The organism is Pantoea sp. MBLJ3, from assembly GCF_000816655.1.
GTDB classification, from domain to species: Bacteria; Pseudomonadota; Gammaproteobacteria; order Enterobacterales; family Enterobacteriaceae; genus Pantoea; species Pantoea eucalypti.
Genome location: NZ_JSUT01000012.1, coordinates 1 through 230686 on the forward strand (window position 1 = coordinate 1; position 230686 = coordinate 230686).

Genomic DNA, 230686 nt, shown 5'->3' on the forward strand with positions numbered 1-230686 from the left:
CCTCAGGGATGAGGGGCGTAATCGCGCGGGCCGAGCGAGCCATGGATGGCAGTTTTGCGTCTTTCCGATCTGACCGTGTTTCCTGTGCAGGCTCAGTCTTACAGCAACCAGTCCAGACTTTGTCAGCAATCTCAGTAACGCTAACATGTCCCTTTTTAATCCTGCGTCCAGCCTTTACGAATCGGTACGGCAAACAGCGCCCGATAGAGCGGGTTGATCACTGCCAGCATCCGCTCGCCATAGAACTGCCACGCCAGATGAGACGCCAGACAACTCAGCAGACCCACCAGGAACCCACCCAGCATATCCATTGGCCAGTGAACGCCCAGGTAGACCCGCGACCAGGCGATAGCGCAACCCGCTATCATCAGCACTACGCCCGACCAGAGGCGATGCCAGAAGATAAAGGCCAGCGCAAAGGTGAAAATCGTGGTGCCGTGATCGCTGGGATAGGAGTCATCGGCGGCGTGGTGCAGGAACTGATAGCCGTAACCAATGGCAAAAGGGCGGGGATGCGGCAGCAGATGGCCGACACACCAGGAGATTGCCAGCGCATAAATCAGCGCCATACCGGTTTTCAGAACCAGCGCCCGTTGTGAAGAAACCTGATCGCGCGGTCCCCAGAGCCACATCGCCACAATTAACAGCGGCACAATGGCAATCAGGTCTTTGGCAATAAAGGTCGCGAGGTGTATTAACCAAGCGGGTGACGCCGGCGTGGCATTGATGGCAGTAAACAGTGAGTGGTTCAGCTCTTCCATTTCGGGATACATTCCTCAGCACAAATAGCTAACTTAACAGCGCACCATCCTGCTTTTTAAGACGCAATTCGTCTACGGAAAGGCTCCGAATCTGATAATGAGTTGCACAACTGTTTAAGTTTTATGACCGTTTCGGGTCAGTTTGTGGTGCTGGTGAGTGGCGCAGGGAGGAAAAAAGGGCATAAAAAAACCCGCCAGGAAAAAGACCAGCGGGCTCCACAATTTGGGGATTTCAAAGAAAAGCAGTGGCACTTATTATGACTATCGCTTAACTATAAAGTTCTGGACGCAGGCAAAAAAATTTTATAAAGGCAAAATTGGCCAGATGATCACAATCAGTGTCCCCGCCAGCGTGAGCAATACGTTGGCAATGGCATAGGTTCCGGCATACCCCAGCGCCGGAATATTGCTGCGTGCGGTATCACTGATAATCTCCATGGCCGGTGCACAGGTTCGCGCACCCATGATGGCACCAAACAGCAGGGCGCGGTTCATCCGCAACACATAGGCACCAAACAGATAGCAGATGATCACCGGAATCAGGCTCACCAGCAGGCCGCAAAGTAGCATCAGGGCACCGTCACTGCTCAGGCCGTGATTAATGCCGCTGCCAGCGCTTAATCCTACTCCCGCCATAAACACCATCAGCCCGAACTCTTTCACCATCGTCAGCGCGCCCTGCGGAATATAACCAAAGGTCGGATGGTTGGCACGGAGGAAGCCGAGCATGATACCGGCGAACAGCAGACCCGCTGCGTTACCAATACCAAAACTGAAATTGCTGAACTGGAAAGTAATCAGGCCAATCATCAGACCCACGATAAAGAAGGCGCAGAAAGCTAAAAGATCGGTCATCTGACTGTGAATCGCGATGAAACCAATGCGATCGGCCACACTTTTGACCCGTCGTGCCTCACCGCTGACCTGCAGCACATCACCTTTGTTCAGTATAATGCTGTCATCAATCGGCATCTCAATCTGACTGCGTATCACCCGGTTCAGGAAACAGCCGTGGTCGGTGAGGTTTAACTTACTGAGGCGCTTGTTTACCGCATTATGGTTCTTCACCACGATCTCTTCGGTAACGATGCGCATATCCAGCAGATCACGGTCAAACACCTCTTTACCATTACGAAAGCTGGGGTCGAGCCGGGCATGGGCATCGGGATAGCCGACCAGCGAGATATCATCACCCAGCTGCAGCACCGCATCACCATCGGGACTGGCGAGAATACCGTTGCGGCGAATGCGCTCAATGTAGCAACCGGTCTGACGATAGATGCCCAGTTCACGCAGGTTTTTGCCCCCGCTCCACGCCACCAGTTCCGCACCCACGCGATAGGCGCGAATGACGGGAAGAAAGACTTTGCGCTGGCTGTCCGCATCCAGACCGCGTTCACGGGCAATTTGCTGGGCGCAGGTGGGCAGATCCTGATGTTGCAGACGGGGCAGGTAGCGTGCGCCAAAAATCAGACTCACCAGGCCAATCAGATAGGTTACGGCATAGCCGAGGCTCAGCTGATCCTGCATGAGTGCGAGCTGCTTTGGATCGGTGATGCTTTGCCGCAGGGTATCACCCGCGCCGACCAGTACCGGCGTTGAGGTCATCGAACCGGCCAGCATGCCAGCGGTGAGGCCAATATCCCAGCCAAAGAGTTTGCCCAGCCCCAGCGCCAGCAGCAGTGCGCTGACCACCATGACGATGGCGAGCATGAAATAATTTTTGCCGTCGCGGAAGAAAATGGAAAAAAAGTTGGGACCGGCTTCAACGCCGACACAAAAAATAAACAGCATAAAGCCCAGGCTCAATGCATCGGTATTGATCGTGAAGTGTTGCTGGCCTAATAAGAGCGAAACGACTAATACGCCAATCGAATTTCCCAGCTGAACGGAGCCAAGACGCAACTTACCCAGACAAAGGCCAAGCGCTAAAACGACAAATAATAACAAAATGTCATTTCCGCTTAACAATCCTGCGACGTTAATATTCACTGTTTAACTTCTTGTTTACATGTAAGCTATTGAAGAGTAGCCTGTTTTTCGTTATCGTGAGCAGGCCGTTGAGGTTCTGTTGTATCAATGCTGTAAATGGAACCTTTACCGCGGCGCTATTCTAATCACAATTATCTTTCTCAGCCATTGGCTGTTTTCATTCGTTGCCACAACGAACTGTTTCTTTTTATTTCCATCTGAACGCATCAGGGATATCAGCAGGTTATTGTCGGGGTTATTTTTAATCAGTGGGGTAGTATGCCGCAGCGCTCTTATCTCTGGACAACCCGCCTGTGCGGCGTGGTGTTGTATAGTCTGGTGTTTGTTTTTACCTGTCGTTTCTGGCAAGTCGGTCCCGGCCCGCTTCGTGGTCAGCCCGAATTAATGCTCTTTATGTTGCCCGGTATTGTGATGGCGTTGATGCAGGTGGAAAGCCCGCTAAAAAGCACGCTGCTGATGGGACTCTGGGGAACGTTACTGGCAGCACTGCTGTTAAACAACAGCCTGTTTATTCACAGTAGCGGATTCTTTTTAGTGGCCTGGAGCCTGAGCGCCCTGTTCTGGGCAGGTTGCGGGGCATTGCTGGTGCGATTGATGCAGATTGTCATGGCGTCACTCAACTGAAGGGTGCCGTTTGATTTCCCACAGCCAGAGAGCAAAAAAGGCGAGACAGAATTTTCTGCCTCGCCTTTTTCATTCCGGCCCTTTGCGCTTACGCGACAAATCCCAGATTCTCTTTAGTCCATGCAGCGAACTCGGTGTAGCCACCGATATGTTTTTCGTCCACGAAAATCTGTGGGACGGTGCTGACCGGTTTACCGGCGCTGGCTTCCAGATCGGCTTTTGTAATGCCTTCTGCGTTAATATCAACGTACTGGTAGCTAAAATCATCGCGCTCAGCGGTCAGTTTATCGGCCAGTTCGTGGGCACGCACACAGTAAGGACAGCCCGGACGACCAAAAATAACAGCAATCATAAAGAACTCCTTGCAGCGACTATTATGTGATGTATGTCACACAACGAAACAGAGAATGGGCACCATCATGCCCGCTCGTATCGCTTAAGGAAAGCAGGATTTGCCTGTTAGTCTGATGCCCGCACGCTATTGCCGCGCGTTCAGGAAGCATCTGAAACAGGGGCTTTTTCGCAGCAGCGGCCTCTATATCCCGCGCAATTTTTGGGTTGTTGACCATAATTGACGCTCAGTAAGCCGCTAAGGCAGGAGGATGTGATGCAGAGTGTAGCCAGATTGCCCCGGTTTGTGGTGGTGATGGAGGCGGCAGGTGGCCTGTTGATTTTAGGCGCGCTGCTGCTGATCAACCACTGGCTTCCGCTGCCAGACATGGCTGACGTGAAAACGCTGGCCACTGTGCTGTTCATCGCCGGCGTGGTTCTGATGCTGCCTGCTGCCTGGCTGTTAATGTGGCGCACCGCGAAAGCGATAGCACCACAGCTGTTCAATCAGATTGATAAAAAAAGATAATTTTGCTGGAGACTTTATGACACCGACCATTGATTTACTGTGCAGCCACCGTTCGATCCGCGCCTTTACTGACCAGCCGGTCAGCGAAGAGCAGCGTGAAGCGATTATTAATTCGGCGCAATCGGCGTCCACATCCAGCTTTTTACAGTGCTCTTCTATTATCCGTATCACCGACAAAGCGCTGCGTGACAAGCTGGTAACGCTGACCGGCGGGCAGACGTGGGTCGCAGATGCGCCTGAGTTCTGGATTTTCTGCGCGGACTTTAATCGCCACCTGCAGATTTGCCCGGATGCACAACTGGGCCGTGCCGAGCAATTGCTGCTGGGCTGTGTCGACACCGCGCTGATGGGGCAGAATGCCATGGTCGCAGCGGAATCACTGGATCTGGGCGGCGTCTTTATCGGCGGGATTCGTAACAGCATTGCGGAAGTGACAGAACTGCTGGGCCTGCCGAAGTTTGTGCTGCCGCTGTTTGGTTTCTGCCTGGGTCATCCGGAATCGAAGCCGGACGTCAAACCGCGTATGCCACATGCGATGCTGGTACATGAGAATCGCTATCAGCCACTGGATCCGGCGGTGCTGGCAGAATACGATAGCCGCACAGAACTCTATTATCAGCAGCGCGACAGTAACCAGCGTAGTGAAACCTGGAGCGAGCTAATCCAGCGGCTGATCATTAAAGAGACGCGTCCGTTTATGCTCGATTATCTGCATCAACAGGGCTGGGCCACGCGTTAATTCAGAAAGGGAGAGCAGCGATGAAGATAGCCATCCTGTCACGTGACGAAACGCTCTATTCCAGCCGACGATTGCGTGATGAGGCCGCTGCGCGCGACCACGAAGTACAGGTCATCGATCCGCTCTCCTGCTATATGAATATCAATCCTGCCTCGCCAGCGGTTCACTATTGTGGTGAACCGCTGGGTCATTTCGATGCCGTTATCCCGCGCATTGGTAACGCCATCACTTTTTATGGCGCGGCGGTACTGCGGCAGTTTGAAATGTGTGGCAGCTATCCGCTAAATGAGTCCGCCGCCATTACCCGCACCCGTGACAAATTGCGCTCGCTGCAGCTGCTGGCACGAGAAGGCATCGATATGCCGGTGACGGGCTTTGCCTCTTCGCCCGATGATACCGATGATTTGATTGCCATGGTGGGTGGCGCACCGCTGGTGGTCAAGCTGGTAGAAGGAACCCAGGGCATTGGTGTCGTACTGGCCGAAACACGTCAGGCGGCAGAGAGTGTTATTGATGCCTTTCGCGGCCTGAATGCCCATATTCTGGTGCAGGAGTTTATTAAAGAAGCGCAGGGACGTGACATTCGCTGTCTGGTGATCGGCAATCAGGTCGTGGCCGCGATTGAGCGTGTCGCGAAAGAGGGCGATTTCCGTTCCAACCTGCATCGTGGTGGCAAAGCGTATCCCGTCGAGATCACGTCACAGGAGCGGCAGATGGCCGTGAAAGCGGCAGCCACACTGGGACTGGAAGTGGCGGGCGTCGATATTCTGCGCGCTCATCGTGGCCCACTGGTGATGGAAGTTAACGCCTCGCCAGGTCTGGAGGGCATCGAAACCAGCAGCGACCTTAACATCGCCGCGTTAATGATCCAGCGGATCGAGCAGCAGGCTATCCCCGGGCTCCGTCCTAAAACCGCTGGCTGACGCGCGCTTTTCAGCAGTTTTCGTGGCATCGCCGCGCATTTTTCCGTAAGCTAAGTCGCCTGTTTATCACCCCACTGGGATTTTACGATGGATTCTCTTGTCGTTCCGGATATCGACCTGCTGCGTCGCTGGCTGGATCAGCAAAATATCACCTGGTTCGAATGCGATGCCTGTCAGGCACTTCATCTGCCTCACATGCAAAACTTTGATGGGGTGTTTGACGCCAAAATCGATCTGGTCGACAACGTCATTCTGTTTTCGGCGCTGGCTGAAGTGAAGCCAACGGCGCTGATTCCGCTGGTCGGCGATTTGTCGCAAATCAATGCCAGTTCACTGACGGTGAAAGCATTTATCGACATTCAGGATGATAATCTGCCGAAGCTCATTGTCTGTCAGTCAATGACCACCACGGCAGGATTAACGTTTGGTCAGTTCTCACACTTTATGAAGCAGAGTGAAGAGCAGATCTCCATGGTCATTCTGGAAGCCTTTGCCAACAATTTGCTGATTGTGGGCGAAGAAGAAGAGCACGTTCCGGTGACCAGCGTCCATTCTGTGCTGCACTAAGCCCGACAGGGTCGCCCACTAAGCCGTCCCTGAGACGGCTTTTTTATGCCCGCTATCCACCACCGCCTTTTTTTATTCTGCACTTTGCCCTTTAACGCCAGATATTTGTCGTGGTTTATGCCATCAAAGCCGAACCTCATAGCTTAAACATGCATAAAATATCGGTTTCAGGCGTTTTTTACGCTGAGGTCTGGTACAGCATGACGGGTGGGGCTATGCTTGCGGGGCTGTAACAGGCGCGTAACTGCGTCTCAGCTATAGGTTTTTGCTATTAAACTCCCGCTGAATAATGATTCATTGTGTCACTGACGTTTTGTCCGGAACGCAATGCAGGGATCTCTGATTTGCAGCGTTGTAATGACCCGCTCAGGAGGATGGAAAAATATGTTCAACTCACGTCAGAAATGGCTGTCAGCTGTAGTAGCTGCTGCGCTGATGGCCGCGTCGGCCAGCAGCATGGCGGAAGATAAAACGCTGCACGTCTACAACTGGTCCGATTATATTTCGCCAGATACCGTGCCGAACTTTGAAAAGCAGTCCGGCATCAAAGTGGTCTACGATGTGTTTGACTCCAACGAAGTGCTGGAAGGCAAACTGATGGCGGGCAGTACCGGCTACGATGTTGTGGTGCCATCTTCCAGTTTCCTGGCGCGTCAGCTGCAGTCCGGGGTATTCCAGCCGCTGGATAAGAGCAAACTGCCTAACTATAAAAACCTCGATCCGGCACTGATGGAAAAAGTGGCGCAACACGATCCCGGTAACAAATATGCCATTCCATATCTGTGGGGCACCACGGGTATTGGCTATAACATCGATAAAGTTAAAGCCGCACTGGGCGCCGATGCGCCAGTCAACAGCTGGGATCTGGTGCTGAAGCCAGAAAACCTGGAGAAACTGAAAAGCTGTGGCGTTTCCTTCCTGGATGCACCGGAAGAGATTTTCGCCACGGTACTGAACTATCTGGGCAAAGATCCGAACTCCTCTGATGCTAAAGAGTATTCCGGCGCGGCCACTGACCTGCTGCTGAAACTGCGTCCGAATATCCGCTACTTCCACTCGTCGCAGTACATCAACGATCTGGCTAACGGTAACATCTGTGTCGCCATCGGCTGGTCGGGCGATATTCTGCAGGCGAAAAACCGTGCTGATGCCGCGAAAAACGGGGTGCACCTGGGCTACAGCGTACCGAAAGAGGGCGCACTGGCCTTCTTCGATATGATGGCGATCCCGAAAGATGCGAAAAACCTCGACGGTGCTTACGCCTGGCTGAACTACATCATGGATCCGAAAGTGATCGCCGATGTCTCTAACAAAATGAACTACGCCAACGGCAACAAAGCGTCGCTGCCGCTGATCAATGCTGATGTCCGTAACAATCCAGGTATCTTCCCGACACCTGAAGCGATGTCGAAATTGTTCGTGCTGAAAGTCCAGGATCCGAAACTGGATCGTGTGCGTACGCGTGCATGGACTAAAGTAAAAAGTGGTAAGTAGTTCGTCCTTAACGGATTGACCTGTCACGCATCAGCAACAGAGGCGCAATACCGGCCTCTGTTGTGCCATTTTTAGCGGCAAATTTTGCCGCAATGTTCCGCCTGGCTCCGGAGAGAACCCTTTGTGAACGATGCCATTCCCCGTCCTCAAAATAAAACCGCAAAAGCGTTAACGCCGCTGCTGGAAATTCGCAATCTGACCAAATCCTTTGACGGCCAGCACGCCGTGGATGATGTCAGCCTGACTATCTATAAAGGTGAGATCTTTGCCCTGCTGGGTGCATCGGGCTGTGGCAAATCCACGCTGCTGCGCATGCTGGCCGGTTTCGAGCCGCCCACCAGCGGCCAGATTGTGCTGGATGGACAGGATCTGTCGCACGTTGCTCCCTATCAGCGCCCGATTAACATGATGTTCCAGTCCTACGCGCTATTTCCGCACATGACGGTGGAGCAGAATATCGCCTTTGGTCTGAAGCAGGACCGGCTGCCGAAAGGGGAGATAAACAGTCGGGTCGCCGAAATGCTGGCGCTGGTGCACATGCAGGAGTTTGCGAAACGCAAACCGCATCAGCTCTCCGGTGGTCAGCGTCAGCGCGTGGCACTGGCCCGCAGCCTGGCGAAACGCCCAAAACTGCTGCTGCTGGATGAGCCAATGGGCGCTCTGGACAAGAAACTGCGCGACAGAATGCAGCTGGAAGTGGTTGATATTCTGGAGCGCGTTGGCGCGACCTGCGTGATGGTGACGCACGACCAGGAAGAGGCGATGACCATGGCGGGGCGCATTGCGATTATGAATCGCGGTAAATTCGTGCAGATTGGCGAGCCGGAAGAGATCTATGAGCATCCGACCAGCCGTTACAGCGCGGAGTTTATCGGTTCGGTTAACGTCTTCGAAGGGTTACTGCGTGAACGTCAGGCGGATGGCCTGGTGATCGACAGTCCCGGCCTGATGCATCCGCTGAAAGTCGATTCCGATGTCTCGGTGGTCGATAACGTGCCGGTGCATGTTGCGCTGCGTCCTGAAAAAGTCATGCTGTGCGATGAAGTACCCGCCGATGGCTATAACTTTGCGGTGGGAGAAGTGGTTCACATCGCTTATCTCGGCGACCTCTCTATTTTCCATGTCCGTCTGCACAGTGGACAGATGATTAGCGCACAGTTGCAAAACGCGCATCGCTACCGCAAAGGGTTGCCAACCTGGGGCGATGAAGTCCGCCTCTGCTGGGAAAGCGACAGCTGCGTGGTGTTGACGGTTTAAGGAGCGGCTATGAGCCAGATTTTCCAACGCGCCAAAGCGCCTGCCCGACTGGTCGGCACGCCGCTGCAACGCTGGGCCACGCGGGTAAAAATGCAGCATGGCCGCAAGCTGGTGATCGCACTGCCTTATGTCTGGCTGGTGCTGTTATTCCTGCTGCCGTTTCTGACGGTGCTGAAGATCAGCTTCGCAGACATAGCGCGAGCGATTCCCCCTTACACTGAGCTGGTGAGCTGGGCAGATGACCAGTTCAGCATTGTGCTCAATTTCGGCAACTATCTGACGCTGACTGACGATCCGCTCTACATCGACGCCTATCTGCAGTCATTGAAAGTAGCGGCGATCTCCACGGTCATCTGTCTGCTGATTGGCTATCCACTCGCCTGGGCCGTGGCGCACAGTAAGCCGTCGATGCGCACCATTCTGTTGCTGCTGGTCATTCTGCCGTCGTGGACTTCGTTTCTGGTTCGCGTCTACGCCTGGATGGGCTTGCTGAACAACAACGGCATTCTGAACCGCTTCCTGCTGTGGCTGGGCGTAATCGATCATCCGCTGGTGATCCTCTACACCAATACCGCGGTCTATATCGGTATCGTCTACTGCTATCTGCCGTTTATGGTGCTGCCAATCTACACCGCGCTGACCCGTATCGACTACTCGCTGGTGGAAGCCTCACTGGACCTGGGCGCGCGTCCGCTGAAGACCTTTTTCAGCGTGATTGTGCCGCTGACTAAAGGCGGCATCATCGCCGGATCGATGCTGGTCTTTATCCCGGCGGTAGGGGAGTACGTGATTCCTGAACTGCTGGGTGGCCCGGACAGCATCATGATTGGCCGTATCCTGTGGCAGGAGTTCTTTAACAACCGTGACTGGCCGGTGGCTTCCGCGCTGGCGGTGATCATTCTGCTGATCCTGATTCTGCCGATCATCTGGTTCCATAAGCATCAAAACCGTGAAATGGGAGAGAAGGCATGAATAATTTGCCAACTATTCGCTCGCCATGGCGTACCGCTATTCTGGCCTGCTGCTTCCTGTTCCTTTATGCGCCGATGCTGCTGCTGGTGGTTTACTCCTTCAACAGCTCACCGCTGGTGACGGTGTGGGACAGCTTCTCGTTCCACTGGTACAGGGTGTTGTTCCAGGACAGCGCGATGATCGACGCGGTGGTGCTGAGTCTGAGCATCGCCGGACTTTCTGCCACGATGGCGGTGGTGTTGGGCACGCTGGCAGCAGTGATTATCGTTCGCTTTGGTCGCTTCCGGGGACACAACGGTTTTGCGTTTATGCTGACCGCGCCGCTGGTGATGCCCGATGTGATCACCGGGCTGTCACTGCTGCTGCTGTTCGTCGCAATGGGTAACGCGTTTGGCTGGCCGAGCGAACGCGGCATGCTGACCATCTGGCTGGCACACGTCACCTTCTGTACCGCCTATGTGGCGGTGGTGATTAACTCGCGTCTGCGTGAGCTGGACCGCTCAATTGAAGAGGCTGCGATGGATTTAGGTGCCACGCCACTGAAGGTCTTTTTCGTGATTACCGTGCCAATGATTGCGCCGGCGATTGTCACCGGCTGGCTGCTGGCGTTTACCCTGTCGCTCGACGATCTGGTGATTGCCAGCTTCGTGACCGGACCGGGCGCGACGACATTGCCGATGGCGATTTTCGCCACCGTACGACGCGGCGTTAACCCGGAAATCAATGCGCTGGCTTCATTGATCCTGTTTGTGGTCGGTTTAGTCGGTTTTATCGCCTGGCGATTTATGGCGCACGAAGAAAAACAGCGTTTAAGCGATATTCAGAAAGCTAAACGTGGCTGAAATCCCTGAGTTTTGCCACTATATAAACGGGCCGGTTTAACCGGCCCGTTTTTCGATCAGGTGGAGTCACGGACTATGTCAGACATCTTCAAAAGCAGCGCTACGCTCTCAGGCGCACCGGTTCCGGTGACGGTTGCGGGCATTGCTATTATCGCGACCCGCTGCCTGAGCGTTCTGATGCTGGCAAACGAGCTGGGTTACAGCGAACTCGCCAACTTTGTGCACCGCAGCGCCCAGTCCTGGGACTCGACACTCATCTTTATCGCCAGCCAGCTGATCTTCCTGTTCGAACTGCGCTGCGCCTTTATTCTGATGCGCGGCAGTAACCGTGGACGCTGGGGCTATGTGGCGACACAGGGGGTTGTGCTGATCTATATGCTGTTCGCTTCGCTGGGGGGAATCTACCCGGAAATTTTCAGCATTGATGGCGACAATAATGTCCAGATAATCCACCATACGCTGTCGCAGAAAATTCCCGACCTGCTGGTGTTGATGCTGTTGTTTCTGCCTGCCAGCAGCCGCGCTTTTTTCAGGAAGCGATGATACAATCGCGCTCCGCCCGACCCCATCGTTAAGGCTTTACCATGCACTGCGCGCTTTATGACGCTAATCGTTGCCGCTCCTGTCAGTGGCTGGAAAAACCCTATCCCATTCAGCTGAGCGACAAGCAGTCGATGCTTGAGCAGTTACTGGCTGAGCAGCCGGTTACAGCCTGGCTGCCGCCGGTAACCTCACCACAACAGGCATTCCGTAACAAAGCCAAAATGGTGGTCAGCGGCAGTGTTGAGCGTCCGGTGCTGGGTCTTATCCATCGTGATGGCGAGGCTGTCGATCTGTGCGACTGTCCGCTCTATCCCGCCAGCTTCCAGCCGGTGTTTACGGCGCTAAAACCCTTTATTGCCCGTGCCGGCCTGACGCCCTATAACGTGGCACGTAAACGCGGCGAGCTTAAATTCCTGCTGATCACTGAGAGCCAGCAGGGCGGCATCATGCTCCGTTTTGTCCTGCGCTCAACCGCTAAACTGGAACAGCTGCGTGCGGCATTGCCCTGGCTGCAACAGCAGTTGCCGCAGCTGGCGGTGATCTCTGCCAATATTCAGCCGGTGCATATGGCGATTCTGGAGGGAGAAGAGGAGATTGCGCTGACGCCCGCGCAGTCGCTGGCAGAGAACTTCAACGGCGTGCCGCTGTGGATCCGCCCGCAGAGCTTCTTCCAGACCAATCCGCAGGTTGCCAGTGCACTCTATGCCACCGCACGCGACTGGGTGCGTGCGCTGCCGGTTAACAGTATGTGGGATCTCTTCTGTGGCGTAGGCGGTTTTGGCCTGCATTGCGCGACACCAGAGATGGAACTGACCGGCATTGAGATTAGCGCTGAGGCGATTAAATGCGCCCAACGTTCCGCTGAGATGCTGGGGCTGGAGAAAGTGCAGTTTGCGGCGCTGGACTCTACGTCGTTTGCGACCGGACGCGATGCCGTACCGCAGCTGGTGCTGGTGAATCCGCCGCGTCGTGGGATTGGAGAGGCGTTGTGTGATTATCTCAGCCAGATGGCCCCGGATTATCTGCTCTATTCAAGCTGTAATCCGCAGACCATGGCGCAGGACATTGCCCGGCTGAGCGCGTATGAGGTCACGAAGGTTCAGCTGTTCGATATGTTCCCTCACACCGCCCATTTTGAAGTGCTGACGCTGTTAACCCGCCGTCACCACTGAGTCCGGTGAAATTCCCGGAGTTACTCCGGGAACCACTTCTGATTAAGCAGCTGCCAGCTGCCGTTGGCTTTCAGTTCGGTCAGCGCCTGATTGAACTGATCGCGCAGCGCGGTATTGCCTTTCCGCACCGCAATGCCGAGGCCGGTGCCAAAGTAGTCTGCATCCGTCACATGTTCACCGACCGTAGCGAGATCGGGATTGGTTTTCAGCCACTGATTCACCACCGCGCTGTCGCCAAACACGCCATCCAGTCGGCCATTCTTCATATCCAGAATCGCATTCTGATAGCTGTCATACGCCACTACTTTCACTTCCGGATGCTTATCCTGCAGGAACTTCTGGTGAGTGGTGCCGTTTTCAACGCCGATGCGTTTGTCTTTCAGATCGCTGAAGCTACTGAACTTGCCCTTCTGCGCGATCACAATGGCGGAGTTAGCGTAATAAGGCTGGGTAAAATCGACCTGCTTGCTACGTTCAGCGGTGATATCCATGCCGGAAATGACCGCGTCATAGCGGCGGAACTTCAGTGACGGAATCAGGCTGTCGAAGGCGTTGTTGGTAAAAGTGCACTCTGCTTTCATCTGCTGACACAGCGCTTTGGCCAGATCGATATCAAAACCCACCAGATTATTTTCCCGATCCAGCGTTTCAAACGGTGGATAGGTTGCTGAGGCGGCGAAGCGGATCTTTTCCGCGGCCTGCGCGTTGATCGTAAGCGTTGCCAGCGCAGCGGCAATAATCCATTTTTTCATTTTATTATTCCTGTGATGTGGTCAGCCAGAGAGGGCAATACCCTGCCATAAAATGAATTTTTATGCAATTAGGGTGATTTTTCAGGCGGAAAGGGCGAGAGGCCTCGCCCGGAATTCAGTTACGCCGCTCAAATGCCAGCGCGCGTCTTTCGATCAGTCGCATCATCAGCGTCAGTAAACCGTTAACGCAGAGATAAATCAGACCTGCCGCGGCATAGACTGTGATGTCATAGGTGCGGCCATAGAGCAACTGGCCGTGGCCCATGACTTCCATCAGAGTGATGGTGTAGGCCAGCGAGGTGCCTTTAAACACCAGTACCACTTCATTGGAGTAAGAGGAGAGGGCGCGTTTAAATGCATAGGGCAGCAGGATGCGCAGGGTGTCTTTGCGACCCATGCCAAGTGCCGCGCACGATTGCCACTGTCCGGAAGGAATCGCCCGGACCGCACCGTAAAACAGTTGCGTGGTGTAAGCCGCGCTGTTCAGCGACAGCGCCAGCATCGCGCACAGCCACGGCTGCGACAGGAGATGCCACAGCCAGGGGATCTGCTGGATCGACGGAAACTGTCCCGGACCGTAGTAGATCAGGAAGATCTGTACCAGCAGCGGCGTGCCGGTAAACAGTGTGATAAAGCCCTTCACCAGCGGATTAAACACCGGCGTTTTCAGCGACAGCACCACGGTGAAGATCAGTGCAAGCAGCAGCGCCACCACCAGCGAGGCCGCCGTCAGCGTCAGGCTGGTATGCAGCCCTTTCAGAAGTTCAGGCAGATAGGCCAGCATCAGCTGTTCCCCCGTTCAAAGCGGGTCGTGCGCAGTTCAATGCGGCGTAACACCGCCTGGCTGAACAGCGTAATCACCAGGTAGATCGCGGCCGCCACCAGGAACCAGGTAAAGGGCTCCTGCGTTCGGGTGGCAATACTTTTGGTTTGCAGCATCAGATCGTTGACGCTGATCAGCGAGACCAGTGCGGTATCTTTTAGCAGCACCAGCCACTGATTGCCCAGACCGGGCAGGGCGTGACGCCACATCTGGGGCATAATCAGCCGCAAAAATATGGCCGATTTTTTCATGCCCAGCGCCTGTCCCGATTCCCACTGACCGACAGGCACCGCTTTAAGTGCGCCGCGCAGCGTCTGTGAGGCGTAGGCGGCATAGAGCATCGCCAGCGAAATCACACCACACAGGAAAGGACTGACATCAAAGTTCTCAATCTGCATCTGAACCGGCAGCGTAAACAGTCCGAAGTTCAGCGTGAAACCATCAGAGAGAGTGAGCAGCAGCTGTGATGCGCCAAAATAGATAAACAGTACCACCAGAATTTCCGGCAGGCCACGGATCAGCGTCACCAGGCCGGTGCCAATCCACGCCAGTGGTCTCAGGCGCAGTGACTCCCAGCCAGCGAAAATCATCGCCAGCACCAGGCCAGCGATGAGAGCACAAACAGCAAGGCCGACGGTCATCCCGGCGGCGCTTGCGAGGGTCATCATTTCATTCATCGGAGATTACTGCTGGAACCATTTGCTGTAGATGGTCTTGTAGGTACCATCCGCTTTGATTTTATCCAGCGCGCCATTGAATTTGGTCTGCAGCTCGGTGTTACCGGTGCGAACCGCAATACCCAGGCCAGTACCAAAGTAGGCTTTATCTGTAACTTTATCGCCGACGGCAGCCAGCGCAGCATTCTGCTTCAGCCACTCGTTAACCACGGCGGTGTCACCAAATACGGCATCAATGCGGCCATTTTTCAGATCCAGCACCGCGTTCTGATAGCTGTCGTAAGGAACGATGGTGATGTCGCTGTGTTTATCCGTCAGGTATTTCTGATGTGTGGTGCCATTCTGGACGCCAACGCGCTTGCCTTTCAGCGCTTCAACACTGGCGACTTTACCTTTCTGGGCCACAAACAGCGCCGAGTTGTCGTAGTAAGGCTTGGTGAACAGGACCTGCTTTTCACGATCCGGCGTGATATCCATGCCCGCCATCACCGCATCAAAGCGACGGAATTTCAGGCTTGGGATCAGGCTGTCGAACGCCTGGTTAGTGAAGGTGCAGGTCGCGTCGATCTCTTTACACAGTGCGTTAGCCAGATCGACATCAAAGCCCTGAATCTTGTTATCTGCATCCACATACTCAAAAGGAGGATAAGAGGCTTCGGTCGCAAAACGAATTGTCTGTGCCGCGGTAGCGCTCAGGCTAAAACCGGCAAGCAGTGCAGCAAGTACCATTTTTTTCATTTTTAGCATCCTGACTTAGTGCGAAAGATAGTGAGCAAACGCGTCGGTTTGCGGCTGTGTAAAGCGGCTGGCGTCGCCCTGTTCCACAATGCGACCGTTCTCCATGTAAACAACGCGGCTGGCCGTTTTACGTGCCACTTCCACTTCATGGGTCACAATCACCTGGGTAATGCGGGTCTGCGCCAGTTCGCGAATGATACTGACAATCTGTGCGGTAATTTCAGGGTCCAGCGCGGCCGTCGGCTCATCGAACAGCAGCACCTGCGGTTCCATCATCAGGGCGCGGGCAATCGCCACACGCTGCTGCTGACCACCAGAGAGGTGCAGCGGGAAGCGATCGCTGTAAGGCGTGAGGCGCAGACGATCAAGCAGCTTGTCGGCGCGGGCACGCGCTTCACTTTTGCTGAGGCCCAGCACCCGGCAGGGTGCTTCAATCAGATTCTGCAGCACGGTGAGATGCGGCCAGAGATTATATTGCTGGAACACCATACCGACGTTCTGGCGCAGTTCGCGAATCGCGGCGTCAGAGGGTTTCTGAGTGAAGTCGAACTGATTGCCGGCAATCTGCAACTGACCTGAACGAGGCTGCTCCAGCAGGTTAAGAACCCGCAGCAGCGAACTCTTGCCCGCACCGCTTGGGCCAAGCAGTACCAGGGTTTCGCCTTGCGGACACTCAAGGTTGATGTCGAACAGCGCCTGATGAGCACCGTAGAAGCAGTTTATTGCGTTTAGTTGAATACTCATGCGCCAGATTTGAATAGCTATTAGTGTCGCGGATTTTAACGTCACCAGAATAGTTATGCAAATAAGGTGGGTTAAAATTTGTAAAACAACAGGTAAACAGCAAAAGCTTAGCACAATATCATGCAGTGTCTGGCGCCAGCCCGATGCCGTGGGGCAGGCTGCGGCAATAAAAAAGCGCAGTCACCTGAGGTGGCTGCGCTTTTCATAGCGCTAAAATATCAGGTTATTTTTTTGACTTTTCAAGCATCTGGCTCAGGCTTCCACCCTCGGCATGCACAGGGTTCGCCATGTAGCGCACGTCGTCAACGACCCAGCAAGTGCCCTGATGAATCATCAGCACTTCATCCTGCCACTCCTTTCCGTCGCGGCTCAGTTTTACCCGCAGCGGGATGTTGCGTGCATCACGGTTTGGAATAGTAGATGCATCAGCAACGCTGGCGGCTGTCGGGCCCTGTGACAGGCTGGAGAAGAGATCACCGTTTCGCCACTGTGCGCCGGCATTGCTGCCGCTGGCCGCCTGCAGGGAGTGGTAAAGCGCATCACTCAGGTAAGGGCGATATTTTGCCAGTGTGTTGCTGTCAGGCAGACCCTGCGTGGGCTGTTCAACACGCAGATCATAAAATTGTTGGGCAACCTGGTCAGGACCGCCTTCAATGCAGGGGGCGGTTCGCGGGCCATTATCCTTAATGACTGGCTCAACGGTGGTACAGGCGCTAAGCAGCAGGGCCGCCGGGATCATTAGCGCAAACGCGTTGTTTCTCATCTCGATTTCCTTATGGTTCTCTGGCAAGGTGCCCTTTTTAGCATAGAGTATAGCTGTGCTTTTTAGTCGAAAGAGCCTTAGCCTGATTTCAACAAGGAGAATGCGATGAAATTTTCAACAACCCCGACGCTGGAAGGCCACAGCATCAGTGAATATTGTGGTGTGGTCACTGGCGAAGCGATTCTTGGTGCGAACATTTTCCGTGATATGTTTACCAAATGACAAAAATGATATAATACCGAAGTATAACTACATGTTATTGTTATAAAAGGTATTTTTATCATGATTCAGGCATTCTCATATGTCAGATTTAGTACGAAGTCACAAGCAACAGGAACTTCACTTGAAAGACAGTTGAATGCTTCAAAGTTGTTCTGTCAACAACACAATCTTGAACTTTCCTCAAAGGGCTATAACGACCTTGGTATCTCAGGCTTCAAAAACGTAAAACGACCAGAACTTGATCAGATGCTTGAGGCCATACAATCGGGAGTTATACCTTCAGGAAGCTACATACTGATTGAAGCTATCGACAGACTTTCACGTAAAGGCATATCGCATACTCAAGATGTTCTCAAATCAATACTTCTGCATGACATCAAAGTGGCCTTTGTTGGTGAGGATGCCAAAACACTAGCAGGTCAGATTCTGAACAAGAATTCCCTCAATGACTTAAGCTCAGTAATCTTGGTAGCACTTGCTGCGGATTTGGCGCACAAAGAGTCTTTGAGAAAATCGAAGTTGATAAAAGCAGCTAAAGCCATCATAAGGGAGAAGGCTCAACAGGGTAAGAAAATCAGAGGCCATACAATGTTCTGGATTGATTGGTCTGAGTCGAACAATAAGTTTGTGCTTAATGATAAAAAATCAATTATCAAAGAAATTGTCAAACTTAGGCTTGCAGGAAATGGACCAAGAAAAATAGCTACGGTTCTTAATGAACAACAGATTCCATCACCATCGGGCAAACAGTGGAATCATATGACCGTGAAGGTAGCATTAAGAAGCCCAACCTTGTATGGAGCCTATCAGACTCATCAAATCATAGAAGGTAAAGCTGTACCTGATATTCTGATTAAAGACCATTATCCAGCAATAACTAACTATGAAACCTATCTACAACTTCAATCAGATTCTTCAAAAGCTAATAAGGGAAAACCCTCTAAAGCTAATCCTTTTAGTGGAATTCTAAAGTGCTCTTGTGGTCATGGAATGAATTTCAGTAAAAAGGTAATGGTCTATAAAGACAAACCTCATGAATACGAATACCACTTCTGTTCTGCATCAACAGAAGGTAGATGTCCAAACAAAAAGAGAATTAGAGACTTAGTCCCATTGCTGACTTCATTGATGGATAAATTGACTATTAAACAGACCACAAAGAAAAATTTGAACTTAGAAGAAATCAAACTTAAAGAGCAGAAAATCGAAAAGCTCAATTTGATGCTGCTAGAGATGGATAATCCGCCATTAAGCGTTCTTAAGACAATACAGAAATTAGAAGAAGAACTTAATCTACTTCTTAAGACGACAGATTCTCCAGATGTATCGCAAAATGATGTTGAAAGTCTAAGCTCAATAAATGATGCGCAAGAATACAACATGCACTTGAAAAGAATAGTCAGAAAAATAGAAGTTCATCAATTAGATACTACTGGGAAAAACCTGAGAATTAAGGTTTTAAAAACAGATGGTCATTCGCAGAATTTCTTGATAAAGTCGGGTGAAGTTCTGTTCAAATCAGATACTGAGCAGATGAAGAATTTACTAAAAACAATGAAGGAAGCTTGATATGATTTCTAAAGAGATTATGGACGCACATATGAAAAACGTCGAAGCATCAAAAGACAAGGCTGATGACGTCTTTGATAACAACAACTTTTTTGGTGAATCAACATTTAATTCACCCAACAATGTAGATCCAAACTCCTATGAGGCTTGGATTAATAATATCGTTGAAATGAAAGTAACTCTTGAACAACTTCATCAGTTTGATTTCTATGTTCCGGGAAATGCATTTATTCGCACCTCTGGTCCATTTGATGTATCAATGGCTCCAAGGGAATTATTTGAAAAGTCATTAACTAAAGAAGTCGTTCAAGATTACATAAACTCTGACGTATGTACAAAATACGAACACATCAGTTTTGAAAGGAAAGAATCTGAATATCCTAACGTCTTTAATGTGATGTTTAACTATTAACAGTAAACACCAAGACTACCTGTTTTGATAACTGTGGTTACTCGTCTAGCTCTGTTAGGAGTTTGGCGAGCCCACTTGCTATCAAGTGCCTCTGCCGACGCTGCCGACCAGTTTCCTAGCTGGAGATGCTGAATCATTTTCTTGAAACCAAGTACCCCACTTAAACCAAGCTGAAAGACCATGTTAACCAGAGCCATCCTGCGAGCCTCATTCAGCTGGTTGTATGTCTCATTAAGTACAGAGCGTTCAATGCTCTTGGTTGCTCTCAGGATGTCCTCAGTGAGGAATTTCTCTGACTGCACCTGTGTAATTCTTCCTGTCATTTCACCTGTGTAACTTGAAAGAATCCTTAGAGCTTCTTGATAAGATGGATTCTTTGTAATCAGCCTTCCTATTCCTATAGTCCAAAAACCTTCCGAATCTTTATAGAGCTCCAGTTTCTCACCTTCATCGTAACTTAACATCTGATATAAGTTCATAAACACCTCTTAGTTAAAAGAGTATTTACGTTCAATTTGTTGATATTAAATACAGCTATTAATAGGAGGCCCAATTATGGCTATGTTAGACAATACTTCCGTAAAAATTTCAGATGTAAGTGTGACTTCTAACGCACCTTTCTTTGCTAATAAAGCAATGTCGGGTAAATATCAGAAGAGATACACAGGAATTCAATTCTTTGAACTTGAATTCACTGCTAATTATCAAATGAACGATATGTCGGTGGTAAAAAAGTTTGTTGCTGAGCATCAATACGGACAGCCTTTTTCGTTTCCTCTAAGCTGGTTCAGTGAATATCAGGGTACAGCAAATGGAACCCTTCAATCTGGCATAACTGCACAACCCGGAGCTCGGCTGTTAACACTTGGAACTTTCACCGGAACTTTAGAAGCAGGTACTGTTATAAAGTTTGCTAACCACTCTAAACTTTACACAGTCCAGAAAGACGTTCAATCAGGTGGGCAATGCTCTCTGTTTCCTTCTTTGAGGGCAACTGTTCAAGCAGGCGAGATAATCAACTATCGTTCCCCTCAAGGTACTTTTGTTATGACGAATGACAAAATTGAATGGTCTATTAATTCTTTGAACAAAATGAAATTTACAGCTACAGAGTACATTTAAGGAAAAGTAAATGGCGCAAATAGATACAATTAAACAGAGATTTAATGCACTTTGCACATCTCCAGAGTTTATACAGGCATATAATGAGTTCAACGCAACTTCTGTTAAGCAGCTTAATCTTTCTCAACTGTTTTCAACGGGCACATTATTTCACCTTGTCAATATAAAGATGCCTAATGGCAATCAGCTCAATATTACAGATGCTTGGTATGATATCACTTATAATGGTTTAAATTATCTCGCAACTGGTGACTTTGTTGATATCTCAACAATTTCTGATGACAAAGAGATTAATAATGTCGGAATGACTGTTAAACTCGCCAATGTTAGAACAGATTATATTCAGCTTGTTCAGTCTAAGCAGTTTGATAAATCCGCCGTTAAGATTGAACTAGCATTCTGCAATCCGAACTCTGGTCAAATTGAACAGTCATTCAATGTCTTCTCGGGTACAGTTGATTCCCTGACTGTTAACCTGGAACTCAAAGATAATGAATCCACTAACACAACTGAAGCGAAGATGAACTCTATCTATGAAGTACTTGAAAAGAAAGCACGAAATCACGCTTCAGATGGTGTACACCGCTCATATCCAGGGAGTGAAAATGATGTATTTTTCTCAAGGATTGGTAAGTGGAACTCAGAGTCTATATGGAAGACTAAAAAATAATTATCAATTTTGTTCTTTATAATCAATTGTTTAACTTGTCATTTACTATGATAGGATTTATCTGATATAGTGAGATTTTCGAAAAAAGGAAAGGAAATCTTATGAACGTCTTCATCGATACCAATCTACTCTTAGACTTCTACCGTATGGGAAAGGACAAGTTAGATGAGCTAGAAAAAGTCTTTGCTCTGCACAGTAATCAACGTTTGATATTATGGCTCCCAGAGCAGATTATCAATGAGTTCTGGAGAAACAGAGCTAAAGTTGTTGCAGAGCATACTAAGGATATTGAGAAAGATTACAGACCGTCTCTTCCTCATATCTTTAGAGAACACGAAGAGTTGAAAAGTTTCAGCGAACATGTGAATGAAGCTAACAGAATTAAAAACACTATCCTTAAAGACGTTCAAGAACAATTTGCTACAGAAACATTAGCAGCTGACATTGTCATTAAAAAAATCTTTGCTGCTGCTTCAAAAATCACAGCTGATGAAGAAATGATCGAACGTGGTCAGCGTAGATATGACCTAGGCAATCCACCAGGAAAGAACAAATCATATGGTGATGCAGTCAACTGGGAATGTTTACTTAGCGCCATTCCTGATGGTGAAGACCTGTATATCATCACTGAAGACTCAGATTACAAGAGTGCATTCATTAAAGACTCGATGAATGAGTATATGAAGCATGAATGGAAGAGTAAGAAAAACTCTGAGCCTCATATGTATGCTCGATTGTCAGAGTTCATAAAAACTCACTTCCCTGAAGCAACTAATCTTGCCGAGATGGAAGTTAATCTGACAATCAAAGAACTTGAAGAATCACCTAACTTCGCGACTACACACCGTGTGATTGAAAAGTTGAATAACTTTAAAACGTTCAATCAGAATCAGATTATGAAGTTGATGAATATCTATTTTGATAATGATCAGGTTGGATATATCAGAAAGGATGCAGATATTAAAAGATTTGCAAACTTGATTATTAGTCAATGTGATAAAGAAAAAGATTCAGAGGGTTTAGCAGATTTCCTGCACAAGTATGTTAATGGGAAAATCGAAGATTTAGCATAATAAAAAGGGCTCAATTAGAGCCCTTTAATTTTTAGATGGCAGGAAATTATATTAGAAGTATTTTAAAGATTGGAATCGATTAGAAATCTTGGCATCTTTAACTAAAGTTACTTCAGAAGAAAGTAGCTATATTAAAGCCTGCCTTAAAAAGTAGAGGTGAATAAAACCAGTCTAAGTTATCAGTTTTGATAGCACACATATACCCGCCATAATCTCGCAATTATACACTTTATGTCCTATCCCTAAACCTGATTGAAGTTACCTTTTTATTGGCGCTTCTCACAACGAGCAATGATTGTTTCGGTCTTCTGAATACGAGAGCTAATAAGAAAACGACTAACACCAGATTCAGACTGTCCACGAAAGTAATAAGTGCGGTTAGCATCATATGCATCTGTCTTAAAGCTGAGGTTATCCAACTTAACATCTGAATTATAAAGAATAGGACTATAGAACCATCCCGCCTTTTGAGTTTTTACAGCAAACATATAGCCATTAAAATCTTTTACGTCTACTGATCTAGTGTCAACCATCTCAGAACCAGGTGATGATTGATAAGTAACTGTCTGTTCACAGGTGTAGTTAGTTGGATAGATATTGGCAACAATAGCCCAGATACCAAGAACAACTGATGCGCTGAACATGAGGCGGAATATTTTTTTACGAGTGTGTGATTTCATATTGAGTCCTTATAAGTTTTTTTGTGAGATTCTAAATTGAAAATTTTGAAGCGTACAATATTGGAAGTGATTTATTTCTATCGGCTTAGTAGCATAAAGTCACGTTGATGACAGCTTTGAAGCAGAAGTTTCACCAGAATTAATCTGAGATCTTCAGTTGAATTAATGATTGATAATTCATCCAATTCACCAGAGTGTCTCAGAATGCCTCTGGGAAACTCACAGTTACTTTGGGGCTTCCAGAATCACGAGATGTTTCGATGCCTCAGCGTTTAGTACACATGAGGAATTTTAAATTCAATGCAATTCAACCAGCGTGGAATAAATAGGAATATCAGGAATAATATTCCGCTACTATAAGTTATTAACAGGAATAAAAATTATGGCTAGAAAATCTTATATATCGATGGCTGAAATGGCTCGTCGATACGGTTACACATTGAATGCTATCAAAGGCTGGAAAGCAGAGGGATTACCATACTCTGACAATCCTAATGGAATTCCAGAAATTGAAGGAACTCACTGGATTATCGATAACAAAATTACTCCACTCCGAAATACTTCTGTAAAAGAAGAAATGGATCTCGAAAAATTACGGGAACAGAAAGCTAAAGCTGACTTGGCACAGTATGCTGCTCAAGAAAAATCGCGTGAGTTAATTCGTGCTGATCTAGTTCAACAAGTTCTCAACGAGTACTGCCAGAAATTTAAAGACTCAATCCGCCTTATTCCATCTCGTTATGCTGTGGATATTCTAGAATCAGCAGGTTCAGTGCAAGAAATAAAACAGAAATTAAGAGAGATCCTGAATGACAATCTGCATGAAATTGGAGATCTGTTAATAGAGGGTCTTGATATTCCCGAGGAAGAACTTCAGGCGGAGTCCGAAGACTCCAATGAATTGCCTGATTAACGAACTGATGAACTGAAAGTCTGTTTCTGTCTGTTGACTCTTACTGAAGTATCATAGAAACCGCCACAAATTCCCGCGGGCGCTGAAAGAATCTTTGAGGCTTCTCTTTCACAACTAGGACAACTTGCAGTCTGACTTTCAGAGTACTTCTTCAAAGCTTCAAATTCTCTTCCACATTGGCATTGATAATCAAACATTGGCATCGGAAGTCTCCTCATTTTTATTAATAAGCTCTTTAATTTTTTCATCTAAAGTAGGCACGATAAAAATCACAGACCTAATTCCTTCTTGTTAGTTTTTCAATTTTACGGTCAATCAGATATTTTAGGCAAACATAGTGTCTGATGTCTTTTTTCTGTAGTTTAACAATATCCATGAATTCTTGAGTGATTTTTTGTTGTCTAAAACTATCAGCAAATTCGTCAAAGTTATCTTTCTTTAAAAACTCTTCCATTGTCATTTCAACAAACTTACTCATCCTTAACTCCTAGAGTTTCATTGACAGCATCCAGAACAGCTAGGCGAGTTTCATATTCTTTACGACTAATTTTCTTTTGCGCAAATAGACTGTAAAGTGCGTTCATTGCTTCGTGGTAGCTCATTTGTTGCTCCTGTATTTTTCTTAGTTGTATTTATTACACGGGATTTTCAAGCCAGAAAGCAGATTACCTAGAAGCATTAGAGGCTGTAGAACTATCCATCCGACAACACCCATACAAAAGATAACTGAAGTAGCAAACCAAACGATAGAGAGAATTAGATGTTTAATAAAGTTCATTAGAGTTCCTGAGCCCGGAAAACCGGGCGGTGAGTTAGTTAAATTCAAAATTATCAAGTTCAACAAGATGGTGATTTTTCTTAGAGTTACGCTCAACACGAGAACTAATACCATTAAAGATTTCGTTCTTAACAGGTTTCAGACCAGCCAATTCATCGGAAAAAACTTGAACAACACTTTCAGCTTTAGCTTTAGCTTCTTCAGGAGTGTTAGATTTAGCAATTTCCAGAACAGCCTGACCAAGAGACTCATTGAGTGAGTTAACTTTAGAAAGTTTTTCAATCTGACGGTCTTTGATACGGATCACTTCCATTAAAGTCTGAATATCTTCTGCAACAACTTCCGAACCAGTTTCGTTATTAAAAAGCTCGGTTTTTGAATAGATGTTGTATACAACTCCCATTTTTCCTTCTTTGTCAGCAATAACCATTTCATATTTTTTGGTCGAGTATGAGCGGCCTTCACGCTGAACGACAGTAGCAATAGTCCATGAATCATTAACATGAACCATGAAGTTATTACCAGCTTCCAGTTTACCAGCAATATAAAAACCTTTACCTTGGTCTTCACATGACTTATTCAGGAAACGACGAAGAACAAAAGTTTCATCACCTGATTTAGAGCTACATTGTTTAACTAGCCCTTTCAAACTATCAGACTGGATTTTAATTTCTTGTTTAGTGACTTTGGTCGTACCTTGAACATGAAAAATAACAGCGTTTGGTTTATTTGATTTTGAGTTATTGTACAGGGTGATTCTCATGGTGATTTCCTTATTTGATTAAAGTAACAGTACGTCCTACAAGTTTGACCTTAACTCCGCAGGCATTACACCAACGACGAAAGGTAATAGCTGAACAACCGAATTTTTCATTTGCCCAATCATTTTGTTCTGCAACTGGAATAGAGAAAAATTCAAGTGCGTATTCTTCAATAGCTGACAGAGATGGTTTTTCGATAGCTTTCATTTTTGTTTCCTTTATTGAAAATAGTTTTATCAATCGATATAAAAATAATATCATAAAATTCTTAAAGCAAATTACTGCAGAACTTGATGACTCATTGTTTTGTTCTTGTATAATGATATTTATAATACGTTTCTGGAGACTTAATTAGATGGCGTAATGATGTTCTATTCACTTTTATTCACTATAAGAAAAGACTCATGGAGAATAACTATTCGAGGCATTTTTGCATTGCTTATAATACCTTCCCGAAGCTTTTTCCGAGTTTTTCGAATGAACAGTCACAATAGATGAATAAACATTTTTTCAGAAGAATTAATAAAGTGATTGAACAGTCACTTCGGATGATTGGATAGTCAGAGTTCATACTATAAAAGTCTCCCACATGACTAAGAGACTTTGAATTACAAACTCGCCTTTAAGGTTACTACACTCACACATGCAGTATAAAGAGCTCTCAACCAAAAGAACTCTTGAATTACACGCATTTCAATCTTCAACCTTTACAAAACTCAATCGTGGTAACCAGCCACATAGATATTTATAACACAGGATTTCTAATGCAAATTTGATAGTTATTCGATGATCCCATACACACAATTGAACCCGAAATAATACTCATTCGGATAAAAATAATACTCATTCGTTTCCAAAGTCTTTGGCACCAATGCTTCGGAGGTGTTTAATTAGATGTAAAGTCTTCGGTTGACACCTTCATTACCAAACAAGTTTGATATTCAGGTAGCCACCTCCTACAAGCTTCACAAGAAAGAATGTGAAACTCGCGGAGGCACGACGCGATAGCCTTTACGTATCGGAATATCAATAAACCACTTCGTGGTAATTAGAACGACTAGTAACAAAGACTATCCCTTCGCAGGCTCAGGGAGTTACACAACTTGTTAGTTCAAACTAGTAGCTTCTAGACCCAACCAGTAACAACCAGAGAGCTTCTAACCAGTAACTAATAGAACCAATCATCTTTCCTACTAGTAACTACCAGAGTTAACCAGAGAGATTCTAGAATCAACTAGTAACTACCTTCAACCATACAGTAACAACTAATATTCTGGCCCTTCGGGCCAGGTATCATTTTTATTACTTTAGTAATTCTATATCTCTATATAAGGGATAACTAATAACTTACTTGAAATCCTGTACTTATCCTTAAACCTTGTACCTATCATTCCTGCTTGTACCTAACAGCACCTCCATGCCCTTCTGATTCATTCTAGGCACCTTTCTGGCTCAAGTTGATTAACCCTATACCTTCTGTCCTGTTAGTCCTGTAGTGCATCTGGTGAGTTCTGGTGAGCTCATTTCTTCTTTGCTCGACGCTGAACAGTGTTGTCCCAGCTTCTCATATACTCTGTCAGCAAGTCGTTTTTACCTTGTAGCTGTGAGTAATAACATGGTGCCGGTAAAGTACTCCAGAACTCACTGATAGCTTCTGCAAACTCGTTGAACTGCTCAGGAGACACTTTTAGCTGATCGTATCGGCTATCAAACCATTTGTACTCATCAGACATGTAATGAGGGTAGTACTCAGGATGTTTAGCAACTAGTTCGTTATGGGCATCACCACTACCATGCTTGTAAACGTTTACGACTAATCGGCAAGTATCAATCATATCTGTGAAAGCTTTGTTTTTTAATTCTAATCCTACCCAATCAAGCAACCTTATCAGAGATGGAAACCCTAGGTTCCAAACCATCCCTTCGATATCCCGGTTAGCATTCCACGAGGATAGTTCCCGAATGGTCTTTTCACGTAGCTGCTTATCGAACTGATGAAACATGCCAGCTGTTAAGGCTAGCGTTACTGTGTTGTACATCTCATGAACAGCAAGGTAGTGAGACACGCCTTCCTGATAGGCATCTTCATAGGCATCTCCTTCATCATCCCAATCAGGATTGAAGTGCTTACCAAGATATTCTAGCCGCTGCTTTTCTACGAATTCAGCTTCTTTATCAATGTCATTGAACTGACTTAATAATCTCTCGTTTGCCTGCTTTACATAAAATTTGTGAGGTTCAATAACCACATCAAAATCTAACTTGTCGAAATAAAACGTGGTTGTATCTTTTTGCATACACTCCTCCTTTTTTTACAGAATACATCAAATCACATGTTTAAGACAATAAACCTCAAAAGCAATGAATTAAGCACCCATTAGTATGAATGCAAAATGAAATAAAAAGCTGCACTGGCCCCCTGCTATCACAAATCCTATAAAGCGGAATTCCTGCGTAATAAATATTTGTATACAAACAATCGCAGGAATTCTAATGAACTCAAATAACATCACACTTGAAATCGCTAATCTGTTTGAAATTAACCCGGAGTTTTCTTCTGGTCTTGCATGGAAGAATCCAAGCAATCACGTTAAAGGCCATCGCAAAGAAGGTCTTAAAAATATGGCTGGTAGTTTTAATAACAAAACTGGTTATTGGCAAGTACGTATACCCGGCAAATTTAATGGTAAAAACTTATTCGTCTATACGCATCGCCTAATCTGGATGATTCAAAATCAGAAAGTGATTCCAGAAGGATATGTTGTAGACCATATTAGAACTCGCGAAAACAAACCTAAGAATCTTCGCCTAGCGACAAAAATTGAGAATGCTGCTAACTCTCGTCGCACTATCAATCGTCAATCAGGTCTTCCTCGCCGTATCAATAAGAACTCAGCCGGTTATTTTGCTCGTTTCCGTTATGCCAAAGAAACTTATCGTTCTCCAACTGGAACTTTGGAAGAAGCTCAAGAGTGGTTAGAAAAAACCTTGAAGCAGATGCATGGTGAGTTTTTTTCAGAACTTTAATTAATGGGGCTTAAGCCCCCTTTGGTGTTATATGAACGACTTAAAAAAGATAAACGCTATTTTCAAACAAGCATACAGATTCATTATTCCACCTCCTGAATATACTCCCTCTGAGTGGGTTGAAGAAAATTTAGTTTGGCCTGATGGTCCTTATGCTGGTCAGAAGATGACTCTGTTTGAATTTCAGAAAGAAATGATTGATGCCTTAAAAGGTAAGAAAAAGAAAATTGTATTTGAAACATCCGCGCAGATAGGAAAAACATCGATACTCAATGGAATCCTGTTCTACAAATCTGCTACTGACCCAGGTAATGCAGGTGTACTCCAGTCAACAGGTAAAGAAACAGCACAGTGGTTAGCAGGAAAAATTAGACCACTTATCGACTCATCACCAGAGATGCAGGCGATTGTTACGGATAAGAACGACCGAAACGCAGTCAATAACAACTCTCAGATTCAGTTAAAATCAGGCGGTTTCTGGTATTTCATGTCTCTGAACTCACCTAGTCATCTTCGTGGTAAAACATTGCCTCTTCTTCTGCTTGATGAGGTTGATGCTGTTGAATCAGATACTGAGGAAGGTAACCCAATCCTTATAGCTGAGCAACGTGCAACAACCTTTGGTGAAGATGCCCGTATCTTCATTAGTTCTACACCAACTGGAAAATACGGTGCTATCCATACTCAGTACGAGGCATCAGACAAGCGTAAGTATCATGTACCTTGCCCTGCATGTGGTCACTACCATGAACTGGTCTGGGACAATGTTAAGTTCGACAAGATTCAGCAGGAAGGCAAGTGGCTACCTAATCCTGACTCTGCTTACATCGAATGCCCTGAGTGCAAGCATCGGTTCTCAGATGGTGATAGAGCAAGAGCAGTTAAGAAAGGGAAATGGGTTCAGCTAAACCCTCAGTCGGATGTTGCTGGTTTCCATATCTCAAGGCTCTATAGCCCACTTAGTTCTATTCGTTCTGTTGTAGAAGACTATAAAACCGCCTTTCAGAGTTTCAGCCTAAGTACTTTCTACAATACAGTTCTTGGTTTGCCATTCGATGACCTGAATGAAGAAATTGAACAATCTAAATTTGTTAAACTTCAGACAGATATCAGCATTAAGAACATCCCTGAAGACACATTGTTCTTAACTGCTGGCGTTGACCAACAGAAAGACCGCTTAGAAGTAACACTTCTTGGTCATACCGAAAAGTCCGTGTACATCCTTGATCATCGTTCGCTGATGACAATGAATGCTGAAGTTATTGAGTCACCTGTCTATAGAGAGATGTTGGCATTCCTGAAAACAAGATTCTCAACTCCTACTGATCGTGTAGTGCCAATGGCATGGGCTAACATCGACTCCGGTAACGGCATGGCTACGAAAACGATCTACCGATTCTGCTCTCAATGGGCGAATCTTCATGCGATTAAAGGTTCATCACAGTTCGATGCTCCCTATGTACCAACTAAACTAAGCCGCGTATCAGGTTATGAACTCTATAACATCGGTGTTAACTCAGGTAAAACTTTAGTTCGTACAATGCTTAATCAGAATATTAAAGACGGCATCCATGTTCCAGTAAGAGTTGAAATTACTGAGAACGGTATTCCTGATGATTATTTTGAACAGCTAATGTCTGAAGAACTTAAACGCTCAGGTAATGGTACTCGCTGGGTAATCAAACAAGGTGGTGTTCGAAATGAAGCCCTAGACTGTCTGAACTATGGATATTGTGCTCGTCTTCAAGTAATCGAAAAAATCAAATGGCATGAATGGCGCAAGCTGATGGCTAAACAACTCATTAAGGATGAGCCAGAATCAATCCAGGAAGACGCAGAAGAACAGCTAATAGTTATATCATCTGAAGTCCAAGAGGCTCACAGAGTGAATCCTGTGCGTCCTAAAGCGCGAAGACCACAAAGACCACCTCAAAAAAGAGGCTGGTTGTAACGAGTAATAAATAAGGTTATACCCAATAAAATGAGGTCCATATGGATAAGCAGATTTTTATTGGGGAGACCTTACTTGTTCAAAATGAGCAAGGTGCATCGGTTACTCTGGCAAATCGTCAGACTGAACTTTATAAAAACCCATCAGCTCCGTCGAATGTTGAAATTCCAACTTCTGAATTTTCAGAAGGCATTTACTCACTGGTGATTTTTTTAGGCGGTGCCTTTGTATCAACTCAGCTTGTTAAGATCGTCTCTCCAATCGCCGCAAAAAGTAATAAAGAACAGATCATTGAACAGATCAGGAATATAGATTCAGTTATTTCTTATCGCCTGACCAACAATGAAGATGCCATTCAGCAGATGTCCATTAATGGCAAGTCATTTGTTTATGAAACTCTAGATTCATTAATGGCTGCTCGTAAAAAACTTCTATCTGCACTAAGTGCTGTTGTTCAAGCTGAAGATGCACGTAATGGTAAAGGTCCAATTAAAACAATTAAATTTAGATTTCGAGGTCCAACATCATGAATTTTAATTTCTTGAAAAGAGCTAAAGCTGAGCCAGTTGCTCCAGCTAAAAAACGCTCTAAGCCTCGTGCTCGTCGTTCAAAATCTTTAGACAATCTTTCATTAGGGGAAGGCTTCGAAACAAAAGTAATCCGTGGCGCAGCAGGTGGTTCAGATATCAATCGATTGACTGCCGATTTTCAGGAGTCAGTAATCCAAGGTAATGTGAATATCTTTATTAGGTCTCACTTACAGAATCTTCAGCGTAATTCTCGTACTTTAGCTGTTCGTACACCACATGGTAAACGAGCTGCACAGTATCAGTCAGATAACATTGTTGGTACTGATGGTATCTGTCCACAACCTCGTCTGTTAGATTCTAATGGTCGTCCTAATATCGCTCTGAATAAGAAAATTAAAGAATCATTCGAAGACTGGGCATGGCGTAGTCGCAAGTTCTCACTGAATCGAAAATTCTCTTGGCGTGAGTTTCAAGAAGTTCTTGAGCGTGGTCGTTTCATTGATGGTGAATCACTGGTTCGTATTCATGATCGCACTGATGGTATTCGTGTTGAAGTTCTCGATGCAACCCGTATTGACATCAATCACCAGTTCCAAAATGAAGAAACTTTCTGTTATATGGGTATCGAGTACTCTAATGACACAATGGAGCCTGTTCGTTATTGGATTCGTAAAATTGACCCGTTGACTCAGAATTTTAATGGTCTGACAGAGGGTGTCGATGCTGATGATATTATCCATTATTACCGTGAATATTTTATTGGTCAGCAACGCGGAATACCTGAATCCTCAGCAATTATCAATACTCTTATCCAATATGATGGTTTTACCAACTATACATTGGTACAGAAAAAGGCTGCCGCTTCATCAATGGGCTTTATTACTCAAGATAAAGACTCACAAGAACAGATTGATATCATGGCAATGGAATCTGAAGATGAAATTCCACAAGACGTTGTACAGACTCTTGAAGCCGGTATTATTCAGCAACTCCCGCCAGGCATGGACATCAAACAGTTCACTTCAACTCAAGGGGGCGATGACTATTATAACTTTACTAATCGTCTTGAAGAGCAAATCTCAATGGGTTATGGCTTCTTCATGCAAGGTTATCGAGGTGATACTTCTAACATCAACTACAGTTCTGCTCGCTTTGGTGACCAAGCTCAACGAGTGATGTTTAAGAATATTCAGCGAACCATGCAAGAAAAAGTTCTTGAACGTTTGTTTGAACGTTGGTTACAGAATGCAATTCTTAGTGGTGAAATTGATATTCCAATGACGGCAATTGGTTCTGTTTTACGCAATACGCAGTGGTCATATCCTAAGTGGGACTCAATTGATCCTAAGAAAGATACTGAAACTGAGATTCTTAAAATCGACAACGGTCTTAAACCTCGTTCCGACACCATTCTGGAGTTCGGACAAGAACCTGAAACTGTATTCGCTCAGATTCAATCTGAGAAAGATTTCTATGTCCCTAAAATGGCGCATCAACTCGAAGTTGCTAAAGCCCCTGCTGAAGCATCTGCCACAGCTAACGAAAATGCGTAATAAATATAGGTATATAAGAAAACATTGAGGAACTTCGGTTCCTCTTTTAAAGGAAAATAACAATGCTTCAAAATTCTACTGAATCAGATCAATTAATTGTTCTCAAATCTAGACTGTTCGATGCGCTTGAAGACTCTGAAAGATATAAAAAACTGGCAGAACAATATTCAATTGCGCTCGCCCAAGTTGCCGAAAACTTTGGTATTCGAGGCGAACAGATTCAATTAACAGAAATTGTTGCTGCTTCGGAGAAATTCAAGCAAGACGAATAAGGTACTGCAATGCTTAAACTAAAGCGTGATTTTTCCGTGCAGGACGTTCAAGTATCTAAAGACGGTGTATATGAAATCGCCTTTAGTTCTGAAACTCCTGTTCAACGTCAGATTATTGATAATTACGGACAACCAATTACGGTCAATGAAATTCTTGTTCATGACAGCGCCGATAATGCTGATCTAACTCGAATTAATAACGGTGCAGCTTTGCTGTTCAATCATGATTTTGACCAACACTTGGGGATTGTTGTTAAAGACTCTGTGCGTATTGACCCTGACAAAGTTGGTCGAGCTAAAGTTAAATTCAGCCAGTTTGGTCAACTTGCTCAAGATGTTCGTGGGAAAGTTGACGAAGGTACAATTTCAAAGATTAGTTTTGGATATGACCTAGTTGAATATGAACTTCAAGGTAATGACTTGCTTGTTACCAAATGGGCTCCTTATGAAATCTCATGGGTTACTGTTCCTGCGGACGATAAAGTTGGCTTGGGACGCTTATTAAATATAACTGAAGATGCAGCTAAAACTGCCACCCCTAATTTAAACTCCGAAGGAAAAAACATGAAACGTGAATTAACCGTTGCTCAAGTTGAAGCGATGTCTCCTGAAGCACTGTCTGATATGACAATTGAAGAAATTGAAGAATTGCCATTAGATGCTCGTAAACGTCGTGATGAAATTCTTGCTCAAGTAAAGGATGACGCTATCAAAGCTGAACTTGCAGATGATGAAGAAAATAAAGATCTAGATGACGCTGAAGGTAAATCTGCTGCCGCTGCTGAAGAAGCCGCAAAAGTTCAGAAGCTAGAAGAAGAAAAACGCGAAGCTGAAATCGAAGAAATCGAAGAAATCGGTGAACGCTATAAAGTTCCACGCGGTGATATCCGCAAAGCAATCGCTAAAGGTGTTTCCGTAGCTGATTTCAAACGTTCTATTAAACCTAATTCAATTACTAAGGCCCCAGCGGTGGTACGTACAATGACTAAAGATAACAAACAAAATCTCGAAAGCCAGTTCAACTTCGGTGAAGCACTGCGCTCTGTAATGGCTGACAAACCTCTGAAAGGTGCTGCTGCTGAATATACCCAGGAAATGACTCGTAAGCGTCTGAATGCTGGTCGTACTTCTAACGGTCGTATGTATCTGCCAGTAAGTGCGTTAGCTAAGGGTTCACGTGCTATCAACTCAGTTCCAACCGTAGCTCCAATCCAACAGGAAGTTGTTGATTACGGCTCATTCGTTGAAATGCTGCTGAAGCCGACTGTTCTTGGTCAACTGGGTGTTAACTTCCAGACTGGTCTGACTCAGCCATACACTCAGCCAAAATGGACCAAATCCTCTGTTGATGCTTTCGGCTTCGTTGCTGAGAACGGTGAATCTCCAGAAGGTGAATCTGCTTTCGAGAACATCCAGTTCATGCCTAAGACTTTCACTGGTGGTAACCCACTGACCCGTCAGGCTCTGGAAACTACTCCTAATCTGGAAGCTTACATCTCTGATCACATCATCAAACACAGCCGTGCAAAAATTCAGGCTCTGATGTTTGGTTCAGAAACCGGTAATGCAAACACCCCTGCATCTATCATCTCTCAGCTGGCTGCTAAATCTCTGGGTATGACCTACAAAGAGTTCGTTGTTGCTGCTGCTGAAGCTGAAGGTAATGGTGTTGAAATGGCCCGCTTCAAGTATCTGGTTGCTTCTGCACTTGGTGGTGAACTTCGTTCTACTCTGCGTGATGCTGCTGTTGCTGGTTATGTAATCGACGATGCAGGTAAGATCGGTGGTTATGATGTTATCACTTCAGGTCTGGTAACTCCGGGTTCTGCAATCGCTGGTGACTTCTCTGCAATTACTGTTGCTGAATGGGACGGCCTGGCTCTTGATCTTGACGACACTACTTACCGTAACCGTGGCGCTATCGTTCCTCGTGTTTGGTGCGATATCGATTGGAAAGTCACAGCTGATGACCGTCTGTTCCTGTACAACAAGGCAACCGCTGCGGGAAAGTAATGATTAACCCTCTGGCGTTAGTTGTTCAATAAAAGAAAGGGAGCCCTAGTGGTTCCCTTTTTTAGTATTAGAGGGTTTTAAATAGAACATAAGGAGAAACTATGTTTGAATTCAGCCAAAAGCAACGTCTAAATTTCTTAATGAGGTTTGGACTAAAAACTAAAGTCAATGCAAAAGAAGTTTTTGTAATCCCTGAACGAACGACTAATTCTGACAATGGACAGGTAACTGAAGAACTTTATGTTACTGCTAATTCAGATGATGTTAAGCAGGGGTATATCATTGAACTAGATGGCGAGACTTACAAAATTGCTTATATCAATAATGATAACTCAGGGCTAGTTAATTGTTATCTGTCTATTACTTCGAAAGAACAGATTTTTGAACCTGAAGAATTCCAAGGAATTGAGTTACCAAAACTGAAAAGAAAGGTTTCAAAGTATGAGTAATATACTTCCACGCGTTCTAATTAAAAGAGCATTCGCTGATATTCTTGTTGAAGAACTTAATGCTAACTTAATTGAAGAGCCATTTACTACAGGTGTTTTAGAAGAGGTCCAAATAATGATGCCAGAAATGACCGAGGAATATACCCGGTTAAGCCTGAACTCTTCAAAACTAGTAGCTAATTTGAGCATCACCTTTGACATTTTCTCAAAACTGAATGAATCGGGTGTTCATCAGTTGATATATCAGATCATGAAAATCCCAGCTTCCCACCCAAAGCTGTCAAAGTTCAAACTAACTGAAATTTATCCTTCCAACTCATTTACTAATTATGGCTTATCAGCTTCAGACGGTCATGTGGAAGGTCAGGTAGTACTTACAATGAAATATCTTTTCTAAGGAATTAAAATGGCCGGACAAACTAAGGACATTTTCTCAGGTGCTTACGTAACAGTATCCCTGAATGAAGACACATCAAATGCTGTTCCAGCTTATTTTGATGCAGGCTATATCACTACCGAATTTTTGGGCTCATTCCCGGCCATTGGAATTTCTCAGGCAATTCAAAAATATGATGATTACCGAGATGATTCAACTTCAAAACTAGCTGGTGATATTACTATCGATCAGACGCAACTTGTGATGCTTGAAGTTCAAGATGATAAGTTTCAGTATGAGCTTGATCAAGCGCTACATAATAAGAAACTCCTTCGTTTCCGAACACTGTATGCAATGGATGTAGATCCTACTTCAGACATTGCTAAAAACGGTGTCTATGCCATCTATGATGCTTATGTAAAAAAGGTAGAGCGTTCAGGTTCAGCTAACACTGTTGTTACTCGTACCTATACATTAGAGCCAGAAGGTCAGTTATTCACAGGCTATGTTCGTGTAGGTGAGCAGCTTCGTCAGGGTGATTTTGGTGTAGGCGCAGGTACTGAAGACATTCCCGGCCCATCAGATGTTGATAGCTTCCAAGGTAATCGTTTGGTAACTGTAGATGGCTCTCTCAGCTCTAACCCATTTAGCTCTGATACTTCTGAGATTGTGCTTCAGCATCCATCTGGTGTTGGCTGGAACATGATTGCTACGTCAACTGGCGCACCTATGCTTCGTATCAGTAACAGGGTACTACAAGGTGCTGATAATGTAGTTCGTTCACCGTGGATAAAGGTGTTCACTGAGTCAGAAAAACCTACAGCGGCTGAAGTTGATGCAGTATCAGCCACTAAAGGGGGTGAATTCTTAGCTCCAGTTAAATTCAATCTTATAGAAGTTAATAAAAAAGGCGCACGAACTGCACTGATTGATAATGATGGAAATTCAGTATTCGCATCTGTCACTACACTAACAGGTAAGATTGATTCTCTAACGACTAAAACTGCGAATATTGGTTCTGTTACTTCGGCATCAATTGATGCGCAGGCTGCAAAAATCATCACTATTTCAGGTAATACCGCAACTTATATTAATGGGAATATTGATAACTTAGTAACTAAGACTATTGAATCTTCTGAAAATATCAGTTCAGCAAAGCGTATTACAGGTCAAGAAGTCTACGATGGTACTGTTCGAGTATATTCAAAGAATAATCAGCCTAATTCAGATGATGTTGGTGCACTTTCTTTGACTGGTGGCAAAGTATCAGGTTCTGTTGAAATTACTGGATCATCTAAGCTTCAGGCAGTCACCGCCACCACAGTCACCGGCAGCGGTAATATCTCGGGAAGCCAGATACTTGAAGGCTCTGTTCGTGTCTATAGCCCAAATAACAAGCCAACTCCAAGTGTTCTAGGGGCAGTCAATAAAGCTGGCGATACGATGACTGGTGATCTAACTGTTCCTAATATCAGTACATCTAGTCTTGTTGTTACTTCTCAAGACCCATCACTTTTTAGCATAGTTAATATTAGTGGAACTCAGCATACACCGTTAATGATCCAAAGGACTGGTGCTAATGCAACTTCAAATCTGAGCATTGGGTACAAGCTTGGTGAAACAACTTATTTCTTTGGTCTTGATAATAATGCCAGCTTAAGTTATGGCAAAAACTCAAATCAAGCGTTGAATGCTAAAGTTTATACACAAGACTTCAAGCCAACATCAGCCGATGTTGGCGCTATTCCTGAAAATGCATCAATTGACTTTGGAACTTTTTAAGGCCTTCGGGCCTTAATAAATACGACATAACTTATTAAGGAATAAATTATGTCTTCATTGAAAGAGTTAAAATTTAAAAGGACATCGGTTGCCGGTCGAATCCCTACAACAAGTGTGATTCAGGAAGGTGAAATCGCCATCAATATGGCAGATAAGCGCATCTACACTAATAATGGTTCAGAAGTAATTGAGATCGGCGGTATTAATGGTTCAGTAACTGGTAACATTGATGTTGAAGGTACTATTAAAGCGGGAGGTATTAGTCTAAAAAATCCGCTTGCAGTTGAGTTTGGTGGCACTGGTTCAAAAACGGAGCAAGGAGCCCGCGACAATCTTGGGGTATACAGCAAAACTGAAACTGATACCAATTTCGTTAAGAAAACTCTAACAGTTAATAATCATCCACTGAATGAAAATCTGATGTTAACTAGCACAGATACTGGAAGTTTGGCCATTGCTAACAATCTATCAGACGTTAAAGATGTTATTAAATCCCGCCAGAATATTAAGGCAGCAGAGTCAGGTGATAACTACGATCTAAAATCGATTAATGGCCTTACTACTGCTCTTTCTGTCTCTCAAGGTGGTACAGGCGCTAAAACTAAAGAAGGTGCCTTAACTAATTTAGGAGCCCTTCCACTGACTGGCGGCACAGTAACAGGTGAAATTATTAGCACATCAGGTGGCGGAAATAACTTCCGTATGTCAGGAACTAAATCAGTATTCCAAAGATTTGATGGAAATGGCTGGTATTTCATGATTTCTGATTCAGCTACTGGAACTTATAACAATCTAAGACCATTAACTATTGGTGCTAGTGATGGTAAAGTTTCAATGAATCACAACGTTTATGTTGGTGCTGGACTCGGTGTATCCGGTGGACAGACAATTTCAACAGGAAATTTAACAGTTTCTGCTGGTTCTATTACTTCTTCCGGCTCTATTACTTCTTCAGGGACTGTTTTAAGTAACGATGTTATTACTAAGACCGTTAGAATAATTAACTCTGCTAATAACTCTGAAATGAACTTCACCAACAATGCTAATGGATATATCCAAATTAACCGTGCTAACATTTCATATCTCGATGGCGGCGGTCTTCCATTAATTAATATGGGTCCTGTTCATGTAGCCACAGTTTCCGGCGCATTACACAATAGACAGGGTACTCATATCTCATGGAATGAATCTGGCGACGGTAGAGGCTCTATTGTAGTAAACCGAGGACAGGGTACTGGTGGGTTTAACTTCAGATTTGTTGATTCTGGAAACACAGCAGAAACTGGCTCAGTTAGAATGGACGGTGGTGGTACATTAAGAGCTACAGGAGATATTATTGCCGGAAATCGTGTTTACACATATGGCGGCAATTCATTCCTTGCGTATGATGGTAACGTATACGGGGCGGTATTCGGTAATGATTATCTTACCAACTGGGTAAACAATAACTATTATCCTCGCGGCTCTGGTGATGGTGCATATAACCGTGCCAATGACGCATGGAATAAGGCTAATGACGCTCAGGTAAACCGTTGCCAATGGGTTCGTACAGGTTCTCAGTATAATGCAGGTAACTTGGGTGATGCAGGCGGACAAAGAACAGTACCAGCAGGCTGGCTTGTTGTAGGACTAAACAGCGCAGGCGGTCAACAAAATAACTCTATACAGATTATTGCTGGAAGAATCCAGGTATTCTTTCCAAGCGGAAGCGGTTGGGTTGATAGCGCATATTAAGGAATTTATATGAAAATCATTAAAAAAATGACAGGAATTAAGTGGATTGGAAATGTCGATGGTGGAGCTTATTACAACGATGATAAAGGAAACGATTGGTATCAATTCAGAAATTCTTTAGCAGAAGATAAACCTATAATTGTTGTATTACGAAGCACTAGAGACATTATAATGTTCTGGAAAGGTGACCCTACATTTGTAGGGCTACTTAATGAAGAACTCGATGTGTATCAATTAGATTATTTTTTAGTTGATACTCAAGAAGAATTTCTATCCAGAAAATTTAAATTTAGTGAAGACGGCGTTGTTACTGAAACAACAGTCAAACCACCTCAGAGAACAAAAGAGGATATTATGTCAGACCTCATTAAACTTCAAGAGGAATTAAAAATCATGATGTAATTTTGGAATATAAATACACTTGTATATTAATCCTTAAGGAACAAAAAATGGCAGATTACGATGTTTTTGCTGGCTCATACGTCAGCGTCTTTTACAATTCAGATATCACTAATGAAGATATTGACTCAGTTAAGTTTCAAGAAGTTCCTGAAGCCGCAGCATTCCCAACTTCAGGTATCGAGCGCGAGGTAATTAACGTTCCTAACTTTACCCATAAGTTTGGACGTAAACTCGTTGGTCGTGCTTCAGTACCTTCAATTGACATTTCTGTAAACTATATTCCGGGCTCAATTCATGACAGCCTTAAACAGCTTGCAGAATCTGGAAAACGTGGTCAGTTCAAACTCGTCTATTGGTTTGATGCAGATAAATCAGCAGGTGTTGGTATCGTCTATAACGGCTTCTTGAGTAAGGCTAATATTACTGGCGGTGAAACTGATTCAGTTAAACTTGAAATGACTTTGGAAGTTGATAAAGGACCAGTCGTTGAAAAATTGGTTGTTGCTACACCTAGCGCATAATCTATTTCAATATAATTAAGGGAACCTCAATCGGGTTCCCTTTTGTGTTTTCTGGCGTTATTAAATAAGCATATAAAATGAGGAATATGTATGCACAAATTTAACGCTGATCTTTCAGATATTATTAATGAATACGCTTATAAACCACTTCAAATCGGAAAGAATGACTGCAATATTTTCTTTGCGGATTATCTAGATCTGGTTAAAGAAACAGACTTTAAATCCAAGCTTCAAGATAATTATACAACCATCCCTCAAGGCTTGAAGATTTGCAAAAAACTTACTGGTTTTAATTCAGTGTATGAAGCCGCACTGAAATATTTCGTTCCAGCCGAAGAAGTTCAGCATGGTTCAGTTCTTCTAGCCCTAAGAAAAATAAAAACAAGAGATTATTATTCAGCAACCGTAGTTTTTGGCAATCAAGCACTTATTGAAGAGAATAACATCTACGTACTTAAAGATGTTGCTGACATTGATTACGACTTCATCTTTAATAAGGAATAAACTATGGCTGTTATTGCTATTGCTGCAATCATTGCAGGTGCTTCTGCTGCCGCAGCCGCTTATGCCGCTGGTATTGCTATTGCCGTCGCTATCGGTATCGGTGTGGCTGTTGCTGCTGTTACGGCTGTAATGACCTCTGTAGCTATGAACCAAGCCCTGCCTCAGTTCAGTTCACCTGACCCGGGGAGCTCACTAGGTACAACTACAGACCCAACTACAGTACTACCTGTTGTATATGGACAGCAGCGTGCAGGTTCAATCAACGTTTTCAAAGCTGTTGCTATCAGTGACCCAACCTATCTAGTACAGATTTTTGCATTCTCAGAAGGTGAAATTGACTGCTTCAAGAATTTATACCTTGATAACAAAAAAATCCTTGTAGACGGTAAAGAACACAGAGATGGTGTTGTTACAAAAATCGACATTAAGCCAGCTTATCGCGATTACGTAGAAGTTGAGTTTTCTACTGGTAAATCAACTGGTCGCACTCTAACTCTGGCTCAGAAGTATATGGGTAAGGACGCTCAGACAGGTTGGCCTGACAACGCCACAGGTAACGGTGTTGCTACAGCTTGCGTTGTTATGCGTAAAACTAACAACGTTCTAGCTAATGGTGCTGATATCCTTCAGCCTAATAGTAACTGTACTGTAGACATGTCTGGTCTGATGATTACCGATCTGACCGATGGTGTTCGTAGAGCTTCAGATAATGGTCCCTCTCAGATGGTTGATTACATGCTCAATGAGCGTTATGGCCTAGGTGTGCCTTTTGAGCAGCTTGATCTTGATAGTTTCAAAGTTGCTGCCGCCTATGCAAAGAGCAACTCATTTACTTCAAATGGTTCTTTAGACCCTAACTCAACTTTTAAAGAGAACTTAACACAACTAGCTGGTGCATTTGGCGGACTCATTTTCCAGAGTTTCGGACAAGTTACTTGCCGTATTGATGGTCCGGGTGTTGTTCAGTATGAATTCAACGAAGACAATATTTCTGCGAGTTCAATAACTTTAAAGACTGGTGAGTCTGCACAGTACTTTAATACAATCAATGCTAAGTACCAAAATCCAGCAATTGATTATTCAGAAGAAATTCTTCGTTATCCTTCTGACATTACAAATGACCCGATTATCACTAGAGATAAACGTATCATCTCCAAAGATATCGAGTATCGTTTTGTTAAGAATAAGAAACAGATGGATTTCTTAGCATCAATTGAACGTAATAAATCCACACTATCAAAGTCATTAAGTTTTAACACTGTGGATGCTTACACAATCCAAGTTTGGGATGTAATCAGAGTTAATATTCCTGAATTGATGATCTCAAATCAGTTGTGGCGTGTTAACAAAATAGATCGTTCATTGGAAAAAGGTGCGGCTGGTATGGTTAACATCCAGTGTACTGAGTATATCTCTGAAGTTTATACTGACCTTGATTATGCTCTCAATCCAAATAATACTGCGTCAAACATTCCTGATTTCAATGTTCTTCAAGCTCCAACCAATTTAGAGATTCAGTCTATTGGTGACACAGCAGGTGGACGCAATGTTAAACTTTCATGGTTAGCAGATGATGATTACAACCGTTACGGATTTGTCGTCCAGTATAAAGTTTCAGGAAGTTCTGATTGGGTTGCTGTAGGTACTACTTCTGGTAAGTTCTATATCATCAATAATCTTGATGCAACTTTGAAGTACGATTTTCGTATTTGCGCTTTAGGTCTAATTGCTCGTTCAGAATGGGTTGAGATTCTTAATTCAATGCCTGAAGTAACTTATACACTACCATCAGTGACTGGTCTGGTTCTTACTAATGCACTTGAGAATGCTACAACAACTCAAGAGCGTGAATTCCGATTTGCATGGAATGACCAATCTATGTTGAAAGTTCAAGTGTCTGGTGAACAACGTACTTTCCAAGAAATTTTCCAGTACTACGAAATTACTGTTACTGGACTCAATGGAAAAACTCTTGTTGAACGTACTCGCGATCTTAGCTATGTGTTCACTTTTGAGAAAAACATCAATATAGGCCTTACTCGTCAGATTAGGATGTCGATTGTTGCTGTTGGATATAACGGTACCCGTTCGGCACCAACACAGTTGGTTGTTCGAAATAACCAAGCACCTGCAATCCAAGGCTTTAGTGCTTCAGGTGGTTTCGGTTCTATCTTCTGCTCTTGGGATGATATGGTAATCCAAACTATACCTGACTTTGCAGGTACTGCCGTTCAAGTTGCTTCTGACCAGAACTTTACACAGAACGTCCAAGTGTTCAATACCTCAGATTATTACTTGTTCAACTTCAAGATTGATGATGGTAATTGGTATGTTAAAGCCGGGTGGTACGATGTATTCGGTCAAGATGATATGGTCTGGTCTCAGCCTTACTATGTCCAGATGAAGTCTAAAATTGACTGGAATGATCAGGATCAACAGCAGCTTGAGGACCTACTAAATCTACCTTCTAAGCTTGATTCAGCAATTGATAATGCAGTAGAACTTGCCGATTCCAATGCTGATACCAAGGTAGAGGCAATGCATAAGTTGATTACAACTGAAACCGGTGACACGGTGGACGCTTCAATCAAAACATTGCATACCACTATTACCTCTGAAACCGAAGGTGCCATCGCTCAGTCTGTGACTCAGGTTCAGTCTGACTACAATGGCAAGTTTGGTAAAACTGATGCAAGAATCACCTCAGTTGAAAAGACACAAGCTGATGATCGCAAAGCTGTTGCAACTCAGCTTAGCCAGGTTAAAGCAGAGCTTGGTAATGATATTGCCGCAGTCAGTACCCAGTCTCAGGCTCAGGTTGACAGACTCTCAGGTAAAATTGATGCTTCTTGGGCGGTCACTGCTTCGGCTAATGGCGTAATAGCAGGTATTAGTCTTCTGGCTTCAGGTACATCCAAAACATCTGCAATCATATTCAATGCAGATAAAATCAGTATTACCACTGGTTCAGATCCTAGCAGAGCAAGAATTCCATTCCAAGTAATGGATAATCTAGTTTATCTAGATACCGCGATGATTAGAGATGCATCTATTGGTACAGCTAAAATTAATGATGCGGCAATCACCAATGCCAAAATTGCTAATGCTTCTATCAATAATGCAAAAATTCAGGACGCAGCTATTACTAATGCCAAAATTGGTGATGCAGAAATCACGACAGCTAAAATAGCTCGTGAAATTGCTTCAGATACTTGGTACTCAAGTGGTGGAACAATTGGCTGGCGAATTAACCGCGATGGCAATGCAAGCTTCCAAAACGTATCTGTTCGTGGAACCGTAGCAGCCGAAAATGGTTACTTCAACAATGGCACTTTCACTAATTGTACAATTACCGAAAATTGTACAATTAACGGTACCCTTAGAGCTAACCAGATTATTGGTAACGTAATGGACGGCGGTGCATTCTCTTGGACAGGAGTTAATACCAATGCTTACACGTTCGTTCGTTATGGCGGCAATCCTATGGGCCCTATGCGTGTTTATGGCACTATTGATATTGCTAGGGGTGGTAACCACACTTATGGGGGAATTCGTTATAACACAACAGGGGGCAACTACATGACAACTGGAAGTACTGTAATTAACGTTGTAGTCAATCAAGGCGAATCAGTCTACTGGCAGTTAGCAGCAGGTGAATTAAACCAAGCTCAACGTCACTCAACTTCTTTTAGCGTCATGTTAACAGCTGCCCCAATCAATACTGCTTTTAGTTTGGGTTAATCTAGAAGAGGGGCTTCGGCCCCTATAAGGAAAACTATAATGGGTGGAGCCGAGTGGATCGCATTAGCTACTTTGGTCTTTGGTGGTTTCACTTGGTTAATTTCAATCTGGGCAAAACGGAAGGAGAAGTCTGAAACACTGGAAGAAAAAGTAGAGACAATTGAAAATACTATTGCTCTAAGAGTTCAGAAAGTAGATTCAGAAATAGCCAATCAGAGCCATCTTGCACAGAAGATTGAATTATTAATCAGTGACCACAAAGAGACAAAAGAGAGGTTGAGAAAATTGGAGATAGATATAGTTACATTGAAAACAAAGATGGATATATATCATGCTTCTAAAAACAACACTTCTTAAAGACTACAAACAAGAATTATTTCAGCTTCAAAGCGGTCGGTGTGCATTAACTGGACTTAGTCTCACCGACTTTAATAGTTCTCACCTTGATCATGACCATGAACTTGATGGTAATAAAGCTGGAAGATGTAGAGGACTGCTTCATCCATTAGTGAATGTTCTCGAAGGAAGAATAAAGCATCAGTTTAATAGATCTGGTTTAAAGGGTGAAATTAATTACATTGAATTCTTGAAATATCTTACCAATTATCTTCAACAAGATTACACAGAAAATCCTATTCACCCACGTTTTATTACAGATAGTGCACAAAGATTTTCTCGGTTGACTGTTAAAGAAATGAAGTCACAGCTCCTTGATTTTGGCCTAGATTGTTCAGGAACCAGGGCTGTACTTATTAAAAAGTACAAAAAATATCTGAGACAGACTCATGAAAATAGCAGAGAGATTATCGCTTAAAAACATTCTCAAAGCCGCAGTTGTGGCAGTGGTTCTTTACAATATGGTACTAGTCCCTTTATCACCCTTAGTAGGTGTTAATCTACCTGTACTCGTTATCGATGAAGCAACTAAAACTATTCTTTTCCTATCAACCTTGGGGTAATAATGGCAACTTCAGCAGCAGGTGCTAAACGTGATCTTGAAAAATGGAGACTAAAAGAGACAGATAGTTTCTCGAAAAGAGTAACTAAAGCTTCTAAGCTTGCTTCCGTTGAACTTCAACGTGATATTAACCGAAAAATTGATAGGCCAACTAAATTCACTCAGAATGCAGTTGGTTTCAACTTTAAAATTGATAAATTCGGAACTAAAAACAGAATCTATATCAAAGACATTCAATCTAACTATCTTAGTAAACTAATAGATGATAATCAGAATTTTGGTAAATTTGTTCCTGTTCCCGGCAAAGTCAACCAGTTCGGTAACATCCCTAACTTGAAAACTCGAAGAGGACTTGAGCCAGTGACTCAAAATCATAATGGTCATAAACGTACAATTCTGATAAAGAAGTCTGCTAAGACTGCTAATAAAATTGTTGCAATCTACAAACCTGATCAGCATCGTTCTAAGGCACTTGGTTCATGGGCGGAAATCTGTAATCAACTTGAGAAAACTGTGGCACGAGTCTCGGCGTATAAATAAGACTATACAAAGAGGACACAATTATGTACCACAAATTTCCATGTTTCTCGACAGATGAACTTGAACAAATACGAATCAATGGTCATAAGCCCGAGTCAATGACAGAGGCTTATCCATACTATGACGTTAAAGAAAAACGATTCTCTAAAAATTTAGTCAATCAAAATGACTGTTTCTTTGCAAGCACACAGAAATCTAAACCAGTATTCAGATTCCGTAAAGGTCAACAGGTTAACCTCGACTGTCCATTTGGTCTTTACTCAAATGCAGTTTGCTTAGGTGAGCTTGATTTCATGTACAAAGGTTTCCGTATGGTTGGCTATCTCTTTCAATATAATTAAGGTCTATGATGGATATTAACAAAATGATGGAGACACTGGCTCCTAAAAAATCACCAGTTGAAATTGCAGGATTCCAGTTTTATGCTCGCCCGATGACAGTACAAGAATTCAGTTCTCATATTAATAACCCTAAGAAAAATGATCGTGATGACCTTATGATCCTTCTCTGCATTGAAGATGAAAATGGTAATCCAGTTTTTGAATCACTTGAACAGGTTAAAGCCTTATATACCAATGTTCGCTCTGAACTAGCTAATGCTTGTGCTAATGCATCAGTATTCATCGGTCCAACTCAAATTGAACAAGAAGTAAAGTAAACTGGGCTAAACGATTCAAATATGCACAAATGATGCGTCGAGGTCTTACAGAAGAAGAAATCAATAAAATGCCAGTTACTCAATACTGGGAGTTATACATTTTTGATTCTTTCCTTGAACCACAAGGTCCAGCTGTTCAGGACTTACATCAAGCACAGATTGCGCATTCACTTTATATGACAGCACCAGGAATGACTAAAGCTCATGCCGACAAAATTAAGTTGAGCGATTTTATGTTCCAAAAAGATACAGTCTTCCCATCTGAAGAACAGAAAGCCGAACAACAGACTAAGAAGAATGCTATCAAGTCTCAGAATGTGCAAAGTCAGTTTAGTCCAGAACTTATAGCTAAAGCCAAAAAGATGGCTCAAAGGAAAAAAAATGGCTAAGTACGAATTAGAAATTCTTGGTGATAATTCCAAGTTTACTAAAGTCGTATCACAGTCAATGCGTCAATTAGATGAGCTGTCAGCACACACTGGCGGCTTTTTTGATGGCATCAGTTCAAAGGCTTCAAAAGCTACTGGTGCCTTGAATGCACTGACAGGTATGACACCGGGATTACAAGCTCTCGGCGTTGCTGGTGCAGGTGTAGGTCTTGCAATGGCAGCAATCTCAAAGACATCGGATTATGTTAATGGCCTGAATCAAATCAGCACTAACACTGGTGTATCAGTTGAGATGCTTCAAAAACTTCAGAACCAATTCAGAGCGACTGGTCTTGAAGCTGAGAAGTTCGGTGACATGAACAAAGATGCTCTTGATAAGCTTGGTGATTCATTCCGTAATGGCGGTGGTGGTGTTGCTGATGACCTTAAAGAATGGGGTATTGGACTTGAATCATTGACCAAATATGCCGGTGATGCGCAAGGTGGTATTAAAGCTATCATTGATGTTTTCTATCAGATGAAAGCTGCTGGTCGTTCTCAGGCAGAAATTACTAACGTTATGGAAACTATGGCATCTGATTCAAGCCATATGATTACCACACTTGACCAGTTTACTTCATCTACGGAAGCACTTATTGCTATTCAAGGACAGAATGCTTCTATTACAAATCAAACCGCCGCTGAATATAAAGAATTTAAGTCTAACTTAGATACTTTAGGTACGAATCTTCAGGGTCTTGCAGTTAATGTTATTGCACCACTAGTTAAAGAGATTAACGGTCTTTGGGGGGTGTTTAACAAGAAATGGACGGAGACTGAGTTCACTTCGATGTTAAGCCATTTCTTTTATGACGGCGATACAGCTATTGCTAAAGGCCTTCGTAAACTTTCAGATGTTCCAGATGAGGGTTACTCTAATGCCTCTCAAGCGGCAACTGAAAGACTCAAAGGAATGATGGCTGACCTTAAGTCTGATGTTGATATTTCAGTTAAAGAAGCACACGCGACTTCTGAGACAAATAAGAAAATTGCTCAAAAGAACGCTGAAGACGCTAAGAAAGCTTCTGATAAAGCACAAGCTGAAAGAGATAGAGCAGCTGCCAAGGCTAAAGCTTCGCAAGACAAGATCATTGCTGAGCGTACAGCGGCAATGAATACCCTGAATAGTCTCAACAACCAGATGTACTCAGGTCAGGGGCAATCCTTGTCCTCGCAGGCGCAGCAGCTACAGGCCTCTGTAGGCACCCTGAAGAACATGCTTGATAAAGGTTATATTACCCAAGAGCAATATGTTCAGAAGCGTCAGGCACTCATACAGGCATCTCAGGGTCAGTTTAAAGCTATGTTGTTAGGTGCATCGCCTGAGCAATTGACTGAATCAATCACCGCTGTTCAACAGATATACGATAACCAGTCAGCAGACTTAAAAGCTCGTCTAGACAAACGTATGATTGATCAGAAGACCTACAACGATCAGATGCTTGCACTCGAGCAGAATCATCAAGCTCAGATGGATGCGCTAAAAGGTGTTAATGGTCAGCTCCAGAATGCACAGAACATTACTGATCTGGGATTTGGAACAGATCAAGACCAGATGTTAATCCAACAAGCTGCACTTGATAAACAGAAAGAACAGTTTGATGCAAACAATCAGGCAATGGCTCAAGCTGGTATCATTACCCATCAGCAGTATCTTGATCAGAAAGCCAGACTAGACCAAGCTTACTCCTTGAAGTCTCAGCAGATTTCAATGACTGAAGTTCAGACGAAACTAGGGCTGTATAATTCAATGGCCGGTTCAATGTCTAATATAGTTTCTGGTCTTGCAGGACAGAATTCTAAAGCTGCTAAAGCTGCGTTTGCTGTTTCTAAAGGTACAGCTATTGCAGAAGGTATGCTAAATGCTTACCAGTCCGCATCGAAGGCTATGGCTACTTATCCGGGTCCAGTTGGTTATGCAATGGCTGCATCTTCGTATGCTCAAGTACTCGGTCAAGTAATGTCTATGAAGTCTGTTAACTTAACAGGTATGGCTCATGACGGTATTGATAATGTTCCCTCTGAAGGAACTTGGCTTTTGAACAAAGGTGAACGTGTAGTTGATGACAGGACAAACGGTGACTTGAAGCAGTTCTTGAACAAGCAAGACAAGCAGAGTGAAGCACCAATAACTGTCCATGCTCCGCTGACTATCCAAGGTTCGGTAAGTAACAGAGATACTGAAGTGCTTGAAGCCATCAAGAAACATCCGAGCGCAGTTGCTCTCATGGTTCAAGATGCCAATAGACGTAGAATGTAAAAAGGGCCGCAAGGCCCTTTAATTAATCTAGGAGTTTTACTAAGCTCAAATTGAAAAAATCATCATAAACAACATCGCGAGTTTCATAGTAAAGATCACTTAGTTTTTGACACTGTTCCTTGCCCTCAAATGACCAACAAAGCGCATTCAAAATCATCATTGAAAGAAATGCACCATATTCCTTGTTAGTTAAATCCCCCTCAGATTGATTCATTAGGTTCTGCACATGATAAATTTTCTCTGTTGAAGGATAATAGATGAATCCCTTAGAACTCTTGGAATATTCCTCCCATTTTTCCATTGGGCTGTGCATGTAGTCTTTCGAGAACTTAATCGCATTTAAGTGCCATAGCCTTTCAATTCTTTGAACTTCCTCAAGCTTAAACCCTATCTCAAAGAAACATTCAAATCCTTTCATTTTTTTTCCCCGTAGAAAAAGAATGATGAACCTTTATTGTTGACTTTTTTACAGGCTACCAGAACTTCATTAAGAAAAAGTTCCGTTCTCATTCCATTTTTACCATATCTTGTTTTCTCAACAACAACAGCAGTGTTGTCGAAACGAATTTCGTCAAATCTTTCCTGTTGTACCGCAAGTGAAGGTTTCATGCTATCTCCTTGATTTGATGGAGATAAAAAACTAAACTGCGGGTGAGTGGATGTACAACAGATTGTGATGCTGATTTAGGGCCACAGAGAACGATCGTGGTGTGTCAGAATTTAAAGACAATAGGTAATAAAAAAGGACTCCGAGAAGTCCTTAGATTATCATTGGGGTGATCTGGTTATTGAACGATACGAAAGTCTGTTACGCCTTCTGCTTTTTTGGCTTTAATCATCTCAATAAGCTCTTTCTTCTTTTCAACTCTGAAAATTTTGAACAATCCTTGAACTTCTGGAGTGGTTCTTCCACCTGAAGATAATTCATAGTCCTTACCTTTGTATATGAATGCAATTTTTTCAGATGGTTTTCTGTTCTGCTTAGGCTTCTCAGTTTCTTGTTTCTTGCCAGTTAAATCGTCTAATGATATTCCTGCTTCTCTGAGAATCTCTTTAGCTTTCTCTATAGCTTCTAGCTTCTTTTGTTCTTTGATGCTTTCAAGGTGTTTTTGAAGTGCAGCTACGTACTTTTCAGCAGATTCGAATGGAAGGGAATCAATGTAGCTCTTTGTTGTTTCTAAGTTAATGGTCATTCTTTACTCCATCTGTTGTTTAGGGAGCAATTATTAACTATCTTGTTTACGAGTTACACAGTTACTTTGATTTCATAGGAGTTTTTAGTGGTTAATTTTCATCCTAAGTTATTGACAGGTATTGAAAACCCATTTTTACCTTATGTAAAAAAATCACGTGATTTTTTTGCGGGCATCCGTGATGTGGTCGGCGGCCGTTCCGGCGCGTATGAGAAAGAGCTGCGTAAAGCACGCGAGATTGCGTTTGAAGAGCTGGAAGAACAGGCAAAAGCGCTGGGTGCCAACGCGGTGGTCGGTATTGATATCGATTACGAAACGGTCGGCAAAGATGGCAGCATGCTGATGGTCAGCGTCAGCGGCACGGCAGTGATCATTCGTTGAAACGCGGGCTGTTGCTGATACTGGCACTGCTGCTGGCGGGCTGCCACTCCGGGATAGAATCCCGTGACGGCTACTGGGCCGATCTGCGGCATCCCGCGCAGGGGGCGCGACCGCGGGTTAAGGTGATTGTCATCCACTATACCGCCGAAGATTTTTCTTCGTCGCTGGCGACCCTCACCGATCGGGAGGTCAGCGTCCATTATCTGATCCCCCGTCAGCCGCCTCAGCGCGCCGGCAAAGGCATTGTCTGGCAGCTGGTGCCGGAGCAGCAACTTGCCTGGCATGCCGGGCCCAGTTTCTGGCGCGGAGCCAGTCGCATCAACGACACCTCGATTGGCATTGAGCTGGTGAACCGGGGATATCGCCGCACCCTGACCGGTCTTGAATGGCAGCCCTTTACCGCCGCGCAGATCATCACGCTGGAGGCTCTGGTGCGTGATATTGCACAGCGCTACGGCATCCCACCGGAAAATATTGTCGGTCACAGCGATATCGCGCCGCAGCGCAAGCAGGATCCGGGTCCACTTTTCCCGTGGCACCAGCTGGCGCAGCGCGGACTGGGCGCATGGCCTGATGCCGGACGGGTGCAGTTTTATTTAGCGGGTCAGGATCCACACGCACAGGTGCCGGTGCAGCCACTCATGGAAAACCTGCAGCGCTTCGGTTATGCGGCGACGGCGGAGATGAGTAAGCGTGAGCAGCAGAAAGTGATTGCCGCGTTTCAGATGCACTTCCGGCCTGCGGATTATCGCGGTCAGCCCGATGCCGAAACCGCCGCGATAGCTGCCGCGCTACTGGAGAAGTATGGCGCGGCGGAATAGCGGATTACTGTTGCAGAAACGCTTTCCAGTGGGCGACAACCTGCTCCAGTGCCGCACGATCAGTATCCAGATGGGTGACCAGCCGGGTACGTGTCCCCACGCTGATTAACACGTCGCGCGCTTTCATCCACTCGCCTAATGGTTTGACCTGAGCTTCCGGCACCGCCACAAACAGCATGTTGGTCTGTTGATCGATAACGCTCACGCCCAGCTCATGCAGCTGCTGTCCCAGCCAGGCAGCATTGTCATGATCCTCCTGGAGTCGCGTCACGTTGTGTTCCAATGCGTAGAGACCTGCCGCCGCGAGAATACCGGCCTGACGCATGCCGCCACCGGTCATTTTACGCCAGCGACGGGCGCGCTCAATCAGGGCTGTATCGCCACATAGCAGTGAACCCACCGGTGTGCCCAGGCCTTTTGAGAGACAGATGGTCAGGGTGTCGCAATAGCGGGCCATCGCAGCCAGCGTGGTTTTTTGCGCCACCACCGCATTGAAAATACGTGCGCCATCAATGTGCAGCGCCAGCTTATGCTCACGGGTAAAAGTCCACGCCTGTTCCAGATACGCCAGCGGCAGGACTTTACCATGATGGGTGTTTTCCAGACTCAGCAGGCGGGTGCGGGCGAAGTGAATATCGTCCGGCTTGATGGCAGCCGCCACCACGTCGAGCGGCAGAGTGCCATCGTCGGCGGGCAGCACCGGTTGAGGCTGAATGCTCCCCAGCACCGCCGCGCCACCTGCTTCATACTTGTAGTTGTGCGCCTGCTGACCGACGATATATTCATCGCCGCGTTCGCAGTGGCTGAGCAATGCCACCAGATTTGCCTGAGTGCCGGTAGGGAAAAACAGCGCTGCTGCTTTGCCGCTTAATCGTGCGGCTTCTGCTTCCAGCGCATTGACGGTAGGATCGTCACGGTAGACATCATCGCCGGTTTCGGCAGACATCATCGCGTTTAGCATGGCGGCGCTGGGCCGGGTCACGGTATCACTGCGTAAATCGATCACCTTATGCTCCTGGATGTGGCGGAAGAGAAAAAAAAGGCGGGCATCGCGCCCGCCTGGATGGAACCTCTGTTTTACCGTAGCCAGTTGGTTTTCGCCAGTTCTACCACCTCGTCACCGCGACCATTCATGATGGCGCGCAGCATGTAGAGACTGAAGCCTTTGGCCTGCTCCATTTTGATCTGCGGCGGCATTGCCAGCTCCTCTTTGGCGGTAATCACATCCACCAGAACCGGGCCATCGTGGGCAAATGCCTGCTCCAGCGCACCATTGAGTTCAGAGGCCTTTTCCACCCGGATACCCCGGATGCCACAGGCCTGGGCGATAGCGGCAAAGTCAGGATTTTCCAGCTCGGTGCCGTCGGTAAGATAGCCGCCCGCTTTCATCTCCATCGCCACAAAGCCCAGCACGCTGTTGTTGAAAATCACCAGTTTCACCGGCATTTTCAGCTGCGCCAGCGAGATAAAATCACCCATCAGCATGCTGAAGCCGCCGTCGCCGCACAGCGCGACAACCTGACGATTGCGATCGATCGACTGCGCACCCAGCGCCTGTGGCATCGCATTCGCCATCGAGCCGTGGTTAAACGAACCCAGCAGGCGACGTCGGCCGTTCATCTTCAGATAGCGCGCCGCCCACACGGTTGGGGTGCCGACATCGCAGGTAAAAATAGCGTCATCGCTGGCGTAGTGACTGATCTGCTGTGCCAGATATTGCGGATGAATTGGCTGTTTGTCGTTGGGCTGCGCCAGTTCGTCGAGACTTTTGCGCGCCTCGCCATAGTGTTTAACCGCACTGTCGAGATGTTTGCGATCGCTTTTGGTCGTCAGTTGCGGTAGCAGCGCCTGCAGCGTGCTTTTCACATCGCCGACATACGCTTCATCGACATGACAATGCGATCCCAGGCTGCCCGGGTTGATGTCAATCTGAATGATCTTCGCGTTTTCCGGATAGAATGCGCGATAGGGGAATTGTGTGCCCAGCAATACCAGCGTCCCGGCATTCATCATGGCGTGGAAGCCGGATGAGAAACCGATCAGACCGGTCATGCCAACATCATAAGGGTTGTCATATTCGATGTGTTCTTTGCCACGCAGCGCATGCACAATTGGCGCTTTAAGCGCTTCTGCCAGCGCCACCACCTCCTGATGCGCACCGGCACAGCCACTGCCACACAGCAGCGTGATGTCAGAGGCGTCGTTCAGCGTCTGTGCCAGCCGGGTCAGTTCGGCTGGCTGAGGCAGGACCTGCGGCAACTGCGGTGGATACCACTCAGTGCGGGCGCTTTCTGGCGCCAGTTTCAGGGCGATATCACCCGGCAGCACCACGACTGAGACACCGCGATTGAGAATGGCTTTGCGCATCGCGATGCCCAGCACCTGCGGTAACTGCTCAGGATTCGAGACCAGCTCACAGTAGTGGCTGCATTCGCGGAACAGCTCCTGGGGATGAGTTTCCTGGAAATAACCGCTGCCGATTTCGCTGGAGGGAATGTGTGCCGCAATCGCCAGCACCGGGACGCGGTTACGATGGCAGTCGAACAAGCCGTTGATGAGGTGTAAGTTGCCTGGTCCGCAGGAGCCGGCGCAGACCGCCAGTTCGCCGCTGATGTGCGCTTCCGCACCCGCCGCAAAGGCGGCGACCTCTTCATGGCGTGTCGGCATCCATTCAATAGTGCCCATGCGATTCAGGCTATCGCTCAGGCCGTTAAGGGAATCTCCGGTGACGCCCCAGATGCGTTTTACGCCCGCGCTTTCCAGCGTTTTGGCGACCAGCGCCGCCACGGTTTGTTTCATGATCTTCTCCTTTGTCGGCCCGCCATGAAGAGTGACGTGACCAGAATCGAAAAAAGAAGCGTAGACGACACGGCAGAAAAGCAGGCGTGAAAAAATGCGCTGGCAGAGCTCAGCACATCTCAGACCGAATTCAGGCAGAGAAGAGGGCGATCAGAATCGGGGCCAGCAGGCTCATCACAAAACCGTGCACAATAGCGGCAGGGACAATCTCGTTGCCGCCCGCCCGCTGCAGTACCGGCAGGGTAAAGTCCATTGAGGTGGCACCGCACAGCCCCAGCGCGCTGGAACGATGACGGCCAATCAGCGCGGGGATCAGCATGATTGCGACCAGTTCACGCACCAGATCGTTGAAGAAGGCGGCGCTGCCAATGACCGGGCCAAAAGCTTCGGTCATCAATATGCCAGAGAGAGAGTACCAGCCAAAGCCGCTGGCTAGCGCCAGACCGGTTTTTAGCGGAACACCCAGCAGTAATGCCGCGATCATGCCACCTGCCAGCGCGCTGACCAGCACCACACTGGCAACCAGCAGACCGCGACGGTTCAGGATAATCTGACGCAGAGTCATTCCACTGCCGCGCAGCTGAATCCCCACGAGGAACAGCAGGAAGATCAGCGCATATTCACTGGCCGTCGAGGCGTGGTGCAGCAGTGACCACTGGGTCAGACCTAGCAGAAAACCGATGACAACCACGCCACATAGCTTCAGCGAGTCCAGTGCCATATGCAGCCGCGAGGGAAGCTTCTCCTGCCGGTGCGCATGCTGCCACGGTGCATATTTCTCCAGCCCGCGCAACGCCAGTACATTGCACAGCAGAATGCAGAACGCCGCCACCAGAGCCGTATGAAAAACGGCCAGCAGATTGCTGCTCAGGTTGTCGAGAAAGGCCAGGCTGATGCCCATAAAGAACAGAATGACGTAAACCATCCAGCCCAGCAGTTGATTTACCCGACGCAGGGTGGCGGTTTTACGGAAGGGTAACAGCCAGCCTGCGATTAGCGGCAGCAGAATAATCAGAAGTCCGGAGTACATATCATTGCCATCCCTGGAAGAAGAGGTCACACGCTAGCGAAAAAGCGTAACGGAGTAAACCCTGATAAAGCGGCTTGACCGGCGCGCGGGCGACAACCATGCTGTCTATAAACTGAGGATGGACGCCTATGATTCTGGAACATATCGACATTCGCGGCTTCCGCGGTATCAATAAGCTCTCACTGCCTTTAACGCACACCACTCTGCTGATTGGTGAGAATGCCTGGGGTAAATCCAGCCTGCTGGATGTCATGAGCCTGCTGCTCTCTCCTCATGAACCGGCCTATGTTTTTACTGAGGCGGATTTCCATTTTACACCGGGTGATGTGACCGATCCGATGCGCCGTATTTCAGTGGTGTTCCACTTTCGGGATGACGGAAGCGATCCGGACGCGGTGCTCTCGACCTTCTGGCAGCGTGATGCGCAGGGCCAGCGTCGGCTTTATTACAGCGTCAGCGCCACCTGGCGTGACGGCGGCATCGACACCCGTCGCCGTTTCGTTGACGTGAATGCCCAGCTGTTGCCTGAGCAGAACTGTGCGGACGCAATCGACCTGTTGCTGACGCGTTATCCGGTATTGCGGTTGCGCGACGCGCGTTTCAGCAAGCGAACGCGGAACCGTGCGCCCGTGACCGGTCCCCATCCTGAGCTGCTGGCAGGCATGGAGACGCTGGCGCGCGATCTGGAGCAACATCCTCAGCAACTCAGCGATGAGGTGCTGAGACAGGGCCTGAAGACGATGCAGCAATTGATGCAGCACTATTTTCTGGTGCAACCGCCTGGCGCAGGCAGTGAGGCCCGGTCACGGGATCCGCAGATGCGCGATGGGGTGCAGGGATGGCGGGCGCTGGATCATCTGAATCAGCTGATTGCCGGAACTGACTCCCGCAGCCGTCAGCTGATTTTGCTGCAGATGTTTACCCTGTTGATCGAAGCACGAGGCGACGTTCCGCTAGCTGCCGGTGCGCGGCCGCTGCTGCTGATTGAAGATCCGGAAACCCGCCTGCATCCGATTATGCTGTCCGTGGCCTGGAACCTGCTGAAGCTGCTGCCGCTACAGAAAATCGTCACGACCAATTCAGCTGAACTGCTGTCGCAGGTGCCGGTAGAAAACGTCTGCCGTCTGGTGCGTCAGTCCTCACGCGTAGCAGCCTGGCGCATCGGTCCGGAAGGTCTGAGTGCCGAAGAGAGTCGGCGTATCGGCTTTCATATTCGCGTCAATCGACCGGCGGCCCTGTTTGCCCGTTGCTGGCTGCTGGTCGAAGGTGAAACCGAGGTCTGGATTATGAATGAGCTGGCGCAGCAGTGTGGTTACAACTTCGCGGCGGAAGGGGTGAAAGTGATTGAGTTTGCGCAATCGGGCCTGAAGCCGCTGCTGAAATTTGCCCGACGCATGGGGATCGCCTGGCACGTGCTGACAGATGGCGATCAGGCGGGTAATAAATATGCCAGCACGGCGCGCACGCAGTTACAGCCGGGTGATCCTGAGCCGCGTTTTCAGACGCAGTTACCCGCGCTGGATATGGAAAACTTTCTCTATCACCAGGGGTTTCAGGATGTTTATCATCAAATGGCGCACCTGCCGTTAAACGCGCCGATGAGTTCCAGGCGTATTATTACCAAAGCGATTCACCAGAGCTCCAAGCCGGAACTGGCGATCGCAGTGGCGACATCGGCGGCGGAACGCGGGCCGGAAGCCATCCCGCCGTTAATGCGGCAGATGTTTGCCCGGGTGATTGGGCTGGCGCAGGGTCAGGCGGACTAAGCCTGTCAAACATGGCCTGTCAAAAATGAAAAATGCCAGCGGCACTGGCTGGCATTTTTAGGGCTCTGTACAGAGGTGGGTTCAGTATCAGGCCACGGCCTGTACCTCAACAACCGGCACGATGAGGCTGGCGTGATTGCCTTTCGGACCTTCATGCACATCGAACTGAACCTGCTGGCCTGCCTTTAGCGTTCGGTAGCCTTCCATCTGAATGGTGGAGTAGTGCGCAAAAATATCTTCGCCACCACCAACCGGACAGATAAAGCCAAAGCCTTTGGAATTATTGAACCATTTAACGGTGCCCGTCTCCATGCTTTTACTTCCCTCGCAAGACATTTTATAAGTAGGTGAGGTCTTTGAAGCTGTGAGTCGGATTTGATTAAAACTCAATCAGCCTGTGCAGGTAGAATGTAGAGAAAGCGCCGCTGGCGTCAAGCAAACCACCGGGCCGGATGGGGAAAAAATCATCAAAATTTGAGGCAGTTAACGCTATTGCAAATTTTGTGATGCAGGTCGCGCAAGGTTATTTCTGAATAAATTTTCAGCAGCGGCCCGCAGCTTGACAGACATGTTAAACTCTCAACATGTAGCCACTTAAAGGCTAAAAGCAAAATCTCAACGGAACACTATGGCAAACACAAACGACTGGCTTAACTTTGAACATCTGGCCGAAGACAAAGTACGTGAAGGGTTAAAGCCGCCTTCTATGTATAAAGTCATTCTGAATAATGACGATTATACACCTATGGAATTTGTTATTGACGTCGTGCAAAAGTTCTTTTCTTATGATGTTGAACGTGCAACGCAGCTGATGTTGAAAGTTCACTATCACGGCAAGGCGATCTGTGGTGTATTTACTGCAGAAGTCGCCGAAACAAAAGCGGCCCAGGTGAACAATTATGCGCGGGAAAACCATCATCCGTTGCTGTGTACGCTGGAAAAAGCCTGAGCCCGTCTCCATATAGGAAACAGGTAAGGGCGATAATTGGGGGAGGTGCCTAATGCTCAATCAAGAACTGGAACTCAGTTTAAATATGGCTTTCGCCAGAGCGCGTGAGCACCGTCATGAGTTTATGACCGTCGAGCATCTGTTACTGGCATTGCTCAGTAACCCGTCGGCCAGAGAGGCACTGGAAGCCTGTACGGTGGACATGGTGGCTCTGCGGCAGGAACTCGAAGCCTTCATCGAACAAACCACACCGGTGCTGCCTGCCAGTGAGGAGGAGCGTGATACTCAACCAACGCTCAGCTTCCAGCGCGTTCTGCAGCGCGCGGTTTTCCATGTCCAGTCATCCGGTCGCAGTGAAGTCACCGGGGCGAATGTGCTGGTCGCCATCTTCAGCGAGCAGGAGTCGCAAGCGGCCTATCTGTTACGCAAACATGAAGTCAGCCGCCTTGATGTGGTGAATTTCATCTCTCACGGTACGCGCAAAGACGAACCGGGCCAGGCGCCAGGCGCTGAAAACCCGGTTAACGAAGAGCAAGCAGGCGGGGAGGATCGTATGGAAAACTTCACCACCAATCTTAATCAGCTTGCTCGCGTCGGTGGGATTGATCCACTGATTGGTCGCGACAGAGAGCTGGAACGTACTATTCAGGTGCTGTGCCGTCGCCGTAAAAACAACCCGCTGCTGGTGGGGGAATCCGGTGTCGGTAAAACGGCTATCGCAGAAGGTCTCGCCTGGCGTATCGAGCAGGGCGATGTACCGGAAGTGATGAAAGATTGCACTATCTACTCGCTGGATATTGGTTCACTGCTGGCAGGCACCAAATATCGTGGTGACTTTGAGAAACGCTTCAAAGCGCTACTGAAACAGCTGGAGCAGGACGAACACAGCATTCTGTTTATTGATGAGATCCATACCATCATTGGTGCGGGTGCGGCATCAGGTGGCCAGGTAGACGCAGCGAACCTGATTAAACCGTTACTTTCTGGCGGTAAGATTCGGGTAATGGGGTCTACCACGTATCAGGAATTCAGCAACATCTTCGAAAAAGATCGTGCTCTGGCGCGTCGTTTCCAGAAGATCGATATCACTGAGCCTTCTGTTGAAGAAACCGTGCAGATCCTGAGCGGCCTGAAGACCAAGTATGAAGCCCACCATGATGTGCGGTATACCGCGAAAGCGGTGCGTGCAGCGGTGGAACTGGCAGTGAAATATATCAACGACCGTCATCTGCCTGACAAGGCGATTGACGTGATTGATGAAGCGGGTGCGCGTGCGCGCCTGATGCCTGCCAGCAAACGTAAGAAAACCATCAATGTTTCTGACATTGAAACTGTGGTGGCCCGCATTGCCCGTATTCCTGAACAAAGTGTGTCAGCAACCGATCGCGATACACTGAGAAATCTGGGCGAACGGCTCAAGATGCTGGTGTTTGGACAGGACAAAGCCATTGAGGTGCTGACGGAAGCGATCAAAATGAGCCGCGCCGGTCTGGGTCAGGATCGCAAGCCAGTTGGTTCCTTCCTGTTTGCCGGGCCAACCGGTGTGGGTAAAACGGAAGTGACTGTGCAGCTGGCGAAAGCGCTGGGTATTGAGCTGCTGCGTTTTGACATGTCCGAGTACATGGAGCGTCACACCGTCAGTCGTCTGATTGGTGCACCTCCGGGCTACGTCGGTTTTGATCAGGGCGGGCTGCTGACGGATGCGGTGATCAAGCATCCACATGCGGTGGTGTTGCTGGATGAGATCGAGAAAGCGCACCCGGATGTCTTCAACCTGCTGCTGCAGGTTATGGATAACGGCATGCTGACAGATAACAACGGTCGCAAAGCGGACTTCCGCAACGTGGTGCTGGTGATGACCACCAACGCCGGTGTGCGTGAGACGGAACGTAAGTCGATTGGCCTGATTCATCAGGACAACAGCACCGATGCGATGGAAGAGATCAAAAAGATCTTTACGCCAGAGTTCCGTAACCGTCTCGACAACATCATCTGGTTCAGTCACCTGTCACCAGAGGTGATCCATCAGGTGGTCGACAAATTTATTGTCGAGTTGCAGGCGCAGCTGGATGCGAAAGGTGTGTCGCTGGAAGTCAGTGATGAAGCGCGCGACTGGCTGGCTGAGAAGGGCTATGACAAAGCGATGGGCGCACGTCCGATGGCGCGCACCGTGCAGGACAGCCTGAAGAAACCGTTAGCCAATGAACTGCTGTTTGGTTCGCTGGTGGATGGTGGCTCGGTATCTGTTGCGCTGGATCGTGAGAAAGGTGAACTGACCTATCACTTCCTGAGTGCTGAGAAACGCAAAACCGAAGGCACTGTGCACTAATCACTTGCTGCAGATGTGAAAAAGGCCGGATATTGATATCCGGCCTTTTTTATCGCTTCAACATGCAGAGCGATGAAGTTACTGCAAATTAGCGACTACGGAAGACAATGCGGCCTTTGCTCAGGTCGTACGGGGTCAACTCAACGGTCACTTTGTCACCCGTCAGGATGCGGATGTAGTTTTTGCGCATTTTACCGGAGATGTGAGCAGTGACCACGTGTCCGTTCTCAAGTTCTACGCGGAACATGGTGTTAGGTAACGTATCCAGTACGGTACCTTGCATTTCAATATTGTCTTCTTTGGCCATCGAATCCTCTGGGTGTACTACCTTTCAGTTGAACCGGCAAGATAATGCCCAATTCAACGATTTATGTAAAGAACCGTCGGCGATTTTGCCAACGCTTTGCCGGGGTGCACGTCAGTTACGTGCATCCGGTAAAATTAGGGTGTTTATGGTGGCGTCTGCAGGGGATTAGCGGGCTAAGAATCTGTATCAACCGGTAACACGCGCACGATTGAAAACAGTTCCGAGAGTGCGTTGAGATTCCCAGCCTGGCAATTCCGGCTCGTTATTGCGAAGCGCGGACGACATACCAAACTCGACTATTATACCACTTATGCGCCTTTATGTGTGCAAAACATCTCAGTAGCACTAAAAAAGCGTTTGTGTCTGCCAGCATCCATCGCTGACCGGCTGACTGGCAAGGCTTTGTACATATTGCAGATAATCAGCGCGCGGGATTTCCTGCGCGCCTAATGACGCGGTGTGGGGATTAAGCACCTGGCAATCCACCAGACGGCCCTGATGTCGGATAAAATGCTGACAAAATACCCAAAGTGCGGTTTTAGAGGCATTCTGCTGACGGCTGAACATCGATTCGCCGCAGAAGATTTGCCCCATCGCCAGGCCATACATGCCACCCACCAGCTGATGTTCATCCCACACTTCAATGGAGTGGGCATGGCCCAGCTCATACAATCGCAACCAGGCGCGCTTCATTTCAAAAGTAATCCAGGTGCCTTCTTCGCGACCGGTAGCGCAGCCCTCGATCACCTCGTCGAATGACTCGTTCATCGTTACCCGATAAGGTGAACGGCTGTGAAAGCGTTTCATGCTACGACTCAGGTGAAACTGCTCGGGCAACAGGACTGCTCGGGGATCGGGTGACCACCAGAGGATGGGATCGCCGGGGGAAAACCATGGAAAAATGCCGCACTGATAAGCATTTAGCAGCCGGGCAGGGGAGAGATCCCCACCCATAGCCAGTAAGCCATTTGGCTCACGAAGTGCCATTTCAGGTGGGGGAAATTGCAGAGATTCCCGTGACAGTTGTACCAGTCTCATCGCGTTGCGTTACTCATCAGCATTTCGCTATGACTATAACGCAATCCGCTGCCGGAAACGCCAGTAGCGGCCCGCTTTTGAGATTAATTCCGCATGGCTACCCTGTTCAACAATGGCACCATTATCCATTACGCAGATGCGATCCATCAGCTCCAGGCCGCTGAGACGATGCGTGACCATGATCATCGTCTTCCCGGCGGTCAACTGCTGGAGCAGCGTCAGAATATGCTGCTCGGTAGTGGCATCCAGCCCTTCAGTAGGTTCATCCAGCAGCCAGAGATCGCCGTCATGTAACAATGCGCGCGCCAGCGCCAGCCGGCGCAGTTCGCCGCCCGACAGCGGGCGACCACCTTCCCCCATCCAGGCGTTCAGGCCTTCCTGATTTTCAAGCAGGCGCTGCAGGCCCACGTCGTTGAGTGCGCGAGTTAACTGCTCATCACTGGCATCAGGGCAAGCCAGCAGTAAATTATCGCGCAGGCTCTGGCTGAAGAGGTGAACCCGCTGCGTTACCACGCTGATGCGCTGGCGCAACGCGGGTTCTGACCATTCGCGAATCGGCCGATCATTTAAACTGATAACGCCGTGCTGGCTCTCCCAGCCACGGGTTAACAGCGCCAGCAATGTTGATTTTCCGCAGCCGGTCGGCCCCAGCAGCGCAATATGCTCACCGGCTGCTATGGAGAGGGTACAGCGGTTTAGCACCTTATCCGGACGGTCGGGATAGCTGAAGTCGAGCTGATCGATCCCGATCGAAAGAGGTCCCGGTCGGGCCTCGGAATGTGCCGGGAAAGTGATCGCAGGAGACTGGTCGATAATGTCATTGACTCTCTGAGCGGCGTTTATCACCTGTGACATAGGCAGGAAGGCGCCTGCTACCGGTGCCAGCGCTTCAAAGGCGGCCAGGGCGCAAAACACCACCAGCGCAATCAGCGAACCGGGTAACTGCTGTTCGCTGATGGTGGCGGCACTCAGCCAGAGCAGCAGTGTGACCGTTACACCGCTGATCAGCAGCAGCAGACTCTGTGCGGCGGCCTGTAAGCGTTGTTGTTGACTTTGTGCCTGCTGCCAGCGCTGTTCATCTTCATCGAGCTGCTGTCGCCATCCCTGCGAGGCACCGTACAATGTCAGTTCAGCCTGGGCCGCCAGCCACTGCATCAGTTGTAAGCGCCAGTGGGCACGACCCTGGGCAATGGCAACACCTGCCGGCGATCCCAGACGATAAAACAGGGCTGGCATCAGTACCAGCGTACTCAACATGATGCCGCCCAGCGTCAGTGCCAGATGAAAATTGATAAAACTCATCCCGAAGGTCACCACGACACTCACGATAAAAGCGCCAAGCAGTGGCGAGATGACGCGCAGATAGAGATGATCCAGCGTATCGACATCAGCCACAAAGCGGTTGAGCAGGTCCGCCTGCCGGAATCGCGAGAGCTGGCCAGGGGAAAGGGCCATCAGGCGGCTGAACGTGTGGACACGCAAGTGCTGAAGCACCCTGAACGTTGCATCGTGGCTGACCAGCCGTTCAGCATAGCGTGCGGCGGTGCGAATGATGGCTGCGCCACGGACGCCTGCCGCAGGCAGCATGTAGTTAAAGGTATAGAGACCCGCGACACCGGCCACTGAGGAGGCGGCCAGAAACCAGCCAGAGAGCGTCAGCAGGCCAATGCTGGCCAGCAGGGTAACAATCGCCAGCACGATGCCCAGCGTCAGGCGAAAAGGGTGGCGCAACCAGAGACGAAGAAAAGGACGCAAGGCGGACATCAGCGGATCTCCTGTTGGCGATGCTTCAGCATCTCGCTAAAGGCACCTGGCTGTTGTGACAGCTGCTGCCAGTTACCCTGCTGGACCAGCTTACCCGCTTCCATCACCCAGAGGGTCTGCCAGCGGCTTAGCGTATCGATCTGATGAGTAATCATCAGTGTGGTCTGCCGATCTGCCGCCTCGTTCAGCGCCAGCATCACATGGCGTTCGCTGAGTGAATCCAGGCTGGCTGCCGGTTCATCAAGCAGCAAAAAATGTGAGGTTTTATAGAGTGCACGTGCAACCGCGACCCGTTGCGCCTGGCCCACCGACAGCTGATGACCGCCATCGCCAGGCGGGGTCTCAATGCCTAAGGGCAGACGCGGCAGGAACTCATTGATGCCGCACGCTTCCAGCAGTGCTGCAAAGCGCTCGCTGTCCCAGGCGGCATTCATCAGGATGTTGTCGCGCAAGGTGCTGGCCGGTAATTGAGGATTCTGTCCTACCCAACTCAGTTGCTGATGCCAGTCGCTCCGTCGTATATCGCGCAGTTCGACGCCATTGACTTTCAGCGAGCCCTGATAGGGCAGAAACCCGAGCAGAGCGTTCATCAGTGCCGTTTTACCCGCCCCGCTTTGACCGACCAGCGCAATCTGCTCACCCGCAGCAATGGTAAAAGTTAGAGGGCCACACAGCACCTGGCCATCAGGTGCGCAGACACAGAGATCGTCAGCGCTTAGCGCGATTGCGCGATCGGTAGTGAAAGGGCGCTGGCCTCTCTGCGGGGCGGCGTCGGGCGTCGCCTGCATAAAGGCTTCAAGCGCATCGGCACCGCCCACCGCCTGCGCTTTGGCGTGATAGAACGCACCGAGATCGCGCAGTGGCTGGAAAAACTCCGGAGCGAGGATCAGCACCAGGAAGCCGGCAAACAGCGTCACGCCCTGGCCATACGCACCGAAATGCAATTCGCCCAGATAGGAGAAACCAAAATAGACGGCCACCACGGCAATCGCTAACGAGGCAAAAAACTCCAGTACGGCGGAGGAGAGAAAGGCGAGGCGCAGCACTTCCATGGTGCGCTGGCGAAAATCGGTGGTGGCGGCGGCAACGGCCTGCTGTTCTGCTTCACCACGATGAAACAGTCGCAGCGTCTCTCTGCCGCGCAGGCGGTCCAGAAAATTCCCGCTCAGGCGAGCCAGTACCAGAAAGTTTCGGCGGTTGGCCTCGGCAGCACCCATTCCAGCCAGCGCCATAAACAGCGGTATCAACGGCGCGGTGGCAAAAAGAATCAGACCTGCCGTCCAGTTCAACGGGAAAATGGTCAGCAGAATGCAGCAGGGGATCACGACTGCCAGTGTCATCTGCGGCAGATAACGGGCGTAATACTCCTGCATCTCTTCGATCTGTTCCAGCAACAGCGTTGCCCAGCTACCGGCTGGCCTTCCCTGAATCCACGCCGGGCCGAGATCAGATAACCGGTCAAGAACCTGCTGTCGTAAAGCCTGGCGGATAGCCTGCCCGGCACGGTAACCGGTCAGTTCGCGGGCGTAGTTAATCAGGGCACGGAGCACAAAGCAGAGCAGTAATAGCAGGATGCTGACCGTCAGCGTTTCGCGCGGCTGTTGATCAATAATCAGCGCCTGAAGCAGCGAGGCCAGTAAACCGGCCTGGGCAATGATCAGCAGTGCACTCGCCGTGCCGAGCAGCGTGTTGAGTCGCAACCAGCGACCGGCGAAACGACGTTGCTGACGAAGCCAGCGGGTAAGATGCTGCTGCCGCGATTTGTCCATGCGAGACCATGATAAATGTCGATGATGGGGGAAAATGGAAAGACATTTCCATCTCTTCAGGCGCAAGAATCTAGCATGAGAGCAATAAAAAAGGCGACGGAAAAACCGTCGCCTGGAACATTTGAGATCAGAGGGTTAACAACTTACTGATCGTTTTTAACTAACCCGTCAAGAAAACGCTCGGCGTCTAACGCAGCCATGCAGCCAGTGCCCGCAGAGGTAATCGCCTGACGATAGATATGGTCCATCACATCACCTGCTGCAAAAACGCCAGGGATGCTGGTCTGGGTGGCGTTGCCGTGTAAACCGGACTGAACTTTGATGTATCCGTTCTCCAGCGCCAGCTGACCTTCAAAGATGGCCGTATTCGGGCTGTGCCCGATAGCAACAAACAGACCCGCCACTTCCAGTGCTTCCGTCTCATCACTGTTCTGGGTAGAACGCAGCGTCAGACCTGTCACGCCCATCTGATCGCCTACCACTTCTTCAAGCGTGCGATGAGTGTGCAGCACGATATTGCCGTTACGCACTTTTTCCATCAGGCGGTCAATCAGGATCTTCTCAGCGCGGAAGCTGTCACGACGGTGAATCAGGTGCACTTCAGCGGCAATGTTCGCCAGATAAAGTGCTTCTTCAACGGCCGTGTTGCCACCGCCAATCACCGCGACTTTCTGATTGCGATAGAAAAAGCCGTCACAGGTTGCGCAGGCAGAAACGCCTTTGCCTTTGAACGCCTCTTCAGATGGCAGGCCCAGATAACGTGCCGACGCACCCGTTGCGATGATAAGCGCATCTGCTGTGTATTCGCCGCTATCGCCAGTGAGGCGGAACGGACGATTCTGCAGATCCACCGTGTGGATGTGATCAAAAATGATCTCAGTATTGAATTTTTCGGCATGCTCGTGCATGCGCTCCATCAGCGATGGACCTGTCAGATCGTGCGGGTCGCCCGGCCAGTTTTCCACTTCAGTGGTCGTGGTCAGCTGTCCGCCTTTTTCCAGACCCGTGATCAATACGGGGTTCAGGTTGGCGCGTGCAGCATAAACGGCTGCGGTATAACCCGCTGGGCCAGAGCCCAGAATGAGTAACTTACTGTGTTTGGCCGTACTCATGCGTTCCTCAGTTTCATTCGGCTGACATAGCCTGCGATTGTAGGGAATATCCGGCGACAATGACAAGGCTTAGCCAATTTTGTTAACGATAGCTGCAAATGGCGTAGACGATGAACGGCAGTTTTGCCTGGCGAATGCGCCAAAAGGGGGCAAAACTCGGGCTGAATGAGTGCAAAAGTGCAAAAATACTCATTTAAAAACAGATACCCAGCTAACTGTCTGGCATCTTGTCCTGAATTTGGTGATTTTACTTTGACAATCGCCTGCGCTTTTGCGAAAACATTATCAGAAGCGAATAACATTTATCGGAACAAAACAGGTTTTCCTCGCCTGTTTTGCACTTAACGCCGAATAAAAGCAGCCTGATATGGATAATGACGCATGATGTGGACAGACAATATGCGTCATGTCGATAGATTTCAGAACACAGGCTCTGTTAGCTCACTTCAGAAATGCCCCGAACAATGAGCGTTTTCAGGGCGTGGCAGGTAAAGGGAAGGAATTAAGAGAGACAATAATAATGGTAGACAATAAGAAACGCCCCGGAAAAGATCTCGACAGAATTGACAGGAACATTCTGAATGAACTTCAGAAAGATGGTCGCATTTCAAACGTAGAGCTTTCCAAACGCGTAGGCTTATCGCCTACGCCATGTCTTGAACGCGTGCGTCGTCTTGAACGTCAGGGATTTATTCTTGGCTATACCGCGCAGTTGAACCCGCACTATCTTGATGCATCGCTACTGGTATTCGTTGAGATTACTCTGAATCGTGGTGCGCCGGATGTGTTTGAGCAATTTAACGCCGCTGTGCAAAAACTTGAGGAAACTCAAGAGTGTCACCTTGTTTCCGGCGATTTCGACTACCTGCTGAAAACGCGCGTACCTGATATGTCTGCCTACCGTAAGTTGCTGGGTGAAACCCTGTTGCGCCTGCCCGGCGTAAACGACACGCGAACTTACGTGGTGATGGAAGAGGTCAAACAGAGCAATCGACTGGTGATCAAAACCCGCTGATGCGGGGCAGGTGCAAAACCTGTTAGATTTCGGTACACTCCTGTGAATTCATACAGGATCAGCGTCGGGCTCGCCCGGCGCTGTTGCTTCTTACTTTACAGGCACCTGGAGAGTCCTCTTGAGCCAGGAATATACAGAAGATAAAGACGTTTCGTTACAATCGCTGAGCAGTGGACGTCGTCTGCTGGAAGCGTTGCTTATTCTGGTGGCGCTGTTTGCCATCTACCTGATGGTTTCTTTAGTCAGTTTTAACCCTTCCGACCCGAGCTGGTCGCAAACGGCCTGGCATGAACCTATCCACAATATCGGCGGCAGCGTCGGTGCCTGGCTGGCTGACACCTTACTCTTCATCTTTGGTGTGATGGCGTACGCCATTCCGCCCGTCATCCTGGGTCTGTGCTGGATTGCTTTCCGTCAGCGCGACAGCCAGGACTACTTTGACTACTTTGCTGTCGGGCTGCGCTTAATTGGCGTCCTGGCACTGGTGGTGACGACCTGTGGTATGGCGGCGCTAAATGCCGATGATATCTGGTACTTCGCCTCAGGCGGCGTGATTGGTAGCCTGGTGAGTAATGCGATTGCCCCCTGGTTCAGTCCAGCGGGTGGCACGCTTATGCTGCTTTGCGTCTGGGCGGCGGGCATTACCCTTTACACCGGCTGGTCATGGCTCACCATCGCAGAAAGAATTGGTGGCGTGGTGATGGGCGTGCTGACGTTTGCCAGCAACCGTTCACGTCACGATGAACCCTGGCAGGAAGAGGATGACGAGCAGGACGCGCATGAATACGCGGATGTGCCTGAACTGCATGCTACCGATCAGGATGAAGATGTGCTGCTTTCTGCTCCACGTGCAGCCGCCCAGCCTGCGGCGTCACAGCCGGATCCTCTGCTGGCTAAAGCGGCAGCAGCAACCAGCGCGGCGGTAGCGGCAACGGCGGAAGCCGCAGAGGTGACGCTCGCGCCGGCTGCTCCGGTAACGCCTGCCGCTGTTGCAGCGCCTTCTGCGGCGGCATCTGCGCCTGCAGCTATGCCAGCATCGCCGACGGCACAACCCGCGCCTGCGGCCGTGCAGAGCGCGCCAGCATCCTATGGTGCAGCAACGGCTCCGACTCCGGCGCAGAGTGCTTCTGCACCTGCGACCTCACCACCGCTTTATCACTTTGAAATGCCGGACGAGGCCCCGGCTGCGCCGTCGTTCAGTGCTTACGACGACGATGAACCTAAAATGGGGAACTGGCGCGACACACCAGCAATGCCTGCGGCTCCTGCAGCTGCGGCCGCCGTCGCTGCCACTGCGGCCCAGGCGACCACGCGTACTGCCCCTGTTTTCGATTTAGCCCCTGAAACCAATCCCAACCCGCAGGTTAAGCAGGGCATCGGACCGGCGCTACCGCGTCCTAACCCGGTAAAACTGCCAACCCGTCGTGAGCTGGCCTCTTATGGCATTAAATTGCCTTCTCAGCGCATGGCTGAAGAGAAAGCAAAAACGGAAGAGAGCGAAACGGCCCCGGCTGGATCAGTTTCTGCTGCACCTGATGCTGAAGAGGCGCTGCAGCAGGCTGAACTGCGTCAGGCCTTCCAGTCTGAACAGCAGCAGCGTTATGGCACCAGCTGGCAGCAGGACGAGGAAGATGAGCAGGATGCTCAGCATCAGGATGCACTGGCACGTCAGTTCGCCGAGCAGCAGCAACAGCGCTATGAACCTGAAGTGAAAAAAGAGCCGGTATTTAATATTGATACCGCCTCAGCGTTTGATTTTTCACCGATGAAAGATCTGGTGGATGACGGCCCGTCTGAACCGCTGTTTACGATTGCCGCGACGCCAGAACCGGAAGCTCCTGCGGTTTCACACGAACCATGGCAGCAGGTGAGTGAGGTTTCACAACCTCAGGCTCCGGCTCAGGTTCCTGCACCTGACCGCTTTATCCCGGCAGAATCAGATTACAGTACGCCAGCAGCCTCGTCTGAGCCTGTGTATGCAGCGCCTGCAGCACCCTCTGCGCCCGCTTATGGTGCGCCAGTGGCTTCTCAGGCTCCGGCTTATCCTGCTCCCGCTTATGGTTCGCCAGCCGCCGTGCCGGCTCAGCCGGTTGAAGAAGCGAAACCTTCGCTGCATGACAGCCTGATTCATCCGTTCCTGATGCGCCATGAACAGCCTCTGGAGAAACCGTCTACACCACTGCCTTCACTGGATCTGCTGACTGCGCCACCTGAAGAAGAAGAGCCGGTGGACATGTTTTCGCTGGAGCAGACCGCCCGTCTGGTTGAGTCGCGCCTGGGTGATTATCGTGTGAAAGCGGAAGTGGTTGGCATCTCGCCTGGCCCGGTTATTACCCGTTTTGAACTCGACCTGGCACCTGGCGTGAAAGCGGCGCGTATTTCAAACCTGTCGCGTGATTTAGCACGTTCGCTGTCCACGGTTGCGGTTCGTGTGGTGGAAGTGATTCCAGGCAAGCCTTACGTGGGTCTGGAACTGCCTAACAAGCATCGTCAGACAGTCTATCTGCGTGAAGTACTGGATTGCCCTAAATTCCGCGACAATCCGTCACCGCTGGCTGTTGTGCTGGGTAAAGATATTGCGGGTCAGCCTGTCGTCGCCGATCTGGCGAAAATGCCGCACTTACTGGTAGCCGGTACCACCGGTTCCGGTAAATCTGTGGGTGTGAACGCCATGATTATCAGCATGCTTTATAAGGCGACGCCGGAAGAAGTTCGCTTCATCATGATCGACCCGAAAATGCTGGAGCTGTCGGTCTACGAAGGCATCCCACACCTGCTGACCGAAGTCGTCACAGACATGAAAGATGCCGCCAATGCGCTGCGCTGGAGTGTTGGCGAAATGGAGCGTCGCTATAAGCTGATGTCGGCGCTGGGCGTGCGTAACCTGGCAGGTTACAACGAGAAAGTGGAACAGGCTGAAGCGATGGGCCGTCCGATTCCCGATCCGTTCTGGAAGCCGGGCGACAGTATGGATATGACGCCGCCGGTCCTGGAAAAACTGCCTTACATCGTGGTAATGGTCGATGAGTTTGCCGACCTGATCATGGCAGTGGGTAAAAAAGTTGAAGAGTTGATTGCGCGTCTGGCACAGAAAGCCCGAGCCGCAGGTATCCACCTGGTGCTGGCAACACAGCGCCCATCCGTGGATGTGATTACTGGCCTGATCAAAGCGAACATCCCGACGCGTATCGCCTTTACCGTGTCGAGCAAGATTGACTCACGTACCATTCTCGATCAGGGCGGCGCGGAGTCACTGCTGGGGATGGGTGACATGCTCTATATGCCGCCAAACTCCTCCCTGCCTATTCGTGTGCACGGTGCCTTTGTTCGTGACCAGGAAGTGCATGCCGTGGTTCAGGACTGGAAAGCGCGTGGGCGTCCGCAATATATCGACAGCATTACCGCGGGCGAAGAGAGCGAAAGTGCCGGTGGCATCGACAGTGATGAAGAGCTCGATCCGCTGTTCGACCAGGCAGTCGGCTTTGTGGTTGATAAACGTCGAGCATCGATTTCAGGCGTTCAGCGTCAGTTCCGCATTGGTTATAACCGTGCGGCACGTATCATTGAGCAGATGGAAGCGCAGGGCATTGTCTCTGCACCAGGCCACAATGGTAACCGTGAAGTCCTGTCTCCGCCGCCACACGACATGTAGCAGTTAAATGTTTTGAAACACTACTCACTGAGCCAGTTCCGACTGGCTCATTGTTTTTTATACGGTTAAGCCCCATATCTGAATCAGCTTTCGGTTTTTTCTTCTGTTCTGATGGCGGAACGGCGACCAGGCTTAATGCAGTTATCGATGGGAACGTTTAAATAAGGAATTGAAGCAGATGAAATTACGCGTAATCGCTCTGGGCCTGTTGGCCACCTTTTCTTCAGCCAGCGTATTGGCTGATGCTTCCAGTGATCTGCAGCAGCGCCTGAATAAGGTCAGCAGCTTCCACGCCAGCTTCACGCAAAAAGTGACCGACAGCAGCGGCGCCAATGTGCAGGATGGCGAAGGCGAGTTGTGGGTTAAACGTCCCAGCCTGTTTAACTGGCACATGACCGCACCGGACGAAAGTATCATCATCTCCGACGGCAAATCGCTTTGGTTCTACAACCCGTTTGTTGAGCAGGCTACTGTCAGCCTGCTGCAGAATGCCACCAGCAACACGCCGTTTATGCTGATTGCCCGTAACCAGTCAAACGACTGGAAGCAATACAACATCAAACAGCAGGGTGACAATTTCGAACTGACGCCGAAAAACAGCGACGGCAACCTGAAACAGTTCACTATTCAGGTGACGTCCAGCGGCACCATTAACCGCTTCAGCGCGATTGAGCAGGATGGTCAGCGCAGCGATTACCAGCTGAAAAGCCAGCAGAATGGCGCGATCAGCCCGGATAAATTCACGTTCACACCGCCAAAAGGCGTGACGGTGGACGACCAACGTCAGTGAGGTCACGGTGAGTAACCTGTCCCTGGATTTTTCCACCGAGAATTTCAAACCTCTGGCCGCGCGTATGCGGCCAGAAACGTTGAAACAGTACATTGGTCAGCAGCATCTGCTGGGCGCGGGTAAACCGCTGCCGCGTGCGATTGAAGCCGGGCATCTGCATTCAATGATCTTATGGGGACCGCCCGGGACCGGCAAAACCACGCTGGCTGAGATCATCGCGCATTACGGTAATGCCGATGTAGAGCGTATCTCTGCAGTGACCTCCGGCGTGAAAGAGATCCGTGAAGCGATTGAGCGTGCCCGACAGAACAAACACGCCGGACGGCGCACTATTCTGTTTGTGGACGAGGTCCATCGGTTCAACAAGAGCCAGCAGGATGCTTTTTTGCCCCATATTGAAGATGGCACCATCACCTTTATTGGTGCCACCACCGAAAATCCCTCTTTCGAACTTAACTCCGCATTGCTGTCACGCGCCCGCGTTTACCTGCTGAAATCACTGACGCTCGAAGATATTGAGCAGGTGCTGGATCAGGCGATGCAGGATAAAGCGCGAGGTTATGGCGAGAGTGACATCGTGCTGCCGGATAATACCCGCAGGATGATTGCTGAACTGGTTAATGGTGATGCACGCCGGGCATTGAATACGCTGGAAATGATGGCAGATATGGCCGAAACCACCGCCTCAGGTCAGCGTGAACTGACGCCTCAGTTGCTTAACGAAGTCTCGGGTGAGCGATCCGCGCGTTTTGATAACAAAGGCGATCGTTTTTACGATCTGATTTCGGCGCTGCACAAATCGGTTCGCGGCTCCGCGCCAGATGCAGCGCTCTACTGGTATGCGCGCATCATCACCGCAGGCGGCGATCCGCTCTATGTGGCACGCCGGCTGCTGGCTATCGCCTCCGAAGATGTCGGCAATGCCGATCCACGCGGTATGCAGGTGGCGATTGCAGCCTGGGATTGCTTCACGCGCGTCGGTCCGGCAGAAGGGGAGCGCGCCATCGCTCAGGCCATTGTATATCTGGCCTGTGCGCCGAAAAGTAACGCGGTCTATAACGCCTTTAAAGCTGCGATGCGTGATGCGCGTGATAATCCTGATTACGATGTGCCGGAACATTTGCGCAACGCGCCGACTAAGCTGATGAAAGAGATGGGGCTGGGCAAAGAGTACCGTTATGCTCATGATGAAACCAACGCCTATGCTGCCGGTGAAGTCTATTTTCCAAAGGAACTGGCCAGCACGCGCTATTACACGCCAACCCAGCGCGGGCTTGAGGGTAAGATTGGTGAAAAGCTAAGCTGGCTGGCTGAGCAGGATCAAAATAGCCCGACAAAACGCTACCGCTGAAACAGACCTTACGGTAATGTGGGCAATGTTTTCAACGCATTCCACAGGAATGCGTCCCTTCTTTCAACCAACTTTTTATACACAGGATAAGCATGCTCGATCCCAATCTGCTGCGTAACGAGCCAGACGCAGTCGCAGAAAAACTGGCACGCCGGGGATACAAACTGGATGTGGAAACGCTGCGTTCGCTTGAAGAGCGTCGCAAAGTACTGCAGGTGGAAACAGAAAATTTGCAGGCAGAGCGTAACTCCCGATCCAAATCCATCGGTCAGGCCAAAGCACGTGGGGAAGACATCGAGCCGCTGCGCCAGGAAGTGAATGCGCTGGGCGAACGCCTGGATGCCGCTAAAGCAGAACTGGACGAACTGCAGAATCAAATTCGTGACTTCGCGCTGGCAATGCCGAACATTCCGGCAGACGAAGTGCCGCTGGGCAAAGATGACAGCGAAAACCAGGAAGTGAGCCGCTGGGGTACGCCGCGCGAGTTCAGTTTCCAGGTTAAAGATCACGTTGAGCTGGGTGAAGCGGCTAAAGGCCTGGATTTTGCGGCTGCCGTGAAACTGACCGGTTCGCGCTTTGTTGTCATGCAGGGGCAGATTGCCCGCCTGCACCGTGCACTGAGTCAGTTTATGATTGACCTGCACACTGAGCAGCATGGCTACCTTGAAACCTCCGTGCCTTACCTGGTTAACCACGCAACCCTTTACGGTACCGGACAGTTGCCTAAGTTTGGCGAAGACCTGTTCCACACCCGTCCGCTGGAAGAGGAGTCAGACAGCAGCAACTATGCACTGATTCCTACCGCGGAAGTGCCGCTGACCAACCTGGTGCGTGACGAGATCCTCGAAGAGGATACCCTGCCGGTTAAACTCACCGCACATACACCGTGCTTCCGTTCCGAAGCGGGTTCTTACGGTCGTGACACACGCGGTCTGATCCGTATGCACCAGTTCGACAAAGTTGAGATGGTGCAGATCGTTACCCCGGAACAGTCTATGGAGGCGCTTGAAGAGCTGACCGGCCACGCTGAAAAAGTTCTGCAACTGCTGAACCTGCCATACCGCAAGGTTTTACTCTGTACCGGCGATATGGGCTTCGGAGCGACTAAAACCTACGATCTGGAAGTCTGGTTACCGGCGCAGAACACCTACCGCGAGATTTCATCCTGTTCCAACATGGGTGATTTCCAGGCGCGTCGTATGCAGGCGCGTTGCCGTAACAAACAGGATAAGAAGCCGCGTCTGGTTCATACCCTGAATGGTTCAGGTCTGGCCGTCGGCCGTACCCTGGTGGCAGTGCTGGAAAACTATCAGCAGGAAGATGGTCGTATCGCCGTACCGGAAGTTTTACGCCCTTACATGAAGGGCGTCGAAATTATCGGCTAAGCAATCAGGTATCTGAAGACCCGGCCATGGCCGGGTTTTTTTATGTCCTGCATCTGAAAAATAGGATTTATATCTCGCTGATTTAATCACAAATAAACGTTATCGATAACAGATGTGCTGGAGTGCTTAAAAACCTAATTTTTCATAGAGATAGCATTTAGCCGCCTGTCGCTTAAGACGATTGTAACCCACTGAAGATTAGTAAATTAAATTGTCGGGCAGCAAAATGTGCTGCCGTTAAATTCCTTCCGTTGACTTTAAAAAAGCTAATGGCAAACTGCGCGCAATTTCCTTCATTTGCTCTGGTTTCTATCCACTATGTCAACCTGGTCACGCCCCGTGATACTGCTGCTTTGCGGCCTGATGTTAATGACTGTCGCAATTGCCGTGCTGAATACGCTCGTTCCACTGTGGCTGACGCATGACTTACTGACAACCTGGCAGGTGGGTATAGTAAGTTCGTCTTATTACACCGGTAATCTCGCAGGCACGCTGCTGGCTGGCTGGTTAATCAGACAGTACGGCTTCAATCGCAGCTATTACCTGGCTACCGTGATGTTTGCCGTCGCGACCCTGTGCCTGGCGATGATGTCGGGCTTCTGGGCCTGGAGTTCAATGCGATTCATCGCGGGTGTCGGCTGTGCGCTGATGTGGGTGGTGGTTGAGAGCGCACTTCTGTGCAGCGGCACGGTGCGTAATCGCGGACAACTGCTGGCGGCCTACATGGTTGTCTATTACATCGGTACTGTGACCGGCCAGTTACTGGTCAGCAAACTCTCTACGGAATTACTCAGCGTGATCCCGTGGGTAACCTCGCTGGTCTTCTGCGCCGTGCTGCCGCTGGTCTTTACCCGCGTTTCCAGTAATGGTGAAGCGACAGAGGCGGCTCCGGCCCGCATCTGGCCGATGCTGCGTCGTCGTAGTTCCCGCCTGGGTATTAATGGCTGCATCATCTCTGGCATCCTTCTGGGCTCGCTTTATGGCCTGATGCCGCTTTACCTGTCACATCAGGGAATGAGTGACGCAAATGTCGGTTACTGGATGGCGTTGCTGGTCAGCGCAGGTATTGTGGGCCAGTGGCCCGTTGGCCGCCTGGCTGATCGTTTTGGTCGCATGCTGGTGCTACGGGTTCAGGTTTTTGTCGTTATCCTGGGCGCGATGGCCATGTTGACCAATGCCGCGATGGCGCCTGCGCTGTTTGTGCTGGGCCTGGCAGGCTTCACACTCTATCCGGTGGCGATGTCCTGGGCTTGTGAGACGGTCGCCCACCATGAGCTGGTTGCAATGAACCAGGCGTTGCTGATGAGTTATACCGTAGGCAGTCTGGCTGGACCGGCAATGACCTCTGTTCTGATGCAGAATTATTCTGACCAGCTATTGTTCGTGATGATCGCGGCTGTGGCGCTGATTTATCTGGTTATGCTGCTGCGCAAAACGAATCATCAGGCTACGCCAGTGGCACATGCCTGATCGCCATTTGGCCAAAAGGGAGCATTAAGCTCCCTTTTTTGTGGCCGATTGTTAGTACATCACTTCGTGGCCGTAACTGGCGAGAATGTTTTTCACGCGCTCCATCGTCTCTTTACCCGGCGGCTTTACGCCATCCAGCTTGTACTCTTCACCCATCGCAATCCATTTATGCTTACCCAGTTCGTGATAGGGCAGCAATTCAATCTTCTCAACGTTCTGCATATCACGGGTGAATTCGCCCAGGCGATGCGCGGTGTCATCGTCATCGGAATAGCCCGGTACGACAACGAAACGGATCCAGGTTCTCTTGCCTTTTTTCTGCAGATAACGGGCAAAGTCCAGGGTACGGTGATTAGAGACCCCCACCAGAATCTGATGCACATCGTCATTCATCTGTTTCAGGTCGAGCATCACTAAGTCAGTAACATCAAGCAGTTCATCGATCACCGGATCATAGCGGCGTACGAAACCGTTCGTGTCGAGACAGGTATGAATGCCTTCCGCTTTACAGGCGCGAAACCAGTCGCGCACAAATTCAGCCTGAAGAATCGCTTCACCACCAGAGGCCGTAACACCGCCGCCAGAGGCGTTCATAAAATGGCGATAGGAAAGCACATCCGCCATCAGCGCTTCAACGCTGATCTCTTTGCCGCCGTGGGTATCCCAGGTGTCGCGGTTGTGGCAGTAGAGGCAGCGCATCAGGCAGCCCTGAAAGAAGGTGATAAAACGGATGCCGGGACCATCGACGGTGCCGCAGGATTCAAATGAGTGGATACGACCGTTAACTGACATTGCGATGTGTTCTCCAGTGAGTCTGCCGGGACAGACGGCGCAATCTCTGTTGCGCTCAGGGCAGGAAATCGATTCTGGTGGGAACCTTGATAAAGATGACCAACAAAACAGACTTTTAAGGAAAAGGCTCCGCGAGGAGCCTTTTTATATCGGGTTGAGCCGTGATTACAGTGACTGTGTGAAGGTACGGGTAATCACATCCTGCTGCTGCTCTTTAGTCAGGGAGTTAAAGCGCACAGCATAACCGGAAACGCGGATGGTCAGCTGCGGATACTTCTCTGGATGCTCCATCGCGTCCAGCAGCATTTCACGGTTCATGACATTGACGTTAAGGTGCTGACCGCCTTCGATGCTCGCTTCATGATGGAAGTAACCATCCATCAGACCGGCAAGGTTAGTTTTACGCACGTTATCATCTTTACCCAGCGCGTTTGGCACGATTGAGAAGGTATAAGAGATGCCATCTTTCGCATAGGCAAACGGCAGTTTCGCGACGGAAGTCAGTGAAGCCACCGCACCTTTCTGGTCACGGCCATGCATTGGGTTAGCACCGGGTCCAAACGGTGCACCAGCACGACGTCCATCCGGTGTGTTACCGGTTTTCTTACCATACACCACGTTTGAGGTGATGGTCAGAACAGACTGTGTCGGCACGGCATTACGATAGGTGGTCAGCTGCTGAATTTTCTTCATGAAGCGTTCAACCAGATCGCAGGCCAGGTCATCAACGCGGGAGTCGTTGTTACCGAACTGTGGATATTCACCTTCGATGTCGAAGTCGATCGCCAGACCATCTTCATCACGAATCGGTTTCACTTTGGCATATTTAATCGCAGACAGTGAATCCGCAGCAACGGAGAGACCAGCGATGCCACACGCCATGGTGCGATAGACGTCACGGTCATGCAGGGCCATCAGCGCGGCTTCGTAGCTGTACTTATCATGCATGTAGTGAATGATGTTCAGCGAAGTCACATACTGTTTTGCCAGCCAGTCCATGAAGTGATCCATACGCTCCATGACGGTGTCGAAGTCCAGCACATCATCGCTGATTTTGTCGCCTTTCGGTCCAACCTGCATTTTCAGTTTTTCATCCACGCCGCCGTTGATTGCGTAGAGCAGGGTTTTCGCCAGGTTTGCACGTGCACCAAAGAACTGCATTTGTTTGCCGACAATCATCGGGCTGACGCAACAGGCGATGGCGTAGTCATCATTGTCGAAATCAGGACGCATCAGGTCATCGTTCTCATACTGCAGAGATGAGGTGTCGATTGAGACTTTAGCGGCATATTTTTTGAAATTAATTGGCAGTTTTTCTGACCACAGAATGGTCATGTTCGGCTCAGGTGAAGGACCCATGGTGTACAGGGTATTCAGGAAGCGGAAGGTACTTTTTGAAACCAGAGTACGGCCATCAACGCCCATACCTGCCAGTGATTCGGTTGCCCAGATTGGGTCACCTGAGAACAGCTCATCATATTCAGGAGTACGCAGGAAGCGAACCATACGCAGTTTCATGACCAGATGGTCAATCAGTTCCTGTGCCTGTTCTTCAGTCAGTTTACCGGCTTTAAGGTCACGCTCGATGTAAACATCCAGGAAGGTTGAGACGCGGCCAAAGGACATGGCAGCACCGTTTTGTGATTTAACGGCAGCAAGGTAGCCATAATAAGTCCACTGTACGGCTTCAACGGCATTGGTTGCCGGGCCCGAAATGTCGTGGCCATATTTTGCGGCCATCTCTTTAATCTGCGCCAGCGCACGATGCTGATCCGAGATCTCTTCACGCAGACGAATGGTCGCTTCCAGATTCACGCCATTCTCTAAATCGTTCTGCAGAGAGGCGAACTGGGAGAATTTATCCGCCATCAGGAAATCGATGCCGTAGAGAGCCACGCGACGATAGTCACCGATGATGCGGCCACGTCCATAGGCATCGGGTAAGCCGGTCAGGATACCTGATTTACGGCAGCGCATGATGTCCGGGGTGTAAACGTCGAACACGCCCTGATTATGCGTTTTACGGTATTCGGTGAAGATTTTTTTCAGTGAAGGATCGAGTTCACGGCCATAGACTTTGCATGAACCTTCGACCATTTTGATGCCGCCAAAAGGAATCAGCGCACGTTTTAATGGTGCCTCAGTCTGCAGACCAACGATTTTTTCCAGCGACTTATTGATGTAGCCTGCGTCGTGCGAGGTAATCGTTGAGGCGAGGTCGGTGTCGAAGTCAACTGGCGCGTGGGTGCGGTTTTCAATTTTGATGCCTTCCAGCACGCTTTCCCACAGTTTAGTGGTCGCTTCAGTTGCGCCCGCCAGGAACGACTCATCACCTTCATAAGGGGTGTAGTTCTTCTGAATGAAGTCGCGCACATTGACGCTATTCTGCCATTCGCCTTCAGCAAATCCTTCCCATGCTGAAGCCAGTTTTGCATTAAGTTCGGTCATAATATACCTGCCTTATATGAAGAGACTTGACGGTCGGGCACAGTCAACGTCCTGTGCCGTCAAAATGTGTTTAATGGACCTGGTCACCTTTACGGAGATAGATAACCCAGTAGGTCAACCCAACCAGAATGCCGCCGCCAATGATGTTGCCAATGGTCACAGGAATCAGGTTGTCGAGAATAAAGTTGCTCACGGTAAGCGAGTGAAACTGTGCCGCCGTGGTGCCAGCAGCCTGCCAGAATTCAGGTGCCGCGAAGTCGCGAATGACAATGGCATAAGGAATCAGAAACATATTGGCGATGCTGTGCTCGAAACCGCTGGCGACAAACATGCCAACAGGCAAAATCATTACCACCAGCTTATCGGTCAGGGTACGGCCGGAGTAACTCATCCAGACGGCGAGGCAGACCAGCAAATTCGCCAGCGTACCCAGACAAACCGCTTCGATGAATGTGTGATGCATTTTGTGATCGGCGGTTTCCAGGACATTCAATCCCCAGGCGCCATTCGCGACCATATGCTGTCCGGCAAACCACATCAGGGCGACAAAGAAGAGGGCACCTGCAAGGTTACCGGCGTAAACGTTAATCCAGTTGCGGGCCAGCTGTCCCCAGCTGATGCGGCCACTGGCTTTGGCGACGACGATTAAGACAGTAGAAGTAAAGAGGTCAGCGCCACACACGACGACCAGCATCAGGCCGAGTGAGAAACAGACACCGCCAATCAGTTTGGCTATGCCATAGGGCATCGTGCCGCTGCCGGTGGTCGCTGTAATATAAAAAACGAATGCGATGGAGATAAATACGCCAGCGTTTATCGCCAGAAAGAAGGTGGTGAAGGGATGTTTGGTTGCTTTATAGATACCGGCGTCTTCGGCCACTTTCGCCATTGCGGCTGGTAATAAAAGATTAAAAGGGTTGTCAGTTTTCACACTAACTTACTCCAGAAGTTGTCTGGAAAAATACTAACAAAGGAGTATAGGTCAGGAATTGATATGGATCATGTTTGCCGACATGGCAGCCTGTAAATCGCAGAGGAAAAGCGAAATAAATCTCTAACTTTTTGAATTTATTTAGTTAAATAAATTTTAAAAATGCAAAATTTTTTTAATGTAAAAAGACTTACCCTTTTTGAAGGGCCTGCCTGATGAGTAATTAATGGCTGATATGTTAATTAAAATGATTTGATGTAATTGAATGGATTTTAATACAGCTAATGTTCCACAAGGAAGGCAGAAAATTATGGCACCAGAAAACTCCGGTGCCATGTTAATCCTCTTTTTGGATCAGTCGCGTTATAACTTACGCATTTTTCCAGTAGAGACGCTTAGCCGCCTGCAGTTTTTCGTAAGCAGCAAGCAGGGACTGATGAGCCGGGAATGCCTGCAGTTCATCATCAACGGCCTGCAGACCGTTAAATGGATGTTCACCACTGATGGCGGCTGAGGCTGCTTCCATCGCGCTTTCACCGTACATACGCAGGAAGGCGTGATGATACTGCAGCGGATCACGCTCATCTTCCATTGCCAGTAACAGCAGAGTCTGCAGACAACGATAGTAGTTAGCCCGCTCTGGCGTAAAGATGGAGCTGTTAAACTCCATTGTCCACTCTGTCCAGATCAGTGCCTGATCCAGATCGCCACCCGCCAGCGCCAGCATCGCTTTTAATTCGCCAACACGCAGTGTGTACCAGCCGTTGTCTTTACCGGTTGCCAGACCCAGCAGTTCGCGAACGCGAGTGAAGTCGTCAAAACCTTCATCATCAAGCTGTCCAATCAGATCCAGATACTCTTCCGGATTCCAGTTGCTGTCAGGCAGGGCCAGCAGGGTTTCACGAATGCCCGCGCCCATGCTGTTATTCGCCAGGAAGAGATCTTCGGCAGGGTAGATATCAGACATCCCCGGTACGATGATGCGGCAGGCATAGACACCCAGATGCTCGTAGTCAGCAATATAGACTTCCTGATCTTCCGAGGCAAAGATGGCCATCAGTGTGGAGAATTCCTGCTCGGTGCTGCCTGCAAATGACCAGTCAACAAAGGGATAGTCCGCTGTTTCTTTAAACAGATCCCATGAGATAAGACCGCTTGAATCAATGAAATGGGTCTCCAGATTGGCATGTTCAGCGACTTCTTCATCATCAAAAGTCGGTGGCGTGAACACATCAAGATCTTTCAGGCTTCGGCCCTGCAGCAGCTCAGTGACAGTTCGTTCCAGTGCCACACCAAAATCGGGGTGGGCACCAAAGGAGGCAAAACAGGTTCCGTTGGTCGGGTTAAACAGCACCACACAAATCACCGGATATTTACCGCCCAGCGAGGCGTCATAAGCGAAAATCGGGAAGCCTTCCGCTTCAAGGCGGGCAATTGCCTCGATCACCTCTGGATAACGCTGCATTACCTCATCAGGGATCGCTGGCAGGCTGATTGCTTCCGCGATGATGCGGTTCTTGATGTAGCGCTCAAACACTTCGGAGAGGCCCTGAACACGCGCTTCATTCGCGGTGTTTCCTGCGGACATGCCATTTGAGACATAGAGGTTGCCGATGATATTCATCGGGATGTAAACAGTTTGCTGATCCGACTGGCGGGTAAACGGCAGGGCGCAGATACCGCGCTCAGCATTGCCAGACTGCAGATCAATCAGGCCGGAAGCCGTCAGAGCATTGTCGGGATCGTAAAACGCGTTCAGGCGCGCATCCAGAATGCCTTCAGGTAAGGAATCATCCTCAGGTAACGCGAACCATTTTTCATTGGGATAGTGAACAAAGTCGCCGTTCGCGATCTTTTTGCCCAGCCAGAAGTCAGCAAAAAAGTAGTTAGTTGAGAGACGCTCAAAATATTCGCCCAGTGCAGAGGCCAGCGCAGCTTTTTTACTGGCGCCCTTGCCGTTGGTAAAGCAGAGCGGGCAATCGCGGTCGCGGATATGCACTGACCAGACATGGGGAACAGGATTCAGCCAGGAAGCTTCTTCAATGTTAAAGCCGAGATCCTGCAGCTTGTTCTGGAAACGCGCAATGGAGTCTTCCAGTGCGGCATCTTTGCCCGGGATAAATGTTTGCGTCATAGTGCCGCTCTCTCTGTTGTCATGGGGTGCGTAAAGCGCGCAATGATACGGATTTTGCTTACAGACCGCTATCAGGGCGGGACATTTTTACCGGCTTAGTTTTTATCACATCGGCTCTCAGGCCAAACGTGGATTAATGGTGCTGGATAACGCCTCACAAAATTCCGCGCTGGTTTGCATTGGTAACATAACCTCCGGCGAGGCATATTCAGAAAATGTGACCGCGCCCTGATTTATGATTGCAGCTATCAGTATGCAGTGATAAAACCGAATGGTTATTCATAACCGTTCGATATGACAGTGGTGAGGGGAAATGACGCAAGTTTATAATTTTAGCTCTGGCCCGGCGATGCTACCGGTTGAAGTCCTTCGTCGTGCAGAACAGGAACTGACGAACTGGCGCGGTCTGGGTACCTCTGTAATGGAGATCAGTCACCGCAGTAAAGAGTTTATTCAGGTAGCTGAAGAAGCAGAGCAGGACTTCCGTGATCTGCTAAAAATACCGGCCAATTACAAAGTTTTATTCTGTCATGGCGGCGCGCGCGCGCAGTTTGCTGCTGTACCCGGTAATCTGCTGGGTCAGGCGACAACTGCTGACTATGTTGATGGCGGCTACTGGGCGCATAGCGCAATAAAAGAAGCGGAAAAGTATTGTTCCCCACGCACGCTGGATGTCAAAACAACCCGCGACGGTAAACGCGCTATCCTGCCGATGAGCGAATGGGCGGTAAGTGAGGCATCCGCTTACCTGCATTTTTGCCCGAATGAAACCATTGATGGCATCGCCATTGATGAACAGCCTGACTTCGGCAGTAAAACCGTTGTTGCTGATTTCTCCTCTACCATTCTGTCTCGTCCGATCGATGTGAGTCGTTATGGCGTGATTTATGCGGGTGCGCAGAAAAATGTAGGCCCGGCCGGATTAACGCTGGTGGTTGTGCGTGAAGATCTGCTGGGCCAGGCGCATGCCTCAGTGCCTTCAATCCTCGATTACAAAGTACTGGCCGATAACGATTCGATGTTTAACACCCCACCGACGTTTGCATGGTATCTGTCGGGGCTGGTATTTAAATGGCTGAAAGAGAAGGGCGGTGTCGCTGAAATTGATCGTATTAATCAGGCAAAATCTGACCTGCTTTATGGCGTCATCGATCATAGTGGTTTTTACCGTAATGATGTGGCGACAGAAAACCGTTCACGCATGAACATTCCTTTCCAGCTGGCGGATGCGTCACTGGATGCGCTGTTCCTGGAAGAGTCATTTAAGGCGGGATTGCATGCGCTTAAAGGACATCGTGTAGTAGGCGGTATGCGCGCCTCTATCTATAATGCGATGCCGCTGGAAGGTGTGAAAGCGCTGACCGATTTCATGGTCGATTTTGAACGTCGCCACGGCTGATTATTAAAATATCAGCACTAATGCTGATGCCAGACCTCGTCACACGGCGAGGTCTCTGTATTTTTGAGGATTTCGTTTCACATGCAGGACTCCCTGACTCTCCAACCCATTTCGCGTGTCGATGGCACCGTGAACCTGCCAGGTTCTAAGAGCGTTTCTAATCGCGCATTGTTGCTGGCTGCGCTGGCTAAAGGCACTACCCGTCTCACCAACCTGCTCGACAGCGACGATGTAAAGCATATGCTGAATGCGCTGACCGCGCTGGGCGTAAGCTATACGCTTTCAGACGATCGTACCGTGTGTGAAGTCACGGGGAATGCAGGACCACTGAACGCATCTCAACCGCTGTCACTGTTTCTGGGCAACGCCGGCACCGCTATGCGTCCGCTGGCTGCCGCGCTTTGCCTGGGCGCGCACGATATCGAACTGACCGGCGAACCCCGCATGAAAGAGCGTCCAATCGGGCATCTGGTCGATGCGCTTCGTCAGGGTGGCGCAACCATTGAGTACCTGGAAAACGAAAACTATCCGCCGCTGCGTTTACGCGGTGGTTTTACCGGCGGTGATGTCAGTGTGGATGGCAGTGTTTCCAGTCAGTTCCTGACGGCGCTGCTGATGACCGCGCCGCTGGCGCAGCAGGATACCTGCATCACGATTAAAGGTGATTTGGTTTCCAAACCTTACATCGACATTACGCTCAATCTTATGCAGTGCTTTGGCGTCGACGTTGAGAATCAGAGCTATCAGCGTTTCCTGATTAAGGGACAGCAGCAGTATCAGTCACCGGGCGATTACCTGGTGGAAGGTGATGCCTCTTCCGCTTCTTATTTCCTGGCGGCTGCAGCCATAAAAGGCGGAACGGTCCGGGTCACCGGTATCGGACGCCAGAGTATGCAGGGTGACATTCGGTTTGCTGACGTGCTGGAAAAGATGGGTGCTGCGATCGAATGGGGCGATGATTACATTGCCTGTACGGCTGGAAAGCTGCAGGCCATTGATATGGACATGAACCATATCCCGGATGCTGCAATGACCATTGCCACCACGGCGCTGTTTGCAGAAGGCACCACCCAGTTACGTAATATTTATAACTGGCGGGTAAAAGAGACCGATCGATTGAGCGCAATGGCGACAGAGCTGCGTAAAGTCGGCGCGGAAGTCGAAGAGGGTCATGACTACATCCGTATTACCCCACCTGCGACGCTAAAGCATGCTGATATTGGCACCTACAATGATCACCGTATGGCAATGTGCTTTTCTCTGGTAGCACTGTCAGATACGCCAGTGACCATTCTTGATCCTGGCTGTACAGCTAAAACCTTCCCGGACTACTTCGTTCAGCTGGCTAAAATCAGCCAGAGCGCCTGATATCTCTCTCTTCCGGTGCGGTTCCGCACCGGATCTCCCCGGATTTAATCTGGCTGTAACGGCCCAGCGATCCTCTGAATTAACTAAAATTACGAACCCGGTTAGTGCGAAACAGTAACCAAGCCGCGCTATGCAGCGTATAATGCGAGTCATTAATGGTGACCGAAAGGTCAGGAAGCACGCAGCAACAGGAGGGAATAATGACAGTAACTGCCCCGGTCATAACTATTGATGGGCCAAGTGGAGCGGGAAAAGGAACACTGTGTAAAGCGATGGCAGAATCGCTGCAGTGGCATCTGCTGGACTCCGGTGCTATTTATCGCGTGCTGGCATTAGCCGCGTTGCATCATCAGGTCGACATCGAATCTGAAGAAGCGCTTGTGCCGATTGCTGCACACCTCGATGTGCGCTTTGTGTCACAAAATGGTGACATGCAGGTCATCCTTGAAGGTGAAGATGTTACCGGTGAAATCCGTACTCAGGAGGTCAGCAACACCGCGTCACGTGTTGCCGCGTTTCCACGGGTGCGCGAAGCGTTATTACGCCGCCAGCGCGGTTTCCGCGAGCTGCCGGGATTAATTGCTGATGGACGAGACATGGGCACCGTGGTTTTCCCGGAGGCGCCAGTGAAAATTTTCCTGGATGCCAGTCCGGAAGAACGTGCTCAGCGCCGTATGCTACAGTTGCAGGACAATGGCTTTAATGTTAACTTTGACCGCCTTTTAGCCGAGATAAAAGAACGCGACGACCGCGATCGCAACCGCGCAATCGCACCTTTAGTAGCCGCTGGCGATGCACTGGTTCTGGACTCTACCGAGATGTCTATCGATCAAGTCATCGAAAAAGCGCTACACTATGCCCGCGAGAAGCTGGGTATTACGGCTTAACTGAATTTATCACCCTGTACCATGGATCAGGTGCCGGGCATGTGAAACAACCCCATCCGACATGAAGTCAGATGGACGTTAAATTGAAGAATCCTGAAGATTATCAATATGACTGAATCTTTTGCTCAACTATTTGAAGAATCCTTAAAAACAATCGAAACCCGCCCGGGTTCTATCGTTCGTGGCATCGTCGTTTCTATCGACAAAGATGTCGTTCTGGTTGATGCGGGTCTGAAATCTGAATCTGCAATTCCTGCAGAGCAGTTCAAGAACGCAGCCGGCGAACTGGAAATCCAGGTAGGCGACGAAGTTGATGTTGCTCTGGATGCAGTGGAAGACGGCTTCGGTGAAACCCTGCTGTCCCGTGAGAAAGCGAAGCGCCATGAAGCATGGATCACGCTGGAGAAAGCTTACGAAGACGCTGAAACTGTTACCGGTGTTATCAACGGCAAAGTTAAAGGCGGCTTCACAGTTGAGCTCAACGGTATCCGTGCGTTCCTGCCAGGTTCACTGGTAGATGTGCGTCCGGTGCGCGATACGCTGCACCTGGAAGGCAAAGAGCTTGAATTCAAAGTGATCAAGCTGGATCAGAAACGCAACAACGTCGTGGTTTCACGTCGTGCGGTTATCGAATCCGAAAACAGCGCAGAGCGCGATCAGCTGCTGGAAAACCTGCAGGAAGGCATGGAAGTTAAAGGTATCGTTAAGAACCTCACTGACTACGGTGCATTCGTTGATCTGGGCGGCGTTGATGGCCTGCTGCACATCACTGACATGGCATGGAAACGCGTTAAGCATCCAAGCGAAATCGTTAACGTGGGCGACGAAATCACCGTTAAGGTGCTGAAGTTCGACCGCGAGCGTACCCGTGTTTCTCTGGGTCTGAAGCAGCTGGGCGAAGATCCATGGGTTGCTATCGCTAAACGCTATCCGGAAGGCACCCGCCTGACCGGTCGTGTTACCAATCTGACTGATTACGGCTGCTTCGTGGAAATCGAAGAAGGCGTTGAAGGTCTGGTACACGTGTCTGAAATGGACTGGACTAACAAAAACATCCATCCGTCTAAAGTTGTTAACGTAGGCGATGTTGTTGAAGTTATGGTTCTGGACATTGACGAAGAGCGTCGTCGTATCTCCCTGGGTCTGAAGCAGTGTAAATCTAACCCATGGCAGCTGTTCGCTGAGACGCACAACAAAGGCGATCGTGTTGAAGGTAAAATCAAGTCAATCACTGACTTCGGTATCTTCATCGGCCTGGATGGCGGCATCGACGGTCTGGTTCACCTGTCTGACATCTCCTGGAACGCGACTGGCGAAGAAGCCGTTCGTGAGTACAAAAAAGGCGACGAAATCGCTGCCGTTGTACTGCAGGTTGATGCAGAGCGCGAGCGTATCTCTCTGGGCGTTAAACAGCTGGCAGAAGATCCGTTCAACAACTACATCACTTTGAACAAGAAAGGTGCCATCGTCACCGGTAAAGTGACTGCAGTTGATGCTAAAGGTGCTACAGTTGAATTAGCAGACGGCGTTGAGGGTTACCTGCGCGCTTCTGAAGCTTCACTGGACCGCATTGAAGATGCAACTCTGGTTCTGAACGTTGGCGACGACGTTGAAGCTAAGTTCACTGGCGTTGATCGTAAAAACCGTGTCGTAAGCCTGTCTGTCCGTGCGAAAGACCAGGCTGATGAGAAAGAAGCTATCAATACTGTTAACACCAAACAGGAAGAAGGCAATTTCTCTAGCGCTATGGCTGAAGCGTTCAAAGCGGCTAAAGGCGAGTAATCGACCTGAAGCACCGGGTGGGCAACCACCCGGTTTCGGTAAAAGCTGTCATACATTCCTGTAGGGATAAACCGGAGGTTACATGACCAAGTCAGAACTGATCGAAAGACTGGCGGGACAGCATACTCATATACCGGCGAAAGTCGTTGAGGATGCAGTCAAAGAGATGCTTGAGCACATGGCCACTACGCTGGCACAGGGCGAGCGCATCGAAATCCGGGGATTCGGCAGCTTTTCTTTGCACTATCGCGCTCCGCGTACTGGACGTAACCCGAAAACGGGTGACAAAGTGGATCTGGAAGGTAAATACGTTCCCCACTTTAAACCAGGCAAAGAGCTGCGTGATCGCGCAAACATCTACGGCTAAGCCGATACCGAACCCAATAAACGACATCTCCGGATGTCGTTTTTTTTGCCTGCGATTCAGGCTGAGCACTGATATCCAGATTACAGTCGTCAACACTGCAAGGCCGCATTCTGTTTGTGAGGTCGCTCCAGCCTGCCTGATTGTTCCCTGTTAGTTTCACCTCAATTGCCCAGAATAATCGAACTGAAACAATGGATACGATTATGCTGACATGGACCGTTCTGGCGCGACTGGTGATCGTTGCAACATTACCGCTATTGCTGATGGCCCAACTGCCCTCAGGTAAGATGATGGTGATGCTGGTACTGATGGGCCTCGCTCTGCTCCATTGCCGTTACCCATCCTTTCGCTGGACCGGTATTACGCTGCTGTTGCTGGCATGGGCTTTTAACGATGCCCGTCTGATGGTGCGGGATATTGAACAGCTCTCCATGCGTCCCGCCACCTTTACGCTTGAGATCAGTGAACTGCGGAAAGAGAGAAAGCAAATCCGGGTTCGGCTGCTGGAAGAAGAGGGCAGAATGATATTCCCTCCCCGCTATGCCTGGCTTTATTTCGATACTGATCCGGAAACTTATTGTCCGGGACAACGCTGGACGATGCGACTTCGTTTGAGACCAGTCCATGCTCGTCTCAATGAGGGCGATTTCGATGCGCAGCGTTTTGCTCTGGCTAATAATACGCCGCTCCAGGGCAGGATCCTTAATCAGGTTGCCGTTAGCGAACAGTGTAATGGACGCTGGCGATTTATTTTATGGCATCGCGACAGGACCCACTCCATGCCTGCACGTGCCACGCTGGAGGCACTCTCCTTTGGCATCAGGGATGAAATGAGCCAGCAGACTCGCCAGTTACTTCGGGATACCGGTACTGCGCATTTAATGGCGATATCGGGCATGCATATCGCCCTGGCCGCCAGCACCGGCTGGATCATTACGCGTGGGGTGCAATTTGTCCTGCCAGCCCGGCGTATCGGCTATCTTCTTCCGCTTATCGTAAGCTGGCTATTTGCTGCAACCTATACCTGGCTCTCAGGAGCACAGCCTCCCGCAGCGCGTGCATTGCTGGCCCTGACGCTGTGGGCAATAACACGGTTTGCAGGTGTACAACTCAATAGCTGGCAGGTCTGGACCTTCTGTATTGCATTGCTGCTGGTGACGGATCCGCTGACCGTTTTGTCTGACAGTTTCTGGCTCTCGGTACTGGCTGTAGGCATGCTGCTGGTCTGGTACCACTGGTTTCCCTTGCCTGCACGATTCCGTCATCAAAAGCGATGGATTCCGATACAACTGCTGCATTTGCAGGTGGGCATGATGATTTTAATGGTGCCGTTGCAGGTAGCGATATTCAACGGGATCAGCCTGACCGCACTGCTGGCAAATCTGGTGGCAATTCCGGTCATCTCGTTCATTACCATGCCATTGATAACGTTCGCGTTGCTGCTGCCGATGGCGCCTGTATCGGGCTTCTTCTGGGGGGCGGCCGATCTCTCCGTGCGTGCACTGTTTCATTCTCTGGCTTTACTGCCGCCAGGATGGTGGCCGCTGAGTGGCACAACCTGGTTTACGATTATGGTATGGGGAAGTCTGATTCTCTGGCGTGCGCAGTTCTTCTTTTCTTTGCCATTGAGCAGCTGTGTGTTGGCGCTGGCGATGATATGGAGTCGCCAGTCCCATCAGGAGCCGGGCTGGCGCATTGATATGCTGGATATCGGGCACGGATTAAGCCTGGTGATCAGTCAGGGCAAGGAGGCGGTGATGTATGACACAGGGCCGCGCTGGCAGAACGACAACGCAGGGAGTCGGGTAATCATTCCATGGCTGGAGCGCAAACAGTTACGGTTAAAACAGATCATCCTGAGTCATAAACATCTCGATCATACCGGCGGGCTGGAGGCGATTACGCAACGCTGGCCAGCGGTAGAAGTCAGAAGCGCGCTGGCAGAGAAAACGCATTTACCCTGCGTACGCGGCACGCAGTGGCGCTGGCGGCAACTCCACTTTCAGGTAGTCTGGCCGCTAACGGCACCTTTGCCGGGTGACAATAACGATTCCTGTGTGGTAATCGTTGATGATGGTCAGGTCCGGCTGATGTTAACCGGCGATATTGAAGCGAAAGCGGAACGTCAGTTGGTGGCGCTGGAAAAGCAGGGGCTGAAGGTGGATATTCTGCAGGTACCGCATCACGGCAGCCGTACCTCGTCGACCTCATTGCTGCTGCGCAAAACCGGCGGACATACCGCGATTGCCTCGCTCGCACGCTACAATGCATGGCGTATGCCCGCGAAAAGTGTTCTGGAAAACTATCGAACAGCCGGTTTTACATGGCTGGATACGGGCCAGTCAGGACAAATCAGTATCAGGGTAGAGCAGGGCAGCGTGCAGGTTTACACCCTACGGGAACAATTAATGCCCCGTTGGTATCATCAGTGGTTTGGCGTCAAACGCGAATCCAGGTAGAATGGCCGGCTATTTCCAACAGCGTGAATAAATAATGCATCAAGATAAAGATCTCTCTACGTGGCAGACGTTTCGCCGACTCTGGCCGATGATCGCGCCTAATAAAGCGGGATTAATTGCGGCTTCAGTCGCCCTGATTATCAATGCTGCGGGCGACGCCTTAATGCTCTCACTGTTGAAACCATTACTGGATGATGGTTTTGGTAAAGCTGACAGGTCGGTGATGCTATGGTTGCCGTTAGTGGTCATTGGCCTGATGCTGGTACGCGGCGTGACCAGTTATATCTCCAGCTACTGCATCTCCTGGGTCTCAGGCAATGTCGTGATGAATATCCGCCGTCGGCTGTTCAGCCATATGATGGGAATGCCGGTTTCATTCTTTGACCAGCAGTCGACCGGCACCCTGTTGTCACGCATTACTTACGATTCCGAGCAGGTCGCCTCCTCTTCTTCCGGCGCGCTGGTGACGGTGGTGCGTGAAGGTGCTTCCATTATTGGCCTGTTTGTTATGATGTTCTACTACAGCTGGCAGCTGTCGTTGATCCTGATTGTTCTGGCACCCATCGTCTCATTTGCGATCCGTACTGTTTCAAAGCGTTTCCGCACCATCAGCAAAAGTATGCAGAACACCATGGGTCAGGTGACAACCAGCGCTGAGCAGATGCTGAAAGGTCACAAAGAAGTGCTGATTTTTGGCGGTCAGGAAATCGAATCGGAGCGCTTTTCCCGCGTCAGTAACCGTATGCGTCAGCAGGGAATGAAGCTGGTATCAGCATCCTCCATTTCGGATCCCATTATTCAGCTCATCGCATCGCTGGCACTGGCGTTTGTACTTTATGCCGCGAGCTTCCCAAGCGTCATGGATACGCTGACCGCCGGGACGATTACCGTGGTCTTCTCCTCGATGATTGCCCTGATGCGCCCGCTTAAGTCTCTGACCAACGTTAATGCCCAGTTCCAGCGTGGCATGGCGGCCTGTCAGACGCTGTTCTCTATTCTGGACAGTGAGCAGGAAGTGGACAATGGCACACGCGAAATGACCCGGGCGAAAGGCGATATCGAATTCCGTGATGTGACCTTTACCTATCCGGGCCGTGATATTCCGGCACTGCGTAATATCAATCTGTCACTGCCAGCAGGAAAAACGGTGGCGCTGGTGGGCCGTTCAGGTTCTGGTAAGTCGACGATGGCGAGCCTGCTGACCCGCTTTTATGACATTCAGCAGGGCGAAATCCTGCTGGACGGACATGACCTGAGAGAGTACAGCCTGCGTTCGCTGCGTAATCAGGTCGCGCTGGTGTCGCAGAATGTGCATCTCTTTAACGACACCATTGCCAATAACATCGCTTATGCGCGGAGTGAGCAGTATAGCCGTGCAGAGATCGAGCAGGCAGCCACCATGGCGCATGCCATGGACTTTATCAATAAGATGGATAAAGGCCTGGATACAGTGATTGGCGAGAATGGCGTGCTGCTATCTGGCGGTCAGCGTCAGCGTATCGCCATTGCCCGCGCACTGCTGCGTGATTGTCCGATTCTGATCCTGGATGAAGCGACCTCTGCGCTGGATACTGAGTCAGAACGCGCCATTCAGTCTGCACTCGATGAGTTGCAGAAGAACCGTACTTCGCTGGTGATTGCGCACCGTCTCTCAACCATTGAGAAAGCGGATGAAATCGTGGTCATTGAAGATGGTCAGATTGTTGAACGCGGTACGCATCAGGTGTTGCTGGCAGAACGCGGTGCCTATGCACAACTGCATAAGATGCAATTCGGCCAATGATTGAACGTATCTGGAGTGGTCGCTCACCGCTATGGCTACTGCTATGGCCATTCAGCCTGCTGTATGGTGCGATCACGGCCCTGATACGTTTCAGTTACAGGCGTGGCTGGCGTAAAAGCTGGCGCGCGCCTTTGCCGGTCGTGGTGGTGGGTAACCTCACTGCCGGCGGCAACGGAAAGACGCCGGTGGTGATCTGGCTGGTTGAGGCGTTGCAGCAGCGCGGCGTGCGTGCTGGCGTCGTCTCCAGAGGGTATGGCGGCAAGGCGGATCAGTATCCCTTGCTGGTCACCGCACAGACCAGCACGGAACAGGCCGGTGATGAGCCGGTTTTAATCGCTCAGCGCACCGGGGCGCCGGTCGCGGTGGCGCCCAGAAGGCGACAGGCGATTGAAGCATTACTGCAACAGGGCTCGCTGGATGTGGTCATCACTGATGACGGCCTGCAACATTACGCCCTGCAGCGCGATCGCGAGATCGTGGTGGTGGATGGCGTACGACGCTTTGGCAATGGCTGGTGGTTGCCCGCAGGTCCGATGCGCGAACGCGCTTCTCGTCTGCGGCAGGTTGATGCCGTCATCATCAACGGTGGCGACGCGCAGCCCGACGAGATTGCCATGCAGCTTCAGCCCGGGCTGGCCACCAATCTCCTGACCGGGGAAACCTGTCCAGCTGAGCAACTGGGTGCGGTAGTTGCGATGGCCGGTATAGGCCATCCTCCCCGTTTTTTCACCACGCTGAAAAAGCAGGGCATCACGCCAGTTGCAGAGATCGCCTTTGCCGATCATCATGCCTACAGCGAGGATGAGCTGACCCGATTACTCCAGACAGGCCAGCAGCTGTTGATGACCGAAAAAGACGCGGTGAAATGCCGCGACTTTGCTCAGCCTGACTGGTGGTATCTGCCGGTCGATGCTCACCTGACCGGTAAATCCGTCACGCCATTACTGGCTGATATTGAACAACTCTGTCGCCGCACGCTCTGATACCCGCACCCATTCAGGTGATGCCTGATAAGGAAGAGGATGAACAGCCCGCATTCACTTTCGTTACAGCAAGCACGTCACCTTCATCTCGCCGCGCAGGGCCTGCTGCGCGCGCCGGCAAAACGCGCGGTGTATCAGGATCTGATCAACTGCATCTCCCGCATGTCGCTGCTCCAAATCGATACCATTCATGTGGTGGCCCGCAGTCCCTATCTGGTGCTGTTCAGTCGCCTGGGTAATTATCCTCAGGCATGGCTGGAGCAGGCGCTGGCGCAGGGTGAACTCTTTGAATACTGGGCGCATGAAGCCTGTTTTATTCCCCGCGCCGATTACAGACTGCTTCGTCATCGCATGTTGTCGCCTGAACGTCTGGGCTGGAAATACAACGCGCAATGGGTTGCTGACCACCAGCAGGCGATTGCTGAACTATTGCAGCAGATCCGGGAAAATGGCCCGGTGCGCGCCGCCGATTTTACGCACGCCGATAACCCGAAGTCAGGCTGGTGGGCATGGAAACCGCACAAACGTCATCTGGAAAATCTCTTCAGCGCCGGTGAGCTGATGGTCGCAGAACGCCGCAATTTTCAGCGCGTCTACGATCTGCGCAGCCGCGTAATGCCTGACTGGCAGGATGAACTGCATGGTATCAGCGAAGCCGAAGCGACCCGTCAGATGCTGATGAACAGCGCCCGCAGCTTAGGGGTTTTCCGCGCGGCCTGGCTGGCGGATTACTATCGCCTGAAGCGGGCACCCGTAAAAGACTTTATCGCTGACGCCGAGGCTGCGGGCGATCTGGTCGCCGTCAATACAGAGGGTCTGGGCGAGATGTGGCTGCATCGTGACCTGCTGCCGTTGCTGGAGACGCCGCTGCAGGCGACGCACAGCACAGTGCTTTCTCCGTTTGATCCGGTGGTCTGGGATCGCAAACGCGCGCTTGAGCTGTTTAACTTCGACTACCGTATCGAGTGCTATACCCCCGAGGAGAAGCGCAAGTTTGGCTATTTTGTGTTGCCCATCCTCCATCGCGGGCAAATAAAAGGCCGGCTTGATGCCCGTATGCTGCGTCAGTCAAAACAGCTGGAGATTAAAAAACTCTGGCTGGAAGAGAAAACCCGTGTCACGGCGCGTTTTGCAGCAGATATCCGGCGCGCTATTGAACGCTTCGCAGCCTGGCAGGGCGCAGAAAGCGTCGCCATCCTGCAGGTACCCGATGCGCTTAAAGCGCACTGGCCAGCCCTGTGGACGCTGGATTAATCAAATTTTCGGCAGCCGCTGTGGGATGGTGTTTTACTCCATCCCGCATACGCCGCGCTATGGTATGCTTGAACCCTTACGCATTCGGTCCCTGATGGAGGACATATGGATCATCGTTTACTCGAAATCGTTGCCTGCCCGGTGTGCAATGGCAAACTCTACTTCAACAATGCACAGCAGGAGCTGATCTGCAAACCTGATGGCCTGGCCTTCCCGGTTCGTGACGGCATTCCGGTGCTGCTGGAAACGGAAGCCCGCACGCTCTCCGTCGAAGAGATTCATCCATGAGTTTTACGGCCATCATTCCTGCGCGTTATGCGTCAACCCGCTTACCGGGCAAGCCACTGCTTGATATCCATGGTAAACCGATGGTCGTGCATGTGATGGAGCGCGCCCGTGAATCGGGTGCCAGCCGTGTCATCGTTGCTACCGATCATCCTGACGTGGCAAAGGCCGTCGAGGCGGCAGGCGGCGAAGTCTGCATGACGCGCGCCGATCACCAGTCCGGCACGGAGCGGCTGGCGGAAGTGATCGAAAAATATCAGTTTGCCGATGACGAAATCATCGTCAACGTCCAGGGCGATGAGCCGATGATCCCGGCAGAGATTGTGCGTCAGGTGGCGACCAATCTGGCGGGGTCAGCAGCGGGCATGGCGACGCTGGCGGTGCCAATTACGGATGCGGAAGAAGCTTTTAATCCGAATGCGGTGAAAGTGGTCATGGATGTGAATGGCTACGCGCTCTATTTCTCACGGGCTACCATTCCGTGGGATCGTGAACGCTATGCAGCCTCGCGCGAGCAGATCGGTGACACGCTACTGCGTCACATTGGCATCTACGCTTATCGTGCCGGTTTTATTCGCCGCTATGTTGCCTGGGCGCCTTGCCCTCTGGAACAGATTGAGCTGCTCGAGCAATTGCGCGTTTTGTGGTACGGCGAGAAAATTCATGTCGCCGTGGCGAAAACCATCCCGAGCGTGGGTGTGGATACGCCAGACGATTTGCAACGTGTTCGTATTGCCATGCAGGCCTGACAAGCGGGGAGCCTGTCTCCCCGTTTCAGCACCACGTTATTGATCCGCCGCTAAACTTATGGCCAACACTTCCTTCAGGATAGGGTGATATTCATCTGAGGAGGATGCCGCATGGAACAGCTTAAATCAGAACTCACGCTGGCGCTGGGTGAAACCATCAGCCGCCTCGAAATGATCAGTGAACATCCACCCACCCGGCTCTATGCGTTATACAATCGTGACGGCCTTCCTATGCCAGTGGTGGCGAAATATTTTCGTCACCAGGGCAGGGCGGCGATGGAAGCCAGAAAACTGGCGTTGCTGGGGCAGGCCGGGCTGGTCGCCGTACCCGCGGTCTATGGTCTGGTGCTGAGCCAGCAGCCGCCAGTGCATGAAATGCTTCTGATGGCGCGACTGAATGGTGTGACGGCGGAAGCACCGGCGCGGGATGCTCAGCGCTGGCAACAGTTCTGCGAACAGGTCGTCGAGGGACTGCTGGCCTGGCACCGGCTTGATAGCCACGGCCTGGTCGGCACAGTGGACAGCACGCAGCAGAATCGCTGGCCCGCCTGGTATGCACAGCGGGTTGAAGTGTTGTGGGCGACCCTGAGCTATCTGCGTCCACCCACCTTTACCCTGGACGATCGCCAGGTGCTGTTCCGCTGCCGCGCGCGACTGGCGCATCTGTTTCGCGGCTTCGATGATCCCTGCGTGATGGTTCATGGCAACGTGCGGCTGCAGAGCATGCTGAAAAACAGCCGCAGTGACCAGTTAATCGCGATGACACAGCCCGGCACGATTCTCTGGGCACCGCGTGAATATGACCTGATCCATCTGGATGCATCGCCAGCCGAAACGGCGATACTGCATCATTACCTGCAACGGGCGCCGGTCTCAGAGGGTTTTATCTGGCGTCGGTGGGTTTATCAGCTGTGGGACTGCATCGACACGCTTATCCAGACCGGCACCTTTGATCGGCCGCGCTTTGACCATGCTCGCGCACAGTTACTTCCCTGGCTCGGCTGAGCCATCCTCGGTTTTCAGCCGTTGCAATAACGTGCCCAGCGTTTCATAAACGGCACGTTCGCTGTGACTTAGCCAGATCGATGACGGTATGGCCCGTTCCCAGCCATTCAGCGGTGAGGTAATCGCAAGCTGATTGGCGGGCGCGGCAATGGGCTTCAACCCGACCGCGTGGAAAAAGCGTATTGCCCGTGGCATATGATTCGCGGAGGTCACCAGCATTAGCGGGCGATTGCCTGCCACAGTTTTAACTGCCTGCGCTTCGTCTGCGGTATCGCGTGGCTGGTCAAGGATCTGAATATGTTCGTGAGGAACGCCCAGACTTTCCGCCACCTGTGCCGCTACCCAGGCGCTGCTCTTCGGATTGGTGCCGCCCGCTGCACCGGTAAAAATCAGGGTCGACTGCGGATTACGCCGCCACTGGCGCACACCCTCTGCCACGCGTGGCAGGCTGTTATTCAGCAGGTTCGAGCTGGGCGCCCATCCCGGATTAAAGGTATAGCCTCCACCCAGTACCACAATATAGTCCACCTTCTCTGCGCCGTTCCAGGTCGGGTAGCGGCTGTCCAGCGGCAGCAGCAGACGATCCGCCAGCGGCTGCAGACTCAGCAACAGAAGTAGCAGCCAGCTGACCGAGATCACGGTTTTGCCGCTTTTCTGCCAGCCAGTAAACCAAACCAGTAAAATACCAAGCGCCATCAGCAAAAGCAGAAATGGCAGGGGTAAAAGCAGCCCGCCAATGACTTTTTTCAGGGTAAATAACATCAAAAATGCGTCCTGTTGTCCGAAAATAGAGCACCCGGAAGGGAAGATGGGGATGAAAGGTTCATTCTTCTGGTGCCTGTGACAAAATAGCATAAGTCTCACCGCAGCATACCGGAGCGCATGCCATGCAGGATCGTAACTTTGACGATCTCGCGGATAAATTTTCGCAAAATATTTACGGCACCACTAAAGGGAAAATACGGCAGGCCATTCTTTGGGACGAGCTGGAGAAGATACTGCCCGATCTGTCGTCACACCCGCTGTCGGTGCTGGACGCGGGCGGCGGTATTGGCCAGGTCTCCAGCGGGCTTGCGGCACAGGGCCATCAGGTTCTGCTGTGCGATCTCTCTGGTGAGATGCTACGCCGGGCAGAGGAAAATGCGGTGTCGCAGGGTGTGAGCCATAACATGCAATTCAGACAAATTAGCGCTCAGCAGGTTGGCGAACATTTGGATAAGCCGGTGGATCTGGTATTGTTCCACGCTGTGCTTGAATGGGTCGCTGAACCGGAGACGGTGCTGAAAGCGCTGTTCGATCTGCTGCGTCCAGGAGGCGTCATGTCGCTGATGTTTTACAATCTGCACGGCCTGACACTGCGCACCTTAACGCTGGGTAATTTCGGCTATCTGCGCACCAATCTGACCAAACGCAAAAAGCGAACGCTGTCGCCTGATTATCCGCGCGACCCTGAACAGGTTTATCGCTGGCTGGAGGCGTGTGGTTTTGTGATTGAACAGCGTGCCGGGATCCGGGTATTCAGTGATTACATGAAGCCGCCGAAGGGCGAACCAAAAAGCGACGACGAAATTATTGAGATGGAGCGGCGTTACTGCCGTCAGGAACCCTTTTTGAGCTTAGGGCGTTACATCCACGTGACCGCGCGTAAACCCGGGCAGAAGGACGAATTATGAGTGAATTTTCCCAGACGGTACCTGAACTGGTCTCCTGGGCGCGCAAAAATGACTTTTCCCTTGCGCTGCCAGTGGAACGTCTGGCCTTTTTGCTGGCTATCGCCACCCTTAATGGTGAGCGTATGGATGGCGAAATGAGTGAAGGCGATCTGATTGATGCATTCCGTCACGTCAGTAAAGCTTTCGAACAAACCCACGAAACCGTGTTGGTTCGCGCCAACAACGCCATCAATGACATGGTGCGACAACGCCTGCTTAACCGCTTTACCAGCGAACTGACCGAAGGCAATGCTATCTATCGCCTGACGCCGCTGGCCATCGGCATCACTGACTATTACATCCGTCAGCGAGAATTTTCGACGCTGCGCCTGTCTATGCAGCTGTCGATTGTGGCCAATGAACTTAAGCGAGCAGCCGATGCGGCGCAGGAAAACGGCGACGAGTTCCACTGGCATCGCAATGTTTTTGCGCCGCTGAAATATTCGGTGGCGGAGATCTTCGACAGCATTGATATGACCCAGCGTCTGATGGATGAACAGCAACAGGCGGTGAAAAACGATATTGCTGAACTGCTGAATAAAGACTGGCGCGCGGCTATCTCCAGCTGTGAAATGCTGCTTTCCGAAACGTCAGGGACGTTGCGTGAACTGCAGGATACGCTGGAAGCTGCGGGCGACAAACTTCAGGAAAACCTGCTGCGGATTCAGGATGCCACGCTGGACAGCCCGGACCTGGGCTTCGTCGATAAGCTGGTGTTTGATCTGCAAAGCAAACTTGACCGGATTACCAGCTGGGGCCAGCAGGCGATCGACCTGTGGATCGGCTATGACCGCCATGTCCATAAATTCATCCGTACCGCCATCGACATGGATAAGAACCGCGTCTTTGCGCAGCGCCTGCGGGTATCAGTACAGAATTACTTCGACGCGCCCTGGGCGCTGACCTACGCCAACGCCGACCGTCTGTATGACATGCGTGATGAAGCGCTGACGCTGCGGAATGACGAAGTGATGGGCGAACTGCCGCCGGAGATGGAATACGAAGAGATCAACGAAATTCGCGAACAGCTGGCAGCGATGATTGAAGAAGCGCTGCAGGTCTATAAATCGCAACAAAAACCGCTCAACCTCGCGTCAGTGATGCGCGACTACCTGGCCCAGTATCCACGCGCCCGCCATTTCGATCTGGCACGCATTGTGGTGGATCAGGCGGTGCGCCTTGGCGTAGCAGAAGCTGATTTAGCCGGTTTGCCTGTGGAATGGCAAGCCATCAATGATTACGGAGCCAAGGTGCAGGCACATGTCATCGACAAATATTGAACAAGTGATGCCGGTTAAGCTGGCACAGGCACTGGCCAACCCAATTTTTCCCGCGCTGGATAGCCAGTTACGCGCCGGACGTCATATCGGTATCGAAGAGCTGGATAATCATGCGTTTCTGATGGACTACCAGTCGTTTCTCGAAGAGTTTTACAGCCGTTATCACGTTGAGTTGATTCGTGCGCCGGAAGGCTTTTTCTATCTGCGTCCGCGTTCAACGACGTTGATTCCGCGTTCCGTGCTCTCTGAGCTGGATATGATGGTCGGGAAGATTCTTTGCTATCTCTACCTCAGCCCGGAACGTCTGGCCAATGAAGGGATTTTTACCCAGCAGGAGCTCTACGACGAGCTGCTCTCGCTGGCGGACGAGAATCGCCTGCTGAAGCTGGTTAACCAGCGTTCCACCGGTTCGGATCTGGATCGCACCAAACTGCAGGAGAAAGTGCGCGCCTCTCTGAGCCGTCTGCGCCGTCTGGGTATGGTGTGGTTTTACGGTAACGACAGCAGCAAATTCCGCATCACTGAATCCGTGTTCCGCTTTGGTGCCGACGTGCGCAGCGGTGATGACGCCCGTGAAGCGCAGCTTCGCCTGATTCGTGATGGCGAAGCGATGCTACTGGAAAACGCGACAGCACCGGTCGACACCGACGAAGGTGACGGTCAGGAAGGCGACGCGAGTGAGAACGCAGAGGAAGAACAGGCATGATTGAGCGCGGAAAGTTTCGTTCGCTTACGCTGATCAACTGGAACGGCTTTTTTGCCCGTACTTTTGATCTCGATGAATTAGTGACCACGCTGTCAGGCGGTAACGGTGCGGGTAAGTCCACCACCATGGCGGCATTTGTGACCGCGCTGATCCCCGATTTAACATTGCTGCACTTCCGTAATACCACCGAAGCGGGCGCAACGTCGGGATCACGTGACAAAGGTTTACACGGGAAGCTGCGGGCTGGCGTCTGTTACTCCATGCTGGATGTCGTGAATTCACGTCATCAGCGTGTGGTGGTCGGTGTCCGTCTGCAACAGGTCGCCGGACGCGATAAAAAGGTCGATATTAAACCTTTCAGTATCCATGGCCTGCCAACCGATACCAACCCGACCGATATGCTGACGGAAGTGCTTAACAGCCGTCAGGCACGCGTATTGCCGCTGAATGAGGTGAAAGAGCGGGTTGAGGCGCAGGAAGGCGTACAGTTCCGCGCTTATAACTCAATCACCGATTATCACGCCATGATGTTTGATCTGGGCGTGGTGCCGCGACGTCTGCGCTCTGCCAGCGATCGCAGCAAGTTTTATCGTTTGATTGAAGCCTCACTGTATGGCGGTATCTCCAGCGCCATCACCCGATCGCTGCGTGATTACCTGCTGCCTGAAAACAGCGGCGTGCGTAAAGCGTTTCAGGACATGGAAGCGGCGCTGCGCGAAAACCGCATGACGCTGGAGGCAATCCGCGTTACCCAGTCTGACCGCGATCTCTTTAAGCATCTGATCTCCGAGGCGACCAGCTACGTTTCGGCTGACTATATGCGCCACGCCAACGAGCGTCGGGGGCATCTCGACAGTGCGTTACAACTGCGCAGTGAGCTGTTCAGCAGTCGCAAGCAGCTCGCCACCGAGCAGTATCGTCATGTTGAGATGGCGCGCGAACTGGCTGAGCACAGTGGCGCAGAGAACGATCTCGAAGTCGATTACCAGGCCGCCAGCGATCACCTGAATCTGGTGCAGACGGCGATGCGTCAGCAGGAGAAGATTGAGCGTTACGATGCCGATATCGAAGATCTGATGCTGCGTCTGGAAGAGCAGACCGAAGTGGTCGCCGAAGCGCGTGAAATTCAGGAAGAGAATGAAGCGCGTGCCGAAGCCGCTGAGCTGGAAGTGGATGAGCTGAAAAGTCAGCTGGCCGATTTCCAGCAGGCACTCGACGTGCAGCAAACCCGCGCCATCCAGTATCAGCAGGCCTTGCAGGCGCTGGAACGCGCCCGCACGCTCTGCCAGCTGCCCGATCTGACCATCGACAATGCCGCTGAATGGCAGGAAAGTTTCCAGGCCAAAGAGGAAGAGGCGACAGAACGCCTGCTGCGTCTGGAACAGAAGCTGAGCGTCGCGGAAGCGGCACACAGTCAGTTCGAACAGGCGCTGGCGCTGGTGACCAGCATTGCCGGTGATGTGTCCCGTCAGGATGCCTGGCAAACCGGTCGCGAACTGCTGCGTGATGCCAGCAATCAGCGTCATCACGCTGAACAGCTCTCATCGCTGCGTCTGCGTCTCAATGAGCTGGAACAGCGCCTGCGCGAACAGCATGAGGCGGAGCGTCTGCTGGCCGAGTTCTGCAAGCGCCAGGGGCAGCATTATGAAGCCGATGCGCTGGCTGGCCTGCAGCAGGAACTGGAAGCACAGATTGAACAGCTGAACAGCAGCGTCTCGGACGCCGGTGAGCAGCGCATGATGATGCGTCAGGAGCTGGAACAGCTGCGTGAACGCATCACCAGCCTTACCGCCCGTGCGCCACACTGGCTGGCGGCGCAGGAGATTCTGACGCAGCTCAGCGAACAGACTGGCCAGGCGCTGAACAGCAGCCAGGACGTCACCGAATATATGCAGCAGCTGCTGGAGCGTGAGCGTGAAACCACCGTCGAGCGCGACGAAGTGGCCGCACAAAAACGCGATATCGAGCAGCAGATTGAACGACTCAGCCAGCCAGGCGGTGCGGAAGATGCGCGACTGACCCAGCTGGCAGAACGTTTTGGCGGCGTCTTACTGTCTGAAATTTATGATGATGTCACACTGGATGATGCGCCGTACTTCTCCGCACTCTACGGTCCGTCACGTCATGCGATCGTGGTGCCGGATCTGTCACGTGTTCGTGAGTTGCTGGACGGGCTGGAGGAGTGCCCGGAAGATCTCTATCTGATCGAAGGTGATCCGCAGTCGTTCGATGACAGCGTCTTCAGCGTGGATGAGCTGCAGAATGCGGTGGTTGTGAAGGTAGCTGAGCGTCAGTGGCGCTACTCCCGCTTCCCGAAAATACCGCTGTTTGGCCGTGCTGCGCGTGAAAATCAGCTGGAGCTGCTGCATCTTGAACGCGACAAGCTGGCCGAACGCTACGCGACGCTGTCGTTTGACGTGCAGAAAACGCAACGTCTGCATCAGTCGTTCAGCCGTTTTATCGGCAGTCATCTGGCCGTGGCGTTTGACGCTGACCCGGAAGCGCAGATCCGTCAGCTGGGCGCGCGCCGGGCTGAACTGGAACGGGCGCTGAGTCAGCACGAGAGCAATAATCAGCAGCAGCGCCAGCAGTATGAGCTGGCGAAAGAGGGCGTGTCACAGCTAAACCGACTGCTGCCACGCGTTAACCTGCTACTGGACGATACGCTGGGCGATCGTTGCGAAGAGATTCGTGAGCAGGTCGATGCGGCGCAGGATGCGGCGCGCTTTCTGCATCAGCACGGCGCGAAACTGGCGAAACTTGAGCCAATTATCGCCGTGTTGCAGAGCGACCCGGAACAGCACGAGCAGCTGCAGGCGGATTATCAGCAGGCACAGCAGCAACAGCGCAATGCGCGTCAGCAGGCCTTTGCCCTGACCGAAGTGGTGCAGCGTCGCGCCCACTTCAGCTATGACGACTCAGCCAGCATGCTCAACGGCAACAATGACCTCAGCGATAAGCTGCGTCAGCGTCTGGAGCAGGCTGAAGGTGAACGTAGTCGCAGTCGTGATCGCCTGCGTGAACATCAGGCGCAGCTGACGCAATACTCGCAGGTGCTCGCCTCGCTGAAAAGCGCCTATGACGCGAAACGCGACATGCTGAAAGAGCTGCAGCAGGAAATGCAGGACATTGGCGTCCAGGCTGACAGCAGTGCAGAAGCGCGCGCGCGCGTTCGTCGTGACGAGCTGTACACAGCACTCAGTCACAACCGTGCCCGCCGCAATCAGCTGGAGAAACAACTCACCTTCTGCGAAGCGGAGATGGATAACCTGCAGAAGCGACTGCGTCAGCTGGAGCGTCAATATCATCTGGTGCGGGAGCAGGTGGTCAGCGCCAAAGCGGGCTGGTGTACCGTACTGCGTCTGGTGAAAGAGAATGGCGTTGAGCGTCGTCTGCATCGCCGTGAACTGGCCTACCTGAGCGGCGATGAACTGCGCTCGATGTCGGATAAAGCATTGGGTGCGCTGCGTCTGGCGGTAGCGGATAACGAACATCTGCGCGACGTGCTGCGGTTGTCGGAAGATCCAAAACGTCCGGAACGTAAGATTCAGTTCTTCATTGCGGTTTATCAGCATCTGCGTGAGCGTATCCGTCAGGATATTATTCGTACTGACGATCCGGTCGAAGCGATTGAGCAGATGGAAATCGAACTGAACCGTCTGACCGAAGAGCTGACGGCACGTGAGCAGATGCTGGCGATCAGTTCGCGCAGTGCGGCCAATATCATCCGTAAAACAATCCAGCGCGAACAGAATCGCATCCGTCAGCTCAACCAGGGCTTGCAGACCGTCAGCTTTGGTCAGGTGCACAGCGTGCGGCTTAACGTGAATGTGCGTGAAACGCATGCCATGCTGCTGGACACACTGTCGGAGGAGCACGAGCAGCATCAGGATCTGTTTAACAGTAATCGCCTGACCTTCTCCGAAGCGCTGGCGAAGCTTTATCAGCGTCTTAATCCGCACATCGACATGGGGCAGCGTACGCCGCAGACCATCGGCGAGGAGCTGCTGGACTACCGCAACTATCTGGAGATGGAAGTGGAAGTTAACCGGGGTTCTGATGGCTGGCTGCGTGCAGAGAGCGGTGCGCTCTCAACCGGTGAAGCGATTGGTACCGGTATGTCCATTCTGGTGATGGTGGTGCAAAGCTGGGAAGAGGAGTCCCGTCGTCTGCGCGGCAAAGACATTTCACCATGCCGACTGCTGTTCCTTGATGAAGCGGCCCGTCTGGATGCCCGCTCCATCGCCACGCTGTTTGAACTGTGTGAACGACTGGAGATGCAACTGGTGATTGCCGCGCCAGAGAACATCAGCCCTGAGAAAGGCACGACCTACAAACTGGTGCGTAAAGTGTTTAATAACACCGAGCATGTGCATGTGGTTGGCCTGCGTGGTTTTGCTGCGGATCCTTCGCCGGTGCGTGCGGGAAGCGAAGCCGATGCATTGCCCGATTTAACGGCTGAAAAATCACAGGCGGAAACGTAGTCAAAAACTGAACCATTCGTTAATCTGGTTACGGCATTTGTCGCATGAGGCAAATGCCGTTTTTGTTTGTATACTCACATGATGAGTCACAGCGCGGTCGCAGCGGATACAGGGAACGCTGCGAAGTTGAAAAATAAGGAGGCAGGGATGTTGCGGGTAAAAAAATTACATCATCATCGCGTTGTATCATTGCTGGCGCTGGCGCTATCCGTTGTTCCATTTACGCTACCGCAGGCTGCTGTCATCGCCGCTTTGCCTGGAACTAGCCAGGCGGCCATCTCCGTATCCGACAGTCAGCAGCGCATTCGGCAGGCGTTCTCCAGCGCCGACCAGCCATTTTATCTGGGACCGCTGGCAACGCTTTATGCATCCCGTCATATGCAACCGCTCTGGCAGGATCCTCAGGCGGTGCAAAAATTTCAGCAGCAGCTGGCAGAAGTGGCGCTGTCTGGCGTTCAGCCGCAGTTCACGCGCTGGATTGAGCGTCTGACCAACCCCGCCATTACCGGCTTTGCCCGGGATGTTGCGTTGTCTGATGCGATGCTGGGTTATCTGCAATTTGTGTCGAATGTGCCGACGCAGGGTGAAACCTGGCTCTATAGCAATGTTCCTTACAGGCTGACCCAGCCCTCCGTGGCGGTGGTCAATCAGTGGCAGAATGCGGTCAATGCCGGTTCTGACAATGCATTTATTGCCTCCTTACAGCCGCAGCATCCACAGTATCAGCCCATGCATGCTGCGCTTATCACCCTGCTTAGCGATAAGCAGCCCTGGCCGCAGCTGAAAAGCAGTGAAACACTGCGTCCGGGCCAGGTGAGTGATGACGTGCCTGCGCTACGCGAAATTTTGCAGCGCAGCGGCATGTTAACGGCGCAGGTTAACGCGCCGACACCCAATGACGATGCGGTACCCGTTGCCGCCTCGCCAGTAACGCACAGCGATCAGCCTGTTGCAGTCAGTCCTTCTGCCGCGCCAGTCAGCAATCTGCTTACCCCATCACCACAATCACCGGGTAACGTACAGAGTCAGACGCTGGAAGGAAATACCGCCAATATTTATGATGAGACGCTGGTGGCGGCGGTGAAGCGTTTCCAGCAGTGGCAGGGACTGGATGGTGATGGGGCTATCGGTGCCAGAACCCGTCAGTGGCTTAACGTCTCTCCGCAGATGCGTGCGTCGTTACTCGCGCTGAACATTCAGCGTCTCCGCCTGCTGCCGGACGATATGCATAACGGCATCATGGTGAACATCGCCAACTACTCGCTGATTTACTACAACAATGGCAATAAGATCCTCTCATCACGCGTCATCGTCGGACGTCCGGACCGTAAAACGCCGTTGATGCGCAGCGCACTCAATAATGTGGTGCTGAATCCGCCGTGGAATGTGCCAACAACACTGGTGCGAAAAGATATTATTCCAAAAGTGAAACTGGATCCGACCTATCTTTACAAGCATGGTTATACCCTGCTGTCGGGCTGGAGTGCTGACGCTGAAGTGATTGATCCCAGCATGATCGACTGGCGTATGGTCACCGCCTCATCATTCCCTTATCGCCTGATTCAGGCACCGGGGGAGGCGAATGCGCTGGGCCGTTATAAATTTAATATGCCAAGCTCGGATGCGATCTACCTGCATGACACGCCAAACCATAATCTGTTCCAGCGTGATATCCGCGCGCTCAGCTCCGGCTGTGTCCGGGTGAATAAAGCATCTGAACTGGCGGGATTATTACTGCAGGACGCGGGCTGGAACGATGCGCGTATTTCCAGCACGTTAAAAGAGGGCGACACCCGCTATGTTCCGATTCGCCATCGCATTCCAGTGAATCTCTATTATCTTACGGCGTGGGTCGCTGATGATGGCAAACCCCAGTTCCGCACAGATATTTACAATTATGATGACACCGCCCGTTCGGGCAGTCAGGCTCTCAGTCGGGCTGAGCAATTACTGCTCTAGTGATTGATTTTAAATCGTTAGCAGCGTCCCGGTCATTTACACTAATCTTTTCAAATGGCGATCCCTCCGGGGATCGCCTCACAAACCATGGGCAGATGGGTTGACGCTTCTCTGAGAGAAAGTTATGGTTCGGCCTGTGCGCTTTTTGCACATTTCTCGGGCTTCATTCTCAGGTAAATCGTTACATGTCTACTATTGATTCTTCTCGTCGCAAACTACTGCTGTGTGGTAGTGCCGCCGCCGGACTGGCTTTATTGCCTGCTTCCGCAAGGGCCTCGCTTTCTACGTCTCGTCCGCGTGTATTGATGCTTAATAATCTTCACACCGGTGAAACCCTTAAAACTGAGTTTTTTAATGGTAAGAGTTACGACAAGGATGAGTTGTCACGATTAAATCACTTTTTCCGGGACTATCGCGCCAATAAAGTGAAAAGCATCGATCCGCACCTGTTTGATCAGATTTTTCGCCTGCAGGCGCTGCTGGGTATGCGTAAACCGATTCAGCTGGTGTCCGGCTATCGCTCACTGGCAACCAACAACATGCTACGTGAGAGTGGTCCAGGTGTGGCAAAGCACAGCTATCACACCAAGGGTCAGGCGATGGATTTTCATATCGAAGGCGTTTCGCTCGCCAATGTACGCAAAGCGGCGTTATCTCTGCGCGCAGGTGGTGTAGGATATTATCCCCGCAGTAACTTTGTACATATTGATACCGGGCCGATCAGGCACTGGTAACGACACCGGCAACGCTGCGTGAGCCGGTCATGGAGCGTTATGAATTACCACATTATTCCTGTTACAGCGTTTGCCCAGAACTGCTCAGTGATCTGGTGCGACTCCACGCGCGAAGCCGCGCTGGTCGATCCCGGCGGCGATGCCGAACTTGTCAAACAAACGCTGGAACAACTCGGACTTAAACCTGCTCAGATTCTGCTGACGCATGGACATCTTGATCACGTCGGGGCTGCCGTTGAACTGGCTGCCTTCTGGCAGATTCCGATTATCGGCCCGCAAAAGCGCGATGCTTTCTGGCTGGAAGCGCTGCCTACCCAGAGCCGGATGTTCGGCCTGGACGAGTGCGCACCTTTTACCCCCGATCGCTGGCTTGAAGAGGGGGAGAGCGTTCAGGTAGGGTTGATCACGCTCGAAGTCCTGCACTGTCCGGGACATTCACCTGGCCACGTGGTCTTCTTTGACCGTCAGGGACGATTGCTGATTTCAGGCGACGTTATCTTTAATGGCGGGGTGGGACGCACAGACTTCCCGCAGGGCGATCATCAGCAGCTTATCAATGCTATCCGCACAAAATTACTGCCGCTGGGCGATGATGTGACGTTTCTGCCCGGTCACGGTCCGATTTCTACGCTGGGACATGAGCGCGTGAGTAACCCTTTTCTGCAGTAAAAATCAGCGATCTTTCCTGCAATAAAAAATGGGCCATCAGGCCCATTTTTGTTTCGTCGTCAGCGTTACAGCACCGCGACAATCGCTTCGCACAGTGCCGACATATTGTCTGGCGTCATGCCTGCCACATTCACCCGGCCTGAGTTAACGGCATAGACACCGAACTCTTCACGCAGGCGAATTACCTGGTCTTTGGTTAAGCCACTGAACGAGAACATACCGTTTTGCTTAATAATAAAGCTGAAGTCACGCTGAGCGCCTTTCTCTGCAAGGGTGTTCACAAACAGCTGACGCATGCGCTGAATGCGCTGGCGCATATCTGACAGCTCCTGCTCCCAGATGGTTCGCAGTGTATCGTTGCCCAGAATAGTGGCGACGATAGCGGCACCATGCGCCGGCGGATTGGAGTAGTTAGCGCGGATGGTGTATTTCACCTGACTGAACGCCGTATCTGCCACGCTGGCTTCAGCCGCCACCACGGTGATGGCACCGACACGCTCGTTATACAGACCAAAGTTCTTGGAGTAGGAGCTGGCGACGATCAGTTCCTGATGCGAGGCGGCAAAAATGCGCAGGCCTTCTGCATCTTCATTCAGACCACGGGCAAAGCCCTGGTAGGCGAAGTCAAACAACGGCAGCCACCCATTGGCCTGTGACAATTCCGCCAGCTGTTGCCACTGCTCAGCGGTTGGGTCAATACCGGTCGGGTTATGGCAGCAGCCGTGGAACAGCACCACATCACCTGGCTGAACCTGCTGCAGCGACGTCAGCATGCCTTCAAAATCCAGCGTATGGTTTGCCGCGTCATAATAGTGGTATTCACAGACTTCAAGACCGGCCGCATTAAACACGTTGTTGTGGTTAGGCCAGCTCGGATTGCTGATCCAGACCCGCTTCACGGAGGTCTGCGTCGCGAGGAAATCTGCTGCCACACGTAACGCACCTGTGCCACCTGGCGTCTGCGCCGTACGGGCGCGGCCTGCCGTGATCAGCGGGCTTTGATTACCGAACAGCAGGACCTGTGTGCAGCGGGCGAAATCAGCCAGGCCATCAATGCTCAGATAGTTTTTGGTGGTTTCGTTTTCCAGCAGGTATTGCTCAGCTTTTTTAACACTGGTCAGCACCGGGGTCTTGCCGGTTTCGTCTTTGTAGACGCCGATACCCAGATTGATTTTTTCAGGTCGGTCATCAGCACGAAACAGATCGGCCAGCCCAAGAATAGGATCGGCGGGTGCAGCAGAGATCGATTCAAACATGTGTCAGGTCCATTAGCGTGAACGTTAGCGGAAAGAGCTGTCAGGTTAACGTCAGGCCAGGGAAATGCCAACCGTTTGCGAGACAAAATCATCAATTTTACTGTGTTCATTTCACGACGAGGAGAAGCTGAATTTCAGGCGAAGTAAAAAGCGGAGTATCGGGCAGATTTCAGGAATGACAGCCATAAAAAAACGGGGCTTAAGCCCCGTTTTTTAACACGTCGGAAGCAGGATTAGAACTGGTAAACCAGGCCTACTGCTACAGTGTCATCGGTGTTCAGACCCAGCGCGTTATTGTCATCCAGCTGGTTGATCTGATAATCCACGTAGGTAGACATGTTTTTGTTGAAGTAGTAAGTCGCGCCAACGTCGATGTATTTAATCAGGTCAGCATCGCCAACGCCTTCGATATCCTTGCCTTTAGACTGAACATAAGCAATGGATGGGCGCAGACCGAAGTCGAACTGATACTGTGCAACCAGTTCAATGTTCTGTGCTTTGTTAGCAGAAGCAGCGCTGGTGGTGTTGTTCAGACCAGTCACAACAGAGATTGGTGTAGAGTTACGGGTTTCACCGTACATCGCTGCCAGGTAAACATTATTTGCATCATATTTCAGAGCAGTTGCCCAGTTTTCAGCACGTTTGCCCTGGCCAACAACGTTACCATTGATATCGGTAGTGCCGTCTGCCTGAGAGTTTGTGCGATCGCTGCTGCTGTATGCGCCAACAACACCAACACCGATTGGTGAGGTATAGCTGGTTGATGCGCCCCAGCCGTCGCCGTTAGCACGACGCGTGTCGGTACGCTCGTTTTTACCCTGATACTGAAGTGCGAAGTCCCAGCCATCTACCAGACCAAAGAAGTTGGTGTTGCGGTAGGTCAGCAGGCCGGTGCTACGACCGTTCATGAAGTTATCTGAGTATCCTGAGTCGCCACCGAACTCTGGCAGCATATCGGTCCAGCCGATTGCATCATAAACCACACCGTAGTTACGGCCGTAGTCGATTGAGCCAGCGTCGCCGAATTTCAGACCGGCAAAGCCCAGACGGGTTTTGTTGCCGTTTTGTGCGTCAGAACCTTCAGAGTTATTCGCCTGAATGTTGTATTCCCACTGGCCGTAACCGGTCAGCTGGTCATTAATCTGGGTTTCGCCTTTAAAGCCGAAACGAACGTAAGATTTGTCGCCGTTGTTGCCGTCGCCATCTGAGCCATCGTTATCAGAAAAATAATGCAGGCCAACAGCTTTACCGTACAGGTCCAGTTTGTTGCCGTCTTTGTTATAGATTTCTGCAGCATTTGCTGCGCTGGCGGCTAACAGAGCAGGGATAACCACTGCAAGAATATTGCGCTTCATCATTATTCATTACCCTCATTGGAGTTATTTGTACACCTGCCACTGCCGTCAGGAAATCTTTACAGAACCCTTAACGAAGTTTGGTGTCTTCCTGTGTCTGCACGCATCTTTCCATCCCACCCGCCGTAATTCTAGCGCTTAAATGCTACTAAACTCGTAATCTTGTTTCAGCAGGAAAATTTGTATTACAAAATGTAAAAAACACGGAACTTTGTGAGTGAACTCAAAATTTACAAAAATAAAAAAAGGCCGGCAGTGCCGACCTCGTTATATATATGAATTTCTTATATTTAATGCCGAAATCAGAAACTCGCGTTGCGTGGCGTGCGCGGGAAGGGGATAACATCCCTTACATTTTGTACGCCAGTGACATAGGCGATTAAACGTTCAAAGCCCAAACCAAATCCAGAATGTGGCACGGTACCGTAGCGACGCAGATCACGATACCACCAGTAATCTTCTTTATTCAGACCCATCTCTTCGAGTCGTGCATCCAGCACATCCAGACGCTCTTCACGCTGTGAACCACCGATGATCTCACCAATGCCAGGCGCCAGGACATCCATTGCCGCCACGGTTTTGCCATCGTCGTTCAGACGCATATAGAACGCTTTAATGTCTTTCGGATAGTTTTTCACCACCACTGGCGCTTTAAAATGTTTCTCTGCCAGGTAACGCTCATGCTCAGAAGAGAGGTCGATTCCCCAGGAAACAGGGTTTTCGAAGGTCTGACCGCAATTCATCAGGATTTCAACCGCGTCGGTGTAGTCGACCTGGGCAAAATCAGTGGTAATGAAACGCTGGAGGCGTTCTACAGCTTCTTTATCGACGCGCTCAGCGAAGAAGGCCATGTCATCGGCGCGCTCTTCCAGCACCGCATTGAACACATACTTCAGCATTGACTCGGCCAGTGCGGCGGCATCATCCAGTGTCGCAAACGCAATTTCCGGCTCCAGCATCCAGAATTCTGCCAGATGACGGCTGGTGTTGGAGTTCTCTGCGCGAAACGTCGGGCCAAAGGTGTAGATCTTCGACAGGGCGCTGGCATAGGTTTCACCGTTCAGCTGACCGGAAACGGTCAGGAAAGCTTCTTTGCCAAAGAAATCTTCGCTGAAATCGACTTTGCCCTGATCGTTGCGCGGCAGGTTTTCCATATCCAGCGTAGAGACACGGAACATTTCACCTGCACCTTCGGTGTCGGAGGCGGTAATCAGCGGGGTGGAGACCCAGAAATAGCCATTTTCATGGAAGAAGCGATGCAGCGCCTGCGCCAGGGTATGGCGAACGCGGGCCACTGCGCCAATCAGGTTGGTGCGTGGACGCAGGTGCGCCACTTCACGCAGATACTCAATGCTGTGACGTTTCGCCGCCATCGGATAGCTGTCCGGATCTTCCACCCAGCCAACCACTTCCAGGCTGGTTGCCTGAATCTCAAACGCCTGGCCCTGACCCGGCGATGCCACCACTTTACCGGTGACGATAACGGAACAGCCGGTGGTCAGACGCAGCACTTCATCCTGATAATTATTCAGAGAATTATTGACGACAGCCTGAACGGGATTAAAGCAGGAGCCGTCATAGACAGCGATGAAGGAAAGACCGGCTTTGGAATCTCTTCGGGTACGCACCCAACCACGTACGGTGACTTCACTGTCAACCGCGACGCGACCGTGCAGTACGTCCGCTACAGGCACTACGCTCATAAATATCTCTCTATATAGAAGAAGTGAGTTAAAAGTTGCCCCATCCGGGGTTTTGCTATGTTACTTGCGAGTCTTCAGGAAACAAGCAAAATTCAGGGGGAATGCAGATTTATTACAGCAGAGGCGGGGCGCATCAACACCCCGATAAGAAGAGGATTAACTCGCTTTTTTCACCAGCGGCAGATCGAAGGCTTTTCGCAGGGCTTTTACAAAGGCTTTATCCTGACAGATAGTTTTGCCGGGGCTGTCTGAGAGTTTCGCCACCGGTTTACCATTGCATTGCACCAGCTTAATAACGATATTCAGTGGCGTTACGCCCGGAATGTCGCAGGTCAGACGGGTACCGATGCCGAACACAACATTCGTCCGCTGGCCAAAGTGGCGGTATAACGCCAGGGCTTTGTCGAGATTTAAGTTGTCAGAGAAGACCAGGTGTTTGCTTTGCGGATCGATACCCAGGCTCTGATAGTGGGCAAGGGCTTTCTCGCCCCATTCAACCGGATCGCCGGAGTCATGGCGCAGTCCCTGATAGCGACGGGCAAACAACGGACCGAAATCGCGCAGGAAGGCGTCCATGGCAATACAATCGGTCAGCGCAATGCCCAGTTGATCGTCATACTCATCGAGCCACGCCTGCAGCGCCGCGCGCTGGCTATTAGCAAGGACCGGGCTGATCTGCTGGAAGGCCTGGAACCACTCATGTGCCTGCGTCCCGACCGGCGTCAGTGACAGACGGCGCGCCAGATCATAGTTACTGGTGCCAATCAGCCACGGGAAATCCTGTTTCAGCGTTGAGACGATCGACTGCTGCACATCCTGCGAGTAGCGACGACGGGTGCCGAAATCCATCAGGCGGAAGCGTGACATATCCAGGTCAGCTACCTGCGTCTTAAAGTCGCCGAGTTTCTGGTGTAAATGGTCAATTGCCTGCTGGGTGGTGACCTGCGGTGTGCGATGACGATGCACAATCTCGCTGATTAGCGCCAGCAGCGGCACCTCCCACATAATGACTTCCCGCCACGGCCCCTGAATACGGATATCCAGTTTGCCATGGTGATTGCGCACCTCAACCTGATCCGGGTTATAGCGGAACTGGCGTAACCAGCTGAGGTAATCCTGCTGGAAGAAGGGGAGGTGAGACAGCCAGGTCGCTTCATCATCAGTCAGCGCCAGGTGTTGCATAGCGGTTATCGCGTCACGAATTTCGTCAGCGTAGAGACCCAGCAGTTCGTCGCCGCGGCAGCGAAACTCCGCCGCCACCGTTACGTCATGATAGCGGTGGAAAACGGCCTGCTGCATATGGAGCTTATAGGCGTCCGTATCCAGCAGCGAGGTCAGTATCGGGGAAGCATGTCCTGTCATGGCGCGTTTCAGCATCCTGTTCGGTGGCGCAGAGCCCGGTGTTGTACACAGTCATAAAGACGCGAAAGTATAATTCACTATCTGAACCCGATCACAGCATATTTCAGTCGGGTGGGTCGAGGCCAATCTGTGCCTTTGTTAACAAACTGTAGCCATTTCACCCTTTAGGTGCATTGTGCGTGGCAAGCTTGTAGTAACAAGCTTAGACTTTGCCGGTAAACTTATAACAACGCGAGACGCAATATGACGCAACAGCCCCAAATCAAGTATCGCCACGATTATCGTGCGCCTGATTACACCATCACCGATATCGATTTAACCTTTGAACTGGATGCGTCCACCACCCGTGTTACGGCCATCAGTCAGGTTAAACGACTGGGCGACAGCCAGGCTGAGCTGCGACTGGACGGCGAAGCGTTAACGCTGATTGCGCTGGAGATCGACGGGCAACCCTGGACGGCTTACCGTGAAGAAGAGGGCGCACTGGTGATCAGCCAGCTGCCGGAAAGCTTCACCCTGAAAATCATCAATGATATTCATCCGGATCAGAACACCGCGCTGGAAGGGTTGTACAAATCGGGCGAGGCGCTCTGCACCCAATGTGAAGCTGAAGGCTTCCGCCATATTACCTGGTACCTCGATCGCCCGGATGTCCTGGCGCGCTTTACCACCACCATTTATGCCGACGGTGAACGCTATCCATTCCTGCTCTCCAACGGTAACCGCATTGACAGCGGCCGGGATGAGCAGGGCCGCAGCTGGGTGAAGTGGGAAGATCCGTTCCCGAAACCTTGTTACCTGTTTGCGCTGGTGGCAGGCGATTTCGATGTGTTGCGTGACAGTTTTACCACCCGTTCAGGCCGTGATGTGGCGCTGGAGATCTTCGTCGATCGCGGTAATCTCGACCGTGCTGACTGGGCGATGACCTCGCTGAAAAACAGCATGAAGTGGGATGAAGAGCGTTTCGGCCTGGAGTATGACCTCGACATCTTTATGATCGTGGCGGTGGACTTCTTCAACATGGGCGCGATGGAGAATAAAGGCCTGAACGTCTTCAACGCCAAATATGTACTGGCGAAAGCGGAAACGGCAACCGACAAAGATTACCTCGGTATTGAAGCCGTTATCGGCCACGAATATTTCCACAACTGGACCGGCAACCGCGTGACCTGCCGCGACTGGTTCCAGCTCAGCCTGAAAGAGGGATTGACCGTGTTCCGCGATCAGGAGTTCAGCTCTGATCTGGGTTCACGTGCCGTGAACCGCATCGATAATGTGCGTATCGTGCGTGGAGCACAGTTCGCCGAAGATGCCAGCCCAATGGCACACCCGATCCGTCCGGATCAGGTTATTGAGATGAACAACTTCTACACCCTGACGGTGTATGAGAAAGGGTCAGAAGTGATCCGTATGATGCATACCCTGCTGGGTGAAGAGAATTTCCAGAAAGGCATGAAGCTCTACTTTGATCGTCATGACGGCAGCGCCGCCACCTGTGATGACTTTGTCCAGGCGATGGAAGATGCCTCAAACGTCGATCTGTCGCAGTTCCGCCGCTGGTACAGCCAGTCCGGTACGCCGGTACTGACGGTGCGCGACGATTACAATCCGGAACTGGAGCAGTACACGCTACACGTCACGCAGCACACGCCAGCGACCGTCGATCAGAAAGAGAAGCTGCCCCTGCATATCCCGCTGGATATTGAACTCTATGACGGTGAAGGCAAGGTGATCCCGCTACAGAACAACGGCCATCCGGTGCACCATGTGCTGAATGTCACCGAAGAGTTCCAGACCTTTATTTTCGATAACGTCTACTTCCAGCCGGTGCCGTCACTGCTGCGCGAATTCTCTGCGCCAGTGAAACTCGATTATAAATGGAGTGATGCGCAGCTCACCTTCCTGATGCGCCATGCCCGCAACGACTTCTCCCGCTGGGATGCGGCGCAGAGCCTGCTGGCGACCTACATCCGTCTGAACGTTGCACGCTATCAGCAGGGTCAGCATCTGTCGCTGCCGCTGCATGTCGCCGACGCCTTCCGTGCAGTATTACTGGATACCGACTGCGATCCGGCCCTGACGGCGCTGATCCTGACCCTGCCGTCGGAAAATGAGATTGCCGAGCTGTTCGATACCATCGATCCGCAGGCGATTGCGCTGGTGCGTGACGCTCTGCAACGCACGCTGGCCCGCGAACTGGCCGATGAGTTTTTTGCCATCTACAACGCCAATCAGCAGCCTGAATACCGCGTGGAGCATGATGCGATTGGTCAGCGCAGCCTGAAAAATACCTGCCTGACCTATCTTGCCTTTAGCGATGCGCAGCTGGCAGACAAGCTGGTACAGACGCAGTACCACCAGGCGACCAACATGACGGATGCGCTGGCGGCGCTTTCCGCGGCTGTGGCGGCTCAGTTGCCGTGCCGTGATGCGCTGCTGGCGGCCTACGATGAGCGCTGGCATCAGGATGGTCTGGTGATGGACAAATGGTTTGTTCTGCAGGCCACCAGTCCGGCTGCCAACGTGATGCGTAATGTGCGTCAGCTTCTGACTCATCGCTCCTTTACCATGAGTAACCCGAACCGCGTTCGCTCGCTGGTGGGGGCCTTTGCCTCGGCTAACCCGGCCGCGTTCCATGCGAAAGATGGCAGCGGTTATAAGTTCCTGGTGGAGATGCTTACCGACCTGAACACCCGTAATCCGCAGGTCGCGGCGCGAATGGTAGAACCGCTGATTCGTCTGAAACGTTATGACGAAGACCGTCAGGCGATGATGCGCCAGGCGCTTGAGCAGTTGCTGCAGCTGGATAAGCTCTCTGGCGATCTTTACGAGAAAATTACCCGGGCACTGAACGCCTGATGACCCGTCCTGGCATAGGTTGACACGCTATGCTGTTAAAACGCCTGATGCACTGCATCAGGCGTTTTTTATTTCAGCGCTGTTGCGCGTAACGGACGGGCTGCGGGCGTTCCGTGCGCTGCATCACCCGATCCAGTACCTCCGCTTCCAGTTCGGCCAGCCGCGCAGATCCACGACGCCGCGGACGGGGCAGGTCCACCAGCAGATCCAGACCGATCTCGCCCTCTTCAATCAACAGCACGCGATCCGCCATTGCCACCGCTTCACTGACATCATGTGTGACCAGCAACACAGTAAAATGATGCTGTTGCCACAGTGACTCAATCAATCCCTGCATTTCAATGCGCGTCAGGGCATCCAGTGCGCCCAGCGGTTCATCCAGCAGCAGCAAACCCGGTCGATGGATCAGCGCCCTGGCCAGTGCCACGCGCTGTTTCTGACCGCCAGAGAGTGCAGCCGGCCACTCACTGGCCCGATCGGCCAGTCCTACCGCCGCCAGGGCATCCATTGCCGCGCTGCGCCATTCGCGTCCGCGCAGGCCCAGACCGACGTTATCGATCACTTTTTTCCACGGCAGCAGTCGCGCATCCTGAAACATCAGGCGGGTATCTTCTCGCGCTGACTGCAGCGGCGCATTGCCCGCCAGCAGTTCACCGCTGGAACTCTGTTCAAGTCCCGCCAGCAGACGCAGCAGAGTGCTTTTGCCACAGCCACTGCGACCCACTACCGCCACAAACTGACCTGAAGGAATATGCAGGTCGATCTTATTGAGTATGGTGCGACTGCCATACTGTTTGCTGACGCCGTTGACGCCAACCGGCGTACCGGTGTTGAGGCGGGCCGGTGAGAAAGTCTGGCTCATGCGTTCTCCTCCTTCAGTTGGTAAGCGGGATGCCAGCGCAGCCAGACACGTTCCAGTAACAACGCGGCGACATCCGCCAGTTTGCCGAGCAGGGCGTAGAGAATAATGGCCACCACCACCACATCGGTCTGCAGGAATTCACGCGCATTCATCGCCAGATAGCCGATGCCAGAACTGGCGGAGATGGTCTCGGCGACAATCAGCGTCAGCCACATCAGACCCAGCGCGAAACGCACGCCGACCATGATATTGGGCAGTGCACCGGGCAGGATCACCTGAATAAACAGGCTCCAGCCGGAGAGGCCATAGCTGCGGGCCATCTCAACCAGCCCGCGATCAATGTTGCGGATGCCATGATAAGTATTCAGGTAGATCGGGAACAGCGTGCCCAGCGCCACCAGAAAGATTTTGGCGGATTCATCAATGCCGAACCAGAGGATCACCAGCGGGATCAGTGCCAGATGCGGCACATTACGCAGCATCTGCAGCGAGGTATCCAGCAACCGCTCACCGGTTTTTGAGGTGCCCGTGATCAAGCCCAGCAGCAGGCCGAGAGATCCACCGATGCTGAAGCCGATCAGCGCCCGCCAGCTGCTGATCGCCAGGTGCTGCCAGAGTTCACCGCTGGCGGTCAGCTGCCAGAAGGTGGTCACGATCTTCTCCGGTGCGGGCAGAATGCGGTTTGATAACCAGCCGGTCTGTGAGGCTAGCTGCCACACCACGACCAGCAGCGTTGGCAGGAGCCAGGGTAGCAACGTATCAGCAAGGCGTTTTCGGGTTCTGGCCATCATGCTCTCCTCAGCCCCGGGCGACTTTTTTCTCAGGGGTAAAATCGTTGGCGACCGCTTCACCGTGCGCCTGAACCACCCGCGGCTGAGGCACCAGGGGAACCTGCAGATCCAGATGCGGGAACAGCAGTTCGCCAACGCGATACGCCTCTTCCAGATGCGGATACCCCGACAGGATAAAGGTCTCGATGCCCAGCGCTTCATACTCCCTGATACGTGCGGCAACCGTCGGACCATCGCCGACCAGCGCCGTACCGGCTCCGCTGCGCACCAGGCCCACGCCGGCCCACAGGTTCGGGCTGATTTCGAGCTTGTCGCGTCGACCGCCGTGCAGGGCGGCCATCCGGCGCTGACCCACAGAATCTGCCCGCTGGAACGCTGCCTGTGCTTTCGCGATAGTGGCGTCATCGACATTGGCAATCAGCCGGTCAGCGGCCTGCCAGGCTTCTTCATTTGTTTCACGCACAATCACATGCAGACGGATGCCGAAGCGTACGGTGCGTCCCTGAGCAGCGGCTTTTGCACGCACCTGGTCAATCTTCTCTTTGACCTGTGCAGGCGGCTCACCCCAGGTGAGATAAACATCGACCTGTTCGGCCGCCAGCTCCTGGGCCGGTTCAGAAGAGCCACCGAACCAGAGTGGCGGACGAGGCTGCTGCACCGGTTTAAACATCAGACGCGCGCCGCGAACCTTCACGTGCCTGCCTTCATAATCGACGGTTTCGCCTTCCAGCACCCGACGCCAGACACGGGTAAACTCGGCAGACTCTGCGTAACGCTCACGGTGATCCAGGAACACACCGTCGCCCGCCAGCTCTTCCGGATCGCCGCCGGTCACCAGATTGAACAGCGCGCGGCCATTGGAGAGCCGATCCAGAGTGGCAGCCTGACGCGCCGCCTGAGTCGGTGAAATCACGCCGGGGCGCAGCGCCACCAGGAAGCGCAGACGCTGAGTGACCGGAATCAGCGAGGCGGCAACCAGCCAGGCATCTTCGCATGAACGGCCGGTCGGGATTAATACGCCACCGAAGCCGAGGCGGTCGGCGGCCTGTGCCACCTGTTGCAGATAGGCGTGATCAACCGGTCGTGCCCCTTCGGCAGTACCAAGATAGTGGCCGTCGCCATGCGTTGGCAGAAACCAGAAAATGGATACGCTCATTATTGTTGCTCCTTATTGCGTTACGGTATGCGGTTGCCAGATGCGATCCTGAATCGTCACTTTTACGGGCAACAGATGATTGGCATAGAACAGGTCAGCGGTGCGCTGCTGAGCCGCAGCGGTTTCAGCGCTCACCGGTGAAATCCGGGTTGGTGGCCGATGGCTGAGATAGCTGGCGATAACCGGCTCAGGCAGACCCATTGCCTGCGCCAGCAGTGTGGTGCTCTGCTGACGCTGGCTGATTGTCAGCGCATCGGCCGCGCTAAAGGTATCGAGAACCTGCTGGATAAAGGCGCCATGGGCTTCGGCATAGCTGCGGGTCGCTAAATAGAATGAGCCAGTCAGATTAAGTGCGCTGCCATCAGTCAGCAGACGCGAATGACCCTGCAACAGCACCGAGGAGTAGTAGGGGTCCCAGATTGCCCAGGCATCAACATCTCCCTGCTGGAAGGCGGCGCGCGCATCGGCGGGTGTCAGATAAACCGGTGTAATATCTTTAAAACTCAGGCCCGCCTGCTGTAAGGCGCGAAGCAGTAAATTGTGCGAGCTGGAGCCTTTCTGGAACGCGACCTTTTTCCCTTTCAGATCTGCGACCTGTTTCAGAGGACTCTCTTTTGGGACCAGAATCACTTCTGCTTTGGGCTTTGGCGGCTCAGAGCCGACATAAAGCAGATCCGCGCCAGCGGCCTGGGCAAACAGTGGCGGAAGGTCACCGGTGCTGCCGAGGTCAATACTGTTGATGTTCAGCGCTTCCAGCATTTGTGGACCCGCCGGGAACTCGATCCACTTAATCTGAGTATGGGGAAAACGCTTCTCCAGTAACTGATGTGATTTTGCCAGCACCATGCTGACTGAACCTTTCTGATAGCCGATACGAATCTCAGCCGGATCGGATTCGGCGGCCTGAACCAGAGGGGCGATGAGTAAAAGGCCTGCCACCAGCCACTTTCCAACTATTTGCTTCATCGAACTCTTCCTTATACCGCTTGTGCAACGGGGTGGTGGTGACGGGTCAGCGCCAGCCAGAACGCAGTGACGGCTTCATCCAGACGCTGTGACAGTGAATCCTGTAAAACCGGCTGACGATCGTAGTGGGTAATCTGGCTGTCCTCGGCATAAACACCGTGCAGGATCTCCTGCGCCTTTAAGGCGTTAAGAACCGGTTTCAGGGCGTAATCCAGCGCCAGCATGTGGCCGACACTGCCGCCGCTGGCCAGCGGCAACACAACCTTGTGCTCGAGTGCACGTTCAGGTAGCAAATCGAGCAGGGTTTTCAGCGCGCCTGAAAAGGACGCCTTATAAACAGGTGTCGCCACAATCAGGCCATCAGCAGACGCGAGGTCTTCACGGAGGGCCAGGAGTGCGGGTGCATCAAAACGTGCATTGATCAGATCGTCAGGCTGAAAGTTGTGAATATTCCAGGGAATGACTTCAATGCCACGCGCTTCCAGCTTGTGCTGACACAGCGTCAGTAATGAAGTCGAGCGGGAAGGAAATCGTGGGCTGCCAGCCAGCGTAATAACGCGCATCATCACTCCTTATAACTAAAAGTTATTGATTATCTAAAGTTGAGAACTAATGGCTTCATACTGTCAGAGCTACGGAGTGGGCTTAAATGATTTATCCGGCAAAGTAAGGGTGAAAAATGCAAATAGAAGACGCCGCTGCAGAAGGGAACGCATAAGCTTCCGATAATTCTTAATTTAGGTTCCGGCAGGCGGTGAATTGATTAAGGAGTGTGATACGAGATGGTCAAAACGGGGGAGGGTGCTGAAAAAAATCGTTTTCGTCTGATTGCTTAATCAATCTTCCTGAGAGTCATACAGCGTTAAAGCGAAGCGGTGAGCATAACAGCCCCTCTGAGCGGCACAGAATCTGCCTGTCTGCGGAAGCCCCTGCCTGAAGCTAAGATTAATCGCAGAAAGAAAACTGCAATGAAAATGAAGTAATGGTGAAGTTATTCACTATTACAGATGTTCTCTTACACATTCCTGAACATGGTTACGTCTGCTTTGCCGGGCTATTTTAAATCGATCATCAACGGTTTTAACATTTACGCGGACTATAGATGCACTTTCATTAACAGTGATTTTCACAGGAAACGTTAAGATAATTTTTACGACTGGTCTTTATTCGCATTACCGGTTTAAGATAATCAGGCCAAATGAAAGCTATCATAATAATAGCGCATTACTCTTTTCGACGTTTCGCCTCTGGTCAGGACCTGCATCTGGCAGGTGACGCGTATTGTCTTTTTTCTAACAGCAGAGAATTGCCTATGTCTGACACTCTATTATCTGTAATTATTCCAACTTACAATGTTGAAAAATATATTGTGGAGTGCGTCGATTCATTATTACGTCAGGTTAAAGCGCCCAATGAAATACTCATTGTGAATGATGGTTCCACCGATGGAACATTAGCCTTACTTGAACAGAATTATGCGCATCTTCCTCAGGTGAAAATAATTACCACTGAAAATGGAGGCGCCGGTCAGGCCCGGGATGTGGGCATTGCACAGGCGAAGGGACAGTTTCTCTTTTTCTGTGATCCGGACGACGTCGTGGCGGACGGCCTGGTGGCCGAGCTGGCCAGGGTGGCGGAAACGCATCCTGAAACGGACCTGTTCTGTTTTAAATCGTGTGTATTCCGCGATGGTCAGATTGACATCACTTCACCAAAAGTGAGGCACGAACTCTTTGGCCAGCAAAAGCCACAGGAGGTCCTGCTGGCGCTGCTGCGTAATGGCAGCTATACCTCGGCGGCCTGGAGTTATGTCATCAGCAAACGCGTTATTGAGCAGCATAAATTGCGCTTTGTTAAACGTGTTCATGAAGACCACAATTTTACCCTTTCCTGTTTTATGAAAAGTCAGCAGGCCTGGGTCAGTCATCAGGTCTATTATAAACAGCGTATTCGCAACGGTTCACTGACCAACAGTACTAAAAGCAATGAGTTTTTCCATCAGCGCTATGACGCTTTTATGCATGCCTACAACACGTTAACCGGATCGATGGTTAAATCAGCATGGCGTGACACCCTGGAAAAAGCCTATTTAGTTCACTCGTTTCGTCTGATGATCTATTTATCGCTCTACAATCGAACACCTGTTCCTGAATATGTGCTGAATGCTATTCGCTTTTTGGGACGTAATGTAAAAGCAGAGAGCTTTAAAGAGCGGTTATTGTTTAATCGTCCTGAACTGTTTATTGCGCTGCAGCATTACAAAGTCAAAAAAGAGTTGAAAAACGCGGCCTGATCACAAAAAACAGCCTGATTCTGAAAAATGTGAAGCGATATTGTTTATGCCTTAGCGAAATGAGAAGGTGAGACATGCAATGTGTATAAGGTTGTTGCGTCATGGCAAAAGTTCTTGATAAAAGTCTGATTATTAATATTTTCTCCCTGCTGGCCTATCGTGGTGCGTCGTTTCTTTTTCCGCTGGCGACGCTGCCCTATCTTGCCCGTGTTCTGGGTGTAGAGCAGATGGGTACGCTGGCACTGGCGATCGCCTGTGTGCTCTATTGCAGTACCATCTCTGACTGGGGATTCAATGTCTTTACCACCAAAGATATTGCTCACCATCGTGATGACAAAGAACGCGTCACTCAGCTTTTCTGGTCAACATTTAACGCCAAGCTGATGCTGCTGGTGGTGACCAGCGGTACGCTGCTGACCGCGACCTGGTTCAATCCTGCCTGGCATCCGTTGTTCTTTATCATCCTGGCGAACTGCACCACGCTGATAGGCTCGTTGTTTTCATTTGGCTGGCTGATGCAGGGCTTTGAGAAGTTGGGTAAGACGGCAATGATCGCTACCTTCGGGAACTTCTGTGCGATTCCGCTAACGTTTTTACTGGTGAAATCCCCGCAGGATACCTGGCTGGCTGCCCTGATCCCTGGCACTGTCTCGATCATCAGTGCAGCGATTACGCTGAAGTTTGTGCTGGAGATGAAGGTCATTGGCCGTTATCGCTTTGAGCCCCGTGAAATCAAACAGCGCATCACCGACAGCATGGATGTCTTTATCGCCATTGCCGGTGCCAATCTGTTCAACAGCGTCAACGTCGTGATTCTCGCTTCCTTTACCTCCACCTATATGGTGGGTATCTATAACGGTGCGGATCGTCTGCGTAAAGCCGCTAACTCTGTGCCAGAGCAGATTGGCAGCGCCTTCTTCCCGCGCGTCAGTCATCTGTTTGGCCGGGATAAACGGGCTGCCATTGCAGCGACGCGCAAAAGCCTGCTGCTGTCGTTTTCCCTGAGTCTGTCGATTGTGATCTTTACCTGGTTCTTTGCTGACCTGGTGGTTTCAATCTTACTGGGTAAGGACTTTATTCCGTCGGCGGATGTGCTGCGTGTCTTTGTGCTCTGCTTCCTGTTTGGCAACATTGCTTATCCGGCCGGATTACAGATTCTGATTCCACATGGTTTAGCGCGTCAGCGTATGTGGGTGATGATGGCCGCGGGTGTGATTAACGTGCCGCTGTGCTGTTTCCTGGCGTGGAAGTTTGGTGCGATCGGGGCCGCATGGTCGATGGTCGGGGCAGAAGCGTTCGTCTGCATCGGTATTTTTGGCATCATGCAGCGTCACGGGATCCTCCGGGAATATCTGTTCCCCTCGCAGGTGGAAAATCACCCCGTAAACGATTCCGCTGCGTAAGATCAAGGGATTTTCAGTTAACTTCCCACCACCCCGCAGTTCGATTTACTTTTGCGCCAGAGCACTTTACCATTCTGGCGCACATTTTCCCGTGCACCGACTTCCACGATCGCTTCCGTCCTTCAGGAGAGTGCATGTTTTATCCTATCGTCCGACCGGCGCTGTTTAAACTCGACCCCGAACGCGCACACGAACTCACCTTTCAGCAACTACGCTTTATGAGCGGCACGCCACTTGAGATGTTCTATCGCCAGACTCTGCCGTCGCGTCCGGTTACCTGTATGGGACTGACCTTTAAGAACGCCCTGGGCCTGGCCGCCGGGCTGGATAAGAACGCAGAGTGTATTGATGCGTTTGCCGCGATGGGCTTTGGTTTTGTTGAAGTCGGTACCGTCACGCCGCGCCCTCAGGCGGGCAATGATAAGCCACGCATGTTTCGGCTGGTGGAAGCAGGCGGAATTATCAATCGGATGGGATTTAATAATCTGGGTGTCGATCATCTGGTTGAAAACGTGAAAAAAGCGCGTTTTAACGGCGTGCTGGGAATCAATATCGGTAAAAATAAAGATACGCCAGTCGAGCAGGGCAAAGATGATTATCTGATCTGCATGGAGAAGGTCTATGCCCACGCCGGTTATATCGCCATCAATATTTCCTCCCCTAACACGCCAGGTTTGCGTTCGCTGCAATATGGCGAGGCGCTGGATGATCTGCTCTCCTCAATCAAACAAAAACAAAAAGAGCTGGAACAGCGTCACCTTAAATATGTTCCGCTGGCCGTGAAAATTGCGCCCGATCTCTCGGAAGAGGAGTTAATTCAGGTCGCAGACAGTTTAATTCGTCATCAGATTGATGGTGTTATTGCCTGCAATACCACCCTCGATCGTTCGCTGGTTAGTGGACTCAAATATGCTGAGGAAGCAGGCGGATTAAGTGGCCGGCCAGTTCAGTCCCGGAGCACAGCGGTTATCCAGCGCCTCTCTCAGGAACTGCAGGGACGCCTGCCGATTATTGGCGTTGGTGGCATTGATTCTTTAACGGCCGCACGTGAAAAAATCGCCGCCGGGGCAACATTAGTTCAGATTTATTCAGGTTTTATTTATCAGGGACCGGGCTTAATTAAAGATATCGTTACCAATATCTAAGACAATTCTCACAATGACGGGCCGGGGGCTTTATTTATCCCCTCGGCTCGTTTATATTTTGTCCTGTTGCACGCTTTTTCAGCTTTTCCTTATGTTTCTTTTTCGCTGAATTCTGCGTGATTTTTGGCGCAGCGGTAAATACAGGGCACACGATGAAAATTAAACCCGATGATAACTGGCGTTGGTATTTTGACAGCAGCCACGATCGAATGATGCTCGACCTGGCCGACGGTATGCTGTTTCGTTCCCGCTATTCCCGCAAAATGCTCACGCCGGACGCTTTCGCTGAATCGGGCTTTTGTGTCGATGACGCTGCTCTTTATTACACGTTTGAAGAGACCTGCCGTCATTGCAAACTCAGTGGCAGTCACCGTGCTGAGTTGGTGTTAAACGCACTGGTCGCTGCCCGCTTTCTCAAACCCCTGATGCCTAAAAGCTGGCATTTCACCTCATATGCCCCGGCCATGCAGCCTCGTCCTGGCGAAATGGTACAGGTTACGCTGGCTGAAGAGGGAACACAGGCACGTCTGCTGGTGGTTGAAAGTGGTGATAATGCGGCGCTCTGTCTGCTGGCGCAGCAAGGTCTCACGCTGGCGGGAAAAAACATGGTGCTCGGCGATGCCATCAAAGTGATGAACGATCGCCTGCAGCCCTGGCATGAGGACGTTGCTGCACCTTTCGCACGCGCTGTCTGATCACCTCAGTTCAACATCGCCCGCCGGAATACAGCTACAGCTTAACAGTGTGCCGTCCTGACGCAGGGCACTCTGTTTCAGCGCCTTCACCTCACCTGCGACCAGATTCAGCTTGCAACTGCCACAGAGACCTGCACGACAGGAATAGGGTATGCGAAAGCCCTGCATCTCCAGTTGATCCAGTAACACCTGCTGATTATCTCCGGTGAATGTCTGACCCTGATAAGTAATGTTCACGGTTTCAGGCGCCTGTTTTTCTGGTTTCAACGTTTCAACCACTTCACCCGCCCCATACCTGCGCGATGCATGACGTTTCAGGACAATCATTTCATCACCCGCACGCACCACGCCGCTGCTACGCGCCACTAAGTTCAGGCCGAAATCGATGTCACCACTGCCATCCTGAGCGGTACGAAAAGTCTGCAACGTCGCCAGCGGATGACCGGTGGGATGCTTAACGCCGGTCTCGGTGCTGACCGTGGTGAGCACACAGCGACTGCAGGGCTTTGGCACCTCGAATATCACGTCGCCAATCTGAATTTCTGCCCAGCTATCTTCATCCCATGCGGCAGCACCGCTGACGACCAGATTCGGACGAAACTGTTCGGCTCGGACGCTGGCCGGGCAGCGTTGTTGCAGATCATGCAGCGACGCGTTGTTGATCAGCAAAAACGGAAAGCCATCGGCAAAGCTAAGCGGAATATGATCAAACTTTTTGACCCGGCGGCTGGGTTGTGGCCCGACCCAGCGCAACTGAACGTCGCGCGGGAAGAACTGGCTCAGCCACTGATTTATCGCAAGGGGCGCTATGCGCGCGGTAAAATGATTACCCCAGACTTCGGTGGGATGATCCTGCTCATCGAAATCGCTGAAGCGGATCAGGGACTGACTCCCATCTGGCGCCGCCAGCAACAGGCCATCCGGCAGAATCGCGGGCGTAAAGCGCACCATCTCCGGGTGCTGGCGGGCGGTAATAAAGGTGCCATCAGGTTCGGTCACCATAAACAGACGATCAAACGCCAGTCCGCTGTCAGTGACCAGCGCGTGTGATAACGCTAATCCCCGCATCGACTTCACAGGATGAATAAATAAGCGGGAAAGCGTGATCATGGTGTTCTCCTTGAACCCGACGCGCGACACAAAAGAAGCTAACTTTATGACATAGGTCTCCGATTCGCTATAATGCGCGACAATTTTCTCAAGAGTTAAAAAGTGACGATATGAATTCTCTGTTTGCCAGCACGGCGCGTGGGCTCGAAGAGCTGTTAAAAAGTGAGCTGGACGCGCTGGGCGCGCAGGATTTGCAAGTGGTGCAGGGAGGCGTTCACTACGAAGCCGACGATCGCGCCATGTACCAAAGTCTGATGTGGAGTCGTTTAGCATCACGCATCCTGTTGCCGCTGGGAGAGTTTGGCGTCTACAGCGATCTTGATCTCTATCTGGGTGTACAGAGCGTGGACTGGCCGACGATGTTCGGCAGCGACAAAACGTTTGTCGTGCATTTCAGCGGCACCAACGACTCGATTCGTAATAGCCAGTTTGGCGCGCTGAAAGTGAAAGATGCCATCGTGGACAGCTTTACCCGTCAAAACCTCGAGCGGCCGAATGTCGATCGTGAGCAGGCGGATATCCGTGTCAACGTCTGGCTGAATGACGATCGTGCCAGTATTGCGCTGGATCTCAGCGGCAGCTCGCTGCATCAGCGCGGCTATCGGCAGCAAACCGGTCAGGCACCGTTGAAAGAGACGCTGGCCGCAGCGATTGTGCTGCGTTCTGGCTGGGAGCCGACCACGCCGCTGATCGATCCGATGTGTGGTTCCGGTACGCTGCTGATTGAAGCCGCACTAATTGCCTGCGATCGCGCACCAGGCCTGCTGCGCAAGCACTGGGGCTTCACCGCCTGGAGTCAGTTTAATGCTGCTCTGTGGCAGGACGTGAAAGCCGAGGCGCAGGCGCGTGCCCGTGCGGGCACCGCCGCCACCCAGGCGCGCTTCTTTGGCTATGATAATAATGGCCGCGTGCTGGAGTGGGCGCAGGCGAATGCCCGTCGCGCAGGCGTTTATGAACTCTTTACCTTTGCTCAACAGGACCTGCTGAAGCTGACCAATCCGGTCGATCCGGCTGTGCATGGCACGGTGCTGAGCAATCCGCCTTACGGTGAACGTCTGGAGAGCGAACCCGCCCTCATTGCGCTGCACAGCCAGCTTGGACGTCTGATGAAGCAGCATTTTGGCGGCTGGAATCTGTCGCTGTTCAGCGCCTCGCCTGAACTGCTGAGCTGCCTGCAACTGCGTGCCGACCGCCAGTTCAAAGCGAAAAACGGTCCGCTGGATTGCGTTCAGAAAAATTATCAGCTGGCGGTCAACAGCCATGAAAGCGCCGGTCAGATTGCGGAAGATTACGCGAACCGTCTGCGTAAAAATGTGAAAAAGCTGGAGAAGTGGGCGCGTCAGGAAGGCATTGAATGCTACCGCATTTATGACGCCGATCTGCCAGACTACAACGTCGCTGTCGATCGCTATGGCGACTGGGTGATTATCCAGGAATATGCGCCACCGAAAACGATCGATCCGAACAAAGCGCGTCAGCGCCTGTTCGATGTGATCAGCGCGACCCTGAGCGTACTGGAACTGCCTGCCGACCGTCTGATTATGAAAACGCGTGAGCGTCAGAAAGGCAAAGCGCAGTATCAGAAGCTCAGCGAAAAGGGCGACTATTTCGAAGTTAAAGAGTTTAATGCGCATTTCTGGGTGAATCTGACCGACTATCTCGATACCGGCCTGTTCCTCGATCACCGCATTGCCCGTAAAATGCTCGGCCAGATGAGCCAGGGCAAAGATTTCCTGAACCTGTTTGCCTATACCGGCACCGCCAGTGTGCATGCCGGTCTGGGTGGGGCGCGTTCGACCACCACGGTCGATATGTCGCGGACCTATCTGGAGTGGGCGGAGCGCAACCTGCGTCTTAACGGACTGACCGGGCGTCAGCACCGCCTGATGCAGGCAGACTGCCTGAGCTGGCTGAATGAGAGTGACGAGAATTTTGACCTGATCTTTATCGATCCGCCAACCTTCTCCAACTCAAAACGTATGGAAGAGAGCTTTGACGTTCAGCGCGATCATATGATGCTGATGCGTAACCTGAAGCGCCTGCTGCGTCGCGGCGGCACCATCATGTTCTCCAATAACAAACGCGGTTTCAAAATGGACATGGATGGCCTGAAAGCACTGGGCCTGCAGGCGCAGGATATTACCCAGAAAACACAGTCGCAGGACTTCGCGCGTAACCGTCAAATTCACAACTGCTGGCTGATCACTCACGCCGGTAAGGAATAAGATTACATGTCATTAATCAGTATCCACGGCGCTTATCTCTCCTTCAGCGATGCGCCGCTGCTAGACAACACCGAACTGCACATTGAAGAGAACGAACGCGTCTGTCTGGTGGGCCGTAACGGTGCAGGTAAATCCACACTGATGAAAATCATCAACGGCGAACAGCCGCTGGATGATGGCCGCATTATTTATGAAACCGATCTGGTGGTTGCGCGTCTGCAACAGGATCCACCGCGTAACATCACCGGTTCGGTCTATGACTTCGTGGCTGAGGGCGTTGAAGAGCAGGCTGAGCATCTGAAAGCCTATCACGCCATTTCCCATGTGGTGATGGACGATCCAAGCGATAAAAACCTCAATGAGATGGCGCGTCTGCAGAGTATTCTCGACCATCAGAATTTGTGGCAGCTGGAAAGCCGCATCCATGACGTGCTGGAGCAGATTGGTCTGCAGCCCGATACCGAACTGTCGTCGCTCTCTGGCGGCTGGCTGCGTAAAGCGGCGCTGGGCCGTGCGCTGGTCAGTAACCCGCGCGTGCTGATGCTGGATGAGCCAACCAACCACCTCGATATTGAAACCATCGACTGGCTGGAAACGTTCCTGAAGAACTTTACCGGCAGCATCATCTTTATTTCGCATGACCGTTCGTTTATCCGCAACATGGCGACACGTATCGTCGATCTCGACCGCGGCAAGCTGGTCTCCTGGCCGGGCAACTACGATCTCTATCTGGAAGGCAAAGAAGAAGCCTTGCGCGTTGAAGAGATGCAGAACGCAGAATTCGACCGCAAGCTTGCGCAGGAAGAGGTGTGGATCCGTCAGGGCATCAAAGCCCGTCGTACACGTAACGAAGGCCGTGTGCGTGCGCTGAAAGCGCTGCGTCGTGAGCATTCGGAACGTCGCGAAGTCATGGGCAAAGCCAACATGCAGGTGGGCGAAGCGTCCCGCTCCGGCAAAATTGTGTTTGAGCTGGAAAATGTCGACTACGCGGTCGACGGCAAAGTGCTGGTGAAGGATTTCTCAACCCAGGTTCAGCGTGGCGACAAAATTGCGCTGATTGGACCGAACGGTTGCGGTAAAACCACCTTACTGCGTCTGATGCTGCAGCAATTAAAAGCGGATCATGGCCGCGTGCATTCCGGCACCAAGCTGGAAGTGGCCTACTTTGACCAGCATCGCGCTGAACTGGATCCGGATCGCACCGTGATGGACAACCTGGCCGAAGGCAAGCAGGAAGTGCTGGTTAACGGCAAACCGCGCCACGTGCTGGGCTATCTGCAGGACTTCCTGTTCCATCCTAAACGTGCCATGACGCCGGTGCGCGCACTTTCGGGTGGTGAACGTAACCGCCTGTTGCTGGCGCGTCTGTTCCTGCGTCCCAGCAACCTGATGATTCTGGATGAACCAACAAACGACCTCGACGTCGAAACGCTGGAACTGCTGGAAGAACTGATTGATGGTTATCAGGGCACCGTCTTACTGGTCAGTCACGATCGTCAGTTCGTCGACAATACCGTCACTGAGTGCTGGATTTTTGAAGGCAACGGCGAAATCGGCACCTTTGTGGGCGGTTATCACGATGCTCAGCAGCAGCGCGCCGCCTACCGTCAGCACAGAGCTGCCACACCCGCAAAAGCGACGGCTAATACCGCTAAGCCTGCCGCAGAGAAGAGTGATGCGAAGCGTAACGTAAATAAACTCAGCTACAACCTGGCGCGAGAGCTGGAACAGTTGCCGCAAAAACTGGAGCAGCTGGAGGCGCGCATCGGCGAACTGCAGGCGAAGATGAGTCACCCGGACTTCTTCAGTCAGGCACACGATCAGACACAGCCGGTGCTGGATAATCTGGCGCAGGCTGAGCAGGAGCTGGAAACCGCTTTTGCGCGCTGGGAAGAGCTTGAGTCACTGAAAAACGGCGCGTAGGGCAGGGCTAACGGATGTGTTCAGCAGTGAAAAGTAACGCGTGGATACTTTGTCCACAATGCGATTTAATGATTAAGCTGCCGGACATTCCCGTTGGCAGCCGTGCATCATGCCCGCGCTGCCACACCTCCCTGACGGCCAACTGGCACGAGCCGCGCAAACGACCGACGAGCTATGCGCTGGCAGCACTGTTTATGCTGCTGCTGGCGAATCTGTTTCCTTTCGTCTCAATGAAAGTTGCGGGGCTGACCAGCCAGATTACACTTTCGCAGATCCCCAAGGTCATGGTGACGGAAGATTACAGCAGCCTGGCGACGCTGTTCCTGCTCTTTGTGCAGGCGGTCCCGGCTTTCTGCATGATCACCATTATACTGCTGGTCAATCCGGTTCCTTTTCCAACCCGACTTAAAATTGGTCTGGCACGCATCCTGTTTCAGCTGCGTAACTGGGGCATGGCAGAAATTTTTATGGCGGGCGTGCTGGTCAGCTTCGTCAAACTGATGGCCTACGGTGAGATTGGCCTGGAGACCAGTTTCTGGCCGTGGGTGCTGTTTTGTCTGTTACAACTTCGGGCCTTTCAGTGCGTTGACCGGCGCGAGTTGTGGGAGAGTCTCTCCCCCCGACCCGCGCTACCTCATCTGCCCGAAGTGGGCATCAGTGGTTTAGAGCAGGGCCTGCGTTCCTGCCCATGCTGTACGGCCATTCTGCCTGAAGCTGAGCATACCTGTCCGCGCTGCGGCGTAACGGCGCAGGCGCGACGAAAGCACAGCCTGCAGTGGACGCTGGCGCTGTTGTTTACCTCCATACTGCTTTATATCCCCGCCAACCTGTTGCCGATCATGGTGACGGAAACCCTCGGCACAGCGTATCCCTCTAATATTATGGCGGGGGTGATTGTGCTGTGGGATGACGGTTCTTATCCGGTAGCGCTGGTGATTTTTATCGCCAGCATTATGGTGCCTACGCTAAAAATGCTGGCGATTGGCTGGCTCTGCTGGGATGCCAGCGGGCGCGGACGGCGTGACAGCCACAGGATGCACAAAATTTATGAAGTGGTTGAATTTGTTGGCCGCTGGTCAATGATTGACGTGTTTGTGATTGCCGTGCTCTCTGCGCTGGTGCGTATGGGGCAATTAATGAATGTTTATCCCGCGTGGGGGGCAGTACTGTTTGCGATGGTGGTGATTATCACCATGATTGCTGCCATGACCTTTGACCCGCGATTAACCTGGGATCGTGTACGCGAAAACAATATGAAGGAGTCGCGCCTTGACGGAAACTAACCACGGCCATGCAAAGGTGGAACAGATTAAGCGCTGGTCGCCGGTCTGGATTGTCCCCATCGTTACGCTGTTAATTGGCGGGTGGATCCTGTTCTACCATTTCAGCCATCAGGGGCCTGAAGTCACCTTAATCACCGAAAACGCCGAAGGCATTGTTGCGGGTAAAACCACAATTAAAAGTCGCAGCGTGGATGTCGGTATCGTGGAGAGCGCGGTGTTAAGCGACGATCTCCACCATGTAGAAATTAAGGCCCGTCTTAATGCGGGTATGGGAAAACTGCTGCATAAAGACAGTGTTTTCTGGGTAGTGAAACCGCAAATAGGACGTGAAGGCATCAGCGGGCTGGGAACGCTGCTGTCAGGTGCCTACATTGAATTACAGCCCGGCACCAAAAGTGAAGCGCCAGAACAGTTTAACCTGCTCGATGCCCCTCCTTTAGCGCCGCCAGATGCGAAAGGTATCCGCATTATTCTCGACAGCAAAAAAGCGGGTCAGCTTAATCCGGGCGATCCGGTGCTGTTCCGCGGCTATCGCGTCGGTACGGTTGAGACCAGCGTTTTTGATACTGATAAACGTATGATGACCTATCAGCTGTTTGTCGCTGCGCCTTACGACCGCCTGGTGACGACCAACGTGCGTTTCTGGAAGGACAGCGGTATCGCCGTGGATATGTCTGCCTCTGGCATGCGCGTAGAAATGGGTTCGCTCACGACGCTCTTCAGTGGTGGCGTCAGTTTTGATGTGCCGGATGGCTGGGAACTGGGTGAGCCTGCGCAGAACAAATCTGATTATCATCTGTTTGACGATCAGCGCAGTATTCAGGACTCACTTTATACCAACCATATTGATTACCTGATGTTCTTCACCGACTCGATTCGTGGTCTTCAGGCAGGCGCGCCGGTTGAGTTCCGGGGTATTCGTCTGGGTACCGTTTCTGAAGCGCCATTGATGAAAGCAGGCCTGGATCAGGCGCTGAATAATGATTACCGCGTACCGGTACTGATTCGTATTGAGCCGGATCGCTTTATCAGCCGGCTGGGTGAAAATTTCGATCTTGAACAGCATCTGCAGGATGGTAAGAAACGCGGTCTGCGTGCCACGCTGAAAACGGGCAACCTGCTGTCGGGCGCACTCTATGTCGATCTCGACTTCTATGACAATGCGCCAGCCTATAAAGGACCACAGAAAGTCTCTGGCTATGAAGTGATCCCAACGGTCAGTGGTGGCCTGAGCCAGATTCAGCAGAAGCTGATGGCGGCACTGGATAAAATCAACAGTCTTCCACTGAACGGCATGGTTAACGAAGCCACAGGTACACTGAAAGAGAGCCAGAAAACGATGCGTGATCTGCAGCGCACCATCGACAACATCAACAAAGTCACTGGCAGTCCGGCGATGAAAACGCTGCCGGAAGATCTGCAGCAGACATTGCGCGAGCTGAACCGCAGCATGAAGGGCCTGCAGCCAGGTTCGCCAGCTTACACCAAAGTGGTAGGCGATATGCAGCGACTGGATCAGGTACTGCGTGAACTTCAGCCGGTACTGAGAACGCTCAACAATAAGAGCAATGCGCTGGTATTTGAGGCGAAACCGGGACAGGATCCCCAGCCGAAGAGGGCGAAACAGTGAAGAAAGGATTGATACTTTGTGCCGCGCTGGTGTTAAGTGCGTGCAGTAGCAGCGTTGACAATACCTGGTATCAGCTGCCCTCCGGGGCGGCATCCATGCAGGTCAGCAGCAGCCAGCTGAATGAAGCGCAGCCCATGTTGTGGGTGCAGCAGGTGACGGTGCCGGATTATCTGGCAGGCAATGGACTGGTTTATCAGACCAGCGATGTCAAATATGTCATCGCCACAAATAATCTCTGGGCCAGTCCGCTCGATCAGCAGTTGCAGCAGACGCTGATCACTAACCTGAGCAAGGCGTTGCCAGGCCGGCTGGTGGCCGGTTCACCGTTAGGTGCGCAACACGATACGCTTAACGTGACGGTCACCGGCTTCCAGGGACGTTACGATGGCAAAGCGATCGTCAGTGGTGAATGGACGCTGGAACATCAGGGCCGTCTGACTAAGCAGGCGTTTAATCTGGTTCTGCCGCAAACCGAAGATGGCTATGATGCTATGGTCCGTACGCTGGCGGCGGGCTGGCAACAGACTGCGCAGAAGATTGCCAACAGTGTGGTTGCGTTAAATTAAGATTAATGTGAATAAATAAGCTAAGCCCCTGTCCGGTTGTCGTGATTTTTCGACGCCGGCCAGGGGCTTTTTTATTAGCTTAATCAGAGAGATGGTGTTGATGTGTGCATCACAAAACGCCGTTATTTTTACCGATTAAGGTCACATTTATGACACTGGCATGAAGATTGAGCATTGATCTTTGGATTCGCAGGAGGTAGAACATAAGGGTGGTTGAACATTAAATCACCACTTTTCTTTCCACCAGATTCCACAGACCTTACATGAGGGACACGGAGTATGAAGAGACAGAAACGAGACCGCCTCGAACGCGCCCATTCACGTGGTTATCAGGCAGGCATTACTGGACGCTCAAAAGAGATGTGTCCGTATCAGTTGATTGACGCTAAGTCTCACTGGTTGGGAGGTTGGCGACAAGCCATGGAGGACAGGTCGGTAGCTGCATAACCGGATGTCACTGAAAAGGGAATATAACCTCCGCCATGCGCGGAGGTTTTTGTTTCCGGAGGAAACGCTTAGAAAGCGGCGGTATCTTTAAACAGGCCGACTTTCAGATCGCTGGCGGTATAGATCAGATTACCGTCAACCAGCACTTCACCATCTGCCACGCCCATCACCAGTTTACGGTTGATCACGCGTTTGAAGTGAATGCGGTAAGTAACTTTCTTCGCTTCTGGCAACACCTGACCGGTGAATTTCACTTCACCCACGCCCAGTGCACGGCCTTTACCTTCGCCGCCCAGCCAGCCCAGATAGAAACCAACCAGCTGCCACATGGCATCCAGGCCCAGGCAGCCCGGCATCACCGGATCGCCAATGAAGTGGCAACCGAAGAACCAGAGATCGGGATTGATATCCAGCTCCGCTTCAACAAAGCCTTTGTCATATTTGCCGCCGTCTTCGGTCATTTTGACCACGCGGTCCATCATCAGCATGTTGCCGGATGGAAGCGGCGGACCATTTTCGCCAAACAGTTCACCACGACCTGACAGAATCAGATCTTCTTTGGTATAGGATTCGCGTTTATCTACCATGTTTTCAATAAGCCTTGTTTTAGTGAATCACGAATATTAGCGAACAGTTGTACGCTGAGCAAATCGGATTAACGGTGGTTAAACCAGTTAAGCCAGCGCAGCGCCCAGGGACGTTGCGGACCGTCCGGCTGGTTGAACAGGCTAATGCGTTCCTGGATGGTATTCAGCAGGCAATCACCCAGACCATCCTCGGTACTCCAGATTTTCCCCGTCAGCAGCGGCAGTGCTTCCTCGGCCTGGTCAATGGCCCAGATGTGGAAGCGACCCTGCTCAACCGCCGTGACAACAGCCTGGTTCAGACTAAGATGACGCACATTGCAGGCAGGAATAATCACTCCCTGCTGGCCCGTCAGTTCTCGCTGATGGCAAATATCAAAGAAGCCTTCGATCTTCTCATTCAGCCCGCCCACAGGTTGCACGTTGCCGAATTGATCGACCGAGCCGGTGACAGCAATTTGCTGATTGATGGGCTGATTTGCCAATGCGCTTATTAAGGCACAGAGTTCAGCCAGCGAGGCGCTGTCACCATCCACTTCGGAATAAGATTGTTCAAACACCATTGAGGCCGAGAAGGGCAGTTGCTGATCAAGTTCCAGCTCGGCAGTGAGGTAAGCCTGCATAATCATCATACCTTTGGCATGGATATTCCCGCCCAGCTCCGCTTTGCGTTCGATATCCATGAACTCACCATCACCAGGATGGACTACGCAGGTAATGCGAGAAGTATCGCCCCAGGCGCGCGGGTGGCCAGGAAATTCCACCACTGACAGACCATTAATCTGACCGACAACTTCACCTTCAGTTTCAATCAGAATCTGCCGCAGCAGGATCTCATCACGCATCCGTTCATTGAGATAATTCTCGCGCCATAAGCGCGCTTCCAACGCATCACGTAGCGCTTCAGCATTGAGTTGTTCATCGCCCATCAGGGCTGACTCGCGCATCTGACGCTGGAGCCAGCGGGGACAAAGTGGCAGGGTATCCTGATCGCCGCTATAGCGAGCGCCTTCTTTAATCAGCTCGGGCCAGAAGTCCTCTTCCGGCAGGGGCAGCCCCGCCTGCTGTGCCAGTTCTGCGTTCCAGCGACACCAGGCAAGCATGTCATCCTCATCCAGAATCTGAATATTCTCTTCAAACTCAGTATAGATGGCCATTTCGTGTGCTTCAGGGTCGAGCTCCTGAAAATCTGCCAGCGTTTCACGTTCGCCACACAGGACCAGATTGAGGCTGAGTGGCAGAGGCGGAATAGAAACCGGCAGCGGCTGGCGTTCGTCCTGGGATGTCCACTCGACATAGCCCTGTTCAATACACTTTTTCAGGCGCAACCAGAGAATGGGCTGCGTCATCAGGCTTTGCAAGGAGAGCACCAGCGTGCCGCCGTTAGCGCGATGTATCAGGCCCGGGTCGAGCTGGATGCGATCTTTATACTGGCGCACGCAGCCAAACAACTGTTCCATCTCAATCCACTCAGCAAAGTGAATACCACCCTGACTGGTGAACGGGCGTTGCGGATCGGAGGGAGGCTGGAGCGTGACATTATCTGCCATGATATGGTAATCACCACCATACAGCGTGGTACTGTCGGCCATAACCCGTTGTGCGGCCTGGGCAATGAATGCCAGATAATCGCGATTCTCCTGGCTACGAACCAGCAGTAATGGGAACCCTTGCGTCTGATGGTGTAAATGCGCAAGTGCATTCAGCAAACGGGGCTGTACCGTTGCCAGAGCATCAGTTTCTTCATCAGCAATTCGGGAGAAAACGGATTGGTATTGCGCGCTATCCGGCTGTAAGGTCTGCCACGTAAGTTGGGTGCTGGTCAAAATAATCGCATTTGTCTGTATTAAGAAAAGCGAGATTATACAGGAATCACCCTTGTTAAGCACTGCAGACTTCCTGTTGAAGATGTGATGATGACAGCATGTTTTTCGTTGCTGCATCCGGGAAAAAAGCTGTTATTCTTAGTTCGTTACGTGATCACGATGAGATTCCGATGAAATACCAGCAACTCGAAAATCTTGAATGTGGATGGAAGTGGAAATACCTGGTGAAAAAACATCGGGAAGGTGAACTGATCACGCGTCACCTTGAATTAAGTGCGGCGCAGGCTGCAGTCGATAAGCTTCTGGCGATGGAAAATAATCCGGTCACGGTGAATGAATGGATCGCGGAACATATCCATTCTGATCTGGATAATCGGCTGAAACAGACTATCCGTGCCCGGCGAAAACGCCATTTCAATGCTGAACATCAGCACACCCGTAAAAAATCCATCGACCTTGAATATCTGGTCTGGCAACGACTGGCGGGACTGGCACAGCGGCGCGGCTGCACGCTTTCTGAAACAATTGTTCAGTTGATAGAAGATGCAGAACGTAAAGAGAAATATGCCACTCAGATGTCCAGCCTGAAACAGGATTTGCAGGCGATCCTGGGTAATTCAGGCTCTGAAAGCGAGTAACGTAACGGGAGCAATGTCATCCCTGAACGCCTGATGCCAGCTTTATTACTGGCATAAAAAAACCCCGCCTTGGCGGGGTTTTTTATGACATGTAAACTTAAGCCTGTGGCTGAGTTACAACGTCTTTGATGCCTTTAACATCGATTTCTACGCGACGATCCGGAGACAGGCAATCGATCAGGGCATTACGGCCTTTCACGCTGTCACAGGTATTGCCGGTAACTGGGTTAGATTTACCCATGCCACGTGCAGAGATCTTGTTAGAAGGGATACCTTTAGAGACCAGGTAATCTACGACTGACTGAGCACGTTTCTCAGACAGTTTCTGGTTGTACTGCTCTGAACCGATGCGGTCGGTGAAGCCCAGTACGACAACGGAACCATCTTTAGGATCCATTGAGCTCAGCTGGCTGTACAGCTGATCCAGAGCCTGCTGGCCTTCTGGCTTCAGGGTAGATTTGTTGAAGGTGAACAGAACGTCAGACTTCAGAGTGAAACGCTTGGTTTCAACAACTGGCGCTGGTGCTGGAGCCGGAGCTGGTGCCGGAGCAGCGACGTCATCCTGACCGAAGCGGTATGAAACGCCTACGCTCAGCATGCCATTGTCTGGACGAGCACCAACGGTCTGTGCATCACCGATGTTGTTAACCCACTGGTAATCCAGACGGGTAGCCCAGTTCTGAGTCAGCGCATATTCAACACCAACTGCAGCCAGCGGAGATACGCCGGTGTCGTGGTCGCTGATGCGGCCAGTAGTTGAGTTAGTCTGCGTTGCATCTGCACGCCATACCATGCCGCCCAGACGAGTATACACGTCCAGATCGTCATTAATTGGGTAGCTCAGTTTAGCAGCCAGCTGAACGCCCTGTGCTTTGAATGCGCCGTTAGTCACATTGCCTTTATTAGGCATGCGACCCAGCCAGTCATAGCCCATCTCGAAGCCCAGGTATGGGTTTGCCTGATAACCAACGAACGCACCTGCGCCCAGCTGGCTTTCATGAGTTGGACCGTCATTGTTCTCGTAACCGTGACCGTAGTAGCCAGTGTCGTGATACTGAGACCAGCCCAGTTTAGCACCGGTGTACCAGGTGTTATCTTTCGGAGCGGCCTGCGCTACGGTAGCGAAGCCAGCCAGTGCCACTGCAATTGCGATAGCTGTCTTTTTCATTTTGCGCCTCGTTATCATCCAAATAGGCAATGAGCAAAAAGGTTGCTCTTGGTTTAAATCCTTCGCCGGGTCAAAACGCTCGCTTATGACTCTACCGCAAAAAACGGAGGTTATTGAGCACCCTGGCGAGCTAAAGTCTACAACGAGATTGGAAACTTACAAGTATGATGTGAGGCGCTACTGTAAAAAAACAGCGGTTTATACACAATTTCTAACAATTAGGATGGTCGTAACGTCGCAGCAAAAAGCCCAAAAAACCTGCTAACCCATTGTCACAGCTCGAACTAACAGAATCAGTGGTTTAGCGACAACTGATAAGAATAATAGCCTGGGAAACTTCTTATTTTTACTTAATGAAACAAATCCGACTGAATTTTTATCGCACTTTGCGGTCTCAGAGGCGCTTCCGTTGTCCCACTGGCCCGCAAAATCAAACCCAGCGCTTCACCCTCAGCTGCCGCATTTTCAAGTTGACGACGCTCATTTTCATCAAGATCGTACGGAATCCATGCCAGAACAACGCTGTAATTTCCCGTACGCAACGCTTTAACCATCGCCTCAACCGCATTCAGACGTTCAGAATCGGCGATATGCATACTTTTATCTAATGGTAAGCCTGATTCCTGCAACCAGGTGCGGTTCAGTTTATGTGCCGGTGTTAACCACAACTGCCAGCGTGACTGCTGACTCAGTTGCTGTAATAACGGCAACAGCATCATCTGCATCATACCGGGCTGCTCGCTGTAACGTAACTCAGTAATTCCACCACCCTGCGTGGACGGAACAGAAGAGGACGCATAATGATGAGCATAGCGTGCATTATTAGGATGTTGTGTTCGCATAAGTTAATCACCAGCAGTGGACTGTATGAATATACAGTACTGTCATCCTGGATAAAGATCAACCCAAATTTCTGAAAACGCCTCGCAAAAACGCGACAAGATTAGTTGAAGCACTATTTATTCATTGAACCCGCTGCCACTTTTTTTTATCTTCTAATTACCTGATACACAACGTAATTTACCAGATATTTCTTACATGGAGGTGGTGCAATGAAAAAGATTAATCCGGTTGTCGAGCGCTCCAGAGCGCACCTGGGCCCGTTGGGAACAATTGAGTCCCGGACCCAGTTTGGTGGCTATGCACTGGCTGTCGAAAGCGTGGTTTTCGCGTTAATTAATAAAGATGAACTCTACCTGCGGGCCAGTGAACCCTTGCGGGATTACATTACCGACCGTCCGCTCCAGCCCCTGATTTTTCGCAAACGGGGCAAGTCAGTGAAGCTTGATTACTTTCAGGTCGATGAAGCCTTATGGCGGGATCCTGACCATCTTCTGACGCTCTCCGCGGCCTCTTTAGAAACGGCACAGCGCGAGTTGCAGCACAGACAAGCCTCTCCGCGTTTGAAAGATCTGCCTAATCTCAGTGTACGCATGGAAGTCATGTTGTACGAGGCGGGCGTGATGAGTGTCAATCATCTTTACCAGATGGGAGCCAAACAGTGCTGGCTGAAGTTAAAAGCGATCAACCAGCACGTTGGATTTCAGACACTACTGGCGCTGCAGGGTGCGATTACGGGCCACCATGCGGCCGCACTGCCACTGGCCACCCGTGCCGAGCTGAATGCATGGTTTCAACGCACGCTTTTATCGAAACCAGACTTCAGAGGCGAAGAAGGCTAATCAGCAATAAGCGTGCGGCGCAGGCGAGCCACATCAGGCATTAAGGCTACCAGCAGTCCGAGTTGCTGAAGCACCAGCGGCGCACGCACATCCGCATCTGCGGCCAACTGGCTGATGCGATGAGCCAGTTGATGGCGCATTGTTTCAACATGCTCATCGCTGACTACGTCCGTCTGAAGCACATCCTCAACATAACAAACTGTATCATCCAGCAAGGTCAGCAGTTCTGGTGCCGTAATTTTGTCACGGTGCGCGCCGAGTGCAGAAATGTAACTCAGAAACGAGTGGTTTGAGCAAAGCAGCTGAAAAGCCGATTCGCGCAGTTTCTGACTGGTGCGACTTTCACTGCTCATGTTTGAAACCACGGATGCCAGCTCGGCATCTGCATTGTGTGCGTCACGGCGGGCAATGCGATAGGCGAGACGGTTATCCTTGCCCTGATGATACTGTTCCATGATCGCATCCAGATAGCGGCAGTTCGCTTTCAGGGTTCGTTCAGCCACCGCCGGCAACTGACGAAAGCGCCAGTCTGGCCAGATAAACGCCACAGCCAGCCAGGCCAGGCCACAGCCGAGTAAGGTGTCCACTACGCGTGGCAGGGCGACCTCAAAGCCTTCCCCTAACAGGTTAAAGCAGAGCAGAACCAGCAATGTGATAAACAGCGTGGCCTGCGCATACTGTACCTGCCTGAAAGCGAAGAACAGCACGCCGGAAATCACAATCAGGATTAACTGCCCTTCAATTGAGGGCACCAGCCATAAAACGGGCAGACCAATAGCAATGCCCGCCAGTGTTCCGCCGATACGTAAGGCCAGTCGCCGCTGCGTTGCGTTGTAGTTGGGCTGGCAGACAAACAGGCTGGTCAGCAAAATCCAGTATCCCCGCTCGAGTCCGGTGATCTTAATGAAGCCATAGCCGATACAGAGCACGACTGACATGCGAACTGCATGCCGGAATAGCGCCGATGAGGGAGAGAGATGACGGCTAAAGCGCAGCCTGATGTCACTCCAGCCACTTAATCCTTCGCGTGACAGCAGATTATCGCTGTGCTGAGGATCTTCACCGGCCAGCGTCTGTTCAGATTCGATGGAGGCAAGGTGGGCATCAATGGCGCGCAGATTGCGCAGCAGCCAGAAAAGGGCACGGGTATGCTCGGCCTCAGGCTCGCGCTGCTCCAGACGTTCAATTGCTTTTTGTAATCGTTCAAACGCGCGCTCAAATCGACTGTCATGCACCCATCTTTCACGCACCAGAATGCAGTGTGCCAGCTGGCGACAGGCTTGTGCCTGCATGTTAAGAAGACGCTGGAAGCGAAACAGAATTTCGTTATAGCGCCAGTCACCGCGCAGCAGATGATATTGCAAATGGGACGAGCTGGCCCGTTCATGAATGTCCTGCGCCACAAAATAGTAGTGCAGACTACGGCGGGTGCCGCGCGACCCGCGATCGCCACGCAGTCGACTCTGCAGCGTAGTTTTGGTCAGGTTGAGCTGCGCCACTAACTGGCTGTTGACCATCGCCGCATCGATAAACGCGGCGTCATCCTGCTCACCAGCATCCGGATCGAAGAGATTCGCTTTGGCATCCAGGTAACGCGCCAGTTGTGAAAAGCTGCCAGCCAGCTGTTCCTGCACCGGCCGGACCGGAAACATCAGATGACCCAGCAGCGTCAGCAGGTTGTACCACAGCGCGCCGACCAGCAGCAGCATCGGCTGCATATACCACTGACTGAACAGCCCGATGCCGAGCATGGTATAGACCGCAATCAGCAGCGCACCAAACGCGATAGTGGCGTAGCGCTGGCCCAGGGCACCCAGCAGAATAAAGCCCCATGTCGAGATCGCCAGCCCGACAATAAAGGCGAACGGATAGGGAAACAGGAGTTCTACTGAAACGGAGGCGATGCAGAAGCAAAGCAGGGTAATCAGCAGATTCTTCAGACGACCGGCCAGGCGATCATCAAGATCGGCCAGCGCAGCCGCGACCACCCCCAGCGTTAAGGGAATCGTCCACTCAATCTGATGCAGCCACCAGGGGATGGCAGCGCAGCCACTCAGCGCAAACAAAATCCGCAGCAGATAGCGCCACGTACTATTAAACAGATATTTTCGCCAGCCAGGCACTGCATCCGACATCATATTAATAGCGGCGGGCATTGGCTTCGCGCGCGGCGCGCGCCTCTTCCACGGACACCACGCGGCGTCCAACCGGCCAGAGGGCGATAGCGGCAATCTTAAAGTTCGCAATCCCTGTTGGAATACCGATGATGCTGATGCATTGCACAATCCCCACCGAGATATGTGAAAGGCAGAGCCACCAGCCAAAGAAAATCAGCCAGAAAATATTCAGGAAAGTTCCGCCGGTATTCAGAATATGACTCTTACTTTCAGGACGAAGCACATCGACATGCACCGCCTCGTTGCCAAACGGCAGCAGCGAGAGCTTTGTAATTTCCCAGCAGGAGCGGGTCAGTGGCAGGGTAAAAATCAGCACGACACTGATTAACGTGGCAAACAGCCAGCTCAGCGTGGTGAAAAAGCCACCCAGGACAAAATTAAGAATATTTAAAACGGTGCGCATGATCGTCTTTTCCTTTTGCATTCCGCAAGATGTGACGCCAAGTTTAGCTTGTTTTAAGGCTGGAGCGCTAAGGGTCTGACAGGTAAACTCCCCTTAATCCTGTTATCTGACGTTGGTGTCGGCGTGGAACTGAAAGCAACCTCGATGGGCAAACGACTTGCCCAGCATCCTTATAATCGTGTCCGCCTGATGGCGGCGGGCGTCGAAGTCAGTGGCGATAAGCACGAGTATCTGATCCCCTTTAACCAGTTACTGGATATTGCCTGCAAGCGTGGGCTGGTATGGGGCGAACTGGAATTTTTGCTGGCCGATGAAAAAGTGGTTCGGCTGCACGGAACGGAATGGCAGGAGACGCAGCGCTTTCACCACTATCTGATGCAGGCCTGGCAGAGCTGGAGTCTGGAGATGAGCGCAGTCTGCCGTGAGGTACTCCAGTCGCTGCATGATGAAATCGAGACCTTTGGCGCGCAGGATCGCTGGCTCAACCGCCACGAACTGCAGGGGCTGAAAACAAAAATTCTCAAACAGTTCGATGCGTTGCCAATGCCTCTTATCCGCTTAAAAGAGTTTGCTGACTGCCGCGAGAACTGGGCGTTTTGTCAGCGCTGGCTGGATCAGGGTGACGCGGCCTTGCAGCAGCGAAACCGCGACTGGACGGCCGCTATGTTAAGCCGTTATCAGGCATTCTTTGCCAGCGTCGAGAGCACGCCACTGAATCAGTCGCAGTGTGAGGCGGTGGTCAACGGCGAAAATTCATTGCTGGTGCTGGCTGGCGCCGGTAGCGGTAAAACGTCAGTGCTGGTGGCCCGGGCAGGCTGGTTAATGCAGCGCAAGCTAGCCAGCGCCGATCAAATCCTGTTACTGGCATTTGGCCGCGAGGCTGCCAAAGAGATGAACGAGCGTATCCAGTCACGGCTCTCCGCGGATGACATCCAGGCGAGAACCTTCCATTCTCTGGCGCTGCATATTATTCGTGAAGGCAGTAATAAGCAGCCGGTTATCAGCAAGCTGGAGAGTGATGCGGATGCGCGTCGCGCGTTATTGATCCGGGAATGGCAGCAGCAGTGCCATGAGAAGAAAGCGATGGCAAACGGCTGGCGTCAGTGGCTGCGTGACGAACTGCAGTGGGAATTACCGGAGGGGCCTTTCTGGGAGGACGACAGGCTGGCAAAGCGGCTGGCGTCACGACTGGAGCGCTGGCTCGGCCTGATGCGCATGCACGGAGGTGCACAGGCAGCTATGATCGCGGATGTGCCGGAAGAGGTCCGGGATCTCTTCAGTAAACGCATCAAACTGATGGCACCGTTGTTGAAAGCGTGGAAGAGTGCGTTGAAAGAGGAGGGCGCGGTCGACTTTTCGGGTCTGATTCATCAGGCAATAGCCGTTCTGGAAAAAGGGCGGTTTATTAGTCCGTGGAAACACATACTGGTGGATGAGTTCCAGGATATTTCACCTCAGCGTGCCGCCTTGCTCAGCGCACTCCGCCAGCAGAATAAGCGCACCGCCCTGTTTGCGGTTGGCGATGACTGGCAGGCTATCTATCGCTTCAGCGGCGCAGAGATGACGCTGACGACCGCATTCCATCACTATTTTGGTGAGGGTGATCGTTGCGTGCTCGACACCACCTACCGCTTTAACGATCGCATTGGCGATATTGCTAATCGTTTTATCCAGCAGAATCCTCAACAGCTGGCAAAACCACTGAATAGCGTCACCAAAGGCAATAAGAAATCGATTGCATTGCTGGCAGAGGATCAGCTGGACGCCCTGCTGAACAAACTCAGTGGTTATGCGAAACCGGATGAGCGTATTCTGCTGCTGGCGCGCTATCACTATCTGCGGCCAGACATACTGGATAAAGCCCGAACCCGCTGGCCGAAACTCAATCTGGACTTTATGACGATCCACGCCAGCAAAGGCCAGCAGGCGGATTATGTCATTCTGCTGGGATTACAACAGGGCAAAGAGGGCTTCCCGGCGGAAGTCCGCGAGTCAGTTATTGAACAGGGCTTACTGCCGCAGCCCGAACCTTTCCCGCATGCGGAGGAGCGCCGTCTGGCCTATGTGGCACTGACGCGAGCGCGTCAGCAGGTCTTTTTACTGTTCGATAAAGCAGCGCCGTCACCGTTTGTCGATGACTTCCGCGAGCTCGGTGTGCCAGTACTGCGTAAAGCCTGAGTTATTTCAGGCGATCGGCCAGATAGCGCTGATAATCGGGAATCATAATCTCCAGGCTTTGCGCAAACAGCGGCGACTGAATAATAAAGTCCGCTGTGGAGCGATTTGTGGCAACCGGAATATTCCAGACGGTTGCCAGACGCAGCAGCGCTTTGACATCCGGATCGTGCGGCACGGCGTTAAGCGGATCCCAGAAAAAAATCAGTGCATCAATTTTTCCTTCTGAAATCAGCGCACCCACCTGCTGATCACCGCCCATCGGACCGCTCAGCATGGCTGTCACGTTCAGGCCGGTATCACGATTAATCAGATTCCCGGTCGTCCCGGTCGCATAGAGGATGTGTTGTTCCAGCGCGGGCTGATTCTGTTTAACCCAGTCAAGCAGTGCGGCTTTGCAGTGGTCATGGGCGACCAGCGCGATATGTTTTATGGTGCCAAGGGTGCGAACAGTCTGTTCCATAGAGGCGTCCTGATAAGGCTCATGCGCAATGAGAGGGATCCTGAGTTTACCTCTGGCCCATTAACGCTATCAACTCGTACGTAGCATTTTGACCAGTGTCATAAATTGCTGGCGCGTCGCTTCATCGAAACGATGAAACCAGCGGTGCAGCGAGGGCAGTTCGGCCTGTGAAGTCCAGTCCAGGTCTGCGGTAAGCCTGACGGAAGAGGGGGGAGCAGAAGCGGAATTTGCAAACCGGGGCACAGAGGCGATCTGGCGGGTGCGGTTATAATTCAGCATCGCTTTTTCCATGTCGGCGGTTGTGATGGCCGGCAGGTGGTCACGCACGCTGGTAATCTCCGTGCCTTTTTCATCCACCAGCTGGAAGTTAAGGCTGCGGTCAAAATGATAACGCTCGCGTTTTGTCTCCAGCGCGGGCAGCCGAATAGTAATGGTTTTGGCTACAGCAGTGAACGTGACAATCATCGGCAGAGACTGATAGGCAATGACATTCTCTTTCAGCCCTTTGCGCTGATGCTCTACCCGGAACAGAAACTGATGCTGACCGCGATCCAGCTCCAGGCTGTCAGCTCCTTTGAGGAGCGAACCTGAAATTTTTCGACCATCCAGCACCAGTAGCTCGATTTGCGGATCAAGCTTTAATGTGATGGCAGAACAGGACGCCGAAACGAGGAGTGTAAGTAACCCCGTTACAGCCAGCGACAGCTTCATTTCAACTCCGGTAACTGATGACACGAAAGGGGATGTGTAGCAAATTCTTACATTATGGCAGTTAATTTACATTTAAACATATTTATTCGTGCGCGGGTTCAATTAATTGTGCTCAGGACTTACCCGTTAACGAGCGCACCCATCTACACTCAACGCTGGCCTGAAAGGAGAGAAACATGAACGACCAGACAATTCGTGACGTGCTGACGCGAACCCAACGTATCGCCTTAGTTGGAGCAAGTGATCGCCCCGAACGTCCCAGTTACGGTGTGATGAAGTATCTGCTTGATCAGGGCTATGACGTGATCCCGGTCAGCCCGAAACTTGCAGGGAAAACAGTGCTGGGGCAACAGGGTTATGCCAGTCTGGCGGATGTACCCGGCGGGATTGATATGGTGGATGTCTTCCGCAATTCTGAAGCCGCATGGGGTGTCGCCCAGGAGGCTATAGCCGTCGGGGCAAAGACATTATGGCTGCAACTCGGCGTGATTAATGAACAGGCGGCGGTGCTGGCTCAGGATGCAGGCATGACGGTGATTATGGATCGTTGCCCGAAGATTGAAATTCCACGTCTGGGGATTACGCGCTAAATCAGGGGTGGCGGCAGAGCGTGCCGCCACAGATTAGTGTCGCAGATGAGGTGCCTGCAATTGCTGACGTACGGATGCAGCGAGCTCATCCATTGAAGGTTGCTCAGGATGTTCAATGCTGGTTTCACCTGAAAGCTGAATCTCTGCGACATAGGTATGAACCTGATCGCCTTCCTCATCTTCCATCACCACATGATACCAGGGTGCGGTACGCATCTTTTCTTCTGCACCAACATCTTCAATTTTAGGCTCGTCTAACGAGTACTCAGGATCGACATCAACGATAACGCCCAGTACGCCGGACAAACGATGACGAACCTGCTGACCAATACCAAATTTACTGGCAATCATTTTACTGGCAATCATAGTGACCTCCGAAAAAAAGCTCTCTTACCAATATGGGGTCAGGAGCCCATTTTTCAAGTCACATCACGCGGCAGGCAAAACCTTTCAGATAGAGGCCTTCCGGATAGCTGGCGATGACCGGATGATCCGCTGCCTGACGGAACTGTTCGATAAACTGCACTTCGCGTCCCGCATCCAGCGCGGCATCGGCAATAATCTTCTGGAACAGTTCGGTAGCCATCAGACCGGAGCAGGAGAAGGTCATCAGGACCCCGCCCGGATTCAGTAACTGAATGGCAAGCATATTAATATCTTTATAGCCGCGACAGGCACCCATTAACTGGCTTTTGTTTTCGACGAATTTGGGCGGATCCATAATGATCAGATCAAATTTCTCGCCACTGTCACGATAGCGGCGCAGCAGTTTGAACACATCATCACGCTCAAAACGGGCGCGAGAAAGATCCAGCTCGTTCAGTTCAACGTTCTGACGGGCTACGTCCAGCGCTTCCTGAGAGGTATCCACACTGATGACTTCTTTACACCCACCCATCAGCGCAGAAACAGCGAATCCGCCTGTGTAAGAGAAGCAGTTCAGTACACGTGCATCCTGTGCATAACGACGCGTAGCAAGACGACTGTCACGCTGATCAAGGTAATAGCCCGTTTTATGGCCGCCCTGGATATCAACCAGCAGCTTCATGCCATGTTCTGTGATCGGCAGCAGGGGCGGTGGCAGTTCACCGGTGACGGGGCCTTGTGTCAGCTCCAGACCTTCTTTCTTGCGTACGGCGACGTCAGAACGGTCATAGATGGCGCAGCCAGGGAAACACTGCTGGAGGGCGGTGATAATCGCCGCACGCTGATATTCCGCGCCAGCCGAGAGCAGCTGCATTACTAAAAAGTTGCCAAAACGATCAATAGTGACGCCGGGCAAATTATCAGACTCACCGGCAATCAGGCGATAACTGTCCAGACCATCACGGGCCGCCAGCCATTTACGCCACTGCTGCGCCTGTTCGAAACGGCGGACAAAGAAAGCGATATCGATGGATTCATCGGCCTGCCAGCTCCAGACGCGGGCGCGAATCTGCGACTCGGGTGAATATGCGGCGCGAGCCAGCCATTTGCCGTTGCTGTCACAAACGTCAAGGGTTTCACCCCGTTGTGCTTTACCTTCCAGACGTGCAACGGCACCTGAAAAGACCCATGGATGGCGACGGAGCAGGGACTTTTCACGTCCCTTTGCGAGAATCAATCTGACTGTCATAGTTTGCTATGCTTACCTGAAAAAATGAGGCGCCATTGTCCGGTGGATAACGGGAAATTGCAACGAACAGCAGCAGGAGAGAATAATGTCAGCAGCCTGTTTTAAAGCATGGGTTCATGGCCGCGTCCAGGGCGTCGGGTTTCGTTACAGTACGCAGGCAGAAGCCAGGACGCTGGGCGTGCTGGGCTACGCGCGGAATCTGGATGACGGCAGCGTCGAGGTGCTGGCCTGGGGCGACGCGGAGAAGGTCGAAGCGCTAATCGCCTGGCTTAAAGCGGGCGGGCCCCGCAGTGCGCGCGTTGATAAGGTGCTGGTGGAACCGCACCAGCCCGCAGAGCCACCCCGCGATTTTACAACCGGTTAATCACAGACACTTTGCCGGTTTAGGCAGGCCGGCAATTTTCGTTGCCTGTTTAGCCGGCCCTTCAGGAAACAGGCGGAAGAGGTAGCGGCTGTTGCCTTTCTCTTCCCCGTATTTCTTCGCCATTGCCTTTACCAGCATCCGCACGGCGGGTGAGGTATTAAATTCCAGATAAAACGCGCGCACAAAATGGACCACTTCCCAGTGTGCTTCGGTCATGGTGAGGCCTTCCCGCTCAGCAATGTGTGCCGCCAGCGCTTCACTCCAGTCGTCGGTACTCTTCAGATAGCCTTCGGCATCGACGGCGATTTCGTTACCGTTAAAATTCACGTGATCTCCTCTCTGTAAATGACGGCGCAGTTTAGCAAACCTGGCAGGCAGTAAAAGCAAAAACCCCGCCGAAGCGGGGTTTTACAGGCCGACTGTCATTGCCGGTTAGTTGCTGCGGGCGAAACCCAGCAGGCTAAGCAGGCTGACGAAGATGTTATACAACGAAACATAGAGGCTGACCGTCGCGCGGATGTAGTTGGTTTCGCCACCATGAATGATGTTGCTGGTTTCCCACAAAATTGCACCGGCTGAAAACAGAATAAACAGGGCGCTGATAGCCAGATGCAAGGCAGGCAACTGCAGGAAGATGTTGGCGACCACCGCAACCAGCAGTACCACAAAACCTGCCATCATCATGCCACCCAGGAAGGACATATCACGACGGGTTGTCAGCACGTAGGCAGAACAGCAGAAGAACACCAGCGCCGTACCGCCCAGCGCCAGTGCGATCACGTCGCCCATGCCTGCGGTTAAGAAGGAGCTCAGAATAGGGCCCAGGCAGTATCCCAGGAAGCCGGTAAACGCAAACGCGGCAAGAATACCCATCGGGCTGTTAGCCAGGCGGTAGGTTAAAAACATCAAACCATAGAAGCCGACCAGCATCAGGATCAGGCCCGGCGCAGGCAAGGCAAGCAGGGTGCTGGCGGTAGCTGTAACCGCCGAAAAGGCCAGAGTCAGCCCAAGCAGAAAATAGGTATTGCGCAGAACTCTGTGCGTTGAAAGCAGTGAAGACTGCGATGAGGTGACAATTCTTTCCATATTGCGCTCCTTTAAGCAGAACACTAATAAGCAGATCGTTAAATATGTGCCGAGAATACGCAGCCCATTAAAGAGGGAAAAGGCGTTTTACCCTTCTTTACGCGCTAATCTGCTAATTGTTTGAGCAGAGTGGCGATTTTGACACCAAAAAATCACAATCTGGCTGTTTTTCAGGCGAATAAACAGATAGATGCTTTACATCCCTAAACGGGGTGTTTATAGTGCGCGTCATTGCGGAGGGGTGGCCGAGCGGCTTAAGGCAGCGGTCTTGAAAACCGCCGATGGGAAACCATCCGAGAGTTCGAATCTCTCCTCCTCCGCCACTTTATCTGCCACGGGCAATAAAGCGGTAAAAATCAATAGTTTTGCCGATGCAGTACAGTTTCAAAACGGAGGGGTGGCCGAGCGGCTTAAGGCAGCGGTCTTGAAAACCGCCGATGGGAAACCATCCGAGAGTTCGAATCTCTCCTCCTCCGCCACATTTTACAGGCCAGCACTCCGTGCTGGCCTGTTTCGTTTCTGACGTTCCAGCTTCTTCCTCCAGTCCGAAAAACCACGTCTCTGCTGCTGACGCGCGGCTGCGCATTCATCTGTTCGATGCATCTCTGCTATAGTCCACTCACTGTTTTTGCAAACATCTGGCGCTTTTCCGAGGCGAGCTGAGTTACACTGTTGATTACTTCGCTCTGAGGCGAGCTAATCGGTTGATAGCCAGAGTGTTTCTTTACTGAATAAATGGAATAGGCACAATGATCAAGAAACTGAGTCTTTGCGCATTGTCAGTGCTCGCTGCATTGCCGGTCGGAACGGTAGCATTTGCTGCTGAGGGTGACATGCAGCTGCAACAGGTGCTGATGTTGAGTCGTCACAATCTGCGTGCGCCACTGGCCGATAATGGCAGCGTGCTGGAACAGTCCACCAAAAAAAGCTGGCCGCAGTGGGATGTTCCCGGCGGACAGCTGACCACTAAAGGTGGCGTGCTGGAAGTCTACATGGGTAATTACACCCGTCAGTGGCTGGCACAGCAGGGCCTGGTGAAGAACGGCAGCTGTGCTGACAGTAATAACGTCTTTGTCTACGCTAACAGCCTGCAACGCACCGTTGCGACGGCTCAGTTCTTTGTTAATGGTGCCTTCCCAGGCTGTGACGTCGCGGTCACACACCAGGATGAAATGGGCTCCATGGATCCTATCTTTAATCCGGTCATCACCGATGGCAGCGATGCTTTCAATAAGAAAGCACTGGCCGCGATGACCGCAGCAAATGAAAAACTGTCGCTGAAACCTGCTTTCCAGCGCCTGGAAAAGATTGTCGACTATAAAGCATCGCCTGCCTGCAACAATAAAAAGCAGTGCGATCTCAGCAGCGGCCAGAACACCTTCAGCGCTGAAAACGGTAAAGAGCCAACTGTCAGTGGCCCGCTGAAAGTGGGTAACTCCCTGATGGATGCGTTTACGCTGCAGTATTACGAAGGATTCCCGCTGGATCAGGTTGCATGGGGCCAGATCAAGACGCCTGAACAGTGGAAAGAGCTGTCAGCCATTAAAAATGGTTATCAGGACGCCCTGTTCACCAGCCCGGACGTTTCCCGTGAAGTGGCGGCCCCACTGGTGGATTACATCCGCAGTCAGTTAGTGGATCAGGACAAAGCTAACGCGCCGAAAATCACGCTGATGGTGGGTCATGACTCGAATATCGCCTCGCTGCTGAGCGCGTTGCAGGTCAAACCATATGAGCTGCCTGATACTTACGAAAAAACGCCGATTGGCGGCCAGGTTGTTTTCGAACGCTGGCATGATGCGAAAACGGATAAAGACCTGCTCAAAGTCGAGTATGTCTATCAGACGGCCGATCAGCTGCGCAACGCTGACGTGCTGAGTCTGAAAAACCCACCGAAGCGCGTTACGCTGCAACTGGCGGGTTGTGAGACGGATGCAAACGGCTATTGCAGCTGGGATCAGTTCTCTCAGGCGCTGAATGCTGCGCTGCAGGGCACGCCAATGCAACCTGCGGCGGCACCACAACCGGCAGCACAGTCTGACGACGACAGCGCAAAAGCCGCAGCGACGAATGACGCTGCTGCTGATAAAGCTGAAGCGGATAAAGCGACCGCAGCCAAAGCGAAAGCTGAAGCCGACAAAGCTGCCGCTGAGAAGTCTGAAGCAGATAAAGCGGCTGCTGAGAAAGCAAAAGCGGATAAAGAAGCCGCTGAGAAGGCTAAAGCGGATAAAGCGGCAGCGGAAAAAGCCGCTGCTGAAAAGGCAAAAGCGGATAAAGCCGCTGCTGAGAAAGCGAAGGAAGACAAAGCAGCCTCAGCCAGTGACGCGAAAGCTGACCAGGCTAACGCTGCGAATAAGCCTGCCACAGTGCACAACGACGAATCAAAGTCAGCGGCAACGCAGTAATTGCGCTGTAGCGACCCATAATAAAAAACCCCGTCGAAACGGGGTTTTTTTATGGCTGCAGGGCGATTAACCCGCCACAACGACCAGTTTCTGGTTAGCAAACTCTTTGATACCCAGATCAGAGAGTTCACGGCCATAGCCTGAACGTTTCACACCACCAAAAGGCAGTTCCGCTGAGGTGTCGCTCTGCGAGTTGATAAACACCATCCCGGTTTCAATGGCGGAAGCCAGTTTACGACCGCGAGCCGTATCCCGCGTCCAGACTGAGCCACCCAGACCGTAGTGCGAGTCGTTTGCCAGCGCCACAGCCGCATTATCGTCGCCGACGACATAAACCTGCGCCACAGGACCGAAGAACTCCTGATAATAAGCAGGATTATCCGGGGTGATGCCAGTGAGAATGGTTGGCTGATAGAAGCAACCCGCGCCCTCTGCCGCTTTACCGCCTGTCACCAGTGTTGCGCCATTAGCGACCGCTTCATCGACCTGTTTCACCAGGCGGTCACGTGCATCAGCAGAAGAGAGCGGGCCAAGTGTGGTTTTCTCATCCAGCGGATCGCCCAGCGTTGCAGAACTCAGCGCAGCACTGAACTGGCTGATAAAGCGATCGGCAATTTTCTCATGCAAAATAAAGCGTTTTGCGGCAGTACAAACCTGACCGCAATTGCTGAGACGTGCCTGCACGCCCTGACGCACGGCTTCGTCAAGATCCGCATCATCCAGCACCACAAACACATCATTGCCGCCCAGTTCCAGCGTCGATTTCTTAAGATACTTACCAGCCTGCTCAGCAACGGCGCTTCCTGCGCGCTCTGAACCGGTCAGGGCAACACCCTGCACGCGATCGTCAGCAATCAGATCGGCAACCTGCTCGTTTGATATGAACAGGTTAGTCCAGGCCCCTTCAGGCGCACCCGCTTCACGAACCAGTTTTTCAAACACATCGGCACAATGCGGCACAATATTGGCATGTTTCGCCAGAACAGGGTTGCCCAGCGCCAGGTTAGGTGCCAGTACGCGCATCAGCTGATAGTAAGGGAAGTTCCACGGCTCGACGGCAACTAACACGCCAATCGGGTGATACTCAACCCAGGCCTCGCCCAGCTCGCTGGGATAGGCCTGCGGCTGCAGAATACGTTCGGCATGCTCTGCGTAGTAGCGGGCAATCTGTGAACAGATTTTCACTTCGCCACGACTCTGACCAATCAGCTTACCCATCTCTTTACTGGCGATGGTTGCCAGCTCTTCCGCGCGGCTATCAATCAGGTCAGCCAGTTTTTTCAATACCTGCAGACGTGGCTGAATTTCACCTTTGCTCCATGAAGAGTGGAAAAGACGATCGGCCACGTCCAGCGCATGGCTGACAGCCGATTCATCATGTGAAGGCCAGCTTTTCAGCAATTCATTGTTTGCGGGATTAATGCTTTGATAGGAAGACATAACGTACTCCTTGGTGAGCTAAAAAAGTGAGGGCGGGAAATTCCCGCCCCTGAATCAGACGTTCTTACGTTCTACGGGCTTATCATCCCAGGTCAGGAGATCTTTATCGGTCTTTTCAAAGGCGCGAATGAGCACATCGTCGCTGCCTTGCTGACGCCAGATCTCTTCTGCCAGTCTTTCATCGTAATTCGCCACTTCGAAAATGGCCTCGGCAATTTCAGGGGAGGTATGACGCAAACTTGCCCATTCGCCAACGTGATGTGCTTTCGATTGTTCAGTAGACATACTTTTCTCCTTGATTAAATCAGTCCTGCAGTTTCACAGTCAGTCCGGCAACATGTTCACCCTGAAAACGGGCAATATTGAGTTCCGCCTCTGTAGGCTGACGCGAGCCATCGCCGCCCGCCAGCGTGGTCGCACCATAGGGTGTGCCACCACGAACCTGAGAAATATCAAACAGCTCTTTGGTTCCGTAGCCGATAGGAACGATGACCATGCCGTGATGGGCCAGAGTGGTCCAGACTGACGTAATAGTCTGTTCCTGACCGCCGCCAGTACCGGTTGAGGTAAAGACACTGGCAACCTTGCCAAACAGTGCACCCGATGCCCAGAGACCGCCAGTGCGATCCCAGAACGTCCGCATCTGCCCGGCCATGTTGCCAAAGCGGGTCGGGGTACCGACGATAATTGCGTCATAGTGCGGCAGCATCTCAGGCGAAGCTTCTGCAGCCTGCTGATTGGTTTTGCCGCCCACCTGTGCAAAGCGATCGGCCTCCATTGTTTCTGGTACCCGCAGGATATCCACTTCCGCGCCGGGAACCCGACGAGCGCCTTCTGCAACTGCGTTCGCCATTGTTTCAATATGTCCGTACATCGAGTAGTAGAGCACCAGAATCTTGGCCATAAATCTCTCCAGGTGGTTTTGACGTCCAGAAAAAGTATAGAAGAGCTTTTGTTTTACGCAGGCGATACAGACATCGTGGCGAATGAATCGGGCAATAATCCTGCAGATAATCGGTGATAAACCGGCGTAATGTTCGTTCTTTAAGCAAATTACTGGTGATTACTCTGTTGCGAAATGTGACTGCATGATGAGTTTATGCAGAGTCTGGCTATTATTTAAGCATGGGCTGGTTTCGCACTTCAGCCTTCTGCTTTTGGTTCTTTATTAATCGCACTACGCGAAAGGAGCAAATCATGACAGCACATCGTGGAGGTTCAGGAAATTTTGCTGAAAACCGTGAGCGTGCCGCTGAAGCGGGACGTAAAGGCGGAAAAAACAGCGGCGGTAATTTTAAAAATGATCCGCAGCGCGCAGCACGCGCCGGTGAGAAAGGGGGACGCAGCAGCCCTAAAAAAGCGGACGCATAACCTGGCGTTCACCGCCGGCGCTTACCGGCGGTGAACGTCGTTGCTTTTCCTCCTCGCTCTCACCACAATATCGTCCGGACACATCATCAGGTGAATTATGTCGGACACACCCCGCGGTTTAACCCTGCGCCTGACGCGGCAGGAGCTGGTATTACTTTTTATCACCATGATCTGGGGCGGCACCTTTCTGGTGGTGCATCGGGCGATGCAGCACTCCGGTCCATTCTTCTTTGTTGGCCTGCGTTTTGCCACCGCCGCGCTACTGCTGGCCTTTTTTTTCCGGCGGTATCTGGCGGGCATGACCTGGCTGGAGGTGAAAGCGGGCACGCTGATAGGCCTGTCGATCGCCGGTGGCTATGGCCTGCAGACCTGGGGAATGCAGACCATCTCCAGCAGTCAATCTGCTTTCCTTACCGCACTTTATGTTCCGGTGGTGCCGTTGCTACAGTGGCTGTTTTTACGCCGTCCGCCGGGCATCATGTCATGGCTGGGGATTGTGCTGGCGTTTACCGGATTACTGCTGGTGGCCGGGCCGCAGGATGGCCGTATTAGCCTGAATGCTGGTGAAATAGCGACGCTGCTCAGCACGCTGGCAATTGCCGCCGAGATCATCCTGATCAGTCGTTATGCCGGCAAGGTCGATGTGCGCCGCGTGACGTTGATCCAGCTGGCGGTGGCGTCTGTGTCTGCCTTTGTTTTGATGGTCCCCAATGGCGAGACGGTGCCCGCAATATCAACACCACTGCTGCTCAGTGCTCTGGGACTGGGTGCGGCCAGTGCGCTGATTCAGGTCACCATGAACTGGGCGCAACGCAGCGTTTCGCCAACCCGTGCCACGGTAATTTATGCCGGAGAGCCAGTATGGGCTGGGGTAGTAGGACGTATTGCGGGTGAGCGTCTGCCTGCTCTGGCGTTGCTGGGTGGGGCGCTGATCGTCTGCGGGGTGATCGTCAGTGAACTGCGGCTGAAACGAAAAAAAGCGGTGCAGCCTGTAGCCACACCGCTGGAGTAGTTAACCCTGCTGCCGCGCAAGCGGCTTTTCCTGCGATGCCCCACTGCGGCGTCGCAGAATGGCATTCAGGATAATCGCGCCAAACGTGGCGGTACCGATTCCACCAAGTGTGAAAGAGCCGATTTTCAGCGCGAAATCCCCTGCACCAAGAACCAGCGTGGTAGCGACCATAATCAGGTTGCTGTTCTGACCTAAATCAACATGGTTCTGCACCCAGATGCGTGCGCCTGCCACCGCAATCAGTCCGAACACCACAATGGATGCGCCGCCAATTACCGGGGCCGGAATGGTGTGGATCAGCGCACCAAACTTCGGCGAGAAACCGGCGAGGATAGCGATGACGGCCGCCGCAACAAATGCCAGCGTGGAGTAGACTTTAGTCACGGCCATCACGCCAATATTCTCGGCATAGGTCGTCACGCCACTTCCGCCGATCGAACCAGAGAGCATGGTGGCCAGTCCATCCCCGACAAAAGCACGTCCCATGTAAGGATCGAGGTTACGGCCGGTCATGCCCGCCACCGCTTTCAGATGCCCGAGGTTTTCAGCCACCAGAATGATCGCCACCGGCGCAATCAGCACCATCGCCTGCAGATCAAAAGTGGGTGCGGTGGTGTGCGGCAGGCCAAACCAGGCAGCCTGTGACAGCATCGTAAAATCGACCGGTTTGCCCAGTCCGAGACCGTTGGTCAGAATCGCATAGATCGCCCACGCCAGAATCAGGCCGACCAGAATCAGCAGACGCTGAATCATCCCGTGGGTAAACACCGCCACCAGACCGATACAGAGCACGGTCATCACCGCGACCCAGCTGTCGAATGAAGAGGCAGAGACGCTGTGAACCGCGATTGGAGCCAGATTCAGCCCGATCGCCATCACCACCGCGCCTGTCACTACCGGCGGCATCAGGTTTTCGATCCAGCGCGTGCCTGACTTCATTACCACCAGCCCAATCAGCGTGTAAAGAACGCCACAGGCGATGACACCGCCCAGCGCCACGCTGAGATTTGGATTCAGTCCCTGACCACTGAAGCCGGTTACCGCAATCACCACGCCAACAAAGGCGGCGCTTGACCCAAGATAACTGGGTACCCGACCACCGGTAATAAAGAAGAACAGCAGCGTGCCAATACCCGAGACCAGAATCGCCAGATTGGGATCCAGCCCCATCAGCAGCGGCATCAGCACCGTTGCGCCAAACATCGCCACCGCATGCTGTAAACCCAGCACCAGCGTTTGTCCCAGAGGGAGTGTCTCATCCGGGGCGATAATACCGTTTTCTGTTAGTGCCGACTTCTTTTGCCATTGCGGAAACCAGGATCGTGCCATCGTCTACTCCAGAGCGTGATGAATGCCGGTGGGTTACAGGGAAGTGTTAACAGGCATCCTGCCGCATCAGGGGATGATATCCCCGGTCAAACCATGCCAGGCCGTGGGTATCATCGTTACGAACCAGGCCCACGACTTCACAGAACAGCGTGTCATGCGTACCGACGCTGACAATCTGCGTGATACGACAGTCAAAGGAGGCCACTGCGCCGCTCAGTACCGGCGATCCGGTCACGGCCGTTGACCACTCAGCCGCAATGAAACGATCAGCCATTGGCGTTTTTCCGCCGAAAAGATTGGAAAGCGTTTCGTGTCCTGCAGCCAGCGTGTTGACGCAGAGCTGCATGTTTTCGCGGAATACAGAGTAAACCGAGGCAGAGCGATTCAGGCAGACCAGCAGCGTCGGTGGCGAATCAGTGACGCTGCACACAGCAGAAGCGGTAAAGCCTGCGCGGCCAGCCGGTCCTTCAGTGGTAATAATGTTGACCGCAGCACCCAGCCGCGACATCGCATTACGAAACTCTGTTTTCTCAACGGCTGGGGTAAGGGTTTCCAGGCTCATAGTGTTCTCCGCGAAAGGGTTATCCTGCGACGCGCTGCAGCGGCTGCACGTCATCAGTCTGATCCAGCCACTGCAGCAGCAGGGCATTAAATTTTTCAGGGTCGGTGACGCTCATGGCGTGGCCGCCCCAGGCCATCATCTGTTCAGTGGCGTTGGGCAGCGTCGCGGCCAGCTCGGTTGAGCAGCTCCACGGCACCAGCAGATCGTCCTGGCTGGCAATCACCAGCACCGGTTGCGGAATGGCGGCGGCCCGTGCGCTGAAATCGGCGCTCATCAGGGCGTGCAGCCGACGCATCAGGTTTTCCATCCCCTGAAAATGGGTGATGTGATGGCTATCCTCCTGCTCCAGCCGCGTCTGATGCTCTGCCATCCACTCCGCAGGATAGAGAAACAGCGGCTGAGCACGAACAAAAGCCTCGACGCCGACATTGAGCAGCAGATCCTGCCGTACCTGGAAGCAGCGGCGGGTATGCGGATGCAGTGTCAGCCAGCCGTTAATTACCACGATCCTTTCAATCCGATCCGGATAATCCAGCGCCAGCTGCATCCCCACCAGACCGCCCAGCGCGTGACCGATCAGGCTGAAGCGCAGGATGCCGTGCTGCGCCAGCGCCTCGGCCAGCTCTGCGGCCATCATCGCCATGCTGTAACCTTCCGGTAAACTCTCCGCGCTGCGACCGGTCCCGCGCTGGTCATAGAGCACGACCCGATAGCGTGCGGTCAGTGCCGCCAGCTGTGGCTGCCAGAAACCCGCCACCCCGCCCAGACCCGAAGAGAGCACCAGCGTCGGTGCCTCAGGGTTTTGCAGACCCAGAAAATCCAGCTGCATCAGACCTCCGGTTTGCCGATGTGCGCCACGCTGGCGATTTCAATCAGCGCGTCAGGCTTGACCAGTCCGCACTGAATGCAGAAACGTGCCGGTTTTTCACCCGGGAAGTATTCGGCGTAAACCTCATTCACCGCGGCGTAATTCGACCAGTCGGTGATGAAGATCGAGTTAAAAGTCACATCAGCCATGCTGCCACCGGCGGTCTCAATCACCTTTTTAATCGTGTCCAGCACGTGGCGGGTCTGCGCGGCGGCGTCACCCACATGGACGACATTGTTGTCACCATCAAACGGCAACGTACCTGAGACATAGACCACGCCATCCGCCAGCGTGCCGGGGACAAACGGGGCGATAGGTGTGGTGGTGCCTGGCGGAACAATGATACTTTTCGGCATAGTGACGTCCTTTTAGTGGATTAGCGGGTATTCAGGCTTTCGCAGAAGGTATCGACATCCGATACCCAGCCAAAAAAGGTTTCGATATTGAACAGGGCCGCCTGCTGTGCAAAGGGCGGACCCGCCTGGTAGGTGGCGTCTTCCAGCACCACACCGAAATATTCCAGGAAGAAGCCGTCGCGTAGTGTCGATTCGACACAGACGTTGGTGGCGATGCCGGTGAAAATCAGATGCCGGATCCCGCGACTGCGCAGCGTGCTGTCAAGTGAGGTGTTATAGAAACCGCTGTAGCGCGATTTTGGCAGCACAATGTCACCCGGCTGCGGCACCAGTTCATCCACCAGCGCGTAATCCCAGCCGCCCTTCGACAGCAGCGTGCCCTGCAGTTCAGGCCGTTTGCGCATGGTTTTTAGCGCATTCGATTTGTGGAAGTTAGGGGAACCGGCATCACCCGCTTCAACATAGTCACTGTCCCAGCCGTTCTGGAACCAGATGATTTGAACGCCAGCGGCACGGGCCGCGGTCACCGCCTGATGAATTTTCGCAATCACCGGTTTCGTGGCAGACACATCAAACCCGGCCAGATCGAGGTAACCTCCTTCAGTGGCGTAGGCATTCTGCATATCCACAACAATCAGCGCTGTCTGACCTGGCGGAAAGGCGATCGGCTCTGGACGGGCAGGCAGTTCGACCTGAGGAAGCGCCTGAGTATGGGCGCAATAAACGGTACTCATCATGCCACCTCCTGCTGTGCATCAAGCAGGGCACTACGACAGGTCATGAGGGGCTGAATGTGCTGACCGAAGTTTTCAATACCTTCCAGGAAATCATCAAAGGTCAGCAGCACGCCGTGCGTGCCTTCAACCTGCGCCACTTCATCCAGCATCCGCGCTACGTTTGCGTATGAACCGACCAGGGTGCCCATATTGATATTGACCGCTGAGGTCGGATCCGCCATCTGACGTACATTGGTGTCACTGCCCGATTTGGTGTCCTGCTGACTCTGGGTGGTAAGCCATGAAAGCGCCTCTTCATCCGCTCCCGCTTTGTAGTGTTCCCACTTAGCCCGCGCTTCTTCGTCAGTTTCGGCAGCAATGATCATAAACAGCACATAGGAGCCGACATCGCGACCCGCTTTTTCAGCGGCCTGCTTCATGCGAATCGAGGTCGGGCTGAATGCAGAAGGGGTGTTCACACCTTTGCCGAAGCAGAAGTTGTAATCGGCGTGCTGAGCAGAGAAGGCCATGCCGGCATCGCTCTGTCCGGCGCAGATAACTTTCATCGGGCGCTGTGGCTGCGGACTGACGCGGCAGTCGTTCATGGTGAAGAACTCACCTTTAAAGTCCGATTTTCCGGTGCCCCACAGGTCACGCAGCACGGTAACGTACTCGGTCAGATAAGAATAACGGCTGCCGAAGTACTCATCGCCAGGCCACATTCCCATTTGTTCATATTCTGGTTTCTGCCAGCCGGTTACCAGGTTGACACCGAAACGACCGCCTGAAATGGAATCAATGGTGGACGCCATGCGCGCCACAATGGCCGGAGGCAGCGTCAGGGTGGCCGCAGTGGCATAGATCTCAATACGTGACGTGACAGCAGCCAGGCCTGCCATCAGCGTGAATGACTCCAGGTTATGATCCCAGAATTCTGTTTTACCGCCAAAGCCGCGCAGTTTGATCATCGAGAGCGCAAAGTCGAAATGGTAATGCTCTGCTTTCAGCACAATGGCTTTGTTCAGTTCAAACGTTGGCATGTACTGCGGCGCATTGGATGAAATCAGCCAGCCATTGTTACCAATCGGAATAAAGACGCCTATCTTCATGTGAAACCTCGTTGCGATGGGGGAAAGGTATTTCACGCGCTGCACTGCATCCTGCTACGTCCTTGTGGGCTGCGCTCAGTCACAATTCTGCAAACTGTGTGCCACATTTTTTATTTTTTTAAATAACAATGAGTTAAATTTAACCCGAAAGAGGTAAGTGGAGTCACTGGTCCATTTCGGACCATCTGGTCAAAATTCGCTGCACGTTTTACATGCAACCTGGGCAAAAAAGGTGCAGGTCGTGGATTGGGCAGCAATGAATCCCTTTGCTATGATGCGCTGACACCAGATGGATGAGGTAAACCTGTGAATACCGATGAAAAAAAACCAACGCGTCGATCGCGTGCGGTTGCAGCGAAGCGGGCCGCTATACTGGAAGCGGCGTTAACATTCTTTTCACAGTTTGGCATTCACGGCACCAGCCTTGATAAGGTGGCTGAGCTGGCCGATGTCTCTAAAACCAATCTGCTCTACTATTTTCCCTCAAAAGAAGTGCTTTATGTGGCGGTGCTTAAGCAGATTCTGGATGTCTGGCTGGCTCCGTTGCGTGCCCTGGCCCACGATCAGGATCCGCTCGTCGCTATTCGGCGCTACATCCGGCTGAAGCTGGAAGTGTCGCGCGATCATCCTCAGGCTTCGCGGCTGTTCTGTCTGGAGATGCTGCAGGGCGCACCGCTGCTGAAAGGTGAGCTGGCGGGCGATCTCAAGCAACTGGTGGATGACAAGGCGGCCATTATTGAACGCTGGATTGATGAGGGACGGCTGGCAGGCGTTCAGCCGCAGCATCTGATCTTTATGCTATGGGCCACCACACAGCATTACGCCGATTTTGCTACCCAGGTTGAGGCTGTCACCGGTCAGACACTCAGCGATCCGGCGTTTTTCGACCAGGCTGTTGATAATGTTCAGCGCATGATCATTGAAGGGATTCGCGTACGCTAAATCGGGCCACATTCATCGTTCGGTAACGGAGTGAATTAATGGATTCTGTTTCGCAGTTCGTACTGGGTGCCTCAGTCAGTGTTGCCGTGATGGGACGACGGGCGCCGATCTGGCAGGCCGCGCTGGTGGGCGGTGTCTGCGGCACCTTACCCGATCTGGATGTGTTTATTGACCACGGCGATGCGATACGCAACATGACGCTGCATCGCACAGAAACGCATGCGTTGCTCTGGCTTACGCTGGCATCGCCACTGATTGCCTGGCTCGTAGCAGCACTGTGTCGTCAGCGGGTGAAGTGGCTGGCATGGTGGCCTGCGATCTGGCTGGCTCTGATTACCCATCCGCTGCTTGATTTGATGACGGTTTATGGTACCCAGCTTGGTCTGCCACTCACCGATTATCCCTATGCCATCGGCAGTATTTATATCGTTGATCCCCTTTATACATTTCCACTGCTGACAGGGCTGGGCGTTGCGCTCTGGCGTCGCGGTGACAAAGGCATCCGCGGTAACCGTGTCGGACTGACGCTGAGTACACTGTATCTGGTCTGGAGCGTGGTGATTCAGGGCGTGGCAGGCTGGCAAATTCGGGCGTCGCTGACGACACAGGGGATTGCGGCTAATCACGTGCTGGTAACGCCCACTGCGTTTAATACGCTGGTCTGGCGCAGCGTGATTATGACGCCGGAACGCTACGGCGAAGCTTACTGGTCACTGCTCTCGCCGTCGCGTCCCCTGCAGGTGACATGGTATCCGCGGCATCCTGAGCTGTTTGACGCTTTTCGGGGCAGCTGGTATGCAGAACGTGTCGCCTGGTTCAGCCACGGTTTTTACGCCCTGCGTGAGCAGGATGGAGAGACGACAATTGCCGACCTTCGTATGGGCGAAGGCGATAGCTATACGTTCACCTTTGGTCTGGGCTCGCCTCAGCATCCCGATGCACGGCCACAGCGTTTACCTTATGAACGCCCCTCTTTATCCGCCATTTTCTCGTCACTGGGCGAGCGCCTGTAAAAAAGCCCGGTCAGATGACCGGGCTTTTTCCATGCTGTTACCGATTAGCGGCTGCGACGATTACGCAGCATCCAGCCCACACCCAGCAGGGCAAACCAGAGTGGCGTAACCATCAGCGCCTGGCGCGTATCTTCCTGTAGCGTCAGCAGCACCAGCACAAAGGCGAAGAAGGCCATGCAAACCCAGCACATGAATTTGCCGAGCGGCATCTTAAAGGCCGACTCCGCATGGCGCTGCGGATGCTTTTTACGGTAGGCCAGGTAGCTGCACAGAATGATGGTCCAGACGAACATAAACAGGATGGCGGAGACGGTCGTCACCAGCGTAAAAACCTTCATGACATCCGGGATCAAATAGATCAACGCTACGCCAATCAGCAGGCAGAGGCAGGAGAAAAACAGACCCGTGGTAGGGACCGCACGGGCGGAAAGCCGGCCAAACGCGCGACTGGCGACACCCTGCTGCGACAGGCCATAGAGCATACGGCTGGTGGAGAAGATACCGCTGTTAGCTGAAGAGGCGGCAGAGGTCAGCACCACAAAGTTGACGATACTCGCTGCAGCAGGCAGACCAATCAGGACGAACATCTCAACAAACGGACTGCGATCGGCCATGACCTGGGTCCACGGCGTTACCGCCATAATGACCATCAGTGCCAGCACGTAGAACATGATCACCCTGAGTGGAATCGCATTGATAGCACGCGGTAAGACTTTATGCGGATTGTGGGTTTCAGCTGCTGCCGTGCCCACCAGTTCAATACCGACAAAGGCAAACACCGCAATCTGAAACCCGGCAAAGAAGCCGCTGAGACCTTTCGGGAACATCCCGCCGTGATCCCAGATGTTGCTCAGTGCCGCCGTGCCGCCACCCGGTGAAGGATAGTGAACAGACACCAGCACAATCCCGGTCACAATCAGCGCCACAATGGCGACGATTTTAATGATTGCGAACCAGAACTCCATTTCGCCAAACAGCTTGACGGTGGCAATGTTCAGCGCCAGAAAAACCACTACGCAGAGCAGAGCGCTCATCCAGATTGAGAAGCCCGGAAACCAGAACTGGAAATAGGCGCTGATGGCCACCACGTCAGCGATGCCTGTCACCACCCAACAAAACCAGTAAGTCCAGCCAGTAAAATATCCCGCCCACGGACCAAGCAGGTCAGCCGCAAAATCGCTAAAAGATTTGTACTCAAGGTTGGAGAGCAGCAACTCCCCCATGGCGCGCATCACAAAGAACAGCATAAAGCCGATAATCATGTAGACAAAAATGATCGAGGGACCGGCCAGACTGATGGTTTTACCGGAACCCATAAACAGGCCGGTGCCGATAGCGCCACCGATGGCGATTAGCTGGATGTGACGGTTGTGCAGGTTGCGCTGTAATTTATCAGGCGCATCCTGGGTGCGTGCGGTTTCTTTAGATTGATCAACCATAGAATTGTCTTTCCTGTCTTGATGTTGTGTCAGCTCTGCTGGCTGTTAGTTAAGGCATCTGCCTGAGGGCAAGTCGGATAAGATAGAGGAAGTCACCCCAAAGCCGGTAACAATTTTTTACCTGATGTGATACCGGTCAGGCGCAATGACGGTGGCAGCGGGTCATTCTGGTTATTACTGCGTCAGTCTGAGTAATGATTCATCACGTAATGTCAGGCAGACGGCGTAAAGGGTTTTTTGCCCCTACACTTTTTTTTTGCTTATCATCATGCTGCACAGGGGACTATGCGTACGCTTATCCTGTTTCTGCTGTTAATCGCGCTGGGGTGGGGCAGCTTACCCTGGCTTAAGCAGCATCTGCCGCCGCAGTTCAATCCGTTTACACCGCTCTCTGTCACCGACCCGCCGGGCTGGATGACGCAGATCAAAATGAAAAGGCTGGCCAGCAATCCTGAGGCGTGTCTGGCGGTGATGCGCGGTGCTCAACAGGCGGGTTGGGTCAGTTTCACTGAGCGTCCACCTGTAACAGGTAAATGCCCGCTTACTCATCCGCTGAGGATCCAGAAATTCGGTCCGATCAGCCTCAGCAGCAGTTTTCTCGCCAGCTGTCCTATGGCAGTCGCCAGTACGATGTATGCGCTTCACAGTCGTGAACAGACCGCCAGGGATATGCACAGTCCGCTGGTACGAATTACGCATGTCGGCAGCTATGCCTGTCGTAACATCTATCACCGCACACAAGGGCGGCTTAGCGAGCATGCCACCGCCGATGCGTGGGATGTCACAGGCTTTCAGCTGGCTGATGGTCAGCGGCTTGAGGTCAGTCGTCACTGGCAACAGCCAGAAGAAAAGGCGGCGATGTTACATACGTTGTGGCGTGGCGGCTGTGAGGTGTTCGGCAATGCGCTCGGCCCGGATTACAATGCTGCACATGCCTCACATTTTCATCTGGGTATGCGAGGAGCAGGGTACTGCCGATAAATCATCAGACAGGCTTAATACCGTGTTTGGTTAAGGAGTGTTCTGACAGCGTTTGCAAAACCCACCCAGTTTTCATCGCAGAACCCGAATCACACGGGATTTAGCCTGACGACAGATTAGGGTGCCGAAAAAGCGCCTTTTTCAGGTCCATTATTTAAAATAAATTTACGCCTGCGGGATTAATGGATTGCGCGATTTTTCAGCATCGATGGTGCTAACAGGCTCCACGTTATAATGAAATTTTTTCACGATCTTACTTGTAAGAATAATCGTATTAATATGAATTTGTCTTAAGCGTGATGGGCGATTTTTATTCCGTAAATCTATTTTATGTGGTTCCGGTTTATGGCTATCGATAAAGTGATTTAATTGATTAAAAGAGAATCAGTAATTGATGTACAGATGCTATAAATAGTGTTTTGTGCTATAGCATTATTGACACCGGGAGAGGAGTGAAGCTGATTTTCCCGGCCAGGGCTTAGTGAGGGCAGATAAACAGAAAAGTCCTGCCGTGATGGGAAGGGTTCAGAAGAGAATATCGCCATGCAATGCATGAGCAGAATGTTCTTATTAACAGCGCATGGCCAGGCCTGACGAAGAGAGGCAAAAAAATGAAGGTAGATGTGCCATCATGACCTGCTGAATACCTGCCGGAAGCCGGGAATCTGTCGTGAAGATGAGTAAAACAGCCACATAACTGGCTGCCAGTGCCTGGACTTAAGGCGACAATAACTAAGCCGCGCTTATTTCCTGATGAAAAATATGTCAGTCAACCAGGCCTGCCGTCTCGCTTATAATCGCTATTTAACACATTGTTTACTCGTTATTTACTCAGCGATGTGACGCGTTATTGAATATCTTTATCTGAAATTACTGGCAAATGATAAAGTGATGCCCGATATCGGGGATTGAAATCCTATCAGAAAAATCTTATTCTCATGGGGTGATTGAAATTGCTGTGATCGACCTCACATTACCATTGCCAGCAAGCTTTTTCACTCCGCTCACAAGGTGAAAGGTTAATTGGCCCCGCAGGGCGACGGGTTCATCCCTGACGATGAATTAAATGACTTATGCTAATTTAATTTATCCGATGAATCCGAATGAATATTTCCGCAAGAGCGAGTGAAATTAACGTTGAGGCAATATGAGTACTGAAAATTATTTCGCCTGGCGAAGTGAGGTGAAACAACAATTTCAGGCATTAATGGCATGTTCTGATTTGAAGCCATTATTGCAACAATTTACTGAGTCATTAGGTTTCGATTATTTCGCTTTTTTGATTCAGCATCCGGTGCCCTTTAGCCGGCCGCGTATTCATCTGCATAGCACCTATCCCAAATTATGGGTTAAACGTTATGAGAAGCAGAATTATTACGCTGTCGATCCAGTACTCTCGCTGTGTCAGCGACCGGGAAGAGGGTTGATGTGGACAGAAGAAATGTTCGCTGGTGCCGGCAATCTGTGGCGTGAGGCAAGAGAGTATGGGCTGCAGAGCGGATTTTCTTGCTCTGCAATGGCACCAAATCGCGCGCTTGGTATATTATCTATATCATCGCAACAGCCCATTCCTCTCAAGCTCTGCCACGAAGAGCTTGAAGTAAAACTGCACCTTTTAGCGGAACTAAGCCTGGATACGCTGGAACGCTTTAGCGATGATGCAATGATGGTACTGAAAAAAGAGTTTAGTCAGCGTGAGCTGGAAATTCTGAAATGGACGGGTGAAGGAAAAACGGCGGTCGAAATTTCTCTTATTTTATCCATCTCTGAACATACCGTTAATTTTCACCAAAAAAATATGCAAAAGCGTTTCAATGTTTCCAATAAAACGCAGATTGCCTGCTACGCAGCAGCAATCGGACTGATTTGAACATAAAACAACTGCTACATTTGGCAGTTCCTTTGTACAGGTCTGTTGTCTACCCTGCGCCGGGACTGTGTCAGGCTGGCGCAAAGAAATCATTGTAAAAATGGGGATGTCAGAGGCGCATGATGAAAATAGTGCAAACGCAATTAAAGGATATGCCATCCTCGTTGCTTGCCGAACTCGGCAGCTACCGTTACAGCGTCTTTGCGCGCGGCGAAGGGTGGTCAATACCGCCCCGTCTGAGTACGCCAGGACAGGAATATGATCGCTATGATCGTTCAGATGTGACCTGGTTAATCGCATGGAATGCGCGTGAAGGAATCAGCGGCTGTGCACGTCTGATGCCCTGGTTTGAACCTGAGCAGAGCGAAGGCATTGTGCTGCCTTTCAGCCATGAGAGAGTGTGGGAAATGTCGCGCTTCTCGGCCCGGCTGGAGGTCGACGCCGAACTGCCGCTGAATATTCTCTGGCACGCGGTGCAGATGGCAGAACTCAATGGCATGGAGTACATCATTAGTTCAGCAACGCCGATGCTGGAAAAGATGTTTGAACAGCATGGGGTGGTGTATGAGCCGCTAACGCCGGGACTTATTCTGTCAGAAGATAATCTGTTTGCGATCAGGATTCCGGTGGAACAGCCAGCGCTGGCAGAGAAGTATCGGGGAACAAGGCGTTTCAGTCCGGAAGAGGTACTGCCAACGCTGGGCGTTTCCGTTAACTGGCAGGCGCACAGTTAGCGTATATGCCCCCGCCACTGGGGGCAAAAGCGTTACTGACGGTAGGCCGTTTTAATCTGCTTAATGGTGTTGCTGAACACTTCCGCCTGAGGCTTGTCGCCCAGCGTCTGTACATAGCGTTCCATGTTGATAATCACTTTTCCAGCATCAGCCTGGCCCATACCTTTCAGGATCAGGGTGATCATCATCTTCAGCCCCGCGATTTCATCCGCTAATTTCCGGGCTTCCTGCGAAGTTGCAAAATCTTCATCGCTCATGTGTATCTCCTTGGTGAATGACAACGTGTCGGCAATCTGTCCGAACAGCAGTGCGTGAGTATATCACAGCGTCAGTATGTTGCTGATGCAGCCGGTTCGTTTCGTCTGAAACAGCAGGTTTGTCCAGTGCAACTAATCAATCGCTGAAAGTAATCAACGAGAGCTTCCCAACCGAGCTGACCTGTCACTGCAGCGCCGGGTAACCGTAGTACCAGTTGTTAATGTCATGAAATAGTGAGACTTTAAGGAATGTTTGACGGTGCTTTCTGTTTCAGGAAATGTCTGATAACTCAGGCTGGACCAGACTAAAAGTGAACAGGCTAAGCCAGGACTGTTTTACTTTGTTGATGTGCTTTTGAGGTAAAAGCGGGTATGATTATCGCTTGAAATCGTTAGTCGCTTCCTCTTTTTCAGCCTCTGGAGTTTCCCCGTTGATCAGTGTGCTTCTTGTTGATGACCATGAGCTTGTCCGTACCGGTATCCGTCGCATCCTGGAGGATGTTAAAGGTCTGGCCGTGGTCGGAGAGGCCAACTGTGGTGAGGATGCGGCTAAGTGGTGCCGTGCTAACCAGGTTGATGTGATCCTGATGGACATGAACATGCCTGGCATCGGCGGACTGGAGGCGACGCGCAAAATCGTGCGTTACAATCCCGATATCAAAATCATTATGCTGACTATTCATACGGAAAGTCCGCTGCCTGCTAAAGTTATGCAGGCGGGGGCAGCAGGCTACCTCAGTAAAGGGGCAGCACCCCAGGAAGTGGTCAATGCAATTCGCTCGGTGAATGCCGGACAGCGATATATCGCATCAGACATCGCTCAGCAGATGGCCCTGAGTCAGATTGAGCCGCAAAAAGCGGAATCCCCCTTTAGCTGTTTGTCGGAAAGGGAATTGCAGATTATGCTGATGATCACCCGGGGACAAAAGGTGACGGAAATTTCAGAGCAGTTAAATCTCAGTCCTAAAACCGTTAACAGTTACCGCTATCGGATGTTCAGTAAGCTGAATATCAGTGGCGATGTAGAGTTAACGCATCTGGCCATTCGACATGGCCTCTATAATGCGGAGCCGTTAATCAGTAGTGAATGACGTTTTTGATTCCAAAGCCTTTTTGAGTACGGTAACCAGCAAGCCCGGTGTTTACCGCATGTATGACGCCTCAGGCACCGTCATCTATGTAGGCAAAGCCAAAGACCTGAAGAAGCGTCTGACCAGTTACTTCCGCGTTCAGGTCGGCAGCCGAAAAACCGAAGCGCTGGTCAGCAATATCCAGCACATCGATGTCACCGTCACCCACACCGAAACCGAAGCGCTGCTGCTTGAACATAACTACATCAAGCTCTACCAGCCGCGCTATAACGTTCTGCTGCGCGACGATAAATCGTATCCCTACATCTTTCTCAGCAGCGATACTCATCCGCGACTGGCGATGCACCGTGGGGCAAAGCATGCCAAAGGCGAATATTTTGGCCCGTTCCCGAACGGCTATGCGGTGCGTGAAACGCTGGGACTGTTGCAAAAAGTTTTCCCCATTCGCCAGTGCGAAAATAGCGTCTACCGCAATCGCTCCCGGCCCTGTCTGCAATATCAGATTGGTCGCTGTCTCGGCCCCTGTGTTGCCGGGCTGGTCAGTGAGGAAGAGTATGCGCAGCAGACCGACTATGTGCGCCTGTTCCTGGCCGGTAAAGATGATCAGGTGCTTAACCAGCTGGTTAAACGTATGGAAGAGGCGAGCATTGGCCTGCGTTTCGAAGAAGCGGCCCGGCTGCGCGATCAGATTCAGGCCGTGCGGCGCATCACCGAAAAACAGTTTGTCTCCAATCAGGGCGATGACCTGGATGTGATGGGTGTGGCTTATGAGGCGGGCATGGCCTGTCTTCACGTGCTGTTCATTCGTCAGGGCAAAGTGCTGGGCAGCCGCAGCTACTTCCCGAAGGTGCCTGTGGACACTGATTTGGCCGAAGTCGTGCAGACCTTCGTCGGGCAGTTCTACCTGCAGGGCAGTGAAGCACGTACGCTGCCTGGCGACATCCTGCTGGACTTTACTTTGCCAGAGCGCGAGTTGCTGGCAGAGTCCCTAAGTGAACTGGCGGGACGTCGGGTTAACATTCAAAGCAAGCCACGCGGTGATCGCGCCCGCTATCTCAAGCTGGCGCGCACCAACGCCGCGACAGCGTTAACCACGCGTCTGTCTCAGCACTCTACCATCCACCAGCGGCTGAATGCGCTGGCAGAGTTTCTTGAGCTCGACAAGATCACACGCATGGAGTGTTTTGATATCAGTCACACCATGGGTGAGCAGACCATCGCCTCCTGCGTGGTGTTTGACCAGAATGGTCCGCTGCGTGCCGACTATCGTCGCTACAACATTACCGGCATTACGCCGGGAGATGACTACGCCGCCATGAACCAGGTGTTGCGACGCCGGTATGGCAAAGCGATTGAAGAAGATAAGATCCCCGACGTGATTTTGATTGATGGCGGTAAAGGTCAGCTGTCACAGGCGATACAGGTCTTTGCCGAGCTGGATGTGCCCTGGGATAAAAACCAGCCCATTTTACTCGGCGTTGCTAAAGGCAGCGACCGTAAAGCCGGTCTGGAAACGCTGTTCTTTGAGGCTGAAGGGGAGGGCGTTTCGATGCCACCTGATGCACCTGCACTGCATGTGATTCAACACATTCGTGATGACGCTCACAATCATGCAATTTCAGGTCACCGAAAAAAACGGGCCAAAGTGAAGAACACCAGTGCACTGGAAAGCATCGAAGGCGTCGGGCCGAAACGACGTCAGCAACTGCTTAAGTACATGGGAGGCCTGCAACCGTTAATGAATGCCTCGGTGGAGGAGATCGCAAATGTACCAGGCATCTCGCATGCGCTGGCAGAAAAAATATACTATTCCTTGAAACACTAACATTGAAACGGGGGGGGCAATGTAGGAACATAGGTTAAATTCTACCTATATCCAGACAGTTACCGGCATATGCAATTAAACATCCCGACGTGTCTCACCCTGTTTCGAGTTGTGCTCATCCCGTTCTTTGTGCTGGCTTTCTATCTGCCGTTCATTTGGGCGCCGCTGGCTACTGCACTGATCTTTATTTTTGCTGCTGTTACCGACTGGTTTGATGGCTTTCTGGCGCGCCGCTGGAAGCAGACGACGCGCTTTGGCGCATTCCTCGATCCGGTTGCTGATAAAGTGCTGGTCGCGATAGCGCTGGTGCTGGTGGCAGAACATTTTCACGCATGGTGGATTACTCTGCCAGCGGCAACCATGATTGCCCGCGAGATCATTATCTCTGCGCTGCGTGAATGGATGGCGGAGATTGGCAAGCGCAGTAGTGTTTCTGTCTCCTGGATTGGTAAAGTCAAAACGACTGCGCAAATGTTGTCTCTCTTCGCACTGCTGTGGCGCCCAGATGCCACCGTTGTAGCGATTGGCGTGGTGGCGTTATACATTGCTGCAGTGCTGACTTTCTGGTCGATGTTCCAGTATTTAAGCGCGGCGCGCGGTGATTTGCTCGAACCGTGATCGATACGATTTAAAAAGCAGCAAACGGATGGTCTGTGAGGATAATTTTATTGACTCATTGCGTCATCTAAGTAGAATGCATCGCATCGAACGGCAGCCAGGCTGCCAGAAGATAAACAAAATCAGCAGGTTCGATAAGATTGCTGAAAATTGCGGGAATAGCTCAGTTGGTAGAGCACGACCTTGCCAAGGTCGGGGTCGCGAGTTCGAGTCTCGTTTCCCGCTCCAGATTCGCATGTCAGGTTAGCCTGGCGGCATCATAGTTTAAGGCGCGTTGGCAGAGTGGCTATGCAGCGGATTGCAAATCCGTGTACCTCGGTTCGACTCCGGGACGCGCCTCCAGTTACACCCAGCCCGGGTGGTGAAATCGGTAGACACAAGGGATTTAAAATCCCTCGGCTGTAAGGCTGTGCGGGTTCAAGTCCCGCCCCGGGCACCATATCGCTTTACCAATAAAATCAATGATAAGCAGTGTCGTCAAGCCGCCCCTCAGAGGCGGTTTTTTTGTGCCCGGAATCTGGCATGGCTGGCACCTCACATCCTTAGGCTTTTCAACTGGCATCACGTCTCAGTGCTGAATAACCGTTCATTATCCGTGTCACTGCTTTGCCAATTCAAACCTGATTACATCTGATTTCATTCATTTTTGCGGCCTGAGTCGAATTTCATAACCTGTTGAAACAGGTTGGTTTATCGTAAAGTGGTGGGTATTATTTGCCGTTGCAGAGACGTTAACGTCAATGACCAGACCTTTCAAACATGACTCAGCCCTTTCGGCTTTACCGCCGGTTATTGGTATTGTCGCCAGCCAGTTGCTCAATCCGTATCAACAGAAAATGCTGGACGAGGTAACGCGGCAACTTAATGTTCGCGGTGCTATCACCGTGCTGTTGAGTGCCGATAGCGAAGAAGCTCTGACAGCACTCATCCGGCAGGCGAAACCGCTTGCGACGCGGGGGTTGATACTGCTACCCGGCAACCGCATTACAGATACCTGCAATTTGCCGGTGCTTGAGATTGACGCGGAGCCTGAACTGCAAGCGGATGCGCGGCGGGCAGGGGAAGTAACATCGGAATTACTGCTCGCGGAAGGGCATCAGCGGTTTGGCTTTATGCAAAGCCAGCCTGTTGAAGGCGCGCAAAAGCAGGGCTATAGCACGGCACTACAGGCGGCGGGCAGGGTGCTGAATGCTGTGCTGACTTCAGAGGCAGATGATCGTGATGGCGCGTATCAGGCGATGATGGATTATTTGAAAAAGACCCGTGCCGCCGATCGTATTCAGGCACTCTTCTGTGAAAGCGATCTCCTGGCCTTTGGTGCGATACAGGCAATCCGTGATTTTGGTCAGGGTGCCCACATTGCGGTGGCGGGATTTGGAGACAGTGAGGAAGCCCGGAGCTCTACCTGGCATCTTACCAGCTGGTCACCTGATATCAGGCAAATTATGGGCAACGCGTTAGATCGCTGGTTGGGGCAGCACGTTGTCACCAGTCAAGTGCAGGGGCAATTAGCGCGTCGCCACTCCCATTTTGGCAAAATTGCGCCAGGAGAAATGTCAGCCTGCGGCTGCGCCTTTCGGCATTAGCCAGCCTGCAACGCAGACTGGCTGAAACAGACTATCCCTGCGGTTGTCCTGCCGGGCCAACACCGCCTGGTGCGCCAACTGGCTGCTGCCCGCCCGGAGGGGGTGGTGGAGCCTCTTTGCCTGGCGGCGGTGGCGGTGGTGCATGCCACAGGCGTCAAACCAGAGCGGGTCAATTGATTATATGCACGATGCGCCGGTCTGCGGCAGACGTTGCCTGACCTTCATTGTGGTGGATGATTTTTAAACGCTAAACGCTAAACGCTAAATGCTAAATGCTATACGCTGACGATAGAAACCGACCTTAATGTCCGGCTCAACGAGTCGTCCCTGGGCTGGACAAGGGCGTGGTAAATCACGACTAATACCTGAAGATGCGGCTGGACTCCGGGCCAGAACAGATCTCATTGGCGCTGGCAGGATGGGCCGAAGAACATGGCGTGCAGCTCGAATTTATCGAGCCGGACATACTGGCTAGAAACCCTGGATTTTTAGCTGCTCATAACACTAAATGAAGCACGAGAAATTACAGAGCGCTGGCTGATAGAATATAAAAATGAGCGGCCTTATGAATCCCTGAGCATCCTGACTCCGGAATGGAGCAACTGATGGCTGAAAATTGGAACTTTTAGAGGTGTGTATGGGACCAACGCTGGGATGCTCACACATCCATCTTCGTTGAGGTAAAAACGGGTGTTTGCATTTGCTTCTTCAATATTTACACCATTGCATTTTAAATTTGAATTGATTAACGTTCATGTGATGAAAAATTCGAATAGAATTTTCAGGTAGACAAGATTTAGTTGATAAGTTATTGAAATCGTATGGTTCCCCATGCAGAGCGAATTTTTCGAAAGATTGATGCTGGTCATAGGAGTCGTTATCAATTCAGGATTCTTAGCTTTCTTCAGGTCATAAACGTTGAAGTTATTCAGGTGCTGAGAGTTAACACGTTTTATTTGGTCGCTAAAGATGTTGCCAAACCGTCTGATGGAATTTGGAAAACTCAGCGCTAGGATGTTGTGTGACGCGAAGATAAAGATAAAATACTGGTAGATCAATGGGTTATGGAGTGTTGAATTAGTCTGTTGTCAAGTGGTATTACTCATCAAGGTTATAAGCAGTATCAAACATAAAATGTAATTGGGGGTGCTATGGACAGAAAACTCAGTGTTTATAACTACACACGCAATAGAGATAAGTTACTGGCAAATCTTGTCAATATTATAGAGGGTATGACATGTGACGGAAAGGTTGATGCAAAAGAATTACTTTACCTTGATACCTGGTTATTAGAAGCAGAGGCCATCAGCGAAAATTATTGCGTACAGGTAATTAGGGATAAAATTACTGCCATTTTAGAAGATGGTATCATCGAAGAAGTTGAATTGAAGAAATTTAAAGACGACTTAATAAATATTCAACAAAATCTTCTCGACACTCCTGATATTGATTTCTATTCAACCGAATCAGATAAACACCTGCTTGAAGGTTTGTGCAAAGGCATGCTGTCGAATCATGAGCTAACGGAAGATGAGATTCGCTATCTTCGTTGGTGGTTATCCAATAATGGTTTGTTAAAGACAAACTTCCCCGGTAAAGACCTTTATCTTCTAATCGAGAAAATTTTAGCTGATGGTGTTGTTACACCTGTTGAAAGAGAAGAACTTAAAGAGGCCATGATAGCTTTTACAGGTTGCGATTTAGCCACTGGATCGGTTGATGGTCTTTCAATTCGTTCACCACTTGAACATGTGGATGAGTTAAAACTCAAGGGCGCTGTGATTTGTCTTACAGGAAAGTTTCTTTGTGGATCGCGTTCCTCATGTGCCGCTGAAATTGAATCGGCAGGCGGAATTGTAATCGATGACATTACTCAAAAATTGGATTACCTGATTATTGGAACTCTAAGCTCAAGAGACTGGCGCTATCAAAGCTATGGACGAAAAATAGAAAAAGCTATTGAGTATCGTGAAAAGGGACACTCCTTGAAGATCATCAGCGAAGAACATTGGCGCCAGCATTCTGCATGATGCTCATTATGTGGTCATGTTTATAAGCCCGAAATATAATATTGATCACTATTGTTATATACAGCAAGGTTTCCTCATTTTTTTTGAGGGACTTGTACAACTGTCAGAAAATCCTAAACTGTAAGCGGGCATGTAATTTTTACACACCGGGTAGGGGAAATAAGCTAATTTGTAAAAGTTTTGCAACTCGAGGCGTAGCTTTACCCTTATGAGAGAGACTCATTAAAGGTAGCGATTCCAGTACAAATGCGATTGAGGCAGAAGCTCGCACGGTTCGCCTTAGTGAGTGAGTTGGTGATTGGTATGAATTACATGGATGGTCTTTGACCAATGGCGATGCAAGGCTGCAAAAAATTGAAATCACTCTGTCATAACCTTTGTGATCCAGATGCTTTCGCACTAAACCAGGAAATGTATGCGGGCTATCGTAAGCAGCGATTGGCGGGAGACTTCACCGCTAATCCAAAGCATGGTATCAAGAAACTACCGAAAGAAGCTACAGTAAACCGTGAACACGCTTACTTACGTGCAGTGTTTAATCAACTAAAAAGGGTGGGACGTTGGAAAAGTGATAATCCACTCGATTGTTTACGGCTCTTTCGCGAGAGTGAAAACGAACTGTCATTCTTACACGATGAAGATATTAAAAGATTACTCCATGAGTGTGACGTATCATCAAATAAAGATCCTGGCATTATTGTGCGTATTTGCCTTGCAACCGGCGCCCGTTGGAGTGAAGCCGAGCAGTTGAGGCAATCTCAAGTTATGCCATTTCGAATCACCTATACCAATACGAAAAGTAAAAAGAATCGCACTATCCCAATATCGAAAGGACTTCATGCCTTAATTCCGAAAAGTCGCAGTCGTCTATTTGACAATGCTTATGATGCTTTCGGGTTTGCGATCGAAAGAGCAAATATTGAATTGCCGAACGGTAAACGCACCCATGTTTTGAGACATACGTTTGCAAGTCACTTCATGATGAATGGTGGAAATATACTGGTGTTGCAACAAATACTAGGACACTCAACCATTCAAATGACGATGCGGTATAGCCACTTTTCACCAGAACATTTAGAAGCAGCAATCAATCTTAACCCATTTGATAGATTAGGAAAGGAGGCCGTAAAGTGATTTCTCTTAGACAGTATCTTAATATGAGCACGGCAAGAAATTTTCATCTTCTCACAACTGCATTAGGCGTGATTATTTTTCTTGTTTATTGCTTGAGAATTAATTTTTTCCCAACAGGAATGTCTCTTTCCGATGTAATTTTCTTCCTTCTGGTAACATTGTCTTTTTTGCTATTAATGGGTTTTACATTCTGTGGCTGGTATTCAACAGGATGCATCATAGTATGGTTGTTTTTGAAATCATCCTTGTTAATTTGTAGAAAGATGAATAAAACCCATAGTAAGTTCTATAGAAATACAAAAGGTACATATCGAGCAGCCAGGAAATTGCATCTATTCGAGCCGATGTTTGCATTAATCTCGGTATCATTTCTTATAGGTTTTGTGATTTTGAAGTTTTTACTTGATGGAAGGTTGCAAGTATTTCTTGTTATCTCTTCGATTCTTTTTGTGTCGGTAAGCATTTTAATAATTGCAAATGTAAATTATGGGAAGCAAATGACGAGGGAAAAAAAGATATTCAACCATTGGGATTTTATTTTTTATGGTTTTTCCTTTACTGTTTATGTCTGGTATGGGAGAAATTATAAGTGATCGCTCCATGAATATAATTGGAGTTAAGAAGGATGACGCCACATTTTTGTTAAAAGATAACGATTTAGAAATGGCAAGGCATTTGACAGGTAACAATGGGCAATCATTCTTCTATGGCGATGTGCTATTTACTGGCGTGGGAGACACATCATTACTCATCATCAACCATAAGCGATTGATCGTGAAAAACGCCAACTTAACAATCTCTTTTTAGGCGAGGTCAGGTCAATTTCTTGCGACTACCAGCAGACGGGTAAACCCCAATAAAGCCATTTTTAGCGTCTGCAACCCTTTAAATTGCCGTAAGTGCATGATTTTAAAAGTCCTTAAAAAGTCTTTAAAATCCCTCGGCTGTAAGGCTGTGCGGGTTCAAGTCCCGCCCCGGGCACCATATCGCTTTACCAATAAAATCAATGATAAGCAGTGTCGTCAAGCCGCCCCTCAGAGGCGGTTTTTTGTGCCTGAATTCCTTTTCCTGATATCCATTCATAATATTATTTCCCGTTCACCTGCCATCCGGCGACGGTTAATCCCACGCGCGTGTCGCCAGTGCCACCACGCATATTGATGACGAAAATACTACCCAGCCTTCACCTTCAGGGCTTGCCGGTTGGCAGGCAGAGAGCAGCTAACGCCTCAGCGCTCCTGTTCCGCCTTCCGTTTGCGTCGGCCGCTTTCAAAGCGCATTCCTTGGTTCAGGGACGTTCAGGATTTTATTTCCACTGGCGATTCAGTTGTGATTTAAGCTGACAACTGACAAAACACGCAAAAAAAGATAATTTATCGCGGATACCCACAAGGAATGAGGATAGCGATATGAAAAATATTTTGTTGGCTGCGTGCCTGACTGGCTTGCCTTTGATGGTCGGTGCAGCAGAAAAACCGTACCTTTACGACTTTGTGCAGGGAAAGGAAACGGGTAAGGCCTATCATGACCTTATTGCCAAAGAAAAACTGCCGTCCTGGGTAAAAGAGGGCGGCACCAGCACCCCGGCAAACGAGGTGACCATTAATGGCAAAAAGTATCTCGCCCTTTCGGGTTGTAAACCTCATAACTGCCCATCGCAATCAATCGCCATTCTTTATTCATTAGATAAGGGTGATATTCATGGCGTTTACTCTGAATACAATCTCTCTGATAACCGTCAGAGCTTAAAGTGGATGAATCTTGATGCGATGGATTCAGATGATATGAGGCGTGTACTTTTCAGCAGACTTAATGGCGATGTATCAAACTGAATTGCTGAGCCATTCATAAACCTCCTTCGGGAGGTTTTTTTTTGGATAAAGATGGCAGGGGCGCGTATCTGTAACCGCCTGGGGATCAGGGCGGGCTCTCATCTGAAGCCGTCGTCTTGAGATCGTTACCGGCTGCCCGGGAGAGTCAGGAAACTGCGCAAGGTTAAGCCCATTCTGTTTTCATCCGTCTCAATGCAGGGTGATTCACATCATGAAGAGCGCCGCCGAGCGCCACTATAATTTCTGAGGGACGAAGCGGCATCGTATGAAGCGCAGGCAACAGGTTAAATGTCAGCCTGCGGCTGCGCCTTTCGGCATTAGCCAGCCTGCAACGCAGACTGGCTGAAACAGACTATCCCTGCGGTTGTCCTGCCGGGCCAACACCGCCTGGTGCGCCAACCGGCTGCTGCCCGCCCGGAGGGGGTGGTGGGGCCTCTTTGCCTGGCGGTGGTGGCGGTGGTGCATCTCTGCCCGGCGGTGGTGGTGCACAGGCAGTGAGTGTCGCAAGTATAGCCAGCATCGATAACAGGTAAGCAATACGTTTCATCGTAATTCCCTGATCAGGTAAGCGGAACGTTGAGTATAGAGAATCGCCGTAAAATTACCTGGACGAGGTAACATGTCCGAGCCAGAGAGAGAATTTGTGGCGATTATATGAGACGTCTCTCAACCCGAATAAACGGGCGATGCTTTTTGGGCCGGAGCAGGTTAAGGTGGTTCATTATTTAAGAGGAGTCGTTATGAATGGCATTATGAAGTTCGTCCGCGGATGGCTGGTGTTCTCTGTACTGTGGGGCGTATTCATGTGGTTTATGTCATGGCATCAGCAGGGCAAAGAGCCAGGCCTGGCGATTCTGACAAGTCTCTACGCCGGTTTAATCTATCAGGCGCTGATTACTATGGTTGGCCGCTATCGGGCGCGGCGGCAACAGGCTGAGTAAAGTCTGCTGCCGGAGAGGCAGCAGAACGGCGTTTTAGCCGAAATTACCGGTCAGGCGCTGATGGAAATCAGTGCTGCGCGGATCCAGCCCTTCAATCGTCACGTCTGCACCATAACGCTGATAGCGATATTCAATACCATCCAGCGCTGCGACGCTGGATGCATCCCAGATCTGCGCGTGCGTTAAGTCAATCGTCACTTTTTTCGGGTCATGCGCATAATCAAAATGCTCAAACAGATCGTTGCTGCTGGCAAAGAACAGCGGACCGCGTACCTCATAGCGTACCGACTTACCATCTTCACTCAGCTGACGTTCAGCATGAATGACATGTGCAATACGGCGGGCAAACAGCAGCATCGCCAGGATCACTCCAGCGAGTACGCCCAGTGCCAGATTTCCTGTCCAGACCGTTACCGCCACTGTCAGCACCATAATCAGCGTCTCTGACCACGGCATACGTTTCAGTGTGTTGGGCTGCAGGCTATGCCAGTTAACGGTTTTCACTGCCACCACCATCATGATACCGGCCAATACCACCATCGGAATTTGCGCCATTATCCGGCTCAGTCCGGTCACCAGCAGCAGCAGCACCAGACCCGCGGCCACGGTTGAAACGCGGCTGCGCGCACGGCCCAGCTCAACGTTGACGATAGTCTGACCTATCATCGCGCATCCGGCGATACCGCCATAAAATCCCGCAAGGATATTTGCCACACCCAGACCCCAGGATTCGCGGCGCTTACTGGACGGGGTATCGGTCAGGTCATCGACCAGTTTGGCGGTCAGCAGCGACTCCATCAGCCCGACAAAGGCGATACTCAGTGCGGTGGGCCAGATAATCTGCAGAGTCTGCAGGTTAAGCGGTACCAGCAGGCTGTTAAAACCGGGCAGGCCAGGACTCATCGGTCCTTCATCGCCCACGTTCGGCATGCGATAGCCCATTAATAGCGCGACGCCCGTCACCACTACAATGGCAACCAGCGGAGAAGGAACACTCTTTAACAGACGCGGTAACAACAGCACGATTGCCAGGGTCGCGACAAAGAAGATCCACACCAGAGATGACTGGCCCCAGACGTGCGGCACCTGAGCAAAGAAAATCAGCACGCCCAGCGCATTCACAAATCCCAGCATCACCGAGCGGGGGATGTAGCGCATCATGCGTGCCAGACCGGCCACGCCAAACAGAATCTGAATCACGCCGCCCATGACTACCGCGGGCAGAATATATTCAACACCGTGCAGATGAACCATCGGTCCGATTACCAGTGCGACAGAACCGGCAGCCGCCGTAACCATCGCCGGGCGTCCGCCGAGTATCGACAGGGTCAGGCAGAGCACGACCGAGGCGATGAGACTGACTTTAGGGTCTACACCGGCAATAACGGAAAAGGAGATCACTTCAGGGATTAATGCCAGCGCGGTAATTACCCCGGCAAGGCATTCGCGGGTCAGCAACGCAGGCGAACGCAGAACGCGCCCCACACTGATATCGCCCGCCACAACGTCGGTTGCGGCAACATCATTGGTTTGAGTCATAAAGGTCTGCAGGCTCTTTAGTTGTTTTGCTCCCGCGCGAAGGGCGGGAAGATCAGGCTCATGGTGAGGGGCAGATAGTACCGGGCGACGGGCAAAGATGCCAGAAAAAGGGGGGAACTCCCTCCATGGAGTCAGTCTTACAGCGAAAAATCATCCGGGGTCTTGTGGACCACGAGGTCGAGCAGCTGGCGGTAGCTATCCAGCATTTCCCTGTCACTTTCCAGTTCAAGCCGATGAATAAGTTTGGAAATAATGGCTTTATTATTTACTGGCATGCCTGACTGCAAAATTTCTGCAATCAGGATACCCAGCATTTCCATCTCGCTGGCTGGCTTGTTGGCCGCAGGGTTAAAATAATCAGCGATTTCCTGATTGGTCCGGGGAATAATATATTGCATGTGTAAGCCCTTCAGAACAGCCCGATTCCGGTTCGGATGTCAGGACAAAAGCGATCAAAAAAACCACCGCATGGACAGATGCGATGGTACCAGTGCCACAAATTGAGCAAACAAAAATTAACCTCTGAAGGTGGAAATCCACTGACACCTTCAGAGGCGACGCAAATGCATCATTCGTTACAGAGTCGCATACAACTCGTGGCAGTAAACTTATACAATGAATAACTATCTGTAAAATCGAATTCTTTAGCAAAATGTGCCATTCACAACTTATCAAGGAGTTATAATGATTATTCCGACACAAAAGTTGTACAAATAACCTATACAGATGGCGGGTTTGGCGAACCGGGTGGAAAAAGCCGGGAAGCCGTGGCCAGCTTCCCGGGAAAAAATTAGCTGAACAACACCAGTTTAGCCGTCAGCTTACGCAGGTTTTTTTATCGCCGACGATGGCAATGCCCAGCAGCCGCCATTGCACCAGCCAGGCGTGAGGCGGCAAACCCCAGTGCGTCTGGAACAGGCGTGATAACCGGAAGCGATCCACCTGCAGCTGCTGCGCCATCTGCAGCAGGCCGGGATTTCCGCATGATGGGCAATCAGCCAGTCACGCGCCTGCAAAGCCAGCCTGGCATCTTTATCGACGGGCTGAGCGGGCAGTGACCATTGCCGGTGCGAGGTGAGCTGACTGAACATCCGATCCATCGCCGCCTCTTTGATGATCGCGGGATGGTTGTACCACAGTGCATCAAACGCGTGCCAGACAGCATAAGCCAATGGGCGGTCGTCGCGCAGTGTGGTTGCAAAGCGGAGTTCACGCGGCAAGGGGTCATCAGCCTGATTAGGCGTAAGCTGCTGCGCAATCTGTTGCGGTGAAAGATAGAGCATACGATAGGTGAAGCCGCTATGGTTGATAGCATCGCCATCATGCAACTCCTCAGGCTCCAGCATAAAAACCGTGCCGGGACGGCTTTGATGCTGTTTGCGCCGCGAATGAAACTGCTGTACACCTTGCTCGGTCACGCCAATAAGATAGCTGTCGTGCCAGTGGGGATCCCAGGCGTGGCCAGTGAAATGGGCGCGCAATGCCTCAATACCGCTAACGGCGTCACGGCGCAAATCGATCCAGTTTGCTGATGCCTGATTCATGTTATCCGGCTCCTGATTGCGGCCTCTGGACATTCTGACGCGATCCACTAATTTTTAACAGACCGGACGCTTTTCAATCGCGTTTCGCTTTGCGTATAATAACGCCTCCACTCAATTAGATATCTTACTATTAGGCTGCTAACATTTGTCTGAGCATACGCGTACCTTTACCCACTTACTGCATCTGACCGCCCATGCCTGGCGCCTGGCGGTTGATCGTCACCTTAAAGATAGCGGCTTAAGCATGAGCAGCTGGATGGCCATCGGGCTGATTGCCAGTGAGCCGCAGCGCATGACGCAGACCGAACTGGCGCAACTGCTGGGGCTGGAAGATGCCAGTATGGTGCCGCTGGTGGATCGGCTGGTGAAACAGTCGCTGCTGACGCGGGTACAACCGCCAGAAGATCGCCGTAAACGTCACCTGGTGCTGACCGATAAAGGCAATGAAGCCTTCGCCAAAGTGAAAACCGAGGCTGATGCTCTCCGTACTGAAATGCTGGCTGATATTGATCCCGGGGATCTGGCCGTCACCGAGCGCGTCCTGCAACAACTGCTGAGCCGAATGGGAAGCATGTAGCAGTGGCAAAGCGAAATCCCTACGCAGCACGCGAGTGGTTACCGCACGAAAAACCGATGTTGCCGGGTTCGCCCTCGACGCCGCTGCATCCCATGCCAAAGCGTCTGGCATTTGGCCTGATCGGCTTACTGATTTCGCTGACCGGCGCGTTAAGCAACGCACTGGTCACCGCGAACCTGGTTAATCTGCAGGGCACCTTTGGAGCCTGGTCGAATGAGATTGCGTGGTTACCTGCGGTCTACGTGATGGGCAACATCTCTATAAATCTGCTGCTGGTAAAATTCCGACAGCAGTTTGGCCTGCGTGTCTTTACTGAAGCCTTTCTGGTGCTTTATGTACTGGTCGCATTCTTTCATTTATTCGCTAACGACCTGAGCTCGGCGATCATTGTGCGCACCGCCCATGGCATGGTGGCGGCGGCGCTCAGCTCACTGGGCATCTACTATCAGGTTCAGGCCTGGCCCGCAAAACATCGCCTGAAAGCGCTGGTGATTGGCCTGACGGTCTCTCAGCTGGCTATTCCGCTGGCCCGCTTATTTTCGTCAGAATTACTGCAGCTCAACGAGTGGCGTGGCCTTTATCTGTTTGAACTCGGTCTGGCACTGATCGCGCTGGGTGGGGTGCTGCTGGTGAAACTGCCACCAGGCGATCGCATTAAAACCTTTGAAAAGATGGATTTCCTGACCTTCGTTCTGCTGGCGCCTGGCATGGCGCTGCTGTGCGGCGTGCTGACGCTGGGTCGCATTGAATGGTGGTTCACCACGCCGTGGTTGGGAATCTGTACTGCAATTGCCCTGACGCTGATTGTCGCGGCGATTGTTATTGAGCATAACCGGCGTAACCCCCTGATTAACACCCGCTGGCTGAGCAGCGGCATGATGGTGCGGCTTGGCATTGTCATGGTCATGATCCGTATCGTACTGGCGGAACAGAACACCGGCGCGATCGGCTTTTTGCAGCAGATGGGTTTGCAGAACGATCAAATGCGCGGTCTGGCACTGGCGATCATGGCCGGGGTTATCGTGGGCATCGCCGCCAGCGCACTCACCATCAAACCCAATCATCTCAACTGGCCGATTGTCGCCTCGCTGGTGGTGATGATTATCGCCTCGCTGATGGATGCGCAATCCAGTCCGCTGACCCGTGGCCCCGAAATGTATCTGAGCCAGTTTTTGCTGGGCTTCAGCAGCGCCTTTTTCATGGCACCGGCGATGCTGATGGGCATTGGTAGCGTGGTGACCCAGCCAAAAAACCTGGTGAGCTTTGTGGTGCTGTTTGGCATGAGTCAGAACCTGGGTGGACTGATCGGCTCAGCGATCCTTGGCACTTTTCAGGTCTGGCGGGAAAAATATCACTCCAGCCTGCTGGGCGATCAACTCTCACTGCTCGATCCTAACGTTACCGAACGGCTAAGCCAGTACAACGCGCTATTTAATTCACTGGTGGGTGACGACGTTCTGCGCGGTGCGCAGAGCACCACCCAGTTACAGACGGTCGCCACGCTACAGGCTAATGTGCTCGCCTACAACGATACCTATCTGTTAACCGCTGCGCTGGCTCTGGTGACTCTGATGTGGGTCATCTGGCGTTTAACCCGGCGTCGTTATCTTGACTGGCGTCAGGCACAATTTAATCTGCGTGAGCAGCAACAGCTGGCTGCGTTACAGGAATCAACGGAGAAACAATGAGTCAGCAGGATGAGCTTCAGGCGGCAGAACGCGAACGTGCAAACCGTCGACGTATTCTTTCGATAGCCGCTGGCAGCGGTATTGTAGTGATTGGCGTACTGGTTATCCTGTATGCCTGGCAGCTTTGGCCTTTTACCAGCGCAATACAAAGCACCGAGAATGCCTATGTGCGCGGTCAGGTGACCTTTATCAGTCCGCAGGTGAATGGCTATCTCACCTCGGTAAAGGTCATCGATCTGCAGCCGGTGAAGAAAGGGCAGTTGCTGATGACGATTGATGATCGAATCTATCGTCAGCGGGTGCATCAGGCGCAGGCGCAACTGGCGATGAAGCAGGCGGCTCTGAAAAACAATCTGCAGCAGCGGCGCAGCGCAGAAGCGACCATCCAGAGCAATAAAGCGGCGCTGGAAAACGCGAAAGCGCAGGCACTGAAAAGCGGCTTTGATCTCAAACGCGTTGAGAATCTTGCGGCGGATGGATCGCTGTCGGTACGTGAGCGCGACGCCGCCCGCGCAGCAAACGCTCAGGCCCAGGCCCAGGTCCGCCAGGCTGCCGCGCAGATCGCCGTCGCGCAGCAGAACCTGCAAACCGTTATCGTTAATCGCGACGCGCTGGAGGGGGATGTCGAGAGCGCCCGCGCCGCGCTGGAGCTGGCGGAGATCGATCTGGCGAATACCCGGATTACCGCGCCTGATGATGGCCAGCTCGGTCAGCTGTCAGTGCGAACCGGCGCCTATGTCACGGCCGGTACGCGCCTGACCTCGGTAGTGCCCAATCACAAATGGATCATCGCGAACCTGAAAGAGACTCAACTGGCCCATATCCGGCCTGGCCTGCCGGTGACGATTCGGGTCGATGCACTGGATGGCAAACGCTTTAACGGGCAGGTGGAATTTATCTCGCCGGCAGCCGGCTCAGAGTTCAGCGCTATTTCACCTGACAATGCCACGGGTAACTTCGTTAAAATTGCGCAGCGTATTCCGGTTCGGATCCGTATCAACGAGCAGGATATGCAGCAGCTGCGCCCGGGCATGTCGGTTGAAGTCGATATCGATACCGCAGCCCAGGCCGCCGATGAGGGCGCACAATGATGCGTCGCGGCTTACTGGTAAGTGCGCTGATGCTGGCGCTGACCGGCTGCGCCACGCAGGTTGAAAAGGCACCGTCCTCTCTGCCGATCCCCGCCGCCTGGCGCAACAGTGTCGGGCCTGCTGCTGCGCCGGAAGCGGAGTGGTGGCGCGCGTTTCATGATGCGTATCTCAACCGGCTGGTCACACAGGCGCTGCGCAACAATCCTGATATTCTCACCGCGCATTCCCGGGTTGATCAGTATCGCGCCCAGCTGCGCGCCACGCAGGGTGATGAATTTCCGACCCTCAGCGCCGGCGTAGCGGCGACCCGTGAGCGAACGCTCTCGTCAGTGACGGGCCAGCCGTATGAAACCGATGTTTTTCAGGGGTTGTTACAGGCAAATTACGAGGTTGATCTCTGGGGAGCGCGTAGCAACAGCGTCTCGGCGTCGCAGGCAAGCTTAGCTCTGCAGCAGGCCGCCGCGTCTGCTGCAGAGCTGACCATTGCCAGCTCAGTGGCATCGGGTTATCTCAACCTGTGCGCGCTGGATGAACAGTTACGGGTCACCGAGGCGACGCTGGCGACCCGCAACAATTCACTGAAGCTGGCCCAGCGTCAGTTTGAGAGCGGCTACACCTCAAGGCTGGAGTGGATGCAGGCCGCTTCTGAATATCAGTCGGCGAAAGCACAGATACCGCAGCTGCAGCATCAGATCGCGCAGCAGGAGAATGCGCTGAGTATCCTGGTGGGCATGAACCCGCGTAGCATTGCCCGCCGTCAGCAGTTTGACCAGATTCTACCGCAGCAGATGCCGTCGCTGCTGCCGTCCGAACTGCTTAATCGCCGCCCGGATATTGTGCAGGCGCAGCGTCAGTTACTGGCCGCAGATGCCAGCCTTGCCTCATCGCGCGCTAAGCTGCTGCCAGGGCTGAACCTCACTGCCACCGGCACCCTGCAGAGTTCGGTGCTGCACCAGCTCGCAGACAATCCATTCCGGCTCTGGAGCGTGGGCGGCAGCATTCTGGCACCGTTGCTGAACCGTGAAGCGCTGACGGCACAGGTTGATGTCTCAATGGCAACGCGCAATCAGGCGCTGTACGGCTATGAAAAAGTGGTGCGCAACGCCTTCTCGGAAGTCAATGATGCCCTGGACGCTATCCGACAGCGTGAGGCACAGCTTCAGGAACTGCAAAAGCAGGAAACTTACGTAACCGAGGCGCTGCGCATTGCCCGCAACCGCTATCAAAATGGCTACGCTTCCTATCTGGATGAACTGGATGCGCAGCGAACCCTGTTTTCAACTCAGCTGAATCGGGTGGCCGTTAAAAATAATCTGTTGCTGGCGCAGATCGATCTCTATCGCGCACTGGGCGGTGGCTGGGCACCCGCCTCCACACAATGACTGTCCGGGCCGATCCAGCCGCAGTAAGAGTTTCTGCGGCCGGGATCGGCCTCTGCGCAGACGCCGCGACTGCGCATTTTACCTCGCGTTAATCCCTCAAATAACCACCCAAAACCTATACATACTTCTGCTTACCTGTCTTTACATTCGATGGTATCATGCGCGGGTTTTGAACCAGCCAGCCGGAAAAATGCACGTAATGTTAAGCTGGTGTTGGATGATTTTTACGTTTAACTCACTGATAAAAAAGATCAAAGAAGGGACTCGTTATGATCAAAAAAACAATTTTTGCGCTGGCTGTGGTCGCTGCATGATTAACCGGCTGCGCATGCACGCCGCCGATTCATAACGTTAATCAGGCCCTCACTCAGCATGACAGTGATAATCAGATGAAACTGGCGATCATTGAGGCGGGTATTGGCCGGAAACAGCTGATGACACCCGTTTCGCCTGGTGTAATCAATGGTCGTCTGGCCCAGCGTGATGTTGTGGCGACCATCCGCATTACTTACACCAGACAGAATTACCGCATTGAGTCTGTCGGCAGTGAAAACCTGAGAGCGGGACAGGGTGTGATCCTCAATAACGACAACGACTGGATGGCCAATCTCGATCAGGATATTCAGTTGCGGCTGTCGGCCCTGGCCGCCCGGTGATCGGCGTGCTGTTGCAATAATGGGTCGACAGACTCGCTAAGCATAAAGTTCTGCGGCAGCCGGCCGACAAATCAGATGAGCTGCTATTGATGAATCCTTGAGTAAACCTCTACCGTGAGAACCTGATTAGGGTTCGGCAGGTTTTCCGGTACGCACTTTTTTTGCAGAAGGCAGGAGTGACGATCCAATGAACGCCGACTCCACACGTATGATGAAAAGAGTGTTGAGATGAAACTCGCTTACTCACTGGTCGACTGGCAGGCAATGGCTCCGGGTTTAAGCGCGCCAGAAGCCTGGCAGGACTGGGCGCAACAGAGCAGGGCCATCGACCCCTTAGCGGCGATGGCAAAGCCGCAATACTTACCGATGATGACGTCGCGTCGTCTGAGCGGCGGCAGCCGTGCGGCGGTAGAGTGTGGGCTGGCGCTTCTGGCACGGCAGAAGGCAGACGCTATCGTGTTTACCAGCCGTCACGGTGAACTGGAGCGTAATCTGCGTATTCTTAATACCCTTGCAGATCAACAGTCAATGTCACCTACAGACTTTGCCATGTCAGTTCACAATTCGGCGGTTGGCAGCCTGACCATTGCGGCAAAAGCGCCGCTGGTTTCGACCTCCATTGCGGCAGGCATGGACTCTTTTCAGCAGGGATTGATTGAAGTCAGCGCTCTGCATCAGGCGGGTTATCAGCAGGTGCTGCTGGTCGACTTCGACGGCATCGTGCCGGACTATTATCTGCCGTGGCTGGCGGATCAGCGCGTGAATTTTCCTTATGCGGTGGCACTGCTGCTGCGTGCGGGCGAACAACTGTATTGCACTGGCTGTAAAGGCGAAGAGAAGAGGGCAGAAACGCTGTTACCGCAGAGCCTGCGTTTTCTGCAGCAATGGCTGGCGGCTTCGCCCACCTTCAGCCTGGCAGGCGAACGCCTGACATGGCACTGGGAGAGAAGTCATGGCTGATTGCTCACAACCCGCTCAGCACTCAGGCAGCCGCCTTAACTACTGCTGGCGACTGGTGATGACGGCCGTCAATTTTACGCTGTTTGGGCTGGGCGGACTGCTGCTGTCACTGATTGGCTTCAACCTGCTACTCCTGATCCAGCGCGATTCTCTGCGCCGCCGGCTGCTGGCCCGACGCGCTATCGCCTTTAGCTTCCGCTGCTTTCTGCGTTTCTGCCGGATGACCGGCGTTTACGACTACCGCATTGAAGGCGCAGAGCTGTTGCAACAGGATCGCGGATGCCTGATTGTCGCTAATCATCCGTCACTGATCGACTACGTGATGATCGCGTCGGTACTGCCAGAGATGGATTGTCTGGTAAAGGCCGATCTGCAAAAAAATCCCTTTATACGTGGGGTGATTCGCGCCGCCGATTATCTGATCAACAGTGAAGCGGAGACGCTGCTGCCGGACAGTCAGCAGAGACTGGCGCGCGGCGACAATATCCTGATTTTTCCGGAAGGCACCCGTACCCGTTACGGTCAGCCGCTGACTCTGCAGCGCGGAGCCGCCAATATTGCGGTGCGCGCCGGATGCGATCTGCGCGTGGTTCACATCACCTGCAGCCAGCGTATGCTTGATAAACAGAGCCGCTGGTATCAGATTCCGCCGGTTAAACCGCTGTTTACCGTGCGAGTAAAGTCACGAATCGACAGTCAGTCATTTTGTGAAAGCAATCCCGATGCGCAGCCACTGGCCGCGCGTCGCCTGACCCGCCACTTAGAGCAGGCGCTGGTCCCCCAGAACAGGTAAGACGAAAACCGGTATGGATTCATTAATTAACGATATCAAACAGATGATTATCGACACGCTGAACCTTGAAGATCTCAGCCCCGATGATATTGAGACTGACGCTGCCCTGTTTGGCGACGGGCTGGGGCTGGACTCAATTGATGCACTGGAACTTGGCCTGGCAGTGAAAAATCGCTACGGCGTGACGCTCTCTGCGGAAAGTGAAACCCTGCGTGCCCACTTCTTCTCTGTCGCGACGCTGGCCGCGTTCGTCAACCAACAGCGCGGCTGAAAGCGGAGACAATCTTATGATGAACAAAGAAGAGATTTATCAGGAAGTGACTTCGCTGCTCACCAGCCTGTTTGAAATTGCGCCCGAGGATATCCACCCCGAGGCGCGTCTGTATGAAGATCTCGAGCTCGACAGCATTGATGCTGTCGATATGGTCGTGCACCTGCAAAAACGTACCGGCCGTAAAATCAAACCGGAAATCTTCCGCGCGGTCCGAACTGTGCAGGATGTCGTGGATGCGGTGGAACAACTGATGCGCGAAGACGCCTGATCCGTCGTGCCTGCTGCTACGCTTCGCCTGCTCAATCTGCTCAATCTGCTTACGCTGCTGGCCTGGCCCTTGCTGGTCTGGCTGGCACTGACCCAGCCGCGCTGGCAGGGACTCTTCTGGCTGCTGGCGCTGCTGTTTGGCCTGCGCTGGCTGCAACTGCGTCGTCAGCAGAACGCGCTGGGCGCGGTCATGGGCTGGCTGGCGCTGCTCGGCGCGCTGCTCTGTATCAGCAGCCAGCTGTTACGCGCTCAGCATCTGTTGCTGTGGTATCCGGTGGCGGTCAATCTGGCGATGCTGCTGGTGTTCGGTGCTTCACTCTGGAGCGCGATGCCGCTGGTGGAGCGTATTGCCCGGCTGCGTGAGCCAGAACTTCCTGCCGCCGCAGTGCCTTACACCCGTCGCGTCACGCAGATCTGGTGCCTGTTTTTTATCGGCAATGGCAGCATGGCGTTCTATACCTGTCTGCAGGGCGATCTGCGGCTCTGGACGCTGTGGAACGGTGGCATCAGCTACCTGTTGATCGGCGTGCTGATGGGCGCTGAGTGGCTGGTTCGTCAGCGTGTGAGGCGAAAAGCATGAGCGTGGCCGAGTGGCTGACAGGCGCCGATCGTGAAGTCGCCTGGCGAGGCGATCAACCCTTGATGCTCGGCGCGATGCGTCGTCAGGTGCAGGCACTTAGCCTGCGCTTAGCGGCACAGCCGGGCACGCACTGGGGGCTCTGTTTTGACGACAGTTATCGTTTCTGTGTGGCGCTGCTGGCCTGCTGGTATGCCAGTAAAACGCCGGTGATGCCGGGTCATAGCCGCGCCGCGCTACTGAATGAGATGCAGGAGCAGCTTGATGGGGTGCTGTGCGACATGCCGCTGGCGGTCAGCCTGCCGCTGCTGACGTGGGATGAGGCAGAAGCCCGGGGCCAGCTGCCACCACTGCCTGCGAGCTCAGCGCTGATACTCTTTACCTCGGGGTCCACCGGCGCACCGCGTCAGGTGGTGAAGTCACTGACGGTGATGGAGCAGGAGAGCCGCTGGCTCAGCGCTCTGTGGGGCGAACAGCTGCAAGGCTGCAGGGTGATTGCCTCGGTCAGCCATCAGCATCTTTACGGTTTATCGTTCCGACTTTTCCTGCCAATGACGCTCAGGCTGCCGTTTTCCGCTCAGCCGCTGTTCTACGGCGAGCAGCTGGCCCAGCTCCCGCGCGACTGTCGCTATGCTTTTATCAGCAGCCCGGCTTTTTTATCGCGGCTGGACAGTACGCTCGACGCGCCCGGCTGTGAACTGATTGTCTCTGCCGGTGGCACCCTGCGCGGGCCGGATGCAGAACAGGTCTGGCAGCGCTTTGGCTGCCCGGTCAGTGAAATCTACGGTAGCACCGAAACCGGCATTCTGGCCTGGCGTCAGTGCGATCGGGCCGATGCCCCGTGGCGAAGTTTTTCTGGCGTCAGGCTTGAGCAGGTGACGCCCGAACGCTGGCAGGTCTGGTCGCCGCTGATTGCGGGTGATAACGGCCTTGCGCTGGACGACCGCCTGAATATGCAGCCCGATGGCGGATTTCAGCTGGCAGGACGTCACGATCGCATCGTGAAAATTGGAGACAAGCGCATCTCATTAAGTGAGATAGAGCGCCGACTGACCGATCTGCCGGAAATTGACGATGCCGTGGCGCTGGTGGTCACGCGTCATGATCGTCAGGCAATTGGCGTCGTGCTGTCGCTCACCAGCACGCTGGATGAAGCGGCTCTGCACCAGCACAGACAGCAATGGAAACGCCAGCTGCAGTGCTGGCTGGAACCGCTGGCGATGCCGCGCTACTGGCGGATTGTTGCCACCATTCCGGTTACCCCCCAAAGTAAACGCGCCTGGCCGCAAATAGAGGAACTTTTTCATGTTGCCGATTGAACGAAGCCGGGAGTTGCAGGCTGACAGCGCCACGCTGATTCTGCAGGTTGAAGCCGGACTGTTCTGGTTCCAGGGCCACTTTCAGACGCTGCCTATTCTGCCTGGCGTGGCTCAACTGGACTGGGTGATGCACTACGGCGTGTCACTGCTCGCGCCGGGTAAGCAGTTTGCCGCCATTGAAAACATCAAATTTCAGCAGCCGGTGCTGCCTGACTCACTTCTGCAACTGCGTCTTGACTGGGATGCTGAAAAGTCGCGCCTGAGTTTCCGTTACAGCCTGCTCAGTCACGACGGCGAGCCGAGCGCCAGCATCGGGAAGATCACGCTGTGCTAACCCTGCCGTTTACGCCTTGCGTAGTGATCCCGTGTTACAACCATGGTGCGATGATGGCATCGGTACTGGCCCGGCTGGCACCGTTTAATCTGCCGGTTATCGTCGTGGATGATGGCAGCGACACGGCGACTCAGCTTCAGCTGGCGACGCTGTACGCCGCAGAGCTCACTGTGCTGAGACTCGACAGTAATCAGGGTAAAGGTGCGGCGGTGATTCATGGTCTGCGCGCTGCGGCGGCACGCGGATTCACCCATGCCGTGCAGCTTGATGCGGACGGTCAGCATCAGGCAGAAGATCTGCCGCTGATGCTGGCGGAAGCTGAGCGCTATCCCGACGCGCTGATCTCCGGACAGCCGATTTATGACGATTCGATCCCTAAATCACGTCTTTACGGTCGCTATATCACACACTTCTGGGTCTGGATTGAAACGCTGTCGCTGTCGATCCGCGACAGCATGTGCGGCTTTCGTGTCTATCCGCTGGCCCCTACGCTGGCGCTGTGCGATCGCCGTGCCATCGGTCAGCGCATGGATTTCGATACTGAGATCATGGTGCGGCTCTACTGGCAGGGCATACGCAGTCGCTTTATCCCGACCCGCGTCACCTATCCCGCCAGCGGGCTGTCGCACTTCGATGCGCTCTACGACAATCTGCGCATCTCCTGGATGCATACCCGTCTGTTCTTCGGCATGCTGCCGCGGATCCCGCGTCTGCTGGCGATGCGTAACGCGCCAACACACTGGTCTGTGGAAACGGAGCGGCGCGGACAGTGGGGATTACGTTTTATGCTGGCGGTGTATCGCTATGGCGGGCGGCTGCCCTTTACGCTGCTGCTCTGGCCGGTCGTCGCGGTCTACTGGCTGAGCGGTCAGCGCGCGCGAAGCGCTTCACGGCAATGGCTGGTGCAGGTCACCGTCGCCGCACAGCAGCGGCAGGTTGCATTACCGCCGCGGCTTAACAGCTACCGCCATTTTCTGCGCTTCGCCGGGGCGATGCTGGATAAAGTCGCCAGCTGGCGCGGGGATTTGCATTGGGGACGGGATATCGATTTCGCGCCGGGCGCAGAAGCGATAATCCGCGCACCCACACCCCAGGGCAAGCTGATCCTGGCCTCCCATCTTGGCGACATTGAAGCCTGTCGCGCGATGGCGCAGCAGGTCAGCGGACTGGTGATTAATGCACTGGTGTTTACCGACAATGCCCGGCGCTTTCGGGCGGTACTGGAAACTATCGCCCCGCAGGCGGGGGTCAATCTGATGCCGGTCAGTGATATCGGGCCGGAGACAGCAATCCTGCTGCAACAGAAGCTGGATGCGGGCGAATGGGTGGCGATTGTCGGGGATCGTACGGCGGTCAATCCGCAACGCGGCGGCGAGCGTCGGGTCATCTGGAGCGATTTTCTGGGTCGGGCAGCACCGTTTCCACAGGGGCCGTTTGTGCTGGCGGCTGCGTTACGCTGTCCGGTGCTGCTCATGTTTGCCCTGCGGCAACAGGGTAAACTGCTTATCCACTGTGAGCCGTTTGCCGATCCGCTGCTGCTGCCCCGTGCACAACGTCAGCAGGCGCTGCAACAGGTGGTCGATCGCTATGCGCAACGGCTGGCGCATTATGCGCTGCTGGCCCCGCTGGACTGGTTCAACTTTTTCGATTTCTGGACGTTGCCTGATCACCAGGCGCACCACAAGGAGTCTGACCATGACTGAACATCATGCTGAAGTCGTGCTGACTGTTTCATTCCACGACTGTGATCCCATGGGTGTGGTCTGGCACGGTAACTATTTCCGCTTCTTCGAAGTGGCACGCGAAGCCCTGCTGCGCAGCATCAATTACAGTTATGCCGAGATGGCTGCCAGTGGCTACGTCTGGCCGGTGGTCGATACCCGGGTTAAATATCGCCATCCCCTGCGCTGTGAAGAGACAATTCGCGTCAGTGCCCGGATTACAGAATATGAGAACCGCCTGCGCATCGACTATGAGGTGCGAAACGCGGCCGATCAGATCACCACTAAAGCGCATACGCTGCAGGTTGCGGTTGAGCAGGAGAGTCAGGCGCTGTGCTTTGTTTCGCCCGATATTTTACTGGAACGTTTAGGAGTAAAAGGATGCTGAAAATAGTGCTTACCGGCCTGCTATTGTGGGCCAGTGCGGCCAGCGCAGTCACACTGGATCAGCTGCAGCAGCGTTTTGCCAGCCAGCCAGTGATCCGGGCCGACTTTACCCAGACGCGCACCATTTCAGGTATGCGTCAGCCGCTGGTGTCGCACGGTCAAATGCTGATCGCCCGTGAGCAGGGGTTATGGTGGCATCAGCGGACGCCGTTTGTGATGACACTGCTGCTGGATGATAAGCGCATGGTGCAAAGCCTTAACGGCCAGAAGCCCCAGGTGATCACCGCTGACAGCAATCCGCAGATGTTCCAGTTCAATCATTTGCTGCGGGCGCTGTTCCAGGCTGACCAGAAGGTCCTTAACGAAAATTTCAGCGTGGCCTTCAGCGATCGTGGCAACGGCGCCTGGACGCTGGACCTGACGCCCAAAGCTGCGCCGCTCAACAAAATCTTCAACCGTATCTCGCTGGCGGGTAATACCTTCCTGGACAGCATCAACCTGGATGATAAGCAGGGCGATAAAACCGAGATTCAGCTCAGTAATACCCGCATTGAACCGCCGCAGTTAAGCGACGAGGAGCAGGCACGTTTTGCCGGGCCGTAACGATCGGCTGCTGGCGATCCTGTGGCTGGCCATCTGTCTGCTGCTGGCGGCGGCGCTCGCTTTTCTGTTGCCACGCAGCCAGCTCAACAGCAGCGTGCTGGCTTTGCTGCCGCAACAGAATCTGGGCGCAGCACCGCCTGCGCTACAGCAGGCTTTTATGCAGCGGCTGGATCGCCAGATGGTGTGGCTGGTTTCACCCGGTGAGCAGGACGATCCGCAGGTCGCTGCCTGGTGGCTGGCGCAGTTGCGTGCGCTGCCTGACCTGAAGCTTGTGCAGGGCGATCTTGATGCACAGCAGCAGCATCAGTGGGGCCGTTTCGCCTGGCAACACCGCAATGGTCTGCTTGATGAGTCGACACGCAGCCGCTTGCAGAACGGGGGTGAGGCGCAGGCAGACTGGCTGCTGGCGCAGCTTTTTTCAGCCTTCTCGGGCGTCAGCAGCAGAGAGTTGCAGGGCGATCCTTTGATGCTGGTGCGCGGTTCACAGCTGGCGCTGGCTCAGAATGCCGGACGTATGACGCTGCATGATGGCTGGCTGACCGTAAAAGACGAGCAGGGTAAGCAGTGGTATTTTCTGCATGGCGAACTGGCGAACAATGCTTTCAGTATGCAGCAGAGCCATGCGCTGGTGACCCGGCTTAGCGCGCTGGAGCAGCAGCTTAAAAGCCGCTGGCCGCAGGCGAAACTGCTGACGCGGGGTACTGTCCTGTTCAGCGACAACGCCAGCCAGCGTGCGCAGCACGATGTTAAAACCCTGGGGAGTGTAACGCTGGGTGGCGTCGTCCTGCTGGTGCTGCTGGTCTTCCGATCACTGCGTCCATTGCTGCTGACGGTGACGTCTGTGGCGGTAGGCGCGATGGCAGGCACAGTGGTGACGCTGCTTTGCTTCGGTGAGCTGCATCTGATGACGCTGGTGATGAGTCTGAGTATTGTCGGCATCTCGGCGGATTACACGCTCTATTATCTCACTGAGCGTATGGTTCACGGCGAACAGCAGTCACCGTGGCAGAGCCTCCGCAAAGTCCGCGGTACGCTGCTACTGGCGCTTGCGACCACCGCGATTGCCTGGCTGCTGATGCTGCTCGCGCCCTTCCCCGGACTGCGTCAGCTGGCGGTGTTTGCCGCCAGCGGATTAACCGCATCCTGTCTGACGGTAATTCTGATCACGCCGTTGCTGGTACGTGGATTACCGGTGCGTCCGGTGCCGCTGATGGTGCCGCTGGCGCGCTGGCTTGCCGCCTGGCGTCGCCAGCGCGGGTTGCGTGTCGGATTACCTGTATTGATGGCCATCTTCGCCCTGACCGGAATCGCTCAGTTAAAGGTAGATGATGACATCGCGCATCTGCAAAGTGCCCCCGCACAGCTGCTTGAACAGGATCGCCAGCTCGCTACTCTGACCGGCCAGCGTGCCGATCAGACCTGGTTTGTGGTCTGGGGCGATGATGCTCAGCAGACGCTGCAGCGGCTGGAAAAACTGGCACCGGATCTCCATCAGGCACAGCAGCAGGGCTGGCTGCAACATTATCGTCTGCTGCCGCTGAAGTCGCTGGCGCAGCAACAGCAGGATCTGCAGCTGCTGAAACAGGCCGTTCCGACGATTACGGCCCGCCTGCAGCAGGCGGGAATTGCCCTTGCCGCGCCAGATCTGACGCCAATGCCGGTAACACCCGATGCCTGGCTGTCGGGTCCGCTGAGTGAGGGCTGGCGTCTGCTGTGGCTGACGCTGCCGGACGGGCAGAGCGGTGTTCTGATCCCCACCAGCGGCGTAAAAAACAGCGCCGCACTCGCAGAGCTGGCTAAGCAGCATCCTGGCGTCAGCTGGATCGATCGCAAGGCGAGTTACGATGCGCTGTTCAGCTTCTGGCGCACCCTGCTCGGCGGATTACTGGCACTGGCGCTGCTGCTGATCACACTGAGTTTTGTACTGCGGCTGGGATTAAAGGCGGGCTTACGCAGCGCGCTGCCGTCGGTGCTGTCGCTGGCGATGGCGCTGGCAACGCTGGGCTGGATCGGCGCATCGCTGAACCTGTTTGCGCTGCTGGCGCTGATTCTGGTGCTGGGGATCGGCATTAACTACACGCTCTTTTTCAGCAACCCACAGGGTACACCAATGACTTCGTTGCTGGCGGTATCGCTGGCGATGATCACCACCTTACTGACGCTGGGCATGCTGGTATTCAGCAGCACCAGCGCGATTGCCAGTTTTGGCACCGTATTATGCAGCGGCATCTTCAGCGCTTTCCTGCTGTCACCGCTGGCGATGCGACCCACCCGATCAAGGAGTAAACGATGATCCGCGCCGCCTGTATTCTGCTGACGGCTCTGCTGCTCAGCGCCTGTGCCGGACCGGCACCCGACAGCAGACGTCCCACCGCCTGGCTGAAACCGGGCGTGAAGGTGACGCTGCCGCCGCCAGGCATCCGTCCCGCCTTTCAACAGCAGCAGTTGCTGACCGGCCAGGTTAAAGGTCAGAGTCAGTCACTGCTGGTGCTGCTCAGTGCTGATGAACAGCAAATTGATCTGGCGGGGCTCTCTTCAGTGGGTATTCGACTCTTCAGTCTGCGCTATGATGCCAGCGGTATTCATACCCAGCAGTTGATGCCGCTGCCGCAGATGCCGCCCGCGAGTCAGGTACTGGCAGACATCATGCTCAGCTACTGGCCGCTGGATGCCTGGCAAAAACATCTGCCGCCAGGCTGGAAGCTGCAGGATAAGGGATTAAAGCGCCAGCTAATGGATGCCGATAACCAGCTGGTAACGGAGATTGATTATCTGCAACGGGATAATCAGCGCCAGCCAGTCAGCATTCTGCAGCATGCCTTTGGCTATCAGATCCGCATTCAACATCTGGACGCCTCATGATTTATATCTCTGCTATCGGCATGCTGAATGCCCTGGGAAATGACAGCCAGCAGATTGCGGCCAGCCTGAAAAAAGGTGAGGCACCCGGTATGCAGTTGCGTCATGGCTGGCTGAGCGGTGATCGCGCCTGTTGGCTTGGCAGAGTTGAAGGTGAGCTGCCAGCGATTCCTGCTGTCCTTAGCGCGCATAACACCCGAAACAACCAGCTGCTGCTGGCCGCGCTGATACAAATCCGTCCGACGCTTGACGCGGCGATTGCACGCTATGGCGCCAGCAGAGTGGCAATTGTACTGGGGACCAGCACCTCGGGGGTGGATGAGGGGGATCAGCAGATTTGCGGCGGCCAGCCCGATTATCACTACCAGATGCAGGAGCTTGGCGATCCGTCACGTTTTCTGGCGCACTACCTGCAGCTCGATGGCCCGGCCTATACCATTTCTACCGCCTGCTCTTCCAGCGCCCGCGCCATTATCAGTGGTGAGCGGCTGATCGCGGCAGGGCTGGCGGATGTCGCGCTGGTGGGCGGTGCAGACTCGCTGAGTCGGATGCCGATCAACGGTTTCGACAGTCTGGAATCGCTCTCTGAGCGTCGCTGCGCGCCGTTCAGCCGCGAGCGTGACGGCATCTCGATTGGCGAAGGAGCCGCGCTGATGCTGCTGACGCGGGAACCGCAGCCGCTGGCGCTGTTGGGTGCGGGTGAATCCTCCGACGCCTGGCACATGTCTGCGCCTCATCCGCAGGGCGAAGGCGCTGAACGGGCGATGCAAATGGCGCTGCAACAGGCGAATCTGTTGCCGCAGCAGGTGGGTTATATCAATCTGCATGGCACAGCCACGCCGCTGAACGATCAGATGGAAGCCGCCGTGATTCATCGTCTGTTTGGCAATGCGGTGCCATGCAGCTCAACCAAACATCTGACCGGCCATACGCTCGGCGCGGCGGGCGTGTGCGAAGCTGCGCTCAGCGCGTTGATCCTGCAGAACAATCTGCCGCTGCCTGCGCAGGATTTTAGCGCGGCGGCGCAGGATGAGACGCTGCCGGATTGCGGATTGCTGTTACAGCCACAGGCGCTGCAACGGCCGGTCATCGCCTCTAATTCATTCGCCTTTGGTGGCAACAACACCTGCCTGATTCTGGGACGCCTTGATGGACATTAATTCTCCCGCGGCACTCTGGCTGCCGCATGCTGCACCGATGCTACTGCTTGATCAGCTGATTGCCGTTGATGAAGAGCACGTTCACTGTCAGGTATCGACCTGTGCCGATGGCGTACTGGCGCCGTTTCTGACCCCACAGGGCGAACTGCCTGCCTGGTTTGGCGTCGAGATGATGGCTCAAACCGTAGGCGTCTGGTCGGGCTGGCATGCAAAGCAGGGTGGCGCAACCCTTATCCCGCCCGGCATGCTGCTGGGTGGACGCGGCTGGCGGGCAGAACAGCCGTACTTTCCCGCGAACGTCACTCTGGATATCAGAATGACGTTGCTGATGCGCGATGACCGTATGGGCAGCTTTGAGGGCGATATTTGTTACGGCCCGCAACGGCTTGCCAGCGGTCGTCTCAACACCTGGCAACCCAATGAAACAGAGTTAAAGCAATTAATGTCACAAGGAAATCAGCCATGACAAAGTCGGTATTAGTCACGGGCGCCAGTAAAGGCATTGGCCGCGCGATTGCGCTGCGTCTCGCCCAGGATGGCTATCAGGTTATCGTTCATTTTAACCGCGACCGCGCGGGGGCTGAGCAGTGCCTGCAGCAGATCGAATCTGCAGGCGGCAGTGGTCGTGTGCTGGGATTTGATGTGGCTGACCGGGCAGCCACCCGTGCCGCGCTGGAAGCGGATATTGCGCAACACGGGGCCTACTATGGCGTGGTGAGCAATGCTGGCATCACCCGTGATGCAGCGTTTCCCGCCCTGACGGATGAGGAGTGGGACAGTGTCATCCACACCAACCTCGACAGTTTTTACAACGTTATCCAGCCCTGCGTGATGCCGATGATCGGCCTGCGCCGCGGTGGTCGCATTATTACCCTCTCTTCGGTCTCCGGGATGATGGGCAATCGCGGTCAGGTCAACTACAGCGCGGCGAAAGCGGGCATTATCGGGGCCACCAAGGCGCTGGCGATTGAACTGGCTAAACGCAAAATCACCGTTAACTGCATCGCGCCCGGTCTGATTGATACCGGCATGGAGGGGCTCGAACCTCAGGTGATTGAAGAAGCGATGAAGATCGTGCCGATGAAGCGCATGGGCACGGCCGACGAAGTCGCCGGACTGGCGAGCTATCTGATGTCCGATATCGCCGGTTACGTAACGCGTCAGGTGATTTCAATTAATGGAGGCATGCTGTGATCCAGCGGGTGGTCGTAACCGGTATGGGCGGCGTAACGGCTTTTGGTGAATCCTGGGCTGAGGTTTCGGCGCGTATTCGTGCCGGGCGCAACGCGGTACGCTTTATGCCGGAGTGGCAGATCTATGACGGACTGCATACCCTGCTCGGCGCGCCCGTGGATAACTTTGAACTGCCTGCGCATTATACCCGCAAGCGTATCCGCGCCATGGGCCGCGTTTCGCTGCTGGCAACGCGTGCCACCGAACTGGCGCTGACCCAGGCAGGGCTGATTGACCATCCGGTGCTGACCTGCGGAGAGACGGGCATCGCCTACGGCTCCTCTACCGGCAGCACCGGGCCGGTCAGCGAGTTCGCCACCATGCTGACCGAAAAGCACACCAACAATATTACCGGCACGACGTACGTGCAGATGATGCCGCATACCACCGCCGTGAATGCCGGGCTCTTTTTCGGCCTGCGTGGCCGGGTGATCCCGACTTCCAGCGCCTGTACGTCAGGCAGCCAGGCCATTGGCTATGCCTGGGAGGCGATTCGTCATGGATATCAGACGGTGATGGTGGCGGGTGGCGCGGAGGAGCTCTGTCCGTCCGAAGCGGCGGTGTTCGATACCCTCTTTGCAACCAGCCAGCGCAATGACGCGCCACACACCACGCCAGCGCCTTTTGATCAGCAACGCGATGGCCTGGTGATTGGCGAAGGGGCCGGCACGTTGATCCTGGAGTCGCTGGATCATGCCCTGGCGCGTGGTGCCACGATTTATGCTGAAATCACGGGCTTCCACACCAACTGCGATGCCGCCCATATCACGCAGCCGCAGCGGGAAACCATGCAGATCTGCATTGAGCGGGCATTGCAGAGCGCCGGTATTACCGCATCAGAAGTCGGTTATGTGAATGCGCACGGCACGGCCACTGAGCGGGGTGATATGGCAGAAAGTCTGGCGACGGCAGCGGTGTTTGGCGAGTCAACGCCGATCTCCTCTCTGAAATCCTATTTTGGCCATACGCTGGGTGCCTGCGGGGCGCTGGAAGCCTGGATGAGCATTGAGATGATGCGGGAAGGGTGGTTTGCGCCCACGCTTAACCTGACGCAACCGGCCGCTGATGGCGGTCAGCTGGATTACATCATGGGTGAGCCGCGAGAGATTGAAACCGACTATATCCAGAGCAACAATTTTGCCTTTGGTGGCATTAACACATCTCTGATCTTCAGACGCTGGCGCGGCGTCTGATATCCGGTCCGTGCGGTACTGACACGGGCCAGTTTATTTTCCGAACGAAAAAACCGGACGATAAACAACCTTTCATTTACACTGTCACTCACCGCATTACGCCCTGCGGCCCTATTTTCCACAGGATAGTTATGTCTTTGCCCTTGCCACCCGACGATCACGATGAGCCAATTCGCCAGTCACTTGACGATGCGCACTTTGCGATAGTGGTGCTTGCGGTGACCTCGGTAACGCTTATAATCTTTGTCCTGATAGTTACGCTCTGGATGAGCTGACACGCCCAGGGATTCGTCGGATGGCATAAGGAGAAGGCGATGGACTCCGGAGATGACAAATTAATCGCAATTATCGGTTTGCTGGCGGCCTGCCTGATCGGGGTCACTTTCCTGTTTACCATGGTCTGGCTGACCGACGTTCGTCATCCTGCCGATCCCTCTCTTGATGTTCGCTCCTGTTACCCGAAGAACCATCCTTCTCAGCATGCCTGATTATGCGTTACGAGTGGTGAACTTAATCTGCTGACTGCGCAGAACCAGCGCCAGCGCTTCATGCAGCTTGCGGTTGCCATTAGGATCAGCTAATCCCAGCAGCGGACCGGGTGAACGCCGGTCGTCAGCCCAGGCGGGATACTCCACCACCGGATAGAGCGAAATGCCCTCCACTGCAATGCCGTGATCCAGCGCTACCGCCACGTTTTCACTGATCTCCTGCAGCCAGGGGGCGCGCGCGTCACCCTCTGCGCCGGTTTCGGCAATTAACATCGGGCGCTGGTAGCGTTGCCAGCACTGCGCCAGCAAAATGTGCAGTGGAGTTCGTGCCGGATCCTCCAGTGACATCGGCTGGTCGGGGAAAAACCAGTGGTTATCGGGATAGTAGTTCAGGCCCAGGATATCCAGGCAATCTTCACTGCCGCCTAACTCTTTATCAACGCGACCGGCCAGCATATCCCAGGCCTCGAACTGCGCCTGATGCTGCGCATCCGCGTAAGGTTTGCTGTCTGGATTATCGGGATGATGGGCAATCTGTACCAGCGGATCGGTCAGAACAAAACGTGCTTCCGGATAGACTTCGCGAATGGCGTGAATCGCTGCCAGCGAGGCACGGATCAGCTGTCGCTTCAGTTCTTTACCGCGATTAGCGGCATGGGGATTGAACCAGGCCACATCGGCTCCAGCCCATGACCAGAATGAAATTTGATTTACCGGCGTAAAGAAGGGGCGTTCGATGCCCTGATCGCGCATCAGTTGTGCCATCGCACGGGCGAAACGACTAAAATGCTCAACGAATTCGGCTTTCCAGATATTAAGATGATCGGGATAACCAAAGTGCGCCAGCTCCCAGATGATCTCCATCTGCTGACGCTGTGAAGCTTCTATCATCGGCAGAAAACTTTGCCAGTCATACTGGCCGGGGATCTTTTCAATCAGATGCCAGCGTGCACCGTCACGGGCGGTGAGCAGATGCTGTTCAGTCAGGGCAGCATAATCTTTTTCCAGCAGCATATCGTGGCCACTGCTGAAAACCATATCGAGCCGTTTACCCGGTGTACGGCAGGCGGTGGAGCAGGGAAAACTGCCCTGAAAAAAGCTGCGAAACAGGCTGGGATGGTAGCGCTGGCGGGCATCTGTAAGGGATTGATGAGACATATTCCTCTCCTGCCGGGTTAATGCCGGTCACAGATCGTCCGGTTAAGTCTAGACTAAAAAACGCCCATAACTGCCCACGCATTCGGAACAGAGGTATGGTGTCAGAGGGCGGGCCGGGGAATAATAAAAAATAACTGCATTTTACAGGGAATTGTCATGACCGAAGCGTTTGAGCTCTCCCAGTCATCGGAACGTACCAGCTGGCTGGAAACGCAGCTGGAGCCAGAGTGTCAGCGTCATCCGGGAATGAGCGGTGTCCATCAGCTGAGCGACGGGCTGGATGCCTTTGCCGCACGCTATCTGCTGATGCAAAAAGCGGAACGTTCACTCGATATTCAGTACTACATCTGGCAAAACGATCTGTCGGGACGGTTGCTGTTCAGCGCGGTGCTGGAGGCGGCCCGTCGTGGCGTGAAAGTGCGGCTGCTGCTGGATGACAACAATACGCCGGGCCTGGACGATACGCTCGCCCAGCTTAATCGCCATCCCAACATTGAAGTGCGGCTGTTTAATCCCTTCTCGTTTCGTACCCTGCGCGCACTGGGATATCTCACTGACTTTACCCGTCTGAATCGCCGCATGCACAACAAGAGCTTTACCGTGGACGGTGTCACGACTGTGGTCGGCGGGCGTAATATCGGCGACGAATATTTCGGCACCGGCAATGAACCGTTGTTTGCCGATCTGGACGTGATGGCGATAGGCCCCGTGGTGAAAGAAGTCGCAGAGGATTTTGAGCGTTACTGGCGCAGTAAGCCGGTATCAAAGCTGCAGCAGGTGCTGGATGAAGAGGAATCCGAAGAGGACAGTGTGAGCCTGCCAGCAGAATGGCGTCACAGTGAACCGGTACAGCGTTACCTTCAGCGGCTGGAAAATTCGTCACTGCTACAGGAGCTGGAAGAGGGCACGCTGGACCTGACCTGGGCGAAAGCGCGACTGCTCAGTGATGATCCGCGTAAAGGACTGGGTAAAGCACGCGCCAGAAGCCTGCTGCCGCAGCGGATGATGGAGGTGATTGGTACGCCGCAGGAGCAGTTCGACATCATCTCTGCCTATTTTGTGCCGACACGCGCTGGCGTCGCTCAGTTGCTGGCGCTGAAGCGCAAAGGGGTAAAAATTGCCATTCTGACCAACTCGCTGGCGGCCAACGATGTCTCAATTGTCCATGCCGGCTATGCTAAGTGGCGCAAAAAACTGCTGCGTCACGGCATCGCGCTCTATGAACTTAAACCACAGGCGGGCGTGCCTGATGCCCCGCACGACCGGGGATTAACCGGTAACTCGGGCTCCAGCCTGCATGCCAAAACCTTTTCGGTAGATCAACAGACGCTGTTTATCGGTTCGTTTAACTTCGATCCGCGTTCTGCCGTGTTGAATACCGAGATGGGGCTGGTCATTGAGAGTGCGGCGCTGGCCGCAGAGACGCATCAGCGTTTCAGCCACTCGATGCGCGATCGGGCATGGACGCTGCGGCTGGATAAGTGGGGAAGGGTTAACTGGCTGGAGTATCCGGATGAGCCGCAGCAGATTGTGCATAAACACGAACCGGGTTGCTCGTGGTGGCAACGTCTTCAGGTAAGGCTGGTGTGGCGACTGCCGATTGAGTGGCTGCTGTAAACAGGACCTTGCCTGGGTACAGGGCTGGCTCAGGAAGCATACGCCCTCCGCAAAGGCGCAAAACCCGCCATCCATGGCTCGCTCAGCGCGGGCGATTACGCACCTCATCTCTGAGGTGCGCCCGTTGCCGGGCCAACGCGTTGCGTTGTTCAAAAACGCTCCCGACGTTTGTGTCCCTGGCCCGCTATGCTTTGCTACGTGTGTATGCTCCCATCGCTTTAAACGCTTAAGCGGTCTGTGAGACACATCGTTTATAGCCTGACCTCACTGATGGCCTGAGATCAGTGATCGCCTGTCATTGTGCTTGTTTACGCTCAAATTTCCCCGAGAACAGGAAACGCAGCAGCGGGATGCGCAGGTGAATCTCATACAGCAGAAACGCGATGCCAAACACCATCAGCAGGCCCACAAAGAAGCCCAGCGTGTTGTTTTCAATCCGTGGTGTGACATAAATACCATACAAGAGCGTCAGCGGATGGTGCACCAGATAGATAAACAGCGACGCATTCACCAGATACATGATGCGTGGCGAATGCGAATTCAGCAGCTTATGACCAAAGCAGAAGCAGACGTTCAGCATGCAGAGACCCATCAGCGTGGTGATAATCGCATCCAGCTCATATAACCAGCCATCGCCGCTGCTGAGACGCTGATTTGTGCAGTAGGCAACAAACATCACCACCGCGCCGATCCACATCACCGGATTAAACCGCACAAACAACTGCTTCAGCGGCGGATGTTTCCATGCCAGCGCCCCCAGCATAAAGAACGGCAGATAGAAAAGCGTTTGCATAACCACAATGCTGAATAAGCCATCCATCAGCCAGGCTGGCTGGAATATAAACACCAGACGGCGGAACACACACCACACCAGCGCCCATGTCAGTACACCCGCGGTCAACGCTCCCCAGCCCACCCGCGTATAATCAATGGTGCGGTGCTGATCGCGCAACCAGCGGAACGTGACCATGCCGAGCGTGGTCAGCATCACCAGCACCACCAGGAACCACAGGTGTGAAATCAGCTCCCACATCAGGTTATTGAATTTCTGGTACGGCGTGAATCGCGGCCAGTCAGCCAGCTTATCTGTCCAGGCCTTCAGCATGAAAAATTGCGGCAGCGTGAGCAGCGGAACGGCGGTGAGTAGCGGGATCCCCACACGCTCCAGACGCACTTTCAGGAAGCGACGTGGCTGATAGCGCAGATACAACATGTAGGAGAAGTATCCTGAAATGACAAAAAACACCTGCATACGAAATGCATGAATAAAGTCATTCAGCAGCGTCAGCCATAACGAGGCCTCATGACTGTTGACGGCCCATTTTTGCGCGGAGTAAATGAGGGAAACATGAAAAGGTACCCCCAGTAACATCAGATACGCGCGTATGGAATCAAGAAAGTATTCACGTTCAGGTTTTACAGTACTCATAAAGTTCCAGTTCGTTAGTACGTATGGCCGGTTTCACCCTGAAACCGGATTATGTTCTGTGAAAAGTCTACCTGGGATAAACCAGGTATACTATCAGTGGAATCCGTAGTGTCTAATTGTCCTAAAAGTAGCGTTAACCCAGACGAAATGCGGGAACAATGTTGCGCATAAGCTGTCGGAAAACCGAATAATCCTTTAAGATAAACGGGTTTGATTTAAGCACACGAAAGGGGGGGATGTGCCGACTAAAGAAAAAAATAAAGCCGGACTGATGAAGGTACGCTGGATTGGTACTGCAGTTCTGCTGGCGTTGTACGCCAATAACAGTTGGGCGTTTAACATCGATGATGTAGCCAAACAAGCCAAAGCGTTGGCAGGGAAAAGCTTTGAAGCGCCTAAAAGCAATTTACCCTCTCAATTTCGTGAAATGAAATTTGCTGATTATCAGCAGATCCAGTTTAACCACGATAAAGCGTATTGGGGCAAACTGCGCACGCCATTCAAGCTGGAGTTCTATCATCAGGGCATGTATTTCGATACCCCGGTGCAGATCAACGAAGTGACGGGCAGCGCGGTACGCGAGATTAAATACAACCCCGACTATTTTAATTTCGGTAACGTAAAACATGACGCAGAAGCGGTAAAAAACCTCGGATTTGCGGGTTTCAAAGTGCTTTACCCACTCAACAACAAGGGTAAAAACGATGAGATCGCCAGCTTCCTGGGTGCAAGCTACTTCCGTGTGATCGGTGCTGGCCAGGTTTATGGCCTGTCGGCGCGTGGCCTTGCCATCGATACGGCGTTGCCATCCGGTGAAGAGTTCCCGCGTTTCAAAGAATTCTGGATTCAGCGTCCTAAACCGCAGGACAAGCAGCTGGTGATCTACGCACTGCTTGATTCGCCGCGTGCGGCGGGCGCGTATCGCTTTGTGCTGCATCCGGGTGAAGCGTCAACGGTTGATGTGCAGTCTAAAGTTTACCTGCGTGATAACGTCGGCAAACTGGGGATCGCACCACTGACCAGTATGTTCCTGTTTGGTCAGAACCAGCCGTCGACGGTGAACAACTTCCGTCCGGCACTGCACGACTCTGATGGACTCTCTATCCATAATGGCAACGGAGAGTGGATTTGGCGTCCGCTGAATAACCCGCGTCATCTGGCGGTGAGCACGTTCACCATTGAGAATCCGAAAGGTTTTGGTCTGCTGCAACGTGGGCGTGACTTTGACAACTACCAGGATCTGGACGACCGCTATGACCTGCGTCCAAGCGGCTGGGTTGAGCCAATCGGCGACTGGGGTAAAGGCCGGGTTGAACTGGTTGAAATCCCGACGGCAGATGAAACCAACGACAACATCGTTGCTTTCTGGACGCCAGAGACGCTGCCAGAGCCTGGTAAAGAGATGAACTTCAAATATCGTCTGCACTTCTCGCGCGACGAAAACCAGCTGCACTCCGATGATACCGCCTGGGTCAAAAATACCCTGCGTTCAGCGGGTGACGTGAAGCAATCTAATCTGGTGCGTCAGCCGGATGGCACCGTGGCTTTCACCATCGACTTCGTGGGTAAAGACATGAGTAAGATGGCGGAAAACAGTCAGGTGGCACCTCAGGTCAGCGTCGGTAAAAATGCTGATGTGGTTGAGCAGAGCGTACGTTATAACCCGGTCACCAAAGGCTGGCGTCTGGTGTTGCGTCTGCGTGTGAAAGATGCCAAACAGTCCACGGAAATGCGTGCGGCCCTGGTAAGCGGCGACAAGACATTGACGGAAACCTGGAGCTATCAGTTACCTGCCAATGAATAAATCGACTTTTACACCTCAACGTTATGTGGAATCTCTGCCGCTGGATGCGGCAGGGAAGGCACGCCTGAGCGTCTCCTTGCAGAATGCCGGCGAGTTCCACTTCATCCATGATACGCTGGGAAGGGATGTCGCAGCCAGTGATCGTCCGGATGATGCGCCGTTAAAATCGGTCTCATCGCGGGTTGAAATGGCCTGGCCTGATTCATTGGCCGACGGTCAGCAGCTGGGCAAAGATTATCTCGACCGCACCACGCTGAAAGCGATGCCGAAGGTCAAACGCTCACTGATGTTCCCGGAAGCGTGGCGGACCAACCCGGTCGCCCGTGCCTGGGACTCACTGCGTGGACACAAATCGGTTCCGCGTTATGCCAATGCGGAAGAGCGTCGTGCCGAAGAGAAGTGGCGTCATGTCGGTTCAATTCGTCGCTACATCCTGCTGATCCTGACCATATTTCAGACGGTGGTCGCCACCTGGTACATGAAGAGTATTCTGCCTTATCAGGGCTGGACGCTTCTGGATCCGATGGAGATGATCAATCAGAACTGGCAGCAGTCAGTGATGCAGATTCTGCCTTACTTATTGCAGACCGGTATCCTGTTCCTGTTCGCCATACTCTTCTGCTGGGTCTCTGCTGGCTTCTGGACAGCACTGATGGGCTTCCTGCAGCTGCTGATTGGACGTGACAAATACAGTATCTCTTATTCAACGGTCGGAGATGAGCCGCTAAATCCGGAACATCGTACTGCGCTGATTATGCCGATCTGTAATGAAGACGTTGAGCGTGTTTACGCCGGTCTGCGTGCGACATGGGAATCCGTGGTTCGCACCGGTAACGCTGAACACTTTGACGTTTACATCCTCAGCGACAGTTACGATGCGGATATCGCCATTGCCGAGCAGAAAGCCTGGATGGAGCTGGTGCGGGATGTTGGCGGTGCAGGCAAGATTTTCTATCGCCGTCGTCGTCGTCGTGTGAAGCGTAAAAGCGGCAACATCGATGACTTCTGCCGTCGCTGGGGCAGCAACTATAGCTACATGGTCGTGCTGGATGCGGATAGCGTTATGAGCGGTGAGTGTCTCACCGGTCTGGTACGCATGATGGATGCTAACCCGAATGCCGGGATCATCCAGTCCTCGCCGAAAGCATCGGGTATGGATACGCTGTATGCGCGCTGTCAGCAATTTGCCACGCGTGTATACGGTCCGCTGTTTACGGCCGGTCTTCACTTCTGGCAACTGGGCGAATCTCACTACTGGGGTCACAACGCCATTATTCGCGTAAAACCCTTTATTGAGCACTGTGCACTGGCTCCGTTACCGGGTGAGGGCTCTTTTGCCGGGTCGATCATGTCCCATGACTTTGTGGAAGCTGCGCTGATGCGTCGTGCTGGCTGGGGCGTCTGGATTGCCTATGACCTGCCGGGATCCTATGAAGAGCTGCCACCGAACCTGCTGGATGAGCTGAAGCGTGACCGCCGCTGGTGTCACGGTAACCTGATGAACTTCCGCCTGTTCCTGGTAAAAGGGATGCACCCGGTACACCGTGCGGTATTCCTGACCGGTGTGATGTCCTACCTGTCTGCTCCGCTGTGGTTTATGTTCCTGGCGCTTTCAACTGCCTTGCAGGTGGTGCATACGCTGATGGAACCGACCTACTTCCTGCAGCCACGGCAGCTGTTCCCGGTCTGGCCGCAGTGGCGTCCCGAGCTGGCAATAGCGTTGTTCTCGACCACCATGGTGCTGTTGTTCCTGCCGAAGATGCTGAGTGTGGTGTTGATCTGGTTCAAAGGGTCAAAAGCCTACGGAGGTCCTCTGCGCCTGCTGGCTTCACTGGTGCTGGAAACGCTGTTCTCAGTGCTGCTGGCGCCGGTACGTATGCTGTTCCATACGGTGTTTGTTGTCAGTGCCTTCCTCGGCTGGGAAGTGGTGTGGAACTCTCCGCAACGTGATGACGATGCGACGCCGTGGAGCGAGGCATTTAAACGTCACGGTTCGCAGATGGCATTGGGTCTGGTGTGGGCAACGGGTATGGGACTGCTGGATCTTAACTTCCTGTGGTGGCTGGCCCCGATTGTCTTCTCGCTGATTCTGTCTCCGTTTGTTTCTGTGATGTCGAGCCGCTCAACACTGGGTCTTAAGAGCAAGAAAGCCAAATTGTTCCTGATCCCGGAAGAGTACTCGCCGCCGCAGGAGCTGGTGGATACCGATCGTTATGTGCTGCTAAACCGCGAACGTGCGCTGGAAAATGGCTTTATGCATGCCCTGTTCCATCCAGCGTTTAACGCACTCGCAACGGCACTGGCGACATCGCGCCACAAGCAGAGTCAGCTGCTGGACTATGCACGCGACCGTCGTGTGGATCAGGCACTGAGCGATGCACCGGATAAACTGGGCCGCGAGCAGCGACTGCAGTTAATCAGCGATCCGGTGGTACTGGCCCGTGTTCATACCCGACTGTGGGAAAATGCGGATAAGTATCATCAGTGGGTAGAGAGTTATCAGAAACTTAACCTCAACCCTAACGCGCTGGCAAAAAACGCGTAATCTGAAAAGCGGCAGCGATGCCGCTTTTTTTATGGGATTAAAACAGCGATACGCTGATAAATTGTTTGCTGGCAGTCACCGTGAGCAGCGCGTGACGTTCTCAATGGCAGTTCATAGCGGGTATCAGTGGTGAAAGCATTTTTAAAGGCAGGCGTTGTTGTAGCTGCGGTGCTTTGCTTAAGCGGATGTGGCAGTATCATCAGTCGCACCCTGCCGGGGCAGGGACACGGCAATCAGTATTATCCCGGCGTACAGTGGGATGTACGCGACAGCGGCTGGCGAGTCTTAACGATCCTCGATTTGCCACTGTCGCTGGTGGTTGACACCCTGTTGTTACCGGTGGATGCCAGTCACGGTCCTTACGAATAACTGCGATCGGAGTCGCTGTTATCATCTTCCCACTCTTGCGCGGCGGCTTCACCCTCTTCGGTGTCCAGCGGCGGCTCAAGCTGGAATTCGCCGTCATCCCACTCGTGCAGGGTATTTTCTGCTAACCACTCCTGACGCAGTTCAACTTCGTCAAAGTCAGCATCAAAGATGGCCTGTGCGGCGTCACCGCTGCGGAAGGGCAGGCATTCGCCCGCTTCACCTTCATCGGTCAGGAACTCAGCCTGCCACATAATATCGCCATCCTGCATGACATACTTTTGCAGGCCAAACTGACTGATCGATGCTTCTTCTTCATCCACCTCAGGATTGTTAGCGAGGTACTCTTCACGTGCAGCATCAATCGCTTCCTCTAACGTACTGTACATGCTCATCAATCTTCTCCTTACCGGGTTCATTAACTGCAGATTCATTTGATTTCAGTGAAGGATAGACGAAATTCAGGGGAGGGAAAGGGCGGGTCAGTGCAACTGGCGGGAAATAAACCATTTCCCGCCAGTCAGGGTCAGATCATCTTTTGTGGAAAGTGCAGAACGGGTTGAACAGAGTCATGAATCACCGGCGCTGAGTAGCGGATACAGCATTTTATACAGGGCTTAACTTTCTTAAAATTAATTCTGGCGATGGAAAGCGCCTGGCTCAGGTTATATAAAGTGCCAATGAAGATGACTTCATCTTTATCTGGCATTCGCTTACACCCTTTACGATGAAGGAAATGATAATTTTCCTGATCGGTACCAATTGTGACGTAATAGTAGAGACCTTTGTTCATATAATATGTCCCGATAGAGGTTTGCTGTGTTGTCTTTTTATAATTTTTGTCAGAGCGGTTAAAGATCTGACTGTCACGAAAGAAACTACCGATTAGCTTTAACTTCTTCAAATGCCATAACGGTCTATCAGGCTGTTAAAAAAATGTAAAAAGGAATATAGGTCAAATTAACAAGGCAAAAGCTTGTAATATAAGTTAATTTTAATCGATCCATTAGCCAGAATACATCGTTAAGCCTGGCTAAATAGGATTAGGCCTGGTTTGAAAGTTAATTAGCACCAGATATTATTAAATACAGTACGCTGAAAATTAATGACTAAAAAGAAACCAGGCAAAATAGCGCCTGCTAGTAAGGTTTTTGATTATAAAATCGAATTTTAAATAGATAAATAAACTATCTTGAACTTCATGGTTGATTAATTAACGGTCCTGAAAATTCGATGAAACGATGATCCCGCCACGAGCGACTGATTTATTCAGCAGAGCATAGAGTAAGAAAAGCGCTAAATGCCAGAAAGACATTTAGCGCGAAAGGATTAATAACGGGAGGGTTCGCCTTCGGGGCGGGTTTTAAAGCGACGATGAAGCCACATATACTGTTCCGGTGCCAGCAACACGCCTTCTTCAACCACTTTGTTCATTCTGGCAGCGGTGACAACATCGCTCTCCAGCGTAAATTCGTCGCTGATGTCAGGCAGTATCATCAGTTCATAACCACGACCACCAGGCAGACGACGCGGCACAAAGGGAATAACCGCCGGTTTACCAGTACGAATCAGCAAATGGGTGCCCACCGTGGTTGCCGCTTTTTCCACAGCAAAGAAGGGCGCAAAAACGCTGCTGCGTGGGCCATAATCATGGTCGGGTGCGTACCAGATAATGTCGCCGTTTTTCAGCGCGCGAATCATTCCTTTAAGATCTTTGCGGTCAATCATACTTTTATTTGAACGCATCCGGCCTTTAACCTGCAGCCAGTCGATCAATTTGTTGTCATTAGGGCGATAGACGCCAATGCCTGGATTATGGATACCAAACATGCGCGCCCCAATTTCCAGTGTCAGAAAGTGCATGCCAATAAGCAGGACACCACGCTGACTATCCCGCGCCTGCTGAATATGCTCCAGACCTGAAGGCTTATGCCATTTATTGATGCGCCAGTCAGGCCAGAACCATGCCATCCCGGTCTCGATCAATCCCATGCCAACCGATTCGAAATTGTGTTTTACCATCGCTTCACGTTCATTGATCGGCATTTCCGGAAAACATAATTCCAGATTACGTCGGGCGACACTGACGCGGTGCTTCATAAAACGCATCCCGATACGACCAATATTGCAGCCGAGAACATAAAGCAGGGGATAGGGAAGTAGCACCAAAAGATAAAGAAAAGCGACACCCACCCAGGTCAACCAATAGCGCGGGTGAAGCAGTTCTCGTGAAAACTGAGGCAACTGGGTCATATGAAGGTTAATTTTCCTGCGTCGCGCACCGTGCGGTGCTGATATCTCATTAATTTCTGCCATTGTGCCAGTTTTTATCGGGCGTATAAATATCACTGACGGAACAGGCTACTGCAGGCGGATGTAAACTCTCCAGATATTGGCGGAAAAAACAGCAATAGATGATCGGTTATGACACTGGCCTTTGCATCCTGCTGAAATCAGGTATCATGTGCCCGCTAAAATTCTCCTATTGATAACAGGAAAGAACACCATGCCAGTGTTACATAACCTCGTTTCCAATAAAGAGCTGAAGGCGCGCATGCTGGCTGAAACTGAGCCGCGCACCACTGTCTCTTTTTACAAATATTTCCAGATTGCCGATCCAAAAGCATTCCGTGATGCGCTCTACGTTGGCCTGACAGCACTCAAGGTGTTTGGCCGCGTCTATGTGGCGCACGAAGGTATTAATGCGCAGATCAGCGTGCCCGCCAGTCAGTATGAAAAGATGAAAGCGTGGCTCTATAGCTTTGATCCGGCGCTGAATAATCTGCGTATGAATATTGCACTGGATGATGATGGAAAATCGTTCTGGGTGCTGCGTCTGAAAGTGCGTGATCGCATTGTTGCAGACGGTATTGAAGACAGCAGTTTCGATGCCAGCAATGTGGGTCAGTATCTTAAAGCAGCAGACGTTAACGCGATGCTGGACGATCCTGACGCGCTGTTCGTGGATATGCGAAACCACTACGAATATGAAGTGGGGCGTTTTGATAATGCGCTGGAAGTGCCTGCTGACACCTTCCGCGATCAATTGCCGATGGCGGTTGATATGCTGCAGGATCAGAAAGACAAAAAGATCGTAATGTACTGCACCGGCGGGATCCGCTGTGAAAAAGCCAGCGCCTGGATGCGGCACAACGGCTTTGAGGATGTCTATCACATTGAAGGCGGGATCATCGAGTATGCCCGCCGCGCGCGTGAGCAGGGGTTACCGGTACGCTTCAAAGGCAAAAACTTTGTCTTTGATGAGCGGATGGGTGAACGTATTTCTGACGACGTGCTGTCGAACTGTCATCAGTGCGGCGAACCCTGTGATACCCACGTCAATTGCGTCAATGACGGCTGTCATCTGCTGTTTATTCAGTGCAAAAGCTGCGCAGAGAAGTTTGAGAACTGCTGCAGCCCAATCTGTCAGGAAGAAGCAAAACTCTCTCCGGAAGAGCAGCGCGCTCGCCGGGCGGGACGTGAGAATGGCAATAAGATCTTTAACAAGTCACGTGGCCTGTTAAATATGACTATTCCTTCGCCAGTGAAGAAATAAACGTGGCCGCCTGAAGTGAGCTTCAGGCGGCGTGTTGTTTTACTGACGTACACCTTCAACTGAGATCATCAGCTGCACCTTCTGCGAAGCGGGCCCCAGATCTTTAGTGATGTTGAAATCTTTCAGTGCAATTTCCCCTTCGGCCTCAAAGCCAGCGCGGTAACCGCCCCACGGATCTTTACCTTCACCCAGCATTTTCGCCTCCAGCGTCACCGGTTTCGTCACGCCATTCAGCATCAGATTGCCGGTAATCTTCAGCTCATCACCCTCTTTTTTTACCTCTGTGGATGTAAACGTGGCCTGCGGGTTTTTACTGGTGTTCAGGAAGTCAGCGCTGCGCAGGTGCTTGTCACGTTCAGCGTGATTGGTATCGACGCTGCTGGTGTTAATCGTGACGTCGACTTTGTCTGCTGCAGGGTTCTTCTCATCAAAAGTGAAGCTGCCATCGAAATCTTTAAAGGTGCCGTAGAGCCAGCTGTAACCCAGATGCTGAATACGGAACTGAATAAACGCGTGCTGGCCCTCTTTATCGATTTTATAGTCTGCAGCATTGGCGGTCATCGAACTGAGCAGCAGGCTGGCACCGGTCATCGCCAGCAGAGTCTTTTTGAACATATTATTTATCCTTTTCAGAGGGAGAAGGGATGCGTAAACCTGACATCCGTTTTAGGGTGATATCACGATCGATAAAATGATGTTTTAACGCAGCCAGACCATGCAGTACCGAGAGGATCACAACCGTCCAGGCCAGCCAGAGGTGAATGTCGCCCGCCAGGTCAGCCTGTGCGCCTGCACCGCTGAACAGCGCGGGCAGGGTAAACCAGCTAAATACAGATATCGGTTTGCCATCGGCGGTTGAGATCAGATAGCCACTGATTAAAATGGTCAGCAGCAGGGTGTACAGCAAAAGGTGCGCAACCATTGAACTGATACGCACCAGCGGGGAATAACTGCTCAGCGGTTTTGGCGGCGGCGAAATAACACGCCACACCAGACGAACAATCAACGCCAGCAGCAGCATCACGCCAATGCTTTTATGAATTTCCGGCGCGTCGTGATACCAGCTATCGTAGTAGCCCAGGCCCACCATCCATAACCCCAGCGCAAACATGGCATAAATCGCCAGCGCCATACACCAGTGCAGCAGCACGGCAATCAGTCCAAACTGATGAGATGAATTGCGTAATAACATGATGTCGTTTCAAAAGAGAAATAATATGAAATAAGAATCTACATTATGAAATATAAAAGCAATTGCCCTTACGTTTCTATAAATTTTATTTTTTAATATGAAATGGCTGAATAAAAGGAGGTGAAGATGCGCAATATTTCTGAATGAGTTATTTGTGGCAAAGGGCTCGTCAACGAATAAGGCGGCGAATTAACCTGAAGTGCGGAATAAAACCGTGTCTTTATGTCAGCAAAATTCAGTTTACGTCAGTTAATGTCAATGGGTGGCGCCCACTTGATGCCACCCATTTTCAGCGTCAGAAGCGCGAAAGGCGGAAAGGGGTCAGATCAAATGAGAACGGTTTTTTCTGAGCAAATTCTGCAGCCAGTTCACCTAATACACTGGCAAATTTAAACCCGTGTCCGCTGAGTCCGGTAATCAATAAACGGTCAGGTTCACCTGGCAGCGTATCAATAATAAAGTCCTCATCCGGGCTGAAATCGTAGCTGCAGGCTTCACCATGCAGACAGACACCCACGCCGGGTAAAAACTGACGCAGGAAACCAAAGGCTTCACTGCCATCGGCCGCGACCGCACCAAAAGGTTTACGATCCTCTGGTTGCTGCATCGGCTGCCCGCCATCATGACGCCCCACCTTCAACGCGTTGTTATCCGCCGGGAAGCCATAGAACTGGCTGCCATTCGTCATTTCCACCGTAAAGCCGGGAAACTTATTGTTTTCGCTGTAGCGACCATCAGCCTGATACCAGGCAAACACTTTTCGGGTGGGGGCCACTGGCAGGTCAGGAACTAATTTACCGACCCAGGTGCCGGCACTGACCAGCATTTTGCGACCCCGATAGATACCGTCCAGGGTGGTGACCTGCTGCAGATCGCCATCACGTCCCAGCTCGGTGACCGGACAGTTAAACAGCTGTGCACAGCCCGCCTGCTCCGCCAGCTGAATCCAGCTGCGAACCGCCTGTTCGCACTTCAGATAGCCGGAGTCCGGCTCAAAGACGCCCAGATAACCCTCAGGCACGTTAATTTGCGGCCAGCGCTTTCGCACGTCATCGGGCTGCATTACCTCAATGTTGAGTTGCCAGCGAGCGGCGCTGTCGATGACGTTCTGAATAAAAGGTGACTGAATTGGCGCAAGGTTAAGTACGCCGCTGCGATGCATAATGCGCTCACCGGCGCGCTGTTCCAGTTCATCCCACAGCGTCTGCGCTCGCAGGACCAGGGGAACGTAGCGTTCGCCTTCGCCATAAGCGTGACGGATCAATCGACTTTCGCCGTGATGAGTGCCCTGATTGTGGGGAGGATGTGCACTGTCGATCATCAGCACCGATAAACCCGCCTGGGTAGCATAGTAGCCTGCCGCCGCGCCCACTGAGCCGCTGCCGACGACGATAAGATCATAAATCATGATAACTGTGCTCTAAGAGTAAGATAATCAAAAGAATACCAGAAACAGAAACGAAAAAGGCACCCCTGAGGGCGCCTCTTTGATGCGGCAGAGATTAATGCTTATTGAGGAGTCGTTCTATCTGCTCGGCTGATTCTATCTTGGCGATGCCCGCTTCGAGTATCGAGATAAACTGCCTTGCCACATCCGTTGTCAGCCAGTAAGTAGGGCCAACATCCGCTTCTTCTTCTTTTTGATCCTGCGACGACAGCGAGTGCAGGCGGATCATCATGGCGTCATAGCTATCAACGGTACTGATATCCCAGCCCACCAGCGGATGAGTCTGAATAACGTCTTTTCTTCTGTCCATTATAACCTCCTTATTACTCGTTAAACGAAGTGCATGGTGAGGTTCAATGCGGCTTTTTTATTCCAATAGCGAAACTATTATAACAGTAAACCAGGGAATCATGACTTTAAAAAGGCCGTGAGTCAGCTTCTCACAGAATATTTGCGTTTGAAAGGCGCGGAGGAAAAAATAAAATGCCTGGCAGACAGGCATTTTAATCACTATTCATTGGGCAGGCAAAAAGTGGCTTCAGCTACGTGAGCGTGCTTAAAGTGTCGGGCTTTCTGGGACGATGCCGCCGCCGCGTTTCTGCAGTGTTTCTGCCAGACGGGCAAAGTGCTGCTGAAGCTGTTCATCATGGTTTTGATTTTGGGCTTCCAGCGACAGATTGTGCACCAGCAGCTGACTGGCGCGATCGTCAAGACAGAAAATCAGACTGGAAAAGGCATTTTCCAGCACCGTCAAACGACGCTGTTGATCACCAATCAGTGCTAACAACTCACCAAAGGTCATCGCCTCTTCCGGTTTATCAGTAGTCATGGTGCGCACCTCCTGTTATGCGTGACGAGCGCAAGGATAGGGCATTGATCATTAAGAGTCTAGATGCAGAGAGGGGGAAGTGCGAGAGGGAAGAAAAGATAAAAAAACCGGGTGGCGACACCCGGAAAAAAAGCACAGTGGCGGTTAATCAGTAATGAACCAGTCATCAGCACTTTCCCACGTCTGCTGCAGGATTTCGCTGATCTGGTCGCGCGTCTCTTTTCCACCGCCCAGCACGCTGAGATTATTGGCACTGGCGTAACGTACCTTGACGTGATTGGTCGAGTCAGGGAACTGTTCATCAATGCGGCGCGATAATTCATCGCTTAACGCTTCAATCGCGCCTGCAGGAAGAGGTCGGGTATTGGATACGGTAATTTCAACGCGCATAATAGCCTCCGGTTAAGATACTGTATATATTTACAGTATCTGCGGGCCGGAGGCAAGTAAAATTATGCGATGCGCCAGTTCAGTGTTTCACCCGCCAGGAACGGCACCAGAGCGTGGCTGCCGAGCGCGATTGATTCAGGCACCTGCCAGGGCTCACGCACCAGCGTAATCGTTCCTTCATTCAGCGGCAGGCCGTAGAAACGCGGCCCATTCTCAGAACAGAACGCTTCGAAATGTTCCAGCGCGTTCAGCTCTTCGAAAACGGTAGCGTAAGCGGGCAATGACGTTGGCGCATTAAACACGCCAGCGCAGCCGCAGCTGGCTTCTTTGAGATGGCGCAGATGCGGCGCAGTGTCAGTGCCGAGGAAGAATCGTGGGTTTCCGCTTGCTACCACCTTACGCAGCGCTTCCTGATGCACGTTGCGCTTAAGGATCGGCAGGCAGTAGAGGTGCGGACGAATACCGCCCACCAGCATATGGTTGCGGTTAAACATCAGATGCTGCGGGGTAATGGTTGCGCCCAGCGTCTCATCGGCGGCGGCGACATAGTCTGCGGCGTCCTGCGTGGTAATGTGCTCCATCACCACCTTCAAGGCCGGAAACTGGCTGCGCAGCGGCACCATTACGGTTTCGATAAACCGGGCTTCACGGTCAAAAATATCAACGTGTGCATCGGTAACTTCACCGTGGATCAGCAGCGGCATACCGAGCTTCTGCATACGCTCCAGCACGCGGGCAATCGACGCGATGTTGGTGACGCCATGGCTGGAGTTGGTGGTGGCGTGCGCAGGATAGAGCTTGGCCGCGGTGAACAATCCCGAGGTAAAACCGCGCTCCAGCTCATCAGGATCCAGCGAGTCGGTCAGATAGCAGGTCATCAGCGGCGTAAAAGCGTGCCCGGCGGGCAGCGCCGCCAGGATACGATCGCGGTACGCTTCACCTGCCGCCACGCTGGTTACCGGCGGCACCAGGTTCGGCATGACAATGGCACGACCATTCACCGCGCTGGTATAGGGCAGGACCGTGTTGAGCATCTCATCATCACGCAGATGAATATGCCAGTCGTCAGGGCGACGCAGGGTAAGTTGCTGAGGTTGTGCTGTCATCAGTGAAGCTCCGGCAGAAGGGAAACAAAAGGCATGTTTTGGCCGGGGTCTAAGCATAAGGATTCAGGCAACCGTTTGCACCTGCTTTTTATGTCGATAAAGAAAATCCGCGCCATAAGGCGCGGAGATCGGGATTACTGTGTGAACGGAATGACCAGTTCTCCCGGTTTCACTTCCAGTCCTTTGGCAAATTTCTTCGCCAGCGACTCGCCTTTACTGCGGTCAGCACTCAGTACATAAGCAGGATTTTGATCAAAATAGCTTTTGAGTGACTGATTCAGGTATGGCGTCAGCGTCTTCATAATTGACGCCATTTTTTCCGGGGCAACCTGCGTATCGACAATCTCCAGATCGCGAAGATAGATGGCGCCCTGCTGCGGCTCATAAACCGGCTGAGCACGCATCTTCAATTGCATATCGGCCTGCTGAGGACCAAACAGTGAGGTGACGTTAATTTTTGCATTGCCGGAAAGTGTCACCTTTCCTGGCTCTTCGCGCCCAATCTGACTGGTCAGGTTGTTCAGCACAATATGCGCGTTAACCAGTCCGGATACGCCAATGTCTTTCTCATAGTTGTTATGCTTCTGCAGCGCCTGATTCACTTCCTGTTCGCTGATGGTGTATTGGGTCAGTTGATTACATCCGCTCACCAGCAGCGCAATCAACAGGGCCGTCAGCCCGAAAAATGCCTTTTTCATCGATCTTTATCCTGAATATCAGAGCCAGTAAACAGGCTATAGCCTGCCTGAATGCGGGGCGGGTGTCATCAGGAAAGGGATGAGAAACGCCGCAGCGTCTCTCATCGCGGCAGGGTTAGTGGGATATTGAAGAGAGAAGATTTACCTGGGTCTGTTTAGCCATATTATCGCGGTAGTCAGCGACCCGTGCTGGCCAGTCGATACCCGCCACCAGCGTCAGTGAGCGCAGCAGTGGAAAGAGATTAAAATCATCTTCTGACAGCTCGCCGTTCACCGCATTGGGCTGTTCGATTAATTTGTCCAGCTTGCGCAGATCCTGGCTGACATTTTTAATCAGCCCGGCCGAGTGACTTTTCAGCGCGTCAAAATCACCGATGCTTGCCTGCTTTTTGGTGCGGAAATAGTCACGCGCCTCCGGGGTAGCGAATTCGGCAAACGCCGACTCAGCAATGCGCGGCAGTAGCAGTTTGTTGACATAGCTATTCATATGACGCAGCCAGTCAGCGATTGCCGGATTCAGCGCGCCGGTAATCAGCGGCTCGCGATCCTGCTGATCGACATAATGCACAATATCCATACTCTCAGGCATCGCGCTGCCATCCTGCTTCTGCAGAATCGGCGCCATTTTCTGCCCAATCAGCCGGTTCGGCGTCTCCTCGTCGTCGTTTAGCATCACCACCAGCTCAACCGGTTTGTTCTTCAGGCCAAAAATCATTCGCGCTTTAACGCAGAAAGGACAGTGGTCATAGATATAGAGCTTCATCCTGATCTCCCGGGTTTCAGAGGGTTATTGTTAAACAGAACGAATCAATTCTTTCTGTTTTCGGGCGTGTGAAAAGTATGGAAGAGATTACTCAACAGGGCAAACTCACCTGGCAGAGGCATCACAGGAACCGCCGCTTAAACCAGCCATTCTGATGAATGAAAGCGGTGATAACAGAGCAAAATCAACCTCTTTATGGCGAAAAAGCTGTAACGTTTTACCGCAGCCCAGGCGACGGTTATAGTGAAAGCCGATTAATGACGGCTCATCTTCATCAGCCATTGATTTCAGGAGTCAGGATGTTTGGCTATCGTTCTGCCGCGCCCAGGGTGCGATTAACCACCGATAGACTGGTGGTCCGTCTGGTTCACGAACGTGATGCCTGGCGAATGGCAGATTACTATTCGGAAAATCGCCAGTTTTTAAAACCCTGGGAACCGGTGCGCGATGACAGCCACTGCTATCCCTCAGGGTGGCAGGCAAGGCTCGGACTGATTTCGGACATGCATAAGCAGGGTTCCGCCTTCTATTTTATTCTCATGGACAGCGATGAAACCGAGGTGCGGGGCGTGGCGAATTTCAGCAACGTGCTGCGCGGATCGTTTCACGCCTGTTACCTTGGCTATTCACTGGGTGAAAAGTGGCAGGGACAAGGGCTGATGTTTGAGGCGTTGCAGGCGGCTATCCGCTATATGCAGCGCCAGCAGCATATTCATCGCATCATGGCGAACTACATGCCGCACAACCAGCGCAGCGGCGATCTTCTGGCGCGACTGGGTTTTGAGAAAGAGGGATACGCGAAAGATTATCTGCTAATTGATGGGCGCTGGCAGGATCACGTGCTGACAGCGTTAACTCTGCGGGAATGGACGCCTGACCGGCGTGGATAATGATGAGGATGCGAGCATGAAGATGGTTTTATCGGCGCAGGCGTTGCGCGTACTGGGCTGTCTGCTGGAGAAGCAGGTCACCACGCCGGAGCAGTATCCGCTGTCACTGAATGGTGTTGTGGTTGCCTGTAATCAGAAATCGAATCGCGATCCGGTCATGGAGCTAAGCGAAAGCGAGGTTCAGAATCAGCTCGATCTGCTGGAAAAACGGCATCTGATCACCGCCAGCAGCGCCGCCGGGCAACGGGTAGTGAAATATGAGCAGCGTTTCTGTAACTCTGCGTTTGGTGCGCTGAAGCTCAACAGCGCGGAAGTCGCCCTGCTGACGCTGCTGCTGCTGCGCGGGCCACAAACACCTGGCGAACTGCGTACCCGCAGCGGTCGTCTGCATGAGTTCAGTGACGTCAGCGAGGTCGAGCAGACGCTGGAAGGCCTGATGCAGCGTGACGACAGTGCACAGGTGATGCGCCTGGCGCGAGAGCCGGGTAAGCGTGAAAGCCGCTTTATGCATCTGCTGAGTGATGAGAGCGATCAGCCGCAGGCCGCTGACGCGCCGGAAGAGCAGGGCGACCTGGCGACGCGCATTACCCTGCTGGAGCAGCAGGTCGCGGCGCTTCAGGCCCAACTCACCCAACTGCTGCAAACGGAGCGCTGAAATGACACTACGTATTGGTGTGGTGGGATTAGGCGGTATCGCGCAGAAAGCCTGGTTGCCTGTGCTTTCTGCAGCAACAGACTGGACGCTGGTGGGCGCATTCTCCCCGAATCAGGCCAAAGCCCGCCCAATCTGCGACAGTTATCGCATCTCAAATTTTGGTTCGTTAAATGATTTAGCGGCTGCCTGCGACGCGGTCTTTGTCCACAGCAGCACCGCTACGCATTACGACGTGGTCAGGGCACTGCTGCTGGCCGGAAAAGATGTCTGTGTGGACAAGCCGCTGGCTGAAACTCTGGAGCAGGCTGAGTCGCTGGTGGCGCTGGCGGAAAAACGTCAGCGTAAACTGATGGTGGCGTTTAACCGTCGATTCGCGCCGCGCTATCAGCAGCTGCGGGCGAAGATGACCGACGCTGCCTCTCTGCGGATTGAAAAGCATCGCAGCGATAGCGTCGGGCCACAGGATCTTCGCTTTACCCTGCTCGACGATTACCTGCATGTGGTGGACACCGCACTCTGGCTGGGCGGCAAACCGTTTCGCCAGGTTCAGGGACGTATCGACACCAACGAACAGGGACAGATGCTCTATGCTGAGCACCATTTCAGTGTTGAAGGATTAACGATCTCCACCAGCATGCACCGCCGCGCAGGCAGTCAGCGCGAGCGGGTCAGTGCGGTATGTGACGGTAAGTGCATCGACATCAGCGAGATGCGCGACTGGCACGAAGAGCAGAGTGATGGCCTGATAATTACGCAGCCACCCGCCTGGCAGAGCCATCTTGCTCAGCGCGGTTTCAGCGGCGCGGCGCACCATTTCATTGACTGTGTACAAAATCAGACGAAGCCTGAAACCAGCGGTGAACAGGCGCTGATGGCGCAGCGTGTCGTGGAAAAACTGTGGCGCGAGGCCACCCGCGAATAACGCCTTGTAACACTCCGTGCTGGTCATTTCCCTCTGTGGCAGTAGACTGTCGCCGGGCATCCTCAGGTGCCCGCGCTAATTCTCCTTTTTTGCTGATTCTTTTCAGGATGCGCCGTCAATTATGAATTTGTTGAAATCGCTGGCAGCGGTCAGTTCTATGACCCTGTTTTCCCGCGTACTGGGCTTTGCCCGTGATGCCATTGTGGCGCGGGTGTTTGGCGCCGGAATGGCGACCGATGCGTTCTTTGTTGCGTTTAAACTGCCCAATCTGCTGCGGCGTATTTTTGCTGAAGGTGCATTTTCTCAGGCTTTCGTGCCGATTCTGGCTGAATACAAAAGTAAGCAGGGCGAAGAGGCGACCAGACTCTTCCTGGCTTACGTCTCGGGCCTGCTGACGCTGGCGCTGGCGCTGGTCACCGTGGCGGGCATGATCGCTGCGCCCTGGGTCATCATGGTCACGGCGCCCGGCTTTGCTGACAGTCCCGATAAGTTCGCGCTGACCAGCTCGCTGCTGCGGGTAACCTTCCCCTACATTATGCTGATTTCGCTGGCGTCGCTGGCGGGTGCGGTACTCAACACCTGGAACCGTTTCTCGGTGCCAGCCTTTGCGCCGACTCTGCTGAACGTGAGTATGATTGGTTTTGCGCTGTTTGCTGCGCCGCACTTCCATCCACCGGTGATGGCGCTGGCCTGGGCCGTGGTGGCTGGCGGCGTACTGCAACTTGGCTATCAGCTGCCGCACCTGAAGAAGCTGGGGATGCTGGTGCTTCCCCGCCTGAATCTGCGTGATGCGGGTGTCTGGCGGGTTATGCGTCAAATGGGGCCTGCCATTCTGGGCGTTTCTGTCAGCCAGATTTCCCTGATCATCAATACCATTTTCGCCTCGTTCCTGGTCTCAGGTTCAGTCTCCTGGATGTACTATGCTGACCGTCTGATGGAGTTTCCCTCTGGTGTGCTCGGCGTGGCGTTGGGCACTATTCTGCTGCCATCGCTGGCTAAAAGTTTTGCCAGTGGCAACCATGATGAATATTCCCGACTAATGGACTGGGGTCTGCGCCTGTGCTTCCTGCTGGCCCTGCCCAGCGCCGTAGCCCTGGGTATGCTCTCCGGCCCGCTGACCGTGGCACTGTTTCAGTACGGTAAATTTACCGCTTTTGATGCATTGATGACGCAGCGTGCCCTGATTGCTTACTCTGTCGGCCTGATGGGACTGATTGTGGTTAAAGTGCTGGCACCGGGCTTCTATTCCCGTCAGGACATCAAAACGCCGGTTAAAATCGCGATTATTACTCTGATCATGACGCAGGTAATGAACCTGGCGTTTATTGGTCCGCTGAAACATGCCGGTCTGTCACTGTCGATTGGTCTGGCAGCCTGTCTCAATGCGTCGCTGCTTTACTGGCAGTTGCGTAAGAAGAATATCTTTAACCCGCAGCCAGGCTGGAGCAGCTTCCTGATCCGCCTGCTGGTCGCGGTGGTGGTCATGGCTGGTGCACTGTTCGCCATGCTGCAGTGGATGCCCGCATGGGAGCAGGGCCCGATGCTGTGGCGACTGCTGCGTCTGGCGGCGGTCTGTGCAGTTGGCGGCGGGGCCTATTTCCTGGCGCTGGGGCTGCTGGGCTTCCGGTTGCGCGACTATGCTCGGCGCACGACTGTGTAAGGTTTGCAGCCATGAGAAATTCAATGTGCAGGGAACGGGGGCATAGGAGGAAAGCGTCCCACGCCATGGACAAAAACGCCGGGAGCGTTTTTGAACAACGCGAAGCGTTGGCCCGGCAACGGGCGCACCTCAGGGATGAGGTGCGTAATCGCGTGGGCCGAGCGTGTCATGGATGACAGCTTTTGCGTCTTTCCGATCTGACCCGGTTCCCTGTACAGGCACAATCTCAAAGCGAATCGTGATAAAGAAAATAACGCACCAATAAAAAAATCCCGCACCTGGCGGGATTTTTTACGCTACTTTTCGACTCAGGCTTTACGGCTTAACGTCGCCTGGCCTTTACCCATCCCATCCGGGCCATAAAAGGCCTGCGTCTGATGCGGCTTCAGCACTTCAAGTGCATTTTCGGTGTAACGAATCTGATGTTGCAGCAGCAGGCCATTGTGGACATTGGCATCCTGCAGACGACGGGAATGCTGCTGGATCGTATCCCAGCGGCGAGCCATGTCGTTCTGACCACGATAAGGTGCTGATGTCGCCTGACTCTGTTCAGCGGCGCGACGCATCTCATCCAGATAGTTGAGCGTACTGAGCAGCGCGCTTTTATCTTCGGTGATACGCTGCAGCAGGTTGCTGTTAATGCTGCCAGCTGCCAGCTGCTGCTGCTCTTCTTCCAGCACGGCTGACAGCGATGCCAGCACGTCCTGCATCTTATCTAATGTGGTCTGCAAATTACTCATGGGAATTAGTTACCCTCTAAATACGCCTTGGTGTCGGCAATCAGCGCATCGGCGATTTTGCCGGTATCCATCTTCAGTTCGCCATTACGAATGGCGGTTTTCAGTTGTTCAACGCGCTCGACGTTAATATCTTTGCTGCTCGGCTGCATCAATTGCGCCTGCGCGCTGCTCAGGCTGACCTGGGCTGCTGCAGGGGTCGTGGCGGCTGCCACCGGGCTGGCGCTCTGGCGCACTTTGCTGTTACCGGACTCACTGCTATCGCGGCTCTGTACGGTGCTGGCGGGTTTCAGCGGTTGCGTTCTGTCAATGCTCATATTCGGGCTCCTGTACGGTCAGGGGGAAGTCTGCCACCTGAATCATAATAGCGTTATCGCTTTGTTGATTCTTCTATCGGCAGCACTTAGGGCTTCTTTAACACTTTACAGCGTTATAAGAATATTCCCATCCTCCCGGACCTTACCGCTGACAACCTGGCCATTTCCCATACGGACACGGACCGACTGCGAACGGGCGGCATTGTTCAGCGCCTTGCCCTCACCGCTGGCGTCAAATCCATCACCGCTGGCAATCACCATCACATTCTGACCCGCCTTAACCCGCCACGGCTGACGCAGCGTGGACGGATTAATCGGCTGTCCGGGCTGGATATCGCGCAGCACCACAGCATCGGCGACCGAGTCCGCATTCAGCAGGGCGCGGGCGGGCAGGGTGTCCAGGCGGCCGGTCTGCAGCGTGAAATCGCTCTCGCTAACGCTACTGCCCTGACTCAGCAGCCGGTTCGCCACCAGATAAGAGCCGGTGACCTGGACCTGTACCTGGATATAACGGCGATTCTCACCGCAATTTGCCGCCACGCTCATATTGCCCCACAACCGGCTGTTGCCGGGCAGCGTGAACTGTGGCGCCTCACAGGCTGGCCACTGTTCTTTCGGCGTGCGAACCACTACGACCATGCCAGCAGCATGCTGGGCGTCACGCGCTTTAAAAAATTGATTCAGTTGTGCATTGAGATCCCCGGCAGAAGCTGGCAGGGCAATCACGACCAGCAGACTGGTCAGCAGGGTCAGATATCGACGCATTGTGCATTTCCTCACTGATGATGGCGACGAGTGTAACCTTTAAGAAAAATCCTCAATTGTCAAAATAGCGGCCATTTAAGTCGCTATTCAGACGATGACGTCTTGCTTTTTCAAATTAAGCTGCGAGCTCGAAATTCTCATACGCGGAGGAAACATGCTCGACAAACTGGATGCGGCGCTGAAATTTGGTACGGAGGCCCTCAACCTGCGTGCTCAACGTCAGGAGATCCTGGCGTCAAATATTGCCAACGCCGATACCCCTGGATATCAGGCCCGGGATATCGACTTTGCAAGCGAGCTGAGTCGGGTGATGTCCAATGGTCGTGCGGAAGGCAGCAGCATGGCGCTAAAAGTCACGTCAGCCCGGCACATTGAAGCACAGACAAACGGCGCACCATCGATGGATATGCTTTATCGCATTCCCGATCAGCCTTCTGCCGACGGCAACACCGTAGATATGGACCGTGAGCGTACGCAGTTCGCGGATAACAGCCTGAAATATCAAACCGACCTCACCCTCATCAGTAGCCAGATCAAAGGCATGATGAGCGTGTTACAAGGGCAATAATTATGGCCTTGCTGAATATTTTTGACATTGCCGGCTCAGCGATGACCGCGCAATCACAGCGATTAAACGTCAGTGCCAGTAACCTGGCGAACGCCGACAGCGTCACCGGCCCAGATGGTAAGCCTTATGTTGCTAAGCAGGTGGTCTTCCAGACCGATGCGGCACCCGGCTCCGCCACCGGCGGTGTGAAAGTGGCAAAGGTCGTGGATGATCCCACACCCGCGAAGCTGGTGTATGACCCGGGCAATCCCATGGCTGATGCCAAAGGCTACGTGAAGATGCCGAACGTGGATGTGGTTTCTGAAAGCGTCAACACCATGTCGGCGTCACGCAGTTACCAGGCCAACGTTGAAGTGCTCAACACCGTGAAGTCGATGATGATGAAAACCCTGACCCTTGGGCAATAACGGAGAAAATTTATGGCTATCGCGGTAGGCGTTAACGACAAGCTGGACCCCACGGTTCTTAGCTCTTCTAACACCAGTGGCACGGGCAACAATGCACAGGATCTGCAGAACCAGTTCCTGACCATGCTGGTGACGCAGTTAAAGAACCAGGATCCTACGAATCCTATGGATAACAGCCAGCTCACCACGCAGCTGGCACAGATCAATACCCTGAGCGGCATTGAAAAACTGAATACCACGCTGGGATCGATCTCCGGCCAGATCAACACCAGCCAGTCACTGCAGAGCTCCACGCTGATTGGGCATGGCGTAATGGTCAATGGCGGACAGATTCTGGTTGGCAAAGGCACCACGACGCCATTTGGCGTTGAACTGGCCTCTGCCTCAACCGGCGCAACCGCCACCATTACAGATGCCAATGGCTCGGTAATCAACACCGTCGATCTGGGCGCGCTGAGCGCGGGTGTGCACACCTTCTCGTGGGACGGCAAGCTCACCGATGGCTCCGTTGCGCCAGATGGTAAATACAGCGTTGCGATTGCCGCAAGCAATGGCAACACACAACTGGTGGCACAACCGCTTAACTACGCCTACGTCAATGGGGTGAGTACAGCGAACAACACCACAAAACTGGATCTCGGCACCATGGGCTCCGCCACCCTTGACGACGTACGTCAGATTCTCTGATTAACCTGTAGACAGGAAACAAACACATGTCATTTTCCCAAGCGGTCAGCGGCCTTGGTGCTGCTTCAAGTAACCTTGATGTCATCGGTAACAACATTGCTAACTCCGCCACTGCGGGCTTTAAATCGAGCACCATCGCGTTTGCCGATATGTTTGCCGGTTCTAACGTCGGCCTCGGCACCAAAGTCGCTGCGGTAATCCAGAACTTTAACGATGGCGCGACCACCACCACCAGCCGTGGCCTGGACGTTGCGCTGAGCGGTAACGGTTTCTTCCGTATGACCGACAGCAGCGGCGGCGTCTTCTATTCACGCAATGGCCAGTTAACACTGGATGCCAACCGTAACCTGGTCAACACCCAGGGTCTGAACGTGACCGGCTATCCGGCCAGCGGTTCACCGGCTACCATCCAGGCAGGTGCTAACCCGGTTGCACTGCGTATTCCTACTGAGCAGATGCCCGCCCGCGCGACTACCACCGCCGGTCTGGTTGCCAACCTGAACTCAACGGATACCACGCCATCCGTGCCTACCTTCTCGACGGCGAACGCAGACAGCTACAACAAGAAAACCACGGCCACCGTGTTTGACTCGCAGGGTAATGACCACGCGCTCGACATGTATTTCGCGAAAGACACCGCCAGCAACAGCTGGACCGTGCGCACCATTGATGCCAATACCGGCCTTTCAGCGGGCGATTTCAGAATGGCGTTTGACACCAGCGGTAAGCTGACCAGCGTCTCTAAACTGAATGCAAACGGTACGGTAGCGAGCACCACCACCGATGGCACGGTTGGCCTGACGCTGAACGTGGGCGGTGCCAATGGCGCGGTCGCCAATCAGCCCATCACTATGAGCATGCTGGGCAGCCTGCAGCAGAACACTGGCGCCACCAACTTTGGCAGCCCGACCCAGGATGGTTATGCCCCTGGCGATCTGACCAGCTACGCGATCAATAATGACGGCACCATCACTGGCAGCTACTCAAACCAGAAAACCCAGTTGCTGGGTCAGATCGTCCTGTCGAGCTTCTCGAACCCGGAAGGTCTGCAGTCGAAAGGCGATAACGTCTGGCAGGCGTCAAGCGCATCCGGTCAGGCAGCCATTGGTCTGGCTAACACCGGCACCTTTGGTTCACTGACCGCCGGCGCACTGGAATCTTCCAACGTCGACATGAGTAAAGAGCTGGTGAACATGATCGTGGCGCAGCGTAACTATCAGGCGAATGCGCAGACCATCAAAACTCAGGACCAGATTCTCAACACGCTGGTTAACTTACGTTAATTCGCTAACAGGATTGCCATATGGATCACGCGATATATACCGCGA

At 52.1% G+C, this 230686-nt stretch carries 224 protein-coding genes, 6 tRNA genes and 4 pseudogenes (1 of these 234 cut by a window edge); 146 read left to right on the forward strand and 88 right to left on the reverse strand.

Annotation, left to right across the window (positions count from 1 at the left end; all coding sequences use genetic code 11):
- Nucleotides 1–155: 155 nt before the first annotated feature.
- A complete protein-coding gene (gene ybjG, locus NP77_RS16395; protein ID WP_039661079.1) occupies nt 156–761 on the reverse strand; it encodes an undecaprenyl-diphosphate phosphatase in 606 nt (201 codons plus the stop codon).
- 303 nt (nt 762–1064) lie between these two features.
- Nucleotides 1065–2753 carry an aspartate:alanine antiporter gene (locus tag NP77_RS16400; protein WP_003849258.1) on the reverse strand — a complete coding sequence of 563 codons (1689 nt, stop codon included), beginning with the start codon at nt 2751–2753 and terminating at the stop codon, nt 1065–1067.
- A 258-nt stretch (nt 2754–3011) separates the two neighbouring features.
- Between NP77_RS16400 and ybjM the strand changes: the two genes are divergently transcribed.
- A complete protein-coding gene (gene ybjM, locus NP77_RS16405) occupies nt 3012–3377 on the forward strand; it encodes an inner membrane protein YbjM (protein WP_039660869.1) in 366 nt (121 codons plus the stop codon).
- Nucleotides 3378–3465: 88 nt separating this feature from the next.
- Here ybjM and NP77_RS16410 read toward each other — a convergent pair whose 3' ends face one another.
- Complete coding sequence (locus tag NP77_RS16410) at nt 3466–3729, reverse strand: GrxA family glutaredoxin (RefSeq protein WP_003849263.1); 264 nt, start codon at nt 3727–3729, stop codon at nt 3466–3468.
- Nucleotides 3730–3984: 255 nt separating this feature from the next.
- On the opposite strand from NP77_RS16410, the gene NP77_RS16415 reads away from it, so the two are divergent.
- The 10 genes from NP77_RS16415 (at nt 3985) to rlmC (ending at nt 12745) form a co-directional block, all read left to right on the forward strand.
- Nucleotides 3985–4236: a DUF1418 family protein gene (locus tag NP77_RS16415; protein WP_003849267.1), complete on the forward strand. Its 252-nt coding sequence runs from the start codon at nt 3985–3987 to the stop codon at nt 4234–4236.
- Nucleotides 4237–4252: 16 nt separating this feature from the next.
- Entirely contained in the window at nt 4253–4975 is a 723-nt protein-coding gene (gene nfsA, locus NP77_RS16420) for an oxygen-insensitive NADPH nitroreductase (RefSeq protein WP_003849269.1), read from the forward strand.
- Between the two features lie 20 nt (nt 4976–4995).
- Nucleotides 4996–5898, forward strand: a complete 903-nt coding sequence (rimK, locus tag NP77_RS16425; RefSeq protein WP_003849271.1) for a 30S ribosomal protein S6--L-glutamate ligase — start codon at nt 4996–4998, stop codon at nt 5896–5898.
- An 87-nt stretch (nt 5899–5985) separates the two neighbouring features.
- Nucleotides 5986–6465, forward strand: coding sequence for a YbjN domain-containing protein (locus NP77_RS16430; protein ID WP_003849273.1), 480 nt, complete (start codon nt 5986–5988; stop codon nt 6463–6465).
- A gap of 384 nt (nt 6466–6849) precedes the next feature.
- Complete coding sequence (gene potF / locus NP77_RS16435) at nt 6850–7959, forward strand: spermidine/putrescine ABC transporter substrate-binding protein PotF (protein WP_003849278.1); 1110 nt, start codon at nt 6850–6852, stop codon at nt 7957–7959.
- A 123-nt stretch (nt 7960–8082) separates the two neighbouring features.
- The gene (potG, locus tag NP77_RS16440) at nt 8083–9216 is read left to right on the forward strand and encodes a putrescine ABC transporter ATP-binding subunit PotG (protein ID WP_003849280.1); all 1134 of its coding nucleotides are present in this window, start codon (nt 8083–8085) and stop codon (nt 9214–9216) included.
- Nucleotides 9217–9225: 9 nt separating this feature from the next.
- Nucleotides 9226–10188, forward strand: coding sequence for a putrescine ABC transporter permease PotH (gene potH / locus NP77_RS16445; RefSeq protein WP_003849283.1), 963 nt, complete (start codon nt 9226–9228; stop codon nt 10186–10188).
- Complete coding sequence (gene potI / locus NP77_RS16450) at nt 10185–11030, forward strand: putrescine ABC transporter permease PotI (protein ID WP_003849285.1); 846 nt, start codon at nt 10185–10187, stop codon at nt 11028–11030. The genes potH and potI overlap by 4 nt, the downstream gene beginning before the upstream one ends.
- 75 nt (nt 11031–11105) lie before the next feature.
- Nucleotides 11106–11573 carry a YbjO family protein gene (locus tag NP77_RS16455; RefSeq protein WP_039660870.1) on the forward strand — a complete coding sequence of 156 codons (468 nt, stop codon included), beginning with the start codon at nt 11106–11108 and terminating at the stop codon, nt 11571–11573.
- Nucleotides 11574–11614: 41 nt separating this feature from the next.
- The gene (gene rlmC, locus NP77_RS16460) at nt 11615–12745 is read left to right on the forward strand and encodes a 23S rRNA (uracil(747)-C(5))-methyltransferase RlmC (protein WP_039660872.1); all 1131 of its coding nucleotides are present in this window, start codon (nt 11615–11617) and stop codon (nt 12743–12745) included.
- 20 nt (nt 12746–12765) lie between these two features.
- Here the strand turns inward: rlmC and artJ (NP77_RS16465) are convergent, their stop codons facing one another.
- The 6 genes from artJ (NP77_RS16465) to NP77_RS16490 all read right to left on the reverse strand — a co-directional run bounded on the left by artJ (NP77_RS16465) (nt 12766) and on the right by NP77_RS16490 (nt 17242).
- A complete protein-coding gene (artJ, locus tag NP77_RS16465; RefSeq protein WP_039660873.1) occupies nt 12766–13497 on the reverse strand; it encodes an arginine ABC transporter substrate-binding protein in 732 nt (243 codons plus the stop codon).
- A 115-nt stretch (nt 13498–13612) separates the two neighbouring features.
- The gene (gene artM, locus NP77_RS16470; RefSeq protein WP_003849291.1) at nt 13613–14281 is read right to left on the reverse strand and encodes an arginine ABC transporter permease ArtM; all 669 of its coding nucleotides are present in this window, start codon (nt 14279–14281) and stop codon (nt 13613–13615) included.
- Nucleotides 14281–14997, reverse strand: coding sequence for an arginine ABC transporter permease ArtQ (gene artQ / locus NP77_RS16475; protein ID WP_039660877.1), 717 nt, complete (start codon nt 14995–14997; stop codon nt 14281–14283). The genes artM and artQ overlap by 1 nt, the downstream gene beginning before the upstream one ends.
- Nucleotides 14998–15003: 6 nt before the next feature.
- Entirely contained in the window at nt 15004–15735 is a 732-nt protein-coding gene (gene artJ, locus NP77_RS16480) for an arginine ABC transporter substrate-binding protein (RefSeq protein ID WP_003849295.1), read from the reverse strand.
- Between the two features lie 15 nt (nt 15736–15750).
- Entirely contained in the window at nt 15751–16479 is a 729-nt protein-coding gene (artP, locus tag NP77_RS16485) for an arginine ABC transporter ATP-binding protein ArtP (RefSeq protein WP_008925830.1), read from the reverse strand.
- Nucleotides 16480–16702: 223 nt separating this feature from the next.
- Nucleotides 16703–17242 carry a lipoprotein gene (locus tag NP77_RS16490; protein WP_003849298.1) on the reverse strand — a complete coding sequence of 180 codons (540 nt, stop codon included), beginning with the start codon at nt 17240–17242 and terminating at the stop codon, nt 16703–16705.
- Between the two features lie 105 nt (nt 17243–17347).
- Between NP77_RS16490 and NP77_RS23065 the strand changes: the two are divergent.
- From NP77_RS23065 to NP77_RS16500, 3 genes and pseudogenes are all read left to right on the forward strand, one after another.
- Nucleotides 17348–17455 (forward strand): annotated as a pseudogene (locus NP77_RS23065) (heavy metal-binding domain-containing protein); the annotation flags it as partial.
- Between the two features lie 69 nt (nt 17456–17524).
- Entirely contained in the window at nt 17525–19033 is a 1509-nt protein-coding gene (locus NP77_RS16495) for a recombinase family protein (RefSeq protein ID WP_039660878.1), read from the forward strand.
- Between the two features lies 1 nt (nt 19034).
- A complete protein-coding gene (locus tag NP77_RS16500) occupies nt 19035–19445 on the forward strand; it encodes a hypothetical protein (RefSeq protein ID WP_039660879.1) in 411 nt (136 codons plus the stop codon).
- Here the strand turns inward: NP77_RS16500 and NP77_RS16505 are convergent.
- Nucleotides 19442–19924 (reverse strand): glycoside hydrolase family protein, encoded by a 483-nt coding sequence (locus NP77_RS16505; protein WP_039660881.1) that lies wholly within the window; start codon nt 19922–19924, stop codon nt 19442–19444. The two genes, NP77_RS16500 and NP77_RS16505, sit on opposite strands and share 4 nt — an antisense overlap.
- Nucleotides 19925–20000: 76 nt before the next feature.
- Between NP77_RS16505 and NP77_RS16510 the strand changes: the two genes are divergently transcribed.
- The 3 genes from NP77_RS16510 (at nt 20001) to NP77_RS16520 (ending at nt 22310) form a co-directional block, all read left to right on the forward strand.
- Entirely contained in the window at nt 20001–20567 is a 567-nt protein-coding gene (locus NP77_RS16510; protein WP_231572337.1) for a hypothetical protein, read from the forward strand.
- A gap of 10 nt (nt 20568–20577) precedes the next feature.
- Nucleotides 20578–21237 carry a DUF2163 domain-containing protein gene (locus tag NP77_RS16515; protein WP_072040368.1) on the forward strand — a complete coding sequence of 220 codons (660 nt, stop codon included), beginning with the start codon at nt 20578–20580 and terminating at the stop codon, nt 21235–21237.
- Nucleotides 21238–21338: 101 nt separating this feature from the next.
- Complete coding sequence (locus tag NP77_RS16520; RefSeq protein WP_039660882.1) at nt 21339–22310, forward strand: PIN domain-containing protein; 972 nt, start codon at nt 21339–21341, stop codon at nt 22308–22310.
- Between the two features lie 266 nt (nt 22311–22576).
- Here NP77_RS16520 and NP77_RS16525 read toward each other — a convergent pair whose 3' ends face one another.
- The gene (locus NP77_RS16525; protein ID WP_039660884.1) at nt 22577–22990 is read right to left on the reverse strand and encodes a hypothetical protein; all 414 of its coding nucleotides are present in this window, start codon (nt 22988–22990) and stop codon (nt 22577–22579) included.
- Nucleotides 22991–23372: 382 nt separating this feature from the next.
- Between NP77_RS16525 and NP77_RS16530 the strand changes: the two genes are divergently transcribed.
- Nucleotides 23373–23903 carry a hypothetical protein gene (locus tag NP77_RS16530; protein ID WP_052250651.1) on the forward strand — a complete coding sequence of 177 codons (531 nt, stop codon included), beginning with the start codon at nt 23373–23375 and terminating at the stop codon, nt 23901–23903.
- Here the strand turns inward: NP77_RS16530 and NP77_RS23070 are convergent.
- The 6 genes from NP77_RS23070 to NP77_RS16550 form a co-directional block, all read right to left on the reverse strand.
- A complete protein-coding gene (locus NP77_RS23070) occupies nt 23900–24151 on the reverse strand; it encodes an FmdB family zinc ribbon protein (RefSeq protein ID WP_039660888.1) in 252 nt (83 codons plus the stop codon). The genes NP77_RS16530 and NP77_RS23070 overlap by 4 nt on opposite strands.
- A 29-nt stretch (nt 24152–24180) precedes the next feature.
- The gene (locus NP77_RS16540) at nt 24181–24381 is read right to left on the reverse strand and encodes a hypothetical protein (protein WP_039660889.1); all 201 of its coding nucleotides are present in this window, start codon (nt 24379–24381) and stop codon (nt 24181–24183) included.
- Complete coding sequence (locus NP77_RS23970; protein WP_255351911.1) at nt 24374–24505, reverse strand: hypothetical protein; 132 nt, start codon at nt 24503–24505, stop codon at nt 24374–24376. Before NP77_RS23970 ends, NP77_RS16540 begins: the two co-directional genes overlap by 8 nt.
- Before the next feature lie 210 nt (nt 24506–24715).
- Nucleotides 24716–25444, reverse strand: coding sequence for a hypothetical protein (locus NP77_RS16545; protein WP_039660891.1), 729 nt, complete (start codon nt 25442–25444; stop codon nt 24716–24718).
- Nucleotides 25445–25454: 10 nt separating this feature from the next.
- Nucleotides 25455–25649 (reverse strand): hypothetical protein, encoded by a 195-nt coding sequence (locus NP77_RS23490; protein ID WP_156137300.1) that lies wholly within the window; start codon nt 25647–25649, stop codon nt 25455–25457.
- Between the two features lie 1313 nt (nt 25650–26962).
- Nucleotides 26963–27739 carry a hypothetical protein gene (locus NP77_RS16550; RefSeq protein ID WP_052250652.1) on the reverse strand — a complete coding sequence of 259 codons (777 nt, stop codon included), beginning with the start codon at nt 27737–27739 and terminating at the stop codon, nt 26963–26965.
- 196 nt (nt 27740–27935) lie between these two features.
- On the opposite strand from NP77_RS16550, the gene NP77_RS22615 reads away from it, so the two are divergent.
- From NP77_RS22615 to NP77_RS16655, 21 genes are all read left to right on the forward strand, one after another.
- Nucleotides 27936–28469 carry an HNH endonuclease gene (locus NP77_RS22615; protein WP_052250653.1) on the forward strand — a complete coding sequence of 178 codons (534 nt, stop codon included), beginning with the start codon at nt 27936–27938 and terminating at the stop codon, nt 28467–28469.
- Nucleotides 28470–28500: 31 nt separating this feature from the next.
- Nucleotides 28501–30420: a terminase gpA endonuclease subunit gene (locus tag NP77_RS16560; RefSeq protein ID WP_039660892.1), complete on the forward strand. Its 1920-nt coding sequence runs from the start codon at nt 28501–28503 to the stop codon at nt 30418–30420.
- A gap of 41 nt (nt 30421–30461) precedes the next feature.
- The gene (locus NP77_RS16565) at nt 30462–30950 is read left to right on the forward strand and encodes a hypothetical protein (protein ID WP_039660894.1); all 489 of its coding nucleotides are present in this window, start codon (nt 30462–30464) and stop codon (nt 30948–30950) included.
- Nucleotides 30947–32503 (forward strand): phage portal protein, encoded by a 1557-nt coding sequence (locus NP77_RS16570; protein ID WP_082040852.1) that lies wholly within the window; start codon nt 30947–30949, stop codon nt 32501–32503. The genes NP77_RS16565 and NP77_RS16570 overlap by 4 nt, the downstream gene beginning before the upstream one ends.
- Before the next feature lie 62 nt (nt 32504–32565).
- The gene (locus NP77_RS16575) at nt 32566–32775 is read left to right on the forward strand and encodes a hypothetical protein (RefSeq protein WP_039660896.1); all 210 of its coding nucleotides are present in this window, start codon (nt 32566–32568) and stop codon (nt 32773–32775) included.
- Between the two features lie 9 nt (nt 32776–32784).
- Entirely contained in the window at nt 32785–34788 is a 2004-nt protein-coding gene (locus tag NP77_RS16580) for a phage major capsid protein (protein WP_039660897.1), read from the forward strand.
- 101 nt (nt 34789–34889) lie between these two features.
- Nucleotides 34890–35237, forward strand: coding sequence for a hypothetical protein (locus tag NP77_RS16585; RefSeq protein ID WP_039660899.1), 348 nt, complete (start codon nt 34890–34892; stop codon nt 35235–35237).
- Entirely contained in the window at nt 35230–35634 is a 405-nt protein-coding gene (locus NP77_RS16590; protein ID WP_039660901.1) for a hypothetical protein, read from the forward strand. The genes NP77_RS16585 and NP77_RS16590 overlap by 8 nt, the downstream gene beginning before the upstream one ends.
- A gap of 9 nt (nt 35635–35643) precedes the next feature.
- Nucleotides 35644–37395: a hypothetical protein gene (locus NP77_RS22620; RefSeq protein ID WP_052250654.1), complete on the forward strand. Its 1752-nt coding sequence runs from the start codon at nt 35644–35646 to the stop codon at nt 37393–37395.
- Nucleotides 37396–37443: 48 nt separating this feature from the next.
- The gene (locus NP77_RS16600; protein WP_039660903.1) at nt 37444–39129 is read left to right on the forward strand and encodes a hypothetical protein; all 1686 of its coding nucleotides are present in this window, start codon (nt 37444–37446) and stop codon (nt 39127–39129) included.
- 9 nt (nt 39130–39138) lie between these two features.
- Nucleotides 39139–39531, forward strand: a complete 393-nt coding sequence (locus NP77_RS16605; RefSeq protein ID WP_052250655.1) for a hypothetical protein — start codon at nt 39139–39141, stop codon at nt 39529–39531.
- Nucleotides 39532–39578: 47 nt separating this feature from the next.
- On the forward strand, nt 39579–40052 hold the full coding sequence (locus NP77_RS16610; protein ID WP_039660904.1) for a hypothetical protein: 474 nt from the start codon (nt 39579–39581) through the stop codon (nt 40050–40052).
- A 90-nt stretch (nt 40053–40142) separates the two neighbouring features.
- Entirely contained in the window at nt 40143–40556 is a 414-nt protein-coding gene (locus NP77_RS16615; RefSeq protein WP_039660905.1) for a hypothetical protein, read from the forward strand.
- Between the two features lie 3 nt (nt 40557–40559).
- Complete coding sequence (locus NP77_RS16620; protein ID WP_052250656.1) at nt 40560–44297, forward strand: DUF1983 domain-containing protein; 3738 nt, start codon at nt 40560–40562, stop codon at nt 44295–44297.
- A gap of 39 nt (nt 44298–44336) precedes the next feature.
- Nucleotides 44337–44654 carry a hypothetical protein gene (locus NP77_RS16625; protein WP_039660907.1) on the forward strand — a complete coding sequence of 106 codons (318 nt, stop codon included), beginning with the start codon at nt 44337–44339 and terminating at the stop codon, nt 44652–44654.
- The gene (locus tag NP77_RS23075; protein ID WP_039660908.1) at nt 44629–45111 is read left to right on the forward strand and encodes an endonuclease domain-containing protein; all 483 of its coding nucleotides are present in this window, start codon (nt 44629–44631) and stop codon (nt 45109–45111) included. The genes NP77_RS16625 and NP77_RS23075 overlap by 26 nt, the downstream gene beginning before the upstream one ends.
- A 147-nt stretch (nt 45112–45258) precedes the next feature.
- Nucleotides 45259–45795 (forward strand): hypothetical protein, encoded by a 537-nt coding sequence (locus tag NP77_RS16635; RefSeq protein WP_039660909.1) that lies wholly within the window; start codon nt 45259–45261, stop codon nt 45793–45795.
- Nucleotides 45796–45818: 23 nt separating this feature from the next.
- Nucleotides 45819–46136 (forward strand): hypothetical protein, encoded by a 318-nt coding sequence (locus NP77_RS16640; protein WP_039660911.1) that lies wholly within the window; start codon nt 45819–45821, stop codon nt 46134–46136.
- A 23-nt stretch (nt 46137–46159) separates the two neighbouring features.
- The gene (locus tag NP77_RS16645; RefSeq protein WP_231572338.1) at nt 46160–46453 is read left to right on the forward strand and encodes a cytochrome; all 294 of its coding nucleotides are present in this window, start codon (nt 46160–46162) and stop codon (nt 46451–46453) included.
- 29 nt (nt 46454–46482) lie between these two features.
- Complete coding sequence (locus NP77_RS22625) at nt 46483–46842, forward strand: DUF4035 domain-containing protein (protein WP_156137301.1); 360 nt, start codon at nt 46483–46485, stop codon at nt 46840–46842.
- Complete coding sequence (locus tag NP77_RS16655) at nt 46835–49141, forward strand: hypothetical protein (protein ID WP_039660914.1); 2307 nt, start codon at nt 46835–46837, stop codon at nt 49139–49141. Before NP77_RS22625 ends, NP77_RS16655 begins: the two co-directional genes overlap by 8 nt.
- Nucleotides 49142–49163: 22 nt before the next feature.
- Here the strand turns inward: NP77_RS16655 and NP77_RS16660 are convergent, their stop codons facing one another.
- The 3 genes from NP77_RS16660 to NP77_RS16670 all read right to left on the reverse strand — a co-directional run bounded on the left by NP77_RS16660 (nt 49164) and on the right by NP77_RS16670 (nt 50334).
- Nucleotides 49164–49559, reverse strand: coding sequence for a hypothetical protein (locus NP77_RS16660; RefSeq protein WP_039660915.1), 396 nt, complete (start codon nt 49557–49559; stop codon nt 49164–49166).
- On the reverse strand, nt 49556–49750 hold the full coding sequence (locus NP77_RS16665) for a hypothetical protein (RefSeq protein ID WP_039660917.1): 195 nt from the start codon (nt 49748–49750) through the stop codon (nt 49556–49558). The genes NP77_RS16660 and NP77_RS16665 overlap by 4 nt, the downstream gene beginning before the upstream one ends.
- A 176-nt stretch (nt 49751–49926) precedes the next feature.
- A complete protein-coding gene (locus tag NP77_RS16670) occupies nt 49927–50334 on the reverse strand; it encodes an H-NS family nucleoid-associated regulatory protein (protein WP_039660918.1) in 408 nt (135 codons plus the stop codon).
- Nucleotides 50335–50490: 156 nt separating this feature from the next.
- Between NP77_RS16670 and NP77_RS16675 the strand changes: the two are divergent.
- Together NP77_RS16675 and NP77_RS16680 are read left to right on the forward strand one after the other, a co-directional pair.
- A pseudogene (locus NP77_RS16675) lies at nt 50491–50715 on the forward strand (heavy metal-binding domain-containing protein); the annotation flags it as partial.
- Nucleotides 50712–51536 carry an N-acetylmuramoyl-L-alanine amidase gene (locus tag NP77_RS16680; RefSeq protein ID WP_039660920.1) on the forward strand — a complete coding sequence of 275 codons (825 nt, stop codon included), beginning with the start codon at nt 50712–50714 and terminating at the stop codon, nt 51534–51536. The pseudogene NP77_RS16675 and the gene NP77_RS16680, both read left to right, overlap by 4 nt.
- 4 nt (nt 51537–51540) lie before the next feature.
- Here NP77_RS16680 and ltaE read toward each other — a convergent pair whose 3' ends face one another.
- From ltaE to NP77_RS16695, 3 genes are all read right to left on the reverse strand, one after another.
- Nucleotides 51541–52542: a low-specificity L-threonine aldolase gene (gene ltaE / locus NP77_RS16685; RefSeq protein WP_039660921.1), complete on the reverse strand. Its 1002-nt coding sequence runs from the start codon at nt 52540–52542 to the stop codon at nt 51541–51543.
- Nucleotides 52543–52613: 71 nt separating this feature from the next.
- On the reverse strand, nt 52614–54335 hold the full coding sequence (gene poxB / locus NP77_RS16690; protein WP_008925834.1) for a ubiquinone-dependent pyruvate dehydrogenase: 1722 nt from the start codon (nt 54333–54335) through the stop codon (nt 52614–52616).
- A gap of 130 nt (nt 54336–54465) precedes the next feature.
- The gene (locus NP77_RS16695) at nt 54466–55365 is read right to left on the reverse strand and encodes a lysine exporter LysO family protein (RefSeq protein WP_003849311.1); all 900 of its coding nucleotides are present in this window, start codon (nt 55363–55365) and stop codon (nt 54466–54468) included.
- 128 nt (nt 55366–55493) lie between these two features.
- Here NP77_RS16695 and NP77_RS16700 point away from each other — a divergent pair, with 128 nt between their 5' ends.
- Nucleotides 55494–57131: an ATP-dependent endonuclease gene (locus tag NP77_RS16700; RefSeq protein WP_039660924.1), complete on the forward strand. Its 1638-nt coding sequence runs from the start codon at nt 55494–55496 to the stop codon at nt 57129–57131.
- A gap of 87 nt (nt 57132–57218) precedes the next feature.
- On the opposite strand, the gene cspD is transcribed toward NP77_RS16700, so the two are convergent.
- The gene (gene cspD / locus NP77_RS16705; protein WP_003849316.1) at nt 57219–57443 is read right to left on the reverse strand and encodes a cold shock-like protein CspD; all 225 of its coding nucleotides are present in this window, start codon (nt 57441–57443) and stop codon (nt 57219–57221) included.
- A gap of 316 nt (nt 57444–57759) precedes the next feature.
- Here cspD and clpS point away from each other — a divergent pair, with 316 nt between their 5' ends.
- A complete protein-coding gene (gene clpS / locus NP77_RS16710) occupies nt 57760–58080 on the forward strand; it encodes an ATP-dependent Clp protease adapter ClpS (RefSeq protein ID WP_003849318.1) in 321 nt (106 codons plus the stop codon).
- 52 nt (nt 58081–58132) lie between these two features.
- Entirely contained in the window at nt 58133–60409 is a 2277-nt protein-coding gene (gene clpA / locus NP77_RS16715) for an ATP-dependent Clp protease ATP-binding subunit ClpA (RefSeq protein WP_008925836.1), read from the forward strand.
- Between the two features lie 88 nt (nt 60410–60497).
- Here clpA and infA read toward each other — a convergent pair whose 3' ends face one another.
- The 5 genes from infA to trxB all read right to left on the reverse strand — a co-directional run bounded on the left by infA (nt 60498) and on the right by trxB (nt 66399).
- Nucleotides 60498–60716, reverse strand: a complete 219-nt coding sequence (gene infA / locus NP77_RS16720; RefSeq protein ID WP_002211347.1) for a translation initiation factor IF-1 — start codon at nt 60714–60716, stop codon at nt 60498–60500.
- Between the two features lie 345 nt (nt 60717–61061).
- Nucleotides 61062–61754 carry a leucyl/phenylalanyl-tRNA--protein transferase gene (gene aat / locus NP77_RS16725; RefSeq protein WP_003849322.1) on the reverse strand — a complete coding sequence of 231 codons (693 nt, stop codon included), beginning with the start codon at nt 61752–61754 and terminating at the stop codon, nt 61062–61064.
- A gap of 33 nt (nt 61755–61787) precedes the next feature.
- Complete coding sequence (gene cydC, locus NP77_RS16730; RefSeq protein ID WP_039660925.1) at nt 61788–63518, reverse strand: cysteine/glutathione ABC transporter ATP-binding protein/permease CydC; 1731 nt, start codon at nt 63516–63518, stop codon at nt 61788–61790.
- Nucleotides 63518–65287, reverse strand: coding sequence for a cysteine/glutathione ABC transporter permease/ATP-binding protein CydD (cydD, locus tag NP77_RS16735; protein WP_039660927.1), 1770 nt, complete (start codon nt 65285–65287; stop codon nt 63518–63520). The genes cydC and cydD overlap by 1 nt, the downstream gene beginning before the upstream one ends.
- Nucleotides 65288–65430: 143 nt before the next feature.
- Nucleotides 65431–66399 (reverse strand): thioredoxin-disulfide reductase, encoded by a 969-nt coding sequence (trxB, locus tag NP77_RS16740; protein ID WP_003849329.1) that lies wholly within the window; start codon nt 66397–66399, stop codon nt 65431–65433.
- Between the two features lie 520 nt (nt 66400–66919).
- On the opposite strand from trxB, the gene lrp reads away from it, so the two are divergent.
- The 6 genes from lrp to NP77_RS16770 all read left to right on the forward strand — a co-directional run bounded on the left by lrp (nt 66920) and on the right by NP77_RS16770 (nt 76062).
- Complete coding sequence (lrp, locus tag NP77_RS16745; RefSeq protein WP_006118610.1) at nt 66920–67414, forward strand: leucine-responsive transcriptional regulator Lrp; 495 nt, start codon at nt 66920–66922, stop codon at nt 67412–67414.
- A gap of 118 nt (nt 67415–67532) precedes the next feature.
- Nucleotides 67533–71066, forward strand: coding sequence for a DNA translocase FtsK 4TM domain-containing protein (locus NP77_RS16750; protein ID WP_039660929.1), 3534 nt, complete (start codon nt 67533–67535; stop codon nt 71064–71066).
- Between the two features lie 178 nt (nt 71067–71244).
- Complete coding sequence (lolA, locus tag NP77_RS16755) at nt 71245–71856, forward strand: outer membrane lipoprotein chaperone LolA (RefSeq protein ID WP_003849334.1); 612 nt, start codon at nt 71245–71247, stop codon at nt 71854–71856.
- Between the two features lie 7 nt (nt 71857–71863).
- Nucleotides 71864–73207 (forward strand): replication-associated recombination protein A, encoded by a 1344-nt coding sequence (locus tag NP77_RS16760; protein ID WP_003849336.1) that lies wholly within the window; start codon nt 71864–71866, stop codon nt 73205–73207.
- A 92-nt stretch (nt 73208–73299) separates the two neighbouring features.
- Complete coding sequence (gene serS, locus NP77_RS16765; protein WP_008925841.1) at nt 73300–74592, forward strand: serine--tRNA ligase; 1293 nt, start codon at nt 73300–73302, stop codon at nt 74590–74592.
- 318 nt (nt 74593–74910) lie between these two features.
- Nucleotides 74911–76062 carry an MFS transporter gene (locus tag NP77_RS16770; protein WP_003849339.1) on the forward strand — a complete coding sequence of 384 codons (1152 nt, stop codon included), beginning with the start codon at nt 74911–74913 and terminating at the stop codon, nt 76060–76062.
- A gap of 51 nt (nt 76063–76113) precedes the next feature.
- On the opposite strand, the gene pflA is transcribed toward NP77_RS16770, so the two are convergent.
- The 4 genes from pflA to ycaO form a co-directional block, all read right to left on the reverse strand.
- Nucleotides 76114–76854, reverse strand: coding sequence for a pyruvate formate lyase 1-activating protein (gene pflA, locus NP77_RS16775; protein ID WP_008925842.1), 741 nt, complete (start codon nt 76852–76854; stop codon nt 76114–76116).
- A 165-nt stretch (nt 76855–77019) separates the two neighbouring features.
- Nucleotides 77020–79302 carry a formate C-acetyltransferase gene (gene pflB / locus NP77_RS16780; protein ID WP_033761664.1) on the reverse strand — a complete coding sequence of 761 codons (2283 nt, stop codon included), beginning with the start codon at nt 79300–79302 and terminating at the stop codon, nt 77020–77022.
- A gap of 70 nt (nt 79303–79372) precedes the next feature.
- Nucleotides 79373–80233 carry a formate transporter FocA gene (focA, locus tag NP77_RS16785; protein ID WP_003849342.1) on the reverse strand — a complete coding sequence of 287 codons (861 nt, stop codon included), beginning with the start codon at nt 80231–80233 and terminating at the stop codon, nt 79373–79375.
- 370 nt (nt 80234–80603) lie between these two features.
- On the reverse strand, nt 80604–82367 hold the full coding sequence (gene ycaO, locus NP77_RS16790) for a 30S ribosomal protein S12 methylthiotransferase accessory factor YcaO (protein ID WP_039660932.1): 1764 nt from the start codon (nt 82365–82367) through the stop codon (nt 80604–80606).
- 313 nt (nt 82368–82680) lie between these two features.
- On the opposite strand from ycaO, the gene serC reads away from it, so the two are divergent.
- The 12 genes from serC to NP77_RS16850 all read left to right on the forward strand — a co-directional run bounded on the left by serC (nt 82681) and on the right by NP77_RS16850 (nt 96688).
- Nucleotides 82681–83766: a 3-phosphoserine/phosphohydroxythreonine transaminase gene (gene serC, locus NP77_RS16795; RefSeq protein ID WP_003849345.1), complete on the forward strand. Its 1086-nt coding sequence runs from the start codon at nt 82681–82683 to the stop codon at nt 83764–83766.
- A gap of 81 nt (nt 83767–83847) precedes the next feature.
- Nucleotides 83848–85134 (forward strand): 3-phosphoshikimate 1-carboxyvinyltransferase, encoded by a 1287-nt coding sequence (gene aroA, locus NP77_RS16800; protein ID WP_039660933.1) that lies wholly within the window; start codon nt 83848–83850, stop codon nt 85132–85134.
- Between the two features lie 200 nt (nt 85135–85334).
- Nucleotides 85335–86021, forward strand: coding sequence for a (d)CMP kinase (cmk, locus tag NP77_RS16805; RefSeq protein WP_008925844.1), 687 nt, complete (start codon nt 85335–85337; stop codon nt 86019–86021).
- 108 nt (nt 86022–86129) lie between these two features.
- Nucleotides 86130–87803: a 30S ribosomal protein S1 gene (gene rpsA, locus NP77_RS16810; RefSeq protein WP_003849352.1), complete on the forward strand. Its 1674-nt coding sequence runs from the start codon at nt 86130–86132 to the stop codon at nt 87801–87803.
- Nucleotides 87804–87885: 82 nt separating this feature from the next.
- Complete coding sequence (gene ihfB, locus NP77_RS16815; protein WP_003849360.1) at nt 87886–88170, forward strand: integration host factor subunit beta; 285 nt, start codon at nt 87886–87888, stop codon at nt 88168–88170.
- A gap of 203 nt (nt 88171–88373) precedes the next feature.
- Nucleotides 88374–90629 carry a DNA internalization-related competence protein ComEC/Rec2 gene (locus tag NP77_RS16820; RefSeq protein WP_039660935.1) on the forward strand — a complete coding sequence of 752 codons (2256 nt, stop codon included), beginning with the start codon at nt 88374–88376 and terminating at the stop codon, nt 90627–90629.
- Nucleotides 90630–90663: 34 nt separating this feature from the next.
- On the forward strand, nt 90664–92412 hold the full coding sequence (msbA, locus tag NP77_RS16825; RefSeq protein ID WP_003849365.1) for a lipid A ABC transporter ATP-binding protein/permease MsbA: 1749 nt from the start codon (nt 90664–90666) through the stop codon (nt 92410–92412).
- Complete coding sequence (lpxK, locus tag NP77_RS16830; protein WP_003849368.1) at nt 92409–93395, forward strand: tetraacyldisaccharide 4'-kinase; 987 nt, start codon at nt 92409–92411, stop codon at nt 93393–93395. The genes msbA and lpxK overlap by 4 nt, the downstream gene beginning before the upstream one ends.
- A 39-nt stretch (nt 93396–93434) precedes the next feature.
- Nucleotides 93435–94649 (forward strand): winged helix-turn-helix domain-containing protein, encoded by a 1215-nt coding sequence (locus NP77_RS16835; protein ID WP_003849371.1) that lies wholly within the window; start codon nt 93435–93437, stop codon nt 94647–94649.
- 105 nt (nt 94650–94754) lie between these two features.
- A complete protein-coding gene (locus NP77_RS16840; RefSeq protein WP_003849374.1) occupies nt 94755–94937 on the forward strand; it encodes a Trm112 family protein in 183 nt (60 codons plus the stop codon).
- A complete protein-coding gene (kdsB, locus tag NP77_RS16845) occupies nt 94934–95683 on the forward strand; it encodes a 3-deoxy-manno-octulosonate cytidylyltransferase (protein WP_003849376.1) in 750 nt (249 codons plus the stop codon). Before NP77_RS16840 ends, kdsB begins: the two co-directional genes overlap by 4 nt.
- A gap of 111 nt (nt 95684–95794) precedes the next feature.
- Complete coding sequence (locus NP77_RS16850; protein WP_039660937.1) at nt 95795–96688, forward strand: phosphotransferase; 894 nt, start codon at nt 95795–95797, stop codon at nt 96686–96688.
- On the opposite strand, the gene elyC is transcribed toward NP77_RS16850, so the two are convergent.
- Complete coding sequence (gene elyC, locus NP77_RS16855) at nt 96668–97450, reverse strand: envelope biogenesis factor ElyC (protein WP_003849380.1); 783 nt, start codon at nt 97448–97450, stop codon at nt 96668–96670. The two genes, NP77_RS16850 and elyC, sit on opposite strands and share 21 nt — an antisense overlap.
- A gap of 125 nt (nt 97451–97575) precedes the next feature.
- Between elyC and cmoM the strand changes: the two genes are divergently transcribed.
- From cmoM to NP77_RS16890, 7 genes are all read left to right on the forward strand, one after another.
- Entirely contained in the window at nt 97576–98361 is a 786-nt protein-coding gene (gene cmoM / locus NP77_RS16860; protein ID WP_008925851.1) for a tRNA uridine 5-oxyacetic acid(34) methyltransferase CmoM, read from the forward strand.
- On the forward strand, nt 98358–99680 hold the full coding sequence (mukF, locus tag NP77_RS16865; protein ID WP_003849384.1) for a chromosome partition protein MukF: 1323 nt from the start codon (nt 98358–98360) through the stop codon (nt 99678–99680). The genes cmoM and mukF overlap by 4 nt, the downstream gene beginning before the upstream one ends.
- Nucleotides 99661–100386, forward strand: a complete 726-nt coding sequence (mukE, locus tag NP77_RS16870) for a chromosome partition protein MukE (protein ID WP_008925852.1) — start codon at nt 99661–99663, stop codon at nt 100384–100386. The genes mukF and mukE overlap by 20 nt, the downstream gene beginning before the upstream one ends.
- Nucleotides 100383–104870 carry a chromosome partition protein MukB gene (gene mukB, locus NP77_RS16875; protein ID WP_003849387.1) on the forward strand — a complete coding sequence of 1496 codons (4488 nt, stop codon included), beginning with the start codon at nt 100383–100385 and terminating at the stop codon, nt 104868–104870. The genes mukE and mukB overlap by 4 nt, the downstream gene beginning before the upstream one ends.
- A gap of 147 nt (nt 104871–105017) precedes the next feature.
- A complete protein-coding gene (gene ldtD, locus NP77_RS16880; protein WP_039660939.1) occupies nt 105018–106829 on the forward strand; it encodes a L,D-transpeptidase in 1812 nt (603 codons plus the stop codon).
- A gap of 185 nt (nt 106830–107014) precedes the next feature.
- Nucleotides 107015–107563, forward strand: a complete 549-nt coding sequence (locus NP77_RS16885; RefSeq protein ID WP_003849393.1) for a YcbK family protein — start codon at nt 107015–107017, stop codon at nt 107561–107563.
- A gap of 39 nt (nt 107564–107602) precedes the next feature.
- Entirely contained in the window at nt 107603–108232 is a 630-nt protein-coding gene (locus NP77_RS16890) for an MBL fold metallo-hydrolase (RefSeq protein ID WP_003849395.1), read from the forward strand.
- Nucleotides 108233–108297: 65 nt separating this feature from the next.
- Here NP77_RS16890 and NP77_RS16895 read toward each other — a convergent pair whose 3' ends face one another.
- From NP77_RS16895 to pncB, 4 genes are all read right to left on the reverse strand, one after another.
- Nucleotides 108298–109488 (reverse strand): amino acid aminotransferase, encoded by a 1191-nt coding sequence (locus tag NP77_RS16895; protein WP_003849398.1) that lies wholly within the window; start codon nt 109486–109488, stop codon nt 108298–108300.
- A 233-nt stretch (nt 109489–109721) separates the two neighbouring features.
- Entirely contained in the window at nt 109722–110846 is a 1125-nt protein-coding gene (gene ompF / locus NP77_RS16900; protein WP_039660940.1) for a porin OmpF, read from the reverse strand.
- Nucleotides 110847–111145: 299 nt separating this feature from the next.
- Nucleotides 111146–112546: an asparagine--tRNA ligase gene (asnS, locus tag NP77_RS16905; RefSeq protein ID WP_008925857.1), complete on the reverse strand. Its 1401-nt coding sequence runs from the start codon at nt 112544–112546 to the stop codon at nt 111146–111148.
- Nucleotides 112547–112702: 156 nt separating this feature from the next.
- Nucleotides 112703–113908 carry a nicotinate phosphoribosyltransferase gene (gene pncB, locus NP77_RS16910; protein ID WP_008925858.1) on the reverse strand — a complete coding sequence of 402 codons (1206 nt, stop codon included), beginning with the start codon at nt 113906–113908 and terminating at the stop codon, nt 112703–112705.
- Nucleotides 113909–114151: 243 nt separating this feature from the next.
- On the opposite strand from pncB, the gene pepN reads away from it, so the two are divergent.
- Complete coding sequence (gene pepN / locus NP77_RS16915) at nt 114152–116767, forward strand: aminopeptidase N (protein ID WP_039660942.1); 2616 nt, start codon at nt 114152–114154, stop codon at nt 116765–116767.
- Nucleotides 116768–116840: 73 nt separating this feature from the next.
- On the opposite strand, the gene ssuB is transcribed toward pepN, so the two are convergent.
- The 5 genes from ssuB to ssuE are packed head-to-tail and all read right to left on the reverse strand — an operon-like array spanning nt 116841 to nt 121105.
- On the reverse strand, nt 116841–117629 hold the full coding sequence (gene ssuB, locus NP77_RS16920) for an aliphatic sulfonates ABC transporter ATP-binding protein (protein ID WP_039660944.1): 789 nt from the start codon (nt 117627–117629) through the stop codon (nt 116841–116843).
- The gene (gene ssuC / locus NP77_RS16925) at nt 117626–118417 is read right to left on the reverse strand and encodes an aliphatic sulfonate ABC transporter permease SsuC (protein ID WP_039660945.1); all 792 of its coding nucleotides are present in this window, start codon (nt 118415–118417) and stop codon (nt 117626–117628) included. Before ssuC ends, ssuB begins: the two co-directional genes overlap by 4 nt.
- Nucleotides 118418–118427: 10 nt before the next feature.
- The gene (ssuD, locus tag NP77_RS16930) at nt 118428–119576 is read right to left on the reverse strand and encodes an FMNH2-dependent alkanesulfonate monooxygenase (RefSeq protein ID WP_039660947.1); all 1149 of its coding nucleotides are present in this window, start codon (nt 119574–119576) and stop codon (nt 118428–118430) included.
- Nucleotides 119577–119588: 12 nt separating this feature from the next.
- Nucleotides 119589–120542 carry a sulfonate ABC transporter substrate-binding protein gene (locus tag NP77_RS16935; RefSeq protein WP_039660948.1) on the reverse strand — a complete coding sequence of 318 codons (954 nt, stop codon included), beginning with the start codon at nt 120540–120542 and terminating at the stop codon, nt 119589–119591.
- 11 nt (nt 120543–120553) lie between these two features.
- The gene (gene ssuE / locus NP77_RS16940; protein ID WP_008925864.1) at nt 120554–121105 is read right to left on the reverse strand and encodes an NADPH-dependent FMN reductase; all 552 of its coding nucleotides are present in this window, start codon (nt 121103–121105) and stop codon (nt 120554–120556) included.
- Nucleotides 121106–121854: 749 nt separating this feature from the next.
- Here ssuE and NP77_RS16945 point away from each other — a divergent pair.
- The 4 genes from NP77_RS16945 (at nt 121855) to NP77_RS16960 (ending at nt 126078) form a co-directional block, all read left to right on the forward strand.
- On the forward strand, nt 121855–122835 hold the full coding sequence (locus NP77_RS16945; RefSeq protein ID WP_008925865.1) for a glycosyltransferase family 2 protein: 981 nt from the start codon (nt 121855–121857) through the stop codon (nt 122833–122835).
- 101 nt (nt 122836–122936) lie between these two features.
- On the forward strand, nt 122937–124238 hold the full coding sequence (locus tag NP77_RS16950) for a flippase (RefSeq protein ID WP_039660951.1): 1302 nt from the start codon (nt 122937–122939) through the stop codon (nt 124236–124238).
- A 134-nt stretch (nt 124239–124372) separates the two neighbouring features.
- Nucleotides 124373–125383, forward strand: a complete 1011-nt coding sequence (gene pyrD / locus NP77_RS16955) for a quinone-dependent dihydroorotate dehydrogenase (RefSeq protein ID WP_008925867.1) — start codon at nt 124373–124375, stop codon at nt 125381–125383.
- A gap of 152 nt (nt 125384–125535) precedes the next feature.
- Entirely contained in the window at nt 125536–126078 is a 543-nt protein-coding gene (locus NP77_RS16960; protein ID WP_008925868.1) for a cell division protein ZapC, read from the forward strand.
- Here the strand turns inward: NP77_RS16960 and NP77_RS16965 are convergent, their stop codons facing one another.
- Complete coding sequence (locus tag NP77_RS16965; RefSeq protein WP_008925869.1) at nt 126079–127188, reverse strand: YcbX family protein; 1110 nt, start codon at nt 127186–127188, stop codon at nt 126079–126081.
- A 110-nt stretch (nt 127189–127298) separates the two neighbouring features.
- Here NP77_RS16965 and rlmKL point away from each other — a divergent pair, with 110 nt between their 5' ends.
- The 6 genes from rlmKL (at nt 127299) to rmf (ending at nt 135262) form a co-directional block, all read left to right on the forward strand.
- The gene (gene rlmKL, locus NP77_RS16970) at nt 127299–129413 is read left to right on the forward strand and encodes a bifunctional 23S rRNA (guanine(2069)-N(7))-methyltransferase RlmK/23S rRNA (guanine(2445)-N(2))-methyltransferase RlmL (RefSeq protein ID WP_039660952.1); all 2115 of its coding nucleotides are present in this window, start codon (nt 127299–127301) and stop codon (nt 129411–129413) included.
- 6 nt (nt 129414–129419) lie between these two features.
- The gene (locus NP77_RS16975) at nt 129420–131336 is read left to right on the forward strand and encodes an ABC transporter ATP-binding protein (RefSeq protein ID WP_039660954.1); all 1917 of its coding nucleotides are present in this window, start codon (nt 129420–129422) and stop codon (nt 131334–131336) included.
- Nucleotides 131337–131350: 14 nt separating this feature from the next.
- Nucleotides 131351–132619 (forward strand): membrane integrity-associated transporter subunit PqiA, encoded by a 1269-nt coding sequence (gene pqiA / locus NP77_RS16980; RefSeq protein WP_039660956.1) that lies wholly within the window; start codon nt 131351–131353, stop codon nt 132617–132619.
- Nucleotides 132606–134249, forward strand: a complete 1644-nt coding sequence (gene pqiB / locus NP77_RS16985; RefSeq protein ID WP_008925873.1) for an intermembrane transport protein PqiB — start codon at nt 132606–132608, stop codon at nt 134247–134249. The genes pqiA and pqiB overlap by 14 nt, the downstream gene beginning before the upstream one ends.
- Complete coding sequence (pqiC, locus tag NP77_RS16990; protein WP_008925874.1) at nt 134246–134815, forward strand: membrane integrity-associated transporter subunit PqiC; 570 nt, start codon at nt 134246–134248, stop codon at nt 134813–134815. Before pqiB ends, pqiC begins: the two co-directional genes overlap by 4 nt.
- A gap of 279 nt (nt 134816–135094) precedes the next feature.
- Entirely contained in the window at nt 135095–135262 is a 168-nt protein-coding gene (gene rmf / locus NP77_RS23080) for a ribosome modulation factor (protein WP_008925875.1), read from the forward strand.
- A 68-nt stretch (nt 135263–135330) separates the two neighbouring features.
- On the opposite strand, the gene fabA is transcribed toward rmf, so the two are convergent.
- Both fabA and NP77_RS17000 read right to left on the reverse strand, forming a co-directional pair.
- On the reverse strand, nt 135331–135849 hold the full coding sequence (gene fabA, locus NP77_RS16995; protein ID WP_008925876.1) for a bifunctional 3-hydroxydecanoyl-ACP dehydratase/trans-2-decenoyl-ACP isomerase: 519 nt from the start codon (nt 135847–135849) through the stop codon (nt 135331–135333).
- Between the two features lie 68 nt (nt 135850–135917).
- Nucleotides 135918–137789, reverse strand: a complete 1872-nt coding sequence (locus NP77_RS17000; RefSeq protein ID WP_052250658.1) for a Lon protease family protein — start codon at nt 137787–137789, stop codon at nt 135918–135920.
- Nucleotides 137790–137842: 53 nt separating this feature from the next.
- On the opposite strand from NP77_RS17000, the gene matP reads away from it, so the two are divergent.
- Nucleotides 137843–138310 carry a macrodomain Ter protein MatP gene (gene matP / locus NP77_RS17005; protein WP_008925878.1) on the forward strand — a complete coding sequence of 156 codons (468 nt, stop codon included), beginning with the start codon at nt 137843–137845 and terminating at the stop codon, nt 138308–138310.
- 97 nt (nt 138311–138407) lie between these two features.
- On the opposite strand, the gene ompA is transcribed toward matP, so the two are convergent.
- The gene (gene ompA, locus NP77_RS17010; RefSeq protein ID WP_039660959.1) at nt 138408–139478 is read right to left on the reverse strand and encodes a porin OmpA; all 1071 of its coding nucleotides are present in this window, start codon (nt 139476–139478) and stop codon (nt 138408–138410) included.
- A 350-nt stretch (nt 139479–139828) separates the two neighbouring features.
- On the reverse strand, nt 139829–140320 hold the full coding sequence (gene sulA / locus NP77_RS17015) for an SOS-induced cell division inhibitor SulA (RefSeq protein WP_003850038.1): 492 nt from the start codon (nt 140318–140320) through the stop codon (nt 139829–139831).
- A gap of 210 nt (nt 140321–140530) precedes the next feature.
- Between sulA and NP77_RS17020 the strand changes: the two genes are divergently transcribed.
- The gene (locus tag NP77_RS17020) at nt 140531–141160 is read left to right on the forward strand and encodes a TfoX/Sxy family protein (RefSeq protein WP_003850036.1); all 630 of its coding nucleotides are present in this window, start codon (nt 140531–140533) and stop codon (nt 141158–141160) included.
- Here NP77_RS17020 and yccS read toward each other — a convergent pair.
- Both yccS and NP77_RS17030 read right to left on the reverse strand, forming a co-directional pair.
- The gene (gene yccS / locus NP77_RS17025) at nt 141157–143316 is read right to left on the reverse strand and encodes a YccS family putative transporter (protein ID WP_039660961.1); all 2160 of its coding nucleotides are present in this window, start codon (nt 143314–143316) and stop codon (nt 141157–141159) included. The genes NP77_RS17020 and yccS overlap by 4 nt on opposite strands.
- On the reverse strand, nt 143300–143740 hold the full coding sequence (locus NP77_RS17030) for a YccF domain-containing protein (protein ID WP_003850033.1): 441 nt from the start codon (nt 143738–143740) through the stop codon (nt 143300–143302). Before NP77_RS17030 ends, yccS begins: the two co-directional genes overlap by 17 nt.
- 123 nt (nt 143741–143863) lie before the next feature.
- On the opposite strand from NP77_RS17030, the gene helD reads away from it, so the two are divergent.
- Nucleotides 143864–145918 carry a DNA helicase IV gene (gene helD / locus NP77_RS17035; RefSeq protein WP_039660963.1) on the forward strand — a complete coding sequence of 685 codons (2055 nt, stop codon included), beginning with the start codon at nt 143864–143866 and terminating at the stop codon, nt 145916–145918.
- Between the two features lies 1 nt (nt 145919).
- Here the strand turns inward: helD and mgsA are convergent, their stop codons facing one another.
- Both mgsA and NP77_RS17045 read right to left on the reverse strand, forming a co-directional pair.
- The gene (gene mgsA / locus NP77_RS17040; protein ID WP_003850029.1) at nt 145920–146378 is read right to left on the reverse strand and encodes a methylglyoxal synthase; all 459 of its coding nucleotides are present in this window, start codon (nt 146376–146378) and stop codon (nt 145920–145922) included.
- 69 nt (nt 146379–146447) lie between these two features.
- A complete protein-coding gene (locus tag NP77_RS17045) occupies nt 146448–147089 on the reverse strand; it encodes a DUF2057 family protein (RefSeq protein WP_008925883.1) in 642 nt (213 codons plus the stop codon).
- Between the two features lie 176 nt (nt 147090–147265).
- Between NP77_RS17045 and NP77_RS17050 the strand changes: the two genes are divergently transcribed.
- The gene (locus NP77_RS17050) at nt 147266–147679 is read left to right on the forward strand and encodes a CoA-binding protein (RefSeq protein WP_003850025.1); all 414 of its coding nucleotides are present in this window, start codon (nt 147266–147268) and stop codon (nt 147677–147679) included.
- Between the two features lie 33 nt (nt 147680–147712).
- On the opposite strand, the gene hspQ is transcribed toward NP77_RS17050, so the two are convergent.
- Both hspQ and rlmI read right to left on the reverse strand, forming a co-directional pair.
- Nucleotides 147713–148030, reverse strand: a complete 318-nt coding sequence (gene hspQ / locus NP77_RS17055) for a heat shock protein HspQ (protein WP_010246651.1) — start codon at nt 148028–148030, stop codon at nt 147713–147715.
- 73 nt (nt 148031–148103) lie between these two features.
- Nucleotides 148104–149294 carry a 23S rRNA (cytosine(1962)-C(5))-methyltransferase RlmI gene (rlmI, locus tag NP77_RS17060; RefSeq protein ID WP_003850021.1) on the reverse strand — a complete coding sequence of 397 codons (1191 nt, stop codon included), beginning with the start codon at nt 149292–149294 and terminating at the stop codon, nt 148104–148106.
- 85 nt (nt 149295–149379) lie between these two features.
- Between rlmI and yccX the strand changes: the two genes are divergently transcribed.
- Nucleotides 149380–149658 carry an acylphosphatase gene (gene yccX, locus NP77_RS17065; RefSeq protein WP_003850019.1) on the forward strand — a complete coding sequence of 93 codons (279 nt, stop codon included), beginning with the start codon at nt 149380–149382 and terminating at the stop codon, nt 149656–149658.
- On the opposite strand, the gene tusE is transcribed toward yccX, so the two are convergent.
- Entirely contained in the window at nt 149659–149985 is a 327-nt protein-coding gene (tusE, locus tag NP77_RS17070) for a sulfurtransferase TusE (protein ID WP_003850016.1), read from the reverse strand.
- Between the two features lie 105 nt (nt 149986–150090).
- The gene (gene yccA / locus NP77_RS17075) at nt 150091–150744 is read right to left on the reverse strand and encodes an FtsH protease modulator YccA (protein WP_003850014.1); all 654 of its coding nucleotides are present in this window, start codon (nt 150742–150744) and stop codon (nt 150091–150093) included.
- Between the two features lie 235 nt (nt 150745–150979).
- Between yccA and NP77_RS17080 the strand changes: the two genes are divergently transcribed.
- The 3 genes from NP77_RS17080 (at nt 150980) to agp (ending at nt 153149) form a co-directional block, all read left to right on the forward strand.
- Nucleotides 150980–151067: transfer RNA gene (locus tag NP77_RS17080), tRNA-Ser, on the forward strand.
- 68 nt (nt 151068–151135) lie between these two features.
- Nucleotides 151136–151223: transfer RNA gene (locus NP77_RS17085), tRNA-Ser, on the forward strand.
- A gap of 270 nt (nt 151224–151493) precedes the next feature.
- Complete coding sequence (agp, locus tag NP77_RS17090) at nt 151494–153149, forward strand: bifunctional glucose-1-phosphatase/inositol phosphatase (protein WP_039660965.1); 1656 nt, start codon at nt 151494–151496, stop codon at nt 153147–153149.
- A 66-nt stretch (nt 153150–153215) separates the two neighbouring features.
- On the opposite strand, the gene NP77_RS17095 is transcribed toward agp, so the two are convergent.
- The 3 genes from NP77_RS17095 to wrbA are packed head-to-tail and all read right to left on the reverse strand — an operon-like array spanning nt 153216 to nt 155493.
- Nucleotides 153216–154589, reverse strand: a complete 1374-nt coding sequence (locus NP77_RS17095; RefSeq protein ID WP_008925885.1) for an NAD-dependent succinate-semialdehyde dehydrogenase — start codon at nt 154587–154589, stop codon at nt 153216–153218.
- 54 nt (nt 154590–154643) lie between these two features.
- Nucleotides 154644–154874, reverse strand: a complete 231-nt coding sequence (locus NP77_RS17100; protein WP_003850006.1) for a YccJ family protein — start codon at nt 154872–154874, stop codon at nt 154644–154646.
- 19 nt (nt 154875–154893) lie between these two features.
- Nucleotides 154894–155493 (reverse strand): NAD(P)H:quinone oxidoreductase, encoded by a 600-nt coding sequence (gene wrbA, locus NP77_RS17105; protein WP_003850004.1) that lies wholly within the window; start codon nt 155491–155493, stop codon nt 154894–154896.
- 293 nt (nt 155494–155786) lie between these two features.
- On the opposite strand from wrbA, the gene NP77_RS17110 reads away from it, so the two are divergent.
- Both NP77_RS17110 and NP77_RS17115 read left to right on the forward strand, forming a co-directional pair.
- Nucleotides 155787–155960, forward strand: coding sequence for a general stress protein (locus tag NP77_RS17110; RefSeq protein WP_003850002.1), 174 nt, complete (start codon nt 155787–155789; stop codon nt 155958–155960).
- A gap of 97 nt (nt 155961–156057) precedes the next feature.
- Nucleotides 156058–156972: a DMT family transporter gene (locus NP77_RS17115; protein WP_008925886.1), complete on the forward strand. Its 915-nt coding sequence runs from the start codon at nt 156058–156060 to the stop codon at nt 156970–156972.
- On the opposite strand, the gene rutG is transcribed toward NP77_RS17115, so the two are convergent.
- The 6 genes from rutG to rutA are packed head-to-tail and all read right to left on the reverse strand — an operon-like array spanning nt 156973 to nt 161912.
- The gene (gene rutG, locus NP77_RS17120; RefSeq protein ID WP_039660967.1) at nt 156973–158301 is read right to left on the reverse strand and encodes a pyrimidine utilization transport protein G; all 1329 of its coding nucleotides are present in this window, start codon (nt 158299–158301) and stop codon (nt 156973–156975) included.
- Nucleotides 158302–158347: 46 nt separating this feature from the next.
- On the reverse strand, nt 158348–158863 hold the full coding sequence (gene rutF, locus NP77_RS17125; RefSeq protein ID WP_003849996.1) for an NADH-dependent FMN reductase RutF: 516 nt from the start codon (nt 158861–158863) through the stop codon (nt 158348–158350).
- Nucleotides 158864–158882: 19 nt separating this feature from the next.
- Entirely contained in the window at nt 158883–159692 is an 810-nt protein-coding gene (gene rutD, locus NP77_RS17130) for a pyrimidine utilization protein D (protein WP_008925889.1), read from the reverse strand.
- Complete coding sequence (gene rutC / locus NP77_RS17135; RefSeq protein ID WP_003849994.1) at nt 159692–160087, reverse strand: pyrimidine utilization protein C; 396 nt, start codon at nt 160085–160087, stop codon at nt 159692–159694. Before rutC ends, rutD begins: the two co-directional genes overlap by 1 nt.
- Nucleotides 160088–160107: 20 nt before the next feature.
- A complete protein-coding gene (gene rutB / locus NP77_RS17140; protein ID WP_033743177.1) occupies nt 160108–160821 on the reverse strand; it encodes a pyrimidine utilization protein B in 714 nt (237 codons plus the stop codon).
- A complete protein-coding gene (gene rutA, locus NP77_RS17145; RefSeq protein ID WP_039660968.1) occupies nt 160821–161912 on the reverse strand; it encodes a pyrimidine utilization protein A in 1092 nt (363 codons plus the stop codon). The genes rutB and rutA overlap by 1 nt, the downstream gene beginning before the upstream one ends.
- A gap of 306 nt (nt 161913–162218) precedes the next feature.
- Between rutA and rutR the strand changes: the two genes are divergently transcribed.
- A complete protein-coding gene (gene rutR / locus NP77_RS17150; RefSeq protein WP_003849991.1) occupies nt 162219–162854 on the forward strand; it encodes an HTH-type transcriptional regulator RutR in 636 nt (211 codons plus the stop codon).
- A gap of 38 nt (nt 162855–162892) precedes the next feature.
- The gene (locus NP77_RS17155; protein ID WP_003849990.1) at nt 162893–163867 is read left to right on the forward strand and encodes a metal-dependent hydrolase; all 975 of its coding nucleotides are present in this window, start codon (nt 162893–162895) and stop codon (nt 163865–163867) included.
- A gap of 44 nt (nt 163868–163911) precedes the next feature.
- Here the strand turns inward: NP77_RS17155 and cycA are convergent, their stop codons facing one another.
- Entirely contained in the window at nt 163912–165306 is a 1395-nt protein-coding gene (gene cycA, locus NP77_RS17160) for a D-serine/D-alanine/glycine transporter (protein WP_039660971.1), read from the reverse strand.
- Between the two features lie 285 nt (nt 165307–165591).
- Between cycA and NP77_RS17165 the strand changes: the two genes are divergently transcribed.
- The 3 genes from NP77_RS17165 (at nt 165592) to NP77_RS17175 (ending at nt 168891) form a co-directional block, all read left to right on the forward strand.
- On the forward strand, nt 165592–166287 hold the full coding sequence (locus NP77_RS17165; protein WP_039660973.1) for an extensin family protein: 696 nt from the start codon (nt 165592–165594) through the stop codon (nt 166285–166287).
- 1147 nt (nt 166288–167434) lie between these two features.
- A complete protein-coding gene (gene sdiA / locus NP77_RS17170) occupies nt 167435–168157 on the forward strand; it encodes a transcriptional regulator SdiA (RefSeq protein WP_003849987.1) in 723 nt (240 codons plus the stop codon).
- Between the two features lie 122 nt (nt 168158–168279).
- Complete coding sequence (locus tag NP77_RS17175; protein WP_003849985.1) at nt 168280–168891, forward strand: acyl-homoserine-lactone synthase; 612 nt, start codon at nt 168280–168282, stop codon at nt 168889–168891.
- A gap of 32 nt (nt 168892–168923) precedes the next feature.
- Here the strand turns inward: NP77_RS17175 and NP77_RS17180 are convergent, their stop codons facing one another.
- Nucleotides 168924–169148, reverse strand: coding sequence for a DUF2594 family protein (locus NP77_RS17180; protein WP_003849983.1), 225 nt, complete (start codon nt 169146–169148; stop codon nt 168924–168926).
- Nucleotides 169149–169579: 431 nt separating this feature from the next.
- Here NP77_RS17180 and uvrY point away from each other — a divergent pair, with 431 nt between their 5' ends.
- The 13 genes and pseudogenes from uvrY to NP77_RS17250 all read left to right on the forward strand — a co-directional run bounded on the left by uvrY (nt 169580) and on the right by NP77_RS17250 (nt 179264).
- The gene (gene uvrY, locus NP77_RS17185; RefSeq protein ID WP_039660975.1) at nt 169580–170239 is read left to right on the forward strand and encodes a UvrY/SirA/GacA family response regulator transcription factor; all 660 of its coding nucleotides are present in this window, start codon (nt 169580–169582) and stop codon (nt 170237–170239) included.
- Nucleotides 170232–172064 carry an excinuclease ABC subunit UvrC gene (uvrC, locus tag NP77_RS17190; RefSeq protein WP_039660976.1) on the forward strand — a complete coding sequence of 611 codons (1833 nt, stop codon included), beginning with the start codon at nt 170232–170234 and terminating at the stop codon, nt 172062–172064. Before uvrY ends, uvrC begins: the two co-directional genes overlap by 8 nt.
- Nucleotides 172065–172133: 69 nt before the next feature.
- Nucleotides 172134–172682, forward strand: coding sequence for a CDP-diacylglycerol--glycerol-3-phosphate 3-phosphatidyltransferase (gene pgsA / locus NP77_RS17195; protein ID WP_008925896.1), 549 nt, complete (start codon nt 172134–172136; stop codon nt 172680–172682).
- A gap of 152 nt (nt 172683–172834) precedes the next feature.
- Nucleotides 172835–172910 (forward strand) — tRNA-Gly (locus NP77_RS17200).
- A 40-nt stretch (nt 172911–172950) separates the two neighbouring features.
- Nucleotides 172951–173024 (forward strand) — tRNA-Cys (locus NP77_RS17205).
- Nucleotides 173025–173034: 10 nt separating this feature from the next.
- Nucleotides 173035–173121 (forward strand) — tRNA-Leu (locus NP77_RS17210).
- 301 nt (nt 173122–173422) lie between these two features.
- A complete protein-coding gene (locus tag NP77_RS17215) occupies nt 173423–174268 on the forward strand; it encodes a substrate-binding domain-containing protein (RefSeq protein WP_039660978.1) in 846 nt (281 codons plus the stop codon).
- A 145-nt stretch (nt 174269–174413) separates the two neighbouring features.
- Nucleotides 174414–174874: pseudogene (locus NP77_RS23865) on the forward strand (IS3 family transposase); the annotation flags it as partial.
- A 545-nt stretch (nt 174875–175419) separates the two neighbouring features.
- Nucleotides 175420–176298, forward strand: a complete 879-nt coding sequence (locus NP77_RS17230; protein WP_039660980.1) for a BRCT domain-containing protein — start codon at nt 175420–175422, stop codon at nt 176296–176298.
- Between the two features lie 330 nt (nt 176299–176628).
- Nucleotides 176629–177432: a tyrosine-type recombinase/integrase gene (locus NP77_RS17235; RefSeq protein WP_231572339.1), complete on the forward strand. Its 804-nt coding sequence runs from the start codon at nt 176629–176631 to the stop codon at nt 177430–177432.
- 543 nt (nt 177433–177975) lie between these two features.
- Entirely contained in the window at nt 177976–178239 is a 264-nt protein-coding gene (locus NP77_RS17245; protein WP_156137302.1) for a hypothetical protein, read from the forward strand.
- Between the two features lie 85 nt (nt 178240–178324).
- A tRNA-OTHER gene (locus NP77_RS23495) sits at nt 178325–178416 on the forward strand.
- A 425-nt stretch (nt 178417–178841) separates the two neighbouring features.
- Nucleotides 178842–179264, forward strand: a complete 423-nt coding sequence (locus tag NP77_RS17250; protein WP_039660985.1) for an Ivy family c-type lysozyme inhibitor — start codon at nt 178842–178844, stop codon at nt 179262–179264.
- Between the two features lie 352 nt (nt 179265–179616).
- On the opposite strand, the gene NP77_RS23095 is transcribed toward NP77_RS17250, so the two are convergent.
- Nucleotides 179617–179811 carry a hypothetical protein gene (locus tag NP77_RS23095; RefSeq protein ID WP_003849973.1) on the reverse strand — a complete coding sequence of 65 codons (195 nt, stop codon included), beginning with the start codon at nt 179809–179811 and terminating at the stop codon, nt 179617–179619.
- Nucleotides 179812–180004: 193 nt separating this feature from the next.
- Here NP77_RS23095 and NP77_RS17255 point away from each other — a divergent pair, with 193 nt between their 5' ends.
- Entirely contained in the window at nt 180005–180205 is a 201-nt protein-coding gene (locus tag NP77_RS17255; RefSeq protein ID WP_003849972.1) for a DUF6404 family protein, read from the forward strand.
- A 33-nt stretch (nt 180206–180238) separates the two neighbouring features.
- Here NP77_RS17255 and NP77_RS17260 read toward each other — a convergent pair whose 3' ends face one another.
- The 3 genes and pseudogenes from NP77_RS17260 to NP77_RS17270 all read right to left on the reverse strand — a co-directional run.
- Nucleotides 180239–181744 (reverse strand): SulP family inorganic anion transporter, encoded by a 1506-nt coding sequence (locus tag NP77_RS17260; protein ID WP_039660988.1) that lies wholly within the window; start codon nt 181742–181744, stop codon nt 180239–180241.
- Nucleotides 181745–181881: 137 nt separating this feature from the next.
- Nucleotides 181882–182142: a biofilm/acid-resistance regulator YmgB/AriR gene (locus tag NP77_RS17265; RefSeq protein ID WP_003849968.1), complete on the reverse strand. Its 261-nt coding sequence runs from the start codon at nt 182140–182142 to the stop codon at nt 181882–181884.
- Between the two features lie 463 nt (nt 182143–182605).
- Nucleotides 182606–183288, reverse strand: a pseudogene (locus NP77_RS17270) (AraC family ligand binding domain-containing protein); the annotation flags it as partial.
- A gap of 145 nt (nt 183289–183433) precedes the next feature.
- Between NP77_RS17270 and NP77_RS17275 the strand changes: the two are divergent.
- From NP77_RS17275 to NP77_RS23725, 23 genes are all read left to right on the forward strand, one after another.
- Nucleotides 183434–183865: a MarR family winged helix-turn-helix transcriptional regulator gene (locus tag NP77_RS17275; protein ID WP_003849964.1), complete on the forward strand. Its 432-nt coding sequence runs from the start codon at nt 183434–183436 to the stop codon at nt 183863–183865.
- Between the two features lie 2 nt (nt 183866–183867).
- Nucleotides 183868–185553 (forward strand): MFS transporter, encoded by a 1686-nt coding sequence (locus tag NP77_RS17280; protein WP_008925900.1) that lies wholly within the window; start codon nt 183868–183870, stop codon nt 185551–185553.
- Complete coding sequence (locus tag NP77_RS17285; protein WP_003849960.1) at nt 185550–186644, forward strand: HlyD family secretion protein; 1095 nt, start codon at nt 185550–185552, stop codon at nt 186642–186644. Before NP77_RS17280 ends, NP77_RS17285 begins: the two co-directional genes overlap by 4 nt.
- Nucleotides 186644–188026 (forward strand): efflux transporter outer membrane subunit, encoded by a 1383-nt coding sequence (locus NP77_RS17290; RefSeq protein ID WP_039661095.1) that lies wholly within the window; start codon nt 186644–186646, stop codon nt 188024–188026. The genes NP77_RS17285 and NP77_RS17290 overlap by 1 nt, the downstream gene beginning before the upstream one ends.
- A 389-nt stretch (nt 188027–188415) precedes the next feature.
- Nucleotides 188416–188682 (forward strand): hypothetical protein, encoded by a 267-nt coding sequence (locus NP77_RS17295; protein ID WP_008925902.1) that lies wholly within the window; start codon nt 188416–188418, stop codon nt 188680–188682.
- Nucleotides 188683–188910: 228 nt separating this feature from the next.
- Entirely contained in the window at nt 188911–189642 is a 732-nt protein-coding gene (locus NP77_RS17300) for a beta-ketoacyl synthase chain length factor (RefSeq protein ID WP_039660992.1), read from the forward strand.
- Complete coding sequence (locus tag NP77_RS17305; protein WP_003849954.1) at nt 189635–190435, forward strand: 1-acyl-sn-glycerol-3-phosphate acyltransferase; 801 nt, start codon at nt 189635–189637, stop codon at nt 190433–190435. Before NP77_RS17300 ends, NP77_RS17305 begins: the two co-directional genes overlap by 8 nt.
- A 13-nt stretch (nt 190436–190448) precedes the next feature.
- The gene (locus NP77_RS17310; RefSeq protein ID WP_003849953.1) at nt 190449–190706 is read left to right on the forward strand and encodes a phosphopantetheine-binding protein; all 258 of its coding nucleotides are present in this window, start codon (nt 190449–190451) and stop codon (nt 190704–190706) included.
- A gap of 16 nt (nt 190707–190722) precedes the next feature.
- On the forward strand, nt 190723–190977 hold the full coding sequence (locus NP77_RS17315; protein ID WP_039660993.1) for an acyl carrier protein: 255 nt from the start codon (nt 190723–190725) through the stop codon (nt 190975–190977).
- A gap of 6 nt (nt 190978–190983) precedes the next feature.
- Nucleotides 190984–191556: a hypothetical protein gene (locus NP77_RS17320; RefSeq protein ID WP_039660995.1), complete on the forward strand. Its 573-nt coding sequence runs from the start codon at nt 190984–190986 to the stop codon at nt 191554–191556.
- Nucleotides 191553–192872, forward strand: a complete 1320-nt coding sequence (locus NP77_RS17325) for an AMP-binding protein (RefSeq protein WP_039660997.1) — start codon at nt 191553–191555, stop codon at nt 192870–192872. Before NP77_RS17320 ends, NP77_RS17325 begins: the two co-directional genes overlap by 4 nt.
- Nucleotides 192859–193206, forward strand: a complete 348-nt coding sequence (locus NP77_RS17330) for a hydroxymyristoyl-ACP dehydratase (protein ID WP_003849948.1) — start codon at nt 192859–192861, stop codon at nt 193204–193206. Before NP77_RS17325 ends, NP77_RS17330 begins: the two co-directional genes overlap by 14 nt.
- Entirely contained in the window at nt 193200–194909 is a 1710-nt protein-coding gene (locus tag NP77_RS17335) for a glycosyltransferase (protein WP_039660999.1), read from the forward strand. The genes NP77_RS17330 and NP77_RS17335 overlap by 7 nt, the downstream gene beginning before the upstream one ends.
- Nucleotides 194902–195315: a thioesterase family protein gene (locus NP77_RS17340; RefSeq protein WP_003849946.1), complete on the forward strand. Its 414-nt coding sequence runs from the start codon at nt 194902–194904 to the stop codon at nt 195313–195315. Before NP77_RS17335 ends, NP77_RS17340 begins: the two co-directional genes overlap by 8 nt.
- The gene (locus tag NP77_RS17345; protein WP_039661000.1) at nt 195309–195917 is read left to right on the forward strand and encodes an outer membrane lipoprotein carrier protein LolA; all 609 of its coding nucleotides are present in this window, start codon (nt 195309–195311) and stop codon (nt 195915–195917) included. The genes NP77_RS17340 and NP77_RS17345 overlap by 7 nt, the downstream gene beginning before the upstream one ends.
- A complete protein-coding gene (locus NP77_RS17350) occupies nt 195904–198210 on the forward strand; it encodes an MMPL family transporter (protein WP_039661002.1) in 2307 nt (768 codons plus the stop codon). Before NP77_RS17345 ends, NP77_RS17350 begins: the two co-directional genes overlap by 14 nt.
- Nucleotides 198207–198779, forward strand: a complete 573-nt coding sequence (locus NP77_RS17355; RefSeq protein ID WP_039661003.1) for a DUF3261 domain-containing protein — start codon at nt 198207–198209, stop codon at nt 198777–198779. The genes NP77_RS17350 and NP77_RS17355 overlap by 4 nt, the downstream gene beginning before the upstream one ends.
- The gene (locus NP77_RS17360; RefSeq protein WP_003849942.1) at nt 198776–199936 is read left to right on the forward strand and encodes a beta-ketoacyl-[acyl-carrier-protein] synthase family protein; all 1161 of its coding nucleotides are present in this window, start codon (nt 198776–198778) and stop codon (nt 199934–199936) included. The genes NP77_RS17355 and NP77_RS17360 overlap by 4 nt, the downstream gene beginning before the upstream one ends.
- Entirely contained in the window at nt 199926–200402 is a 477-nt protein-coding gene (locus NP77_RS17365; RefSeq protein WP_003849941.1) for a hotdog family protein, read from the forward strand. The genes NP77_RS17360 and NP77_RS17365 overlap by 11 nt, the downstream gene beginning before the upstream one ends.
- Nucleotides 200399–201130 carry a 3-ketoacyl-ACP reductase FabG2 gene (locus NP77_RS17370; protein ID WP_003849940.1) on the forward strand — a complete coding sequence of 244 codons (732 nt, stop codon included), beginning with the start codon at nt 200399–200401 and terminating at the stop codon, nt 201128–201130. The genes NP77_RS17365 and NP77_RS17370 overlap by 4 nt, the downstream gene beginning before the upstream one ends.
- Nucleotides 201127–202362, forward strand: a complete 1236-nt coding sequence (locus tag NP77_RS17375; protein WP_008925911.1) for a beta-ketoacyl-ACP synthase — start codon at nt 201127–201129, stop codon at nt 202360–202362. Before NP77_RS17370 ends, NP77_RS17375 begins: the two co-directional genes overlap by 4 nt.
- 131 nt (nt 202363–202493) lie before the next feature.
- Complete coding sequence (locus tag NP77_RS23720; RefSeq protein WP_003849938.1) at nt 202494–202637, forward strand: hypothetical protein; 144 nt, start codon at nt 202494–202496, stop codon at nt 202635–202637.
- 39 nt (nt 202638–202676) lie between these two features.
- Entirely contained in the window at nt 202677–202850 is a 174-nt protein-coding gene (locus NP77_RS23725; protein WP_003849936.1) for a hypothetical protein, read from the forward strand.
- On the opposite strand, the gene NP77_RS17380 is transcribed toward NP77_RS23725, so the two are convergent.
- Nucleotides 202851–204008: a beta-glucosidase gene (locus tag NP77_RS17380; RefSeq protein WP_039661005.1), complete on the reverse strand. Its 1158-nt coding sequence runs from the start codon at nt 204006–204008 to the stop codon at nt 202851–202853.
- A gap of 156 nt (nt 204009–204164) precedes the next feature.
- Between NP77_RS17380 and NP77_RS17385 the strand changes: the two genes are divergently transcribed.
- Entirely contained in the window at nt 204165–205625 is a 1461-nt protein-coding gene (locus NP77_RS17385; RefSeq protein WP_003849932.1) for a phospholipase D family protein, read from the forward strand.
- A 295-nt stretch (nt 205626–205920) separates the two neighbouring features.
- Here the strand turns inward: NP77_RS17385 and mdoC are convergent, their stop codons facing one another.
- Nucleotides 205921–207054: a glucans biosynthesis protein MdoC gene (mdoC, locus tag NP77_RS17390; protein WP_008925914.1), complete on the reverse strand. Its 1134-nt coding sequence runs from the start codon at nt 207052–207054 to the stop codon at nt 205921–205923.
- A 268-nt stretch (nt 207055–207322) separates the two neighbouring features.
- Between mdoC and NP77_RS17395 the strand changes: the two genes are divergently transcribed.
- The 3 genes from NP77_RS17395 (at nt 207323) to NP77_RS17405 (ending at nt 211772) form a co-directional block, all read left to right on the forward strand.
- Nucleotides 207323–208858, forward strand: coding sequence for a glucan biosynthesis protein G (locus NP77_RS17395; protein ID WP_175501468.1), 1536 nt, complete (start codon nt 207323–207325; stop codon nt 208856–208858).
- Nucleotides 208851–211403: a glucans biosynthesis glucosyltransferase MdoH gene (gene mdoH, locus NP77_RS17400; protein ID WP_039661007.1), complete on the forward strand. Its 2553-nt coding sequence runs from the start codon at nt 208851–208853 to the stop codon at nt 211401–211403. The genes NP77_RS17395 and mdoH overlap by 8 nt, the downstream gene beginning before the upstream one ends.
- Before the next feature lie 129 nt (nt 211404–211532).
- Nucleotides 211533–211772 carry a YceK/YidQ family lipoprotein gene (locus tag NP77_RS17405; RefSeq protein WP_033743162.1) on the forward strand — a complete coding sequence of 80 codons (240 nt, stop codon included), beginning with the start codon at nt 211533–211535 and terminating at the stop codon, nt 211770–211772.
- Here the strand turns inward: NP77_RS17405 and NP77_RS17410 are convergent.
- The 3 genes from NP77_RS17410 to NP77_RS17420 all read right to left on the reverse strand — a co-directional run bounded on the left by NP77_RS17410 (nt 211763) and on the right by NP77_RS17420 (nt 214022).
- The gene (locus tag NP77_RS17410) at nt 211763–212164 is read right to left on the reverse strand and encodes a MysB family protein (protein WP_003849925.1); all 402 of its coding nucleotides are present in this window, start codon (nt 212162–212164) and stop codon (nt 211763–211765) included. The genes NP77_RS17405 and NP77_RS17410 overlap by 10 nt on opposite strands.
- Before the next feature lie 131 nt (nt 212165–212295).
- Nucleotides 212296–212562, reverse strand: a complete 267-nt coding sequence (locus NP77_RS17415; protein ID WP_008925916.1) for a hypothetical protein — start codon at nt 212560–212562, stop codon at nt 212296–212298.
- A 536-nt stretch (nt 212563–213098) separates the two neighbouring features.
- Nucleotides 213099–214022 (reverse strand): Kdo(2)-lipid IV(A) acyltransferase, encoded by a 924-nt coding sequence (locus tag NP77_RS17420; protein WP_008925917.1) that lies wholly within the window; start codon nt 214020–214022, stop codon nt 213099–213101.
- 253 nt (nt 214023–214275) lie between these two features.
- Here NP77_RS17420 and NP77_RS17425 point away from each other — a divergent pair, with 253 nt between their 5' ends.
- Nucleotides 214276–215325 (forward strand): rhodanese-related sulfurtransferase, encoded by a 1050-nt coding sequence (locus tag NP77_RS17425; RefSeq protein WP_003849918.1) that lies wholly within the window; start codon nt 214276–214278, stop codon nt 215323–215325.
- A gap of 39 nt (nt 215326–215364) precedes the next feature.
- Here NP77_RS17425 and NP77_RS17430 read toward each other — a convergent pair whose 3' ends face one another.
- The 9 genes from NP77_RS17430 to grxB form a co-directional block, all read right to left on the reverse strand.
- Nucleotides 215365–215940, reverse strand: a complete 576-nt coding sequence (locus NP77_RS17430; protein WP_003849916.1) for a YceI family protein — start codon at nt 215938–215940, stop codon at nt 215365–215367.
- Nucleotide 215941: 1 nt separating this feature from the next.
- On the reverse strand, nt 215942–216517 hold the full coding sequence (locus NP77_RS17435; RefSeq protein ID WP_003849915.1) for a cytochrome b: 576 nt from the start codon (nt 216515–216517) through the stop codon (nt 215942–215944).
- Between the two features lie 295 nt (nt 216518–216812).
- A complete protein-coding gene (gene solA, locus NP77_RS17440) occupies nt 216813–217925 on the reverse strand; it encodes an N-methyl-L-tryptophan oxidase (protein WP_008925919.1) in 1113 nt (370 codons plus the stop codon).
- Nucleotides 217926–218019: 94 nt separating this feature from the next.
- Complete coding sequence (gene bssS, locus NP77_RS17445) at nt 218020–218274, reverse strand: biofilm formation regulator BssS (RefSeq protein ID WP_003849911.1); 255 nt, start codon at nt 218272–218274, stop codon at nt 218020–218022.
- A 246-nt stretch (nt 218275–218520) separates the two neighbouring features.
- The gene (locus tag NP77_RS17450) at nt 218521–218793 is read right to left on the reverse strand and encodes a hypothetical protein (protein ID WP_003849909.1); all 273 of its coding nucleotides are present in this window, start codon (nt 218791–218793) and stop codon (nt 218521–218523) included.
- Between the two features lie 144 nt (nt 218794–218937).
- A complete protein-coding gene (gene dinI, locus NP77_RS17455; protein WP_003849907.1) occupies nt 218938–219183 on the reverse strand; it encodes a DNA damage-inducible protein I in 246 nt (81 codons plus the stop codon).
- Between the two features lie 62 nt (nt 219184–219245).
- The gene (pyrC, locus tag NP77_RS17460) at nt 219246–220289 is read right to left on the reverse strand and encodes a dihydroorotase (protein ID WP_003849906.1); all 1044 of its coding nucleotides are present in this window, start codon (nt 220287–220289) and stop codon (nt 219246–219248) included.
- 134 nt (nt 220290–220423) lie between these two features.
- Nucleotides 220424–220987, reverse strand: coding sequence for a lipoprotein (locus tag NP77_RS17465; protein WP_003849904.1), 564 nt, complete (start codon nt 220985–220987; stop codon nt 220424–220426).
- Between the two features lie 115 nt (nt 220988–221102).
- Complete coding sequence (gene grxB / locus NP77_RS17470) at nt 221103–221750, reverse strand: glutaredoxin 2 (protein WP_003849902.1); 648 nt, start codon at nt 221748–221750, stop codon at nt 221103–221105.
- 299 nt (nt 221751–222049) lie between these two features.
- Here grxB and rimJ point away from each other — a divergent pair, with 299 nt between their 5' ends.
- From rimJ to murJ, 4 genes are all read left to right on the forward strand, one after another.
- Complete coding sequence (rimJ, locus tag NP77_RS17475) at nt 222050–222640, forward strand: ribosomal protein S5-alanine N-acetyltransferase (protein WP_003849899.1); 591 nt, start codon at nt 222050–222052, stop codon at nt 222638–222640.
- A gap of 16 nt (nt 222641–222656) precedes the next feature.
- Nucleotides 222657–223295 (forward strand): DUF480 domain-containing protein, encoded by a 639-nt coding sequence (locus NP77_RS17480; protein WP_008925922.1) that lies wholly within the window; start codon nt 222657–222659, stop codon nt 223293–223295.
- Between the two features lies 1 nt (nt 223296).
- On the forward strand, nt 223297–224217 hold the full coding sequence (locus tag NP77_RS17485; RefSeq protein ID WP_008925923.1) for a Gfo/Idh/MocA family protein: 921 nt from the start codon (nt 223297–223299) through the stop codon (nt 224215–224217).
- Nucleotides 224218–224338: 121 nt separating this feature from the next.
- The gene (gene murJ, locus NP77_RS17490; RefSeq protein ID WP_003849898.1) at nt 224339–225877 is read left to right on the forward strand and encodes a murein biosynthesis integral membrane protein MurJ; all 1539 of its coding nucleotides are present in this window, start codon (nt 224339–224341) and stop codon (nt 225875–225877) included.
- Nucleotides 225878–226185: 308 nt separating this feature from the next.
- Here the strand turns inward: murJ and flgN are convergent, their stop codons facing one another.
- The 3 genes from flgN to flgA form a co-directional block, all read right to left on the reverse strand.
- The gene (gene flgN, locus NP77_RS17495; protein WP_003849895.1) at nt 226186–226617 is read right to left on the reverse strand and encodes a flagellar export chaperone FlgN; all 432 of its coding nucleotides are present in this window, start codon (nt 226615–226617) and stop codon (nt 226186–226188) included.
- A 5-nt stretch (nt 226618–226622) separates the two neighbouring features.
- Nucleotides 226623–226931 carry a flagellar biosynthesis anti-sigma factor FlgM gene (gene flgM / locus NP77_RS17500; RefSeq protein WP_003849894.1) on the reverse strand — a complete coding sequence of 103 codons (309 nt, stop codon included), beginning with the start codon at nt 226929–226931 and terminating at the stop codon, nt 226623–226625.
- Between the two features lie 105 nt (nt 226932–227036).
- Nucleotides 227037–227696 carry a flagellar basal body P-ring formation chaperone FlgA gene (flgA, locus tag NP77_RS17505; RefSeq protein ID WP_008925924.1) on the reverse strand — a complete coding sequence of 220 codons (660 nt, stop codon included), beginning with the start codon at nt 227694–227696 and terminating at the stop codon, nt 227037–227039.
- 154 nt (nt 227697–227850) lie between these two features.
- Here flgA and flgB point away from each other — a divergent pair, with 154 nt between their 5' ends.
- The 5 genes in view from flgB to NP77_RS17530 are tightly spaced (at most 26 nt apart) and all read left to right on the forward strand, a layout consistent with a single transcriptional unit that may run on beyond the window.
- Entirely contained in the window at nt 227851–228264 is a 414-nt protein-coding gene (flgB, locus tag NP77_RS17510; RefSeq protein WP_003849889.1) for a flagellar basal body rod protein FlgB, read from the forward strand.
- 2 nt (nt 228265–228266) lie between these two features.
- Entirely contained in the window at nt 228267–228671 is a 405-nt protein-coding gene (gene flgC, locus NP77_RS17515) for a flagellar basal body rod protein FlgC (protein ID WP_003849888.1), read from the forward strand.
- A 12-nt stretch (nt 228672–228683) separates the two neighbouring features.
- Entirely contained in the window at nt 228684–229358 is a 675-nt protein-coding gene (flgD, locus tag NP77_RS17520) for a flagellar hook assembly protein FlgD (RefSeq protein WP_003849885.1), read from the forward strand.
- 26 nt (nt 229359–229384) lie between these two features.
- On the forward strand, nt 229385–230641 hold the full coding sequence (gene flgE / locus NP77_RS17525) for a flagellar hook protein FlgE (protein ID WP_003849884.1): 1257 nt from the start codon (nt 229385–229387) through the stop codon (nt 230639–230641).
- 20 nt (nt 230642–230661) lie between these two features.
- On the forward strand, nt 230662–230686 hold the start of the coding sequence (locus NP77_RS17530; protein WP_008925926.1) for a flagellar basal body rod protein FlgF. Its footprint extends 731 nt past the window's final position; 25 of the gene's 756 nt are visible here — the first part of the coding sequence; it begins with the start codon at nt 230662–230664; the stop codon falls past the right edge of the window.

Bases quoted from the DNA above. Each gene is read 5' to 3' on its own strand.
- ybjG (WP_039661079.1), bottom strand. From the start codon at position 761: ATGGAAGAGCTGAACCACTCACTGTTTACTGCCATCAATGCCACGCCG.
- ybjM (WP_039660869.1), top strand. From the start codon at position 3,012: ATGCCGCAGCGCTCTTATCTCTGGACAACCCGCCTGTGCGGCGTGGTG.
- NP77_RS16410 (WP_003849263.1), bottom strand. From the start codon at position 3,729: ATGATTGCTGTTATTTTTGGTCGTCCGGGCTGTCCTTACTGTGTGCGT.
- NP77_RS16415 (WP_003849267.1), top strand. From the start codon at position 3,985: ATGCAGAGTGTAGCCAGATTGCCCCGGTTTGTGGTGGTGATGGAGGCG.
- nfsA (WP_003849269.1), top strand. From the start codon at position 4,253: ATGACACCGACCATTGATTTACTGTGCAGCCACCGTTCGATCCGCGCC.
- rimK (WP_003849271.1), top strand. From the start codon at position 4,996: ATGAAGATAGCCATCCTGTCACGTGACGAAACGCTCTATTCCAGCCGA.
- NP77_RS16430 (WP_003849273.1), top strand. From the start codon at position 5,986: ATGGATTCTCTTGTCGTTCCGGATATCGACCTGCTGCGTCGCTGGCTG.
- potF (WP_003849278.1), top strand. From the start codon at position 6,850: ATGTTCAACTCACGTCAGAAATGGCTGTCAGCTGTAGTAGCTGCTGCG.
- potH (WP_003849283.1), top strand. From the start codon at position 9,226: ATGAGCCAGATTTTCCAACGCGCCAAAGCGCCTGCCCGACTGGTCGGC.
- potI (WP_003849285.1), top strand. From the start codon at position 10,185: ATGAATAATTTGCCAACTATTCGCTCGCCATGGCGTACCGCTATTCTG.
- NP77_RS16455 (WP_039660870.1), top strand. From the start codon at position 11,106: ATGTCAGACATCTTCAAAAGCAGCGCTACGCTCTCAGGCGCACCGGTT.
- rlmC (WP_039660872.1), top strand. From the start codon at position 11,615: ATGCACTGCGCGCTTTATGACGCTAATCGTTGCCGCTCCTGTCAGTGG.
- artJ (WP_039660873.1), bottom strand. From the start codon at position 13,497: ATGAAAAAATGGATTATTGCCGCTGCGCTGGCAACGCTTACGATCAAC.
- artM (WP_003849291.1), bottom strand. From the start codon at position 14,281: ATGCTGGCCTATCTGCCTGAACTTCTGAAAGGGCTGCATACCAGCCTG.
- artQ (WP_039660877.1), bottom strand. From the start codon at position 14,997: ATGAATGAAATGATGACCCTCGCAAGCGCCGCCGGGATGACCGTCGGC.
- artJ (WP_003849295.1), bottom strand. From the start codon at position 15,735: ATGAAAAAAATGGTACTTGCTGCACTGCTTGCCGGTTTTAGCCTGAGC.
- artP (WP_008925830.1), bottom strand. From the start codon at position 16,479: ATGAGTATTCAACTAAACGCAATAAACTGCTTCTACGGTGCTCATCAG.
- NP77_RS16490 (WP_003849298.1), bottom strand. From the start codon at position 17,242: ATGAGAAACAACGCGTTTGCGCTAATGATCCCGGCGGCCCTGCTGCTT.
- NP77_RS16495 (WP_039660878.1), top strand. From the start codon at position 17,525: ATGATTCAGGCATTCTCATATGTCAGATTTAGTACGAAGTCACAAGCA.
- NP77_RS16500 (WP_039660879.1), top strand. From the start codon at position 19,035: ATGATTTCTAAAGAGATTATGGACGCACATATGAAAAACGTCGAAGCA.
- NP77_RS16505 (WP_039660881.1), bottom strand. From the start codon at position 19,924: ATGAACTTATATCAGATGTTAAGTTACGATGAAGGTGAGAAACTGGAG.
- NP77_RS16510 (WP_231572337.1), top strand. From the start codon at position 20,001: ATGGCTATGTTAGACAATACTTCCGTAAAAATTTCAGATGTAAGTGTG.
- NP77_RS16515 (WP_072040368.1), top strand. From the start codon at position 20,578: ATGGCGCAAATAGATACAATTAAACAGAGATTTAATGCACTTTGCACA.
- NP77_RS16520 (WP_039660882.1), top strand. From the start codon at position 21,339: ATGAACGTCTTCATCGATACCAATCTACTCTTAGACTTCTACCGTATG.
- NP77_RS16525 (WP_039660884.1), bottom strand. From the start codon at position 22,990: ATGAAATCACACACTCGTAAAAAAATATTCCGCCTCATGTTCAGCGCA.
- NP77_RS16530 (WP_052250651.1), top strand. From the start codon at position 23,373: ATGGCTAGAAAATCTTATATATCGATGGCTGAAATGGCTCGTCGATAC.
- NP77_RS23070 (WP_039660888.1), bottom strand. From the start codon at position 24,151: ATGAAAAAATTAAAGAGCTTATTAATAAAAATGAGGAGACTTCCGATG.
- NP77_RS16540 (WP_039660889.1), bottom strand. From the start codon at position 24,381: ATGAGTAAGTTTGTTGAAATGACAATGGAAGAGTTTTTAAAGAAAGAT.
- NP77_RS23970 (WP_255351911.1), bottom strand. From the start codon at position 24,505: ATGAGCTACCACGAAGCAATGAACGCACTTTACAGTCTATTTGCGCAA.
- NP77_RS16545 (WP_039660891.1), bottom strand. From the start codon at position 25,444: ATGAGAATCACCCTGTACAATAACTCAAAATCAAATAAACCAAACGCT.
- NP77_RS23490 (WP_156137300.1), bottom strand. From the start codon at position 25,649: ATGAAAGCTATCGAAAAACCATCTCTGTCAGCTATTGAAGAATACGCA.
- NP77_RS16550 (WP_052250652.1), bottom strand. From the start codon at position 27,739: ATGCAAAAAGATACAACCACGTTTTATTTCGACAAGTTAGATTTTGAT.
- NP77_RS22615 (WP_052250653.1), top strand. From the start codon at position 27,936: ATGAACTCAAATAACATCACACTTGAAATCGCTAATCTGTTTGAAATT.
- NP77_RS16560 (WP_039660892.1), top strand. From the start codon at position 28,501: ATGAACGACTTAAAAAAGATAAACGCTATTTTCAAACAAGCATACAGA.
- NP77_RS16565 (WP_039660894.1), top strand. From the start codon at position 30,462: ATGGATAAGCAGATTTTTATTGGGGAGACCTTACTTGTTCAAAATGAG.
- NP77_RS16570 (WP_082040852.1), top strand. From the start codon at position 30,947: ATGAATTTTAATTTCTTGAAAAGAGCTAAAGCTGAGCCAGTTGCTCCA.
- NP77_RS16575 (WP_039660896.1), top strand. From the start codon at position 32,566: ATGCTTCAAAATTCTACTGAATCAGATCAATTAATTGTTCTCAAATCT.
- NP77_RS16580 (WP_039660897.1), top strand. From the start codon at position 32,785: ATGCTTAAACTAAAGCGTGATTTTTCCGTGCAGGACGTTCAAGTATCT.
- NP77_RS16585 (WP_039660899.1), top strand. From the start codon at position 34,890: ATGTTTGAATTCAGCCAAAAGCAACGTCTAAATTTCTTAATGAGGTTT.
- NP77_RS16590 (WP_039660901.1), top strand. From the start codon at position 35,230: ATGAGTAATATACTTCCACGCGTTCTAATTAAAAGAGCATTCGCTGAT.
- NP77_RS22620 (WP_052250654.1), top strand. From the start codon at position 35,644: ATGGCCGGACAAACTAAGGACATTTTCTCAGGTGCTTACGTAACAGTA.
- NP77_RS16600 (WP_039660903.1), top strand. From the start codon at position 37,444: ATGTCTTCATTGAAAGAGTTAAAATTTAAAAGGACATCGGTTGCCGGT.
- NP77_RS16605 (WP_052250655.1), top strand. From the start codon at position 39,139: ATGAAAATCATTAAAAAAATGACAGGAATTAAGTGGATTGGAAATGTC.
- NP77_RS16610 (WP_039660904.1), top strand. From the start codon at position 39,579: ATGGCAGATTACGATGTTTTTGCTGGCTCATACGTCAGCGTCTTTTAC.
- NP77_RS16615 (WP_039660905.1), top strand. From the start codon at position 40,143: ATGCACAAATTTAACGCTGATCTTTCAGATATTATTAATGAATACGCT.
- NP77_RS16620 (WP_052250656.1), top strand. From the start codon at position 40,560: ATGGCTGTTATTGCTATTGCTGCAATCATTGCAGGTGCTTCTGCTGCC.
- NP77_RS16625 (WP_039660907.1), top strand. From the start codon at position 44,337: ATGGGTGGAGCCGAGTGGATCGCATTAGCTACTTTGGTCTTTGGTGGT.
- NP77_RS23075 (WP_039660908.1), top strand. From the start codon at position 44,629: ATGCTTCTAAAAACAACACTTCTTAAAGACTACAAACAAGAATTATTT.
- NP77_RS16635 (WP_039660909.1), top strand. From the start codon at position 45,259: ATGGCAACTTCAGCAGCAGGTGCTAAACGTGATCTTGAAAAATGGAGA.
- NP77_RS16640 (WP_039660911.1), top strand. From the start codon at position 45,819: ATGTACCACAAATTTCCATGTTTCTCGACAGATGAACTTGAACAAATA.
- NP77_RS16645 (WP_231572338.1), top strand. From the start codon at position 46,160: ATGATGGAGACACTGGCTCCTAAAAAATCACCAGTTGAAATTGCAGGA.
- NP77_RS22625 (WP_156137301.1), top strand. From the start codon at position 46,483: ATGATGCGTCGAGGTCTTACAGAAGAAGAAATCAATAAAATGCCAGTT.
- NP77_RS16655 (WP_039660914.1), top strand. From the start codon at position 46,835: ATGGCTAAGTACGAATTAGAAATTCTTGGTGATAATTCCAAGTTTACT.
- NP77_RS16660 (WP_039660915.1), bottom strand. From the start codon at position 49,559: ATGAAAGGATTTGAATGTTTCTTTGAGATAGGGTTTAAGCTTGAGGAA.
- NP77_RS16665 (WP_039660917.1), bottom strand. From the start codon at position 49,750: ATGAAACCTTCACTTGCGGTACAACAGGAAAGATTTGACGAAATTCGT.
- NP77_RS16670 (WP_039660918.1), bottom strand. From the start codon at position 50,334: ATGACCATTAACTTAGAAACAACAAAGAGCTACATTGATTCCCTTCCA.
- poxB (WP_008925834.1), bottom strand. From the start codon at position 54,335: ATGAAACAAACCGTGGCGGCGCTGGTCGCCAAAACGCTGGAAAGCGCG.
- NP77_RS16695 (WP_003849311.1), bottom strand. From the start codon at position 55,365: ATGTACTCCGGACTTCTGATTATTCTGCTGCCGCTAATCGCAGGCTGG.
- NP77_RS16700 (WP_039660924.1), top strand. From the start codon at position 55,494: ATGATTCTGGAACATATCGACATTCGCGGCTTCCGCGGTATCAATAAG.
- cspD (WP_003849316.1), bottom strand. From the start codon at position 57,443: ATGGAGACGGGCACCGTTAAATGGTTCAATAATTCCAAAGGCTTTGGC.
- clpS (WP_003849318.1), top strand. From the start codon at position 57,760: ATGGCAAACACAAACGACTGGCTTAACTTTGAACATCTGGCCGAAGAC.
- clpA (WP_008925836.1), top strand. From the start codon at position 58,133: ATGCTCAATCAAGAACTGGAACTCAGTTTAAATATGGCTTTCGCCAGA.
- infA (WP_002211347.1), bottom strand. From the start codon at position 60,716: ATGGCCAAAGAAGACAATATTGAAATGCAAGGTACCGTACTGGATACG.
- aat (WP_003849322.1), bottom strand. From the start codon at position 61,754: ATGAGACTGGTACAACTGTCACGGGAATCTCTGCAATTTCCCCCACCT.
- cydC (WP_039660925.1), bottom strand. From the start codon at position 63,518: ATGTCCGCCTTGCGTCCTTTTCTTCGTCTCTGGTTGCGCCACCCTTTT.
- cydD (WP_039660927.1), bottom strand. From the start codon at position 65,287: ATGGACAAATCGCGGCAGCAGCATCTTACCCGCTGGCTTCGTCAGCAA.
- trxB (WP_003849329.1), bottom strand. From the start codon at position 66,399: ATGAGTACGGCCAAACACAGTAAGTTACTCATTCTGGGCTCTGGCCCA.
- lrp (WP_006118610.1), top strand. From the start codon at position 66,920: ATGGTAGACAATAAGAAACGCCCCGGAAAAGATCTCGACAGAATTGAC.
- lolA (WP_003849334.1), top strand. From the start codon at position 71,245: ATGAAATTACGCGTAATCGCTCTGGGCCTGTTGGCCACCTTTTCTTCA.
- serS (WP_008925841.1), top strand. From the start codon at position 73,300: ATGCTCGATCCCAATCTGCTGCGTAACGAGCCAGACGCAGTCGCAGAA.
- NP77_RS16770 (WP_003849339.1), top strand. From the start codon at position 74,911: ATGTCAACCTGGTCACGCCCCGTGATACTGCTGCTTTGCGGCCTGATG.
- pflA (WP_008925842.1), bottom strand. From the start codon at position 76,854: ATGTCAGTTAACGGTCGTATCCACTCATTTGAATCCTGCGGCACCGTC.
- pflB (WP_033761664.1), bottom strand. From the start codon at position 79,302: ATGACCGAACTTAATGCAAAACTGGCTTCAGCATGGGAAGGATTTGCT.
- ycaO (WP_039660932.1), bottom strand. From the start codon at position 82,367: ATGACGCAAACATTTATCCCGGGCAAAGATGCCGCACTGGAAGACTCC.
- serC (WP_003849345.1), top strand. From the start codon at position 82,681: ATGACGCAAGTTTATAATTTTAGCTCTGGCCCGGCGATGCTACCGGTT.
- aroA (WP_039660933.1), top strand. From the start codon at position 83,848: ATGCAGGACTCCCTGACTCTCCAACCCATTTCGCGTGTCGATGGCACC.
- cmk (WP_008925844.1), top strand. From the start codon at position 85,335: ATGACAGTAACTGCCCCGGTCATAACTATTGATGGGCCAAGTGGAGCG.
- rpsA (WP_003849352.1), top strand. From the start codon at position 86,130: ATGACTGAATCTTTTGCTCAACTATTTGAAGAATCCTTAAAAACAATC.
- ihfB (WP_003849360.1), top strand. From the start codon at position 87,886: ATGACCAAGTCAGAACTGATCGAAAGACTGGCGGGACAGCATACTCAT.
- NP77_RS16820 (WP_039660935.1), top strand. From the start codon at position 88,374: ATGCTGACATGGACCGTTCTGGCGCGACTGGTGATCGTTGCAACATTA.
- msbA (WP_003849365.1), top strand. From the start codon at position 90,664: ATGCATCAAGATAAAGATCTCTCTACGTGGCAGACGTTTCGCCGACTC.
- lpxK (WP_003849368.1), top strand. From the start codon at position 92,409: ATGATTGAACGTATCTGGAGTGGTCGCTCACCGCTATGGCTACTGCTA.
- NP77_RS16835 (WP_003849371.1), top strand. From the start codon at position 93,435: ATGAACAGCCCGCATTCACTTTCGTTACAGCAAGCACGTCACCTTCAT.
- NP77_RS16840 (WP_003849374.1), top strand. From the start codon at position 94,755: ATGGATCATCGTTTACTCGAAATCGTTGCCTGCCCGGTGTGCAATGGC.
- kdsB (WP_003849376.1), top strand. From the start codon at position 94,934: ATGAGTTTTACGGCCATCATTCCTGCGCGTTATGCGTCAACCCGCTTA.
- NP77_RS16850 (WP_039660937.1), top strand. From the start codon at position 95,795: ATGGAACAGCTTAAATCAGAACTCACGCTGGCGCTGGGTGAAACCATC.
- elyC (WP_003849380.1), bottom strand. From the start codon at position 97,450: ATGTTATTTACCCTGAAAAAAGTCATTGGCGGGCTGCTTTTACCCCTG.
- cmoM (WP_008925851.1), top strand. From the start codon at position 97,576: ATGCAGGATCGTAACTTTGACGATCTCGCGGATAAATTTTCGCAAAAT.
- mukF (WP_003849384.1), top strand. From the start codon at position 98,358: ATGAGTGAATTTTCCCAGACGGTACCTGAACTGGTCTCCTGGGCGCGC.
- mukE (WP_008925852.1), top strand. From the start codon at position 99,661: ATGTCATCGACAAATATTGAACAAGTGATGCCGGTTAAGCTGGCACAG.
- mukB (WP_003849387.1), top strand. From the start codon at position 100,383: ATGATTGAGCGCGGAAAGTTTCGTTCGCTTACGCTGATCAACTGGAAC.
- ldtD (WP_039660939.1), top strand. From the start codon at position 105,018: ATGTTGCGGGTAAAAAAATTACATCATCATCGCGTTGTATCATTGCTG.
- NP77_RS16885 (WP_003849393.1), top strand. From the start codon at position 107,015: ATGTCTACTATTGATTCTTCTCGTCGCAAACTACTGCTGTGTGGTAGT.
- NP77_RS16890 (WP_003849395.1), top strand. From the start codon at position 107,603: ATGAATTACCACATTATTCCTGTTACAGCGTTTGCCCAGAACTGCTCA.
- NP77_RS16895 (WP_003849398.1), bottom strand. From the start codon at position 109,488: ATGTTTGAATCGATCTCTGCTGCACCCGCCGATCCTATTCTTGGGCTG.
- ompF (WP_039660940.1), bottom strand. From the start codon at position 110,846: ATGATGAAGCGCAATATTCTTGCAGTGGTTATCCCTGCTCTGTTAGCC.
- asnS (WP_008925857.1), bottom strand. From the start codon at position 112,546: ATGAGCGTAGTGCCTGTAGCGGACGTACTGCACGGTCGCGTCGCGGTT.
- pncB (WP_008925858.1), bottom strand. From the start codon at position 113,908: ATGACAGGACATGCTTCCCCGATACTGACCTCGCTGCTGGATACGGAC.
- pepN (WP_039660942.1), top strand. From the start codon at position 114,152: ATGACGCAACAGCCCCAAATCAAGTATCGCCACGATTATCGTGCGCCT.
- ssuB (WP_039660944.1), bottom strand. From the start codon at position 117,629: ATGAGCCAGACTTTCTCACCGGCCCGCCTCAACACCGGTACGCCGGTT.
- ssuC (WP_039660945.1), bottom strand. From the start codon at position 118,417: ATGGCCAGAACCCGAAAACGCCTTGCTGATACGTTGCTACCCTGGCTC.
- ssuD (WP_039660947.1), bottom strand. From the start codon at position 119,576: ATGAGCGTATCCATTTTCTGGTTTCTGCCAACGCATGGCGACGGCCAC.
- NP77_RS16935 (WP_039660948.1), bottom strand. From the start codon at position 120,542: ATGAAGCAAATAGTTGGAAAGTGGCTGGTGGCAGGCCTTTTACTCATC.
- ssuE (WP_008925864.1), bottom strand. From the start codon at position 121,105: ATGCGCGTTATTACGCTGGCTGGCAGCCCACGATTTCCTTCCCGCTCG.
- NP77_RS16945 (WP_008925865.1), top strand. From the start codon at position 121,855: ATGTCTGACACTCTATTATCTGTAATTATTCCAACTTACAATGTTGAA.
- NP77_RS16950 (WP_039660951.1), top strand. From the start codon at position 122,937: ATGGCAAAAGTTCTTGATAAAAGTCTGATTATTAATATTTTCTCCCTG.
- pyrD (WP_008925867.1), top strand. From the start codon at position 124,373: ATGTTTTATCCTATCGTCCGACCGGCGCTGTTTAAACTCGACCCCGAA.
- NP77_RS16960 (WP_008925868.1), top strand. From the start codon at position 125,536: ATGAAAATTAAACCCGATGATAACTGGCGTTGGTATTTTGACAGCAGC.
- NP77_RS16965 (WP_008925869.1), bottom strand. From the start codon at position 127,188: ATGATCACGCTTTCCCGCTTATTTATTCATCCTGTGAAGTCGATGCGG.
- rlmKL (WP_039660952.1), top strand. From the start codon at position 127,299: ATGAATTCTCTGTTTGCCAGCACGGCGCGTGGGCTCGAAGAGCTGTTA.
- NP77_RS16975 (WP_039660954.1), top strand. From the start codon at position 129,420: ATGTCATTAATCAGTATCCACGGCGCTTATCTCTCCTTCAGCGATGCG.
- pqiA (WP_039660956.1), top strand. From the start codon at position 131,351: ATGTGTTCAGCAGTGAAAAGTAACGCGTGGATACTTTGTCCACAATGC.
- rmf (WP_008925875.1), top strand. From the start codon at position 135,095: ATGAAGAGACAGAAACGAGACCGCCTCGAACGCGCCCATTCACGTGGT.
- fabA (WP_008925876.1), bottom strand. From the start codon at position 135,849: ATGGTAGATAAACGCGAATCCTATACCAAAGAAGATCTGATTCTGTCA.
- NP77_RS17000 (WP_052250658.1), bottom strand. From the start codon at position 137,789: ATGCAGCAACGAAAAACATGCTGTCATCATCACATCTTCAACAGGAAG.
- matP (WP_008925878.1), top strand. From the start codon at position 137,843: ATGAAATACCAGCAACTCGAAAATCTTGAATGTGGATGGAAGTGGAAA.
- ompA (WP_039660959.1), bottom strand. From the start codon at position 139,478: ATGAAAAAGACAGCTATCGCAATTGCAGTGGCACTGGCTGGCTTCGCT.
- sulA (WP_003850038.1), bottom strand. From the start codon at position 140,320: ATGCGAACACAACATCCTAATAATGCACGCTATGCTCATCATTATGCG.
- NP77_RS17020 (WP_003850036.1), top strand. From the start codon at position 140,531: ATGAAAAAGATTAATCCGGTTGTCGAGCGCTCCAGAGCGCACCTGGGC.
- yccS (WP_039660961.1), bottom strand. From the start codon at position 143,316: ATGCCCGCCGCTATTAATATGATGTCGGATGCAGTGCCTGGCTGGCGA.
- NP77_RS17030 (WP_003850033.1), bottom strand. From the start codon at position 143,740: ATGCGCACCGTTTTAAATATTCTTAATTTTGTCCTGGGTGGCTTTTTC.
- mgsA (WP_003850029.1), bottom strand. From the start codon at position 146,378: ATGGAACAGACTGTTCGCACCCTTGGCACCATAAAACATATCGCGCTG.
- NP77_RS17045 (WP_008925883.1), bottom strand. From the start codon at position 147,089: ATGAAGCTGTCGCTGGCTGTAACGGGGTTACTTACACTCCTCGTTTCG.
- NP77_RS17050 (WP_003850025.1), top strand. From the start codon at position 147,266: ATGAACGACCAGACAATTCGTGACGTGCTGACGCGAACCCAACGTATC.
- hspQ (WP_010246651.1), bottom strand. From the start codon at position 148,030: ATGATTGCCAGTAAATTTGGTATTGGTCAGCAGGTTCGTCATCGTTTG.
- rlmI (WP_003850021.1), bottom strand. From the start codon at position 149,294: ATGACAGTCAGATTGATTCTCGCAAAGGGACGTGAAAAGTCCCTGCTC.
- yccX (WP_003850019.1), top strand. From the start codon at position 149,380: ATGTCAGCAGCCTGTTTTAAAGCATGGGTTCATGGCCGCGTCCAGGGC.
- yccA (WP_003850014.1), bottom strand. From the start codon at position 150,744: ATGGAAAGAATTGTCACCTCATCGCAGTCTTCACTGCTTTCAACGCAC.
- agp (WP_039660965.1), top strand. From the start codon at position 151,494: ATGATCAAGAAACTGAGTCTTTGCGCATTGTCAGTGCTCGCTGCATTG.
- NP77_RS17095 (WP_008925885.1), bottom strand. From the start codon at position 154,589: ATGTCTTCCTATCAAAGCATTAATCCCGCAAACAATGAATTGCTGAAA.
- NP77_RS17100 (WP_003850006.1), bottom strand. From the start codon at position 154,874: ATGTCTACTGAACAATCGAAAGCACATCACGTTGGCGAATGGGCAAGT.
- wrbA (WP_003850004.1), bottom strand. From the start codon at position 155,493: ATGGCCAAGATTCTGGTGCTCTACTACTCGATGTACGGACATATTGAA.
- NP77_RS17110 (WP_003850002.1), top strand. From the start codon at position 155,787: ATGACAGCACATCGTGGAGGTTCAGGAAATTTTGCTGAAAACCGTGAG.
- NP77_RS17115 (WP_008925886.1), top strand. From the start codon at position 156,058: ATGTCGGACACACCCCGCGGTTTAACCCTGCGCCTGACGCGGCAGGAG.
- rutG (WP_039660967.1), bottom strand. From the start codon at position 158,301: ATGGCACGATCCTGGTTTCCGCAATGGCAAAAGAAGTCGGCACTAACA.
- rutF (WP_003849996.1), bottom strand. From the start codon at position 158,863: ATGAGCCTGGAAACCCTTACCCCAGCCGTTGAGAAAACAGAGTTTCGT.
- rutD (WP_008925889.1), bottom strand. From the start codon at position 159,692: ATGCAGCTGGATTTTCTGGGTCTGCAAAACCCTGAGGCACCGACGCTG.
- rutC (WP_003849994.1), bottom strand. From the start codon at position 160,087: ATGCCGAAAAGTATCATTGTTCCGCCAGGCACCACCACACCTATCGCC.
- rutB (WP_033743177.1), bottom strand. From the start codon at position 160,821: ATGAGTACCGTTTATTGCGCCCATACTCAGGCGCTTCCTCAGGTCGAA.
- rutA (WP_039660968.1), bottom strand. From the start codon at position 161,912: ATGAAGATAGGCGTCTTTATTCCGATTGGTAACAATGGCTGGCTGATT.
- NP77_RS17155 (WP_003849990.1), top strand. From the start codon at position 162,893: ATGGATTCTGTTTCGCAGTTCGTACTGGGTGCCTCAGTCAGTGTTGCC.
- cycA (WP_039660971.1), bottom strand. From the start codon at position 165,306: ATGGTTGATCAATCTAAAGAAACCGCACGCACCCAGGATGCGCCTGAT.
- NP77_RS17165 (WP_039660973.1), top strand. From the start codon at position 165,592: ATGCGTACGCTTATCCTGTTTCTGCTGTTAATCGCGCTGGGGTGGGGC.
- sdiA (WP_003849987.1), top strand. From the start codon at position 167,435: ATGAGTACTGAAAATTATTTCGCCTGGCGAAGTGAGGTGAAACAACAA.
- NP77_RS17175 (WP_003849985.1), top strand. From the start codon at position 168,280: ATGAAAATAGTGCAAACGCAATTAAAGGATATGCCATCCTCGTTGCTT.
- NP77_RS17180 (WP_003849983.1), bottom strand. From the start codon at position 169,148: ATGAGCGATGAAGATTTTGCAACTTCGCAGGAAGCCCGGAAATTAGCG.
- pgsA (WP_008925896.1), top strand. From the start codon at position 172,134: ATGCAATTAAACATCCCGACGTGTCTCACCCTGTTTCGAGTTGTGCTC.
- NP77_RS17215 (WP_039660978.1), top strand. From the start codon at position 173,423: ATGACCAGACCTTTCAAACATGACTCAGCCCTTTCGGCTTTACCGCCG.
- NP77_RS17230 (WP_039660980.1), top strand. From the start codon at position 175,420: ATGGACAGAAAACTCAGTGTTTATAACTACACACGCAATAGAGATAAG.
- NP77_RS17235 (WP_231572339.1), top strand. From the start codon at position 176,629: ATGGCGATGCAAGGCTGCAAAAAATTGAAATCACTCTGTCATAACCTT.
- NP77_RS17245 (WP_156137302.1), top strand. From the start codon at position 177,976: ATGGTTTTTCCTTTACTGTTTATGTCTGGTATGGGAGAAATTATAAGT.
- NP77_RS17250 (WP_039660985.1), top strand. From the start codon at position 178,842: ATGAAAAATATTTTGTTGGCTGCGTGCCTGACTGGCTTGCCTTTGATG.
- NP77_RS23095 (WP_003849973.1), bottom strand. From the start codon at position 179,811: ATGAAACGTATTGCTTACCTGTTATCGATGCTGGCTATACTTGCGACA.
- NP77_RS17255 (WP_003849972.1), top strand. From the start codon at position 180,005: ATGAATGGCATTATGAAGTTCGTCCGCGGATGGCTGGTGTTCTCTGTA.
- NP77_RS17260 (WP_039660988.1), bottom strand. From the start codon at position 181,744: ATGACTCAAACCAATGATGTTGCCGCAACCGACGTTGTGGCGGGCGAT.
- NP77_RS17265 (WP_003849968.1), bottom strand. From the start codon at position 182,142: ATGCAATATATTATTCCCCGGACCAATCAGGAAATCGCTGATTATTTT.
- NP77_RS17285 (WP_003849960.1), top strand. From the start codon at position 185,550: ATGAGTCAGCAGGATGAGCTTCAGGCGGCAGAACGCGAACGTGCAAAC.
- NP77_RS17290 (WP_039661095.1), top strand. From the start codon at position 186,644: ATGCGTCGCGGCTTACTGGTAAGTGCGCTGATGCTGGCGCTGACCGGC.
- NP77_RS17295 (WP_008925902.1), top strand. From the start codon at position 188,416: ATGAAACTGGCGATCATTGAGGCGGGTATTGGCCGGAAACAGCTGATG.
- NP77_RS17300 (WP_039660992.1), top strand. From the start codon at position 188,911: ATGAAACTCGCTTACTCACTGGTCGACTGGCAGGCAATGGCTCCGGGT.
- NP77_RS17305 (WP_003849954.1), top strand. From the start codon at position 189,635: ATGGCTGATTGCTCACAACCCGCTCAGCACTCAGGCAGCCGCCTTAAC.
- NP77_RS17310 (WP_003849953.1), top strand. From the start codon at position 190,449: ATGGATTCATTAATTAACGATATCAAACAGATGATTATCGACACGCTG.
- NP77_RS17315 (WP_039660993.1), top strand. From the start codon at position 190,723: ATGATGAACAAAGAAGAGATTTATCAGGAAGTGACTTCGCTGCTCACC.
- NP77_RS17325 (WP_039660997.1), top strand. From the start codon at position 191,553: ATGAGCGTGGCCGAGTGGCTGACAGGCGCCGATCGTGAAGTCGCCTGG.
- NP77_RS17330 (WP_003849948.1), top strand. From the start codon at position 192,859: ATGTTGCCGATTGAACGAAGCCGGGAGTTGCAGGCTGACAGCGCCACG.
- NP77_RS17340 (WP_003849946.1), top strand. From the start codon at position 194,902: ATGACTGAACATCATGCTGAAGTCGTGCTGACTGTTTCATTCCACGAC.
- NP77_RS17345 (WP_039661000.1), top strand. From the start codon at position 195,309: ATGCTGAAAATAGTGCTTACCGGCCTGCTATTGTGGGCCAGTGCGGCC.
- NP77_RS17355 (WP_039661003.1), top strand. From the start codon at position 198,207: ATGATCCGCGCCGCCTGTATTCTGCTGACGGCTCTGCTGCTCAGCGCC.
- NP77_RS17360 (WP_003849942.1), top strand. From the start codon at position 198,776: ATGATTTATATCTCTGCTATCGGCATGCTGAATGCCCTGGGAAATGAC.
- NP77_RS17365 (WP_003849941.1), top strand. From the start codon at position 199,926: ATGGACATTAATTCTCCCGCGGCACTCTGGCTGCCGCATGCTGCACCG.
- NP77_RS17370 (WP_003849940.1), top strand. From the start codon at position 200,399: ATGACAAAGTCGGTATTAGTCACGGGCGCCAGTAAAGGCATTGGCCGC.
- NP77_RS23720 (WP_003849938.1), top strand. From the start codon at position 202,494: ATGTCTTTGCCCTTGCCACCCGACGATCACGATGAGCCAATTCGCCAG.
- NP77_RS23725 (WP_003849936.1), top strand. From the start codon at position 202,677: ATGGACTCCGGAGATGACAAATTAATCGCAATTATCGGTTTGCTGGCG.
- NP77_RS17380 (WP_039661005.1), bottom strand. From the start codon at position 204,008: ATGTCTCATCAATCCCTTACAGATGCCCGCCAGCGCTACCATCCCAGC.
- NP77_RS17385 (WP_003849932.1), top strand. From the start codon at position 204,165: ATGACCGAAGCGTTTGAGCTCTCCCAGTCATCGGAACGTACCAGCTGG.
- mdoC (WP_008925914.1), bottom strand. From the start codon at position 207,054: ATGAGTACTGTAAAACCTGAACGTGAATACTTTCTTGATTCCATACGC.
- mdoH (WP_039661007.1), top strand. From the start codon at position 208,851: ATGAATAAATCGACTTTTACACCTCAACGTTATGTGGAATCTCTGCCG.
- NP77_RS17410 (WP_003849925.1), bottom strand. From the start codon at position 212,164: ATGAGCATGTACAGTACGTTAGAGGAAGCGATTGATGCTGCACGTGAA.
- NP77_RS17415 (WP_008925916.1), bottom strand. From the start codon at position 212,562: ATGAACAAAGGTCTCTACTATTACGTCACAATTGGTACCGATCAGGAA.
- NP77_RS17420 (WP_008925917.1), bottom strand. From the start codon at position 214,022: ATGACCCAGTTGCCTCAGTTTTCACGAGAACTGCTTCACCCGCGCTAT.
- NP77_RS17425 (WP_003849918.1), top strand. From the start codon at position 214,276: ATGCCAGTGTTACATAACCTCGTTTCCAATAAAGAGCTGAAGGCGCGC.
- NP77_RS17430 (WP_003849916.1), bottom strand. From the start codon at position 215,940: ATGTTCAAAAAGACTCTGCTGGCGATGACCGGTGCCAGCCTGCTGCTC.
- NP77_RS17435 (WP_003849915.1), bottom strand. From the start codon at position 216,517: ATGTTATTACGCAATTCATCTCATCAGTTTGGACTGATTGCCGTGCTG.
- solA (WP_008925919.1), bottom strand. From the start codon at position 217,925: ATGATTTATGATCTTATCGTCGTCGGCAGCGGCTCAGTGGGCGCGGCG.
- bssS (WP_003849911.1), bottom strand. From the start codon at position 218,274: ATGGACAGAAGAAAAGACGTTATTCAGACTCATCCGCTGGTGGGCTGG.
- NP77_RS17450 (WP_003849909.1), bottom strand. From the start codon at position 218,793: ATGACTACTGATAAACCGGAAGAGGCGATGACCTTTGGTGAGTTGTTA.
- dinI (WP_003849907.1), bottom strand. From the start codon at position 219,183: ATGCGCGTTGAAATTACCGTATCCAATACCCGACCTCTTCCTGCAGGC.
- pyrC (WP_003849906.1), bottom strand. From the start codon at position 220,289: ATGACAGCACAACCTCAGCAACTTACCCTGCGTCGCCCTGACGACTGG.
- NP77_RS17465 (WP_003849904.1), bottom strand. From the start codon at position 220,987: ATGAAAAAGGCATTTTTCGGGCTGACGGCCCTGTTGATTGCGCTGCTG.
- grxB (WP_003849902.1), bottom strand. From the start codon at position 221,750: ATGAAGCTCTATATCTATGACCACTGTCCTTTCTGCGTTAAAGCGCGA.
- rimJ (WP_003849899.1), top strand. From the start codon at position 222,050: ATGTTTGGCTATCGTTCTGCCGCGCCCAGGGTGCGATTAACCACCGAT.
- NP77_RS17480 (WP_008925922.1), top strand. From the start codon at position 222,657: ATGAAGATGGTTTTATCGGCGCAGGCGTTGCGCGTACTGGGCTGTCTG.
- NP77_RS17485 (WP_008925923.1), top strand. From the start codon at position 223,297: ATGACACTACGTATTGGTGTGGTGGGATTAGGCGGTATCGCGCAGAAA.
- murJ (WP_003849898.1), top strand. From the start codon at position 224,339: ATGAATTTGTTGAAATCGCTGGCAGCGGTCAGTTCTATGACCCTGTTT.
- flgN (WP_003849895.1), bottom strand. From the start codon at position 226,617: ATGAGTAATTTGCAGACCACATTAGATAAGATGCAGGACGTGCTGGCA.
- flgM (WP_003849894.1), bottom strand. From the start codon at position 226,931: ATGAGCATTGACAGAACGCAACCGCTGAAACCCGCCAGCACCGTACAG.
- flgA (WP_008925924.1), bottom strand. From the start codon at position 227,696: ATGCGTCGATATCTGACCCTGCTGACCAGTCTGCTGGTCGTGATTGCC.
- flgB (WP_003849889.1), top strand. From the start codon at position 227,851: ATGCTCGACAAACTGGATGCGGCGCTGAAATTTGGTACGGAGGCCCTC.
- flgC (WP_003849888.1), top strand. From the start codon at position 228,267: ATGGCCTTGCTGAATATTTTTGACATTGCCGGCTCAGCGATGACCGCG.
- flgD (WP_003849885.1), top strand. From the start codon at position 228,684: ATGGCTATCGCGGTAGGCGTTAACGACAAGCTGGACCCCACGGTTCTT.
- flgE (WP_003849884.1), top strand. From the start codon at position 229,385: ATGTCATTTTCCCAAGCGGTCAGCGGCCTTGGTGCTGCTTCAAGTAAC.